We start from the raw sequence: 230,686 nt of genomic DNA, 5'->3' as shown, positions 1-230,686 counted from the left end.
GGGTTAACTTCAAATGGATTGAATACATCATATCCCATGATCTGGATAAATGGCATTACTAAGGCGTTCTTTGTCGCCTCCTCTGTTTGAATTTGAGGCAACATCTTCTCTACACGAGATGCCAATTGCGCTATTTGATCTTTAAAATCCATTCCGCTGTTTATTTAATAATTCGTTTTGGTTAAATTGAAATGCTGTTGTATTTTATGCTTGCTGTTTTTTCTAGTCTTCCCAGGCACACAAAGTCATTTTTTTGCTCTTTGCGCTGGACAGTGACATTTTTACAACTTTAAACTGGCAATTACTCAAACCTTTGCAAGTAGCCGAATAATGGTACTTTTTTGTTTTCTTGTTATTGCAGATGTAGACCTCTTTTGGCAAAGCAGAACTGACGGTGTTTAAAAAAATGTACCCTAAAAGTAGAAGTGTATTCATGTATTATTATTTATAAGATATATGCGATTGTCCCATGAAAACTGGAACTTTCATTGATCAAAAATAGAGAGTCAGGGAATAGTATTTTTACGGGAAACCGTATTTGAAAAATATAGTTTAAATAGCTTTAAAAGCCCTTTTTTTATCAAATCTCTTTTGTACATTTAAACCGGGATAGCGGTTAAAAACCATCAGGTATGCCATCTAACGAGGGATTCTAAAGAATTCCACAATTCCGTTTAATTATAATACACTAATGATTTGAAAAGATTTGAAGATTATAAGAAAGAAGTAATTCTGACTTATGAAAAGAAAAAAGCTGAGGGGATATTACCCCATAATTTGCAGTACCCTACTACCGCAAAACTGAAAAGTGAATGTTTAAATATTTTTCACAATCGCTATACTGAAAAGGATAGTGAAATTTTCAAAATGCTATTTAATGAAAGAAATAGTAAAGATGAATACTATAAAGCACTCGAGAACATCAATTCTGACCGTTTCAAAGCTTTATATAAATTATTGAGAGGCAATACTCAAAATCCGAGCGACAAGTACATTGAACTCTTAGCTTGGTTAATCGACTTTCAGCCAAGACCGCATAAGCCGATAACTGGCTATGAAATCGGGGAGCTGGAAAAACCTTTACCGGAAGAAAAAACAACACCTACTACAACCACAACCAGTGACAATCCACAAAATGATAATCCAATAAATACGCCAACAGGCAATGAAAACGCCCCAACAGATGACCCTTCAACTGATGATAACGATTCAGGTGATAACTCAACAATAGACCCTCCCATCGATGATCCAGAAGATGGCCCAGGATTCCCTGGCATTCCAACTAAACTCTACAAAACGATTGCAGTATGTCTTTTGGCATTTCTGACGCTATCAGGTTCTTATTTCATTTACGAAATGAAAAAACCTAAATGTATGTATTGGGATGGTGATCAATATCGATACATATCGTGTGAGGAAAGAAAAGATTATGGCACCATCATTCTTCCAGTCGACTCCTTTAAATATGCCCACTTAAAAAGAATAAAAAAACGTTCAGAAATCCGTCGAAGCGACATTGGAAAGGTTCATTATTCTAAAATAAATAATGAAGTAGAGTTTTATACGGTAAACAGTGAAAATCCGACTGATACCACTAGAAAATTATTGCCAATGTCTGCCTATATATATTATAAATATGTTTCACCTCGAAAGAAATAGTGCTACTGAAAACCAAATAGCAGCAATGGGCCAGAGGAAAATCCTGCAATAATCCATTAAAAAAAGGAGATACTTCATTGTGTGCCCCGGGAAAAGACAATATTTTAGTATTCCCTAAACCAATATAAACCACTCCAAATGAAACGATTATTTACCCTCTTGATCTTACTAGCTGTCGGTTTTCAGAGTAATGCACAAACGACCAGCATTGATCCTTGGATAAAAACTCCGGCAAATGTTTTAAATGACTTCATGGATCAGCGCTTTGGTCTGTTTATTCACTGGGGGCCAGTGGCCTTGCGGGGCACAGAAATTGGCTGGAGCAGAGGAACAAATGTCCCTACTGCCGAATATGATCAGCTATACAAGGAGTTTAATCCGGTTTTATTTAATGCAGAGGAATGGGTAAAAACAGCTAAAAATGCCGGAATGAAATACCTGACGATCACGGCTAAACACCATGATGGTTTTTGCCTATGGCCAACAAAGTTTTCGGACTATAACATCATGAATTCTCCTTACAAAAAAGACATTGTTGGAGAGCTGGCAAAAGCCTGCAAAAAGTACGGACTAAAATTTTGCGTCTATTTTACGGTCTTAGATTGGCATGATCCCAATTACCCGATCCATCTTCCTGATGGAAAAAATCCAGATCCGAAGGCCGACATGAACAAGTTTGTGTCTACGATGAAAAACCAGCTCCAGGAAATTGTAACCAAATACCATCCTTACATGCTTTGGTTCGATGGAAATTGGGAAAGCCCATGGAAAAATGAATACGGGGTAGATATTTACACTTTCCTTAAAAAACTAGACCCTAACGTAATCATTAACAATAGAATTGGCGGAGGTCAGCCCAATAGCCACCCGAAATTATCCCCTGAAATTATCGGTGATTATGCGACTCCGGAGCAGAAAATCGGGGAATTGAATATGAAAGATCCATGGGAAACCTGCATGACCATTTGTCAACAGTGGGCATGGAAACCTAATGATAAATTAAAATCTTTAAAAGAGTGTATCCAAACTTTGGCTAAAACTTCCGGAGGAAATGGAAATCTACTATTTAATGTTGGACCAATGCCTGATGGGCGAATCGAACAACGTCAGGTCAGCAGACTTAAAGAAATGGGCGAATGGTTAAACACTTATGGTGAAAGCATTTATGGCACCAAAGGAGGCCCATTTAAACCCAATGAAATTTTTGCAGCCACACGCAAAGGCAACAAATTATACATCCATGTATTTGAAAGAAAATCTACTAATTTAGTCCTTCCTGCACTACAAGGAGTTCAGGTTAACAAGGCTTATTTATTAAAAGGAAGCAACATCATGCATAATCAAGATGCCTCAGGTGTGATTACACTCCAGCTACCAGCGCAACTTCCAAATGCGGAGGACTCAGTGATTGTCCTGGAACTCAACACCAATGCCGAAAATTTGCCAGTCCAATCCTAAATCATCAAAAAACAATAAAGTGAAAAAGTCTTCCATTGAGGAGTAGGCATAAAAAACGACCAAGTAAAACAGCTATTTACCTGGTCGTTTTTTATTTACCAAAAATTAAATCTTAATTCAACAGGATTTCATCTACAAACACCCAGGCAGGCTGGCCTTTACCCGGATGCCAGGCTGGAAGTTTCTTCAGGTTTTTAACTACAATTTTCAGGCAAGCAATACTTTGAGATTTAAACTTCCCTTCTATTTTAATCAAAGCTCTTTCAGCGTCTTTAGTCGTAGATTCAGTTTTAACAGTACTCAATAATCGCAGGCTGTTTTTTTCCGGACCGCCCCAAATCTCTACTTCATCAGGAGGTAAGATATAGGATGGAACCAATCTCATCACATTTAAAATCACAGCTTGCATCACAACCGGACGTTTGAAGAGTAGCAATGCCTCCAAATTATTCTGCCGAACACCAATCCATTTCCCAGAATTGACCTCATAATCTCCAAACTGATGGTCATAAAGAATTTTCGGAGCCCCAGCTTTATACTTATCGTCTAGTGGCGAGAGAAATATAATTGTATCCGGCTGGTAACCGCTCTTGTAAAAATTGGCCGTAATGGTTTCACTTCCATACCATCCTTCTTTGTAAGCTTTCGCCTTTAGGGTAGTGCTTTCTTTCAGTAAAACCTGTTGACCAAACAGACTGGATGTCAAACTATCAGGTTCCGAACCGTCTGTAGTGTACCTGATTTGAACTCCCTTGATCGGGTGTTTCATCTGTAAAGCGATTGAGTTTTTGAACACCGTAAGTCCATTCAATACGCGCGGTTGATTTAACCGTATGGGATGCTTCCCATCATCCTTAAAACCAGTAACGACCATAATATTGCGGTTCTCACTTTGCAATTTCTGGAGCTCCTCATCGCTCAGCCCAGTATTCCATAAGGTCAATTTTTCAAGACTTTTCATCCTCATTATCGGCTTTATTGAACTGTAAGTCACCTTAGTTCCTGATAAAGACAAGCTTTTTAAATTCGCCAACACCAGCAGATCCTTTAAACCTGCCCCTTTGATATTGGTAAAATTAAGGTTCAATGCATTCAGGTTTTCAAAACCCGCTATCGTTTTCAATTCTTCATCTCGAACTGGCAAACCCTTCATTTCCAGGGAAACGATTTGTTTTTTCACGGCTTCCAGCTCTTTTAAGGCCTCCGGCTTATACACACTTTTATTGTAAATATTAACCGCCAAAGCCGGAGACTCCTTCGATAGCGAATAGACAATCCTGTAATTATTATTTAGCTTTTTAATCGTTTCGCCATCCGCTCCCGCAAAGTCATACTTAGTTTCTGCAGCTCCTGAACCTCCCAAAAATGTAGCGGCTACAATCCTTAAAGAATCCTGTGCTGGTAAATCAATCACTTTCTTTTTTACCTCCGCATTGCCCTTAATCCATAACTTTAACACTGCCATCTCCTCCACAGTCAATTGATTTTTTCCTTTTGGAGGCATGTGTTTTTTATCATCCATAGGTAGATGAATCCGCTCCAGAAGCAGACTGATTTCCGGTTTACCTGGCACAAATAACTTCCCGCTTTTCCCTCCTTTTTGCAAGGATATCGCATTGTCCAACATCAAACTTCCTTTTGCTTTTTCCAGATTATGACAGCTCAGGCATTTCTGAGTAAAAATCGGCAGGATTACATCTTCAAATACTTTAGCCTGAGCTAGTGCCACCTTCGGTAATTCATTTTTCGCTGTAACCGGTTCCATCACGAAATTATCTCCATGGGTTAATGAGGCGCCATAATGACCGGCGAGAATCAAACAAACAATGGTTAAGACTGCCCCTGCTCTGGCCAGGCTAACTTTATACCAGGAGGTATTCCTGGACCAATAGATCAGGGAAGCCATAAAAACAAGCCCTAATCCGGACCATTGATGCCAGTCCAAAAGCTTCCCGGAATAACCTTCTTCTTTAGAGAGTAATAAGCCCATAATGGCTGTCACTGCCGAAAAAAGTGCACCAGAAAGCAAAAGACCAGTTGTAAAACTCTGGTACAAAGGCTCCTTAAGGTAGACTTCTTTAAATCGAAAGCACTCCATTAACATCGCCAGCATGAGCAGTACAATGGGGAAATGCAAGATCATCGGGTGCATTCTCCCGACCGGCTGTAACCAATATGGAATGATCAATTGATCGCTAAAAACGAGTAAAAAAAGAATAAATATATTAGCCGCAAACAGCGCATTAGCTGCAAGCCCTTTAAAAGTTATACGCATAAATAAAATCTATACCCGGGTAAATTTATAAGGATAAACTTTTCCTGAAGCCCATTGAGCCACATACATATTTTCATCCTCATCTACACATACGTCATGAGGATTCAGTAAAATCTTTTCTCCCTGACTCATCGGCTGTAACACGCCATTTTTATAAACCGGCTCCTCACCCCCAATATTGGAAACTACCTGATTTTCCTTGTTGAGGATGGTTGCAAAACCACTCCCCTCCTTGTTCAGATTCGGCGAACGCAGTACCGCGGCATAGAGGTAATCATTTTTAATCACTGCTCTGCAAACGCAGGCACCAGGAAGTTCGATGATTTCTTTTAAATTCCCCTGAAGATCAAAACGTTTAAAACAATTCCTAGTCCGATCGGTCACCAGTAAGGATGGTGTACCATATCGATGGTCTATACAAACGCCATGTGCATTGTCAAGGTGCTTGGTTTCTGCCCCTCTTCCACCAAAATAACTCAATAGTTTCCCAGCTGCATTATAATGAAACACATATTGTAAACCATACCCATCGGCAATAAAGAAATCTCCGTTATCAGCTACTGCCGTTTCCGTAGGTACAAACTCCTCCTTCTTTTTATACAAACCGGTTTCCATCGGACAATCAATTGTCATGAGGATAATTCCATCCAAAGTGGTTTTATATACCTGATGCCTTTCCGTATCCGTGATAAAAAGATACTCCTTCCCATTCTCTTTGGCCAGCGTAAGTCCATGTGCACCCGGAAATTCATGTCCCCAGGAATCCAATAATTTCCCTGATTTATTATAGATCAAAATGTTGTTCTTAGTCTCATTAGTGAGTAAAATGATCCTTCCTTTTCCATCCTGAACCATCTCATGACAATCATTTACAGGGTTTTTCATAGGATTTAGCTGCCCCCATTTGGTATCCAATCTATACTGCATCTCATTGTGCCCATAAACTGGTCCTTCTGATTTTGCATACAAGTCTTTAGTAATAAAAAAGCTGGCTGATATCATCGTCGTATTTTTTATAAATGCTCTTCTCTGCATGGTTAATTAGATTAAAATGTCTTTTATCACCGTACCTGAGACATCTGTCAACCGATACCGGCGCCCCAGGTGTTTAAATGTTAATTTTTCATGATTTAGCCCAAGTTGATGAAGAACAGTGGCTTGAAAATCATGTACGTGTACCGGATTTGAAATCACATTATAGCCAAACTCATCCGATTCCCCATATACAATCCCAGGTTTCACGCCTCCACCAGCCATCCAAATACTAAAGCAGCGCGGATGATGGTCCCGGCCATAATTGTCTTTGGTCATTGCCCCCTGACTATAATTAGTCCGGCCAAATTCACCACCCCAGATCACCAATGTTTCATCCAGTAATCCCCTTTGTTTCAAGTCTGTGATCAATGCAGCAGAAGCCTGATCCACATCTTTCGCTTGTCCGGCCATTTCTGAAGGGAGGTTGCCATGCTGATCCCAACCCTGATGGTATAGCTGCACAAAGCGAACCCCATCCTCACTTAATTTTCTCGCCAACAAACAATTGGCAGCAAAAGTTCCGGGTACCAGGCAATCCGGACCATAAAGCTTAATGATATCGTCTGGTTCTTTACTGAGGTCCGTCGTTTCTGGTACCGCAGTTTGCATTCTATAGGCCATCTCATATTGTTGCACTTTTGCACTAATCTCCGGGTCACCGAATTCCTGATAAGAGATCTCGTTGAGTTCTGCCAGCTGATCCAGCATCTTTCTTCTTTCAAATCGATTCAGCCCTGCTGGATCTTTCAGGTATAAGACCGGATCTTCCCCACTGCTAAACTGTACACCTTGGTGTGTAGAATCCAAAAAACCATTCGTCCACAGTTTGGAATAAACTCCCTGACCATTTCCTTTCCCTCTGGAAAGCAGCACCGTAAAAGCAGGCAGGTTTTTATTTTCGCTACCCAGTCCATAGCTTAGCCAGGCCCCCATACTCGGCCTGTTGCCCTGCTGAGCACCAGTTTGGAAAAAGGTCAAAGCAGGATCATGATTAATTGCTTCTGTATGCATAGATTTGATGATACAGATATCGTCTACCACCTTTGCGGTATAAGGGAACAGGTCACTGATCCATGCTCTGGAATCACCGTATTGTTTAAAGTCAAAATAGGAACCTACCAGGGGAAAGGAAGCCTGATTGGCAGTCATACCTGTAAGCCGTTGGCCGGAACGGATAGAAGCCGGTAGCTCCTGTCCCATCATTTCCCTGAGCTTTGGCTTGTAGTCAAAAGATTCTAATTGTGAAGGTGCCCCGTTCTGAAACAAATAAATGACTCTTTTCGCCTTTGGTGCAAAATCAGGAATTCCCGCAGGCAGGCTGTTTTCGTCCAACCCACCAGTAAACAAATCTGGGATCAGTAAAGAACCCAGTGCCACACTACCAAGCCCCAAACTAAGCTTAGATAAAAAACGACGCCTGTTGAAATTCAGCCCATGTTCTAAAAAATCCTTTTCCATAGCTCTAGGTTTTTGTAATGGTTTCTTCTAAATTATAAATGGTGGTCATCACCTGCATCATAGCAGCCAGATTACGCTTATTGAGCTGCACAGGAATTGGGAACTCCCCAACTGCCAGCACTTTATCTGCCTGCGATTTTTGCTGAAAAACCTTTTGCTGGTCAGCATAATAAGCCTGGAGCACTTTAATTTCCTTTTCATTCGGATTCCTACATACAATCAGGCGAAATGCTTTGACCAATTTGGCTGGGACATCCGTTTTTTCCTGTAATAAGCTGGCGGCTAAGACCCTTGAAGCTTCCAATACAGTAGGATCATTCAGCATCACTAATGCCTGTAAAGGCGTATTTGTATTTAAGCGCTGTACTTCGCATTGATCTCTGTTGCTCGCATCAAAAATGCTCATCGTAGGGGGCGGTACTGTACGTTTTATAAAAGTGTACATCCCCCTGCGGTATAAATTATTTCCATGATCCTGAATGTATTTGGCCAGGATTCCTCGACCAGAGGTGGCTGCCTCCCAAAGCCCTTCCGGTTGATACGGTTTTACACTTGGGCCACCAATTGTTTTCACGAGTAATCCGCTACTGGCCAATACCACATCTCTAACCAATTCTGCAGGAATCCTGTGTCTCGAACTTCTAGACAGCAAAATATTATCAGGATCTGTCTTTAATTTTTCAGCGGACAGGACTGCCGACTGCCGATAGGTTGCCGAACTGACGATTTGTTGGACCAGGTGTTTGATGTTCCAACCATGGCTCATAAAATCTACAGCCAGCCAGTCCAACAGTGCCGGATGAGAGGGCAGTTCTCCCTGCATTCCGAAATCCCCTGATGTTTTGACTAAACCGCGACCGAAAAACTCCTGCCACACCTGGTTCACAAAGACCCTGGCAGTCAATGGATTTTTTTTATCGAATAACCATTTAGAGAGCCCCAGACGATTTTTAGCATACTGGTTTCCGAAAGGCAATATAGATTGTGGCGTTCCTGCAGCCACTTCTTTGCCATGAGCATCATAAACGCCCCTGTTGAGTATATATGTTTTCCGAACGGTATCCCTATCCCCCATCACCGAAACAATAAGCTTATTGGTATCTTGCTTATTTACAAAAGAAAGGAGCTTTTTCACATCCGCATTGCTGATTTCCATCAGCGGTTTTTTCGCATAAGTTTCCGGGCCTCCAACACTGGATTCCAACCCAACTTCCTTTACATTATTAAAGAAAGCAAATACCTCATAATATTCTTTTTGGGAGAAAGGATCGTATTTATGATCATGGCAATGCGCACATTCTAAAGTGACTCCTAATAAGGCTTTACCAAAAGCATTAGTACGGTCGGTGACATATTCTACACGATATTCTTCATCAATTACCCCTCCTTCTTCCGTGATTTTATGATTGCGGTTAAAGCCGGTTGCCAGCAGTTGTTCTTTAGTCGCATGAGGCATCAGATCTCCCGCCAACTGCCAGGTTATAAACTGGTCATAGGGCATATTTTTGTTAAAAGCATGAATCACCCAATCTCTCCACGGCCATTGTGAGCGATAATTATCGTCCTGATAACCATGGGAATCCGCATATCGGGAAACATCCATCCAGTGAAGTGCCATTTTCTCGCCATAAGCCGGCGTATTTAGCAAGGATAAGACCACTTTTTCATAGGCTTTATTGCTGCCATCTGCCAGGAATTTATCCATCAGCGCCATACTGGGCGGTAATCCGGTCAGATCAAGGCTGAGCCTTTTTAAAAGTCTTTCTTTATCAGCTTCCGGATTCGGACTTAGCCCTTGTTCCTCCAGCTTCTCTAAAACAAAATAATCCAACTCATTCTTTGCCCAATCTTGCGTATTAACTTTCGGAAGTTTTGGTGTTTTTGGCGGATTAAATGCCCAGTGTCTTTCATACTTCGCGCCTTGTTTAATCCATTTTTCGATCAGCGAAATTTCATGTGAACTTAGTTTTAAATTGGATGATTTAGGAGGCATGATCAGCGCAGAGTCCGTTGTGGAAATCCGAAGAAAAACCTCAGATGCGCCAGGTTTAAAAGGGATAAGCGCATGGGCAGAAGGATTTTCCTTTAATGCTTTATATGCATTTTCAGCGATATCGAGTCTTAAACCTGCCTCTCGTTTATTCGCATCAGGACCATGACAAGCAAAACACTTATCAGACAAGATCGGGCGGACATGAAAATTATAACTGATCGTATCGGGCATTTGCACTTCGATACCTTGATTATCCCGCGAATTGCAAGCTTGTATTACAAATACAATGCCCGCAAACGCAAGCATTACATAAAATAACCTGCGATACATACAAAAATATATTTGGTTTCCTTTGTGTAAAGAAGTGGTTAACTTCAACTAAAGTAATATTACATTAAATATTCAATTTACATAATGGATTATTCTCCATAATTAATGGACTATTCCATGAAACCAATTGATTTACCATTATGGTGGCGAATCTTGTTGCCCCAGGAGCCTTTCAGGTAAGCGTTACCGCCTTTCATATCATAACGTAGATCTTCCTCATATTTTGGTACTGCATAACCCACCATTTCCCAGTTTACCAAATCCTTAAACTTCGCAAACGGGCTTTCCGGAACATAATGCATACTTGTGGATACAAGGATTTAAATTTAATTAGAAAACAGGGCTATCCAAGTTCAGATCAGGTATTATTTTAAAATATAAAGCGCTCCTATATGAGCAGAATTAAGGGAGCATACTTTTTGGAAAACTTCATTTGCTTCTTCCACAGCTCCAGATCCAAGAAGTCCCAAGCCCTTAATAAAATAGCAATGAACTTTATTCCTTACCTTAAGGTTATCTTCAAAAACGGATAACGTAGGTAAAGAAACTGCAAAATAATCAATTTGAGCAGGATCATTTATGTGTTGATTGGCATAGCTAATTAATTGATCAAAAATACGCTTCGCAGTTTCTGTTTCACCCAATTTAATAAGGGCAAGTCCTTTATAGAATATTTGATCAGGCTCCTGGTCATTATAAAAAATTGCTGCACTAGGCTCATCAGCTCCCAAACAAGCTTTATTAAAACAATTTCTTGCGGCAACTTCATTATTCAATCCCTCATAAGCACAGCCCATAAAGTAAAAGACATCATTTTCCGTCAATCCAAAAAGCTTGCCTTCGCCTAAATTATATGGATAAACCTGAGCTTGCTCCAATAATTCGATTGCTTTCTGGAAGGCTCCGGATTCGATTTTAATTCTAGCCAGCTGAACTAAACTAAATACATATTGACCGGATACTTTTCCTTCTCCACCTTCCCATGGGTGAAACTTCCTGTTCATCAGCAAATCAAGTGCCCGCTCATGTTCCCCCATGATATTATAAAGTATGACCCGTTCCAGGTAAACATCATCACGTTCCTCCACAACAGGAAGGTGACGCTCCAAAAACAGCAGTCTTTTTTTTGGGCTATAGTTTAGTATTAGGTAGAACTGGTGCAGTTCCATCAACAAACGGTCGTCGGTTGGATCCAATTTAAATGCAGTTTCAAAACTGGTCAATGCCCTTCCAGCATCATTCACTTTATTAAAATAAGCTATCCCTAAGTTTCTCCATACGGTCGGAAAGTTCCGGTCTAAGTCCGCTGAAGACTCCCAATAAGTTATGGCTTCCTGATACTGACGTTTATCATAAAACAAATTCCCCAGATAATATGGTGCTTTTGCCCCCAAGGGGTTTTTGGAAATTGCAAATTCCAACAACTCAATTTCTTCCAAACGGTTGGGAAAGCACAAGTAGCTATCTGCTCGCTCAGCTTGCTGCAGCAAACGATCTACCTTTTTCTCCTCCCCAATTTGAGCCTGAAAAAAAGCCAGGTAATAATAAACAAGTGGACTTGTTCCCTTCTCCTTAATTGCATAACTCACTAAGTCAATGGCCTCTGAATACAGGCCCATCGTCATATAATCTATTGCATACTCCATAAAGTTCTGCTCGTATCCTCTGGAAAGCCTCCGTAATTCGTCCTGATAATATTTTGCTTTTTCATGATCTCCAAGCACTTTACAGGCGCAATTGCATTCGAATAAGGCACCAAGATTAAAAACATCTCTATTCAATGCAGCAAGAGCAATGGAGATGGCGCTTTCTGGCAAATTGAGTTTTCGATAGCTAGCAGATTTTACCACATATGCTTTACTATTATTGGCATTGCTATCCAGGGCGATGGAAACGTGTGTAATTGCCTGTTCATAGTTGCCTTTTTTAACATCAAGTTGAGCAACTGCAAAATAGCCGGCTGCTTTCCAGGCATTACCCCAGGATGATTTATAAAATGCATCATAGGCTTCTTTATCCTGCCTCAAAAACCTTAAACATAATCCAAGGTTATAATATGGTTCCGTGTCGTATGGATTTGGATTGCCCGCGCTACTCGTCTCCATAGCCTTTCTAAAATAACCCTCACTTTTTTTAAACTGACCATGTCTTAAGTACCACAATCCAAGTGCATTGTTATTTCTAATATCTCCTGGCTCTTGTTTTAGCGCCTTTTCATAATAAGGCAGCGGACTATAAGTCGCATGTCTGTATTGCTCTAAATGTTGTCCTGTTAAGAAGAGCTGCTCATTGCTTTCAATGTCTTCGGGTCTTAAAGCAGGTTTTGCAGGTTCAGGAAGGATATTCTTTTGATACGTAGAGGTATCATATCGCAGCAGTTCCTCACCATTAATTTTAGTGATCAGCAGCAGTAAATGATCAGCTTCCAGCTGCTGGTCCAGGGCAATGACCTTCACATAAACATTTTCAGGGGAAACACTGATTTTTTCTTCCCAAAACACTTTTTCATTGATGTTCAGTTTTACTTCCAAAGCTGGCTGTTCAGCAGTTGCATAGATCTTCAGTTCCAATCCATCCCCGACCTTATTGATGGCCAAAAGAATGTCTTTACTCGCATTTTTAACCATTCCCAATTCACTGTAAGGAAGAAAATACTGTGTAAATGATTTCTCTTCATTTGGCATGATCCAGGTAAAGTCGGGTTGGTTATCTGTAAACATGCCTGTCATGAGCTCTATGTAAGGGCCATCTTCATCTGTCAGGTTTCGATCCCAGGCTTTCCCAAAATCTCCATTACCCCAGGTCCATTGTTTTTTACCTGGAGACACATGGTGATTTGCCACATGTAATAGCCCGCCCTTTGAATCATGTTCATAACCACCAACAAAATCATATTCTGAGTTAATGGCCATATAGGATGTGGGTACAGGAATATTTTTATACCTGGAAATGTCAGTTCCAGGTGCATAATTCACCTTATAATAAGTACCTGTAGCAATTGGGAAAGCAGAAACATCACGTTTACCATGATCAAAAACTGCATTGACATCGGGTGGAAATACAGATTGGTAATGATCATTTACTTTGACAGCTGGATTTGCCCACCAAAGAAAGGTTTGCGGGAGATCAGTCCTATTGAATAGTTTCGCTTTTATTTCAATATAAGCCTTATCTGGATACAGTGTAAAACCTGCCATCCCTTTAGTATGGAACATTTGTTCTATCTCATTCAGCCAAACTGTTTTACTGCCATCTACATGGCTTTCCATGGTGAAATCAATCGGATCAAATGTACTGGGCCGATGGTGCTGAGGCCAGTTAAACTCTATTCCGCCTGAGATCCATGGCCCCGTTAACCCCACTAAGGCTGGTTTTATAACCTGGTTATAATAAACAAAATGTCTTTGTTTTATTTTGTCATAAGCCATCTGGATCCTTCCTCCAAGTTCCGGCAAGATCATGATTTTCAAATAATCATTTTCGAGAAACAGACCGATATAGGATTTGTCTTCTTTTTCGTCCAATATTTTTTCGATTACTGGATTAGGATAAACCACTCCACTACTTCCCTGGTAGATCCTATTCTCAAAAAACATCGGATTTTTATTAGGTTTACCAGTACCATAGGTAGGTATGATCACCTGTTCTTGCCATATGCTAACAGTAGATTTTTTCATTTAATAGCTGATTAATGTCTTGCTAAACTTTGCTCTAGTTCTTCTAATGTTTGGCCTTTTGTCTCTTTAACTTTTCTTTTTATAAATAAAAATCCAAGGAAACAAATGGCGGCATACAAATAGAATGGTCCGAATGTACCGAGCTTAGCTGCCAGAATCGGAAAAGTAAATACGAGTATAAAGTAGGCAGCCCAAAGGGAAATGATGGCTACAGATGAAGCCACCCCACGAATATTGTTGGGGAAAATTTCCGAGATCAACACCCAGGTTACAGGCGCCAATGAACTGGCATACAAGCTGATTCCCAGCAATACAAAAACTGAAATCAGGCTGGCAGGAAATTGGTTTTGCAATAGAAAAGCAAGGATTAAATAAACCACAGACAAGCCAAGGGCCCCAATCATCATCAAGGGCTTTCTTCCCAGCTTATCCACTTGCCACATGGCAAAGATCGTAAAAACAAGATTGACCACACCAATGGCCACCGTTTCCAATAACTGGCGATCCAGGTTGGCTCCTGCAGATTCAAAAATGGTAGAGGTATAATTAAATACCACATTAATCCCGCATAACTGCTGAAAAACAGCCAGCACAATACCTACAATTACTGCTGGGCGTACACTTTTCTCAAAAACAGCTTTAAGGGATTGTTTTTTATTTCCAGAAAGGGATTGTTCTATTGCTAAAAATGTAGAGTTTACAAAGGTTTCTGATCCGATTTTTAGTAGTACAGCTCTTGCTTTTGATTGCTGTCCGACTTTCATTAACCACCTTGGACTTTCAGGAAGCCACAATACACCAATTAAAAATATAAGAGATGGAACTACGCCTAAACCAAACATCCAACGCCAAGCCTCCGGACCAATATCGGCAAGAAAATAGTTCAGTAGATTCGTCACCAAAATACCAATAACCACCGTTAACTGATTGATCGCAACATTTCGTCCCCTCACTTTAGCTGGTGAAATTTCGGCGATATACATTGGGCAAAGCATTGAAGCCATCCCTACGCCTATCCCGGCTATAAAACGCAGCATTACAAACATCATAAAGCTGGTTGAAAAAGCAATCCCCAGAGAAGACCCGGCAAAAATAGCCGCAGCAATCAATAGACCTGGTTTTCTACCTTTACGATCAGCGATAGCCCCGGCAAGCAGGCATCCTGCAATACAGCCTAATGCCAGAGAGCCAGTTAAAAATCCTTCCCACCAAGGATCAAGCATGAATTGCGTTCTTAAAAAAGGCAGCGCGCCGGATATCACTGCAAAGTCAAACCCAAATAAATATCCGCCAAGGGCAGAAATAAAGGATATGCCAATAATATATTTGTGATTAAAAATGTTTTTTTCTAAAGCCATTTACCAAATACTTTGATGCCCCAAATTTGCGCTCCTGATTCCTCAGGAACAATGGACGATTAAACTTAAAAGATAGATTTTACGTTTATTATTTTATAGGTCTAATGACCATTGCCTGACCACTTTTTTCCAGCAGATCTATGTTCAAAACTGTCGATGCATCTACTTTCATCTTTTTGATGACAATTTTTGTTGGCCCTGGCAGCGCCATATCATCCGCATAAATTGTGGCTTCATAGGATTTATTTTTAGCCAAAAAATCAAGCGGTAAAGCAAAACTAATCGGTTTGTCTGTCAATGTGCCCACATACCAATCGCCGCCATTTCTACGTGCGATTGTTCCATGTTCTCCAATCTTACCGGCGATTACTTTCGTATCATTCCAAACTGTAGGTACTGCATCATAAAAACTAAGGTCGGGAAGTTCAGTGATGACTGAAGCAGTTGATCCTGCCCCACCTTTTTGTATCGGCGATCCTAATGGACGATCGTACCAATATAGAAATTGCCATGGGCTATAAATACAAATCGCTTTTGCCATTTGAGAAGCATGAGAACCCATTTCATTGACCCTGGGTGCAAAATAACAATTGGTAAAATCGCCAGCTCCGGCTATCATTCTTGTAAACATGGTAATCAATACCTGATGGTTATCCGGACTTTCTTCTTCTCCACGGATTCCTTCCTGAGTTAATAAATTCGGATAAGTTCTGGAGTAGCCTGTTGGGCGATATTCATCATGAATATCTACCATCAAATGATGATCGGCTGCTTTACGAACGGCTTCATGCAACCAGGAAGTACTATTTTGGCTACCCACGTTCACAAAGCCATATTTCATCCCTTTTACTCCCCAGGACCGAAACAATGGAAGTATGGCATCTAGTTCCTTTGACAATGCCCGTTGATTCACATAAAGTATCACACCTACTCCTTTACTTTTCCCATAAGCAATAACCTCTTGTAGTGCCAATGGTCCTGGAGATCTTGAAGGGTCAACATTTACCGCTAATGCGCTGGAGGTATTGTCATATTCATGACCATACCAACCTGCATCAAATTCTACATATTGCAAATTGTGTTTGGCTGCAAAGTCTATACAGGCTTTTCCCCCGATGGTCGTCAGCGTAACCTCACGAATCACTTTACCAGGCTTAATCCATGATGGATCTTTTATCTCATTACCCTGGTTTAAATTCAAAATAAAACTATTGTTTTCTAATAGTTTTCCAGCGGACTCTGCAATCATCACATATCTCCAGGGCGTTGAAAAATCCGTTTTATAAACTGCATTCCCATCAAGTGCAGCAATGAGCAATAAGCTATCTTTTGGAGAGCGGTTGAATTTCATTCTCGCATGATCCACCAAGGCAGCTTCACCCAATGCAATGAAACAATTTTGATCCATCTCAATAACATATGGACGCTCAGTCCCCTTTCCTGTTTTACTAATGCTGCCCTTGCGGTATAACGCTTGTGCATTACCTGCCAGCCAGGAGGAATAATCCTTCGTAAATCTAAAACCAGTAAGCTCCCCGGTGATGGTCAGTGCTTTATTGGTCAGGATATTATATTTAAAGGCTACCCCTTCATTATAAACCCTTGCCGTCAGAGAAAATAAACGATAAGGCATTTTTCCTTCTTTAAATTGAATAGTTACTTCTTTATAATGATCCAGATAACTGTCCTTTTCCCCGTAAAGCGGCTTCCAGTTTTCTTTCACCATTTTCTCCTTGGTGGATACTACGGTGAGGTCCTTGGACAATGGTCTTTCATTTTCAAATTCAAGTCCTAATGGCGAGTTCGCAATAATTGGGCTACCCAGGTGAGAGATCGCATAACTTAACTCATTTTCATTTTTTAAACTGGTTGAAATGGTCAGCTCCGTTTTTTTATCCGGGCTTAAAATCTTGATATCCTTGGCTTGAATGATTAACGTGCTTCCAACTAAGCACAGCACTAAAAGTATCTTATTCATTTTCTTTTTTTACTTTAATAAATGGCGATTCTAATTTGATTCCTTATAGGCATGATCAGCTGGCAAATCAATTCCCTGCCAAACCTTCTTACTAGTCCAGTCTTGAGCTGGACTAGTCCAGAATGGGTCATTTGCAGGTAATCCCAATGGCAACAACCCTACTGAACAGAGGTATAAACTTCCCGTGGTGATGTAATACTCCCCAATATTTGGTTGATATCCAAACATGCCAAGCTTTAACCAACCCTGCGCATCAAAAGTATTTGGAGCCTCCATCAGACGATAAATCACCAGAGATAATCCAGTTCGAACCTGAGCTGGCGAAACACCTGCAGGAAGTTCTTTCAGCAAGGCAATTTGTGACAAGACCTGAAAAGCACCAAAGCGATAAACCAATGACCGGCCAATTGGCGGGAAGGTACCTTCAGGAGAAATCATTCGTTCTTGAACCGCGGCATATCTTTGCGCACGTTTTAATGCTTTATCGTAGGGAATAATCTGGCTAGTTCCATGCTCTTTTAAAACTTTAGTAATGTCAAGAATCATAGGTTGTATCACAAAACTATTATAGTAATCCCAGTGAAAATCAGCTCCATCTCCATATGCGCCATCTCCTTTATACCAACTTTCATGTTTACTTAAGGCGTAAGTAATAGGTTCCATATCCCCGGAATTCCCAGACTTTAACAGAAAAGCTTCGATGATTGCCCTAAACAACAACCAGTTATTTTCACCTGGCTTGATACTACGGGAACTTTTTAAGGCATTTACTATATTCTGTTTTGTTTGTTGATCAAGTGGCTCCCACAATTGTGTGTAGCCACGTAGTAAGCCCTGAGCCAGGAATGCTGCATCTACCAATGGCTGTTGGCCATGCTTAGCGCTGAAATTAAGGAAATCCGGCGAAGATGGATCAACTGCATTGGCCAAAGCCTTTCTTGTTAAATCAATATAAGTAGCCCGGAGTTTCCCCTCTGGGCTTTTATCTGGCCCTAGTTCCAACCATGGTGTAATACCGGCAAGAGTTCGGCCAAAAGCTTCCAAATGCGCTACCTCCTTACGTTTTTCTTCCTTACAATCTACTGGCATTTTAGCACGCAGCTGCGCTTTACTAAGGTTTTTCAATACTGGATCTGCTATTTTAACCAACACTGAGACCCAATACTCCCGGGAATTATACCGTTCAGGTTTGACCTCTTTTCTTTCCTTGCCAAAAGCAGAAAAACCTAGTGAAATTATTAAAATGAGTAACATTAAAACAGGGAATCGCGTCATTCTTCTCATATGTTGTGTGGTTATTATTTTGCTGTACTTATTCTACTGGAAACCGTACAGCAAAATAATCCAATTTTCAGGAATAGTAATAAATTAATACCCCGGGTTTTGTGTCATTACCGCCCCTTTATTGGCCTGGATCACTGAATTTGGAATTGGCATCTTGTTCAGGTGTGCATCTGCTGTATATCCATTGAATTTCATATACCCATTGTATTTATTCAGATACTCTGCTAATTTCCCCATCCTCATTAGGGTATTCAATCTAAATTCTTCCTGATAAAGCTCACGTGCACGCTCATCCAGAATTAAGTCAAGCGTTACCTCTCCAGCGTCCACAGGCGTTGCCTGAGCCCTCCTCCTAACCGCATTGATGTCCTCTGCTGCTGCACCGAGATTGCCGTTTAGCAAATTCGCTTCCGCTCTTAAAAGGTAAGTTTCCGCAAGCCGCATAATATACCAGTCCTTATAAGTCCGCCCGTTATCATGCCATTGCTTACTGGTTGCATCTTGAAATTTATGATAATGAACTGCCGACACCACTTTTTTAAACTGAGGTGAGCAGACCACTTTAAAGACTGAAGGGGCTCCACTATTTGCCTCGGTAATTGGCTGTCCATAAAACTTACTTGCCGGATTTGTATAATACCAGGTCCTTTGAACATTGAATGCAGAATTTCGGATATCTTTATTCCAGTCCCCTTTAAACCTCCAAATCAGAGAGTCTGCATATTTTGTAGCGATCAGAGTTCCAACTGGTCTTCCCATCAGGGTGTCCATTAGGAAATTTGAAACGCCATTTACATCTTTAACCGTCCATGGAATAGGCCCCCACCATCTTTCCATCGTAAAGAAACCACCCGAAGCATTGACGTCAACATTATCTCCACCTAGAATATTAGGATCTTGTTCAATATTCCAAATGGCTTCCTTATTCCCTTGAACCCAGTTGAAATTCCCATCCTGAAAAAGGTCAAAGTAAACATCGCCATAAGGCTTAGCAGCCCCCTTATAAGTAGGCCCACTAAAAGTGAAATTTTTAAAAGCGCCAAAACGATTCTGCATCAAACTGTTATTAGCTCCATTAATCACCGAGTCTGCTGCACTAATGGCACCCTGATAATCCTTCATACAGATTTTCACTTCAGATAACAGATGAAAAGCTGCCTCACGAGGTGCTCTGCCACCAGTTTGTTTATGAACGCCTGGCATCCATTTCACTGCAAACTCCAGATCGCTTTTACACAGTTGATAAACTTCCTCCTGACTACTCCTGGTATAGTCAAACTTGGGAACTTTGGTTTCATTAATGACCAAGGGTACACCACCATAAATATTAGCGAGAAAATGATAACAGAAGGCTCGTAAAAATTTTGCTTCGGCTACGATTGCATTTTTTTCTTCCGGAGAAGACCAAACTGCAGCAGGCAATTCTGCACGGTCAATAACGGTATTTGCCTTGGCAATCATCCCATAAAGATTCCCCCACCATTTACTGGAAAAACCATTGTCTGCATTTAAGGTATTCCAATTGAAATAGGGAATATAACTGGTTGTGGCATTTCTGTTGTCTGCCAAATCCACATCATAACCCAGCATATCATAATTTGAAGCCGCGTCAGTAGTGGCATAAAAGTTAGTACGTACATTGAGGTATATATGCGCCAAGGCTGATTGAAACTGGGCTTTATTGGTGTAAGCATTCTCCGGACTATAAAAGTCCAGCGGAACTTCCTTTAATGGTTTTTTACAAGCAACCAATCCCAGGGTCGAAAACAGAATCAATAACAATATTTTATGTTTCATTACAATCGATTTTAAAAGTTAAATGATAGACCAGTCATAAATGTTCGGATGGATGGAATAGAACTATCGGTTATCCCATTATTCGTCTCCGGATCCATACCTACCCAATGTGGTGCAAAAGTCAATAAGTTATCGGCACTAACAGACAGACTTAGGCCTGGAATACCATATTGCTTCACAAATTTCGTCAGGTTATAGGTTAGTGACATTTTCTGCAGTTTGATAAAACTGCGGTCAAGATATTTTGTTCCGCGATAAGCAGCCGCATTCGCATAGTTGGGACGGGGGAACATGGCACCTGGATTATCAGGGGTCCAATAATCATAAACCGGATGATTTATAGCTGCATTGTTAGCATATGGATCATTGTATGGCGTATTGCTACCCGACTGGAAATACCCATTCCCACCCCAGATAGAATAGATGTACACCATCAAAGAAAAGTCTTTATATTCAAAGGTATTCGTAAAGCTCCAGCGGAAATTCGGATTAGAATTCCCTAAAAATACGCGGTCTTTATCGGAAGTAATCTTACCATCACCATCCACATCCAATAGCTGATAAGTACCGGGTGCCATTCCTTTCATAATGGTACCATTATCCAAATCTGCTTGTTGCCACATTCCGGTTACCTTAGTACTATAAATCGTCCCAAGTGATTTACCAATGAAATAGCCTTGAGAAATAAGATCCTTTTCAACCCCGTTTTCGTCTTTCCCATAAATACTGATGATTTTATTTCTATTTAAAGAGAAGGCAATATCGGATCTCCATTTAAAGGTTCTACTGTCAATATTCAGGGTACTTAAACTCAATTCAATACCTTTATTCCCAATTTTACCAAGATTTGAACTGATACTACCAAAACCCGAAGTAGAAGGTAACTCTAATGGAAAAATAAGATTATGGGTATATTTTGAATACCAATCAACTGTACCGTTTATCCGGTGTTTAAGCAAAGAAAAATCAAGCCCCAGGTTTAAGCCAACAGTAGACTCCCACTTCAGGTCGCTATTTCCCAGGTTATTTACAAATTGTGTTGGTGTATAAGAGCTATTCCCTTCGTAAAAGTATTTGCCATTACCCATTCTTCCCAGGGTACCATAAGCCGCAATAGATTGATTTCCATTGCTACCATAAGAAGCACGCAAGGCAAGATGATCAATAGCATCAATTCCTTTCATGAATTTCTCATTGGATACATTCCAATTGACACCAACTGATGGAAAGGTTCCATATTTATGGTTTTCACTAAAGGCAGAGAATCCATCTCTACGTATCGTTCCTGTAATGGTATACTTGTTATCATAATTATAAGTAACACGTGCCATCTGACCAATTGCAGCTGTTTTCGAAGCCGATGAACCCAGAGTTTGGAGTTTTGCTTTCCCTAAACCATATATACCAAGAGAAGTATCATCAAAGCCCTCTCCGTGTGTAGTCATCCCTATAGCACTATAATTTTCAGTAGAATAAAGTGCTGTTACATCAAGGTTATGTTTGCCAAAGGTATGGTTATATTTAAGCAGGTGATCGAGTAATGTGGTATAACTGCGTGAGTAACCCTGATCACCTGAACCTGCTTTAGGTGATCCAAGAACGGTATGCAAACCATAGAAAGAACCGGTTTCATTATTATTGAGTGTATTTGAATAAGTCAAATTATAAGAAAGACCTTTAACCCATGGAATTTTCACCCTCGCGGTAAGAATTCCATTCAGGTTATTTTGTCTATTATAACTGTCGTCTGCAATCTGCCAATAAGGGTTGTTAAATGAAGTGGTGGTTTGCGGAAATTGCAAGTAAGAGCCATCGGCATTATAAAGTGAAGCATACGGACTAAACCAGTATGGACTACTGCCACTGGCATTCGTACTCAATCCATATATAGTTGAGCCAGGATAACTTTTAAGACTATAATAGCTTTTTACCCCGACATTTAACCAATTTGTTAAATCGGTTTCCAGATTAACCCTTCCGGAATAATGTTTATACAAATCATTGACAATTACACCTTTCTGATCAATAAGATTACCCGAAATATAATATTGCGTTTTATCCGTTTTATTAGAAATACTAAGGGTAGCATTTATCGATTGCCCTGTCTGACGAAATAAGCTGTAAGGATCTGTTAATGTGGGTTGATGATCCGGTGTTGCATTGTAATTTTTTTGCTCTTCATTTTGCAGGTAAATGGCAATTTTATTAGGATCAGCCTCAAGACCATTTGCCTGTCTGATGTCCAGCATCCTTTGTATATAACCTGGCGCATCGTATACTTTCAGGTGTTCCAGTTCATTGCTAAAACCATAGTTGAGTAAAGCCCCAAATTTGGGCTTCCCATTTATCCCACTCCCCTTTTTAGTTTCAATTAGGATGACCCCATTGGCCGAACGCGATCCATAAACTGCCGCCGCACTTGCATCTTTTAATACGGTAAAACTCTCTATATCGGCCGCTGGAATATCGTTAAGTGTACCTCTAAAAATGGCTCCATCCACTACAAGTAATGGATTTGACCCTGCATTTATTGAATTTGTACCCCGAATAGAAATTGAAGCGACCTGGCCTGCAGTATTTATGGAACCAACATTTAATCCGGGAAGGGTCCCCTTAACAGATTCCAAAATATTGTTTACCGGTACATGCTCATACGTTTTTAGATTAGCCGTCGACACTGCTCCTGTCACGTCTTTCCTACTTTGAGTACCATATCCAACTACGACAACCTCATTCAGCTTCCCCACATCTTCCAGCAACCTGATCGTGATACTTTTACGGTCCCCAACCCGAATTTCCTGAGGCAGAAAACCAATGTAGCTGACCAATAAAATGGATTCGTTACTCCCTACGGCTAGTTTAAAATTACCATTCGCATCAGTCTTTGTACTGTTCTTACTTCCTTTTTCGAGAATACTGACACCCACCATCGGCAATCCTTTTTCGTCTAATACCGTTCCGGATACATTGACATTCTGATGATTTCCGGGGAATTTCAATTGATTGTTTCTATTTTTAAAAGAGGTATGGAGCTGTGCATTCAAGCTCAGTTTTGCGTTACCGAAACTGCAGTAAGCTACTCCACTCATGACCATTCCTAGCGGAATCTGGCACAATAGCCTCCTCAGCGCCTTAGGAAAAGGCCTGGTTTTTAGTAGATAATATTTCATATATTTGGTTAGTTTCAGGATAAAAATTGAGACCATAACATCCCTTCATCACCCGTTTGCAAGATGTTGTCATGAAGGAAAATTTCACATAACGGTATCTTCTGGTACTGTTATGTGCTCATACAATAAAGGGAATTGGTTTAAGTTGGTTTTCTGCTCATTGTGGTGGTTTTTAGAAGTTCAAACAATAGACTATCATTAGGTTATTTAGCATTATTAAACTTTATCATTTTTTAATTCATCCCTACGCTCCTCTTCCACCTGCTTTTAGCAACACGCTCATCTTTAGCATTAATAACTTGAAGATATAGCTCTTTTTAGCAAAAAAAAATAGACTATTAAATTAAAAGGATGGACTAAAACACTATCCTGAGGTATCCTCGCATAATCCATTAAAACAAAAGCATAGTTCATTGCAGAAAATGCCAAAAGGTGATAATTTAGGATAAAGAAAAACACAAGACCTCCATTTAAAAAAAGACATGAAATTGGTTAAAAAGAAGAGACATGGCTTTAACGGTGAAAAGCTGATTAGCCTTCCAAAATCCTTGTATGAGCGTAAAAATGAAAATGAGATTGCATTAAATTTACTATACATCACGCATATAGGCTACTTTCCTAAGGCAGAGGGACATTATCGCAGCAGACTTAAAGGCTGTACCGATCACATCCTCATGTATTGTACAGCAGGCAAAGGATGGTTTAGCATTGGAACAGAGAAACATAACGTGATGGCGAATCAGTTTTTCATACTTCCGGCAACGGACCTTCATTCCCAATATGCTTCGGATCCCTCAGATCCATGGACTATATACTGGGTTCATTTCATAGGAGATAATTTAACCTATTTAAACCAAACCCTATCAGTAGGTGACTTGCTCATTCCGAGAACCATCCCCTATGATGATCATAAAATAAAGCTATGGAATATGATGTACAATTGTTTTGAAAAAGGCTACAGTGAAGAGAACCTGATTTATGCCAATTTAACCTTCTACTATTTCATTGCCAACTTTCTATTCCCAAAGAAAACCAATGAATTAACCACCATTACTGATCTTGAATTCCCAGATAAGATTATTAATTATATGCAAGCCAATCTTGCTCAAAAACTAACAATTAAGGACATGGCAGATGAATTTTCCTATTCCGTTTCACACTTTCAAAACTTATTCAGAAAAAGAACAGGCATATCTCCTATCGATTATTTTATACAGCTGAAAATACAGAAGGCTTGTCAGCTTTTAGCGCTATCAGATCTTCGTATTAAGTCTGTTGCAGCAAGCATCGGCTATCCTGATCCCTATTACTTTTCAAGAATTTTTAATAAGGTAATGGGGATGTCACCTTTAGTTTACCGGAGAATAAATAAAATTGGCAATTATTCAGGTAGTCAATAACCTCGCAGGGAACAACCGCTGCCTGAGCAACGGTTGTTAAATAGCATAAATTAAAACTAAATACAGCTCAGTTCTTTGGAAGCTTTCGGTTGCAGCCAAACGGCTTTCTTAACCACCAATTTCCCTTGGTCATTGATAAATTTAGCTTGCCAAAGAATTTTCTTTGCGCCATTATTGGTCAGTATTGATTTTTTATTCCCATCATGTTTTATGGTAACGAGTGTATTCAATACCGGCACATCCTTCAGCTCCGAATTACTTCCGCTTTTTCCGCGGTACAAAGTACTGATGCGATTTAGCCTGGCATCTGCTTCCATTCCCATCAAACCTTCTGTAAATCCTTTCACTACACCAAAAGATACTTCAGGATACTCTCTTCTCTTCGTGCTGGGATCGGTTAAGTGCAACATATAATCATAAGCTTTATCCGCATGCCCATTTTGATACATAATCAATGGAAAATAAGATAGATTTTCAACATTCCAGTTATTAGACAACAAATGCTGAATGGTCTTGTCTTTTCGTTCCCCTGCTTTCAAGGCATCAAACCACAATAAAAATGTCTCTCCTTCATCCAGACCAAATTTATGGTCATCGGAATAAAAAGTATTGTATCGTGAGGCGGTATCATTCCACCAAAGAGCATCAATATTCTTCTGGTACGTTGCAGCCTTTTCTCTGTATAATTTTGCTTTTTTACTTTCTCCTTTTAGGTCCAACATGTTCGCGTAAGAAGTCAGCCCGCTGTATAATGCAGCCACCAAATCTACGCCCATTTTAATATTCGGAACCCCTTCGGAATAAGAAGGTAAACCGCGACACCTGTTAAATGCATCTTTCACATTAAAAGGAACAGGTGCATTTGGATGGGTCGGTCTGGTTAACAGTGAGTCCGCCTGTAACACCCAGCTGTCAATGAATTTAGTCACAGATTTTTCATGGAAGTTGGCAAATTCAGCGCCCTTAATATATTCTTCATCACCCGTCCATAAATACAGTTTCCAACTGGCAGTGATCAGGTCGAAGTTTGCGTTCAGGTTATACCAAAACGCTTTGTCATTTCGGTAATCTTCTGGAGCCGGATTCCCCAAATGGTTCATTTCCCAAAAAGAACACCAGTCTTTTGAGGCAGAAATCCCTTTCGCAAAATGTCGAAACATATTTTTGTTCTCCTTTTGGAGGCCTAAAATCTCGCCGCCGATACTTTGATGTGCCACATCACGCATACAGAATGCGGATCGTGGTGGCAATGCTGATTCATACCATGGCCCTACCGGATCAGCCGGTTTACCTTTATAGCTTAAAGCCATTTCTTTTGCCCTGACAAAAGCAGTCTGTAATGCCGGATCTGATGATTTAAAAGTTACTCCGGTTTGCTGCGCATAAACGCTATTACAGCAGTAAATCAGGAGGTATAAAAAAAGTACTCTTTTCATGTGTTTAATTTAAGGTTATTTCTACTGCCTTACGGCCAGTCCAGTTAATTTCTTGTTTTTTACCACCAGCTTGTGTGATGATAATTTTCAGTTGCTTGCCTGCTCTGAGTACCCTAATGCCAAAATCCTCGTTAAAAGCACTGATGTGTTCCAACGACATCTCCTTCCAATCTGCCGGAAGATGTGGCTGCAATAAAAAGGAATTAAAGCTTTTGGGTTGTATGCCAAAAAGGCCTTCTGTGATCGCTCTGCAATACAAGCCACTTTCTGCTGATAAATGGCGTTGGTTTCCTTCCGGCCAGGCTTCTACCGCATATGGAACATGTTCGCCAAGCAAACGTTTGTCTGTATAATATTTAAAATATTTCAATGTGGTATCCGTAATTCCTGCGTTAAACAAACCACGAACGGCATATAAAAGTGACCGGTCCCAAAATACCTTAGATCCGGACTCACTGAGCATACCGTCTTTAGTCCACAAATGATTGGACAAAAGTGCTTTTGCAGTCTGTTCTTTTCTTTCATACATGCCCATTACTAAGGGCATCCCAATCCATGACCTCAATTTATCGTTTCCATCATAATATCGATAAGTGTCATAGCCCTGAACTTTCGCACCAAAATACTTTTCAATCGAGATTCTTAAGGCTGCAGCTTCTAAGGCTAGCTTTTCAGCAGTCGTTTTATCACCTAAAGAGGCGGCTAAATCTGAAGAACTGACCAAAGCACCGTAGGCGAGTGTATTAGTAGACAGGTTAATTTTTCCCGCAGGAAACCTTCCCTCCAACTCATCTGAATCCGAAGCAATAACGCCATCCTTACTTTTCTTTCTTCTTGAAAATTCCAGACACCATTCAATTAAGGGCCATAATTTCCTAGCCTCCACCGTATCTCCATAAGCTAGGGCAAATCTGGATGCACCATAAGCAATCATCGCCATATCACCACGATCACCAGCCCCGTTCCACATGCCATCGCCTTCTGCGATGATCGAGCTTGGAATCGGTTTGTAAACTGCATTCATGTATTTAGCGAACATTCTGAAGCTATTGATCGCACTTTGATTTCCTTCCGCATTGCCTAGAAAAGGGAACAAGGGATTCATATATTCGGCCTGATCATTTGCCCAGATCCCAGCATAGTAATCTCCTCCTCCCGGACTATGAAGCAATCCTCCTTTCGTATCAAAAATACTTTCCGAAGCCCGGATTTTTGCAAAAGAGAACATCTGATTCAAGGTATCATCAGGCGTCTTTAACACGAGTTTCTTAGTGATATCGCTAATGAGCTTCCTGCGTTGAATCGCCTCGTATTCAGACGAAAACTCATAAGGTTGATCGGTCACTTTTCTTGCAGAATAAACTACGGAATACACTAGTGTTTCACCTGGTTTTAAACTAAACCGACCTGCACCATAGATCTTCGTATTCAACACGTAAATTCCGTAAACACCTTTATTCTGTTTGGTGCTATCGGTGTGTTCAAATTCAGGAATGGTAATTTCAACTGCCTTGGCATTCTTATTTTTAAAAGTACCTTGTTCAATAAATGCAGGCTTGTTGACTGATGGAAATAGCTCACGAACGATATTTACACCAGCAGTAGTAGACCGTACTTTGATTGATCCATTGAAGGCAAATGCAACAGGTTGCTCATTCAAAGCCACTCCATCAATAGAAATCGTCGGAATTGGCTGATCGAAATCTCTGATCAATGTTCCTCTGGTATTATTTGGAATGGTCCTGAGCATAGGAAAAACCAGCTTCCTTTTCAAGACTAAACTCCCTTGATCATTTACCCCATAAGTAAGGATTGCAGAGATCTGTTTCCCACTCATTTCAATCTGATCGGTATGCGCCGCATCTCCCTTTTTAAGCGTCCATGCTATACCTCCATTCTTCACCAAATGCCAGCGTAAATCCTGGGCATGAACATCAACAAAACTGTAGAGTAAGGGCAGCAAAAACAATAGGTGCCTGATTGGGGTAAACTTCATAACAAATTGGTATTTATAAGGATTATTAGTGTAAAAAACCAGGCAGGGGTCATTTGGAATTGATGACAACACCTACCTGGTCATAAATTTAATTGTAATTCGGGTTTTGGATTAAGTTAGGATTTTTCTGTATTTCCGTCCTTGGAATTGGGTAATAATAAAAAGAAGGAATCCAGGTACGCTCCTGAACAGTCATCAACTCATAAGTAAATGATCCGTTTGGTTGCTTTTTTATAATGACACCTTTCGCGTCTTCGGAACCTATTTCGGCAATACCCCATCTTCTGATGTCAAAATAACGATGCCCCTCAAAACAGAGTTCAATCCGACGTTCATGTCTGATTTTCTCCATTAGCGCAGGTCCTGTTGCACTAACAGTCCCCATACCCGCTTTTTCCGTTCTGATCTTATTCAGATAAATTAAGGCATCCCCATCTTCACCCAATGCGGCACAGGCTTCTGCATAGTTCAGGTAAATCTCTGATAACCTAAAAACCGCCCATTGCGTTGCATCATATTCCTGAACGTTCCAATCGTGTGCTTCATTCACCATTTTCCTCACGCAGTATCTTGTTTTAGAAGCATTCCATGGAGAATATGGACTTTGTGGAGAGTCATCTCCTCCCTCATAAAAACTGGTCAACCTGCCTTTAAACTGCTGGTTATTTGCTAAAACACTGGCGTAAAATCTAGGTTCTCTATGCTCATAAGGGTTCTTGGCCTGATCTGGATTGTTCCAGCTAAATTTGGTGCCATCAGCCATTTCAAAATCATCTACCATCTGCTGAAGCACATTATATGAACTATAACCATTGTAGCCATTTGGGCTTAAATCTCTGCTCACCGTATTGTATTGATCAGCCATAACTAAGCCACTATACACCCTGGAGAAAATAATCTCGGAATTAAAGAAATCCAGGAAGGTTTTATTGTAAGTGCCATTTGCAGCATTTCCATACAACGCATAGTTTGCTCCGGTAAAATCAATCAGCGCTTTAGCGGCCACCTTTGCCTCTTCCCATAAAGCCCTATCGTTTGCTTTATTGTAATACGGGCTTGCAGCGTACAACAACAACCTTGATTTCAAGGCCATTGCCGCTCCTATCGTTGCGCGGCCTTTATCATTATCACTGGTATATACTGCGGGTAACAGCTTTATCGCCTCTGCGATTTCAGCCTTGATAAAATCTTTGGTCTCCGTCCAGTTTGCTCTTTTCTCCGTAAAAGTTCTGTCGTTTACATCGTAAACCTTTGTAATCAAAGGTACCCCACCAAATCTTTTCAGCAGTTCAAAATAAGCCAATGCTCTTAAAAAGTGGACTTCACCTTTCATGATATTCACCACTTTATCAGCACCACTGATATTGTCAATTTTGCTAAAGAAAATATTGCTATAACGGATAGATCCATACATTTTATTCCAATGGTTCAAAGAACCTGAACTCTGGTTATCAGGTGTGGCTTCTCCCCTAACATAAAGGTTCTCGTTTTTCCAGTTAAAGTTCCCATAAAGCTCATCCGTTTGCGCTCCCCAACCAAAACCACCATCGGGATAAGCCAGTACGGTTTGGTCATAAATACTGTTTACAAATACCTGAGCTAATTTCGGGTCTTTCCATACATCCTTTTCCGTGTAAGCGTTTAGTGGTTGGAGGTCTAGTGCCTTTTTACAACCACCTAAAGTCAATGCTGCAAGAACCAGTAAAACAGCAGCCTTTATTTTAAAATTATTTATATTCAATTTCATGATATCCTTGATAAATGGTTAGAATGTAATGTTTGCACCAATATTGATCACGCGTTGTTGCGGATAGTATTGTCCTGAATTATTGGATACTTCCGGATCGAAGGAAGGACCGAATTTATCAATAGAAAACAGGTTGGAACCACTCACATAGATCCTTGCGTTTTGAATCTTTAATTTCTCCGTCACTGATTTTGCCAGACTATAGCCAAACTCCACATTTTTCAACCTTACAAAAGAAGCGTCCCTAAGCCAGAAATCGGATTGTAAGGTATTTACACCAAATGTTCTGCCTGTTGGCCCATTAAAATTCCTTGGATAGCTGTGATCACCTGGATTCTGCCAGCGCTCTTCAAAAAATTCGGTCACCATATTTAAACCTGCTGGCGCCAGATAAGATTTTGCTCTTGCCTGTCCCTGAAAGAAAACTGAACAATCAATATTTTTCCATGAAGCACCTAACGCGAGTCCAAACATCAACTCTGGTGTACGTACCAATGGCATTCTCACTTTATCCAGGTCGTTGATAAAACCATCATTATTTACATCTTTATACTTGATATCACCAGGCGCTGTATTTGCCGGATGCGGACTGTTGTCTATTTCCTGTTGGTTTTGATAAATACCATCTGATTTGTAAAGGAACCAGGAATCAATAGGGATATTTGTTTTACGTTGATAAGCAGGGATATTTGGTGCCTCATCCATAAAAATCACTTTATTTCTGGCAAAAGTGACATTCCCTCTGATATTGTAAGCGAAGGAATTTCCAATGTTATTGCGGTGGGTAACCTCCAGCTCAATCCCTCTGTTTAACACTTTTCCTAAATTTTCATTGGGTAAAGTCAGGCCGGTATATCCAGGAACAGACTCGCTTCTGGTGATCAGAATATTGGAACGCATAGACCTGAACAGATCGATATTCACACCCAATTTCCCTTTAAAAAACTGAGACTCTAAGCCCACATCTGTAGTGGTTGCCAATTCCCAGGTAATGTTAGGGTTAGGTGTTGGTCCAAGAACTAATGAAGTCACCTGCGATGCAGAAGAGCCCAATGAATAACCATAGCCGGTTCCCAGTAAGTAAGTTTGTAAGTAGTTGAAGGCATTGACGATGTCATTACCGGTTCTTCCCCATGAAGCCCTTAACTTCAATTCATTGACAACATCTGATTTAAAGAAATCTTCCTGAGAGATACGCCATCCTGCGGAAACTCCTGGGAAAAACCCATAACGTTTTCCTTCCGGGAAGTTTTGTGAACCATCATAACGCATGGTATAATCTACCAGGTACTTACTCTTATAGTTGTAAGATAAACGACTGATGTAATTGATACGAGCGGATTTTGCGGCAGCAGAATTATTTTGCTGTCCAACCAAACTTCCTGCAAACAACTGATCCAAACTATTGCTCAGGAAATTAGTTCTGGAAGCATTAATAATATCAGTATTTCCTTTGAAGCTTTCAAAAGCTACAAAAGCATCAAAAGCATGGTCACCGATGGCTTTTGAATAGCCTAATTTTAAATTGAGTAATCCCTCATTGATGTTTCCTCTTTGCTCAAACAAAGAAGGCGTTATAGCGGAGGGAACAGCTACATAATCTTTTATTCCCGCATCATATCTATAAGCCGGAGGTGGTGTTTTGGTAAAAGATTTAGTTTTAGAATTTGTTAGATCGTAAGCATAATAACCATCTACAAACAAGCCTTTGGTCACTTTATCCAGTTTCCAGTTAAAAGAAGCTTTGGTTTGCAGGTAATCCGTAGTAAAGCGCTGGTATCCTGCTTCACCTGAGGTGACATAGATCATGCTGTTGTCAGGACCACCTCCAATACCTACCCCCACCAATCCATTTGGATATCTGGGTGTAAGATAAGGATAGGCAAGCCACAGCTCTCTAAAAATACCTCCTGCATCATAACCGCGCTTTGCTGCGTTGCGAAATTCATTACGGTAAGCCACATCCACGCCAATCTTAAAATTATCCGTAACCTTCACATCAATATTGGCTCTTGCCTGATCTTGCTTGTAATAAGCGGCATCTCCTTTATAAATTCCATCTTGTTTCTGATGTTGAGCAGATAGAAAATAACTCACTTTATCTGTTCCTCCACTTAGCGACATGATATGGTTTTGCTGAAGTGCACGTTTTTTCATCACTGCATCCCACCAGTTACTATTGGGATGCGTTAAAGGATCCGATCCATCACGGAATTTCTCCAGGTCTTCTGCTTTCCAGGTCTGCTGTTGTCCAAGCAAAGCATCATATTCATTGGTTGCTTGTGCGTATTGATAAGAACTCAACATTTTAGGTACACGGGTAGGCTCAGTGGTAGCCCAGTTTGTTCCCAGCGACAATACCGGCTGTCCGGTCTTCCCTCTTTTTGTGGTAATTAAAATAACCCCATTTGCAGACCTTGCCCCATAAATCGCTGCACTTGCATCTTTAATTACGGTGAATGATTCTATGTCTGCAGGGTTTAATCTGGCAAAGCCACCTGCCCGGTCAGGGATTCCGTCAATCACAACTAAAGCTCCGGAATTACCTAAAGTACTTTTCCCACGAACAAACACATCTGCATTATCATTACCCGGCTCTCCGCCTCTTGAATTTACAATCAATCCAGGAACCTGTCCTGCAATAGAATTAGTCAGATTCGTGGCCGGTGATTTTGCCAGTTCTGTACCACTAATGGTGGAAACAGCACCGGTCAGATTCGCTTTCTTTTTCGTTCCATAGCCGACCACCACAATCTCATTCAAGCCCGATCCGGAATCTTCTGCCATATGCACCTCCAGGTGCTTCTTTCCTTTCACAGGTATTTCCTGATCCGCAAATCCGATGTAACTAAAAACCAACACGGCATTTTCCGAAACCGTAATTTTGAATTTCCCATCAGGATCAGTTTTGGTACCTGTCTGGGTTCCTTTTACCCGAACAGTTGCATTTGGTAAGCCTTGTCCCTTTTCCGTTACCCTTCCGGTAACCAATTGTTGCTGGGCAAAAGCCGGCGCATAGAAAACTAAACAGAGGAGTAAAAGGAGGAGCTTTTTCCCGAGCAAATCAGGATAGCCCAAATTAGGAATAGTAAATTTTAAGTTCATATTTGGTTTGGTTTGGTTGACAATATGAGCGCAAACTACCTAGTCTAGTCTACACTGTTCTATTATGACATAAATATAAACGAACTTTTTTTGCAATTGCAAGAACAATTTGAGTATCAGAGAAAAAAAACAAAATCCCATCAATCCACACATTAATGATTTAAGCCTATTCAAGCCATTAAACGCAGAATAATGAGCATATAACCCATCCATTCACGATTTAAATTTATTTTCAAATTTCCTGATTAACTGAAATTTATTACCTTGTAAAAAAGCCAGCACAACAACCAATCTATTTATAGACTAGTGCAGACCAACCCTACCATATATGACCACCATTTTTGAAAAGATACGAGAGCTCGAAACGATCCCTTCTTACTCCAAACACGAACAGTTTGTGCAGGGCATCATCAATGCAATTGAAGAGAGAATCATCGCTCAGGGAGCAGCATTACCATCCATAAATGTGCTGATTAAGGAACTTGGCTTTGCAAGAGAAACCATTATGAAAGGATACCGGGAGCTAATCAGCCGGGGTATCGTGGAGTCTAAAAACCGACAAGGGTATTTTGTAGCCAATGAGGATACTGAGCAAACCCTGAAAGTGGCGCTACTGATGTACCTTATCGACTCCTTTCAGGAGCAGTTTTATAGAAACCTACGCCATGAACTTGGGCCAAACGTACATATCGACGTGTTTTTTCACCACGGTAACATTACCATGTTCGAGACCATGCTCCACATGATTAAAGGGAAATATGGGGTCTATGTGGTTTCACCTATCCCACACCCTAAGACCAAACACTTATTAGAGCTGCTCCCCATCAACAAATTCATCATGTTTGACCGCTATGAACCGATGAAGGGCGAGTTTAATTACGTCAGCCAGGAGTTTGAACAATCCACCTATAATATACTTGCCGAATTGGCAGAGACGATCAGAACTTTTGATGAATTGATATTCTTTCATGTACCAGGCTCCCTGGATCCTGTCGAGATCATTAAAGCTTTTAAACGATTTACTAAAGACTTTAAGATTAATTCCCGGATCATAAACGAATACGAGCCCGGTAGTGTAGAAAAAGGAAAGGTTTATTTTACCCTGGACAATTCTGAAATCTGGAAAATATTGAAAGATTGTGAAGTCAAACAATTACAGCCAGGCGTAGACATTGGTATCCTCTCTCATAACGACGAAGTGGTTAAAGAAATCATTGCCGGAGGGATCACGACTTATTCGGCCGATTTCTCCCTAATGGGCAGAAGAGTGGCGCAGGCCATCTTAAAAAAGGAAAAAGTACAGGAGATCATCCCTACGGTATTGATTAGAAGAAAATCATTATAAAATCTTGCAAAGATGAACGTTGTTGCCCTGTCCACCTTTATCCTGATCACTTTTCTTGTTGGAGCGATTTCATGGTTTAAAACCAGGAGGCAAAAGATCACGACTGCTGCAGGTCTATTTCTGGCTAACAGAAGCTTAACCTTTACCGCTGTAGGTACTGCGCTATTCTTTACGAATATCAGCGCAGCTGAATTTGTAGGGAACAGTGAATCTGTGTACGTGAATAATATGTCTGTCATGGCTTGGGGAGTCAGCTCTGTATTTGCTATGGTGCTGGTTTCAGAGTTTATAATCCCCATCTATTTAAAAGGTGCCATGTCTACCACTCCGGATTTCCTGGAAAGCAGATATGATTCCGCAACGAAAAAATTGGTCTCCCTACTTTTCCTGATCAGTTATGTTGTCAATCTACTGCCAATTGTACTTTACAGTGGCGCTGTGGCGCTCAATGGGGTCTTTCACTTCTCTGACCACTGGAACATCAGCTATGGAAACAGCATCTGGATACTGATCTGGTGCATTGGCCTGATCGGTAGCTTATATTCCATTTTAGGCGGACTAAAAGCCATTGTGATTTCCGATTTGGTGTTAGGGGTTTTCATGTTTACCGCTGCCCTTTTACTGGCTTATTTTGGCCTAAGGCATATCGGAAATGGAGATCCACTACTTGGAATACATACGATCCTTTCCTCAAAAACTGAGCATTTCAATTCCATAGGTAGCGCTAAAGATGCGGTTCCCTTCTCTACCATATTTACGGGCATGATCCTGATGAACCTATTTTATTGGGGTACTGAACAGGTGATCGTCCAGCAAGCACTAGCTTCAGCCGATCTAAAAACCAGTCAGAAGGGAATTGCACTGGCCTGCGTAGGTAAGTTGCTCGGCCCATTGCTGTTTATTTTGCCAGGAATCATTGCTGTTCACCTCTACAGCAATTTACACAACACCACAGAAACCTTTTCAAGGGTCGTCAGCGACGTGTCTCCTCCGATGTTAAGTGGCTTTATTGCCGCCGTTATTCTTGGTGCCGCCATTACCTCCTTTTCCCCGGCACTCAACAGTGCAAGTACGCTATTTATCCTAAACTTATATAAACCTTTTAAAGAGCTAAAAGGCAAACCTGTTTCTGAACAGGATTTATTGAAAAACTCTAGAAGATTTGAAATGTTTGCCGCTTTACTGGCGATGTTTATCGCCCCATTGCTCCTCTTCTCCAATGGCAATTTTTACACCTTTATGCAAAAGATGAATGCTGCGTTCAGCATCCCAATCTTCAGCATTATGTTTGTAGGCTTTGTGACCAAAAAAGTTCCCCCAATTGCCGCCAAAATAGGATTAGCATTCTGTTTCAGCGGTTATATACTCACACAAATGGTCTTTGATACCGGTATTCATTTTCTACACATCCTTACCATTCTCTTCCTGCTGACTATTGCAATTATGCTCATCATTGGAAAAATGTTTCCCATGCAAAACGATTATGTAGCACAAAATAAACAGGTCGTAGATTTAAAACCATGGAAAAACCGACATTGGTTTAATGGCCTGTTAATCCTCCTGATGATTCTTTTGTTCCTGCTGTTCTCAAAAATCGGAATTGCCACCTAACCTCAAGATCTAATTAACTCAAAAAATAGCAACCCAAATCAACAAAACCGACCACCAAAAAAAATGATCAAAAGATACCTTTACCCAAGCCTTCTAATCCTCATGACTTACCAAACCAGCATTGCACAGCAACAAATTGCAATTGAAACGAAGCACAATACACTCCTGCTCTCTACAGATGCAGACCATGCTTTAATTTCAAGCTACTTAGGAAAAAAAATTGCCAACAAGGACGAATATTCAATCATCCCTACGCTCGATAAATATACGCCTGGCTCTGATGATTTGTATAATAAACGAGAAGCTTATATCGCCTCTGGTTCTATTAATTTGTTAGAACCTGGGTTGAGCGTTACCCATGCTGATGGAAATAAATCTACTGTCCTGGTTTTTCAAAGCGTTAAAGAAACCGAAATCGACCCTAATAGAAAGTTAACCGCTATTGTGTTAAAAGACCCAAAATACAATTTCGAAGTTACTTTAAACTACCTGAGCTATTTTGAAGAAGATGTCATAGAACAATGGGCAGAAATCCGTCACCAGGAAAAAGGTAATGTAATCTTGAACAAATACGCCTCGGCAAACCTTACTCTTAGCGGAAAAAAGTTCTTCCTAAAGAATCAGTACAGTAGCGCCATGCGGGAAATGAGGTCTGAGGAACAACAGTTGTTACACGGACTTAGAACATTAGATTCAAAACTAGGTACACGAACCAATCTTTTACACTCCTCCTCTTTCATGGTTTCCATTGATGGCCCATCCGCAGAAGACACCGGAAATATTATAGCAGGATCCTTAGAATGGACGGGAAATTTCAAGTTAGACTTCGAGACATTTGATGATTATTACCTGAGGGTTACTGCCGGTATCAATAACTTCTCTTCCGATTACACCCTAAAATCCGGAGAGAATTTTATAACCCCTCGTTTTGTCTATACCTATTCCAATAAGGGAACTGGATTGGCCAGTAGAAACCTTCAAAATTGGGCTAGAAAATATCAATTGCGAGAAGGACAAGGAGAAAGATCTACCCTATTAAACAATTGGGAAACCACTTACTTCGACTTCAATGATGAAAAACTGAACAGTCTGGTGCAAGACACCAAAAAACTAGGCGTAGATGTCTTTTTATTAGACGATGGTTGGTTTGGAAATAAATACCCGAGAAATGGGGCCGCCGCAGGCTTGGGCGATTGGAAATTCAACAAACAAAAACTGAAGAATGGCATCAGCGCTATTGGCAAAGAAGCAACTACGAATGGGGTAAAGTTTGGCATTTGGCTGGAGCCGGAAATGGTGAATCCAAAGAGTGAATTGTATGAGCAACATCCGGATTGGATCATCAGACAACCCCAAAGAAAAGAATATTACATGAGAAACCAGTTGGTACTGGATCTGACGAATAAACAGGTGCAAGACTTTATCTTTAACGTTGTTGAGGAGACATTTACACAAGTTCCAGATTTAGCATTCATCAAATGGGATTGCAATTCACTGATTTATAATGCCAACTCTCCAACCTTAAAAAACCAAGATCATTTTTACATAGAATATGTAAGGGGACTGAATAGTGTCTTGGAAAGAATAAGAAAAAAGCATCCAAAAGTGCCTATGATGTTGTGTGCTGGAGGAGGCTCCAGAGTGGATTATGCCGCGCTTAAATACTTCACGGAGTTTTGGCCAAGTGACAATACGAATCCTTTCGACAGAATATTTATACAATGGGAATACTCCTATTATTTCCCATCCATTGCAGTCGACAATCATGTGACCGACATGGGTAACCAGTCCATCAAATTCAAAACTGATGTGGCCATGATGGGCAAACTGGGCTATGATGTAAAAGTTCATGAGCTCTCCGAAAAAGACCTGTTATTTAGCCAAAATGCAATAAAAACTTATGATGATTTTAAGGATATTGTTTGGCATGGACAACAATACAGGTTACAAGACCCCTATCAAAATGATGTAGCCTCCATCTCGTATGTTAACGATGCAAAAGATCAAGCGATGGTATTCAACTATTATATGGCGACAAGAAATGCAACCAAACAGGCAATTCCGATCACTTTAAAAGGCTTGGACGGAAGCAAAAAATACAAAATAGAAGAAATCAATCTTTATCCTGGCAGCAAATCGCCGATAGATCCTGCAAAGGTTTATTCTGGCGACTTCCTAATGAATATTGGCCTCAACCCACAAGTGAATGACCGAAGAACCAGTGTGGTACTTAAAATCACTGCGGTTTAACCATTTGATGAAAAACATCAATAAGTAACCACATGGCCGGCTAAAAGGCCAGCCATGCGGTTATTTGATACCTTATTTCCTTAAACACAGATAGCTTCCTACCTCCTGTCCAGAATCATCAACCATACTTACCTGAATTTGCTTCTTATTAGCCTTGATCTTAGTCAAGGTCCGGGAGCCGTCTTTTGGTCCGCCACCAATAATAATCGGATATTGGTTCGCTTTTTTATCCGGCTGATGAACTTTATATTTATGGGTATGACCACTCAATACCAGGTCTACTTTTCCCCGGTTCATGAGGGGTTCGAACAATTCGGTGCAATGAACTGCGCCATGCGCATCTCCTGAATAACGTGGAGGAATGTGCATCAATACCACGCGAAAAGCAGCATTTTTAAACTCTTTTCTGTTGATTTCATTTTCAAGCCAGCTTGCCTGTGCTTCCCTGTATCGATCAAAATCTACAATCCCTGCGTATACCGGGTGGGAATCCTCTTTGTCTTCACCAGTATCTAAAATCACAAAACGAACAGGTCCTAAGGTAAATGCTGTATTTCCGACATGGTCAAAATAAGACGCAAAATCGCGCGCAAACTTACCTCTGGTCTCATGATTTCCACGGACATACACAAACGGAGTTTGCTTCGCAAAATAGTCTACACATGGCTGTAGCATATTGTTGATGATCTGCTGCTCGTCGGCCTGGTAATCAAAAACATCCCCATTAAAAAAGATAAAATCACGCGTGTTCCCTTTATCCAGGTCCAATAAATGAGGGATGGATTTTGGGCGGTCGTGCAAGTCATTTAGCATCACAAAAGACACTTCATCTTTGGATGCATCCGTATTTAAAAAGCTTTCTGTACCACTAGAAATGGTCTCTCCATAGGTCAATTTGTAAGGCTGAAAATCCTTAATTTCCTTAGAAAGGATTTTATAATAATAGGTGATTCCCGGCTTTAAATGCTCCAGTTTTACGCAGTTTAAACGGCTCGCAGGTTTTAAACCCAGATCGCTTTTACCATAAGCTTTTTTATCGAGTAGATCGGCAGATTCACCATATTCCACCCAACTGGAACTGTCTTTATTGGTGATCCATAAAATAGAAATACTATTTCCGAAATTGGTCTGTAAATAGGGTCCGATAAGGATCTTAAATTCCTCAAAAATAGGTTCATTGGGTCTAGAAATAGCGCGTTCAGGCTTTAATAAAGCAAGGCCGCCAAGGACAAGGCCACCTTTCAGGAAACTCCTCCTGTTTTCCTTCAATAGATTTTCGTTCATTTAGTTTTGGTTGGTTGGTTGGTTCATTTATGCTTGTTACCTCGAATATAGGCAATAAAACCATTACCCGAAAAAGGATTCCTGCTTAGCTTAAAAGCAGGAATCCAGCAAGAAAAAATGATTAATGTAAGGTCGGATCAAATGTACCGCCCCAATCTTTATTCTGTTCCAATTTTTTAGTTTTACCTATAATGGATTGTGAAATTGGTGCAAAGTAATACTTATCTGGCAATACATTGATCAGCACACCTGTCCGCGGAATTTGTAGCACAACATATTTAAAATCTTCTTCTTTCAATTGATTTGCGCTTGCCTGGTTTGCTGCCTGACTGATCGGCATTTCTGCACCACCTGGCAATATTGCAATTGCTTCGATGCCATATTTAGGGTTATTATTTAACACACTAAACATCCTCCACCGACGCAAATCATTGAACCGATGTCCTTCAAAGCAAAGCTCAACATTCCGCTCGTCTACAATTGCTTTCCTAATTTGCTCCCTACTTGTTGCTGTGATTCCGTACTTACCATCTACTCCTTGCGCTATCCCGGCACGTTGGCGTATTTGTGTCAACATATCAATGGCTTCTACGGATTGACCGGTTTCATTTGCCGCTTCTGCATAATTCAACATCACTTCTGCAAATCGCATCAAAACAAAATCTGTATCATATTGCTCTACCTGCTCCTGTTTTAAATCTAAGCGGTTACTTTTTGTGATGAAAAGTCCAGAGTAGCGGTCTCCATTTTCTGATTTATCGCTGGCATTGGGATTGACACCAAAATTATCCAGGGCTGGTGCTACACCAAGTCCGGTGTACTGCCTGTAACCATCCACTTTACCAGAAACCGGAAATGCTTTCGCATTCCATAAGAAAGACTTCCCGAATCTAGGATCTCTATTTTCCCAATAAGATTTTAGGAACTCTTCTTCTGTTTTAAAATAAGCTCCGGATGGGTCATTGTACAGTTTCCCATCTTTCATAGGAAATGCTTTCACAAAATTCCAGGTTGGCGTGGAACCTGCCGGGCCCCTACTCAATGAACCTGGGCGCGTACCATTGTCCCAGCTTGCCACTTTATTTGGGAATTTGTTGATCACAGAAAAAACAACTTCTGTATTTTTCTCTGTCAAGGCAATATTTGAATAATTATCTACTAACCTAAAATCCTGAGATTTCAATTCCGTATAAGCTAATTTATTGGCCGCATACGCATCCGCCCAGTAGGCATTATCCCAAGGATTTGATGGATTAAATTGCGGTGAAGCCTTATACAACAAGACTTTTGCTTTAAATGCCAGGGCGAAATTACCATCAATTTTACCCCAGTTACCAGAGGAGGAAGAGATCTTCTTAGTCAACATCGTTAATGCCTGATCCAGGTCTTGCACAATAAATTCAAAACATTCCTTCGTAGAATTTCTAGGAACATCCAGGTCGTCAGCATACCGATCCTGTGGAATTTTGATGTACGGAACACCACCATAAGTTCGAACCATACTGAAATAAATATATGCCCTTAAAAAATACGCCTGCCCCAGGATATTGTTCTTGTCCGCAGTCGATAATGAACCTTTTTCTACATCTATCAATGCCTGGTTAATTAAGCGAATACGACCATAGTCCCAGTTCCCCAATCCTCCATTGGTAATGCTCACCGCATCCGGATAAAATGGAACACCTGCCAACTGATCTGATCTAAAATCGGCACCAGGATCCCAATTGCCAAAAACGGAGTAGATATTTGCCATGTAGGCATTTGCCAAATTAGGGTCATTCCAAACCTTTTCCGGACTATAGCTATTTATGTTTTCGACATCCAATACCTTTTTACAGCTGGTCGAGAACGATAGAATTAATATATATATGATGATCTTTTTCATGTCTGGTTATCTTTAAAATTTGATGTTTAATCCAAGGGTAAATGTTTTCATTACCGGGAAGGAATCGTAATTGTCCTGTTCCGGATCCTGAAACTCTTTCATGTCTGAAAAAGTCAGCAGATTGGTTCCATTAAAGAACAGTTGAGCATTGGAAAGCTTTACGCTACGGAGCCATCTTTGAGGGAAATTATAAGCGACATTCAAATTCCTCAACCTCAGGTAAGCACCGTTTCTGATCCAGAAATTGGAATTATCCGTTCCGGACTCGGCCCAGTTCTCCCCGGTTACACGTGGGTATTTTCCATCCGGATTTTCTGGTGTCCATACGTCACCTGCCCAAATTGGGTAATAGGTACGGAAACTGCCACCATGCTGCCGCATTCCTCCCCCTTCGAGATTACTGATCATCCTGTCATATGCGCCAACGCCTTGAAAATGAGCATCCACTGTAAATCCTTTCCAGCTTACGTTAAAACCTAAACCGAAATTGATACGGGGTTTGTTGTTATTACTAAGCAACTGGATATCATTGCCATCTATTTTCCCATCTGCTCCTGGGGTATAATTGTCTCCTCTGATGTCTTCATAAATAATGGCTCCTAAATATGGTGTACGACCATAAGTCTTGTAACCACTCGAGATCAATTGATCTAATTCTGCTTGTGTTCGAACGATTCCTTTTGCTTTAAATCCAAACAACCTGTTGGCCGGTTGACTAATTGCAGACTGCCATTCGCGGTTCCCTCCAGGTAAATAATCCGCACCTTGATCTAAAATATCCCATTGGTCTTTTGCATAGCCTACATTTCCATAGATCCCATAAGAAACTTCCTTACCGATCGTACTTTTCCAGTTTAAGGTTAGCTCAGAACCACGGAATGAGCGTTGTGCATAGTTTTCTGCGGCCAAAGTCTGACCATAAGAATCTGGCAACGTCACCGTTCTAGGACCCAATATGTTTTTCATTTTATTTCTAAACACCTCAAAACTACCAGATAAACGGCGATTCAGGATTTCAAAATCCAATCCAATGTTTGAGTTTTCTATGGTTGCCCAGGTCACATTTGGGATCGGCGTAGCGCCCGGCCGAATTGTGGTATACAAGTTATCACCAAACATATAACTGCCAGCATTCACATAGGTCGAAGTATAACTAAATGCCGGAAGTGGATCACCATTGATGTCTAAAAGGTTTCCGGTTGTTCCATGAGAAATTCTCAATTTTAAGTCATCCACCCAGCTCGTTGCATTTTTAAAAAAGCTTTCCTGAGATACCCGCCAAGCCAGGGAAACAGATGGAAAAAATCCCCATCTATTCTCTTTTGAAAAGAGCGTGCTGCCATCATATCTGAAAGCAAAATCAACCAGATAACGGTTGTCATAGTTGTAATTGAACTTACCAACCCATGCTCTGCTTGCATCTAAGCCTTCATAGCCGCTTCCGGTTCTATTCGCTTCATCATTTGAATACACGAACATCTGATCAATCGAAGTTAAGGGAGACGAAGCCTTAGAGGTGACGTTATAGGCATGACGACCTGTTTGCTCCCAAACCGCTAAAGCGTCAACGCTATGCTTTCCAAAGCTGCGCTTGTAACTTAAATAAGCGTCCAATTGATACTTCCAGCCATTTTCTGTCTGGTAACGCAGGAATGGCAAAGCCTGACTAAAGTTAAAAATATTGGTATTGTTCGGATCTGGTGCACCTGGGATAAAGCGGTTCCCACCAGGGTCTTTAGAGATAAACGCGTAGTTCTTTTGAAAAGTCATGTACCATTTGCGTAAATAATCATTGCCTTCATAATTACCCACCATTTTGGCCGAAAGCCCTTTCACAAATTGATCTAACTTGATGTCCATTGTTAAAATGGAATTCACTTGTCTTCTGGTGGTGTGGATGTAACGATCTCCCATCACCTGATCAATTACATTCCAGGCTTGCCAGCTTCCCATTGGCGTTTGCACCGGAAAGTCCGTGACCCGATTTGCAGGAGTTCCATCTTGTTCGGTGTAAAAAGGATACAATTTGGGCCAGTTGAACGTGACACGATAAAAATCACCGACATTATAATCGTCATCACCTGTAAATGGCCAGTAAAACCGATCATGATTTTGTTGCGCGGCTGAGATGTTCAGGTTTAGCGAAATGGCTTCACTCAATTTGGCCGTAACATTAGATCGCAGGTTAAACTTACCGTAATCTAAATTTTTATAGGAGCCATTTTCACCGGTATAGTTGGCCTGCGCATAATAACTGATTTTTTCACTGCCGCCGTTGACACTAAACAGGTACTTTTGAGTCATCGGATTTTGCCAGATCCATTCGTTTACATTGTAATTTTTATCCTTAAAATAATCGTACTCTCGTTGCCCGTTTGGCAATGGATCTCCTTTAAATTGGGCCACCCTATTTTGATAGGTTAGTTCATCTGCAGCCGTAGTTAAATCAGCCAGAAGCGTTTGAGTTGGCCTGGAAGTACTAAAAGAGGTCTGAAAGTTAAACACCGGTGCTTGATTCGAGCCTTTCTTTGTGGTCACCACCACGACTCCATTTCCTGCCTGTGCGCCATAAACGGAAGCGGTTGCTGCATCTTTCAAAACCGTCATCTGATCAATCTCATTGGCATCTAAAGCATCAAAATCTGCTTTGGTTTTGATAATTCCATCAATTACAATGAGTGGCGAGCCAAAAGCCCCTCTGATTCTAATGGCGGAGGCAGCACCAGCTAAACCGGAAGTATTGGTTACGGTTACGCCAGCAGCCCTTCCAGCCAATGCATTGGAAAGATTGGTAACCGGTACATTGTCCACCTTACTCATGTTAATAGAAGATACTGCACCGGTAATGTTTGATTTCTTCTGCGAACCATAACCCAGGACGACCACTTCATCCAGGTCATTTTTTGCTTCTTTTAAAACAATAGTCTGATCGCTTTTTGCAGGGAGTACTTGGGTCAGGTAGCCCATGTAAGCAACCTTGATGGAATCTCCGGCTTTTATGTTTTTTAAAATAAACCGCCCGTCCTGGCTGGTTTGAGTTCCATTGGAACTGCGTAATACGGTGACTGTAGCCGCGGGGATTGGTTTTGATCCCTCATCGACTACTCTTCCCTTAATTTCTGTCTGGGCGAGTGCAGTGCCCAGCGTACTGAACCATAGAAAGAGGAAAACATAAAAGGTTTTACTAAAAAAAAAGAGGTTGTTGATAAAATTTGCTCCATGGCAAATTTTAGGCTTAGCCGTTGGTCTAAGTCTGTTCATAGTTTTGGTTGATTAGGGATGAATATTTGGTTGATTGTAAGCTACTTCTACCCGAAATATAATGACATTTTTTAATTATTTTTACCATAAAATTGATTTTATTGATATAAATAATTACCATTTATGCAGAATTTATTTAAATATTCCCCTGCTGACTAAATAAACCTCATTTTTAAGAATCTTCCTGAATCATCAGCCCAACTATTGCCTACAAGTAAAACTTAAATTCCACATCAGATTCCTAGATTACAGAAAACATGGAATCCGCAGTCAGGTAAGCTCTTATTGCTTTCGAGCTGTACATCAGCCAAATCCATCCTTATTTCATCATTAATTAATGGTTGATTAATCCCTAACAGGTCTAAAAGACCTTTCAACAATGATTTACCCACTTAATAACCATCTATTTATTTTTAACTAAAAGTAGAGTCATATGGCTATAATATCGAAGCTATTAACTACCTTACCAATCACAACACATTGCTTATCAACAAACAACAACACATGGGAAGTTTAAAAAACGGATTATTTGGTGGGTTTCATGGCCGGGTAGGCAATTTAGTTGGTTATGAGCTGAATGGAAAAAGCATCATCAGAACCATTGGGCACAGTACAAAGCCCCTGAGTCCGGCCAGAAAAGTCAATTGTGACCGCATGACCATCGTGAACAAGTTTCTTCGGGAAATTCAGGTTTTTATTAAACTCGGTTTTAAGCTGAAAGTGGTTGGTACAGACAGAAACTATTACAATGAAGCGGTTTCCTATAATAAAAAACACGCCGTTAGCGGTGTATACCCAAATGCGATCATGGATTATTCTAACGCAATGGTCAGTATGGGAACCTTGTTAAAAGCGGAGAAACCGCAAATCAAGCTGATAGAGACGGCCATTGAATTCAGCTGGGAAGTCCCGGCAGATCTTCCCTGGAGAAATACAAACGACCGCGCCATGCTGCTCCTCTACTGGCCGGATCAGAACAAACATACTTATTGTCTAAGTGGTTCGCATCGAAAAGAGGGCAAACATCGATTAGAAATTGACCCTAGCCTTGTCAATGAAAGAGTAGAAGCCTATATTTCCTTTATCAATGATGATACAACAGAAATTTCAGATAGTGTTTATGCCGGCAGTATCGCTCAAAACCATGAAAAACCCAGGCTAAACGACCATTTAACAGAAGTTAAACCGGCTGTAAATACCAGAGCAACTCTTAAAACTAAACCGTATAACCAAAGCCCTAACCCACAGCACACCTTGCTGAACTCAAAGCTAAAAAACAAACTCATCGTTCCTGAAAAGCCCCGGACACCTGACATACCAGGTCAGCAGCCTCCAATTAAACTGAAAAAACTACGTACATTAACCAGGAATGACAATAAGAAAAAAAGATAGGTTTGTCTACGCTTTATTGATTCTCCTGGTGATCGCTGCCGGAATACTCTCCAGAAAAACAACGCTGGTGCCATTAATTGTGGGCGACATTTTGTATGCAGTGATGATGTTCCTGATTATTAAATTTTTGCTCATCAGGTCTAATTGGCAAAAAATAGGCATAATCAGTTTATCCATATGTTACTGCATTGAACTTGCGCAGCTTTACGATGCCCCTTGGATCAACCACATCAGAAGTACAACACTCGGTGCATTGGTGCTTGGACAGGGATTTCTATGGAGCGATATGATCGCCTATACCCTGGGAATCAGTATCTGTGTCCTTCTGTTTTATAGATTTAATCCAATCCAGGATCAAGCTTAAGTCTGGAAAAGCATACGCTTAGCTGGTATTTTATAGAGGCTTTGTGAAATACAACCTAAGCTCTACAGATAAAGCCAGTAACAGGGCCAACTGATGTTGTACTGAACCCTCGTTGTCATTGTATTCTTCTTCAATTTTATCCGTATGCACAACTTCATTGATATTTTGCAGATTTAAATTGTCACTGTTTCGAGCGCAATATTCCATATTCCCTAAAGCCTCAGACAGCAGTAATATCCCTGCATCGTTCATCGTTTCCTGTTTTGCAGAAAGGGAAAGTGAGGCGATAATAGAATTGATCCGGTAGCTAAGAATTTGAATGGCATAGATCCCATGCATATCCACTTCCTTACTTTTTGGCTCCAAGTGTAAATATTGAAGGGTTTCTGAAAACTTAGCCAACTGGATGTAACTGTTCTTCCTCGCTAGTTTCGAGGCAGTTACCCCTCCTACTGCCATTCCAGAACGCTCTTCCTTCACCTTATTCAGGTAATTACTATTGGCATCCAGGATATTGGAAATCAGAGTTTTTAAACTCTTAATCTCCCATACCGGAAATAGAAACGCGGCAAGAAAAGCAATGACACAGCCAACAACCGTATATAAAAGCCGTTCCATAATGATATGGTCGGAATGACCATCATAGATACTGAGTGACAGAATCACCATGGCAGTTACAAACACCACACTGACCGAATACTTGATTCGATTAAATGTAAAGAAGCCCAACAGCATAAAAGCCGATAAAACCAGTAATACAGCTGTTTGCTTAATCATTAGCAATATCACAATTCCTAGTACTGCCCCAATAAAAGTACCTGATAGGCGTTCCACATTCCGCTTCCAGGTGAGTCCGAACCTTGGTTTTGCAACAATCACAATTGTCAGCAATAACCAATAGCTATATTTCCCAAGGGGGAAGATCAAGGTACTCAGATAACCGAAACCGCACATCAGCGCCAATCTCAAAGAGAACCTAAATACAGGAGCACTAAAAGAAAAATATTGCTTTAATGAACTCAGGCTAAACAATTGAGGGGATAGAAACTCCTCGTAGGCTATGTCCTCCGAATCCAGGTTGGCAGGAATGGCAGACATCGGTCTGCTGTTCTTAATCACCTGAATATCCAACACAATACCATCCAGATTTTTTAATACTTTCTGAATGATCTGCGCATTGGTCTCTTCTGCTGAAAATGCAATTTTTGTGAGCTCCATTTTCGCCTCCTCAAACCTAAGCAACCTCGACTCTGAATGCGTCTTTTTTGGTCTTAAGAAAACACCACTAAGCACCGCTAGTTCCTCCGCCAAAATATCAATGAGCTCAATAATTAGGTTTAATGCACCGGTTTTATCCAGCTTCTTTCTCACATAAGCATAATCGTAATGAATGGCAGTTACCTGTTCATAGAGGTCTATAACGCTGACCGCAGTACGCAAAAGCTGTTGTCCGGCCTCATTTGTAGGCTTCATCGCTCTTTTATCGCTCAGCAGCAGGTTCCGTACCAGCTCCTGCTTTTCACTCACTTTGATGTGTAAAGCAATGGTTTCACTATAACAGTCCTCTAGATTTACTTCGGGATCATAGTATCGGGCTTTAGATTTCAGAAATATAGAGGTGGCAGTAATACATTCAAAAATAGCCTGGTGCAAAGATCTGTAAGGCCAAATGACAATCTGAATCAGACTGACCAGGTAATACCAATATCCTCCAAGGAGGATGTACCAGCTAAATAATAAGGGGTTTGCAGGATGTAAACCAAGTGTAAAAATCCCAAGGATAATAGCCATCGTACCGATGAGTGCCATTCTATTCCCAAAAATTGCCAGCATGGAAAACACAAAGCTCAGCAGAAAAATACTAGCCGCCATCAACCAGTGGTTTCCTAAAGAGGAAGAGATGATCAAGGCCGTTAAAAAGAAAGAAATGATGCTGGTAATCGCTGTTTTGAACTTATTTGCCCTGTTTCCAGGAGCATCAGTTAAGCTAATCAATAATGCGCCAACCCCAACCCCAATGGCCATATTTGGCTGCTGATAAAAAAACAGCAAAGTAAAAGGCAAAACTATAGTGATGGTATTCCGTAAAGCATCCCTAAAGTACTCTCCGTACACTAAACTGATTAACCTGGCTTTAATGCGTTCCCATTTCAGCAAATCCTTAAAAACATCATTGCGGTTTGACTTTATCATTTCGCCGCAAAATTATTGTAAATAAAAGTAATGTGGTTGAAATTCCTGGTATTTATTGTAAACGCATGATTGCGCTTAACGCTAAACCCTGAACAGTTTCGAACAGTTGGTGTCCATTAATGCACACCAATACTCGAAACTGCTGCTTTATTGATAACTAATGCCCGTTTTTGACTTTGGCATTAACTTGGGACAGTAGAAATCGCAACATGATGTATCAACTGACTTTAAAAATCGCGCTACGGAATCTGTGGAAGAACAAGAGTTTTTCGCTGCTGAATATTGGCGGCCTAGCCATTGGCTTATGCTGTTGTATGCTACTACTCCTTTATGTGAATTATGAATGGAGCTACGATCGTCAGTTTAAAAATATTGACCGGATTTATTCGGTTTATGAAAATGACATCATGGCTGACCGGATCATTACCAATAAATCCGGAGCTACCCCAAACCAGCTTGCTGCAACTGCCCTGGCAACAGTCCCAGGCATAGCCAACGCCTGTAGACTGACTGGTTGGGAAGGGAGCCTGCTAGGCTATAAACAAAATAACTTCTATAAAGACATCCTACTGACCGACCCTTCCTTTTTAAGCATCTTCGATTATAAATTCATTAAGGGGGATCGGGCAACAGCCATGTCAGGCCCAAACTCAGTGGTACTTACAGAAAAAACCGCAGCGGCTCTTTTTGGCATGGAAGAACCCATAGGGAAAATCATAAATCTTGACCATAAAACGGATCTGTTGGTGACTGGGGTAATTGAAAATCCAGCAAAGAACCAAACCTACCAATTTGACCTGCTTATACCCTGGACTTTTATAGAGAAGATCAATCCCTATTTAACCAAAATGAATTGGACGGATGGTGCTTTAAGTACCATCATCCAACTAAAAGATGAAAAACAATTTGCCGCAGCTGATGCACAGGTGCGCAAGATATTTCAGGAAAATTACCACCAGAATTACATCGAGTTCTTTCTTTTCCCTTTCAAACACACGCATTTGTATGATCATTTCGAAAACGGAAAAGTGGATGGCGGAAAAATAGACCAAATCAGGCTTTACTTGTTACTTGCCGCTTGTGTTCTTTTTATTGCCTGTATTAATTACATGAACCTCTCCACTGCCCGTTCCGAGAAAAGAGCGAAAGAGATCGGCATCCGTAAAACCCTAGGTTCCACCCGAAAAGGCATTGCCGGGCAATTTCTTACAGAGTCTTTGCTGCTATCTATTATCGCATTATTTTGTGCCTTTGTCTTGGTAGAGATCAGCCTGCCTTATTTCAACAGACTTATGGAAGTCAGCATTACCATTAATTATATCAACTATAAACTATGGCTTTCAACGATTTCGATATTATTAATCACGGGCCTGATTGCAGGTAGTTATCCGGCACTATATCTTTCTTCCTTTATGCCTAGCAGGGCATTAAAGGGTCTTATGCGCCATGAAAGCCAATTTCCAGTTCGAAAAATATTGGTGGTCACACAATTTGCATTTTCCATCTGTATGATTGTTTGCGCCATCGTGATCCGCAATCAGATCAATTTTATGAGCAACCGACCTTCGGGATTTGACAAAGACAACCTGGTCCAAATGCCGGTTGTAAATACCTTGCAGGATGCAAACAAATTAAATCTATTTAAATCTGAACTGTTAAAATCCGGCGCAATCAGTGCTGCCACCACAACCAGTAATGGCATCACCAATAATTATGTGAGCACCGAGATGATCCGATGGCCAGGACAACAAGTAAATCAGCAAATCAGTATGAATCTTCGTTTTTCCGATGTTGATTATGTAAAAACGATTGGCTCAAGAATATTGACCGGTCGTGATTTTAGCCGGGAATTTGGAACAGATACCGCCGCAGTGATTTTAAATGAAACTGCGGTAAAAAGTATGAATTTAAAAGATCCTATTGGAAAACAACTTGTAAATAAGGATTGGGACCAGACATTTACCATTATCGGGGTTATGAAAGATTATAATTACCTGAGTTTGGGCAACAAAGTTCAGCCGGTGATCTTCTTTAATTCCCAGAGCAATCAAAACACCTTGGTGATGCGACTAGGTTCAGATCAATCTGCTCAAAGTTCCATAAACAAAATCAAGGCGCTTAATGAGCAATTCAATCCTGGTTATCCATTGAGACTCGATTTTGTATCCGACCGATTGGTGGAGAAGCTAAAAACAGAAAGGTTACTTAGTATATTTTCAAATGTATTTGGAGGCTTTGCTACGTTGATTTCTTGTATGGGTTTATTGGGATTAGCCCTGTACATGGCTGAACAACGCAGCAAAGAAATCAGCATTAGAAAGGTGATTGGCGCTACCTTACAAGACATTTTAATCCTGCTAAATAAAGATTTCCTTAAATTGGTATTGATATCCAACGTGATTGCAATTCCTCTCGCTTATCTCCTGATTTCCAACTGGCTTCAGGGCTACGACTACAGGATTACCTTAAATGTATGGCCATTTTTAAGTGCTTTTGTACTTTCTATTGGAATTGCAGTGCTCAGCGTCAGTCTCCAGTTATTTAAAATCTCCAAAGCAAATGCCGTTGACGCCCTAAAATATGAATAGGCTTAATTAATTCCCCTTAACAACCTGTTCCATCTGATTTTATGGAAAAATGAAGCGTCTTTATCCCAGCTCATCCAAATAAAAAGCGCCTTACCGACGATATGGTCTTCGGGTACAAAACCCCAATACCTGGAATCAGTAGAATTGTGCCTGTTATCCCCCATCATCCAATAATAGTTCATTTTAAAAGTGTACGAAGTAGCAGGTTTATCATTGATATACCAGCTATTTCCTTTCTTTTCTACCTTATTTCCTTCGTAGGTCCTTATTGCCCGATAATATAAAGGCATGGTATTGCTATCCAATTGAACCGTCCAGCCCATTGCCGGAATTTTTATTGGCCCGAAATTGTCTACATTCCATTTGCGGTTGGGATCAAGTGGAAAAAGATCTCCGTCGTCCGTCTTTTCTGGTGCTACGGCTAAAGTGACAGACTTGACGAAGTCGAGCGTTTTCAATTTACCGATCATCTCCGGAGTGGCATTTGCGATGTAAGTATTTGCATCTACCTGCTCCATTTCAGTCACCGTAAAGCCCATATCTTTGAATAAATCAAAGTTAATGTCAGTTGTTTTAAACTGGATTTTATAGGGCATTTGTCCCGTATTTTTTAGGGGTTCAATTTTACCATTCACACGGACTATTCCATCTTTCATACTGACCACATCCCCTGAAATCCCAATACATCTTTTGATGATATTTTCTCTTTTATCGACCGGTCTGCTGGTGACGGTGTATTGACTATTGACTGTTTTCCAATCTGACTGTCGAACCAAATTATAATAACTTGGCTCTTGGTTTTCCAATGCCACGGTATCTCCAACAGGTAAATTGAAAACGACTACATCATTTCTTTTGACCTCAGATAAACCTGGTAAACGGCGATATTTCCACTGTACCCCATCATAATAGGCTTTGCCCCCTGTGATGGGCATCGTATGGTGTGCGAAAGGGAAAGCAATGGGTGTCATTGGAACCCGAGCTCCGTAATTGATCTTACTTACAAAAAGGTAATCACCAATCAACAGCGACCGTTCCATAGAACCACTGGGAATGGTATAGGCTTCTATAAAAAACATCCTGATTAGGGTGGCCACAACTACAGCAAAGACGATAGCGTCAAACCATTCTCTCTTTTTGGTTTTCTTTTTATCTTCAGTACGTTTTTTAGGAAAAATTCTCCAGTTCATTGCTTATGGTTAGGTTAGATTCTACAATACAAAGGCCGTAATGCTTAATTAGAGAAAAAACCTTTTCCATTGTTACAATGGTCCTTTTCCGACCAGGCTTCCTATAAAAAACAGGAACCACAGCCTGCTTAAGAACTGTGGCCCTGTACTACCCTAACCGTAGGTATATAACTTAGCTGAACTATAAATTTTTGAATGGTAATTTAGACAGGTAAAGCTTGTAATCTTTTATCCTTCCATTTTCCCCATCTTGTCTTGGCAAGAGTCTCATTTCAGAAAGGGTGTATTCTTTCCCTAAATCAATGACAATCTGATGGGGCATTTTTGATGGTTTTTGCCATTCTGTATGCCAGAAGCTAGTGAACTGCAAATCAAAAACATTGGAGGCATTTCCATCATCACCGTTTAACTCTTCGCTGTCTGCATAAACAACTTTCCAATTGTTGCGGGGAATTTCTTTTCCTTTTGCATCTAAAAACACGATTTCTGCTACAGAAGCAAACTGCTGCCCTTTTTGTTCTGATAAAGCTTCCAAAGCAAAATACCTTGCATTTTCAGGATTAAACTTAACCACCTGCCATTTATCGGTATTGTTGAACGTACCCTGAGCACTTACTTTAAAATCGGCAGCATTCCAGACTTGACTGGCTTTTTGATGTCTTTCAGGTTTCGGTTCATTGACCACATCTAATATCGGATGATCCAGGAAAGTCAATTCTGGTTTTGCGGACCCGTAAAGATCAAAGACAATCACTTCGTTTTCTCCTTTTTTCAGCCAGCTGGCCGGCACTAACATCGTTTGTGTTGGACCAATGTTCCAGAAACGGCTCAAACATTGACCATTTACCCAGACCAATCCCTTATTCCATTTACTTAAATCTAAATAGGTATCCAACAGTTCATTCGCCGTAAATTTCCCTTTATAAAAACCAGCCTGAGGCTGTTGACCTGTATAAGGCTGATATTTAACCGGTATGGTCACATCTCCCATCCTTAGGCTATAATTTTTCCAATGACGGATTTCCGTTTTATTGTTATTGTCGTCGATCAGGTATACCAGACCATGGATCCCTTTTCTATCGTGCATTGCCTCCGCATAATTGACCCTTCCTGTGGCCTCCACCAAGACTGTTAGCTGTGCGGGTTTCGTTCTTGCAGGAATTGCGATACCAAATTTCGCTTTGCGTCTATCCAGGCTTCCAATCAATTTGCCATCTACATAAACCAAGGCATAATCGTGAATATCCTTAAACTGCAAGAAAGATTTGCTGCCTGCAGGTATTGTGGCGCGATACATAACCGAACCAAAATCCTGATTGAGATCTTCCATAAACAAGGTCGTATCACTTAAAACCGGCTTTGGCAAATTTTGATTTAATGCGGCAAAGGAATTGAATTTCACCGGTGCTAAAGCTTGTATTTTACGCGTGGCTGGTATGGCTGGTAATTCTTCCCCTTCCTGTAAATACTTGCTAAACAACTCCCTTAATTCGTAAAATTTTTCTGTCGGATTTCCGGCCTCATTGATAGGCGCATCATAGTCGTAACTACTGGTTTGCGGCAGGTAAGGCGGGTCATTTGCACCAGAATAAGTACCGAAAGTAGTCCCACCATGAACCATATAAATGCTGAACGATGCTTTTTGATCCAACATATATTTTAACTCAGAGACGATCCTCTTGGTATCCCCTTTATGGTGTGGCCTTCCCCAGCTATCGAACCAACCCGGATAATATTCCCCACACATGAGTGGTCCTGTTGGTTGAACCGCTCTCAGGGCTTTGAAGTTTGCTTCTGGTCCGGAGCCAAAATTCACCACCGCAAATAATCCTTCCGGATGGTCCGCTTTCAATTGAGAAGGCCCATCACAATGGAACAATGGAACAGTAAATCCAGCTGCAATTAAATTGTTTTTGATGATGTTCATGTAGTCCTTATCACTACCGTAACTGCCATATTCATTCTCCACCTGCACCATCAGGATATTCCCTCCTTTAGAGATCTGTAGCGGCGCCAGTTCTTTCCCAACTTCCATCAGGTATTTCTTACTTCTTGCTAAATAGTAAGGATGCTGGGTACGTAATTTTATAGATTTATCTTTTAGTAACCACCAAGGGAAGCCTCCAAAATCCCATTCCGCACAAGCATAAGGTCCTGGTCTTAAAATCACATACAGACCTTCTTCCTGAGCGATTTTACAAAATGCTTTCGCATCTGCCTGACCTGTCCAGGTGAATTTGTCTGGTTGATTTTCAATTATATTCCAGAACAAATAGGCACAAACGGCATTTAGGCCCATTGCTTTAGCCATTTTCAAGCGCGGGCGCCATTCTGCTTTTGGAATTCGGGCGAAATGCATTTCACCACAACGGATCACATAAGGTTTCCCATTGAGTTCAAAATGATCGGGACCTATGGCAAAAGTTTGAATTTTCTGAGCCTTTAAACTGATGGTTAGGCACAGCATAGCGGATAGTACAATTAGTTTTTTAAACTGTTTTTTCATTTATTTTTATTGGTCAATCGTGTGTTTCGGTATCAATTTCCTGCGCCAACTTCACTTACCATGGCTTCTCCTATGGAGGACAAGATCTTTAGCTTAATGTATCTGGCTTTTACGGGGCTAAATGTAGCCATTTTAAGGTCGGATGTTTTGTTCCAGTTGTCGCTTTTTACTTGCTGAAATTTTTCGTTATCCTCAGAAACGGAAAGCTCATATCTGGTGATGAGGCCATTGTAACCTTTCAATTGAACCGGTAAATAGTAAAACTTACTGATGTTTTGTGAAACACCAAGATCAAGCAACAGGGAATTATTTTTCTCGGAGGCGAACTTCCAGTAGGTCTGGAAAGCGGCAAAGCCACCTTGGTCACCCACAATATCACTGATCCCGTCAATCATGACACTTGCTGTCTTTTGACTTAGCAATTCGGCTACCGGGGAACCATCACCGGCAGGGCCTGCTGGTTCAATAAACACTTGACCAGCGCTTGCCTCAATACCTTTTGCCCGGATATAACTGGTTAAAGCTGCACTTTGTTTAGGCAAGGGCAACCTGGTCAAATCTGGTTTCCAGCTGGCACCAACGGCTTTAAGTCGCGCAACGACTTCTTCATCAAAAAGGCCATCACGATTAGGTCCAATATTGACCATGAAATTGCAATATAAAGGAACTACTCTTTGCAACTTATCGAGGATGTAATCCAGACTTTTAACCTGCTTCTCAGCTCCTGGATGCCAAAACCAACCATTGGTCAGGGTGAGTGCCATTTGAGATGGATAGTTGTTATTTCCTGGAGGGTATACCCCTTTAGGTCCTTCGTAATAGATAATATCGGTTTGTAGTGGACTGTTCCCGTTGTGTTCGGCTACCAGACAATTGGGTTGCAGTTTCTTGATGTGGTTATAGATCTTTTGAAAATCGATCAAACGGTGTCCCATTTTCCAGTTCCAGCCATCAAAAATGATCAGGGGAATCTCTCCATATTGGGTCAGTAATTCAGTCAGCTGGTTCATCACCAGCTCCTCTTGCTTTAGTCCGCCATTCTCAATGCCATTATGTCGATCCCAAACAGAAAAGTACAGGCAGGGCTTAAGTCCCTGATCTCGAAAAGCCTTCACATACTCCGCTACCACATCCTTTTTAACTGAACTATTCGCGACATCGTAATCTGTATATTTTGAATCCCATAAGCAAAAGCCATCGTGGTGTTTGGTCGTGAGGATCCCGTAAGTCATGCCAGCAGCTTTACATGCTTTTGCCCATTGATTACAATCTAGTTTTGTAGGATTAAATTGTTTGGGATCATGGTTCGGGCTTGCCCATTCTTCATCAGTAAAAGTGCCCATATTGAAATGTAGCATCGCACCAAAACGCAAATCAACGAAGTTGGATTGCAATTGTTGCAAATTAGTTTGCGCGATAGATGTGCTTATGCCGCCTATCCATATTAGTACGAGAACTCTAATCTTCAATTTCATCATGATGGTATAATCTGGCGCTAAAATTTCTGCGCCAAATTATAAAACGAGGGAAAGAATACCTAGTATAGGATTGTCCAAAACTAGACCTATATTATCCAAATTCCCTAGTACGGTAATTCTTCGCAAAAATACCCTAAGTTCTTAAGACTGGATATGATTCCATTGATCTTGACATCCGCTCCCTCTACCCGCAGGATACGATCACAATCCTCTAAATCGAAGTTGATTCTGAAGTCTGGATATTGAGATAAAAGCCCATTGACGATATAGACTGCCTTTGCAGGACATTGCACGTTAGTTTTAAAAACACTGACCATTTTGAGTATTAATTTTTATTTTTTTTTACCGAAAGGATTAAAAGGATAAGCCTACATTAAAGTAAAGCGAAACTTCCAGACTCGCTTTGAAGATATAATCGTTATAACCAGCAGATTTTTTACTTTAATGCCTCAACTTTAGATTGGAAAAAATCGAAACAGAATATTTTATCATAAAAGGAACCGATACTTCTTTTTGCTATGAAATCCTTAAACGGATCATCCTCCCCTCTCAGTCCATCTTCAATAAATACGATCCATAATTCCAGCACATTTGTTTGGGCTTTATAGGCTTCTAAGGCATATGAATTATACAATGAAAAATCAAACGACTGTTGTGATAGCGTTTTCGCATCACAGAAAACCAAGCCTATTCTAACTCCATTGTCTTCTACTACATTAATTTTATGTTTCCATACTTCTTTAACGATTAAGCTGGGCTTATAACTTTCGATAAATCGACACAGATCAGCCAATTGAATAATCTTTTCCTCTTGCTGGCTTTCTCCTACCCAGGGGCTTTCTAGCATCTGTTCGGCTAATATTTGAAATTGTTTCACACTCATAGGACTGAATTAATCTGCGCAAAGCAACAAAATAGATGTATTGCAATTATTTTATTATACCAAACCGGCGCTTTATTATACGAAACCCACACAGAAATGTAATTTGATATAATAAAGCACCGGTTTGGTATAATTCTCCGCTATAGAAGCGGATATACTTTACTTTTGTCCTTTCTTTTAATTTAATCCTTAAGGAATGACTTGCCAAACGCAGGAACTTAAAAACAAGCAAATTATAAATTTCCTTTCTGAAGACCGTTATCGGTTTTTACGTCATGCAGGTTTTTTACTCGGACTTTTTGTGCTGTTTTACTATTCTGATTTTTCAAACCAGTTTACAGGAATTTATAAGTATTACCGCTTGCTTTGCGTTTATACGGTTTTTATTGTGATGTTCTATGTGAACATGTACCTCCTGGTCCCCTTGTTTTTCTTTAAGGCTAAATACCTGCTTTATCTGGTACTGGTGATTGGCCTGGTGCTGACCGGACTCTTCTTTACCGGACATATCTTAAAGAGCCTGGAGCCATATAGAATCAACTGGAGTCCGGAACTACACAACGGAACCAAAAGCTATTATGAAGGCGCAATAATTACGGTGCCTATTATCATGCTCACCACTACAGTCAAGCTTTTACAACGTTGGATACAAGACAATGAAAGGATTTCTGCTTTGAATGAGCTCACGCTTCATATGGAGTTGAATGAGTTAAAAAATCAGATTAATCCCCATTTCTTGTTCAATATGCTGAATAATGTCAAAGCTTTAATCAGAACCAATCCGGAAAAAGCTTCGATAGTCATCCTTAAGTTATCCGAATTTTTAAGGTACCAGTTGTATGAAAATAATGAGAAAAAAACAGCTTTAAGTTCGGAGATCAAATTCATTTCCAACTTCTTGAATCTGGAAAAAATACGGAGAGACAACTTCAATTTCCAGCTGCATCACCAAGCCGGTGAAACGACTTTCAGAAGCGTGTTTATCCCGCCCAACTTGTTTACCACTTTTGTAGAAAATGCGGTAAAACACAGTGTGGACATCAGTGGATCAGCGGCTTACATCAACATCGACATTGCCATTGAAAACGAAAGGTTACATTTCAGTTGTACCAATTCAAAAAGCAAGGATGATGGGCTTGCCGATGAAAAATATAGTGGTTTAGGCCTGATCAATATCAAAAGACGGTTGGAACTGTTATACCAGCAGGAATATCAGCTTGAGCTAAAATCCGAGGACCATCAATATGCCATCCATTTAACCATTCCTGTATGAACTGTATCATAGTAGACGATGAACCATTGGCCAGGGAGGAACTACAGAGCTTAATCAAAGAATTATCTCCTTTGGAAGTTCTCGCTAGTTTTTCAAACGCTCTCTCTGCATTGGATTTTCTCAAAACCAATGAAGTTGACCTGATATTCCTGGACATAGAAATGCCCAAACTGAGTGGATTAGAATTTGCCGCGCAGACCTCCGAACAAACATTGATCATATTTACCACTGCTTATGCTCAATATGCCTTAAAAAGCTATGAGCTGGATGCGATTGATTACCTGCTGAAGCCGATTGACACCAACAGGTTGGAAAAAGCGATCAGCAAGGCCATTTCTTATAAAAAATTACTCTCAGAAAGCACAAAAAACACGTTTGAAGGTAGTACAAAGGAATTCTTGATGATCAAATCAGAACGCAGATATTACAAAATCCTATTCAAAGACATCCGGTTTATTGAGGGCCTCAAAGACTACGTGGTCATTTATACGCAGCGCCAAAAACTGATCACCGCATTGAATCTGAAGACCATTCATCAGAAGATCCCTTCTGAAATATTCCTGAGGGTCAGCAAATCTTATGTGGTGAATTTAAGTTTTATAGATTCATTTGATAACCACACGATTTACATTGATGAATTTGAAATACCCATTGGGGAGGTATTTAAGCAGGACTTTGTTAATAAATATACCGGAGGTACACATTTACAATAGTTCCTATGTTGTACTACCCAATGTAGTACGATCCTGCACGGTTCTAAACCTCCCTGATGTAACGCGCAAGGTCACTTTCAACGCTATTTGGATGCTGTTCTAAATCCTTAATGATGCGTTCACGTTCCAGGGCTGACTTGTTCTGACTCAATTTCTTTTGCCCTTGCAAGTCTGTCACTTCAATTTCAAAAGCCACAATGCCCTTCATCATCCCCTGCTTAAACTTTAGGGGAAGCCCCTTCCATTGCTCCAGGCAAGCTTGATCATAGAAACTGATCATCTCCTCTAAAAGCACTAACTTCCCTTGAGCATCATCCACAAAGAAAGGCAATTGAGTCGCTTCAGGTACATCGTTATTTAAAGTCACTATCGTAGCAAAACTATACTACTTCATGAAAGCAATTTTTGCGGCTTCGCTCTCGAATTTAAACTGCTGAGGGGTATACATTGATATCTTTATTTAAAGGTTTATAAAATCTTTGCAAATTTCTTCGTCCTCATTGGTTTACCCTGGTCGGATCAATTGAAATTCAAACTAAAACGACTTGGAAACCTGGCAAAGGCGATTCAATAACGGTATGATTTAATTGATGGCTCACTCCCTTTTAACCTATTTGTTAAATATCCCCGGTATTCTGTGGGTTTCATCCCGGTGATTTGCTTGAAAAACTTATTGAAATTAGTGAGGTTGTTGTATCCACTGGCATAGCAAACTTCTGAAATCGAATATTCTGAATTTTGCAGTAGTTTACAGGCATGGCCAATTCGAATTTCATTGACAAATTGGGTCAGTGATTTTTGCGCTCTATCTTTGAAAAACCTGCAAAAGGAATTGGTCGTCAGGTTGCATAAATCTGCTACTTCTTTCAAATTGATGTCGCGTTGAAAGTTCTGCATTAAATACTGGTACACCTTATTGATCCTGTTCGTATCCTTTTCATCATAAGGGTTCTTAAAAGTAACACTGGCCAGCAATTCATATTCATTGGATAGCGATAAAACCTCCATGATCCGAAGAAAAGCGACGATCTTATCAATCCCTTTCTTTTGTGGAAGTTTGCTTAGGATTTTAGTGACTTCCTGATTTGTTTTCCCATAAAACCTCAAGCCTCTTCCCGCCTTTCTAATCAGATCATCTACCTGGTTTAGGGTATTCTGATCGTCTGTTAACCCCAGTAGAAAATCCGGCGGAAAATACACGACTGTTGACTTCACTTTATTCTTTTCTTCAGACAGAAAATTTTTATCACTTTGCCAGATGTGTGGCAAATCTGGCCCCATCAGTACAAGGTCATGGTCTTCAAAATTCCCGATATGATCGCCAACGATCCGCTTGCCATAGCTCTTTTCTATCCAAACCAGCTCACACAATTCATGAAAATGGAAAGAGGCAATTAAGGCATTCGTCTCCAAGCGCTTCACCTTTAAAGCCTTGGCACCCATATGGTTCACTTCAATTAATTCTGGTTTCATTGGTAGATGATACTTTAAAAATTTAGCGAACGTAAACATTTTAGCCCTAACTAAGTACATCATGGTAAGATTGTTTAAGCTTTTGCATTATAACTTTTAGAATTCGCTCAGGTTCCACCCTAATTTTACTAAAAGTCAAACCAGTAAATCTTTGAGGGTCTTGAAGTTCTATAAGAATGTTTGTTATGCTTTTACATACACCACTAAAAATCTGCCTGATCAACAGATTAAAAAAAATGTAAAGCAACCTTCATTCCCATCGCTAACAAGCTCATTCCAGATTTACCAAACCACCTTCATTAAGCCATAGGCCTTATGCTTAATGCAGCGCAGTTCATTTAACCAAACAAACCAACGTATGAAAAGAGAAAATGATTACTTATTTAAAATCAAGCCATGAAAATAAACAGCAATAAAACTATCACAGGGATAGGGCTGATGACTGTTTTTTCTATGTTATTGGCTTTTTCCCCAAGTACAACTGTACAGGGAGCGGAGCATTTATCGGCTATGGAAGCCACTCCGATTCTCCCTACTATGCTTCAAGCCGACTCCTTAATTACCATTAAAGGAACGGTATTCGATAGCGACAAAGTCCCTCTTCCTGGTGCAAGCATCGTGGATAAGAAAAATCCAAAAAGGGCCACAGTTACCGATGCGAACGGCCGTTTTACCATTGCAGTGCCTATGAACACCGTTTTACGAATCGGTCACATCACACATTTAAATAAAGAGGTAACCGTTACCAGGAATGAGAAAAATCTACAAATTAATTTAGAAGTCGATTCCAAACCTTTGGAAGAAGTCATGGTGGTTGGATTTGGTACCACAAGTATCCGGAAAAACACCACTTCTGTGGCCACACTGAACCCTAAAGCGCTAAAGGACTTACCTTTTGGAGATATGGGTTCTGCCTTACAGGGCAGAGTACCTGGGGTTATTGTGCAGCAAGGTTCCGCAGAACCCGGACAAAATGGGGCCAGTATTTCCATTCGTGGAAATGGGGAGCCTTTATACATCATTGATGGTTTTGTTTCGGATCGTAATCGTTTCCTAACCTTAAACAAAACAGACATCAAAACACTCAGTGTCTTGAAAGATGCGGCTTCCACAGCAGTTTATGGGATGAATGCTGGAAATGGCGTAATCGTGGTCACCACTAAAAAAGGAGAAGCTGGACAAATGAGCTTTGATTATCAAGGCAATTTTGCATGGAACACCCCTTCTTACGCACCAAAACGCATGAATGCCTATAATTATGCCGACGCCGTAAACAAGCTATACCAGGCATTGGGACAAGGCGTAAATGCTTTCAAAACGCCTGAAGAAATGCAGGATATCAGTCAGCATCTATCCGATTACACCAACTGGGAGGATCAATTGTTACGCAAATATGCGCCACAACAAGAGCATACCGTTTCTGTAAGTGGTGGAACAGATCGCCTAAAGTTTTTTGGGAGTTTAAATACCCTGGGACAGGAAGGAATCATGAAGTTTAAATCTCTAAACTACAACCGATACAACTACAGATCAAATGTGAGCAGTACTTTTGACAAGATCGGGTTAACGGTGGAATTAAACGTGAATGGTACACAAACGGATGAGAAATACCCTCCTGCCAGTGCTTATACCATTTATTCCAGAATCAGAGACCGGAATCCATTTGAGAAACCATTTACCGCTGCTGGTCAGATTTCTAATCAGTTTGACAATCCGGTATTGCAATTGATGAGCCCGGGTTATGTGAAACTGAAAACGGTGTACAACCAAGTGGCCGGCTCCGTAAACTGGGTAGTTCCTGGTGTGGAAGGTCTAAGTTTTGGATTTAGTGGAAACTATAATGTGCAGTCGCAAGACCGTGTAGATTGGATTCAAACGGCCACTTACTACGATGAGCAAGGCAATGCGACAAAAGAAGATCCTTCCAACATTAGCATTAGCCGCTCCTCCTTTATGACCAACCAATATGATGTCAATATTAGAGGAGATTACAAGAAAACGATTCTTGGCAAACACAATATCGAAGCTACGTTGGTGCATACCAGACAGCATTACTATAGCAATGCTTTAACCGCCGGATCAAGAGGATTCAATACCACGGAAATCCATCAGATTCAAAAGGGAGATGCCACGAGTATTACGGCTTCAAATACCGAAGGTATGCAAGCCTGGATGGGTTATGTCGGTAAATTCCACTACGATTATGACCGCAAGTACATGGTAGAATTTGCAGGTCGTTATGATGGGTCTGACAATTTTCCAGATGGCAAAAGATGGGGATTCTTCCCTTCTGTATCTGCAGGATGGGCGGTATCTGAAGAGCAGTTCTTTAAAGGAATAAAAGATGGAAAAGTATTGAACTACCTGAAGCTTAGGGCCTCTTATGGACAGATTGGGGTAAACAACATTGACCATTGGTTATATGCCTACCTGCCTACCTATAATTACAATTCGAATGCTTATGTAGTGGATGGAAAACTACAGAATAGTGTAACTCCTGGACCTACACCTAGTTTAAACATGACTTGGTTTGATAGAACCAAATATGACGTCGGATTGGATTTCTTTCTATTTGGGAATCATTTAGAGGGTAGTGTCGACTATTTCTTTGAAAAGACCAAAGGTTTCTTATCCGCTGATAAATTCCGTTACACAGACCCTATTGGATACGAACTTCCATTGGTGGTTTCTAAAGCGGAAGATAGAATTGAAGGATTGGACGGCTCCCTGAAATACAACACTAAAATAGGGCAAGTGAACATCACTGCTGGTTTCAATTTCACCTATTACAGATCAATTGCTTTCAGAACCAATGAAGACAGTCTTACCCTGGCCAATCCTCGTTTACGTGCTCAGGGAAATGAGAAGTTTTATGTTGGAACGGGTTATATTGGGGCTAAGTTCTATACCAATCCAATTGACATCCTAAACAACCCTAAACGCCTTACTTCAAGAGATCTGAGACCTGGTGATTTACAATATCAGGATGTGAACCATGACGGAAAAATTGATGGTCAGGATCAAGCCAGATTCGGCCACAATACCACACCTACTTTTGTATTTGGTTTTGACCTTGGTGCAACTTATAAAGGGGCTTCCATTATGGCCACCATTCAGGGAACCGGAGCCAGACAAACCTATATGAGCAATGTAGCTATGGGATCAGAAGGCGAAAGAAGATTGGATTTTGCATTCCAGAACGATAGCTGGTCCCCAGGTAATCCCAATGCCAGCTTACCAAGACCAGGGAATCTAACCTTAAATGACAACAACAACTATGCTTCCTCTGATTTCTGGGCACGTAAGTCGAATTATATCCGGTTAAAATCGGTTACCCTTTCTTACGACTTTAAACATTCCCTGCTCGATAAACAGAATTGGTTGCGCAACCTGACGGTTTTCGCGTCTGGCGTCAATTTATTCGCCACTGGCCCTTCTGTGAAGTATGGTGACCCTGAGGCAAACAGCTTCGAAGGATATGCTTATCCAATGATGAAGACTTATTCTGCAGGTTTTCAATTAGGTTTCTAAATGATATGAAAATGAAAAAATATAAACTAATATGGGTTTTGGGATTAATGTCCCTTTATCTCTCTTCTTGTAAAAAGTTCTTAGATACCACACCATACGATAAAATAACCGGTGAACAAACCTGGAGTAGTGAGAACTTAAGTACGGCCTTTATTTACCAAATCTATACGGATGTACTCAGCAGTGATTCCTGGCTGGCAGCCTATGCCAGTCCGAATTCTGCCCGTTCGGAGAGCTCCACTAAAAATGCGATGACCGGAACTTTAAATGGCCCGTTTTGGTCCAAAGACCGTGCAGAGCTGATGACGAAAAATGATGATTATGGCTGGATAAACTATAATCTACTTTGGAGAATACATACGGCCATGAAAAATATTGAGGAGAGTCCGAAGTTTTCTGCCGAGTATAAAAAACGATCATTGGGGGAATTACACTTCTTAAGAGCTGCGCATTACTTCATCTATGCAAAACTGTACGGCGGACTACAAATCATTGACCGTGAACTGAGTCCGACGGAGAACCTACAGATCCCCAGAAAATCAATCAAAGAGACTTACGACTTTATCATTGCTGATTTAGATATCGCCAGTCAGTCCTTACCTCCTACTACAGAAAGAGGCAGAGCTTCTTCTGCAGCCGCCTATGCGCTATTGATGCGGGTTGGTGTTCAAGCAGCAGCTTATGTAGATGGTGGTGCAGCAAACAGTGTCTATTATGACAAGACCATCGCTGCTGGTACCGCCTTAGGACTAAATGCAAATGGCTCCCAACTTAGCCCTTACGCCAACATGTTCAGGGCTTATGAGACGGCTATCGCCTCAAAGGAAATCATCTTATCCAGAGAGCGTTCTAAAATCAACAGTTCACTGTATGACACCCCAATTCAGTACCAGGGTTTATGGGCAAATGGTAATTTCTCTGCTTATGCAAAAGAACATTTCCCGATCAATGTCACCATGAATTTCTGGGGAATGGACGGTGGTTCCTGGCCAACGCAAGACTTGGTAGATGACTATTTAGTGAAGGATTTGGATGGCAGTATTAAGCCATGGACTTCCGCTTCTTATGTGACTACAGGTAAAAATGTAGACGAGAAAATGTACTTCAGCAGCACTAAAAAGAGAGATCTAAGGTTCTATTCGACTATTTTGTACGATAGCTGTATGTATTTCAACAACCAGGCCCGTGTATTCTTTAGAAGAGATGGAAATGTGAGTAATGCCAACAGTAAAATCAATGAAGGTTCCGTAGAAGAATATGGTTACAAAGCTGGAAATACGGAGAACTACAACTCTTCCACTGGTTATGCCATGATTAAATACCAATATGATCAGATCATCAGTTTACCAAGTCCTGGGGATCAGAAATTAGACTACTCATACGCTGTTTTCAGGTATGGAGAAGCTTATCTGAACATGGCTGAAGCTTACCTGATGAAAGGCGATTTTGCTAATGCCAAGCAGTACATAACTGCAACGATGGTAAAACATGCTGGATTTGAAGAGAATCAGGTGACGGCTTATTTAGCACCACTAACGGGAAACAACTGGGGAGACGCTTTATTCGAAGCTTACAAAAGGGAAAGAAATGTGGAGATGGTTTATGAAAACAATGACACTTATTGGTCATTAATGCGTTGGGGAATGAGAAAATCCGGTGGCGTCAGGAATGGTGAATATGCGAGTAGTGGTTTTGTGATTCCGGATTTACAAGGTTCCCTTCGAGGCATCCGTATTTCCAGAGATGGGAAGACCTACTCCTTTTTCCAGGACAACAATTCGGCAGGAGAGGCAAGATTTACGCCTAAGCGTTACCTGATCCCTATCAATGAAGCTTTCCGTTTAAAATCTGGTGTGAATCAGAACCCAGGTTGGGATTAACTATAAATCATAGCAATGAAAAAAATAATAAAACCACTGTTTAGTGTAGTAGCACTTGGATTGCTATTTTCCATGTCAGGTTGTTTAAAACAAGGACTGGATGAGTTACAGAATTCCAATCAAAAAGTGATGACTTCTGTAGACTATACCTATCGGTTTCTGTATACCGATACCATACAAAAAGGAACGAGTAAGCAAGAGATTTTAACGGATCGGGTATGTGAAGTCTTGTTCAAGAAAAACACGGTCAAGATCAATGAGAATAACCTTGATGGCTTTAAAACGACCATATCTTATGATGTCAACTCGGTATTGAAAGCTGGTCCGACCGGCTCTGTTACAAAAGCCATGTTGTTTGCAACTTTTGACAAGCTGATTAAGACTGATCAACTGAGTAAGTTATGGGTGTACGTCACCGTTTCTGATGTCTCTACGATAACCCCATTAGCGGATGCGCCGAAATTAGGTAGTCCAGGGGATTTCTCAAAAGATCATATCTATCAGGTGAAAGCAGCTGATGGATCTACCAAAGATTACTTAATCAGAACCATAAAAGGCTTTTAACAAAGCCTCTTTATAACAGAAATGGCCTGTATCATCGATGATGATCAGGCCATTTTCATTTGGTATTTAGAGGGGGGGGATTTGGCACCTTCTTTTCATCCGGTGCCACTCTTTTTTGGGGGAAAATAGAGTTCTTTTATGGGTATTAACGCAACCTGAAGGTTACATTTCCTTTCAATTTTTTACCCTTAATACTGATCCTTTGATCGGTAAAAGGTGTATTATAAAAAGGTTCTGAACCATTGTTACTGTAATCAGCGATCAGAAACTGGATATGACCATCTTGTAACCAAGACCTGGAAGACTGGCTTTCATCAGAAATCACCTGGATTCCTTTGTTATTTTTGTTACTTAAAGCAGCAGAAATGATCTGCTGTTTGGTAGCGCGGAAATCATTCGAGCCCATTTCATTGGCGTCATCTTTCCAAAGCTCCGCAGCGGGTTTACCCAGCTCTTCTACTGCAGGTAACCATTTCGCATTGAGCTTTGCTGTTCCGGCATCCCTGGAAATATCATCCGGATGATACAGGCTAAAGTCGCCGCGACGTTTCCAATTCAATTGATCAAAATCCTTGGGCAATTGAAACAACATGCCATACTGATAAGGGTTGAAAGCTGCTGGGTCTTTGCTTTCTATCGCATAATCTACCCTGACATTCCCGTTTTTCATAAAGGCATATTTCAGGTTTCCACTGGCATTGGCATAAGTGGTTTCCATTGCGATCACAATCGCTTCCGGGCTTTCCTCCACACTCAGATTTTTGACAAAAAGCGTAATTAAAGGGTAGTTTTTTATAGGGTAAATGTTATTCTGATAGGTTTCTCCGGCCACATTGGGCTTTCCTCCATCTTCTGAATTCATCGGTACGATGCAGAAAACAGGCCCCTGGCTCAGGATTTTTTCACCTTGATGATCTGCGCCAGAAATGATCCCTGTTCTTTTATCTATTGTAAACCTATTTTCTCCTTGCCGGATGAAATACGAAGCCTCATTTTCCTTCAGGGAAAGCGAAACTACCAACGGATCCGGTGTGGCTATCGCTTCCTTTAAAACAATGCGTTCTTCATTGGCAATAAATCCGGATGGTTCTTTAAAAGTAAGGTAGACCTCTGCTGTTGACCCATTAACCGGGATCTTCAATTGCCCATTTTGATGCGGACCAATGGAGGATTTAATCGTCCCCGAAGCAGTATTGGTTCGATAAGAGATGGTCAGCTCCGAAAGTGATCTAAAATCATAACGATTTTCCAACTCCAGGATCAGGTTGTTATTTACGACCTTAAAATCTTTTATGTTTTTTACAACTACTGGAGCATAAGCTTTTTTCATTGCCCAATATTCCGGTTTGGCTCTGCGCCAACCGTCTATTGGACCCCAAGGACCGTAACCAACAATTCTACCATCCGGCAACTGAAAAGTATCGTCAATCCCACTCCAGATCGCGCCACCCAAACTACCTTGATGATGGTAGATTGAATCGTACATTTTTACCAAAGGGAGTCCATAGGCGCTTCTTACCCCTGGATCTGTCAACAATTCTCTTCGGTTATAAGTACTCAAATGGGCGTATTCGCCAAATAAAGTCGGCCGGCTCATCGTATCGGTTGCGGCCGCGCCATTGATCCCTGGATAATGATAGTTGGCAATATCCGCTTTACTTCCTGCATTGTTGAAACCTCCCCAGCATTGGTCATGAAAAGCAGTTGGCCGACTATCATCAAATGCTTTCACCTGATCCTGTACTTTCTGCCATAATGGGCTCCACATCGATTCATTCCCCAGAGACCAGATGATCACCGAGGGATGATTCTTTGCCGCCTGCATTTTCTCCAGATTCGCCGAGATCATATAAGGTAAGAACTGCTCATCTTTATAATTCCAGAGTTTCCAGATTGGGGAGGCATGGTGCTGAATCCAGGTTAAGGAAGATTCATTTTCCACAAATAAACCGATTGAATCTGCGGCTTCCAGGAATTCCTGAGCTGGTGGATAATGTGAACTTCGAATGTAATTGCAATTTGCCTGTTTAAAGAGCGTTGCATCCTTAATCTCCAAATCCGGACTGATGCTTCTGCCGGTTAGCGGATGAACAGAATGCCTGTTTACACCTCTTAATTTTACCGGCTTACCATTTACCAAAAGCTGATTTCCTTTAATTTCCACCTGCCTAAAACCAAGCTTTTGGCGGTTTTCCTGGACCGCTTTACCACCAATAATCAGTTCGGTACTGAGCTCATATAGGTAGGGATGATCAGTATTCCATTGCCTCGGATTATTTACGGCAAAGCGTTGCTCCGAAAGCATGCTGGCTCCCGGAATAAGCGCCTGATCCATAGGTATGGTTTTATTTAAAACCACTTTACCGTCCTTATCCCTTAACACATAGTGTATTGCGGCACTGGCCGTGGTTTTTGATTCGTTAGTAAGCCTGGTGCTTAGCTGCAGACTGGCGTTTTTATATTGCTTATCAAAACTTGTCTTTAGGCTAATGTCGGCGATGTTGGTTTCTGGCAAGGCGAATAAAGTTACCTTTCTAAGGATTCCGCCTACGGTGTGTGCCGCATATTGAGAAGTACAGGCCAACAGATCACTGATGGTCAATGCCTGAACCTCCACAACCAACACGTTATTCCCAGGTTGGAGAAAATCCGTCACATCGGCTTCAAAGGGTACAAAACTACCTTCATGTTCGGCCACCTGGTGTCCGTTGATCTTGACTACCGCATGAGAACTTACGCCATCAAACTTCAATTTTATGCGTTTTCCTTTCCAGACAGGCATCACGAATGATTTGCTGTACTGCGCCGTTTCGCCTGCGTTTACGGTATATCCTTGCATGACCCATTCACCAGGAACCTGGATTGGCTTACTAGCCGGCTTATCCAGGTTTTCGGAAAACTCCCAGGCACCATTTAGCGAAAGCTTCCAGGCAGCATCTGCCGGAACCGGCGATAAACGGGCAGGCGTATTATTGGTTTGCCCCGCAAGCAGAGTTGTATTGTTTTTAATTTGTGCGATCGAACTATTTCCTACACAAAGCAGGCTGACTAATGTGACCTGGTACAAAATCTTCATTTCTATTTTTTATTAATTGATCTAATATCCTTTAGGGCTTACATGATTCCATATTTCTCGAATGCTTCAGTTGCACTCATTCCTTCCCGGATCTTAACCTGAACCAGCTTCTCTCCTCTCGCTTTTTCTATGGCCAGGCTAAAAATCTCGACCTCCCAATCCTGAGGAACGATACAGACACCATCCATATCGCCGACCACAATATCTCCAGGATTCACCATTACACCGCGGATTTCAATGGGCACCCTATAGTCAATCACTTTTCCTCTTGGTGCCTGATCTTTGGCATAACTTCCGTAAGAAAAGGTGGGAAAACCAAGTTCCAGAATCCCACTGGTATCCCTGGAATACCCATCTAATACTGCTCCTGCAGCACCTAACTGCATCGCACGGGTGCTCATCAACTCGCCCCATAAGGCATAATTGGGAGATCCACCACCACAAATATAAACTTCATCTTTTTTCAAATCATCTAAAGCTTCTAACATCAGTCCGAATGACTTTTTTAGGATGGGGTTATTCCCTGGATGTCCTGTTGACAGTGGGACATCGGCTTCCAAGACAGGCATGGCTCTTCCGGCAACCCGCATATTTTGCGCTAAAGGCTGTATTTGTGCAGGTAGAAATTGATGCAGTAGTCCCAGCTTGTCCATAATATCTCCAATCACCGCAGTGTAGAGTTCTGATCGTATAATCTCAAAAAGTTCAGCATCAGTATTCCAATTCATATATTTTTTAGGGGTTTTCAGGTTAAGGAGTTGCACCGGATGATGACCAATCATCCGATGTAACCAGTATTCCGATAAAATATAAACCTCCACAATTTATGCTGAGGTTACTACACCTCATTTGTCCGCTACTAAAACTATATTATCATTTTTCAGCCTGATTTCCCTGCTGGATGCATATCTGCTTATGGAATTAAAAAAGAGGCAGTAAAATGTTTGTCTATAATTTTAGACAAAAATCCAATTTTACTTGTTTGTCTAAAAACATAGACGTAGATTGGCCTACCAAATTAAACCAATCATACGATGAAGACACTTTTAATCGCACTCTCCTTTTGCTGTTTCAGCAACCTTGCTTTTGCACAAAAAACCGATAAAAAAATCCAGGACACGGTAACTGTTCGTTGTTATTATCTATTGTCGAAAAAGAAGGATGCCAGCTCCCCTGTTTATCGCAGAGATACCATGGTGCTGGATATTGGAAAACGAATTTCCAGATTTTATGACCCCGCCAGACTGGGCAGAGACTCTGCCGTTTCCAACCTGCTGGAGGGCATAAATTCATCGGAAATTACCAGCATGAATGTTTACAAGAATGAAACAAAAGATATTTCTAATGTCCCTGGCACAAAGCAGTCTAATGCGATGGAAGGGGAAAGTTATCAGATTTTAAAAGACAAACAAACCGGCCTCCTTACCGTATTTGATTACCTCAGCAATTATAAGGGCTCAAAATTTCAGTATGAAGATCCATTTCCAAAACTCGACTGGAAGCTTGTAGAAGGCAGCGATACCATTGCAAATTATGCCTGCCAGAAAGCCCTGCTGAACTTTAGAGGAAGAAGTTACACGGCATGGTTTAGTCCGGATATCCCAATTAATGACGGCCCATGGAAATTCTCAGGTTTGCCAGGATTGATTTTAAAAGTGGAAGATACAGCTCAACTGTTTTCTTTTACACTGATTGGAATGACTCAGCCCAAAACAGTATTGCCGATTGCATTGAGCAAAACTGATTTTTTAAAATGTACCCGAGCTGAACTTGCTCAGCAGCAGAAAAAACAAGGAATGGGTACACAGATCAACTTTAGCGATGGTGTGGTGAATTTGGTTGTATTGCCAGGAAAGTATGAGCCAATTTTAATGGAATTAGAATGAGCTGGTACGCAAGACTAGGTATAGGTTTTTGTTTAACCTGCTCCGTTTTTCTAGCCCGTGGGCAGGTTAAAATCAGCGGAATCGTGACCAATAAGGAAGATGGAAAACCGATGCCCGGGCTTAGCGTTACCGTTAAAGCGAAGGCGGGTACAACGATGCTTACTTATGGGCTTACCGACAACAAAGGTGCTTACCAACTCACTTTTAAAACCACATCAGATAGTGTTCTGATCACAGTTTCGGGCATGAGTATTCAAAAGAAAACCTTGAGCTACCCCAACAAAACAGGGCAGCAGAACTTTGACATGGCCTATGAAGGGATCGTACTTAAAGAGCTCAAAGTAACCCCACCAAAGATCCGCAGGCTAAATGATACCCTGAACTATGCGGTGGATCAGTTTACCGGAAAAAACGACAGAACTATTGGAGAAGTATTGAAGAAAATGCCTGGCATCAAGGTTGCTGAAAATGGCTCCATCACCTATCAAGACAAGCCCATCAACAAATTCTACATAGAAAACCAGGACTTGCTCGAAGGGCGTTATGGCATTGCGACCAATAACATTGCTGCAAAGGACGTAGAAACGGTACAGGTTCTTGAAAACCATCAACCCATAAAAGCCTTAAAAAACAAAGAATTTACCGATGAGGGGGCACTCAACCTTAAACTTAAAGATGGTGCAAAAAACGTATGGGTTGCAAATGCACAATTGGGAGCCGGTTTATCTCCCTTGCTCTGGAACAATGAGCTTTTGGGAACGTATTTTGGAAAGGGAAAACAGCTGATTACGACCTATAAAGGAAACAATACCGGCGACGATTCCGGTGCGGATCTCAGGAATTTTTATGGAGGAGACCGCAACCTCCCCTTTCCGGTATCTTTGGGTATTCAATCGCCTATCGAGCCTGGCTTGAGTAGAAAAAGATACTTATTGAATCAGGATCATGCCTTTTCATTGAACCACCTGCGGACACTTGGGAAGGACTATAAACTGACCACCAATATCAGTTATTTAAATGACCGTCAGGAAAAAAACAGCTATTCCCGCACGGAAAATTTCCTGCCGGGGGACAGCACACTGGTGATTGAAGAACGTTTGAAATCCATCACGCGCTATCATCACCTGGATGGTAGTCTGAAGCTGAATGCCAATACGGAGCGGTTTTATTTTGAGAACTCCCTCAATTTCAGTGGAGATTTACAGCGTAGGGAAAATGGAACTGTGGAAAATCAGCAGCTCATCAGTCAGGAAAGAACAGCCCCCTATTTCAAAATAAGCAATAACCTCAGTCTCCTGAGAAACTATAAAAAACTTACTTTTCGGATCAACTCTTATAATGGTTATGGTAAGCTCAATGATGGACTGGCTGTGCAACCGATGTTATACCCCCTGTTGTTTAGTGATCCGGGCTTCCCCATTGGAATGGATCAATCGCTAACACAACGCTTATTCATTTCGCAGAACAGTTTTAGCTTTAGGATCAAGGATGGTAAATTCAGTCAGAATTACCTGGCTACGGCAAACGCAAGTCTGTTAAAATTAAACTCTTCGCTACAAAGTATCCTGGAAAACGGCAGTTTAGGAAAGCAAACAGATTCCTTAAGTAACCATTTAAACTGGAATCGTTATGATTTCGGACTGGCGCCAGAATACAGTTATTTGGAAAAAAAGACCAATATCAGCTTGAAGCTGCCGCTAAGTTATATTCGTCTGGATCGAAATGACTTGATTCCTAATCGTCGTACCGGTCAGGAACGTGTATTCTTCATGCCATCTTTATCGGCAAATTATCAGCTTAACTTGCTCTGGCAATTCTCTGCCTATGCAGGTTACTCCCAAAACATTGAGGGTGCAGAAAATGGTTATACCGGCTACGTGATGCAGTCGTACCGATATCTGGTGCAAAATGAAGGAAAATTACCCGAGCGAAGTATGCAATCTTACCGGATAGGATTCCGATACAATCATCCAATTAAAATGGTCTTTGCCTCTTTTTACAGCACTTATTACCGTTCAAAAATGAACTTATTATACGGTAATGAATTTCAGGATTTCCTGACATTGAGAAAAACGCTGGACATTCCAAATACCGCTAATGGGCATAGTTTCATGCTTAACCTGGACAAAGGCTTTAATGGCCTGATCCAAAAACTGAGCCTTGATGCCGGGTACGACAATTCGGAAAACACCCAGCTCAATCAGACTTCGCTCACCAGATTTCTCAACCTAAAATATTCTGCAGGATTAAGAGTCAATGGGAAGTTAGGGGAATGGGCGGATTTCAACTATGGTCTACGTTATGGCAGTACTAAAAGTATATTGAAAAACGATGACAGGGATTTTGCGCCTATCCAATCGGCCACACAGTCTGGCGGAATTAACCTGTTCCCTTCCAAAGAAATCGTCATCCGTCTGAGGTATGAAAATGGCTATAACAGTGCCGTAACCGGTAGCGGAAGGGCGATGAATTTCGCAGATGCGGGAATTAGGTACCGCCTTAAAAAACTGGAGTTTAACCTGGAATACAACAATATATTTAATACCAAGCGCTACATCGCTGCTGCGTATAACGGCATTGGCTCTTATTATTCTAGTTATGAACTTCGGCCGAGCCAGGTATTGATGAAAGTAAGGTTTAAAATCAAGTAATTAGTTTGTGGTCTATAAAATTAGTCATATATTTAAATGATGAAAGGATTGGTAAATGCACAGCTGACAAAAGCTGAGGAACAGATCATGCAGGCCCTGTGGGAGCTGGAGCAAGGTACGGTACAAGACATTAGAGACCGACTGGAGGAGGCGAAGCCCGCCCGAACCACAGTAGCCACGGTATTGACAATTCTGGAGAATAAAGGTTTTGTGAGTCACATTAGCCAAGGCAGAGCCAATATATACAAGCCTTTGATCAGCAAAGAAGGTTATTCTAAATCACAATTATCTGGTTTACTCAAGAATTACTTCAACAACTCATTTGCGTCCATGGCTTCTTTTTTTGCAAGGGAAAACAACTACAGTATTGAGGAGTTAGACTTGCTGATTAAGGATACTAAAGAAGAATTAAATAAAGAAAAAAACAATAAATAATTATGGAAGGTCTGGCGCTTTATCTATTCAAATCTACACTTTGTGTGGTCTTATTTTTTGGTGTTTATTGGTGTTTTTTAAAGGACCAGACCTTTTTCCGTTTCAATAGGTACTTTTTAATCGTCGGACTGATCTGCTCGATATTTCTCCCATTTTATACCTACACTTACGAGCTGAGGCTCCAGGTGCTTGCAAGCCAGGACTCCACCGCTATATCGCAACCCTTGGCAATCCAGGAAAACTTTCTCGGCTATTATGCGTTGATTGGCTACGGCATCATTGCCTGTTTTTTACTGGCGCGTCAGGTAATGGGCTTGATTAAAATTAAACAGGTTATCAGCAGATCCAACTTTCGTTCTATTAAGGATTGTAAGCTCGTAAGTACACCTGAATTTAAATCTTCCTTTTCTGTATTCAATTACATCTTTTTCGATACTTCTGAAGAACTTTCTGATACAGAAAAGAAAATGATACTGCGACATGAACTGGCGCATGTTAAACAGCACCATTGGGCAGATTTACTACTCGCACAACTGTTTTGTACCTTACAATGGTTCAATCCCCTTGCCTGGGTGTACCTGAAGGCCATTAGACAAAATCATGAATTTTTAGCCGACGAGGCCGTTTTGCAGCATGGAAATTCTTTAGCCAGTTACCGCGCGGTATTGGTTAACCATTACATCGGCACACGGATATTCGCGATTTCCAGCTCTTTTTATCATTACCCACAACAGCGGATTAAAATGTTAGCAAGGCCTGCGTCCAGTTGGTTCCATAAAATGGCCGTATTTATTGTATTACCTGCATTGGCTATTTTCCTGTGGGCATTTTCAGAGGCTGAAGTGGTTATACAAGAGCCAACCAGGACCTATAGTCAAAATAAACCAAATACAGCGTCCCCTAAAAAACAGAAGGCAGCCGTCACATCTACAACGACTAACCAGAAAACAGCCTCAGCAGCCAAACAGAAGAAAACTTCCGCATTAGGTAAAAAGAAGGCCATTGCAGCAAAAGTAATTCCTGCAGAAACACCACTGCCCGCAATGGTCAGCATTGAACAAGTTCAAGAGCTCCCTGCGGTAGTCATACAAGGGGAACCAACGCTTTCTACATCTGCTCCCTTAATCAAACGAGCATCCAAGCCTTTATACTTTGTTGATGGCGTAGAAATATTCTATGGCATAAACAATATCAACTCAGATAATATATCCTCTATAGAAGTTCTTAAAGGAGGAAAGGCAATTATGGCTTATGGAGAAAGAGCTAAAAATGGTGTGGTCCTCATCCACACTAAAAAGTAAATCACAGTCTATCGTTCATCGACTTTAAATATTCAGCTAAGCTAGCCAGACCAACGGATTTCCTTTTTTTGTACAGCCACCTTCATGAGCTTCAGTACTTTTTCCTGAAACGCCAAATCATCATCACAATGTTGAATGATTGCCCAGAATCGTCCACTCCCCCTTTCCCCTACCAGCGCATATCCTGGATAGCCGTGCTTATTGATGATTCGCTTTGCTTCGGCCATATTTAAGCTATCTGTTGTCGTCCAGTTTTTATTGATGACCTCCTCAGTATACTCTGATTTCCCTTTTGTATTACGATACGCTACCCTCCATTTTTGGTCTTCGCGAAACATCTGGTCAATTTTTTTTATACAATGCGCTGTCTATCCCCGACTGTGAAAAGGCCGTATTGGCAACTATGCATACCAGAAAGAGTAGATTTACCTTTTTCATAACTAATTTTTTAGGTAATTTACAGTTCTCCTGTTTCATTTCAAAATCACTGATCCTCAACTATATCAACCTCATCCTACACTACAGTGAAAATCTGGCCTCAGGGAATTCAACATAATTAAAACAATATCCCTTCCAATTCTATTATTTAATACCACAAGAGGCACTAACTCGCTAACATCTAATTATTTGATTTGATAGTTTCAACTAATCTGCTATTTTTATAAAGCATTAGGATAGCGTGGGAAAGCAAGAATTCAACATATAAAATATTAAATATGGAAAAAGAATCAAATGACATCAGTAAATGTCCGTTTCATAATGGCAGTATGAAGCACAATGTTGGCGGTGGTGGTACCAGGAATCACGATTGGTGGCCCAACCAGTTAAAGTTGAGTATTCTGCGTCAGCACTCCCCTTTATCAAATCCGATGGAGGAAGATTTCAACTATGCAACAGCTTTCAACAGCCTGGACCTTGCTGCGGTTAAAAAAGACCTTCATGCACTAATGACGGATTCTCAAGACTGGTGGCCGGCAGACTTTGGCCATTATGGTGGTCTGTTCATCCGTATGGCATGGCACAGTGCTGGTACCTATCGTGTAGGCGATGGTCGTGGTGGTGCCGGTGCAGCATTGCAACGTTTTGCACCACTGAACAGTTGGCCGGATAATGTGAGTCTGGATAAGGCCCGCAGATTGCTTTGGCCCATTAAACAAAAATATGGCCGCAATATCTCCTGGGCAGATTTGATGATTCTTACGGGTAATGTGGCTCTGGAATCCATGGGCTTTAAGACCTTTGGTTATGCTGGCGGTCGGGAGGATCTATGGGAACCGGATGAGTCTGTATACTGGGGCTCGGAAACCAAGTGGCTGGGTGGCGACCTGCGTTATGCAGATGGCTCTCCTGGTGTGGAAGAGAACCATGGTGTCTTAGTATCTGACGATGACTCCGATAAAACCCATTCCCGCAAACTGGAAAAACCACTTGCGGCTGTGCAGATGGGCTTAATATATGTAAATCCAGAAGGTCCGGATGGCGATCCTAATCCTGTCGCTTCGGCTAAAGATATACGAGATACTTTCGGCCGAATGGCCATGGACGATGAGGAAACTGTGGCTTTAATTGCCGGTGGTCATAGCTTTGGTAAGACCCATGGTGCGGCTCCTGCTGATCATGTGGGCAAAGAGCCTGAAGCAGTTGATATGGAAATGCAGGGCTTAGGTTGGAGCAACAGCTACCGTTCTGGCAAAGGTCCTGATGCCATTACCAGTGGCCTGGAAGTGATCTGGACCACAACACCAACGCAATGGAGCAATAACTTTTTTGAAAATCTGTTTGGCTTTGAATGGGAATTGACCACAAGCCCTGCAGGTGCCCACCAATGGGTTGCCAGATCGGCAGAGCCTATTATTCCGGATGCTTTTGATTCCGCGAAAAAACATTTACCAACCATGCTAACGACCGATCTTGCCTTAAGGTTTGATCCCGTTTATGAGAAGATATCCCGCCGTTTCTTTGAAAACCCTGACCAGTTTGCTGATGCTTTTGCACGTGCCTGGTATAAGTTAACACACCGTGATATGGGGCCAAAAGAACGCTATCTGGGTCCGGAAGTACCACAGGAAGAGTTGCTATGGCAAGATCCTATTCCAACCTTAGACCACCCATTGATCGTTTCTAATGATGTTTCCGTTTTGAAAGCAAAGGTCTTGGCATCAGGCTTAAGCATTGCTGAGCTGGTTTCTACCGCATGGGCTTCCGCTGCTACTTTCCGTGGTTCTGATAAGCGAGGTGGTGCCAATGGTGCACGCATTCGTCTTGCACCACAAAAAGACTGGGAAGTGAATCAACCTGCACAATTACAAAAGGTACTGAGCGTACTGGAAGGTATTCAAAAAGAATTTAACGCTGCACAGGCGAATGGTAAAAAGGTTTCCCTGGCAGATTTAATTGTTTTAGCCGGTTGTGCTGCTGTTGAAAAAGCATCTGCAGCTGCTGGACACGCCATCAACGTTCCTTTTACTGCTGGACGCATGGATGCTTCACAGGAACAAACTGATGTGGAGTCATTCGGTTACCTGGAGCCCCTTGCTGATGGTTTCCGTAACTACCGCAGATCTAAAATTCCGGTTTCCACGGAAGAACTTTTGGTTGATAAAGCGAATTTGTTGACACTCACCGTACCTGAATTAACAGTGTTAGTTGGCGGCATGCGTGCTTTGAACGCTAATTTTGATGGCTCCAAACATGGAATATTCAGTTCAAAAACAGGTCAGCTTACGAACGATTTCTTCCTTAATTTACTAGAGATGAATACGGTTTGGAAGTCTGTTTCTGAAGACAACAAAGAAGTTTATGAAGGACGCGACCGCGTTAGTCAGCAGTTAAAATATACGGCTACTCGTGCAGACCTGGTATTTGGTTCTAACTCTGAATTGAGAGCTGTTGCCGAAGTCTATGGCAGCACTGATGCGCAGGGCAAATTTGTAAAAGACTTTGTGGCCGCCTGGAATAAAGTGATGAACCTGGACCGGTTTGATTTGCATCACTAGCAACCTTAAACTTTAGTTATTTTAGTCCTGGATTAAAATAACTAAAGTTTATGATAAAAAGCTATCCTTATCCTCTGGATAGTTCAGACTTAATTTTAGTCAAGATATCTTGATGTATTGATATTAAAGAAACGCTTTCCCAGTATTCATTATATTATCAGTCAAGGATTAAATACCTGCTGAATTTAAAAGGAGTTCCATCTGGATATTACAGCGTTCATATGGAGTTGATCTGCCTACTACTTTTTTAAATCCTAACTTCTGATAAAGATTGATTGCCGGCTTTAATGAGGTATTACTTTCCAGGTAAATGCTGGAAGCGCCCAAATCTCTGGCTGCATTCACGACTGCTTGCCCAAGTAACCAGCCAATGCTTTTACCCTGTATTTTTGGAGAAACTGCCATTTTTGCCAGCTCATAGTCGTACTCCGGATCATTCATTTTAATTAAGGAGCAAACACCTACTGGCTCATCGTTATACAGGGCTACAAATATCTTCCCTCCTTTGTCGAGAATATATTCTTTGGGATTGTCCAGGGCTTTATAATCCGCCGCTTCCATTTTAAAATAAGTAGAAATCCATTCTTCATTAAGGGCTCTAAAGGCCGATTGGTATTTTTCTTCATAAGGAACGATCTGCACATCCTTACTTTCCCGCAGTTTTTTCTGCTCCTGAACTCGTCTGAACAATGATTTTTGCTCCAGTAAGAATTCCCATTCAGCGAGCGCTTCCCAAAGGTTGTGTCTGGCTTCTGAAATGATCTGATCAATCGCCACATCTACATCCAGGCATTGCACTTTGATTTGTTCAGAGATCTCGATTCCTTTTGAGGTTAATCCAACCACATTTCTTCGTTTATCAGAGGATTCTTTATTTTCCTGAACCAGTCCGGCGGCGGTCATTTCCTGAATGATTTTGCTCACAGATGGCTGTGAATGTCCGATTTCATTGGCGATTTCGGTAATGGTCTTCTCTCCCTCTTCTGAGAGTACAAAAAATGCCGGGAACCACTTTGGCGAGAATTCTACATTGTACAATTCATAAATCCTGGCCGCGTCTTCAGTAACTTTTGCAGTCAACAATCTTAATCGGCTTCCCAAGGCCATTTTCCCGGTTTTCTCAAACAACTCCATACACAAAGCTAATTACATAATCAGTTATGCAAATGTATATATTATACGAGAACTTCCAAATAATTGTTTAAATCAAGTGATGAAATGAGAAAACCGGGCCTTCAGGATTACCCTTCCAGGTTTGAGTCGAATTCATCAGCTGCTTCCCAAAGCTCTATGACATTGCCTTCCGGATCGAGAATATGAACAAATTTACCGTATTCAGAATCCACAACTTCATCAATAATGGTCACGTTATCTTTTTTTAGTTCAGCTACCAACGCCTCGATATCTTCCACACGGTAATTAATCATAAATGGCTTAGTTGAGGGCTTAAAATATTCGGTATCCTTGGGAAAAGTACACCATGCTGAAGATCCCTTTTTCGCTGGATTATCTGCATGCCTCCACTCAAATGTTGCCCCGTAATCAGTGGTCGGTAATCCAAGATTTTTCGCATACCATTCATTCATAGCTTTCGGATCATCGCATTTAAAAAATACGCCACCAAGGCCGGTTACTTTTTTCATATTCAAATGTGTTTTAGGATTAAAGATTGAATCTTTGAAGTAATTTCCATCTATTTCCGGACATTACCAAATCTCTGTTTAAATCTTCATGACCTATCCCTGCGGCTAATTAAGACTTCTGTAGTGTTGTTTCATAGATTACTTTTCCAGAATGATGGATGACTTTTGCATTGAGGCGGTTCTTATCCATTGAAAAGTACATAAACCCATGTTCTGCGGCTTCAAACTTGCTGTAGGCTATCCCAGAAGAAACGGGAGTAACTTCAGAGCCTGCACCAGAAATGAATTGATGTGTAAAACCTGTTGGTTTTAAATGTTGTAAAGAATGGTCGTGCCCGGACAAATAGACATCCACCTGATGACGCTCGAAAATGTCTTCAAGAACTTTCCTCACCGCCAGGGTATCATAATTTTTGATCCTTGGCCCGACCGTATAGATTGGATGGTGGCCGATCACCATTTTCCATTTGACCTGAGGCCCTGCATTTTTTAAGGTTTCCGCTATCCAGGCCAATTGCTTTTCAGGTTGTTGATCGTCTACCCAAGGTGCATATTTTGGATTGTTGTGAAACTCTGGTATCAAAGGACAAGTGTCAATGAAAATCATCAAGACTTTATCGCCATTCTTTCCTCCCAGGTCCAGTTCTTTGGAATAGTATCTTGAAGGCATATTCCACCTCCTGCTCACTTTACTGTATCGAACCTGCGCATCTGGATCACTCTGGTAATCGTGATTACCTAATATCGGATACCAATCGTCCTGCAATGAAAAGTCGGTATAGATGTTCTCAAATGAATAATGCCACAAGGGGTCATTTTCACTGACCACTCCTTTCGGGTAGAAATTATCACCTAAAGAAAGGATAAAATCATTGGGATGTTCCGTAGTCCATTTACCCATTTGCCTGGCCACCTGAATCTGATGATCCGCACCTGTCCGCCCCCAATCTCCAATGGCTACAAAATGCAAAGGATAATCATCTTTTATGGCGGTTACCGGGGAAAGATCTTCCCCTTCGAAATGCGTTTCAGCATCGGCTGCTATAGATTGTAAAGGTGCAAGGAAGCTGGCTCCTAATGCTGTAAAAGCCGTGCTTTTCACAAAATCTCTTCTTTTCATTGCTATGATGGGTTAAAAAGGAATCATGGATTCATTTAGCTGCGAAAGTACTCGGTTAAACGACGCCCGGCTTTACCGATACATTAACCTTTTGTTAAGCTTCTTCCCATATTCGGATAAAAGAAGACCGAAAAAAAGCCCCAGCATTAAGATGCAGGAGCTCTTTCCATGATGAATAAGCCGCTTATTTGGCTGTCTTTTTGAGCCAGGAAACAGCTTTCTTAACCTTTTCATCGTTCTTTAACTCCTCGAAATTATCGCCATCATTGACCGAAAGGTTAGGAATAATATTTTTAGGATAGATTTTCCCATTTCTATCAGTGGCATAATCCACCGCTAAATTGAGTCCGGAATATCCATTTAATTTAAAACCAAGATTGGAGGTTGTATAACCGGCACTATGTTCTCCAATCAGAATTGAATTTTTCCTGCCAATGGTGGTTATTGCTGTCATTTCTCCCGAACTGGCGGTATAACCACTAATTAAAACGGCTATTGGAATTTCTTTTTTAATGGGATATCCTTCATATTTCACTGCGGTTACATTGATAGAATCCACATAAAACAACCCATCTTTAATGATCCAATTACCGTCGGACTGATGATCAGAAGTCATAAATCCACCAACTTTTCCTTCTCCCAGGAAATCCGTTAAACCCGCAATCATGGGATACATATTACCACCGGTATTGACCCGTAAATCAATGATCCAACCCTTAATCTTCTGATCATGGATTTTTGCAATGGCTTGCTTAATACTGCGACTAATAGAATCCAGGTGTTGGTTTCTGAAATCACTGTTTCCAGGAATGAGAATATACCCGATGTCATCGCCAATTCTTTCCCCACGGACACTACTGTATTTTTTAGTCGCCGCTTTGATGGTGTTATTTACCTTTGGTTGGTCATTTCCAGCCCATCCATAGTTTTTTTGTTTGAATTTTAAACTGCCATGATGATCATCAATCTGTTCAAAGATGTAGCTGTACACCGGAAGGATATCTTCATAGGTCTTTGCTCCTGCCGTTTTTTTATAAACTGTTTTCTTGAGTTCCTTCCAATCAACCTTTTGCCGGTTTAAGGCGTTTTTCTCAATAATAACGAGGCTGCTATCCAGGTACTTTTTAACACTGTCAACTGTAGGAATCGAGAGGTCTTGGGCTACTGCCGCAAAAGAAAAAGTAGAAAGCAGGAAGAACAATAGGTATTTAGTCATTTGATGTAGTCGTTATTTCCGAAAATTAGCTTTAAAATTCTAGAAACAACAATACGGCCATCCAAATAAGAAGAAAAAAGCCCTCTTTATCTATTATTTATGTTTTTTTTTCAAAAGAATTCGACAAAACACTTCCAATAACTTGCTGTTGGCAAGCCTTATCCTAACTTTTTAAGAAGAATTTTTTCTGAACCTATAGATAGATCAGGAGGGTTTTCCCGGCAGGTGTTTTAGTTTTTCCTTTAACACCTGAAACTCTCTTTCCAGATGCCGGAAAGCCTTCCGTTCGACAATATTTTCCTCATCATCCATTCTTTGTCTATAGTAAGCGGCAGAAACCTGGTCAAAACGTGCTTTAGTGGCCGTATATTTCGCTTTTTCTACTTTGTCTGCCTGGCTTTCCGGAACGCCATTCAGGTTTCCAGCATACACACTATCAGAGATTGACTTTTCATTTGAAGACTTTAAGCTCACATAGATTTCCATCTGCTCCCTCATCATCCACTCCTCTGAAATTGGGATAAAACAGCTGCCATCTGCTCTTTTAGCCGCATTTAAATAGCTACTAGCTCTCTTTTTTGTGGGATGGTTAACCAGTACCATCAGCAGGTCATCGTAGGAACCGTTTTCAGAAATATCAGTATTCCAGCTTAAATTGATCCCGTCCTCCCCTTTGCTGATTTTCAAATCACTTACCATTTCCAGATCACCACGACTCAGGATGACTTTACTATAGTCCACTTTAATATTAGGATATTCCCCAATTAAAGCCTCTTTTTTATTATAAGAGACGGCCAGGTTGTGCGGGTTTTTAACTGTTCCTTCAGCTTCCTGTTTAAAGCTGACATTGATAAAATCGGCCATAGGAGCCACAAGATCCATGGTCACTGCCATTGCCTGGCGATTTCCCAATTGTTTTATACTTGGTTTTCCCGGCTTACCATTCATTCGGCATACCGGTTGCCCATTTAACATATAGAAAACTACGTTACCTATCTTCCCTGAGGGGTGCCCATAAGGGCCTACGCTGCATATTGCCATGATTAAGAGGTTAATTTGTGTGTGTAAGACAAACAACAAGATACTGTTTAATAATAAGATACGACACGTTTTCTCTGTATTAACATTAAAATCAGGAGTACAAATCTAATTGATTAGTACTTACTTGAGCCCTGGTTGTTAAGGCAATTTGGCCAGTCATGGCCCTAGCAACCTCCTGGTAGCACAGTAATAAAACCTCTAAAATTAGAATCCCATATTAACGCATATAAAGCTTAATCCAAGCTTATTTAAAACCATTAACTAACAAAAGTCAAGTGCTTTTGGAACCACGTATTGGAACTTTGTGTCCACAATAAATATAAAACAAGATGACACAAAATAAATTGGCGATGGTTTCCGGAGCAAACGGACATTTAGGAAATAATCTGGTTAGGTTTCTGATTAGTCAAGGAATTCCAGTGCGGGCATCCGTACGCGACATTAACAACAAAGCCTGTTTTTCGGGACTGGATTGCGAGGTGGTTCAGGCGGATATTACCGACAAGGCCTCTTTTGTTAAAGCCTTGCAAGGCGTAGAAACTTTTTATGCGGTAGCTGCCTCTTTCAAGCTTTGGGCAAAAGATCCAAAAAAGGAAATTTATGAGGTCAATATGGAGGGGACAAAACTTACCATTGAGGCTGCTGCTGAAGCTGGTGTAAAACGCATCGTGTATGTCAGTTCAATTGCTTCATTGGACTACAGAAAACTACCAACCAAAGAAAGCTATGGCTACAACACTGATCGAAGGGACATGTATTACAATTCTAAAAATGACGGTGAAAAACTAGCCTTTCAGCTGGCTAAAGAATTGGGTATAGAACTGGTTTCCATCCTACCATCTGCAATGATTGGAGGCGCAGCATTTTTGCCACTTAATGTATCCTACAACATACTTAAGTTAATCCTGAATAAGCAAATTCCGGTAGACACGAAAATTACCCTCAATTGGATTGATGTAAAAGATGTGGCTGAAGGATGTTGGCTGGCGGCAGAAAAAGGAAGAAATGGGGAGCGTTATATCCTGGCCAATCCCGAATGTATGTCCATAACGGCAACCACTAAACTTGCCCAAAACGCCTATCCGGCTTTAGAAATTAAAGTCCCGGGTGCAGTTCCTAAATTTGTCTTGTTTGCTATTGCCGGAATAATGGAGCTTTCTGCAAAAATGAGTGCTAAACCGCCGCTATTGACCAGGAAGGATATTGCCATGTTTTCTGGTTTACAACAGAATTTCGACATCAGCAAAGCCCAAAAGGAGTTGGGCTTTAATCCAAAATCCCCTGAGAAAGCAGTGAGGGAAGCATTGGCCTATTTGATGGCCCATCCTGCGCTATTAAAATAGTTATTGTAATTTTGAATCACCCAACAAACAATTTAAGGTATGCTGCAACAGAAATTAATTGATTTTATCAAAACCAGGCATCAGCTGTCTAAAGAGGATGTCGATTTGATTGCGCAGTATTTTGAGCCGGTACTATTCCCAAAAAACCGCATCATTGAGGAATCAGGAAAAGTACCTAAATACCTTTATTACATTAATTCAGGCTTCCTCCGTTTATTCCATTATCAGGAAAATGGCGACGAGATTACAACGCATATTAATTGTCCGCCGGGATTTTTGACCTCCTATTTCAATTTTGTAAAAGAAACTCCGTCAAATGAGCAGGTAGAGACCATTACCGAATGTGAATTGTTGCGAATTACAAAGGCTGATCTGGATAGCCTAACTGCAAAAAGCTTAGCGATGAAAGATTTCAGTATTGAGATCTTTCAGCAATGCATCACCTATAATGAAAGCCGGTCTCTTGAATTGGCCACCCTATCTGCGGAGCAACGGTATCGAAAGCTGATGGCGGACTATCCCGGAATTTTACACCATGTTCCGGTTTCTTATATCGCTTCATTTCTTGGCATGAAAGCAGAAAGCCTCAGTCGGATTAGAAAGAAACTAACAAGCTGATTTTCAAAACCATTTCCTAGTGACAGGTATCACCCTACTGCGTGATGCCTGTCACTTATAGTAGCTCATATTTAGCTAATTTTAAGGTTAATCCCTGGAAAAACTCCGGCTTGTATTTAAATAAAAATGTAGCTATGAAGTTTAGTGGTTCTGTAGGAATAAACTAGCTTTTAAGAAAGGTATGATGGATAAAAAGAAAATTGCGGTCATTGTTGCGCACCCGGATGATGAGACTTTATGGGCGGGGGGGACTTTATTAAGCCACCCGGATTGGGAGCCATTCATTCTCTCCTTATGCAGAAAAAATGATCCTGACCGAGCGCCAAAATTTCAAAAAGCAATCCGGTTTTTAAATGCTCAAGGAGTAATGGCTGATCTTGATGACGGCCCAATGCAAAGTCCACAAAACTTAAACCAGCTATCCGACCTGGTTTTGAAAACACTTCCGGCTCACACTTACGACATCATCATCACGCATAGCCCTTTAGGCGAATATACCCGGCATTTAAGACATGAGGAAATAGGCAAAACAATCATTCACCTGTGGTTAGAAAATAAATTGCGTTGTGATGAACTTTTAATTTTTGCGTATGAAGATGGAAACAGGATGTATTGCCCTAAAGCCCAAAAACAGGCAGACCTCTACTTTAATTTACCCAATAAACTTTGGCAACAGAAAGAAAACATCCTGATCGATATCTATGGATTCCAGCGAGATAGCTGGGAAGTAAAATGCTGTCCGAAGGCAGAGGCATTTTGGATATTCAGCACGAAAGATGCAGCAATTGATTGGCTTAAAAGCAATATAAATCATGAAAGTACTGGTATTATATGATTATCCCCCCAGTCCGGGAGGACTGGCGACCCAGGGAGATTTACTTTACAAGGGCCTGCTTGCCAATGGTATTGATGCCCATGCCGTGCATTTGGAATCCACATTGGAAAAAGAATGGTACTACAAATGGTTCCAACCGGATATTGTGGTCGGAACCGGGTACTGGGGACATACGCCACAATTGGTTCTACATCCGCAGAAGTTCGGCATAAAAGCAGTCCCCTGGCTGGTAGCTGACGGCTATATTGGCAACTATCAGGACGTGCTGAATAGTTTGCCCCTCATTCTGGTGACCTCCAACTGGGTGAAAGAAATGTATGTTCGTGATGGCATCAAAGGAGATCATATTGAAGTACTTCCGGTTGGCTGCGACACAGATACTTTTAAGCCCTATTCAAAAAACGATCCTAAAATCCTTGCGGTCCGAGCCGCTTTGGGCGTTGAGCCAGAACAGCAAATGATTTTAACCATCGGTGGTGATGCGGCCTCTAAAGGAGGAAGGGAAGTGATGGAAGCCTTAGCTGCTGCCGGAGATCAACTACCTGAATGGAAATATATCTGCAAGGTCTGGCCACAATTGAGGACGGCAGTTCAAACCAATTCCGACCTGGAGCTTTCAAAGCTATTAGGCATCAGCAAACATGTATCTTTTCATACCTGTATCATTTCCAGACAGTTTATCCCCTACCTCATTAGCGCCTGTGATATTTATGCTGCTCCATCCCGTTTGGAGGGATTTGGGATGCCTCAAATAGAGGCTGGCGCCTGCGGAAAGCCAGTCATTGGCATCAATGCAATGGGCATGTTGGATACTTTAGTCCATGGAGAAACCGCTCTTTTAGCAAATGTGAGCCAGAAAATTGTGGTCAATGAAGTGATGCTTGGGCATGAATCCGGTTATGAAGAAAATCATAAGGTAACTTTTGATGAACCCAGAACTGTGGATTATCGGGCGAGTGTTGATGACATTAAAGACAGCCTGATCCGTTTGATGGCATCCCCGGAACTCCGACAGCAGATGGGAATTGCAGGCCGACAAAGAGTGATTGCCCAGTTTGATTACCGCAAGGTTGCCGCCAGATTCATCCAAATTGTAGGAGAAAGATTAAATATATTTTAACCCGAGTGATTATGAAAACCGAGGATTGGAAAACAATAGACAATGCAAGACAGGCTGCAATAGAAGTACTGGTACATAATTCGAAAGGCCCATATCATGGCCTTCCACGTACCGCAGCATGGGGATACCCAGAACCGTATACCAGGGATTTAATGCTTTCTGTATTGGGGATTTTGGTTTCCGACAATAAGGAATTGATTGCAACAGTTAGAAAAACACTGGAAACACTAGCCGTAAATCAATCCAAGAACGGGCATATTCCTTCCATGGTTCATGATCCGGAAAACCGCGGTGCAAGTGATACCACTCCCCTGTTCTTATTGGCGACAGGGATTTTCAGGAAATTCAGTGGAGAACATTTTTTTCTAGAGGCTGCCGTTCAAAGGGCATTAACCTGGATGGAATACCAAAGTCCATCAGACGACTACCTCATTGCACAGCAACCAACCAGCGATTGGCGGGATGAACAATGGGTGCTCGGTTTTGGACTCTATGTGAACACCCTTGCCTATAGTTATCTCCGAATGTTAAATCACCATGAGCATGCAGACCTGTTGAAGCAAGCGATGCAACACTTTACCATTACTAAAGGGGAAAACCCGCATCACCTTCATGAAGGGATGGTTGTCAAAGCCAAACCTTATTATGCCTTTTGGTCCTACAAAATATACAACAGCGAAAGGTTTGACCTTTTAGGGAATAGTCTGGCGATATTATCTGGACTGGCTTCCCCTACCAGAGCTGAAAACATGGTATCCTGGATAGAATCTGCCTGTAAAAAAATGCAGGCAGATGGAGACTTAGCGGTAGATCTGGCTCCTAATTTTTTTCCATTTATCCAGCCCGATGATCCAGATTGGATCAGCCGCTATGCGCATTATAACAAACCCGGCGACTATCATAACGGAGGTATTTGGCCTTTTATCTCTGCTTTCCATATTGCTGCACTGGTTTCCGCCGGAAAATATAAGTTAGCAAAAGAAAAACTATTCACGCTTACCGAGCTGATTACGACCTCACACAATAAGGAACTAAAATATGGTTTCAATGAATGGTACAAGGCACAAAATGGACAACCTATGGGACAAGACTGGCAATCCTGGTCTGCCGCCCTATATTTATATGCCGTTAAATGTGTAGAGCTGAATGCGACGCCGTTTTTCCCCTGACCAGATCAATGCCATTTTACGTAGCTTTTAGCTCGATAAAATCTATCAGGTTTTTTTTCAGCAAATCGATATTAAATGCTGAGGTATCTGCCTGATCTGAGACCGTAATTTCCTCCGTGTTTACCGTCACTACGATTACCGTCCCGGCAATAACCTCTGGGAATTTAACTGTGATTTCATCAAAAACATGGGCAAAATCAATATTAAGCTCTGCATTCAGCCGAGTATTGATATAATCTGGGAAATCCTTTTTAAGGATATCGAATAACACTTCCGCAGTCAGTGGATGTACATTTTTAATCACTGTCATGATGGTTTTTAATTAATTAATAACCGGCGTTCATCTAGTACCACTTCCATAAAAACATACAGTTCTCTTTTTACTTCCCGATATTCATGGATCAGGTCTATCATTTGATACTCCAGGTGTGCCTGCTTTCCCTCCAACATGGCTGTTTTTTCTTTCAGCAGGCCTTCTGCGAGTAACTCAATTTCTTTCAATTGAAAATCCAGCACCTCCTTTATCTGGTGCTTTTCCTTCATTAACACGGCTAATTTATTACCCAGCTGCTTTAACTTCAGGATACGGTCTTCCGCTATCAATTGTAAAAAGTGCTCCTCCATTAACCGGTTTAGAAAAACGACTTCTGTATTAAAAAAATCCAGTTCCGTTTTCCATCGCCTGACATTAATATAATATTCCAGGAATCGTGGAGGTAATTTGGTTAACGTTTCCATTGATTTGGATTTAGGTACACCGACAGCCAACACTGTCGGTATTATTTTACTCAATACTTATTTGTTTTTTTCCGCTAAGTCCTTTTACCGTTTTTTCGAGTTTTATGGTAAGCAGACCATCTTTATAACTTGCCTTTACATTATCCTCTTTAATATTGTCTGGCAACATAAAACTTCTACTGAAAGAGGCACTGCTAAATTCCTTACGGGTATAGTTCTTTTTTTCCTCTTTATGTTCGGTGCTGGTTTCTGCACTAATGGTGAGCAGCCCATCTTCTGAGGTAATTTGGAAATCACCTTTTTTGAAGCCGGGAACAGACATTTCCATTTCATAACGATCTTCCTCATCGCGGATATTTACTGCTGGAAGAAACTCTGCCCCCTTAAAAGGCTTACTAAAAAAATCAGAACTAAAGAGATCTTCCATCGCTGACTTCAGCGCCGGAAAACCATTTGATTTTACTAAAGTTGTCATAATGTGATCTTTAAGTTAACAACACTAATTTACCGAAGTGTTCCTCAGTGATCGTGATTGTAATTACGCAATAAGATGATTTACATCACCTTTTAGGAAGTATCAGTAAGGGAAGCTGCTGATTAGAGATGGACTTGTTAACCAGGCCTTCTTTGAGTAACCTGACAAAAGAGGAATCCTCCTCATAAGTTAAGGCAAGTACATCTGTTTCGGTTTCTTTGCAGTGTGCATACAAACGAGGGATCAGATCCTTACCCCCAACCTCAGTAAACCTAACCACAGGATGCTGCTCTTCGGACAGCTCCTTTATAAAACTGGCAATAGGCTCATTTGAAGACTGTTCTTGATCTCCATCGGGTTTTACATGAACAATATCCAGTTGGAAATTACAGTATTCGCTATATTTCAGCAACAACTGAATGGCTGAAAGATCTTCTTCGTTAAAGTTAGTCGCAAAAGTAAGCTTGTCCAGCTTTCTCATCGGCTTTTTTTGTGCGACAATCAGCATGGGTTTAGGACATTCTATTGGGCTTCCGCTGCGTCCGCCCATAACCACCAGTTCTACTTGTTTTTTACTCACCATGGCCGCAATGTTTGTCCTCAGGTCCCCTTGTCCTACTTCACAGTGGATCGTAGGAAGTGCTTCATGAGGATACATTCTCTCGCCAAAACGTTGGAGGTGTTTGGCCAGACTTTTCAATTGTTTTTCAGATTCATCCAACCAATTGTGTTCCTCGTTGATCCAGGAAAGCCCTGGATAGGAAGCAGCCATGGGAAGATTTACACAGGAATGAAAGAGCAGCAGATTGACCTGATTTTGCATCGCAAGGATTAAGCCGGCTTCCGCGGCATTTAAAGCATTTTTGGATAAATCGGTAAGTATCAACACCGTTTTCATAAGAAAAATGATTTTATTGACCTTTAACTGCTTGCTTTTTCTTTTCTTTCTCGAGTTTTTTAAAATAGCCTCTGAGCAGAAAATTATGCTTCAACGCTTCCATATCCTGGTTAAATCCGTCTGTACCTTTTTCAATATGATCCATACTTCGATTTAACTTCTGAATGAGTAAAGAGTCTCTGATTAAAAAATCCAGAAAACCATGGCTTTGTTTTAAATCCTTATTCAGGTCTTTAGACAGCTCTTCCAGCTGGATGGTCATATTATTTGCATGATCACTTGCGGAGTTCAGTTTAAGCATGGTCTTGTTTAAGTTGGCTGCAAAACTGGTATCCGTCAGGAGTAGTCCAGCTGCACCTTTACCTCTTTTCACTTGGGTAATCATCCGATTTAAATTCTGGCTCAGTTCTTTAGCCTGGGCACTCGTTTCATTCACATTATCCAGGGTTGATTTTAAACTTTTACCTATTTGCTGATCTTTGATGATTCCAAGAATGGCACTTTGATTAATTTCTACAACCATTTGCTTTAACATTTCTGAAATATCCTCAATGTTTTCATTTGTTCTGGATAAGGTTTGCAACATATCGTCCATACTCTTACTCTTGATGGTACGCAACAGATCTCCATCTTCGACAGGTAATCCCTTTCCCTTCCCAGGAATAATTTGCACCACTTTATTTCCCATTAGCCCTTCGGTTCCTATGGAAACCAGGGCATTTTTATGAATGAAAGGCTTTAACTTATGGTCAACAGATAAGGTCAACTCAATCGTGGTATCGTTTAAAATGGTGATTTTTTTCACAGTTCCGGCCTGTATACCTGAATAAAGCACATTGTTACCGCTGAGTAAACCATTAGAATTGGAAAGCCGGACTTTTAGCATAAAGTTAGCGTTAAAGATACTTTTGTTCTTTCCAATGCCATAAAAAGTAAGCAGGAGCGCGATGAGTCCGGCCAGTACAAAAGCACCTAGTTTAACATTATTTTTCGCCAGCTTGTCCATGTCTAATTAAAAAATTGGGTGATGTTTCTATCTTTCGAATGTTTCAGTTCCTCATAGGTTCCTTGCGCATAACACCTTCCTTCTAGCAGCAATACGATTCGGTCTGCCGTAATTTTAACACAGGCCATATCATGTGAAATTATAATCGCAGAAATGTGGTATTTTTCTTTCATCTCCAGAATCAGTGTCGCGATTTCTCTGGAGGTTACCGGATCCAGTCCGGAGGTTGGTTCATCATAAAAGATGACCTCAGGTCTGAGCACCATTGCCCGGGCCAAAGCAATGCGTTTAGCCATACCGCCGGATAGTTCTGCGGGCATCATATCTATGGTATGTTTCAAGCCAACATGCTCCAGCACCTCAATTATTCTTGCTTCAATTTCCGCTTCTGACATTGGAAACCTATGTTTAAGTAATGGAAACCTGAGGTTTTCCCGGATGGTCATGGAATCATAGAGCGCATTGCTTTGAAAAAGAAAACCCAATTTTGTCCTCAGTTTGTTCAGCTCATCTTCCTCCAATCTAAAAATATCCTCTCCCAATACCTGTATCTTCCCCCTATCTGGTTTAATCAATCCTACGATGCATTTCACCAGCACTGATTTCCCGGAACCAGACTTCCCCAGCACCACGAGGTTCTCTTCCTTTTTAAGCTTAAGGTCAAAATCACTCAAAACAATATGATCTCCAAATTTCTTGAATAAATGGTGGATCTGAATTACCGGATCTGCTGTTACTTTGCGATTCCCAAACTGTTTTTGTGCTTCCATTCTCTTTAATTTAGCCCCAGTAAATCCGTAATCTGTACAGCCAGCAGATCAATCACAAAAATCAGCACGGATGACAATACCACAGCGGAGTTTGCAGCACTTCCAACCCCTTGAGTTCCTTTATTGGAATTAAACCCCTTGTAACAACCAATAAGCCCAATGGCAAATCCAAAGAAAAAAGTTTTGATCATTGCGGGTATCACATCGCCCATACTCAGATTCCTAAATATCTGCGTAAAGAATAAGTTCAAGCTGGTTACCGAATTGATATTGACCCCAATATAAGCGCCGAGTAATGAAATGACATCCCCAAGGATGGTCAGTACAGGGAGCATTAGGGTAGCTGCCAGTATTCTGATATAGATCAAATATCTAAAAGGATTAATCCCGCTTACCTCCATTGCATCTATCTGTTCAGTCACTTTCATAGAGCCTAGCTCCGCCCCCATACTGCTGGCTATTTTTCCAGCAAAAATCAATGCGGTGATGACGGGCCCAATCTCGCGTACCACTGCCACACCAACCATCACTGGCAATTGCGATTCTACACCATAAAGCAATAAGGATGGTCTGAGCTGCATAGTGAGAACCAGTCCCATAATAAAACCGGTTAGACCCACCAGAGGAAGTGATTTATACCCTATCGTGTAACACTGCAGCAACAATTCATTAAAATCCAGCCCTGGCTTTAGGCTTAAGGAAAAGAATTTCCCAGCAAACCTGGATATACTTCCGGTTTCCTTCAAAAATTGCTGGCGATTTGAATTGAATAACCTCATGTTAATCAATATATTTATTGATTATAAATCCAAACTAAGTTAATCATCCTTTGCCGCAACCGAAGTGATGTAAATCGTGTTTAAAAAGTGATATATATCATTATTTCGCTAAATTTTTGGTAACTTGTAGTAATCCTCCCACCCTTTTTATTCAACCATTTTATATTTAATCCAATGAGTAGAAAAATAGTGGTTATAGAAGACAACAAGGACATTAGAAAAGGTATTGTTGAAATATTAGAATTGGCCAGTTACACGGTTTTTGAGGCGGAAAATGGGCGTCAAGGAATTGATCTGGCCATTCAACATACACCCGATGTGATTCTCTGCAACATTGACATGCCAGATCTTGATGGTTATGGCGTTTTACTTATACTCAGCCGAAATCCAAAAACCTCAGGAATCTCATTTATATTCTTAACCGGAAAGCGTGATCAGATTGATTTCCGTAAGGGAATGGAGATGGGTGCAGATGACTATCTGATCAAACCTTTTGAAGAGGTTGATTTATTGAAAGCGGTGGAGGGACGAATTAGAAGAAGGGAGCTCCAGCAGTTTGCACTCATGGACTCCATAAAATCCATTTATAACAACAATTCGGGCAAAGACTATATTTCGGACTTGCAGAACAACCTTAAAAACTATAAAAGCAGGCTTTATAAAAAGAAGCAGGTTATTTATTATGAAGGGGATCCGGGATCCGGACTTTATTTCGTTTTATCGGGGGCGGTAAAAACGGTAAAAACAGATGAAGATGGCCATGAGCTGATTACCGGGATTTTCTTAGCCGGCAATTACTTTGGAATCAACTCTATGTTGTCCAATCAGCCTTTTCCTGACACGGCTTCGGCATTAGAGAATAGTTCCATCTGTCTGGTTCCTAAAGAACATATGGAAACCCTCCTGAACAGCCATCCGGGAATAGCTAAAGAATTCATACAACTTTTAGCTCAGGACAATCGCGATAAAGAAGAGCAGTTACTTCAGTTTGCCTACCATTCTGTCAGAAAAAGAATGGCTGAGGTTTTAATGAGGCTATACCACAAACATGTGAAATTTGCGCCTAATTTTGAGGTCACCAGGGAAGACTTGTCTGCACTTTCTTGCATGGCTTCAGAAACTGTAAGCCGAACGCTATCAGACTTTAAATCGGAAGGATTACTTGAAAAAACGGGAAGTACGATTACCATATTAAGTCCAGACCGGCTGACAAAAATGAAGAATTAATGGGCGAACAGTGATACAGATTACGGCATCTCTTACCATGATTACTGATTTGACCCTGGAAATGAATCTCCGGCTTTTCGATTGTATAAATTTGGTTCTTAAACTTAGGGATTAAAATATAGCTATTATGAAAAATAGAACTTTAGGAACTCAAGGCTTACAGGTATCTGAGATGGGGCTTGGTTGTATGGGCATGAGCTTTGGCTACGGCCCTGCACATGATATCAAAGAAATGACGGCTTTGCTACATGCAGCGGTTGAAAAGGGCATTACCTTTTTTGATACGGCTGAATGTTATGGGCCATTTACCAACGAAGAACTCCTTGGCGAGGCCTTGGCCCCATTTCGGAATCAGGTAGTTATCGCTACAAAATTTGGATTTAAAGATGGTGATTCAAAAAAAGGATTGGATAGCAGTCCGGGGAGAATCAGGGCCGTTGCAGAAGCTTCTTTAAAAAGATTAAATGTGGACGCTATTGACTTATTTTATCAGCATCGTGTAGATCCAAATGTACCCATGGAAGTGGTTGCCGAAACGGTAAAAGAATTGATTAAAGAAGGTAAAGTGAAACATTTCGGCCTATCTGAAGCCAGTGTACAAAGCATTCGTAGCGCCCATGCGGTACAGCCGGTTACTGCGTTACAAAGTGAATATTCCCTTTGGTGGAGAGAACCGGAACAAGAACTGCTGCCTGCATTAGCAGAGTTGGGGATTGGCTTTGTGCCATTCAGTCCATTGGGTAAAGGCTTCCTTACCGGAAAGATCAATGAAAATACAGAATTTGACAAAACTGACTTCCGAAATATTGTCCCAAGATTTTCTGCTGAAGCCCGTAAGGCCAATCAGGTGATGGTAGATTTAATGAATACCATTGCCGGAGAGAAAAATGCGACACCTGCACAAATTGCATTGGCATGGCTTTGGGCACAAAAACCATGGATCGTTCCCATTCCAGGAACGACGAAATTACATCGCCTGGAAGAAAACATCGGGGCTACAGAAGTGGTTCTGAGCAGTGCTGATTTACAACAAATAGAACAGGCCGCTCAACAAATACAAATTGTTGGTGCGCGATATCCTGAGCATCTGCAAAAAAGAGTCGGAAAATAACCCAAATGATTTATCATAAGCATTTCATGCTGGGATGCTGATGATAATTTATAAAGATCTTCGCACTTGTATTTGAACGAAAATCAGATTAAATTGTAGGGTATAACCGCGAATTGATGTTAGAGCACTTTCCCTTTTACCTGAGTTTAATTATTGCGATTGTTTTGCTGATCATGTTGGCAAACAAAATAAAAGTCGCCTACCCGGTTCTTCTGGTTATAGCTGGATTAATCATCAGCTTTATTCCGGGAATTCCTGCCATGCATATTGATCCGGAGCTTATTTTCCTGATCTTCTTACCTCCCCTGCTTTATGAAGCGGCATGGGGTATTTCCTGGAAAGAATTGTGGCGATGGCGACGCATTATTACCAGTTTCGCCTTTGTGGTTGTCTTTCTTACCGCCATGTCGGTCGCCTTTGTGGCCAATCATTTTATTCCTGGATTTTCATTGGTATTGGGCTTTTTATTGGGAGGAATCGTATCGCCACCAGATGCGGTAAGTGCCGGGGCCATCTTAAAATTTGTGAAGGTTCCGAAGCGAATGTCATCCATATTAGAGGGTGAGAGTTTATTAAATGACGCCTCCTCCCTCATTATTTTCCGTTTCGCCTTGATCGCGGTAGCCACCGGACAGTTTGTATGGTACGAGGCGGCGTTGAGCTTCAGCTGGATGTTAATTGCTGGCGTAGGCATTGGTTTGCTCGTTGGCTGGATCTTCATGAAAGCACATAAATATCTGCCCACTGACACCAATATGGATGTGATATTGACTATCGTAACACCATATATTATGTACCTCGCTGCGGAGGAGGTTCATAGCTCTGGGGTATTGGCGGTGGTGAGTGGTGGCTTATTGCTATCGAACAAAAGGCATCTCTTTCTCAGCAGCACTTCCAGATTACGTGGGGTTAATGTCTGGGAAAGCTTTTGCTTTGTATTGAATGGATTGGTGTTTATGTTGATTGGTTTAGACTTACCACAAATTACGGCAGGTCTTGAAGGCGTCAGCACCTCATCAGCAATTGGTTATGGCGTATTAATTACAGTTGTACTCATTGTTGGCCGGATACTATCGGCTTATGGGGCAGTACTGATTACCCTCATTGCCCGGAACTTCATCACCGTAGCGGATACCAGAAACCCTGGTTATAAAGTTCCCCTTATTCTTGGCTGGACAGGTATGCGTGGTGTGGTCTCCCTTGCGGCAGCATTATCCATTCCGGTACATTTATCAGATGGAAGTCCATTTCCACAGCGGAATCTGATCCTTTTCATTACGTTTATTGTGATCCTTTTAACCTTGGTTGTTCAAGGCTTAACTTTACCTTATCTAATTAGAAAACTGCAAGTCCCTAACCTTGACGAGAGCTTATCTGAAGAGGAGGCCTATCATACCATCAAGAAGCAATTGGCAGTACATGCCTTATCTCATCTAAATGCCCATTACGCTGCGCAATTAAAACAGCAACCTGCCTTACAACAAATTGCCCGTAAATGGGAACAAAATGCAGCCATTACCGATAATGAATTGATGGCTGAAGAATGTAAACTGATCTATCTTGACCTGCTCAATCAACAAAGAGAATGGCTTCATCAGAAAAACCTGGAGGAAAAAACACTCAATGAAGAAATCATACGAAAACATTTAAAATTCCTGGATATGGAAGAGGAAAAGCTGAACTTCCTTTAAGTCTTTAGAAGAATAGGCTTCCGTATTTTTAATCAAAGTTTAAGAAACCCAGCGATGTTTTCCTGTAGCAGGTCTTAACATCGCTGGGTTTTTAAATGAGAGGAATATAGAAGCAACCTCGTTATACCTTGTAATATTGCTCCCAGCCTTTGCGTGGTGGCGGGCCAACCAGTAAAGCATTCGCAACTTTATGATTGGTAACGACCTTTTTCTTCCGGTCAAATTCAAGGTTGGTATTTAATTTCTGAGCGAGAACCCCCAAACAGAAGACCTGACTAAGCGGACCGGCAATAGCAAATGGCGACCTGGTTTTCTCTTCTCCTTTACAAGCCTGAAGAAAATTCTTAAAATGATTAGAAGGACTTAAGGGTACCTCTGGCAATGAGCTTGCCAGAGCCATCGCTTTGTCTGCTGGAATAATGGACAATGTACTGCCATGAGAGCCTCCTTTAAAGGTCAGTTCTTTGCTGTAGATGATCTTTCCCGGGTTTAATTTTGCAGGCGCTATGGCTCCGGTACTTGGTGCTGGGATATTCGGATCCAAACCTGAGACACCATATCCTTTTGGAATTGGTGGTAAATTATTTATGCCATCGTACCAGTTGACGTCCAAGGCTGGCATATCCCCTCTCTTTGGGAATTTGAAGGTTAAGGTAGTCGCTGTTGGATAAAATAAATCGTTGTGCCCAGTTAAAACCGGGTTAATCTGGTAGGGCAAACCCAGGTCAAGAAATTCGTGTGAAGTGTCCAGAATATGTGCACCCCAATCTCCAAGAGCCCCCATGCCAAAGTCAAACCAGCAACGCCATTGTCCGTTAACGAAATCCTTGTTGTAGTTGTGTCCAGTTGTAGCCATTTGCCAAATATCCCAATCCAGGGAGCTTGGCAAGGTCTCCGCAGCTGGGAAGGAGCTCATCTTTGTATCCCAACCATGCCAACGTCTTGGAGAATTCATATGGGCCGTTATCGAGGTCACGTCTTTAATGAGCCCTGCCTCCTTCCATGCTTTAAATTGAAAATAATTAGCTTCTGAATGCCCCTGGTTACCCATTTGCGTAACCACCTTAGGGTATTTCTTAGCTGCTTTCATCATCAATTCTACTTCATTAAAAGTACGCGCCATTGGTTTCTCAACGTACACATGTTTTCCTAAACCCATGGCCATCATGGTGATTGGAAAATGTGAAAAATCAGGTACCCCAACTGTAACCGCATCTATCTGATTACCCATTTTATCAAACATCTTCCTGAAATCCTGAAAACGAGGAACATCAGGAAATTGCTTTAAAATAGCCAGTGTTTGAGCGGCGCCCATGTCTACGTCACATAAAGCAACAATATTAACGAGTCCTGTTTTATATAAATCTGCTATAATTTCGCCTCCTCGATTTCCTATTCCTATACAAGCCAGATTTACCCTTTCATTAGGATTGGCAAATTTAATATCACCCTTATTCATTCCCATGAGTATGCCAGGACTTAGCGCTGCCACAGCCGATAACATCATGGTTTGCTTTAAAAAATGTCGTCTTGAAAATTCGTTTGTGCTCATTTTTAGTTATTTCTTATGGATGGCATATTGAATACCGCCCAATAAATGTTTAAGATAATTCTCATCCGTATAGGATGCTTCTGTATGCCCCAATTCGGTATACCAGGACCTTCCTCCATCATAATTGTGATACCATGCCATGGGATGAAAATCCCCGTTAATACCACCAGTATAAGATTTCTCATCAATGGTAATCAGGACCTTAAGATCTTTATTGATATTTTTGAAATTGTACCATTCATCTTTACGTTTCCAAACTTCCGGGAGGTGTTTTGTAGAGATATTACCGCGGTCTACGACATTTAGTGTAGCTTCCTGCTGTGCCGGGTGACTAACAAAATAAGCGCCTACCAGATTTCCATACCAAGGCCAACCATACTCTGTATCTGTTGCCGCATGAACGCCAACAAATCCACCGCCAGACTGGATATACTTTTCAAAACTTGCTTTTTGAGCAGCATCCAATATATTACCGGTAGTAGATAAGAAAACCACTGCGGCGTACTTCTTTAATACCTCTGGGGTAAAATAAGCTGCATTTTCAGTGGTATCTACGAGGAAGCCGTTTTCCTTTCCTAACTTCATTATGGCAAGCTTTCCAACACCTATTGCACTATGTCTAAATCCCTGCGTTTTAGAAAACACCAGGATAGCTGGCTTTTTAGATTGAGGGCTTGCGGCTCGGATGAGTAGCGAAGCGGAAAGAAAGCAGAGGAAAAGGACTATTTTTTTCATGGTTTTATGGGGTTAAGGTCTATAAAGTTTAAGCTTAGATGTTGTTTTTCTTTAGTTCATTTACGGCATAATCGACTGCTCTTGCCGTTAAAGCCATATAAGTTAAGGAAGGATTCTGACAAGCGGAAGAAGTCATGCAAGCACCATCAGTGACAAATACATTCATACAATCCCACACCTGATTCCATTTGTTCAAAACAGAGGTTTTAGGATCTTTACCCATTCTTGCGGTTCCCATCTCATGAATCCCATGCCCCAGGGCATGACCTCCGTCATAGGTACTTATATTTTTCACACCTGTTGCTTCCAACATCGCCCGCATCTCTTCTTTCATATCTTTGCGCATTTTCAGCTCATTCTCTTTCATTTCCGCATCCATATTTAAAACCGGGAGTCCCCATTTGTCTTTCACTACTTTATCCAGCGTGACTTTATTTTCGTGGTAAGGAAGGATTTCCCCAAAGCCTGTGGCTCCAATTGTCCATTTACCCGGTTCGGTCATCTTATCTTTAAATTCTCCACCAATATTCAGTTCGGCAACATCACCGCTCCATCCTTGTCTGCTTGCGCCACCCTGATATCCAAAACCGCGTAAGTAATCTCTTTTATCGCCGCCTAAATTCACAAACCTTGGAATGTAGAACCCGTTGGCTCTCCTACCATAAACATATTTATCTTCAAAACCTTCTACTGTTCCGGAAGCGCCAATGTTGTAGTGGTGGTCCATGATATTGTGTCCCAATTCGCCACTGCTACTTCCTAAGCCATCAGGCCAAACATCCGTAGCGGAATTCATCAGAATCCAGGCCGTATTTAAGGTCGACGCACATAGAAAAACAATTTTGCTTTTAAACTCCTGGGTTTGGTTTGTTTCTGTATCCAGCACCTCCACCCCTGTTGCTTTTTTAGAATCCTTATCGTACAAAACCTCCTTTACTAAAGAATAAGGACGTACAGTTAAGTTTCCGGTTTTCATGGCTGCAGGTAACGTGGAAGATTGGGTACTAAAATATCCGCCAAATGGACATCCTTCCCAACATCGGTTTCTAAACTGGCATTTGGTTCTTCCGGGAATTGCTGCGGTCAGGTTGGCCACCCTCCCAATGATTAAATGTCTTTTCTCCTGGTATTCTTTTTTTATTCTTTGCGCCATGTCCTTTTCCACACAATTCAGTTCCATGGGTGGCAAAAACTGACCATCAGGCAATTGAGCAAGGCCTTCAATGGAGCCGCTGATTCCGGCAAATTTCTCTACATGATCATACCATGGTGCGAGGTCATCATAACCGATGGGCCAGGGAATCGCGACGTTATCTTTTTCATTGGCTTCAAAATCCATCTGACTCCAACGGTAAGACTGTCTGCCCCATAATATGGAACGGCCACCCATTCGGTAACTGCGCCACCAGGTGAAAGGTTTGGTCTCGGTGTAAGGGCAATCCTGTTCATTTGCCCAGCCGTCCATAACCGCTTCAGATGCCGCCCAACCGCGATGGATCACCGGATAATTCCTTTTCTGTTCTTGGGTAGTACGACCTCGATGTTCCATTTCCCAAGGCTTTTTATGGGCAGTCTTATAATCTTTAATATGATCATAAGGGCCACCGCGCTCTAACATCAATACTTTTAAGCCTTTTTCACAAAGTTCTTTTGCTGCCCAGCCGCCGCTGATACCAGAGCCCACTACAATTGCGTCATAAGTATTAGTATCCATAATCCGCAGTGATTAGAGTTTCATTCATACAATTACATTTGGTGTGTTTCGTTGAATTTTAAATCTACCGAATTACAAGAACCCCGTTCAACTGTTATTTATGATAAAAAATACGCTATCTGATCAATAATTCACTTAAATAGCACTACTTTAGGTGATAATAGCAGTTGAATAACGCAAAAAATCAGCTTAATGAAAACATTAATTCAGAAAATTTATGTTGAAGAGCATCACTCTTTTGCTTGTCGGACTTACACCACGCCAAATTTTGAAACGGCCTGGCACAAGCACCTGGAATGTGAATTAATTCTCATCACGGAAGGAAATGGTACTGCACTGATTGGCGATTATATTGGAGAATATCAACCTGGGGATGTGTTTTTACTCAATCCAAACGTACCACACTGGTTTAGAAAGTCGAATGTAAAAACAATTGGAAGTGCCATTGTTATTCATTTTTTAACAGACTTTATGGGAGCAGGATTTTTATCCTTACCAGAAATTAAAAATGTGACGCGGTTATTGGCAGACAAGAATACAGGTATTCAATTTCGAGCTGGCCTCGCTAAAGAGATCGCCTTGCTCATCAAACAACTGGAATATGCCCAAGGCATTGAACGGGTATTGCTCTTATTGAACTGTTTGCAGAAAATCAGTGTATCAACAGAACAAAAAGTGCTGACCATAGCTTCTGGCACAATGAATAGCAAGGAAGAAAATTCGGTTATTGAAACCATCATCGACTATTCCTTCAAGCATTTTCTAAATCCCATCTCCTTAAATGAGATCGCTGGCGTTACACGCATGTCTGTTCCTGCATTTTGTCGTTTCTTTAAACGGAACATCAAGAAAAGTTATTTTGATTTCATCAAGGAGCTGCGAATTGGACAGGCCTGTAAGCTCCTGAGAGAGACCGAGCGACCTGTTTTAGAAATATGTTATTCTAGTGGATATAACAGCTGGGCAAACTTTAGCAAACAATTTAAAGTGGTGACAAACACGACCCCATCACAATACAGAAAGCAGTATAAAAGTTAAATCGGCTAATAATCCATGAAAACCAAAGAATAATTCATTGTTCCCTGAGGATAAAGGCAATAATTTAGGCTTTCCTAAACCAAAGCCTAAACCATGATTACCAAAATACAAATTAATGATGCCAGATTTCCCTTGGGTAAAGGTGCTGGCAGTGATGCCATTCATCGCGATCCCATTTACTCTTATGCGGTCACCAATCTCCTTGACGACAGTGGCCTTGTGGGAACCGGCTTTGCCTTTACACTGGGGGAAGGGAATGACCTGGTTTGTAAAGCTGCTGCTTTTTATGCGGAACAGCTGAAAGGAAAAGATATTGAAGAATTAATGGCCAATTTTGGTGCTGTTTTCCATCAGTTTTCTAATGAGCAACAATTCCGCTGGCTAGGTCCACATAAAGGCGTCGTCCACCTGGCGCTGGCCTCCGTAACCAATGCCTGTTATGATTTATGGGCAAAAAAAAGAGGTGTTCCTTTGTGGAAACTCCTGACGGACTTATCTGCTCAGGAAATCCTGAATACCCTTGACCTTTCCTACCTGGAAGATGAACTGACCCGGGAGCAAGCCTTGGCCCTATTGCAAAGCAATATCAACAGCAAATCGGAACGCCTTGGTATCATTGAAGCCGGATATCCTGGATACGACACTTCTATTGGCTGGTTCAACTATCCGGATGAGAAAGTCCGTGAGAACTGTAAAAAAGCTGTAGCGGAGGGCTTTACCGCCATGAAGCTCAAAGTAGGCAGCACTGACCCGGAGCGCGACATCAGAAGGGCGCATATTGTCCGTGAAGTGGCTGGAGCAGATATTAAAGTCATGCTGGATGCCAACCAACAATGGACCTTGCCACAAGCGATTAAAATCTGTAGCTCGCTGCAAAGTATGAACCCTTACTGGATTGAGGAACCTACCCATCCTGATGATGTGCTTGCCCATGCGACTTTGGCGAAGGCAATTGCCCCAACAAAGCTTGCTTTGGGAGAACATGTACCCAACCGCATCATCTTTAAGAATTATTTACAAACTGGATCTGCGGGTTTTATGCAGGTTGATGCCGTTCGCGTAGGTGGTGTGAGTGAATTTATAACGGTGAGTTTGTTGTGTCGCAAATTCAATATCCCTGTCGTACCACATGTTGGCGACATGGGGCAATTGCATCAACACCTGGTTTTGTTTAACCACATTTCTATGGGGCACGAAGCCTTATTTCTGGAGCACATCCCACATTTACAGCCTCATTTTGTTCATCCGGTTAAAATTCAATCGGGTGTATATCAGACACCGATGGAGCCTGGAAGTAGCTGCGATTTAAAATCATTGAATTAATCCGGAAAATCATATGTTAAATTCTCTAGACTTAGGCATTAGCATTTTATACATCCTTGGTATTCTGGCTATCGGCTTATGGGCCGGAATCCGGCATCGCCGAAAAAGTAAGGACAACGCTGCCGGCGAATATTTTCTGGCTGGCAAGACCTTAAAATGGCCTGCAATCGGACTGGCCTTATTTGCCACGAACATTTCCACCGTGCACCTCGTTAGTCTGGCACAGAGTGGTTTTGACAGTGGTTTGCTGAATGGCAATTTTGAATGGATGGCTGCATTTACCCTCATTTTGCTATCCTTATTTTTTGTACCATTTTACATCAAATCAGGAGTGGCTACCCTACCCGATTTTTTGGAGAAGCGTTATGACCGATCCAGTAGAGACTGGCTGGCCATCATCTCTGTGGTTTCTGCCATCATCATCCACATTGCATTTTCTATGCTGGCTGGAGGTATTGTACTCAAAACACTCTTTGGATTAAACATGTACCTGAGCATTATTGTAATCTGTGTCATTACCGCCACTTATACAATTGTAGGCGGATTGAAAGCGGTGGTGGTTACAGAATCTATTCAAACCGTGGTGCTCCTTTCGGGGGCTTTCATCATCAGCTATGCCGCTTTTCATAAGATGGGTGGTTGGGAACAGATGACTGCCGTCCTTAAAGAAAACCAGGAGATGGACAAGCTTTCCATGTTGCGCCCGCATGGCGACCGTAGTGGAATGCCCTGGTATACGGTATTTTTAGGCTATCCGATATTGGGCATCTGGTATTGGTGTGCCGATCAAACCATCGTACAACGGGTACTCGGTGCAAAAGATGAAAACCATGCCCGGGTTGGCCCATTATTCTGTGGATTCATTAAATTATTACCTGTTTTCATCTTTGTATTGCCTGGACTTTTCGCTTATACGCTTTCGAAATCCGGACACCTGGACATCAGTAGTCTGGGTTTGGACGACAAAGGAAATGTGAACTCCAAAGGGATTTATACCTTGATGATTACCCAGTTGTTACCTTCCGGATTGGTAGGTGTATTGGTGGCCGCTTTATTATCCGGCTTGATGAGTCAGGTCTCTGGTGCGCTAAACTCCATATCCACCATGGTCAGCTACGATATGTACCAGCGTTACAAACCTGCTGCCACAGACAAACAACTGATTCGGGTAGGAAAGATTGCTGCTGGAATTGCGTTGGTCTTCTCCCTTGGATTGTTGCCTTTACTCAACAGATATGAGAGTATATTTAGCGGCATCAATGACATTATTGCCCACATTGCGCCACCAATTACCTGTGTATTTTTATTGGGTGTATTTTGGAAAGGAGCTTCTGCAACATCGGCAAAACTCACCCTTTGGATTGGCTCCAGTCTGGGTGTCATTGTATTTGCCATTAACAAACTTTTCCCGGCTTCTTTGATTGGGCATATTCCCTTCATGATGATGGCCTTTTACCTGTTCTGTACCTGCGTCTTGATTCAGGTCGTTTTTTCTTATGTGTACCCGGTTCAGCATACTGCAGAAAGTTCCAAATTGTACTGGAAAACACCTTGGGAACCTTTACAAGGACCGGCATGGAAAGGCATCGGGAATTACAAATTATTGTCAGCAATCCTGCTCGCGGTGACCGGTGTATTATATTATATTTTCAGGTAGAAACATGAAATTAAAGATCATCCTAGTATTGCTCGCAGGGTTATTCCTTTCTGCTTGCCAAAGAGAAACTAAACCGGTCAGACGCTTTGCTTCGGTAACCGGGTTAAAAGCAGATAAACTAGCTGCGTACAAAGCATTACATGCAAATGCATGGCCAGAGGTTTTGAAAAAAATCAAGGACTGTCATATTGAGAACTACTCCATTTATCTCCAAAAAATAAAGGGCGACTATTACCTGTTTAGCTATTTCGAATATACAGGAGTGGACTTTGATGGAGATATGAAAAAGATGGCGGCGGATCCGACTACCCAACGTTGGTGGAAGGAAACCGACCCTTGTCAGCAGCCACTCCCGGAAGCAGCAGCAAAGAACGAAATATGGACCCATATGGAAGAAGTATTCCATACAAATTAAGCGCAAAAATTATATGCAATTATTATCCGATAAAGTTATTTTCCTCAGCGGAGGATCTATGGGCATTGGTCTGGAATGCGCTAAAGCCTATTCAAAAGAAGGCGCTATTGTGGTCATCGCCGCAAATGTTGCTGCTCCGATTGCAGTTGCGATTGACCTATTGGGCAGTAAACATTTGGGAATCACCTGTGACGTTTCCAATGCTTTACAAGTAGAAAAAGCGATGCAAAAAACCCTGGAGAGGTATGGCAGAATTGACGCCATCCATAACAATGCAGGCATTGCTTCTCCTTCTAAACCGCTCCATGAAACCAGTGATGAAGAATGGGATCACTTGATGAATGTAAATTTGAAAAGCGTGCTGTTGACCACGCGTTTTGGATTTAAAGCCTTGCAAGAAAGCAAGGGCTGTATCCTCAACACCAGCAGTCTGGTTGGAGAAATCGGACAGGAGAACCATGCCGCTTATACTGCCACCAAAGGAGGCATGAACGCCTTAACCAAATCCATGGCATTGGATTATGCAAAAGATAAAATCCGCGTCAATGCAGTGATGCCTGCAGGCGTATGGACGCCTATGTTACGTGATTGGAGTCAAGAGCAACCCAATGCACATGCGATAGAAAAATACCTGGATGACATCCATCCGCTGGGCTATTGTCCGGAGGGAGATGCCATTGCTGATGCCTGTGTATTTTTACTTTCCCATCAAGCAAGGTTCATCACCGGGACTACCCTTGCGGTTAGTGGTGGAGCAGAGTTGGGCTATCGAAGAACTCAGGCTTAAGTTATTCGATATTTTTTCCTGATAATTTATTGGAACTACATATATTTAGTTCCAATAAATCCTCCTTACAACCAAATTTACAATGTTTAAAATCCGATTGAAGACCAGAGCCCTGTCCTATTCTTTAGTACTCGCTACATCCCTGTGTTTTACTTCTAAATCAATAGCACAATCGCTAACTATACCTATAGAAACACAGCACAATGCCTTGGTTTTTCAGACCGACAAAGATAACCACCTTGGTACCATTTACTTTGGAAAGAAACTAGCCAGGCCACAAGAATATGCACAAGTACCAGCTCAGTCTAAACAGAGCCCCGATTACACCGGAGTATTGAATGCTGTATATACACCTTCCGGCTCAAGGAATTTATTAGAACCTGCGATAACGGTTACCCATGCAGATGGCAATAACTCGCTGGACTTGACTTATGTGAGTCATGAGTTGAAAACCCTCAGTGATAATGTCTCCTTACTGAATATCTTTTTAAAAGATCCGGTTTATGATTTCAAGGTTACCCTTCATTATAAAATTTACTTTAAGGAGGACGTCATAGAACAATGGTCGACCATTAGTCACGGGGAAAAAGGCAACGTTACCTTACATAAGTATGCTTCCGCCAATTTATATTTAAAAGGTGGTAACTTCTATTTAAACCAGTATCATGGTGACTGGGCTATGGAAATGCAGCCTGAAGAATCGAAGCTTAGCCATGGCATTAAAACCTTAGATTCCAAATTAGGCACGCGTGCGGATCTTTTTCAACCTCCGGTATTTATGGTTTCCTTAAATAAGCCAGCAACGGAAGATGAAGGCACCGTATTGTTTGGGAGCTTGGCCTATAGTGGGAATTTCCGCACAGATCTGGAGGTAGATTATCAGGATAACCTGCGTATCATTTCAGGAATAAACAACTATGCCTCCCCTTACACTTTAAAAGCAAATGAGGAATTTGTTACACCTGTATTTTTGTATACGCTTTCCACTCAGGGAAAAGGTGTAGCCAGCAGGAATCTGCACAACTGGGCTAGAAATTACAAGTTGCTGGATGGAAAAGGAAATCGGTTAACCTTGCTTAACAACTGGGAAGCTACTTATTTTGACTTCAATGAAAACAAGTTGGCCGACCTATTAAAGGACACCAAGAAACTAGGTGTGGAGTTATTTTTACTAGACGATGGCTGGTTTGCCAACAAATATCCTCGTAATGGCGATGTTGCTGGTTTAGGGGATTGGCAGGAGAATAAAAAGAAACTGCCGAATGGAATTTCTTCATTGGTAAGAGAAGCCAAACAGAATCAGGTGAAATTTGGAATTTGGATAGAGCCAGAAATGGTAAATCCGAAAAGTGAGCTTTATGAGCAACACCCGGATTGGGTAGTTAAGCAACCAAAAAGGGCAGAACATTATTTCAGAAATCAGTTGGCACTAGACTTAAGCAATCCAAAAGTTCAGGATTTCGTGTATGGTGTGGTGGATGATTTGTTTACAAAAAATCCGGAGCTTGCGTACATCAAATGGGATTGCAATGCGGTAATTTACAATGCCCATTCTGCAACACTTAAAAACCAGGACCATTTTTATATTGAGTATGTCCGAGGTCTATATAAAGTATTAGAGAGAATCAGGGCCAAATATCCAAAGGTACCGATGATGCTCTGTTCTGGTGGTGGCGGAAGGGTCGATTATGGAGCCTTACAATATTTCACAGAATTCTGGCCTAGTGACAATACCGATCCACTGGAACGTGTTTTTATGCAATGGGAATACTCCTATTTTTATCCTGCCATAGCCAGTTCTAATCATGTGACGGATTGGGGTAAACAGCCGATAAAATTCCGTACGGATGTGGCCATGATGGGTAAATTGGGTTTTGATATTGTAGTGAGCAAACTGCCCGAGAATGACCTTAAATTTTGTCAGGAGGCCATTAAAAACTATGATGGCTTAAAAACAACCATTTGGCAGGGAGATCAATACCGCTTATCAGACCCAAGGACTTCGAATGTGGCTTCCATGTTATACCTAACTGAAGATAAATCCTCGGGTGTGATTTTCAATTACCTGGTTAACAACAGGTATGGTGCAAACAGCAGTTTACCAATTCCATTAAAAGGATTAGATCCTTCGAGGAATTATAGGATTCAGGAGATCAACCTTTATCCAGGCACAAAATCTACCATAAAAAGCGATCAGGTTTACTCTGGTGATTTCTTGACTAAAGTTGGGTTTAATCCTGATGTAAATTCGGGTAGAACCAGTGTGGTATTAAAAATTGAAGCTGTAAAATAGATCAGTCTAACTTTTCCATTGCCCAAAATCTTGATGATTTTGGGCATTTTTGTTTTATAATGGCGCCTTTCATGAAAAAGAGAGGTTTCTGGTCCCACGTTTCACTATTTTTAAAGTATGTTCATTGGGATCTTGATCTATCCATGATTTACAAAGTCTGAGCACCCATTCTGGCTGACTTTTACCGGCATCATTTAACCAATTACCTAGAGAAAGCTGTACATAAGCTGAGGGATCCGCTTTTAAGGGAGTCAGTAAATTGATGGCTATATCAGGCTGTGTGATTAAAGCCTTTAACTGCTTACACCATACCCCACGCGGACGGGTTGCTTCTGTGACGAAGCGTCTAATATTTTCATCAGCAGAACTGGTCCAGCCCACAAGAATCCCAATACTTTCCAACAAATTCCTTTCTATATCTTCTCGCATAGCCATCCAGGCAAGTTCACGTACCCCAAAATGAGGATCAGCTGCAAATGGGTAAATCGCTTTAAATTTCTCCTTAAGATTCAGGTCATTGTTTAAGCCAACCATATAAACAGCCCAGCAACGGACACTATCAGAAGGATAGTTAGCCAGGTAAGCAAACAATCCCGGCTCAGCTCCGATTCGAGTTGACAATATGTTACTGATCTGAACAATGAGCGTCCTGACACTCATAGCCTCTGGTTTCCCGACTTGCGCTTTACAAGCTGCTAAATGATCCGGGTAGCAGGAAAGAACGTTTTCCAGCAACTGCATATGATCTACAGCCAACCACTCTGTCAGGTTTACACTTTCAAGTATCCCCCTGTTCAATCCAGCAAGAACATCATCCGGAATATCTGTAGCCTTTGAGGCACCTTTTCTAGACCTTAAAATTTCTGTTTTAACTATTATAGATGTCATTTATGATTTAAAATTAATTTGAAATGCTAATTTCGGTACCTGATCCCTGCCAATCAATAATGGACAAAATTGTCCTCGCTATTTTTTTAAATCCGCATAATCCCATGAAAACTAAAGTCCGCATATCTGAGAATAAAGTCTGTCCATTGGAACATGCAGTCAACACCATCAGTGGCAAGTGGAAAATCCCCATTGTATGGCACATGAATCAGGGGATAAAAAGACCTGCGGATTTCTTTCTGCATATTGCAGCTATGAACAGAAGGGTGCTTACCCGACAACTGAAGGAGTTAGAAGAAAGTGGTATTATTTTCAAAACCATTATAAAAGAAAAACCACTGGAGGTAGAATATCGGTTAAGCCCCTCCGGAGATCAACTGGTTGCGGCACTTTGGAACCTAAATGACTGGGGTACCCGTTTATTAGCAACCGGCACCGTCAATAAAGGAAAATATTAAGGATTTGTTCCCAATCTATTAACTATTTTTGCCCCTTCCTTTAGCATAGTTATGCCTTCCGGATACCTGCTTCATACTCCCTATATATCAAATGAGAACAAAAAAAACTCTTTCTATATCCCTTCGCAGTACAATTGCCTTATTCCTGGTCTTGTGCTGCTCCATTTCTACCTTTGCCCAGAAAACAAAGCCCATAGATAAAGGTCAGGACGTTTCTATCCTTTCTGACTCCGCAACCCTAACAAAGGCTGATTACCTGGTTCACCTTGAGAAAGTATTCGAGACGATCAACAAAGTTCCGGTTACGGTAAGTTCGTTTAAGAATTTGACGCCAATAGCCGCTCATTTAACACAGGATGAGGCTGCCCTTGCCTTACTTAAAAGCAGGCTTACACAAAGTGAGCGGACATTGAACCTGCAAAACCTGCAAATGGACCAAACCTTGTTGGAAGAGCTTCAGACCAACAACACCGATTGTCTGACGGATCTCGACGCCTATGAAAAAGAGCTAAGAGCGTTAAAAACGGAAATCCTCAACCTGAGAAAAGACACCGTGCTGATTAAAGTTTTTACACTGCCGGCTATGCGTGTGATGTTTAAAGACCAATTTGCAGAGCTGAAGAAGAAACACCTGGTTATGGATAGTCTGTTAAAAACGACCACCTTGTCCATTAATAACCTGCAGGCGCGAACTTCAGCTAACCTCATCAACATTAAAGAGTTAATGTACCTTACGGACAGGCAACTTGATGCGGTTAGCATCAAAGCTTTCGGAAAAGAGCGACGTTATCTTTGGGAATCAGCAAGTAATAAGACCAGAGGTGTTGGTTTCCGGAAGTTTATCAATGGTGAGCAGGAAATCTCAGGGTATTATTTTGTTTACACCCGCAGCAGCCGCCTTTTACTCCTCTTTACCTGCGCTACTTTCTTCCTTTGGGTATTTTTCAATTTCAGGAGCATGAAACAACGCGACCGATTGGAAGCGCTGGACGATTTCTCCTTATTGAGTCCGCATCCCTATTTGATTACCTTTATGATGCTGTTTACACTGGCGCCGATTTTCGACCTCAAGGCCCCGGCACTTTATATCGAGTCGGTACAGATCTTACTGGCCATTTTACTTACTATATTTTTCCGAAAGAGACTCTCTTCAAAGCTATTTTATTATTGGTGCATCTTTGCCCTACTCCTACTTGCACCGGTTTTCCTACGTCTTTTAGGCATGCCTCCAAGGTTTCAACGTTGGCTGCTACTTTTCTTAAGCATCAGCTCTACCCTCTTTGGTGGTATGATCCTGAGGAAGCTGGATAAGCAATCAAAAAAGTATAAAATGATTGTGGTAACAGGTTTTATCTATACTATCTTCGCATGTATTGCCATTATCTGCAACCTTTTTGGTCGTTTTACCCTGACCCAGATTTTCTATTCGACGGGAGTAAACTCCTTGTTAAATGCGATCTCTTTAACCATCCTGGCGAAAGTACTGGTGGAGGCCTTCCTCCTTCAGATGAAAAGCAGTAGAATCCGTAAGGGCTATCCTGAATATTTTGACTGGCATCCCGTAAGATCGGGTCTGAAAAGGCTCACCGGTATTGCTGCTACGATCATCTGGTTTGTGATATTTACTACGAATCTTAATATTTTTAATGGACTATATGAATCTCTAATGGAGGTTCTGATGGAGAAAAGAATTATCGGAAACTTCTCCTTTACTTTTGGTGGTATCGCCCTCTTTTTAGGCATCATTTGGACCGCCAACTTTTTACAGAAATACATCGCTTATTTCTTTGGTGATACCGGAGACGACGATATTGAAGACAATAAAGGGCAGCGCTCCAAATTATTAATTACGCGATTGGTATTACTCATTGGAGGATTCCTGATCGCTGTTGCAGCATCAGGACTACCGATTGACAAAATCACGGTAATTCTTGGCGCCCTGGGTGTAGGTATCGGACTAGGTTTACAGAATATCGTGAGCAATTTCGTTTCTGGTATCATCCTTATTTTTGACAAGACCATCCGTATCGGGGATGTTGTAGAGCTTAGTAATAAAAAAGGAAGAGTCAAGGAAATTGGCGTCCGTGCCAGTACATTACTGAGTGAAGAAGGTGCAGAGATTATTATCCCAAACGGCTCTATTTTATCCAACAATATCATCAACTGGACGCTGAGTAATAATCAAATGCGGGTAGATATTTCTTTGAATATCGCTAAGCCTTTCAATTCTACTGAGGTAGTATCGCAAATCCGGGATATTATTATTAATAATAACAATGTGTTTGTGAACAAGGAACCGGTGATCATGATCATTCCGGTGAGCAAGCTAAAAAGTACCATAAAAATATACTTCTGGTGTAAGGATATTTCTAATGCAGACCTGACCAGGAATGTGATTATTGCCCAAATATTTGAGGCTTATGAAGAGATAGAAATTATATAAGCAGACAGAGGCCCCAATATTTATCAATATTGGGGCCTTGTTTATCTATTAGACTTAACCTGGGATGTTAAAACTACCCACATAAATCATGTCGTTATAACTCTCCAATGGCTTGTCAATGGTCAATTCGTTATCGGCATAACAAAGTATGACATTTACAGTTGAGATTCCTTTCTTAACACAAGCCTGGTAGATCTCAACTTCTGTTTGATCATTCCAAATTGGTAATTCTTCAATGGCGGCCTGTACACTGATTCTTTTGCGGCTGTAATAGATTGTGATCCAGTTCGCATCGTAATCGTAAGGCTTATCTATTGCTTTGCTGAAAGCAGAGCGTAAGCCGAAGTCAGGGCTATTTCTTGGATACGCTTCATCAGTCTTGAACAAGTTGTAATCTTTAAGGAACTTGCTTTGGTCAAAATACTTGTAAAATTGTTCTTCTGTTTTATTTGTTGTTCCTGCCCAGATGTGGACGCGTTGTTCTGCCATTTTATTTCTTATCAATTATTGAGCTGTAAAGATAGCAACTTATTATCCGCAGATTTCCAGTATATTTAATACTCAGCGTTGCTTAAGCTTAAAACGATTAAAATGGAACTAATTTGCGGAGTAACTCCTTTAAATATCCATTTATCAACATTTCTTATAAAAATCAGAATACAATACAACTCTTAAAGTGAAATCATAGGGCCTTCAAAGGCTGTAGGCAAGTAAATGCGTTTGGTACTTAAACTCTGGATCTTAAGTATATTCTTTCCTGCTTTATCGAGGAATACCTTAAAATACTGCTGATCCTTTGTTGCAGGATTCAGAAATATCAAAATTGGCTTCCCTTTTTGCTGACTGATATCATAAGTAGCCAGACTTGTAGAAAAGGTATAAAAGTTTTGCTTTACGTCATAGTCTGCTTTGGAACTCTTCTTAAGCGTAACGGTATCAATGACCATTGCCTTTCTGAAAGTGGCGTCAGCACCATCAAACTCAATCAGTTCGCGAAAAATATCACCAGATTTAACCAGTGTATCCGCGTTGAGCTGCCAGACAAAAGCCAGTGGTGATGTTCGCGCGGCTTGATCAATGAGCTTTAAAATTGGAGATGCTGCCACTAACACTTTCCTATTGTCAACCGGCGACTCTTTGCTATCATAAAGAAAGAAGGAGGTTCTTGATTTGACCTGGGCCGTGCCTCGCGGTACAAAAAGCACAAGAAAAACCGTCAATATAGGAAGGGTCTGGATAAAAAGGCGTCTTGGAGAATTATAAAAAGACATAGGGATTGGGTTATAAATTTCCTGGAGTTTTACCTGATGGATAAAACTCCAGGAAGCATCAAATTATTTGGCTAACAAATCGGTAACCTTTCCATTTACTTTATTATTGCTTAGATCTGCTGCGATTACTCTTTCAAATAGCACTCTTTTTTTGTTGCTATGAAAAGCCGGATATGCAGTATTGGTCGTGATATTGTTGTTTTTAAAAACGATTCCATCTACCGATTTGGCATAAAGTATGGGTTGATCAAAAGTATCGAACTTGTTGTTTTCTATCTTTATACCAGAGTGAAAGTATTTCTTTTGATTTTTAAGGTCAGGGATTTCCGGGTAAATGGAAATGACAGCATTTGTGAATTGGTACATACTGGTTAAAGCATTGATAAATGTATTGTTACGAATGGTAACATCTCTGCAAGATCCGGTTTCATACCAGCCATTGCTATCGCCACATAGCACAATAGCGCTTCCTGAAGTATGATCAAATAAGTTATCAGCCACGAGCGTTGGTTTCGGTGTGCTGAAAAGCGCTCCCCTTGCCCTATTGTTACGGATGGTATTCCCGGTAAAAACTACCGTTGGTGTCCATGATAAATTTTCAATACCAACATCCGTTTTTGAAGGGTCAATCTCCTTGTCCAGCACATTTGTAAATTCAATTTTAAACTCTTTAATAGGATCTCCTGGATTAGATTTTATAGGGGTAATGGCTGCAATTGTATTTTTGGTATCCCATAAGTCCATTGTTTTAGATTGAATGAACTGAACGGTATCTTTTAAATTTCCCCAATCAAAACCATAAGATTGTCCTTCCATGTACCTACCAACTACGGTACGATCGTCTAATCTCTTTATCATTTTCAGGTAAGTTCCATGAATATTGATTGCATCGTCCATCATCCCTTCATATAAACCATTTTTAGAGACAATTGTTCCTTTACATCCGGAAAAATGAGTTGCATCAGCTTGGGTTGTAAAATACCTTGGGTCATTTTTACCCCTTAAACACACGCCAAAGCCATCCATGTAGATGTTTTCTGTGAGCTGTGCCAAAAGTCCCATTCCTTCTGCGTAATGTACTTTTACATTTTCGAAACGAATATCTTTTCCTTTATGAACAAAAATACCTGGGTTAGGTCGGTTCCAGCTTCTCATTGCGATCACTGTTCCTGGAATCAGCTTTTTATTTTTCCAATGGTGTGCTTTTAACCTTCCAGGTGAAAGCTCCGATACGCCTTTAGTGCCTACCCTAATATCACCACTATCATAAATGATGTGTTTAGTACCGTTTTCAAATGCAATACCAGAGGTTGGGTTCATCTCCCAATCTTCTCCCAAATTGTAAAAAGTACTGTCTTTTATTTTGTAGGTCACCCAAGGAGCAGTCTCAAAGATGATCGTTCCTGCAACCGGGTCATTTTCAACAACCTTTATCTGAGTGATTTGTGGTTTTTCAAAATCGATACTCAGGTTTTTGATTTTCACATTGCTGCTTTCAATTAATGCCAGGGGTAACATACGCCCGTAAAACATGAGCTCCGCCCCATTTCCATCCAATGTAATGTTTTTAAATTTATCGATCTCAATACCTACAGTCTTTGGGTTAACCTGATCATGATTGGAGATGTAGTATTCTCTTTTAAGCGCTCCAGCGGCATGAAAGTCATACTTTCCTTTTTGGAACTGAATAACAACAGCTTCCTGATCAGTCGTTTTACTTTTAATTTCTTCAAGTACTTTCCCTAATAAGGGCGTGATATTTTTTCCAGTGTTAGGTCTTATTCCATATGCGGACAGCTTATATACTTTTACATGAGTTTGTGCTGCTAATGGAATGATGAAGGTAAAGGTTATCAAAACCAATAAAATAGTTTTTTTCAAGGGATTTAATTAAAATGAGTTGATGAATTATTAGGCTAAAATAATAATTATAAGTGTAAAACTTAAAGTTAACGACAAGAGAAGCATTTTGGTTGCCATCACTAAAAAAGGTAAAAAGGAACTTTCAGAACTACTACCCAGAATGGGCTTGGTGGGTAGCGTAGTGGTCGGAAATTTGAGTCCGGCCGAAATCAGCTCTTTGTCTTTTTTGTTGCGAAAACTAGATGACTACCATCATGATATTTTTCAGAACCATCGGAATCTAAGCCTGGAAGAACTTGATAAAAAATCTAAATAATTTTGTGACACCGCTTCAAGTAGTTAAATCCGCAAAAAATGCCATTATTTTTCCCGGAAGTCCGAGTACGCTCCGGTATGCAGGTCACCTATACTCGCCTAAATAGAGGCGTTTAATTTAGTTTAAGGCCGAAGAAATTTTCCCCGAGGAAACCGTTAATGTAGAAAAAAATTAATCTTCATTCCATACGTTTCTCCAAAAGAATTTCAATCGAAATACTTTTAACTATCTTCGTATCCATACTATTAGAAAAACAAAAAACATTCAATGAAAAAAACATTAATTATCGCTTTTACCGCCTTATCTATCTTTACCGCATGCAAAAAAACAGAGACTGTCGAGGTAGAAAAAATTATCGAGAAGACCGTAATTGTTAAGCCTAATAATGCTATTGATAGCGTAGAAAATTATCTTGTTAAAACGAACAACGGCTACGGATCAAAACAAAATGCACCTGCAATTATCACAACAGCTTTGAAAGCCATTTTAAATGGTGGAATGAACTTAGATTATTTCACTATATATGGTGGCAAGAATATGTTTATTGGAAACGTTATGGATGCTGGATATGGGAATGATAGTTTTATTACCATTTTATGCTGGTCAAATTCTAGAATCAAACAAGTAAAAACTTTCTCCTACACCGGTATTAAGTTTGAAAGTCAAGAGTATAACAATTATGATGGGGACGATTTAAAGAGCGCTAAAGATTTTGCAAAAAACACCTATTTAGGTACGATTACAAAGGCTGAAGTTTTAGCCAGAAAATAAAAGATGTCCTGAAAATTAGCCAAAAAAAGAGCAATTTAATTCTCCTTTTAACAAAGCCTGGATTTGGACTGAATCCCAAAAGTTGGACGAAGTTAGAAATTAATTAAGATTAAGAGCCCGGTATTTTATCGGGCTCACATCTGTAGCCCACACTATTTTAGTTTCTTTGTTTAGCACTAGACAATGCGGTAATTTTAGCGATGACTTCATCTAGTTCAAGCGCTGAACTTTTTAAAAAGCCCAGGAGCTCTCTAAGCTCGTTACTGAGCTGAGCTTTATCTGAATCGATGATGTTGATGATGCCAAGAATTCTTGCGGTTGGCGCTCTTACCTCATGCGACTGTATCCATGAGATATCGCGGAGTTGTTTATTTTGTTGAGCAAGTTTATTATTTAAAGTAATCATTTCCTGCTCGGAGTATTTCTTTTCCGTGATGTCTTTTCCAACGCAAAATATCAGGCCATTTTCCGCTGCTGCAGTCACGTCCCAGGCTAGCCAGATCTGCGCTCCATTTTCTTTAATCAATCGATTTTCGAAATAATGCACCGCTCGACCTTCTGTTACCCCTTTGAATGCAAAGAGTGTGTGTTCCAAATCTTCGGGGTGTATAAATGTGGTGAAAGGTCGGCTTAGTAATTCGGATTCCGAAAAGCCGAGAAGCGCGATCATTGCTGGATTTACTTTTTTATAAAAGCCATCTATACCCGCAATTGCAATAACATCGGGTGCATAACTAAAAATCTGCGCCAATTCCAGCTCAAGTTTTTTCCTGATAATCTCAGCTGTTAAATGGGTACTGATATTCTCAATAAGCTGTATAAACTGTTGATCGGGTTCCTTATTGTTGTCCATGCCGATCATCATCACTCCTAAAATGGTTCCACTATTGTCAATCAGTGGGACACCATAGGCTGATTTTAATCCTGCAGACCTGGCTGCATCTTTTCTCAAAAAGTTTTCATGTTGCTCCAAATTGAGCAGATGCTGCGAACTCCTGGTTTTCCAGATGTTTCTGATAAACCCCTCTCCTTCTATCTGTATTTTGAATCCTTTATTATTCAAGTAAAAACTCTCCCCCATTTCTGTTAAAGCAAAATGAGCAGCTAATGATAAAAACTTAGTGTCGGCACCTACCAGCCATATTTCTGCGACTAAAAAATTACCATAAGCAACCAGTTTTTCCAACACCAAGGAAAGGATCTCATCCAAATTTGAACCTTTACTAAAAACAGTACTTACTTTATTATTGAAAAGCTCTCTTTCATTCTTTATCGCCAATTCCTGCTCTTTTATTTTAAGATCAGTAATGTCATAAATTAGCGTATAAAAGCCCATGACATGTCCCTCTTCCACGTCCGGTACATACTCGGTAAGGATGATCTTATCCTCCTTACCCTGTCGCTGAACAACCCGTTCAAACCGCTGCGACAAGCCTTGAAGAGCTTTCTCCATGAAGTGCTCATGTTTCGAGATTTGTTCCCTGGTAAATACTTGATCTATTCTGGTATTATACATCTCATTTTCAGTTTTATTAAAAAATGAAAGGTAGGCCTTATTGGCAAACAGGCAGCGCAGATCTGCAGTCCAGTAAGCTATTATTGCTGGTAAACTATCGGTAATTACCCGGTAAAAATGCTCGGTTCCAGGCTCCTCATCACTTAGGTGATTGTTGTTAACATCCTCTTTCATGACACATACGATCCCTTTCACGTCCGCATCATCCAGGAGGTTGGTCAATTGACATTCATACCATATCCCGTCAGCAAATAGTAACCTGGTTAAATAGGTTTCTAAGTTCTTGACCATCATTTTATTTAACAATAATCCAAATTCCTTCTTATGGTCCATCGAGATTACGGTTTGTAGTTTATTGCCGGGAATTCGTAAGGCTGCTTTCGGATTCTTATACAAGATGCTTAACTTATAGTCTATAACTATAGCCAAATCATTTGTTTTATTCAAGAATTGATAAAGTCCAGTGCCGGAATTTGTCTTTTCGCTATTAACAGAGGGTGCTGACATTTGCTGAACTTAAGCGTAAGTTTATATCATGAGTTAGTTATAAAAATAACAATTCTAGTCGTGTTTTTTTGTTTAGCGCAATAAAAACACTAATTTTTCGCATCAGCTATAAAGCTAATCTCTAAAATAATAATTTTGAAAAATACATTTAATTCATTCTTATGAAATCAAAAATTTTAACGTCCTTATTTGTTGCCGTTATTGCGGTCTGCCTATTTACCGCTTTCAAATCTCAGGAAACCGGAAAGGTTTATTTTATCCGTTCTACAAATTATGTTGGGACATTGGTAAACAACAAAGTTTATATTGACGACAAGCTCGTTTGTCATTTAAAAAACAATCACTATTCTGTACACACCATTGAAGCCGGAGAACATACAGTATCTGTTTCCAACACCGGGCTTGGTAGCCATGCTAAGTCAAGGCCAGTAAAAATCAATGTTGTTGCGAACAAAAACAATTACCTCATGGTTGTTAATGGAAAGCAGTTAAGCTTACAGGAATTGGTGGAATCTTCTGCCCAGGACTTGCTAAAAAAAGTTGTAGAAACAAAAGACTGTTCCCCTGCTAAATAACAGTCAAGATCAAAATATTATACATGAAAAAACTCTTTACCGTACTTCTTTTAAGCGTATCCCTGCTAAGCGCTTCCGCTCAGAAACAAGCGGTGCTTGACTTGCTCAAAAAACACAATATTGAGTCTAGTATTCTAGACCAGCAAAGCAAACAACCTGTAGATGACCATGCTTTCGATCTTAAGTACAGCCTTATTAATGACAACAAAGAAGCAATTACACTTGCAAGTTATGACCCCTCAAAACCGGAATCTGAGCGCTGGACAGTGATCTCAGTGAAAGGCAAAATACCTGGAAAATCAGACATCAAATCATTCATCAAGGCCCATAGTAAACGTCCTGTAGCCGTTAAAATAGACGAAGGCAGCTTTATTGTTGAAAAGGAAACACCAGAATATCTGATTGTCAGTTATAAGCAGGACCCAAGTTCTCTGCCAGATGAGGCAAAATTCATGAAAGACTGCAGAATGCACATGACCATTAACCTGAAAAGCAAAAGAATAGAACAACTGCAGTCGCTCAACGAAAAACCATTGAAAATTAAAATCTTTAATGCTGAAAAACTAGATCTTCTGGTTAAGCTTATCTGGAACGAACAGGAACAACGCTACTTTACTGAGAGTGAGGATATGAATCTGATCGTTAAGTTCTTAGGACAGCTTGCCCCAATGGAGACCATTTCAGTATATTCGAACTACAAAAAAGTGCTGTAAGAAATAAAGTGGATAGCACAGTAATTTTATCGCAACATGAAAGCCAATAGTTCCACAAACCTGAATTGCGTTTACAACACATTGAGCTTCATAGAAAAAAATTATGCGCTGGATATCTCCATCAAAGAGTTGGAGGAGATATCCAATTACTCCTATCGAAATATCCAGCGCATATTCAGGTATACCTGTGGAGAGACTATCGGCGCTTATCAAAAAAGGCTTCGGGTGGAGAATGCCTATAAAATGATACTTTACACCCATAACAACATTTCGTCTATTGCATTAGCGGTTGGCTTTGCTAACCTTGCCTCCTTTTCAAAAGCATTTAAGCAGCACTTTAATCTGGCACCAAAACAGGCTAAGCAGCAAAAAACACCTTTATTGGCAAAGGCAGATATTTTCCCGATAGAGGCTGCAACGCAACTGAAACCAGAAATTGTGTATATCCCCCCTTTCAAAGTCTATTATAAAAGTGCTTTTATCAGTTATGAGCATGAAGAAATTGAGCGGATCTGGGATAGTTTCATGCAAAATGAATTCCCCTCCAATGAAAATGAATTTTATGGCATTATAGCCGATGAACCTTTGATCAGAGAAAGTCTAAGCTGCAGGTATGATACCTGCTCCGCTATGGCTGCAACAACAACCCGTCTTGCTTCTAAAATGATAGCAGGCGGCAGATATGCTCAGTTTACACACTATGGAAGCTATGAGACTATCGAAGAAACCTATACGAAGATCTATTCTGGTTGGATTTTGACTACAAAGCTTGAATTTGGAAATACCCCTGTAATTGAAAAATACATCCGTCACCCGGGCAATACAATCGCTGTACATGAGCAGGTTACTTTCATATGGCTACCGCTAAAGTAAAAACAAACTTGTCAATTTTGGACAACAAACTGTTTTCCTGCTCCCGTAGCTTTGCCTTATCAAAATTCAATTCTATTAATTATGTACAAGATGGCAATTACATTAATGATCTTATCCACCTTATTTTTATCCTGCGCGAAAGAAGGAGAAGGTATGGAGTCTGTTTCCAATGTAGCGGATACGACAATACAATATACCATGCCTGAGGAATCAGGTTTGCACGAGGCTACCTGGCTGCAATGGCCACATGAGTATCAATACGGAAAAACTTATCGCAATCGTCTGGATGATACCTGGACAGCGATGACTAAGGCCTTGGTTAAAAACGAAAAAGTACACATCATTGCGTATGATCAGGTTGAACAGGCAAGGATAACTGAGCTTTTAAAAAACGCTCAGGTCAGCCTGGAAAATATCAATTTTATGATTAGTCCTACTGATGATGTCTGGGTTAGGGACAATGGCCCCATTTATGTGAAAGATAAAAATGGTCAGCTATGGATTGAAGATTGGGGATTCAATGGCTGGGGAAAGAAGGCTGCTTCCAACAATTGCAACAGCATACCTTCAAAAATAGCGCAACAGCAACAAATTCAAAAATTAGACCTCAATAACGTCATGATTAATGAGGGAGGAAGTATTGAAATTGATGGAAATGGTACTTTAATGGCCTGCAAAAGTTCAATATTGAATAACAACAGGAATCCTGGCATGACACAGCAACAGGCTGAGGCTATATTCAGCAAATATCTGGGCGTCAAAAAATTCATTTGGCTTGAAGGAAAAGCAGGATTGGATATTACCGACATGCACATTGATGGTTTTGCAAGATTTGCAAATCAGGGTACTATTGTGACCATGAACGATGAGGATCTCCTCTATTGGCAAGTGCCGGAGCGGGATATAGAGACTTTATTTAAAGCAAAAAACAAGGAGGAGAAAGCTTATAACTTTGTCGAAGTTCCCCTCACAAAAAATGAGGTCATTACAACTTATGGGAAAAATGTAGGAAAAGCATCTTACATCAATTATTATGTTGCCAATAATGTTGTGCTTGTGCCCAATTATAATGATCCAAATGATGTAGTTGCCAATCAGATCATTCAGAAATTATATCCTGGAAGGACGGTTATTGGCATCGACTGCAGAAATCTATTTGCCAATGGCGGGATGGTTCATTGTGTAACACAGCAGCAACCTAAACGATAAATTCCCTTAAAAAGCGAAGTTTAACCTTTTATTTTAATCAGCCCTGTTCTGTATAAGTCCAGGGCTTTTTTTAAAATCTGTTCAATCGTTTTTATGGGTAAATCCAGATTTGGATTGACGCTGAAAATTTTCATTCTTGTACGCGCTCCTTCTTCCAATTCCGGAAAGTCAAGATGCTTCCCTTCTACCATCAGCATATAGGGTTGGTCTGTCTTTTTATCAGTCCACAGATAGCAAAACATTTTGTTTTTATAGCAGAAACAAGGCATTCCATATTTTTGCGTTTCAGAAATGTTCTCATCCTGATTTAGAATAATACTCCGCAAAGCGAGCAAACAACTCTTGTTAGGCTCTTCTTTGTTCAAATAGTAGTGATGTGCTTCCTGAATCATTCGATTATTTATTTTACAGCAATAATAATGTCCCCATACCCCCAAATTAAGCAATTATTATGCTTCACAAAAATGAACCTTTAATTTATGGGAAATAACGCCAATCTGTAGCCAGTAATCATAAAAAACGATACCTTTGCCCCATTAAAAATAACAGTTGAGAAGATTCGTTTGCCTTTTATTACTCCTGATGATCATGCTTCAAACCTTTAACAGGTCAGTGATCGGCGTGGCTTTTAAAGTTAATCAGGATTATATTGCCGCAAATTTCTGTGAAAATAAAGATAAGCCTGAAATGCACTGTAACGGGCGTTGTGTACTTGTCAAAAAGTTAAAACAGGCAGAGCAGAATGAAGAAAAGCAGCGAACAGAAAACCTCGCAAAAACGGCATTACTTTATTTTTGTAAAATCCATCGCCTGGCAGTAAATGAGCCCTTATCGGATTTAAAAACTATAGGTTTCAATCCTTTTTACCTCAACTTTAAGCCTTCTTTTTTCGCCAACGACATCTTCAAACCACCTCAGCGAATCGCTTGTTAAAAATTCTTTTATTTTTTTATCCTAATTCCGCATGGAGGGCATTATGCTGTCCTTTATTGGCCGTAATTAAGATTTAAAATTTAATCATCCTACGAATCGAGTGTACCTGTATGCAAAATGCATCTTAGGTGGCTTCGGCATTTACTATATTTTTTTCTATATAATCCCATGAAAATCAACATTTTCAACATCATATGGCTATTGATACTGATCAGTAGCAAATCCTTTAGTCAGCCCAACCCAGGAAGCTTAAAAGGCCGCATTCTCAGCGCAGAAGAAGAACCTGTAGCAGGTGCTACCGTACAGTTTCAAAACACCATCATCAGCACAAAAACTGACGCAAACGGAGACTTCAGGTTTTCGGCTATTCCTGCTGGCACCTATGTACTTATCGTATCTAATATTGGCTATATTGCTCATAAGCAGAACCTGATCATTACATCGGGTAAAAATCCCTTCCTCAACCTTCAGTTATCGGAGAGTAAGCAAGAATTGAGGGAAGTAAACATCAGCAGCAACAGGAAATCTTACCAGGTAAAACCATCGAGCACCGCTACAAGAATGGATTTACCTTTACTGGAAACCCCACAATCCGTACAAATTGTTTCTTCAGAGGTCATGCATGACAGACAAGCATACACCCTGAACGAACTGGCCAGTACTTTCACAGGGATGAAAGCCAACAATGGGAATGGCTCTTTCAGCATGCGTGGATTTACTGCGTACTCCCCTACAGATGCCAGTTTCTTACTTTACAATGGCATCAGAGGGAATCTATTTTTATGGAGCCAGCAGCCCTTATTATACAATGTAGCCTCCGTTGAATTGCTTCGTGGCCCTTCAGGGGCGCTCTTTAGCGAAGGTGCACCAGGAGGTGTGATCAACTTTATCACTAAAAAACCCCTGTTATCCGAACAATACAACGTTGAGCTATCTCTGGGCAGCTGGAACTTTCGCAGGGCATCAGTAGACCTGACCGGCCCATTGACAAAAAATAAAAAACTACTGTACCGCGCCATTATTGGCTATGACAGGTCTAAAAGTTTCAGAAATGATCAGGATAAAGAAAACATCTTTCTGGCTCCATCATTAACCTATCTTTTCTCTGAAAATACAAACCTGAATCTGGAGCTTAATTATGCGCATCAAAAAGCTGTTCATCAATATGACAATGGAACCTTCATCAGAACCAGGCCTGATGGGAGCTTTGATTTCAATTATTATCCAGACAACTTAACCATACAAAGTCCAACAGATTACGGAAAAACGAACAATTCATCTGCTACACTAACCTTTAACCACCGTTTCAACGACAGACTTAAATTGACGATGGTACAACGTGCTGTCAGAAATACATTAGATTTCACAGATCATATCCCGGTTGGGAAAATCAAAAATGATTCCATCAGCAGGGCCTACCAGGATTGGCAAACGGATCGTTTTAGTCTGCAAACCACGGCTTATTCAAGTTATGACACGAAAACAGGTCCTTTAAAACATCAAATCATTGTAGGTACTGACTACAACCGTTATGGCTGGACAAAAAATGATTACCAGTATAAACCATCTACCAGGATATCAATTTTTAATCCGGATTATAGCCATGATCCTCCTGCAGCTACGGTCCCTGCTGAGGAATCTGACGACAACAAACGTGTCACCAACCTGACTGGCTTTTACATTCAGGATCAAATCAGTTTTGGAAAACAGCTCAAAGCCTTATTTTCAATAAGACATGATCATTACGACGCCAAGGAAACCCCACTCTCGGCAAGAGACAACAAGCAAGGCGATCAGCTACAAGCCTCAGGATGGATACCACGAGTAGGCTTGGTTTACCTGCCTTTAGCGCAGCTATCGGTCTATGGAACCTACCTCAGGTCCTTCAACCCACAAACTTCTAACAATGTCCTTTCAGGTGGCCCATTCCCTACCCGTAAGGCTACGCAATATGAATTAGGATCGAAAGCAGATTTCTTCAACCAACAGTTGTCGACCACAGTATCTGTCTACGAGATCAAATATGCCAACATTCTGACCTCAGCACCTACCGAAGAGAACTCACATCGTCAGGCTGCAATTGATGGCACACGAAGCAGAGGAGTTGAATTTTCTGCAACCGGAACCATTCAAAACTTTAACATCATCGCTGGATATGCCTACAATGAACATGTTATCCTCAGCACCAGTGCTTTTGGAAAGAAAGGAGACCGCTTTGCCAATGCCCCCAAACACATCGCCAATCTCTGGGTAAAATATAACCTGGACTGCAGCTCAGTGAAAGGTTTAGGAATAGCCAGTGGTGTTCGTTATGTGAGTGACCAGGTAGGATTGATCAGCAATCAAAACTTTATACTCCCGGCATACACCGTGCTTGATGCTGCGCTGAATTACCAGACCGGGCGCTATAACATTCAGTTCAATGCTTATAACCTAACCAATAAACGGTATTTCACAGGAAGCAGATCAAGTACTGTAACTGCTGGTTTGGGTGATCCTTTTAATTACAGAATTGGATTAAGCTATCAAATCCGATGAGTCGCAAAAATTACATCAGCAAGCTGGCATTCTCCATGCACAGCTTGCTTGGGCTAATTACTGGCCTATTTTTACTACTTCTGGGTTTAAGTGGGTCGGCAATTGTATTTCTCAAAGAGATCGACCATGCCATCAATGCTGACTTGCTGAAAGTTAAGCCATCCGGAAAAACATTAACTTTAGACAGCCTTTACCGAAAAATCGGAGAAGATCATCCCAATTTATCAGGTATCGCCTGGTTAAATCCGGATGCTCCTGCCGATGAAGCTTATGAATTCAGGTGCTATCAAAATGACGGCAAGCTGAGTACCTATGATCTGGGAATGATCAGTATCAATCCGTATTCAGGTAAAATTTTACGCGAAGGAGCACTCAAAAATCTCTATCCAAGCATCATGTATTGGATTTTGCAGTTTCACTGGAGCTTTCAGCTGGGTATCCCAGGGCTATTGTTGGCGACCATCTTTGGGATCACCATGCTTTTGTCTTGCCTAACAGGCCTAATCATTTATCGAAAACAAGTCTGGAAAGTATTAACGTTCCGGGCAAAGTTCAAATGGACAAATTGGAGAACCATATCTTCTGGTCTACATAGAGTTGTAGGTGTTTGGGCTTTACTTTTCAATATCATTATCTTCTTTACAGGTTTTTGGATGAATAAATTCTCCATGGATACTGACTATTGGAAAAAACAAACCATTGCATCTCCGCTGAACACCCTATCAGAACAACCGATAGACCAAATGCTTTGGAAGGCAAAAAAGAGTATGCCGGACTTGCTGATTAAAAATGTATACCTCCCTACCCAGGCGGGCAAATACTTTAAAGTTACTGGAACCGTTGAGGGGCAGTCCGCATTCTTCGACAATGGAAATTCTGTTGCGATTGATCCAGTTAGTGGGGCGGTCGTTTCTATCCTGCGTTTAGCTGAAAAAAGTATTTGGGAAAAAGTAGAAGCTACATTTTTTTCCATTCATGTGGGCAGTTTTGGTGGGCTTCCCATCAAAATATTATACGTAATTATAGGATTACTTCCTGGACTACTATCTATTACAGGGGCCTTATTGTGGTGGCGGAAAGTAAGAAAACGGTAAATTCGTGTTCATCCTAAGATTTTCGTTTTGATGCAGATTTTAAGGAAAGCACAAAAATTTTCTTTTTTTTTGCATAAAATATCATGAGTACTACAGTGGCGGATGAAACAAACAACTAAGTGTTTAAACTACTTTAAATAAAGAACAAATTGCTAAAAAAATATAGTACCTACCAATTGCTTTTCATCAGCTTAATTGCTGCATTATTTGTGATCTATCCAGACATCACCTGGTTGCCCTTTGAATTAAAAAAAATGAGCGATTCAGCAAAAGCAAACTATATTTCTTTCTTTTTATTACGGTATTCCTTCCTTGCAGGTCTCATCTTTCTATTGATAAAGATCAATTTACTTCACATCAAAACGGTTGATTTCAAAAAACGTTTCGTTTATAACACCATTATTTCCATTGTAGCATTTGCCATTTATGGGGGAATGTCTTTTTTGATGTATACCAGGTTAAAACACTATGGTAGTTTAGTCTTATTTCAATTCTTCATTGTTTCCATTTTAGGAACCCTGATGGGGCATATCGTAACCTTGTACAATGAACAGCGAAAAAGAGAACAGGAAATTGAAGAATTAAAAGTAAAAAACCTCCAAAGCCGATATGATGCTTTGACAAACCAGATTAATCCACATTTCTTTTTTAATTCCCTGAATGGTTTAACTGCGCTTATCCGGAAAAAGAGCAATGAAGAAACGCTTACCTATGTTAATAAACTCTCTGATGTATTCCGCTACATTCTACAAAGCGACAAAAAAGGGCTGGTCACCTTAGGGGAAGAGCTTAATTTTGTGGATGCTTTTCGTTATATGATGGAAGTCCGTTTTGCCAACAAGCTAGAATACCACGTAAACATTGATCCCCAGGCATTATCAAAAAAATTGCCTGTGCTTTCTATTCTTCCGCTGCTGGACAACATCGTGGTTCATAATATGATTGACAGTGACCATAAAATGATCATAAACATCTATATTAATGAAAATAATGAGCTAGTGGTTTCTAATCCAATTTACCCTAAATTAAGTCCGGCGGTAACCAACGGTACGGGACTTAACAATCTGGAAGGCCGCTTTCTCTTATTAATGGAGAAACAAATTAAGGTAGAGAACAATGGGCGTGTATTTAATGTTTATTTACCGCTAGGATAATCGATATGAAGATACTTATTGTTGAAGATGAAACCGCTGCTTACGAGAGTTTGGTAGAGATTTTGAATGAAATCGACCCGAGTATAGCAGTTGTAGGAAATACAGAAAGTGTAACCCAGACTATTAATTGGATGAATCAACATCCCCTACCTGATCTCATTTTAATGGATATCCATTTGTCTGACGGCCCAGCTTTTTTGATTTTTGAACATATTGATATTGAGGTTCCTATTATTTTCACTACCGCTTACGACGAATATGCGATCGAGGCATTTAAAGTAAATAGCATTGATTATTTGCTTAAGCCAATAAAAACCAATGAATTAGAACGGGCGTTGCAAAAGTTTGCAAAATTATCCCGTGCTGGTATTGTCGACTATCTTGCTAAAGTCAACCAATTGGCACCAACACCACGTTATCAAAACAAACTCTTAGTTCCTCATAAAGATCAATTACTGCCTATTGACCTCCAGGAGGTTTCATTTTTCTACACCACGGATAAAAATACGGCTGTTGGTCTGAAGGATGGCAGTACAATTCCTTACGCCAAAACATTAGATCATATTTTCTCTCATTTAAACCCGGGCAATTTTTACCGGGCCAATAAGCAGTTTATTATTGCCCGGAATGCGGTCAGGAATATAACAGTATGGTTTGATAGCCGACTGCTCATTACACTGGACCGGGAGGTTCCAGAACGAATATATATCAGTAAAAACAAAGCTTCCGACTTTAAAGAATGGTTGGTAAACGAGTAATCACCCCGTTTCTGAACAGTCCTTTCGCCTTAAAGTGCTTGATTTTCGTGTTGGTTCCCTCTTTCAAAAAAGCATAAAATAATTTCAGGATGTTTGCCTAATAAAACATTAGAATGTTAAATTTTTATGCAAAAAACAGCTAATCAAGCAGGAACAAATAACAGAATTACCGTCATTGATGCAATGCGGGGCATCACCCTGATCGGTATTTGCGCTACGCATGCTTTACAACATTTCGGGGCCTTTCCCAGCAATACACAACCTCCATTCCCGTTGATCGGTACGATGGATGACATCACCAGCTGGATCTTGCAATACCTGGTTATGGGCAAATTCTTCATCATTTTTTCTTTTCTATTCGGATTGAGTTTTTTTATTCAAATGGATAGCGCAGCTAAAAAAGGAATTGATTTTCGTGGAAGATTCTTATGGCGCTTAACCCTACTATTTCTTATTGGATTAGTCCATAGTGCGATATTCCGCAATGACATTTTGATCATTTATGCCGTTTTAGGCTTTCCTCTGGTGCTGATGTATCGATGGTCCAGCAAATGGTTAATTACCATTGCACTATTTTTTGTGTTGGGAGGTGCTCAATTAACCTATATCGGATATCAAACACTGCGTACTGAAATGGCTACGCAGCAAATAGAGCGTCCTGCAGAACGGAGAGCGCGCTGGCAGGACATCTTCCTTCATCAATCTTTTAAAGCCAATCTGGAGCACAACACGACTGAACAGCTAAGTTTTAAATTCAACTTCCAATTTGGAGAATATGGACGTGGATACATGACGATGGGCTTTTTTATTTTGGGCTTATTAACCGGTCGTGTACGACTATTCCAAAATATGGATAAGTACCGCCGTAATTTGCTAAACGCCGCCTGTCTTTCATTAGTAGCTGTGCTCCTATTATATGCCATTAAGCCCTTATTACCTCCAGGCGAAAAACTAACCTTTATAGCCTGGCTAGCCATCCCTGTGGATAGTCTCATCAACTTACTTTCTGCTTATTTATGGTTTGTGCTGATTATTGAGTTGTATAACAGAAAATCTGTACAACAAAGGCTGGGAAAAATAGTGAGCTATGGTCGGATGGGCCTGACAAATTACATCCTTCAATCTATATTGGGGGTATTTATATTCTATGGCTACGGACTTGGCCTACATCATCAGTTGGGTACATTTTTAAGTATCATTGTGTGTTTATGTTACACTGTTGTGCAGATACAGCTTAGTGATATTTGGTTAAAGAGATTCCGTTATGGCCCTGTAGAATGGCTTTGGAGATCGGGTACTTACCTGAAATGGCAACCGCTAAGGTTGGAAAAAAGATAACCTATTACTTACTTTCTAAACTCTCCATGAAAGCAATGATATCCTTTTTTTCCTGATCGCTGAGCTGCAGATTTTTTTCCGGAAGTGTTTGATTGGGGAGTGCTATTCCTAGTCCTGCAGCTCCCCCTTTATTATAAAAATCCATGACCTGATCTAGCGTCCAATATGCTCCATTGTGCATATAGGGCGCTGTTTTATGGATATTTCGGATGCTCGGGATCTTAAAAGCATGTTTAAAAGCATCAATCCCAATCACACCATAATAACCCAAATCAGCGTCTAGTGTGGAATCTGCCAGTGCAGCAGGAACGCCCAATACTTCTGTTTCACTCGCAATGTACTTAGGAGGCGTAACACCGTTAAACAAAGGAACAAAATGACAGGTGGCACATTTCGCTTTTCCCGTAAATAAATTAAAACCTTTCAATTCTTGTTTGGACAAGGCATCTTCATGACCACGCATGTACTCATCGAATCGGCTATTGAGCTTAGTCAGGCTTCGCAGGTAGGAAGCAAGGGCATTTGCGACTTGGTCCGAATTGATTCCCTGCTTGTTCTTTGCAGAGAAAGCCTTTGCAAATAAGGACTGGTAGGACTTGTCCGCGGAGACATATTTTAGAATTGCCTCCATAGAACCATCCATTTCGTGTTTGTTATTGATTACATCGCGTACCTGATCTTCCAGGGTTAGCGCTCTCATATCATAGAAATAATTCGATTGCAAAGCAACGTTGATTAAGGTTGGTGCATTTCTTGTCAAAGGTTTTGCAGGATCATGAATATCCATACCTTTAATCAATCCATCTGAAAAAGACAGATTGGGGTTATGGCAGGAAGCACAGCTTCTTGTGCCGGTACCAGATAATGCTGCATCAAAAAAAAGCTTTTCACCTAAGTCTACTTTTGCGGCTGTCCTATGAAATTCAGGGCCAGGAGAAAATGCATCTGCATTGAATGCATCGGAATCAAACAAAGTCCTCACCTCCTGTCTTAACATTCGGTTATATTTGATTTTTCGGCCTGGTAAACCTTGTTCCAATTGTGCGATACCTGTACTAATCTTATTTCCAAAGCGGGTAATAAAAAATGCTCTGTCGAAAGCATCAAAATTTGGGTTCGCATGAAGATACTCGATAGCGGCATCCAGGTCTTCTAACAAAGGTAGTTCCTGTTTATTGCTAACATAGCGGGAAAGGACATTTCGCAAGCTTTTTAAAGATTCAGCAGCCTCTGGAATACTGTTTAAAGAAAGAGAGTTATCAAAGCCTGTGATTCCCAAAGTGATGACTCTAAAAACCTCCAACTTGGTTGCATCCAATATTCGCCAATCGGCAAATTGGTGATCACGAAAATAAGAAATCAGAAATTCGGTATTAGAGACCAGATGCTTGACCTCTCTGATGAGTTCTTCTTTCTTAAGGTGATCATGCTCAGCATAAATAAGCTCCTCGATCACCTGTAGGCCCATTGGATCAATATCCCGGGCTAAAGAAGGATCTAATAGGTCCGCATTCTCAATCTCTGGCACCGGAGGGCCATTTAACCGCTTAGTCAGGTCAGCAGTAAAATATTCTGAAGCCCATTCAAACTTTTTAAACAGCAATCTAGATTTTGAAAAAGCTTGCCGAATTCTTTGACCGTCCATCTGGTCTTTGCTCAGTTCAAATAGCAGGCTATCTCTTACATACTGCTGGAAGGAAGCTATCTGGTTAAAAACTTCTTTTTGAATTTTCTGTTCCCTTGCACTGGCTTGTGTTTGTGCGATATCGTTCGAATTGACGGAGACAAAACTTGCTATAAATATCCCTATAGGTAGCAGTGCTACTATTACGATCTTCTTATTCATCACAAGCTCCTTTTCCCGCCCAATAGTTATTTATTTAAATGTCAGCGCATTTCTGAATGGATTTGCATTTTTATCTCGTTCAGCAAGAGGTTTAATTCCCCACCTGTGCTCGATGAAGGAAAGAATGCTGACTGTTTCATATGGTGTATGATCTACCACACCTTTTTTTGCAAATGGGCCGATAACAATTGCAGGAATACGGCTTCCAGGACCCCATCTATCAATAACAGGCGGAGCTACGTGATCAAAAAAGCCACCAAACTCATCGTAGGTTAAGATCACCAATGCATCCTTTGCATTTGGCCCATCCAACACTGCATTGATCAGGTTTACAGCAAGTTGTTCTGAAGAATACACAGCTGAACCTCCTGGATGTTCATCATTTCCTCCACCGGGTTTCACAAAGGAAACGCTTGGAAGACTGCCTTCTTTAGCTGCTTTGATGAAATCATTTTGATCCTTCATGTGTTTACGACCTTCAGTCCCCTCTTGGTATTTGGTAAAATAAAGGAAAGGTTCATGGTTGTAAGCAAAATTATTTTTCTTGCCTGCTACAGCATCATCCCAACCCTCTGAATACCAAGTCCAGGATATATTTTTTTCGCTCAATCGGTCGCCAATAGTTGGCATGGTTTGAGATGGCAATAATTGAGAAGTATCTGATTTTAGAGGATATGGTGAATTTCGGGAATAAACATGATTGACAACATAGCCGTCTGGAGTAACAATACCATCTTGGATCATTTTGCCATTGGCATCGAATTTCGCAATCAATGATTCCGGTGCATTCGGCCAAACTGGTGCAGCGGCAGAAATCAGATAAACATGGTTAAAATAGGAACCACCAAACACACTCTGAAAGAAATTATCACACAACGTATATTTTTGAGCAAAGGGATACAACGGCAGTTTATCTGTATTATAATAACCCATTGCTAGTCCTTTGGAGTCATTATATGCTGCAAACTTATCCATCTTTCCTCCGTTAATTTGCAACTGGTTATGAAAGAAACGGTGCGTAACGTCAGGCGTTGCCTTGTCGGACGCAACATACTGGTCTATATTAAACACTCCATTTGGCAGGTTTGTAGGAAAAGAGTTATTTCTAGGGATCTCAGGCAAGTATTTATAAGGCTTCCCCGCTTCGTCAACTTGAATAAAGTCACCTCTTTTAGCATTTTTAATACCATTTGCACCTTTGAATTCTCCATATAGATTATCAAAACTACGGTTTTCCATATAGATCACGACCAGGTGCTTAATTTGCCCGATACCTTCATCAAATGAAGTTTCTTGGGTTTGCACTTTTTTGCTAATTCCGCAACTGCTGACCAACAAAATGATCAGAATTATATAAAAAAACCGATGTAAATGCATGTTGTTTCTTTTAAGATTAGGATACAAACATAGCTATTATATTAAGATTTGTTTTTACAATCGATATCGAAGTTTGATGTTTCTTCCAATGGCCTTTAATAGTCCAGAATGATCATTTTCGGGGGCATCAACCACATCCCAATCCCCTTTAAGATTGCAAGCCAGCTGATATTCCTGATCATTTAGGTTAATCTGGATTGCAGTAGTTTCTTTTGTTATTCCCTTAGTTAAAACAATGTAGGTATAGTCTTTTTCATCAAAAGTGATGCGCATTCGTAAATTCATAGTCCAGTTATAGCGTTAAAAATGTGCTTTTATTGTGCTCAGGTTGACATACCCTGAAAATATTTATTTCTGGGTTAACCATTCCAGCTCGTCAAAATGAGAACAAACAAATATTTGTATTTTATCATGTTGTGTGCGATTACTAAGTGTTATATTTAATCAGCTTCTTATGAGGATTAATATTTTAATAAAAGACAATCATGATCAAGGTATTTATAGCGGGAGCCACAGTCTGGGCTGGTTCCGAATTGGCTAAGGTTACTGCAGGCATCCAGGCCAATAACTGCTACTAATATTCATTCTATTTATTGATTAACTATGATTTCTATTTTTTTACTTTTTTTGACCAATATGGAAATGACTATTGTTGAGAACAGGCATGCGGTACCAACAATTAAAAATATGGGATGGGTACTCCCTGAAAGATCAATGATCTTTCCAATCAACGGTTCGCCAAGGGCAGCGAAGAGGTAACCGAACATATTCATACATCCTATACCCGTTCCGGTCAGTTTTGAACCCAATAAATCCGGGCTTAATGGCCAGAAGCAGGCTTGAGGACCATACACAAAAAATCCGGCACACAGCATTAAGACTGCTGATAACATGAAATTTTCCTTGGCGACAAAGTACATGGATACTGCAATAAAAAAGCTGATCATCATTCCAATCCTGATGGCTTTAATTCTATTGCCTTTAAATAGCGTATCCGATAACCAGCCAAAAGTTAGCGCTCCAATAGCCATACCCAATGGAAGAAAAAATGTCACCCATACACTTTGTGGCTGTTGCTTCCAATTTGTGCCCAAATAATGAACAGGCACCCAAAATATCAATCCGTACCTGGCCATGCTCTCAAAGCCAAACGCTAAACAAATGCAAAGAAAATTCTTATTTTCCAGCACCTTAGCATAGCGTTGAGACCAGGTTAGTGTGGAGGTAATTTCTTCATCTGAGCCGCTTTCCGCTTCTTCTTCAGGCTTATCTTTAATGAAAATAAAAAAGATCGTTGCAGTGACTAAAAGACAAAGTACTGGCAATCGAAAAAGCATTCTCCATTCATAGCCATGTTGTAACAATAAAATGGAAAGCATGTAGGTGATGACAGAAGATAATCCTGCGGACATGGTATAGAAACCGAATGCTTTTCCCCGTTCTTTCTGATTCCACCAATTGTTGATGATTTTACCTCCAGGTGCCCAGGCTAAGGATTGAAAGTAACCGTTTATACCCCATAAAAAAAGAATCATGTAGGCATTGGTCGAGAAACTGATCGCTACATTTGTAGCTATGGAAAGATAGGCACCAGTAAGAATCATTATTCTTGGGCTGTATCGATCAGCCAGGTTTCCATTAATCAGTTGCCCACAGGCATATCCAATCAACATTGCGAAACTAATCCAGCCTACAAAACTATATGAGATATTAAGTTCAGCACTTAAACCTGCGGCTGCCCAACCAAAATTATGTCTGCCGGTGTAGAAGAAAAGATAACAGACCATTGTGAGCAACAGCATTGTCCATTTGGTTTTTATAAATGATTTCATTTTGGTTGATCAATGTAAACACCTACACGTAATGGCTTATGTGCTAATGCATATTCAAAGGCTTCAGTGGCTTCAGTCAATGGGAATTCCTTAGCAATGATTTCATGGAATGGAAAATCCTGATGATGATCACCCATAAATTCCAGGGCATATTGTAGGTCTTCAAAATTGTAATTGTGCAGACCTTTGATCGTAATCATCTTACGGATAATTTGTTCTGCATCAATTTCCACTTTTCGCGTTTTAAAAACGGCACCAATCCAAACTGCAATACCTCCCACGGTCAATACTTCGACACCTAATTCTGCCGCATTTGCTGCACCACTCATTTCAAAGGCAACATCAATTTGGTAACCAGAAAGGTTTTCCTGGATGGTATCATTTTCTGTAGATAGGTAGGTATGTGTAGCACCAAATCTTTTGGACTGTGCTAATCTTTCTTCGCTAATGTCGATCGCTATAATTTCTTTTGCACCTTGGACTTTGCACATGGCTACAGCTAAATTTCCCAATAAACCCATCCCGGTGACCAGGATCGTCTTACTGGAAACCTCTCCTGCGAGACGCATCGCACCAGCTACAGTAGCCACTGCACAATTTATAGTTGCTGCGATGGCAGTAGGTAGTTTTTCAGGAAGTTTAAAAACGGCAGTATGTGGCTTTAGTATGGTAAAATCACCTAATCCTCCATGGAAAATATCTTCAGCATCAATGCGTGCATGTCCGTATTTAAAAAGATTTTCGGATTTCTGAGGCATCTTTTTACTTAACCATTCTTCCTGAGGTTCTGCTGCGAACACAGCCCAGGTAACCCGATCACCAATATTCAATTCTTCTCCATTAAAATCCTGATGGCTATGCCCATTGGCAATTTCATCAACTGTCCCAATGATTTCATGACCAAGTACAGTTGGCGTTTTTTCGTTTCTTTTCCCGCAATAAGTATGCAGGTCGCTTCCACACAAGGTGGTGTAAACATTTTTAATTAAAATCTCTCCGTTTTTTAAAGTCGGCACCACCATTTGAACCAATCTCAAAGGTTTATCCGCGCCATCAAAAACCAATAACTGGCCAGTTTTCATAAATTAATCTGATTATAAAATAATAATTGTGGGATAAGAATTTTCCAGGGGCAATTGTTAGACATTGTGCTTATCAAGGATTGACACAAGCTCAAGCAGATCATCTATGATATAATTTGGATGAGCAGAATTTAGCTGTAAGCGATTGTGTGCACCTGTAGTAATGCCAATACTTAATCTGCACCCAGCATTTTGTCCCTCTTGAATATCAATGATTGAATCTCCGATTTTCACTACTGATGATGGGTTTTCTATACCAAATTTTTCTATTGCCAGATTAATCATATCAGGGTGCGGTCTATTCATAGGGACATCAGAGGCTGTAATCAATGCATCTACATCGCGTCCCACATTCCAGTTTAGTTTAACTAAAAGTGCTTCAGCCGTTTCCCTGTTGTAACCTGTGTTCAATACCCTGAGGACATTTCTGTCTTTCAATAGGCGGAACAGCTCTTCAACATTCGCATTCGGATAAACTGGTTCCACTTCGTAAGCATGTGCGAGTTCTTGTAAAAACACGTTGAACATCTCCTCAGCCAACTGGTCATTCACCAGATTTAAGCAGCATTTTAATACTGACTTGATTGCTTGCAGTTTTTCTCTACCAGCCGCATGTGCTAAAACTTCAGCTAAACTTAAATCAAAGCCACCAACAGTATTGATCGCATTTCTCAAAGTTTTATAGACGATATTATTTTCATTTACCGTGGTTCCCGCCATATCGAACACCACCATTTTAATTAATTGACTCATTTCTGGTTTGATATAAATATATAGCAAAACTAAACACTTGTTTAACCAAACTAAACATTCGAAGATTAAGTTTCTGTTATGTTTGAGTTAGCTAAAACACAAATTCGGAACATAAGTCTGATCCAAAAAAAGAACTAATAGCCTAGTGGACATCCAGATAAGGTCAATAAAAACAGCTATAAAGCAAAAGCCCCCGCTTAAGATTTAAGCGGGGGCTGACCAGTAATATTAACAACTAATTCAATACAATTTTCACATCATCAAGACTGTAAATAATTAAGTTCTCCTTTAATGTTATGGTTGTCCCTGAATACCTGAAAATCTTCCAATAAGTATTCCGGACATGCCCCTTCACGTGCAGTAATGAAAGCACCTAATGAAACTGCCTGAAGCATAATTTGATGTACAGTAGTATCTTTTTCTAGCCTTTTCGATAAAAAACCAGCGAGGAAGGAATCGCCACTACCCACCGTATCTTTCAGCTCAATCTGAACTGTAGGGTACAAATAGAAATCATCATTACGCGCATAGAGCGCCCCTTTACTTCCTTTAGAGACGATCACTTCCTGCATGCAAAAGGTATCTTGCAGATACCGGATACCATCTTTCTCTGTACTGTAGGTCTTGCCAAGAAAATCTAACATCATACGCAATTCCGCTTTATTGAACTTGGCCAACTGCGTTTTATGTAATAAATCCTTGATGACCCGCACATCATAATGTGGCGGACGCAAATTAATATCAAACACATTGTAGGTACTGCCCTCAATTAATTCAAACAATGTGTTTCTAGATTTTTCGTTACGAGTACCCAAACTTCCAAAAACCAGGGCGTCTGCATCAGATACAATTTGCTGATTTGTAGGGTTGACTTCAATGAAATCCCAAGCTACATTTTCTACTATTTCATAATGAGCTTCATTATTTTCATCCACAGAGGCAATTACGACACTGGTAGGATGGGAATCACTAAGCTGAATACCATCAGTAGGAATATGCCAATTTTTAATTTTATCTAGTAGTTCATAGCCAAGCTTGTCCTTACCAACACTGCTGATCATCTGAACGTCAATTCCCATTTTAAAAAGGTGATAAGCCACATTAAACGGCGCACCTCCTGCCCTTCTCTGACCTCCTGGAAAAACATCCCAAAGAACCTCTCCAAAACAAGCAATTTTAATTTTATTTCTTTCCAAAGTAATTATTATTGAATAAACTTTAACATTAAACGATAAGGTCCTTTTCTCTGATACGGGACCCAAATAAAGCATAGGACAGCATCATGAATTCGATAGTATTTTTGCCCCAACCACTTGTGGAAATGGGCGAAATTGCAGGCAGAAATCATCTACAGGGCTTCCACGCGAAAATCTCAATAGGATACCCTATTTCCGAAGTATTTTATCCATTGTCTTTCCTTTTGCCAGTTCATCAATCAGCTTATCCAAATAACGTATCTTTTGCATCAGCTGGTCTTCAATTTCTTCAACACGATAACCGCAGATTACTCCAGTAATTTTTGAAACATTTGCATTTAATTGTGGTGCCATTGCAAAAAAAGTTTCAAAATCGGTTCTATTCTCGATAAGCTGTTGGAAGCTCTGTTGATCATATCCTGTTAGCCAAAATATAATTTCATCCACCTCATCTTTTGTACGTCCTTTTCTTTCTGCCTTTTGAATATAGTGCGGATAAACACTTGCAAAGGACATTTTATATACTCTAGTATTATTCATTTGATCCGTTTTTTATGGTTAAAGTCGCTCCTATTAAATAGGATATGCAGTTTCGCTTTTAGGTTCTGAAAGTACAAAATAGCTTTGAACAGTGGTAATATTAGGTAATGTAGCGAGCTTGTTCCTTAAAAATTCATGGTAAGCATCCATATCCTTGGTGGCGATACGGAGAATGAAATCATGAGCACCGGTCATCTGCAAACACTCCATCACTTCACTAAATTTAGAGACTTCCGTCTCGAACTCAATCAAAGTATTGGCAGTATGCTCTTTCAGTAAAACATGGGAAAAAGCAATGAGATTTTGGTTGATCTTTTTCCGGTCGAGGATAGCGACAATTTTTTTAATATAACCTTGTTCCTTCAATCTTCTAATCCGTTCGTGGATAGTCGCAATCGATTTATGGAGTTTCAATGATACTTCTTTATTGGTTAAAGAGGCATCATGCTGCAATAATCTCAATATTTCCAGATCAACCTGATCTAAATTTCCTTGTGCCATGGACGTTAATAAGTAAAAAAAAATACAATGGATGTCAAAACAAACGACTCAAACTGAATTAAAGACTAAATAAAAGTCAAAAAAACAGAAATTTTCTGGAAAAATCAATGTGGATTGACATAAATAAATATAATACTCAGTTTTACCAAAATAAAAAACAGCAAATACCAGCTGCAAAATTAACAGTCATGACAACAATAACAGCCAACGGCTTGAATTCTACTATGGAGGGAAAGTTTCAACATTTATCACTTCTGGTGGGTAACACCCCAATGCTAGAACTTAGCTACACCTACCAGGGTAACCTAAACAAAATTTACGTAAAGTGCGAGCATTACAACTTAACTGGTAGTATTAAGGATAGAATGGCACTTTACACCCTTAAAAAAGCATATGCAGAAGGTAAAATTAAACCTGGGGATCAGATTGTAGAGGCCACCAGCGGGAATACCGGGATCGCATTTGCAGCCATAGGAAAAGCTTTGGGCCATCCGGTAACCATCATTATGCCAAATTGGTTGAGCAAAGAGCGCATAGATATTATTAAAAGTTTAGGTGCCGAAATTATTCTGGTGAGTAAAGAAGAAGGCGGCTTTATTGGGAGCATTAAACTGGCAGAATTTATGGCTGCTAATAACCCGAACATTTTTCTGCCTAAACAATTTGAGAATATCGCCAATCCAGAAGCACATGAATATACTACTGGAAAAGAAATCTGGGAGCAACTGCGACTAAAAAACCTATCACCTGATGCGTTTGTTGCCGGAGTAGGCACAGGAGGAACCATTATGGGTGTAGGAAACTATTTAAGATCGCAAAACGCCGAAATCAAGGTTCACCCCTTAGAGCCAGCAGAATCTCCAACCTTAACGACTGGCTATAAAGTAGGCAGCCATAGAATTCAGGGTATTTCTGATGAATTCATACCCGAAATCATAAAGCTAAACGAACTAGACGAAGTAATCCAGGTAAACGATGGAGATGCCATATTAATGGCACAAAAGCTAGCCAAAAAACTTGGTTTAGCCGTAGGTATCTCCTCAGGTGCAAATGTCATTGGTGCCATAAAACAACAAAAAAAAATGGGTAAAGAAAGCTGTATTGTGACCATCTTTTCTGATAGCAATAAAAAGTATTTAAGTACCGATTTAATGAAAGAAGAACCAATCAAAGAAGGTTACATCAGTCCGGAAGTAGAGTTCCTGGATTACCAGGCCTTTAGCAGATTACACTAATCAAGAAAAACAATTCCGTAGTGTCCCAACTATAAACCAGACCTCTTATATGACCTCCTTAAAAAAATTCGCCTTTGCGTTGCTGTTCCTTTGTGCAATAGCATTAAATGGATATTCACAAGATAGCACCAGTATCGACGACCTTACGTTTACAGAAATAAAACCAGAAACTGTAGATAGCAGCATTAAACCGGTTGATTCCGGCTCAAAAATAACAGCCGTTCCGCCTGAAACCATTCAAAAAATCAATGTTCCACACAAAGAAGAGGGTAAAACCTTATGGGGTGTATTTATTGCAGGTTTTGTTGGTGGCCTCGCCGCCTTATTAATGCCCTGCATTTTCCCCATGCTGCCTTTAACGGTAAGTTTTTTCACCAAAGGATCGGAAAAAGGAAGGGCCTTTCGGCGTGCAGCAATATATGGTTTTTTCATCATTCTGATATACGTGGTCCTGGGCCTATTGGTCACCATTGTTTTTGGTGCGGATGCCTTGAATAGCTTATCCACCAATGGCATATTTAATTTCTTTTTCTTCCTGTTGCTTGTTGTTTTTGCTGCTTCATTTCTGGGTGCTTTTGAAATTACCCTCCCCTCTTCCTGGGTAAATAAAATGGATGCGAATTCAGACAAAGGTGGTCTTGCCGGACTATTTTTTATGGCAGGAACATTGGCATTGGTCTCGTTCTCCTGCACTGGCCCTATTATTGGTACGCTACTAGTGCAAGCTGCAACCACTGGTGCATTGCTAGGCCCCGCAATAGGTATGTTTGGATTTTCATTGGCCCTGGCCATTCCTTTCGCCCTATTTGCACTTTTTCCATCAGCGATGAACAAACTACCAAAATCTGGTGGTTGGTTAAACAGTGTTAAGGTCGTATTGGGTTTCCTGGAACTTGCCTTTGCACTAAAATTCCTAAGCAATGTAGACCTGGCCTATCATTGGGAATGGTTTGATCGGGAAATATTCTTATGCCTCTGGATCGTAATTTTCGGAATGATGGGAATTTATCTTTTAGGAAAACTGAAATTTTCTCATGATAGTCAGGTGCCATTTATTTCAGTACCCCGGCTCTTTTTGGCTACGATTGTCTTAGCTTTTACTGTTTACTTAATTCCAGGTCTGTGGGGAGCACCACTACGTAGTGTATCCGCTTTCCTTCCACCACAGGAAACACAGGACTTCGATTTATATACAGCGGGGCTGTTAAACGGACAAGCAACAGTGACAAATGATGGTCCTCATAAATATGCAGATAAATTCCACGCGCCATTAAAATTAAATGCCTATTTCGATTACAACGAAGGTTTAGCTGCCGCAAAAAAACTGAACAAACCTGTGTTGATTGATTTCACCGGACATGCCTGTGTAAATTGTAGAAAAATGGAAGCCAATGTGTGGCCTGACAAAGATATTTATAAAATGATCAGTAATGATTATGTCCTCATCCAATTGTATGTTGATGACAAAACAGAACTGACACCTGAGGATATCGTGATTACTCCAGAAGGAAAAACACTCAATACCATTGGCAAAAAATGGAGTGATCTGCAGACTAGAAAATTCAAGTCCAATTCACAACCATTTTATGTGTTACTCGATTCTAAAACCGAAGATTTACTGGCAGCTCCACAAGGTGCAGATTATGATATATCAAATTATAAGCATTTTTTAGAAAGTGGTCTAAAGGCATTCCATAAATAATACACTGCGGATTGTAGTGAGCCTATGGTATTTCAAAGCAATGCCCCATTTGATTTAATACTCAAATGGGGCGTTGCTTTGTACATTTTTATTTTTGAGATTTGGCCACTAAGTCCGGTAGATTCACTGCTAGTGAAAACAATAGTATAAAGCAAATGGAAGCCGCCAATATAAGATAGTTTGCTGCTTTTTGCCCCCCCTCTTGTGCTTCTGTATTTTTTCTAACCACGGCATTCATATTCGCCTCTTCAATAATCCTTATCTGAATACGCGCCTTTTCCAAGGCCTTCTGTTTGGTTGATAAACTTGTGTTTGAATCTATGATGACATTATAGGCCTCAGAGAGAGCCGATACAGCTCCTCGCTCACCAACTTCAGTAATGTTGCTTTGCTCTTTATTTAACACAACGCTAAATTGATCCGCCAAAACCGGAGTAAGGGGCAATGGGTTTTCGTCTAAAATCTTTCTCATCTTGCTAGCATAGCTCAGACTTTCGTAATTATCCTTCAAAATATTCGTTGAACTCTGAGCGATCTTATTCATATAATAAAAGGAAATTCCCCCGAAAGAAAGGACTACCGCGAATAATAATCCGAAAGCAAGGCGTAGTTTGGTTTTAATATCCATGTTTTTATGAATTAATTTATCCAACTGAACCATTCTTCCTACAAAAACTATGCTATTCCTTATTAAATCTATTAGGCGGAGTTTGGGTTTTATACTTAAAGACACAACGTTATTATACAGTGATTATCATGGATCATTTGCCGACTATAGTTTGACTGAAGAAATTGACAACATAAGCCTTATAAAAATATTACAACAAGACTGAAAATCAGTTTTATTATGACTTATATGATGTATAGAATAGCAGGATAATTTTCTGCTATTCTGTACATCTAGAGGCTCACAAAACTCAATACAAACCACGCTATCATAAAACCAGCTAAATGACTGATTTCCACTTCAAGCACGAATGCGGTTTCAGATGCGCTCAAGCCATAACAAGGCATGGTAGCTATTAACTTGGAGCTAAATGAGTTCAAAAAAACAAAGATAAATGCGGATTGTTAATATTTTCCAAGAAGGACTAACTCTTCAACGCACATTAGAATATCACATGGAAAATACAAGAAAACATTCCGAAGCAGTGATATCACCAAATAAGCAACGCTATTTAAATAAAAAGAACCTGAAACTTTAAATATCCGATCCTTCAACGCTCAAAGAAATAACTAAACTAACACTAAAACCTAATACTATGAGTATTGTAAAAGTTATCGAAGTCATCGCTTCCTCAGAAAGCGGATTTGAAGATGCTGTAAGAAATGCAGTGAAAGAAGTATCACAAACTATAAAGAATATAGACTCTGTCTATGTAAAGGACTTTAAAGTACATGTGAAGGACGATCAGATTGTATCTTTTGGAGCAATCTGCAAAGTTTCATTCAGAATAGATGCAGGTTTAAAAAACTCTTAAGCCAGTGCTTCTATACTTTCTTTGTCAAAAGGGCTAAAGCCCCTTTGACAAAGCAGTTAGCCATGGAGCGGAAACTTTCTTGCACCTGAAAAACTTCAAGTCCGGAAATAAAAACAAACTTTATAATTCTTTATACAATTACGATGACAAAATTTAAAATAGCAGTTCTGGTAGGTAGCCTGCGCAGAGAGTCCTGGAATAGAAAAATGGCCAATGCTTTAATTAAATCTGCTTCCGATTCACTTTCGCTGGAGATTATCAACATTGGCCATCTCCCTTTTTACAATGAAGATTTGGAAGATACGCCTCCGATTGAATGGATAGGTTTCCGTAAACAGCTTGCATCATTTGACGGCGTACTTTTTGTAACTCCGGAATACAACAGGTCGGTTCCAGCAGTGTTAAAAAATGCGATTGACGTTGGCTCTCGTCCTTACGGAAAGAGCTGTTGGAGTGGCAAACCGGGGGCTATTATAAGTGTATCACCAGGCAACATTGGTGCTTTTGGCGCAAACCACCATTTGCGCCAATCTCTGGTATTTTTGAATGTACCCGCAATGGCTCAGCCAGAGGCTTACATCAGTGCAGCGGCAAAATTATTTGATGCAAATGGTGCTTTAATAAATGAATCTACTCAAGAATTTTTGAATAACTTCCTGAAAGCATTTACCCATTGGATGGACAACAATGCTGAAAAAAAATAATCCAGCTATTGCTTTCCTACCCAAAGCACCCCATTTTTACTTTTAAAACTATTTATTTTACCCGCATCAAGAAGTCCATAAAGTATTTTCTCCGCAGCTACAAAACTGTGCCCCGTCAATAACGAAAATTCTTTAGTCATTAAAGTCTGGAAGTAAGAAAACACCCCTAGAGGAGAATGATCATATTCCTTTCTTTGAGCAGTTGGAATGATTTTTTTTATCATGTTCACATAATCTTCATAGGGTTTGAATCCATAAACCAAGCCCTGGGAATTGTCCGCTCCCTTAAAAAGCAGGGTTGGAAAACCCCTTACACCTAACTGCCTGCCCAAATTCAAATCTTCTTGAAAAAGTTGATTTGCTTTCCCTTCATAATCCGTTATAAATTGAAAAGTATCCAATCCAACCTCAAAAGCAGCTTGCTGTAAATATTCCCATTTAGTGATATTCTTCTTTTCCAGAAAAAGCATTTCTCTTATTCTACGCATGTATAAAACTCCTTTTTCTTTACCTTGGAGTTCAGCTGCTTTCACTGCGATAGATGGCGGATAAGAAGATTTTAAAGGATCTTCAAACCAAACATCGCCATCAATTGGCATTTCATAATAACTTCCAGCTTCTTCCCAATGCTGAGCTACATCTGATGGTTTGTTAATACTCCCACTGCTATAATTATCCCAAGCGGGCAATAAACCACCCATATGGTAATCCATCTCGAAACAATCACCGTATTCCAGTTTAAGTTTTCTCAATTGCGATTCTATGCCCCAGCAGGATGAGCAGATCGGATCTGTAAAGTAAATTATTTTAATAGGTTTTGTTTGGAAAGAAAGGTTTGTTTCTTTTCCTGTATTAACTACATCCAACGCCTCACATACCCCGGTTTCGATATCACAAAATAGCGGATTTTTATTTTCTGTCGTTTCCATACTTAATTATTCCCCTTTTACAAGGCTATTCTAATTTTACGTTTAAGGTTATCCCTTTATTCATTAACTTGGCCAAAAATACCCACAAGGACATCTGCGTACAATAAGTCAAAAAAACATGACTACTATAAAAGAAGATTTTGAACAAGAAGGTTGCCCTGCTGAAGGACTATTAAAATTATTATCCGGCAAATGGAAACCTCAAATATTTCGTTTGGCAGTTGATGGTTCAGTGCGTTTTAATAGCTTATTAAAGAAATTACCAAACTCCAATAAACAATCACTCTCCACTGCACTGAAAGAATTGGAAGAGGCGAAATTGTTAATTCGAACAATTGTAAAGGAGAAACCTTTGCATATTGAATACAACTTATCAAAAAGAGGAAGGGCGCTGATCCCAATTTTTATGGACATAGAAGATCTATCTTAAGTTTAACCTGAATGCGATCTGATCCACAAACAATTACCTAATAAAATCGTTTATTAGATTCAAACCTTTACCCTTCCTATGAGCCAGACAGATCCAAAGAACAATCCTATTGTCAAAGTATTAGAAGCTTATTTTATCACTCATGATGTAAAACGTTTTGTGGTCGAAAAACCTGCAGGATATAACTTTGTTCCAGGTCAGGCAACAGAGGTTTCCATAAACCTTCCCGAATGGAAAGATCAACTGCGACCATTTACATTTACCTGTTTAACCGAACAGCATTATCTTGAGTTTATGATTAAGATATATAGGGACCATGATGGCGTAACCAATATGTTGGGGCAGATCAATAAAGGTGCGGAATTAATTCTTCATGATGTTTTTGGTGTTATTCAATATAAAGGCCAAGGTACTTTCATTGCTGGTGGAGCTGGCATTACCCCCTTTATTTCCATCTTCAGAAATTTAAACAAGCACAGGCATCTGGATGGAAACAGATTAATCTATTCGAATAAAACTTCGGCAGATGTAATCCTGCAAGAGGAACTCCAAAAGATGCTTAAGCATAATTTTGTAAAAATATTTACCAGAGAACATGTCCTGGGCTACACACCTCGCCGAATTGACCGGAACTACCTTATAGAAAACATTGCTGACTTTGGACAAAATTTTTATGTATGTGGGCCAGATGAATTTGTAAAAAACATCAATACACTTCTGCTTGACCTTGGTGCCTATCCAGAAACAGTTGTATTTGAAGAATAAATAAAACCTTAACCTCAAGTTTTAGCGTCTAGTCCATCTTGGTAATCAGGTATAAAAAGGGTTGATGCTAAAATCTCATCAATTACTAATGCAGATTTTAAAATATCAATAGTATGTTTGTTAATTCAATCGTAACTGTTTTTATTTACCAACATCCAACTTAATGAGGAAATACCTGACACTATTATTTGTTCTTTTTTTATTTCAGGCCCATGCCCAATCCGTAAGTAACTATCTGGAAGAAATCAGGAATAATCCGGCAAAGCTTACTGCATTCTTTTCTCAAATGCCAAAAGGAGGCGATCTCCACCATCATTACAGTGGCTCTGTTTATGCAGAAACGTTCATCGATTATGTGGTCAAAAAAGACTATTTTGTACATAGTGAAACACTTGAAGTATCTGAAAAGAAACGATCAGATGATCATAGCTGGGCTAAATTCAGCTCCTTAGAAAAAGATGGGAAATTGGCTGAATATAAGTTCAGGATTTTACAGAAATGGTCTGTTAAAGACTATGATCACATGAGTACTCCTTCTGATAAGAAATTCTTTGAAACTTTTTCGAATTTTGATATTGCCAGCAAAGAAAACATCGATTCTGGGCTACTAGAGCTCAAAAATCGTGCAATCAAAGAACATGTCAGTTACATTGAAACCATGCTAGCCTCCATTAAGTGTGACCGCATCGATGATTTGAGCTTACAGTTCGACCCAAAATTTCAGGCGGTACTTCTGCAGAAAGATGAACGGAATTGTCAGGCCCTACTTGATACACTATATGCTCAGTTAATGCTGAAAAATATTTTTTCCTGCTCTGATAATTTCAGTAAAAACATTGTTAGTAAATTACATAACTCCATGCATATCGATGATGATTCATTTATCATGCGATATCAGACCTATACGGTCAGAACCTTTGAGGCAAGTGAAGTTTTCAAACGTTTATTGTTGGCTTTTGACGCAGCCAGTAAAAACCCACTTATAGTTGGCGTAAACATACTTTCTCCTGAAAACAATGAAATAGCGATGCGTGATTACTGGTTACATATGCAAATGTTCAAGTACTGTAAAAACAAATATCCAACAGTAAAATTTGCAATGCATGCTGGCGAACTAACCCTTGGATTAGTTAAACCTGAAGAGTTAACCTGGCACATTAATTCGGCTGTTCGTGATGCAGGTGCATATCGCATTGGGCATGGAGTAGATATTCCTTATGAGGCAAACAGTTATAACCTATTGAACTATATGAATGAAAAGGGAATAGCAATAGAAACAAACCTATTCAGCAATGAATTCATCTTAAAAGTGAAAAATGGCCTTCACCCGATCACGCTTTATAAAGAGTTTAATGTACCCATAGTCATCAGTTCTGATGATGCCGGAGTATTGAGAACCAACCTGACGGATCAATATGTATTATTGGCCAATAGATATCCAGAGTTTACTTATGCAGATATTAAAAAAATCATCTACAATAGTATTAATTATTCTTTTATCAAGGAGGCTTCTGTAAAAGAGCGATTACTGGCCAAGTTGAATCGGGATTTCATCGCATTTGAAAAACTCATTACTAATATTCCGCGCAAAAGAAAATAAGCAGGATTTTAATTAAAAATGGCATTAAAGTTCATTGAGCTTAAACTCAAATCCAGCTCCACGTACGGTTTCAATCACAATCTGATCATCTTCGAGGAGGTACTTACGCAACTTACTTACAAATACATCTAAGCTGCGTCCAGAAAAGTAATCGTCACTTTTCCAGATTTGTAATAGTACCTCTTCCCGTTTGATGAGTCGGTTTTTGTTCAGGTAAAAATAACGCAGCAGCAGGGCTTCTTTTTCAGTCAGGCGGATATTACCAGATTTGTGTATTAGCAAAAGGCTCTGATAATCGAACTTATATTGGCCTAGCAACAGAATATCTGGCAAAAGTACTTCTGTTTGCCTGCTGCGTGCTAAGATGTTTTTTATCCGCAGAACGAGTTCCTCTGCTTCAAAAGGTTTAACAATGTAATCATCGGCACCTAGTCTCAAACCTTTAAGTCTATCTTCTTTTTGGTTTCTTGCTGTCAGAAAAACAAAGGGCATACCGGGATAAATAGACACCACCTGGTCTGCTAGTGTGAAACCGTCCATAACCGGCATCATTACATCCAGCACACAAATATCAACGGTATCTTGCTTAAGATATGCCAATGCCTCCTGGCCATGGAGTTTCCATGTCACCTGAAAACCAGCAAGTTCAAGATACTGTTTCAGGATGCCCCCAAAATCCAAATCATCTTCAGTCATTAAAATATGTTTCATGCGATGGGTATAGTCATTGTAAATTTAGATCCTTTACCTGGGATGCTATGTACGCTGAGCGTTCCACCATGTGCGATCGCTATCTGGCGACTGTAGTACAAACCAAGCCCCAGGCCCTTCGTGTTATGAACATCGCCCTTTTCTACACGGTAAAACTTCTGAAAGATATTACTTATTTCCGTCTGTGCAATGCCGATTCCATTGTCAGATATTATAAAATTGCAGTTGTTCTCATTTTCTACAACGGTAAATGTAAGTTGGATACCACCATATTTCACTGCATTTTCCAATAGATTTGTCATCGCTGTGGTAAGGTAAAAAGGATCCGCCAGAATTTCCCGGGGAACCTCCTTCAGTTTAAGAAGAAGTTCGATTTCAGGATGTGCGGACTGGAAATCCTCGAGCAATTTTTCAAGGAAATTCATTAATGGTATGTTCACTTTATGAATGATCAATTCCCCCGAGGCTTCTGTATGTGTCATCACCTGATCAATCAATTTCTTTAACCGACGATACTGGCGGTCAATAACGTTTAATCCATTTAAGCTGACACTGTTCTCTTCCTTTTCTATTAATTGAGCTCTAACAGTGCTCACCGCAACCCCTATTGTCGCTAAAGGGGTATTGAATTCATGGGTAATGTTATTGATAAAATCCGTCTGCATGTCCGATATCTTTTTCTGTGTAATCAGACTTCTGATGGAAAAATAAAAAAGCAGGATGACCACAGTTAGCAGGAACACTGAAAAGATAAGCAGACCAAGCATTTCACGAAAAATGTTATTCCTGCCGTCAATAATGGTGAAACTGGACCGTGAATTAAAGTTCCGCACCAAAGCTCCACCAACATCATTACTTGTGGTCAGGTCATGAAGAATCAGATCATGAATAACCTGGTCTTGGTCATGGATGTTGCCATTCCCAAACCAGTATTTATTCCTGATCTGAAGGTGAGAACCTTTTCCTTGAAGGGAAACCTGTCGGAAAGTTACAGCATAAACTGTATTGTATTTTTCTAAAATTTTATTCTCCTGAATATAAGTACTGACCTGTTTGCTAATTGCGGCTGAACCATTGCTTAAAAACGCCGCAGCGACTTCAACACCTTTTGTACGTACAAGGTTTTCCGCGTCCAAAAACCACCGATTTCTGATCGAATCAATATTGATGGTCCTTTCCATATGAACGAGTTCTGTCCGAACTGCGATTTGCGCTTGCTGTTCTTTCAGCACATAGGTATTATAAATAAAATAAGTCTGTATTGCAGTTAAGGCTAATATGGCTACACTGCAGCACCAGATCAGATATTTTATCTTACGTTTCATACTTCAAATATATTATACTGCCATCATAATCGCACATAACTTTCCGGCATTAACATTCCGTTAACCAAGCATTAACCAAAAGCAGGTGTAGCGCTACAGAAGTTTGTAACAAGCAAATCAATCATATCATGCGTATATTTTTTTCTCTACTGCTATTACTGCCACTGGCAGGATACACCCAAACATTTACTTTGTCCGGCCGAATTCAGGATACAAAAGGTCTTGCTGTTCCTTATGCCAATATCACACTGAAAAGCATACGAGACAGCAGCTTTAAGCGTCCCGCTATTGCAGCTTTAGATGGAGGCTACAAGTTTACAGAATTGACTAAAGGAAGTTATAAAATACTGATCAACACCGTTGGCTTTCAGCCTTTTGAACAAGCCATTTCCATAGAAAATGACCTAAATTTACCGAGTATCAGTTTAAAAGATGAGGTATCTCAGCTTGCGGAGGTGCAGATTCTGGCGGTTAAACCAACGATTACCCGCAAAATCGACCGGGTAGAATTCAGTGTAGAAAACACCGCTTTGTCATCCTCCAATGCCTGGGAAATCGTAAAACGCGCACCTGGGATCCAGTCTGCAGGAGGCGAACTCTCCCTACGAGGGAGTAAATCCATATTGGTGACCATCAATGATAAAAAAGTCTACCTCTCTGGTGATGAGCTCAAGGCCTTTCTAGAAAGTACTAATGGGAACGAGGTCAAATCTGTTGAAATTATTACCAACCCACCAGCCAAATACGAGGCATCGGGTAGTGCGGTCATCAATATCAAATTGAAGAAAAACCTTCAAAGTGGTTATAAAGGTTCAGTAAATAGCAGCTATACCCAGGGAATTTATGGCAAAGGAGATTTAGGTACGAGCCAGTATTTTAAGGCTGAAAAATTTGCTGCTTCCGCCAATTATACTTTTGGAAAGGGGATTTTTTATAACAAGATTAATGAAATTACTAGTTATACCGCCCAGCAGCAAACCTGGTATGATGTATTGAGTCGGAAAAATTATCGTGATGCCGAACACGCCTACCGTTTAAACCTGGAATACGCTCCTGACAGTCTCAATACAATTTCCATGGGGATAAATGGCGCTATCGCTAAAAAAAATCATGCCCTTTATCTGATACCCACCGAAATTTACCAGAACGGCCAATATTTATCACGGTTTGACACGCGGAACGAAAGGTTCACGCCCCGTAGTAATGTAGCTTATACTCTATCATTTGAACACCGGTTCTCGGCCAAAGAAACACTGAATTTTGCAGCAGATTTAACAAATGACGATAACCAGACGGACCAAAATATCAGCACCGTTTATTACGAACCAGATTTATACGTCAACCAGTTTAAAAACAATAATAACCAGAAAATCAAACTATTCAGCTCACAAATGGATTACCGCAATGACATGCCTCTTTTTCAACTGGAAAGCGGTCTGAAATACAGTAGGGTGCAGGCAAACAACACGCAGGATTTTCAACATAACCTTCCAGATGGTTTTGGTACTGATCCTGAGCTAAGTAATACCTATGATTATACCGAATCGGTAATTGCAGGTTACCTCAGTTTAAGTAAAGAAATCAAGAACTGGAGCCTGAAGGCAGGATTGCGTGGTGAACATACGGCTACATTTGGAAACTCGGTTAATCCGAAGGAGCTCAATAAGCAAAACTATTTTAATCTCTTTCCAACCATTTTTATCCAGAATAAGATAAACAACAATAACACCTTAGGTTTTTCTTATGGCAGAAGGATTACCCGTCCCCCATACAGTTACCTTAATCCATCTAAATTTTATTTTAGCCCAAATTCATACCTGATTGGAGATCCGAAGTTAAAGCCAGCATTCACTGATCAGATTAGCATCAGCTATGCGTATAAAGGTAATTACCGAATGGAGGCTTATTACATGAAGGAAAAAAATCCAACAATTCAGTTGCCTTACCAGGATAATGCAGCGAATATCTTGATTCAAAAGGTAACAAATGTCCCTGGAAACCAGTATTACGGCATTGATTTCAGTGCGAGTTTCCAGCCGGCTCCGTGGTTGGCACTTGAAATACAGGCCGGACCTAATCATGTTGAAAGTAGCTTCAAATTAAGTGACGGATCCACCCTGTACAACCGTATTAATGCTTTAAATGCCAATATAGACCAGCAATATACCATTAGTGAAAAAAGAGGCTTTAGCGCGGGTGTAAATTTTAGCTTTATTACAGGTGGTGTGCAGGGGCCTGCCAAAATAAGCTCAATGAGTAGCCTGAATTTCAATGCCCGTAAAAAACTATTTAATAACAAGGCTGAGATTACCTTAATGGTGTCAGATGTTTACCGTGGTGAAACCATGACTGTTAGTTCTAAATATGCTGATCAAAACAATTCATTCACCTATTATGGCGATACCCAGAATATTCGTTTAAGCTTTAAATATAACCTGGGCAACAATGCGCTAAAAAGCAAACCTGCTAAGGAAAAAACCACGGAGCAGAATCGTCTTTAAGTAGCTTGATCAAATGTCATTAATAAAATTCTTCTTCAACAAACAAGGGTAGCTCTTATAAGAGCTACCCTTGAGACCTGCAATTGAAAGTAATCCAGGGTAAAATCAACCTGTTTATAAAATTTCAGAGGGATTTTTCTATTAACAACTTTTTGTAAACCTATCTCGTGTTCTAATTGTTTCTCTGTCGATACTAAAGATTCCGAAAACACAACCTATTTATTCAAAGAGAAAAGCTATGGCGGAAAACAAGTTAATAAGAATGGACAATATCGGCATCGTTGTGGAATCGCTCGATAATACCATTCCATTTTTTTTGGAGATTGGCCTAAAGCTTGAAGGACGGGCCACCATTGAGGGTGAATGGGCCGGTCGTGTTACCGGTCTGGGTGATCAGCGCGTAGAAATTGCCATGATGGTTACCCCTGATGGTCACAGCCGTCTGGAACTTTCACAATTTCTTAGCCCTAATCCTGTTTCAGACCACCGTATGGCTCCGGTAAACACGCTCGGTTATTTACGGGTTATGTTTACCGTTGAAGATATTGACGAAATGGTAGCCAGGCTCAGCAAACATGGCGCTCACCTCGTCGGTGAAGTGGTTCAGTATCAAAACTCATACCGACTGTGCTACATTCGCGGGGCAGAGGGGATTCTGATAGGTCTGGCAGAACAACTCAATCATAAATAAATATCAAGAACGATGACTATTTAATACTTATAATTTCACGTCTTATGTCTCGATAAAAACTATGAAGCCAAATGGCTTGATCGAGCATATGACTAAAGAACGTTCCTACCAGTTGCTGTTCATCAGCTTGATTGCTGCAATGTTTCTCGTTTATCCAGATATTACCTGATACCTTTCATGGTTGAGAGAATTCACATCAGTAAAAAAGCAGAGCCGCTGAGTCCAAAGAATGATTGGTAAACGAGTAATCACTTAATTTTTCAAAAGTCCTTTCGTCTTAAAGTACCTGATTTTCGTGTTGGTACCTCCATTCAAAAATGAATGAAGTAATTTCTCGATATTTAGGTATGATCAGTAAAACAGAAAGACAGAGTTACAACGAAATATCTTGATTTATTATAAAAATTATCACCATGAAAAAAGCACTTTATATTTCAATTTTATTACTTGCTAGCCTCACCACCCCAGTTCTGGCACAAGAAGGCCCTATTTTTCCGAAAGGGAAGAAATCACCAAATGTTCATCATGTAGGAAATGTTTGGCTTACAGAGTTAAATGCTCCTGATAGCGTATTTGCCTACGGTACATCAGTAGCCATATTTGATCCAGGAGCTAGATTGGATTGGCATAGCCATCCAGGAGGACAGATCTTAATCATTACTGAAGGGATTGGTTATTATCAAGAAAAAGGAAAACCTAAACAGATCGTAAAAAGAGGCGAAGTGGTCAAATGTCAGCCAGGAGTTGAACACTGGCATGGTGCCACGCCTGAAAGTGGTGTCACTTACATAGCAACCTCTCCTTCACAAAAAGGAAAAACAATCTGGTTGCATAAAGTAACCGATGAAGAATACAAAAAATAAGCAGATTCTTATCAGTAATCTTGATAACAGAACTCATAATCAGTATATAAATACACATTGTTCCAAATCGAAAATTTGGAATAGCAAGGTTCTAAACAAAAACAGTTAAAATGAAAACAGTTAAATTGAACAACGGAGTAGAAATGCCGATCCTGGGATTCGGCGTATTTCAGATACCCGATGCCTCCGAATGTGAAAAAGCAGTGACTGATGCCATAACAACAGGCTACAGATCAATAGATACCGCCGCTTCATATATGAATGAAGCGGCAGTTGGCCTGGCTATTAAAAATAGTGGAATAGCAAGAGAAGCGCTTTTTATTACTACCAAACTTTCAGTGCAGGATAATGGCTTTGAGAAAACAAAGGTCGCCTTTCATAGATCACTGGAAAGACTGCAATTAGATTATCTGGACTTATATCTGATCCACCAGCCTTATGGTGATATTTTCGGTTCCTGGAGGGCGATGCAGGAGTTATACCAGGAAGGAAAAATCAAAGCGATCGGGGTTGCCAATTTTCAACCTGACAGACTAATTGACCTGATCATAAACAGTGGATTTAGCCCTGCAGTCAACCAAATTGAGACCCACCCTTTTCACCAACAGATTGAAACGCAAAAGTTCTTAGAAGAAAACAAGGTGCAAATTGAATCTTGGGGCCCATTTGCAGAAGGGAAAAACAACATTTTCAATAATGAGCTTTTAACTACCATTGGACTAAAATTCGATAAAAGTGTAGCGCAAGTAATTCTTCGATGGTTAACTCAAAGAGGTATTGTTGCCATTCCAAAATCGGTTCGAAAAGAAAGAATGGTAGAGAACTTTGAAATTTTTGATTTTGAACTATCCTCAGAAGATATGGAAACCATAACCACCTTAAATATGAATCAAAGTCTATTCTTTGACCATAGAGACCCTGCAATGGTCAAATGGTTGAGTGAACGCAAATTAGACATATAATAGGAAAAAGGAATAGGCAGGTATTTTGGGGTCTTCAAACAAGTACAAAAACTGAAATGAAAACATTAAAATTAAATTGGTTATGGCTCAGTACAGTTTTATTGTTGCTATCCTCTTGCTTAAAGGCACAGGAGTCAGTACCCGAAAAAACTGAATTATTGAAAGATAAAAAAGTATTGATAGTTTATTTGTCGAGAACAAAAAACACCAAGGCTCTTGCAGAGCTCATCCATCAGAAAGTTGCTGGAGACCTGGTGTCCTTGGAGCTGGTTACCCCCTATCCCGAGCATTATCAGACCACTGTGGACCAAGTTGCCAATGAAAATGCAACAGGCATTTTACCCCCTTTGAAAACAAAAATTGACAGTATCGAGAAGTATGATGTGGTCTTTCTCGGATTTCCTACTTGGGGAATGCAACTACCTCCCCCTATGAAAAGCTTTTTGAACCAGTACGATCTAGGCGGAAAAACGGTAATTCCTTTTAATACCAATGCAGGTTACGGCATTGGCAGCAGCTTTGAAACGGTAAAACAATTGTGTCCAAACAGCAAAATACTGGAAGGTTTTTCAACCAAGGGTGGCAAAGAAAGGGATGGTATTTTATTCGTGATGGAAGGCAACAAAGAAAAACAAGTTCAGGCTGAACTGCAGAGCTGGTTAAAAAAAATTGGTCTTGATCAATTAAAAAAATAATAAAATGAAACCGCTAAAATTCACACTAATAGCTATACTTATGACAACAGGTATCGTAACTTCAGCTCAAACCAAATCCGAAAATCGTTTTGGATTGGTCTATGGGTATGCCATTACAGCTAATGTACCAGGAAAAGTAAACATTCATCCCATCACCTATAAACTAAATGGGATTGATATTGCAGCCAATGTTTATACACCTGCTGGTTACAATACTTCACAGAAATATCCTGCAGTAGTAGTGGCTCATCCCAATGGTGGCGTGAAAGAACAGACAGCCGGTTTGTATGCACAACAGTTGGCAGAATCGGGTTACATCACAATTGCTGCAGATGCTGCCTATCAAGGTGCCAGTGGTGGAAAACCACGTCATGTCGATAAACCTGCAAATCGGATTGAAGATATTCATGGTATGGCAGACTTTATCAGCCAATATGCTGGAGTTGATCAGAACCGTTTGGGAGTTTTAGGCATTTGCGGTGGCGGTGGTTATTCTTTAAAGGCTGCACAAGGTGATAAACGTTTCAAAACTGTAGCGACTTTGAGCATGTTTAATTCAGGTGAGGTAAGACGTAATGGTTTTCAGAACTCGCAACTGGGCACAATCCAGGAACGGTTAAAACAAGCCTCAGATGCCCGTGCCCAGGAAGCTGCGGGCGCTGAAGTGATTTATACAGGTGTGGTCATGCCAACAGATGAGGAAGTTGCTAAAATCTCAACCGACCTTTACCGTGAAGGATTTATGTACTATTACAGAACCCATGCACATCCCAATTCTACCTTTAAATACACCTTAAGTAGCCTGATCGATCTAATGACTTTTGATGCCGCCACTAACATGGATCTGATCAATCAGCCCTTATTGATGATGGCCGGAAGCAAAGCCGATTCAAAGTACATGACAGATGAAGCTTTCGAAAAAGCCAGCAATGCAAAAACAAAAGAACTGTTTGTTATTGATGGTGCCACGCATATCCAAACTTACTGGAAACCTGAATATGTAAATCTGGCAGTGAAAAAACTGGTGGATTTCTTTGGTAAAAATCTTCAATAAAAGCTACTGAACCCAAAACAAATTCACGCTGTTCTTAAATCTAAAAGCAATCAATATGAGATCTCTAATTATCGGACTATTAATCATTATGGGTACACAATCATCCTTCGCGCAAAACTCTAAGGTTGATGAAGAAATCATTAAACTCTCCAAAGATAAATGGACTTGGATGTCAGAAAAGAACATCGATATTCTGGACAAGTTGTTTCACGAAAAATCTGTGTTTGTCCACATGGGGGGCTCATGGGGAAAGCAACAAGAAATTAATGTCATCAAAAGTGGAAACATCTGGTACAAAAAAGCCGATATCCACGATGTCTCCGTGAATGTAATTGACAATACCGCCATTCTATTGAATAAAATTGATTTGCTGGCTGTTGTGGGTGGAAATGAAGTAACCAACCCATTTATGGTGACAGAAGTTTATATCAAACAAGGTGGATCATGGAAACTAGGCTCCTTGTCTTTTACAAAACTGATTGGTCCTAACGGCAAATAACAACCATCAATCATGAAAAACAATAAAATAATCATCGCATTCATCCTCACATTCAACGCTATTTCAGTTATGACAAAGGCCCAGGATAATCAAAACATCGGATTAAGTCCTAAAGAGCAAAGTATTATTGGGATTGCTGCTCTGACAGGAAAAGGCGATCTAATAAAGCTAAAGACCGAACTAAACCGAGGACTCGATGTTGGACTAACCGTCAACCAAATCAAAGAAAGCCTTGTTCATGTCTATGCCTATGCAGGTTTCCCAAGAAGTATCCGTGGTTTACAGACCTTTATGACTGTATTGGATGAACGAAAAAGCAAAGGGATCAATGACCTGATGGGCCCAGAAGCATCACCAATCAAAGACCAGCGAAGCAAATATAAGCGTGGTAAAGCCATATTAAAAGAATTGACTGGAGTAACGGAGCAGGAACAAAAAACTGGTTACGCGGCCTTTGCTCCTGAAATAGAAATATTCCTTAAAGAGCATTTGTTTGCAGATATTTTTGAGCGTGATATACTCACTTATCAGCAAAGAGAGCTGCTGACCGTATCAGTCCTAAGCAGTATTGGTGGAGTGGAGCCCATGCTAAATTCCCATTTGAAAATCTGCATAAACCTAGGTTTAACCCCAAACCACTTACAGCAATTTCTGAGCATTATAAAATCAACCATCGGTGACAAGGAAGCCCTTTCCACAGAAATTGTTTTAAATAACTTACTTAAAGACAAAAAGTAAAAATGAAATATCTCTTAAACACCAATCTCGCATGCTTACTGCTTCTGCTTTACTCCTGTAACTGTACCCCAGTAGATCGTAATTCAAAAGCAGAAAACACATCGATTATTTTCCCTAAGGGAGATAAAAATACAAATCAAAATTTCAAGGGTGAAGTATGGGTGAAATCCCTGGTGGAAACCGATAGCTTAAATGAAACCGCCGTTGGAAATGTCACTTTTGCTCCCGGAGCTAGAAGTAATTGGCATATCCACCCTGCAGGACAAATTCTTTTAGTCATAGATGGCGTAGGATATTATCAGGAAAAAGGAAAGTCAAAAGTCATTCTTCGCAAAGGAGATGTGATAAAATGCCCGCAAAATCTAGCTCATTGGCACGGGGCAAGTCCAGATACTGCATTTGTTCAGGTAGCAATAACCAGCAGAAAGAATGGACCAACGGTATGGCTACAAGCTGTCACGGAAAAAGAATACAAGGATTAATTCCCCCATTTATCGCCTAATGGGGGAATTAATTTGCTCAAAAAGCTAGAGCCATTCCGCTTTTCTTTGGTTTTGATTTTACTTACAAGAGTTGTTTTTCACTATTAACCAACGGCACCTTAACAGTCATATGATCTCTAATTAAGGTAACGGAACTTATCTTTCCATTGCTGAAATCTATTTTTAATAAATTGGGATAATCTACAATTCTAAATAATCCATTTTTCAAATACAACAACTCGTTATCATTTTTCCCCTTAAAATGTTGCAAAAATGGAGACTGAACATAAAGGCGGTTATTCTTCTCCACAATTTTGGTTTCCATTTTCTGCCCATAAAGGAAGTCATCATAAGATCCGATGAGCTGTTTTTTTAGATTTAAAGGCATTTCTAAAACATCTTCATGAAGTGCTTTTTTATTCCAATCCATCATGGTCAGGATCTTTACTCTAGTATCGTTAATCACAGGAATACGATTGTTTTTTTCGCCATTTGCAAGAATTACAAAGCCGTTCCCATCTGTCATAGTGGCGAAAATACTACCACCAACTCCAGTATTTGAGCCACTACACATAAACCAATCATAGTTATTATAATGAACAGACCTTTGCCATCCATAACTCCAGCCCCCAACTGCATTCTTTAAAGCGGTCACTTCCGTTACCTTTTTTGCAATGGCATGAGAAATCACTTTGTTATTTTTATTACGCAAGGCATTCTGTATCTCAATAGAAAGTTTTGCTAAATCTGTCGGTGTAGACCATACTCCTGATGCGCCAACTTGTGGCGTAATTGGCAAGCCACTTTTAATAACTTTTCCATCTTTATCGTGAACAAATGCAACATTGGTTGGAAATCCTTTTTCATTAGGTTGTATCATTGTTGTGTTCTTCATGCCTAGAGGGGCAAAAATATATTCTTCTGCAAGTTCTGCAATAGGCTTGTTTAAAGTATCTTCTAATGCCATTTGGACAATTACATAACCTCCACCACTGTATTCAAAATTAGTTCCTGGTGTGAACAGAAATTCAATTTCCTTACCGTATCTTGATATTTGTCCTAAAAGACTTTGCTTGATTGTGGGAATGGTATCTCCTTCATAATAGTCGGCAAATCCACCTTGACTTGTACCAGAGGTGTGATTAAAAAAATGTTTCCAGGTTGGGCTATTATTTTCCGTAAACTTACTTTTTGGCAAATGCCAACGTTTTAAATACTTATCTATTGATTCATCTAAATTAATTAAGCCTTTCTCTTCTAGTATATGGCATAGAAGTGCTGTTATTGGTTTTGTGATGGATGCTGTAGAAAATGCAGTGTTTTCATCTATTTTTTCTTTGGAATTCATAGATTTCAATCCTACCTGATTCGAATACACAATCTTGTAATTTTCAAAAATAACAAGACTAAGTCCTGCAAGTTGATGTTTTCTTGATTGTTCTTCAAGATCCAAATTGTCCTTTAGAACACTATAGTTTCTATTTTTCGACAACCCCATATTTCTTGTCTGGCAGCTCGAAATTGTCAGTAGAAGAATCAGTAAAAACAGCGAATTTTTCATTGTATCGTTTTTTTGTTAAAATTATTTCGATACAAACATGGGGAAGAAATCAACGGTATGCGACCGAATAAAAGTAGTCGGACGCATTTGTCTTAAAAAATAAGTAAGAATAATTACAAGACAAGTACGAGTAATCGCAAGGTACTACACTACAACCCCTTACGGTAAGAAGTCGGGGTATTACCTGTATGTTTTTTAAATGCCGTATTAAAAGAAGATTTTGAATTAAAGCCTACATCGTACAGAATTTCTAAAATAGTTAGCCTACTTTTAGTAGCATCCCTTAAAATATCCATCGCACGCTCTATGCGATAGACATTGACGAAATCATAAAAATGCTGTTCTAATTTATGATTAATTAAAAGAGATAAATCTCGAACAGGAATTTTAACATCTTTAGAGACATCTTGAATTGTTAAAGAAGGATTAAGAAATGGCTTTTCATCAGTCATATATCTCTTTAATTTCAATAACTCTTCATTGTATTCTATTTCATTTATACCTGGTTGCTTAATGTTTTTATCTTCTAAAACCAGATCGGAAACAAGCTTTAAGTTTGAATCAATGTTTCTAAATAAACCAGGATTATTTAATGCTTTATATAAATACCAACAAATAATAAATAGTTGAAACACCAGGATTCCAATTTTTATCCATTCGGAGATATATGGATAATCGGAGAATTTCAACACATTTTTTAAAATGACAATCAAATACAAAATAGTTAATACGCTTGTAAATTGAAACAACCAATTATAGGAATTAATACTTGTGCCGGCGTAATTCTCAAGATATAGCTTTTTTGCTTTTCTTAATAACATAAAAACAGCGGCAAAATAGACAACGATCTGAATAAAAATAAGAATATGATTAAACTGCAGTTCAATCATATCTTGACGATTCATTAAAAAATTAATTTTAGAGGCGAGATCTACGGTATAAAAACGAGGTAATAAAATTACATTAGCAATTAAAAACGGAAGCAGATGAAGTAAATGTTTGGGTTTAAACTTGAAATCAGCATAACAAACAGATGAAACATACATATAGAAAACAGGAATTTGTAAAAAAGCAAATGTAGTTCTTAGCATTCCCAGATTTGACGGACCGTTACTTACTAAAGTAAATAAAGGATGACTATTATCTATTGCGGTTATTAATAGAAAAACAGCAAACAGCACATTACTTCTCTTATGTTTTGTTTTAACTGTCAATAGGAAAAAAGCAAGAAATAATGAAACAAACAAGGTTATTATAGTTACAATAACTAATAAATTAATTTTATCCATTCCTTAATCTTTTTTTATCGTTTATTTCAGAAAACTTGTTCTTTTTCGCTCGCAGGTAAGAATTCACAAATTTATGATGTGCACCATCTTTAGCTGTTCATCTTCTGCGGCGAATTTATATAAATTTTTCACAAAATAAAGTGTAAAAAGAATAGCCTATGCTAATCATTAAGAAAGGTTTTCTATATTTTTTATTTTGCACGACTACTACAGAATATGTACATTATATAGCACCAGTCCGGTCGGCGTATCTAGCGCTTTTTCTTGCGCCATTTGCATAAGCTCGTTCTCCCGGTATTGACCCTCAGCATATCACTTAGATAATTTGGAGATATATGGAGTTGATCTGCAACGAACTGGACTGATGGCATTCCTAAATCGGACAGGGACTCAGCTTCAAAATATTTATTTAACACAAACTCCAGCCTAATCAAAAGATCATTATTGGCATTCTTTCGTGTGATAAACTACCTATTGTAAAACCTGTTGTATAAAAAGATCTTCTTCCTGTTCGGATAAATGCAAGGCTTCATTTGTAGCATAAGAAAAAAAACCGTACTCCTTAATTTTTCTAGCTAAAGGATAACTTGCAAAGAAATCTACATGGACAACTAACATATGGATTACACTTACCAGTGGATGATTTGGTCCCTTAATATTCAAACACTTATGAAGTACTGAAATAGTAGCAAAATGTTCTGGTGCCTGAATTTTATTTTTCAAAATCCTCAACTTATTAATCAATCGCCTGCATACCAGCCGCATCGTAACGATCCCCTGTAAGTGTACCTAATGGTATAATACTTTCGAGTTGATCCAGCTCTGCTTTTGTCAATTCAATATTGGTAGCTACTATATTTTGTTCCACATACTTGACACGTTTAGTACCTGGAATAGGAACAGCTCCTTTGGCTATTGTCCAGGCAATTGCCAATTGGGAACTGGAGATCCCTTTTAGTTTTGCCATATTCTCTATTTCCCCTAATAATTCAAGATTCTTTTGAAACTGTTCGCCCATATACTTTGGTAATGACCTGCGAAAATCATGCTCCGGGAAATCTTCCACCTTCTTAAACTGACCGGAAAGAAAACCTCTACCAAGAGGAGAATAGGCAACCAATCCTATTCCCAGTTCATCCAACGTATCATTAATCCCTGTTTCCTCCAATGACCTTTCAAATAAGGAGTACTCCGTTTGAACCGCTGTCAATGGATGCACAGCACTCGCTTTACGAATGGTATCAGAAGATACTTCTGAAAGTCCAACATACTTAACTTTGCCCTCTTTAACCAGTTCAGCCAATACTTCCATTGTTTCCTCAATTGGGGTGCTTTTATCCAGCCGATGTTGATAGTAGAGATCAATATATTCAGTTCCGAGATTTTGTAATGAACGCTCAACAGCTTTTCTAACATAAGATTTACGGCCATTGATCTTTCCAGTCAACTGTTCTTCATCATTGATTTCAAAACCAAATTTGGAAGCAATAACATATTGTTCTCGATTTCCTTTAATTGCTTTCCCTACTAGCCTTTCGTTTAATAGTGGACCGTACAGATCTGCTGTATCGAGGAAATTACCCCCAAGTTCCAAAGATCGATGAATAGTTGCGATGGCCTCCGCCTCATCTGCTTTTCCATAAATATCAGCTCCAGCGATCGTTGTCATCCCCATACAGCCTAAACCAACAGCAGGAACAATTAGTCCCTGACTACCCAAACTTACTTTCTTAATTTCAGACATATCTTCGATTTTTATTGACTTAACAAATATCACCTTGACATTTCAAATTATTGTATCCCGATCTCTGAATAATGTATCCAAAAAAGGATAGCACCCATTAAGTAGAAAGTTTAACCTAAAATAGTGACGACTAGTTCAAAGACCCTTTAACTCTTTCCTTGATTTGCTCTCCTATCCTCTGCACTACTTCCTGCTTAAGGAGCATATCTGCGTGTCCTGAAGTTTCATCATATTTATTATTTGGGTAAGTAATGGCATCCAAATCATTTGCAGAGATTGCCTTCCAACTTTCCCCCTGCCCAATAAAGATCTCCCCTACAAGCGCACCATGATAAACAACCATATAACTACCAGTGTCCTTGGGGTGGATGTTCAAATCCAACTGTTCAGTACCGTTTTTGATAACTATATTAAATGGATCCATAATATTTACTATCTAAATAAATTAAGCATTCTCACCGTTTATACGCTTAAACCGTTCTTCAAGAGCAGAACGCCAATCTTGAATTGCCCCCTCAAGGGTATCTCCACTTCCGAAAATACCGGTCTCGCGATCCGGTCCCGATAAGCAACAGAAAGTCGTTCCATCCAAATATACCGTAGGTTTTAACTTTTGTACTGCCTGGTCGTACCTGCTGTAATCAATTTCGATTTTAGCATTGGGATTTATTGAATTTGTTGCCATATACTTAGTATAAAACTGTTTTTATTTCAATGAGGTCTGAATCTCTTTAGCCATTTGGTAATGCTTCTCCAAAATGGGCAAGGTTTGCTTGATGAAGTCCTTTACTTCTTGTTTTAAGCTACTGGAAGTTTTGAAAAGATCAATTGTTTTCTCATGATCATAAACCATCATGTCCATATAATGAATATCAAATTCCTTTTGATTTAGGTTTTTCATCTCATTCATATGGTCCATCACATCAGCAGGATAATCAGTCGGCAGAAGATGCTCCAATTTAAGTGCAATAGCCTTAAGTTCCTGATTGGTTTTGGTATAGTCAGCAATCATCTGAGAGGCAAACTTCTTCACTTTTGCATTTGTGGATTTTTCTAATGCAAGTCTAGCTAGATCAACCTCCATCATTCCGGCTACTGCAGCTGTGTCCATGAAATTAGCACCATCGCCATCTACTTTACTCATATCAGTTAAATCATGTGATTTCTTAAGCGGAAGATCCTGCACTTTACCACTTTTATCTGTATTCATACATGCAGCAAGTATTGTTAATACCAAAAGATGGATACCATATTTAAATATGCTTATACTTTTCATCGTCTTATATTTTAAAAGATGCTATAGTTCAAAGGCTTTAAACTCATCGACTGCACAAAAAGTTTTGAATCCTACAAAAAAGGGATCAAATTAGATCATCCCTATCTTGATCTCATTGGCCTGATATATCCAGTTTTTTTAACAAAAAGTTTCTTTTACCAAACTACATGTACCGCCAACTGTTATATATTATTGAATCTGGTCATTAAAATCTAAAGTCATGAAAGCAAAACTTAATGAAAAGACCAAGTCTGACTCCATTGTGAAGACCTCTTTCAAAAGAAGAAATTATTATTTTCATCCAGATGAAGATTTTAGAGAAGATCACACATGGGACAAAGCCAAATCAACAGAATTGTTAAATTCTGAAGTAGAAAAAAAAGAAGCATCCAAAACCCAAATTAAGTAATATCAAAAAATAGTACAGGAAATTACCCCATTCACCTATTGCGACAAATGGGGTATAAATTATGTCGAACAACCAGGTTATTTTACAGATACAGCTTGTGCTGCTTCTGCAATAACTGCGGCTACTTTCTGGGGCTGTGAGATATAAACGGCATGACTACCTTTAACTTCTGTAACTTTGGTATTAGAACGTTTGTACATAGCATGCTGAATTTCAGGATTGATGCTTTTGTCGTCAGTAGCGACAATGCCGAATGTCGGTTTGGTTCTCCATGCGGCATTGGTAATTGGACTTACAAAACATTCACCATAAAATGCACCCTGTGATGCATACATAAACTCAGCCTCTTCTTTACTCAAATCACCGCAAAAACCAGCATGAAACTTTGCTTTATCATAGTAAACGATGCCCTTGTCATCAGGAGGCAGTACTCCATTTTCCTCAGCTGGAGGAGCTGTCTGAAACCACTGCAATGCGGTCTCTCCATTATCAGGTTGGAAAGCAGCAATATACACTAACCCGGCAACTTTAGGATGACTACCTGCCTGAGTAATTACAGCTCCTCCCCAGGAATGGCCAGCAAGGATCGCAGGACCATCCAGAGCATCCAGCGCCAGATTTGTTGCTGTGATATCATCTTTCAGGGAGGTTAATGGGTTTTGAACTGCGGTTACATGATAACCTTGTTTAGTAAGGGCCTCATGAACACCTTTATACCCAGAACCATCAGCGAAGGCTCCATGGACCAATACTACGTTTTTCACGCCTTGGGGTTTTACTAAATTTTCCATTTTTTTAATTTTAGAGTTATTGTATTCATAAAACAAGTTGCAGAGAAAAGGGTGTCGATCTTTGCGAATTTTTCCCGAATAATTGCAATCTCCCCTCATTTAAGGCTACATAGATCACACTAAACAAAAGCAATTCACTCGATTTTAAGCTTGAAAACTCAGAAAAACAAAATCTTATCCAATATGTTTAATTGAGCTGTACACCAAATACAAATTGAGCCCTACAGCAAATAGATCTCTTTTTAAAATCATCACCTTTGTCAAACAAATACGGATCATTAAATGGATATTTTAAAACTAAGTACAGATTGGGCAAAAGCTGCGTATTGCTCAGGAAGAAATTTTTGGGCCGATATTAGCTATTATTCCCTATAAAAATGAAGACGATGCTATTGCAATAGCTAATGACACCAGCTATGGGCTAGCGGCTTATATTAGCTCCGCTAGTAAAGAAAGTGCGTATCGTGTGGCATCACAGGTAGATGCTGGAAGAATTTGTATTAATGGTATTTTTCACGACTCAAAAGCGCCATTCGGAGGCTTTAAACAATCTGGAATAGGCAGAGAATATGGCGCTTTTGGCTTAGAAGAATACCTGGAAGCTAAAGCCATTTTAGAATAACTGCCCCTTAAAACTCCTCTTTAATAATGGATCTCTCATTCACGCCTAAATCGTATAAATGCTTTTCTATTGCATCCATCATTAACTCCGGGCCACAAACATAAATTTTTTTGCTAAAATCGCTAATATTGGCTTTAAGAAACTCTTTTGTAATATGGCCGTGTGCATATCCATCAACCTTATCCCGCGATAAAATATTAATAAAATTCTTATTTAATAATTTATCAAATTCCTGTTCAAGTATAATATCACCTTTGGTTTTATTGGCAAAAATCAACATGTTATTCCCTATTTCATTTTTCGACTGGAGGTACCTAAAAATACCAATGAAAGGCGTTACACCTGCACCACCGGCTATAAATATGCCTTCACCTTTATAAGAGATGGTTCCGAAAACTTCATGTAAAATCAATTCATCATTTTCAACCAAACTTAAAAGCTGATTAGTTACCCCTTTACGTAAAGGATAGGTTTTAATTGTAAATTCTAAATGGTCTTCTTCTGGAAGACAGGTAAAAGTGAAAGGTCTGAGTTCATTTACCCAGTCCTTCTTATTGATGGAAACCTCTGTAGCCTGCCCAGGAGAAAAACTAAAAGAAAAAGGCTTCTCCGTAATAATTTTCAATACATCATGAGTAATGTGCTCAGTTGATTTTATTTTTACAATATACTCTTTCCTATTTTCCATAAATTAAATTTTTATGACTAACAATTCATCCAGTAAGGAAGAAAGGCTTAAAGATGCACAGGCTATCTGTTCATCAGCTGCACCATAATAAATATATAATGTATCACCAAATAAAGCTGTTCCCGTAGGAAAACAGACTTTATTTACGACTCCGGATAATTCATAATCATTCATTGGCTTGAATAACTGGTAAGGTAACTGGGCAATTTCTTTGCGGGGATCATCTAAATCTAATAAGGCCACACGAACTGAATAAGTATACTTTTTTGCTACCTCCTGCACACCATGGTAAATCAGCAACCAGCCCTCTTTTGTTTCGATAGGCGGACAACCGGCACCTATATAACTCAATTCCTGACTGTATCTTGGTGTAAGCATGATGTTTTCTTCAAAGTGCCTGAAATAGTTTTGCCAAAACTCTTTGGTAAGTTCCTGCAAACTATTTATCGCAACCAATTGTATTTCTGGCTTTATGCGATGTATGAAGTACAATTTGTTGTTAATTCGCCGGGGAAAGAAAACCACATCTTTATTCATCAGAAAACCATTTCCGGTATTCATAGTAAAATATTTATTGGTTACTTTATCCAGAGGCAGAACAATATCTCTAAATTCATTGATCTTAATTGCAGGAACGATCAATCCCTGCTTATCGAAATGCTTCAGGTCTTTTGATGTAGCTAATGCGCCGAAGGCATCCATACCATTATACGCGACATATGTCAGGTAATATAAATCATCAATTTTCACAATACGTGGATCTTCCATTCCATGCGATTCATACTCAAATTCGGGAACAAGAAGAGGCACATGAAGGCGTTCTTTAACCATTAAAGGCCCATCCAATTTACAAAAACCTATACTGGAATAGTTACCTTTTCTCACAGCCCTGTAGAATAAATAAACGGAATCCCCTTCACGTATTATCGCAGGATTCAATACCGCTTCATTTTCAAAATCTAAATCTGTTTTTCTAAGTATAACACCTTCTTTTGTAACTCGTATCATGATTTATCACCTTAATACTTATTTATGATAAAAAGAAACAATTGACGTTTTGTTTAGCGCAACCCATTCAATTTAGCTAGATTAACATTGCAGAATGACAATAGGTTTTAGATATTTGAGTTTATCCAATAAATAGCTTAAATGCAGAATCAGAAAACTCAGGCTGAATTGTTCAATCTTAAGCCTTAGTTATGATCAACACCAACTACTACATTAGGGTTCTAACAATTGCATCGCTACCATTTCATTAATGGTAGTCTTAAAAGTAATTTTATTACCAGATAAGGTTTCTCCTTTTTTTCCATTTCTGATTAATAGTACTTTCTTCCCCTGCCATGGATTAACAATCGTACAAGGTCTTCCTTGCTCACTGATGATTTTCAGTTCAGAAACAAGTCCATGATCTAACCGGGCGGAAACTAAAAAAGCACCCCAGGTTCTGATATTTTTAAAACTCGCATCCTGGCCCTTCGGAATATTGAATAGGCGTATTACATTCCCGACACTCATACAGAGCATCTCATTTAACGCGTTTTCTACTGTGCAGCTATTTTCAATACCATGAGGATTGTTACGCATAAATCCATTTGGATAAGTATTTAGAGCATAATTATGTAATTCCTTCATCACAACAACCGGATCATAACCCACCCGAATTGCTGCCATAAAAAAGCTGTTACTGGTATTGGAATCATGCCATCTTTTCATTTCTCCAATGGTATTACGCGAAATCGTTAACAACTCCGACTTACTATCCAGGGTAATGGCATTTGCAGGGTAAATTTGCTGAATCCCCAAACCATTGCCATCCCACCAATCCACCCCTTCTTCGGTATAGCGGAAAACCTTTTGTCCATTTCTGGTCTGTACTGGAAAATCACTGAGTTTATTTAAAATATCCTTCCATTTCCCTTGTCTGACTATATCCTTGTTTAGAGTAGAGCTTAAGTCGATCATCAAATCAAATGCATTACGGATAAGACCAATTGATAAAATTGGATTCTTGTCCTTTCCGGATCCTTCATGAATCGCATCGCCATAAATCACATACCTGCCACCCTCATACTTCAAGTAATCCTCCCAGAAACTCACAACTGCGAGTGCATAAGGATAAATCTGCTTACCATACGCTTTATCATATGTCGTTCTCCAGCCTTGTGCCATATTCAGTAAGCCATAAATCGCATTGGATCGCTGTCCGAAGAACAGACCTCCTTTTTCGAAATCCTGACCATTGTTATATTTCTCAAAATCCCTGGTGACCTCAATTCCCATAGGTCCGATTCCAACAGGATACAATATCCCCCGGGTATGGGTGACATTTTTCGCATACCATTCACCCCTCGGCATAAAATCTAAAAGTGCTGCATCATGTGGCCTAGCCTGCTGGATTCGATTGGCAGAAAACAACCCATAAAAAGGAGCCTGAAAATTGTAGTTTAAATGATAATCACCATTCCACCCCGGCGAATCTGTAGTAGTCCAGCCAAATATGCCCGGCGGAAATTTAGGATCACGACTGCAGGCCGCCATGGTATATAAGCCCTGATAATAAGCCTTCATCAGCACAGTATCCTGGACTATTATGGAGGATTTACCCCAATATCCCTTCCACCAATCATCGTGTTGCTGCGCGATTTTAACAACGGAATCTCCATTGATCTTTTTTAATTGATTTAAGCCCTCAGCTGCCGGATTTTTGTGCTTGAAATTACTTTCTATTGCAAGTGCAATTGTCAATGGTTTACCTGGAGTAACGACTAGCAATCTCTGCTCAGTATTTAATACTTTCAAGGCAATTACTGCTGAGGTAGGGATGTCTACACTGTCCACAAAAGAACGAATCAACCAATCCACATCACCAGATTTTCCAGTCTTCAGTTTTGCCATACTATTTTCTGGCGTAGTCAGTTCAACAGAGACCTTAACCGCTTTATCAATTGCTTTCAGTTCTATAAAAATCAAGTTTCGGGTAGCTGATATCCAAGATTTTACCGCCAATTTTTCCGCTGATTTCTTCAAGAGACTGGTCGTAATCCCATTACTCAGCAGCTGCTCAGCAGTAAAACCAGCCTCCCGAAAACCGTCGATTTTCAAACCTAAAATGCCGACTATTCTGGGGCCAGATAAGCCATCTGCTTTTGAGCGCAACCGCCAAAAGTCATTCTTTCCTATATAAAAACTTAGATCACCTTCTTTAAACCCTACACTCATGGTCACATCACCATTCCCCATTAAGGGGCCGTCTACAGAAACATCCGAAGGGACTTTAGCCGGAGCTACTGCCCAATTATTCTTATAACCAGGCATTTGAGCAAACACCGACGAAGTCAGTAACTGAACTACCAGAAACACGTAACAAATTTTCATATGCTCTTAAATTATTCTAAGCCCCAGCGTTTATTTGGTTCTGGCCCCATATCCAACAATAACTTTCCTCCCTTTAGTACTTCAGCTTGAAGAATCCTAAATCCTGCTATAGGTTTACCATTTAGGGTTGCTGATTGTATATATTTATTATTTTTCGAGGCATTCTTTGCTTCAATAATAAATTCTGCTCCTCTATTATACTTATGGTCTAGTTTTATAATTGCCTTAGGGTATCTTGGACTTCCTAGTTCATAATAAGAACCAATTGAGGTTCCACCATCCATTTGAAACAAACCAAGGGTACTCATGATAAACCAACTGCTCATTTGTCCTAAATCCTCGTCTCCAAGATAGCCGTCATATGGAGTTGTGCCATAGTATTGCTCCTGTATTGCGCGATTCCATTTTTGAGTTAACCAAGGCTTTTTTGCCCAGTTAAATAAATAAGATACCTGCATTGTAGGTTCATTTCCATGATTAACAGGAAATAATTCGAAATTATCACCAGCAGCATTAAAATTTGCAATTGCGGACTTTTCCATTGCTGTGTTCAGCCTTTCTACAAATCGGTCTTTACCCATCATGGTAATCAGCGACTGGGGGTCCTGGGGTACAAACCAGGTATAATTAAAGGCATTTCCTTCCACAAAACCAGGAGTATGATAAGGGTCAAAAGGTGTTACCCAATTCCCTTCTTTATCTTTAGGTCTGATAAATCCAGTTTTTGAATCCATCAAGGTTTTCCAACTTTCTGATCTTTTCAGGAAATACTTGCAATCTTCAGTTTTGTTCAAACTTAAAGCCATCTGCGATAAAGTCCAATCGTCAAAGGAATACTCCATGGTATTGGATACCTCTCCCATCCCTTGAGGGATATAGCCATACTTCATGTAAGGTACAATATCCTCTACCCCTACAGTACCTCCACCTGCATACTTTTGCGGTGCCATAGTCATCATTTTCTTCAAGCCTCCATAAGCAAGATCGATATCAAAATCCCGGATCCCACTTTCCCAAGCACTTTGAATTTGCGAGGCTACATGCATCGCAACCATAACGCCACTATGCTCAATACCAGCTGGATCAGTATTAAACCAACCACTATTTTTATAAAGAGAAATAGCAGAACGTGCCCATTTTGAGGAGAACTCTGGAGCAACCAGATTAAAAAGCGGTTGATTATTCCAGAAAGTATTCCAATATTCCCCGCTCACAATGACATCTCCCGGAAGCTCCAGTGTTTTTATTTCTTCATTTTCATCCACATACCTGCCATCCACATCACTCCAAATTGCTTTGGCTCCAATCGCGCGATACAAGTTGGTATAAAACTTCTTCCTTTGAAGATGATCGTCCGTTTCAATCTCAATTCGACCCAGATATTCATCCCAGATCGTCCTTGCATTTGCCACCACTTTTTCAAAATTCCAGCCAAATGGCATGGTCAGTTCAGTATTCAGGTTGTTTCTGGCACCAGCCATATCTACTAAGGAAACTCCTGAACGAACTTGTATTTGCTCCCCTTTTTTTGTGGCAAAATTTAGAAACACCCCTGCGTCACCTTTCCCCTTTATACGATCAATTTCATTAGTAATAACAGGTTTGCTTGTAAATTCATGTTTCCTATTCCACTCACTGATATATCCTTTAACTGGCTTAACTCCCTCATTTACCCAGCCACCCATACTTTTAAAGGGCTTATCAAATTCCAGTACAAAATAAACAGTATACTGCTGCTGCAAAGAGTAGCCCGTAAATGCGTTATAATAAGTTGCATGCCCTTCAATCTTTTGATTGCCGACCTTAGTCACCACTGCATCCACTAAATTTTGAGGGTACTCAGTTGGTGTAAATAAATCAATCAAAATCCAAGCGGTATCCAACTTTGGAAAGGTGTACCGTTGAATTGCGGCATGCCTGGTTGCTGAAATTTCTGCCTTTATCTTAGTATCAGTCATAAACACACTGTACTTACCCACTTTAGCTGATTCTGTGGTTTTATCGATCCTTGATCTGTAGCCCCGATCTGGATCTTCTTCTGTCCCCGGATCCACCTGGAGTGGTCCAGAGGTAGGCATCAACAATAAACCAGACATCGTCCAGTCTGAAAAATGACTGAAGCCCATAATATTATCAACTGTATATTCATACCCGGCTTTCCAAACTTCATCCTGATTATCCGGTGCAATTTGTACCATACTGAAGGGTAAAGCAGGCCCCGGTTTGAACATCCACCTGGAATTCCCTGTCCCCATCAATAAATCTACATCGTCGGAAGGTGTATGGAGCTGTTGTTTTGAACGACTTATCTTTCCCGAATAAATAACCTGATCATTTGAAATCACCTTCACAATTGATGATTTCTGTTGATTTACAACAGCCATTGGAACTTCCAGGATACTATGCCCCTGCTCTACTACACGCTTAGCCACAAGCTTACCATCCAGCATAATTTTTAATTCCTGGTCCTGATCAATCTGATTGATATCAATTAGCAAAGGCTGAGTCCTTTTTCCTGCTTTGATCATTTCAAAATTGGCAGGCTTTACCGATACGATTAAGGAGCTGGTACCTTTAACGATTGTTTCTGCTTGATGGGCATAAAACTCCAGGTTATCAAACGCTGCCCATGAGCCTTTAATATTTGCCATTTGAATGGTATTCATCCCTTCTTTTACCCAGGAAGCTGCAATAGGAATACTTAGGCTTTGTGGTATGGCTGAGTTAAAATCACCATTAATCCCTTTTCCACTCCCAGGTTTCAAAGCGATTTCCTGTTGATGACCATTAATGTCTATTCTAAAAACAGTCCCTGGTTTATTGTTTGCGTCGGCAAAGTTAATCACCAGACGATAGCCTGTTTTTGCGGATGTTTTATTTAGATTAAAGAATATTCTCGGAAAATGTCTAGGGTAAAAACCTGCCCAATAGCCCCCGCCAGCCCAGCTATCTAAAGGGCCGGGTAAGACATATGACCAATGTTTATCCGGTTGCGAATAGCCAATTGAATAGCATAGATTTTCGCCACCGAAATTTTGTATAAATGAAGTGTATTCATTATTCGAAGCCAATTTAAATTCTTTACCTGAATGGTCCTTATCCCCAATCTGCCATAAAACTTTCGACTGACTAAAGGCCAATAAATGGACCAGAGATAGGCACAATAAAGCGCAGCATTTTTTCATATAAACCATTCTAATGATTTTTCTTTAAGTTGATTGAACTGGTACTCACTCCATTCACCATAGAATGAAGTCGCCAATTGTTATTATCCAGCTGTTCCAAATGCCAGTCTTTTGTTGGATCAGCTAATAGTTTCTTCACATTCCGAGGAAAAACACTGGCAGCTCTTGCATTTTCCCATGTTCTGATCGCGGCGAATATTGCGTCCTTCTGAGGGCAGGATTCCACACCGGATTTTGAAATATTCAACATATAGGTTACGCCAACACCTACAGAAATGGCTTGTATATGTTCATAGTCGGCAACCACAGAATTCGCATCTATCGTAAAGTTCCCACCGAAGCTGACTGGGAAATAATTGGCATAAGCAACATCCCGAAGGTCCTTACCTTGCGAGGTTGAACTCCCCCATTTTCTTAATTTTAAGTCGTACATATTTGTCCCACCACCAACATTCCAAACGCTTTGGTAGTGCCAGGAACCTTCAGAAAGCGTGGCCCCCATAATACGCAAATCAGGAAGACGATAGCTTGCCGCTTTTTCGAATAACTTCCGATGAAATCGTTTTACCGCATAATAACCATGTCCCTGATTAAAAAGAAACTCTTGTCCGTCCCAATCATGGTAATAGATCCCATTGATTTTACTCATATCCGCATAATATTCGGCAATAGCATCCTGCAATTTCATATTTGGAATGATCCCCTCATAACCAAAGCCAAGGGTAACTTGTAATTTGTACAATGGATCTCGGGAATGGTGAGCTGTTGCTGTTGTACCCCAATAACCTCGAGTCACATTTTGAAGAACATATGGAGGTTTTTGGGATACTCCTTTATAATGGATCAGTTCATTTCCTATTTTCACGATGTTCAAGCTTTCTGTATGAGCTTCCCAACTGCCAATTTCATCCAGGTATTTCGGATCAGTAACTTCAATATTTGTTGCTGTAGCAGATACCCCATTAGCCAACACTTTTTTAACCTGGTAAGCAAGCTCCTGACTAGGGATTGGGCTCACATCTTTAGTCCCCTTCCTTAACGCATTGGTAATGGTATGCCTGCCTACCCAGATTCCCCTTGCGTTCGAAAGATCCGTAAATTCTTTATGTGATTTATTTCCAGAACTGAACTTTATGGGTTTCTTTTCAAAAGATCTTCCGTCAATAAATCCATTATCCGCTCTGTCCACCCCGTACATCGGTAAATCTTCAAGCTGAATGGCCTTAAAGCCCAGTCTTCCCGCATAAGCAAGGGTACTATCATAATCATTTCCCGCAGCCATAATATCTGGTAGGTAAGCAGCAGGATCTTTGATCCATTTGCCGTTTACCTTTGGGTATGGAAGTCTCTCGGATTGTACAATATTTTGGATTACGCTCATTAAGGCAGTACTATCTGCGCCTCCCCACAGGGCAATTGCTGAACCGATAAAATCAACCTCAGGTAATGGCTCCACCTCTATATGGTTCGGTTTATTGGCCTGCAATTGAGGAATTAAAGAGAATAAGATTGTTTTTCCCTTTCTTCTATCCGAAGCATGATAGCTAATTGAAATCCTCCCTGCTCCGTCAACCTCAGCAGAATTACCATATAAAATCCTGTAATATGCCTCTGGATGGGCATAGAAGGCAACGTCACTAATGCCGTCACCCCCAATTGGAAATACTTGTCCTTCTTTTAAACCTAAGGGCAAAGGAAACCGCGAAGCATCAGGACTATGAATGACATATTGAAATGGCGAACAATCCCCAACATTACTTGATTTCCCACCAGTGGTGATATCATTAAGTGCTAAAGCACCAATTGCATAGTTAACGACTTCACTGGTATCTCTAGCCACCCCAATTACTTCCCCAAAGAGGTTAGTAATATTGGTATGAAAGGATCCCCATTGAATGTCATCAACCCCATTACGATTACTTAGAGATGCTAAAGTCAATTTAAAATATCGCTTTTTTGTCTCTATTTTAACCTGCGCTACAGCACCATTGGCATATTTTAAGGTCAGTCGATTTTTAGCTTTTGAGTAAGTAGCCTTTAGCGGTTCATAATAAATCTTTTTTTGCCCATTATACAGACATAGTAAAGGCGAAGGTTTATCCTTCGGACTAAACTCCTGATGCGGTAACTTACTTATATTTTTCATACTGGTGATAAATCCTTTCCCATTTATCCGGATCCTGAATTCATCAGTTGAAAAATCTGTTTGTGCCTTACTTCTTCCTACAGACCAACAGCTGATCAACAAGCATAGAAAGGCGGTTTTTTTTAATATTAATATTTCAAATTTCATGATTTATTTAATGTTAACATGCTAATACCAGCTCCAGGTTTTACCAGTAACTTAATCGATTCTCCAGCTTTGACTTTCACTTTTGGCCAACCTAGAAATGCCATATAGCTCAATGGCTTTTCAGCCTGCTTGTTTGTTTCCGCCATAACAGACACATTTGCATCGTAACCAGTAGGGTTATGAAGTAGAATGGTAGTTCCGGATAGGTTGATGGATTGAATCTCCGCCTGAACATGATCGAAAACATACAACCTATGTTGGTCCAGATTCAGGTAAACACCAGGCAGCTCCATGGCCATTAAAACCCCATTTGTTTCTGTCCAGGAGTTACGGGTATTGATGAAGTTACCTATACTACTTTTTCCTTCCGCATCGCTGAGTTGGATCCGTTCCATAGAAGAACCAGCCAGACCGTTTGTGGTAAGGTGCCCTGGTCTATTAACTGCTTCCGAATGCGCATGTTGAATATCTCTAATCAAATCTGCATACCTGACCTTACCTGTTGCCCGGAACAACTTAAAAATGTAATCACCTGAAGCGGTACAAATACCTGGAGCTGCATGTTTATTTTGAATACTGGCCCAAACGGCACCAGCCATACTGCTTTTTAGCTTACCAATAGCACTCTCCTTCGGAAAAACGGGATCATATGAAAACACCCAGGTTGCGGCTAATGCAGCTTGAACCTCTGCCTTATCCAACCATTCCTTCTGCCCCGTAGAGTAGTACAAGGCCATTAATGATTCTAAGAAGCCAAATGCAGATTCAGAATCCGCATCTTGAGAGATATCTCCACAATGTCCACCTGTTAAGCCCTGATTTTCAACATCACGTTTGTAATAGAATCTAACGGCATCCTGCGCAACAGTCAACCATTCTTTCTTTTGAAAGTAATCAGATGCCATAGCTAATCCAGCAGGCACGATCGCTCCCGCGGTTGAATTAAACACGGCAATTTCACCGGTTTCCGGTGCAATATACTGACCAAACTCACCATCTTTTTTCCAATTATGGACAAAGGCTGCAGCCAGTTTTTCAGCTGCATTTTCCCATTCTGTCTTCACACTTTTTCCATAACCCTGAGCTTTTAACAACAGCATATGTTTCATCAGCCATAACAATACGTCTGCATTTTTCCTCACCATTGCCTGAGCCGGCTTAAATCCTGCATTCATTTTCTCTGGAATCAGTTCTCCACTGGCCTTAACTCCGCCAAAAAAGTACCCGCTTTTTCCCTGCAGTTTATTGACCACAAAATCCAGCTCAGCCATCACCCGATCTCGTTCCTTTTTATCATTGAGTGCAAGCATCGGATAAGTATTCATCATTCCGCTCACCCAGCCCAGTTGAAAATCATTATTATTTTCAGGCTTGTAATAAGAACCTGCCGGAACCTCAATAAAGTTTCCTTTACATATTGCGGTACTTAGCTCGAACAATTCGCTCATAGGCAATATATTTCTAGGGCTATTTAATCCGGTAAGCGCTTTACGCACTTCCATAAATTTCTTTAACAGATCCGGAATATTCAATGCATCAAATAGGTAAACCTTAAAATCAAGAGTGACTTCATCACCGGCTTTCCAGTCTGGCGCCTGATCATTACTCAAATGAAAATCACCAAAACCCGCTGCCATTTTACGAACTGCTGGTGCAGAAATATTGAAAGAACAGCTATCTTTTCTTTTATTCTCAGAAATACTTAATCCATTACTCCCAAGTCTGCTCCGCTGAGTGGTCAGTACCACAAATCCTTTTTTCTTCTTTTCTGAAAAAAAACACATTGCTGGTGTTGCAACATTCCCCGTTGCCAGTTCAATCACTGCAGCTTCCCCTTCCTGACTAGACAATCTGGGATTGTTGGAAATGGTCAGTGGAACAGAGGGATTATAATACATATCTTCCGGATAAGGAGGATCGTAACCATTTCCAATCGATCGATAACGGTTTCCATTGTAAACAGCTGCAGGTACCAGCACATAATTTTTAGGACTCCAGCTACTAAAATCGAAGGAAACCGAGACTGCTGTTGCTTTAGCCAGGCCCTTTTTCAACTGAAATGAAGCTGAAACATCCATTACTTCAGGCTGTCCAGAAACTGGGCTAGTGTTTAGCCTCAAACTCCAATCACCTGATTTTGTCTTTAGCGTACTTCCATGAAATACTTGTTCAGCTCGTAGTTCTGTGCCATTAAACTCTTTTATCGAGCACTTTAATGTTCCATTTAAATGCTTTAGCAGTTGATTAATAGCGGTTATGCGTTCCTGGGCCAATGAGCTCATTCCATTCCCAAAGCATAGAAATGCTATGCAAAAAAGGCTTAACTTCTTCTTCATTAGTGCTTAAGAGGTCTAATTACGATTGCCTGTCCATTTTTTTCCATCAGTTTTATTTTCAAAATGGTTTCTGTATTTACTTTCATTTGTTTTATGGTAACTTTTGTAGGTCCTGTCAGCGCAGCATCATCAGCATAAATTGTGGCTTCGTATGCGGTATTTTTAGTTAAAAAACGGAGTGGTAATTCGAAACTTATGGGCTTATCTGTCAAGGTGCCCACATACCAATTGTCGCCACTTCTCCGTGCAATTGTCCCATATTCTCCAATTTTTCCGTCAATCACTTTGGTATCATTCCAAACCGTAGGTAAGGCATCATAAAAACTAAGGTCTGGGATCTCCTCAATGACAGAAGCAGTTGATCCAGCTCCACCAATTTGGCGGGGAGAATCTAATGGACGGTCATACCAGTACACAAACTGCCAAGGGCTATAAATACAGATCGATTTTGCCATTTGAGAAGCATGTGACCCCATTTTTGTGATCCCTGGGATGAAGTAGCAATTGGTAAAATCACCGGCACCAGCTACCATTCTGGTAAACATCGTAATTAACACCTGGTGGTTATCCGGACTTTCTTCCTCTCCACGAATTCCCTCCTGTGTTAATAAATTCGGATAAGTTCTCGAATAACCTGTTGGCCGATATTCATCATGAATGTCCACCATCAATTGATGATCAGCAGCTTTACGAACAGCTTCATGCAACCATGAAGTACTTTTTTGAGAGCCCACATTCACAAATCCATATTTCATCCCTTTCACGCCCCAGGATTGAAAGAGGGGAAGAATTTCATCCAACTCCTTTGACAAAGCCCGCTGGTTCACATAAAGTATTACGCCCACTCCTTTACTTTTCCCATAGGCTATGATTTCCTGTAATGCCAATGGCCCTTTAGACCTTGAAGGATCAACATTTACTGCTAATGCGCTGGAGGAATCATCATATTCATGGCCATACCAACCCGCATCAAATTCTATATATTGTAAATTATGTCTGGCCGCAAAATCTACACAGGCCTTTCCACCGGTTGTAGTCAGCGTAACCTCACGAATCACTTTACCTGGCTTGATCCAGGATACATCTTTGATCGCATTGCTGTGGTTTAGGTTCAAAATAAAACTATTATTCTCTAATAATTTACCTGCAGATTCCGCAATCATCACATATCGCCAAGGCGTTGAAAAATTTGCTTTATAAGTTACTTTCCCATCGAGCACAGCATTGAGCAAAAGACTATCTTTCGGAGATCGGTTGAATTTCATTCTTGCGTGCTCAACAAGCGCAGCTTCACCCAATGCAAGGAAACGATTTTGATCCATTTCAATAACATAAGGACGCTCAGTTCCCTTACTTGTTCTACTGATACTACCCTTGATATATTTGGATTGTGCAGCTCCTGCAACCCAGGACGGATGATCCTTAGTAAACTTAAAGCCGGTATGTTCCCTAATCAAGGTGACTTCTTTATTCGTAAGCACATTGTATTTAAAAGCTACCCCTTCATTATACACCCTTGCCGTCAAAGAAAACGAACGATAAGGGCTATTATTTTCCTTCAATTGAATGGTTACTTCCTTATAATGATCCAGATAATTGTCTTTTTCCCCATAAACTGGCTTCCAGTTTTCTTTTACCATTTTTTCTTCGGCAGATACCAGCGTTAGGTCTTTTGACAATAGCTTTTCATTTTCAAATTCCAGTCCTAAAGGTGAAAATGCAATAACTAGGCTGCCGAGATGGGAGATCGAATAGCTGAGCTCATTTTCATTTTTCAGACCAGTCGATATAGTCAACTCGATCTTTTTATCAGGGCTTAAAACCTTAACCTCTTTGGCCTGTATGATTAATCCATTGCCAATTAAACACAGTACTAAAAATAGCCTCCCAATTGTGGTTGATTTCATAATTAATTCTTCTGATTATTGAACTTGGATCTTAGTAAACCCTGTGGCTAGACCATCACTTTGGGCCTTAATGGTAATCATCCCCTTAGCCCCTTTTTTCGGTTTTACGATTAACAAGGCCATTCCATTAAATGCTGGCCGTTCATGGCTCTGAAAAGAGACAAAACTGGTTGCATCACCATTATCTGTTGCCACAATTTCTCCCGGTCCTTCAATTGAAAAATGTATATCAGGATTAGAGCCAGGAACCATTAGTCCGGCTTTATCAGTTACTTTTAACGTGATAAAACACAAATCATCTTTATCCGCCTTTGTACTTGTCCGATCAGAAGAAAGGGCTAACTTAGCCATTGCGCCTGTAGTTTTCACAACATCAGTTGCCCAGAGTTTCCCCTTTTTATAACTCAGCACTTTTAGCACTCCAGGTTGATAAATTACTTTATCCCAAACCAGACGAAAGTCCTTTCCTGGTGTTTTTGCCTTACGTCCTAAACTCTTCCCGTTTAAAAACAACTCGGCTTCATCGCCAGACGTATAAACGTGTACAGGTGTGATCGAGTCCAAGCGCTCAGGCCAGTTCCAATGCGGAAGAATATGTGCCATTGGAAGATTGGGACGCCATTGTGCCTGATAACTATAAAATCGGTCTTTAGGAAAACCTGCTAAATCAATAATTCCAAAATAGCTACTCCTTGATGGTGGATTATTTTTACGGATAGCGGCTAATTGTTTCTCCAAATCCTCTTTTTTACTGGCATCAGTTCGGAAATTAAGTAAATTCGTTTCATCTGAGTTGTAAGGTGTAGGTTCTCCTAAATAGTCAAAACCAGTCCACACATATTCCCCCAGCAAATTTGGATATTTGGCATTAGTCCTAAATTGTTCATCCGGAGCGCATCCCCAACCTGGGCTTGCGGTATCGTATGAGGTAATTTGCCAGTTTTTGTATTCCGTTCCTCCAAAATAATAGGTTCCACGAGTACTTACACAAGAAGAGGTTTCACTCCCCAAAGTCGGCTTATTGGCATACCTCGGATCCGCATCCCAACGCGCTTGCTGACCAAAAAAGTAATTTACACCCATTAAATCTAATGCCACTACGGCACCCGAACTACGACCTCCATCCGGATCGTTATAGCCATTAGAGACCGGGCGTGTAGGATCTTTACGATGTACAATATCAACCAGATGTTTAGTAAGTTCCGCATTTTGCTGTTCCATTACTTCATTACCAATTGACCATATAAAAACAGAAGGGTGATTCCGATCACGATGTACTAATGCCGTTAAATCCTTATCGTGCCATTCGTCAAAAATTTTGTTGTAATCATTTTTACGCTTTCCTTTTTCCCAGGCATCAAAAGCTTCATCCCAAACTAGAAATCCCATTTTATCTGCCATTTCCAATAATTCAGGAGCAGGTGGATTATGGGAAGTACGCAAGGAATTGCAGCCCATATCTTTTAGAAGTTTCAACTGACGTGTTAAAGCACTAAGGTTAAAAGCGGCACCCAATGCGCCTAAATCATGGTGATTACAAGTTCCTTGAATCTGTACACGTTTGCCATTCAACAAAAAGCCATTTTTAGCGGTAAACTCAATCGTTCTGACACCAAATGGCGTAAAATAGCTGTCCACCACTTTTCCATTAATATGGATGGTTGTTTTTGCAACATAACGATGAGGAGTTTCAATACTCCAAAGTTTAGGCTTCAGTAGGATTGCTTTTGAGGAGACTCCCTTATTTTCTCCCGCATTAATATCAATGCTGATATCTTTTGTAACTCCTACCTGAAGTGAGGGTTTGTCCAATTTATCCAGCTCATATAGTGTGGTTCGGACAATAGCTTTTTCATCTTTAAGGGATTGATTATTTACAGTTGTGACAATATTTACCACAGCTTTCTGATCAGAAACCTGAGGCGTGGTAATATAGGTCCCCCAATGTCCCACATGTACAGGATCTGTCTTCACCAACCATACATGTCGGTAAATTCCGGCACCAGGATACCAACGTGAATCCCAGTCCTCGGTGTCTAAACGAACGGCCAGTACATTTTCTTTTCCAAACTCAAGAAAAGGTGTTAAATCCATTCTAAATGAAGAATATCCATAGGGCCATGTGCCTACGTACTTTCCATTTAACCAGATTTTTGCGTTAGCCATTGCTCCGTCGAAATCTACAAACACACGTTTCCCTGCATCAGCCTGATGTACCGTAAAATGCTTTCTGTACCATCCAATTCCTTTCCAGGGTAACTTCCCTGTTGAGCCTTCCAGCTCAATTCTAAAAGGGCCACTAATGGCCCAGTCATGTGGTAAGTTCAATTTTTGCCAGCCACTGTCATGAAATGAAGAAACTTCTAAACCAGAGGGTTCTTCTTTCCTTGTGCCATCCGGTTGCAAACCATACCTTGCAAATGACCATCCCTGATCAAATGAAAGCGTATTCATGGAACCCATTCTGGTAATGGATTTATTTTGAGCGGATATTTCCCTAACACCTATTGTGGTGAGTATTACAACAAGAGATGCAAGCCTGAAATAGATTTTTTTGCAATTCATTTAAATAAAATATGCTTAGTTGTTTCTGTTGGAACGGTTTTCAGATCGAGTTTATTTAAAAAACAAACCAGGAAGAAAACTTAAAACTAAGTTGTTTTCCAACAAAAAAAAATAGAATATTCTACGAAAAAGATGGACTAAACAACTATAACCTAATGCCATTAGTAATTATTCAGCTAAAAACTTCCAGGATAGAAAAAAAGTATTTGGAACTTTAATTACTTAAAAATATTCATTTGCTCCTCATAAATGGGACTCTGTATGTTTAAAAAATTTAAAACACTATGAAATACATGGTTTTGAGATAACATTTTATTAGGCTTGACTTGTTTTGAACCATCCGAAACCCAAACAATAAAAGGAATTTCATATTGTTCTTTAGGAGCAATACTTATAGGTACCCCATGCATATATAGATTTTTTTCTCCTAAAGATTCACCATGATCTGAGACAAAAATCATTGCACTTTTATACTCGTGTAATTGTTTCAAATCCCCAATTAATTTGGATAAAATATAATCCGTGTAAACAATCGTATTGTCATAAGCATTAATTAGTTCAGTTTGAGAACAACTCCCTAATTCAACACTATTACATACCGGCTTAAAAACCTCAAATTGAGTCGGATACTTCTTACTATAGGTAGGCCCATGACTTGTACTTGTGTGCAATATGATTAGTATTTTGTTCTTTTTGCTGGCTAGTATTTGTTCTTTTAGCCCATTCAAAAGAACCTCATCATAATTACATCCATCGCCTTTACAGTTTTGCATTAAAACATCTCTGTTTTGATAATCCTTGATATGCACTGGTGGTTCTCCCCAGTTTGTGGTTCTCCAAATAACATCTACATTATTTCTATATAAATAGTTGGGTAAAATTTCATACAACTTATCAGAATTCGTATGTTCTAAAATACATTTTACACCTGCAGTAGTATAAGTGGCACAAGAGGTCGCATTAAAATGAAATACATGAGGTGTTTTGGAAAGCAGTGGATTCGTATTTTTCTTGTAGCCATACAAAGAAAAATTTTCACTTCTTGCAGATTCCCCTATGACTAAGACTACGACCGACTTCTGGTTATCTTTTATGGTAGCATCCGGTAGCAAAATTTCTTTTTCATTACTTTTAAATTTATCCTTATAAAAAAGATAAGTATTTGCAGTGTAAGACCAAGGCATTGGCAACGCACCTAACGTTTTTGCATTTTTATCAATCCATAACCAATTGCTTGCATTAGCAAATACTAAAGCAAGAATAAATAATAAGGTAAGCGAAGAAGTGATTGCAAACCGCTTCCATGTTACATTTATGATCTTGACTTTAATGATGTAAATGCTTGGAAGGACACCAAATAAAATGAGGTATATTATTAATTTTATGGAGAAAAAACTACTCGACTCGGCATAATTGGTATTGAGTATATTACCAATCATAGTTTTATCTATTAGAACACCATAGGTATTAATAAAGTAGACCGCAATTGCGCTGATTATAAAGAATAAGACCAATAAAAATTTCCCAACAAAACGCGACAGAAAACAAATGAGGTAAAAAATAAAGGCATTTAGAACCAACATGATTATAATTATACTAATGATGAGAAAAGCACCATTTAAACTTTTATAATCAACATTTTTGAAGACGAAGCTGAAAAAAGGGAAATGAAAGAATAAAAAATTAAGAAAACTCATCAACACTGCAAAATGAGTTATCTTTAAATTATTTTTTAACATAAACATTAATAATTCGATATAGTGAAATAACTAAAGTGATTAATGATAAATAGAATATGATCAAATGATCATCCAGCAATCTATTTACCAATGAAATACAACAAAACAGAAAGAATAATATGATAATTGGATAGTATCTTTTATTGTTGATCCAAGTCCAAATTGGATATTTTTCATTAATAAAAACACCTAAAAGTCCTGAAATATATCCGATAAGTCCACCTATAATAACATCAAGCGGGTAGTGTGCTCCTACACCTACCCTGGTAAACACAAGGATCAATCCTGCACCAATTATAAAAATACACCATAAAATTTTATAATTTAACCGCTGTGGCATAAATGCGAACAATAGGACTGTAAGTACTGTAAAAACTGTAATTGAGTGTCCAGAAGGTAAACTATTGTGTCCAGTTAGTGCTTTTCCGATAATCACGAAACGATCATGATCAAATACCGCAGCGGGCCTTGGTACTGAAAATATTTCTTTTAGTGAAGTACAAATTATACATGAAATAAGTGACGCTGATATTAAGCATTCCCACATTTTAGGGGCATATATAATAAAAATGCCTAGGAAGGATATTAAAACTATTTCATCTCCAAGCTGGGTAAGGTTAAACATTGTTTTCGGAAATAGAGCTAATTTTGAATTCAGAAAAATGAAAGCATTTTTCTGAATCTGTATATATTTATCAACAGATAAAGCATCTTGCTGATAAAGAAGCACAACGATTAAAACTAAAAAAATTGAGGGTAATAAAAATAAAGTCGGCTTAAGTCTTGAATAATTTTTAATAACAATTGTATTCATCATATCTTGATAAACTTATTTAACCTTCTTATTACATGCCGTATTCCAATACACGGAAAGTACCAGGCTCCAGGGAATTATCTCCAACCGATAAGAAAATGTGGTGTGTTTTAGAATCCAGGCTAATGGTTCTTGCACCTGGAGTAGTTTTCAAAGTTTGGCTAACCCGGTATTGATCCTTCGCTGATGCCTTGATCACAGTTACCGTTCCTTCACCATTAGAACTATAAACATGTTTTAAAACAGGGTCAAACGCAATTCCATCACTTCCTTCTCCGATAGGAACGCTGCTAATGATTTTTCCACTTTTTATATCCATAACCAGCATGACCTTATTGGCACATCCTATGAATAAGCGGGAGGTATTTCTATCTATCGCTAAACCCGATGGTTCTTCGCCTGTTTTAAGTGGATATCTTTTAAGTATCTTATAATCATTTGCGTTAAAACAGACCACTTCGTTTTTGTCCTCAATATTGACAAATATTAATCCTTTACCATCAGAAACCCCGGTTTCAGGTTTACCTCCTAGTGGTATAGTCGCTATCACTTTATCAGTAAGGGGATCAATGACAGTCGCATCAGCGCTTTTTCCGTTAAATACAAACAGCTTCTTTGAATACTCATCATATAACATCGCATCAGGATTTTCTCCGGTTTTGATTCTCCCGATCTCCAGATCAGTAGTACTATTAAATACCGTACAATCACCTGTTTTACCATTGCTGATATATCCTTTATTTAAGGTTTTTACCAGAACAATCCCATGCACACCTAATGTATTTGGTATCAATCCTAATGCCGCTCCGGTTTTTTTATTTAAAATATTAACCGATGTCCCATGTGAAATATACAATTTATCGCTAGATGAATCTGCCAACAGGTAATCCCATTTACCACCACCCTCAACATGGTAAGTGTTTAGCAGGTGCAGGTTTGTTTTGGTCTGGCTACTTGCAGAAAGTGCAGTCAGCAGACTGCATGACAAAAGCATTAACACGGTGTTTTTCATGTTTTTTTAATAACAAACAAACAACATCAATCTGTAGAAATTCTGTACAAGCAATTAATATAAGGTAATTTTTCTGTTAAGTTTAGCGCCATGATAAGTCAATCTGGATTATGGTACCCTCATCTTATACTACAACCTGAATAATATTCATGCATTGGTCCTTAGTCAGGTCCATAAACAAACAATCCTTACCTGAATGAACAGATAAGGATTATTAGGGTTAAATTTATGTCAACCTATTTCAAGAAGTAAAAGTGTATTTATTTTTTTAACGCTTTTAACAACTCCTTCGCCGCTTCTTCTGATGAAGCTGGATTTTGTCCGGTAATCAGCAGGCCATCTTTTAAAACATAAGATCCCCAATCTGCTCCTTTACTGTAAGTACCGCCAAGTTTTTTTAACTCATCCTCAAGTAAAAATGGCACAACCTCTGTTAATTGAACTGCAGCTTCCTCGCTGTTGGAAAAACCGGTTACTTGTTTGCCTTTAACAAAAGGGTCACCATTAACTCCCTTTACTTTGATCAATACACCTGGAGCGTGGCATACCAAGGCAATTGGTTTTTCCTGATGGTTAAAACCTTCAATAAGTTGGATTGAATTAGCGTCATTTGCAAGATCCCACAGAGGTCCGTGACCACCCGGATAGAATACAGCATCATAATCTTCTGATTTTACTTCGCTTAGTTTTACCGTATTGGCTAGTTTTTCTTTTAAAGCCTGATCCTTGTCAAACCTATGAGTTGCCGCTGTTTGAAAATCGGGCAGCTCACTTTTAGGGTCAATGGGCGGCTGACCTCCCTTTGGTGATGCAATGGTAAGTTCGGCACCAGCATCGGCCAATACATAATAAGGGGCAGCAAATTCTTCTACCCAGAACCCTGTTTTTTCACCTGTATTACCCAAATCGCTATGTGATGTTAAGACAATCAGTATTTTCATAATTATTTATATTTTATATGATGAGATAGAACATTTAGTAACACTTCTGACAGTTTATACTTATTTACCTATACAACAATCTTTGTTTGATTAAGTTGATCAAAGTTAAACAGGTATACAGAAATACTAGTTGAGTGAGCACACAAAAAAACTGTGATCTGGATCACATAATTAGTGATTAAACCTGCTGAGGCTTTCACGCGACACTCCCAGATAGGAGGCTAGTAATGTTTTAGGGATGCGTTGCAGAAGGGAGGAGTTTAATTTCAGTAAACGATCATATCGTTCCTGTGGATTTTTAAGGAGAAGAAGCCGAATTCGTTGCTGTAACGCAATATAGCCGCTACCGGTTTTTTTAAGGAAGAAATTAGAAATCTCGTGAATTTCCCGGCAGAGTTTTTCACGGTTTTCATAAGACAGCATATAGACCTCACAATCTTCAATACAATCAATGTTTAAAGTAGCTGGAGTATTAGTGACCAGCGCATGGTAATCAGAAATCCACCAGTCTTCCATGGCAAACTGCAGAATATGCTCCCGTCCGCTTTCATCAATATAAAACGACTTCAGCAAACCCTTAATTACCCAGAATTCATTTTCTATTTTGTTGTCCTGCTGAACCAGATATTGGTGTTTTTTGAATTTCCGATAGGTAAAATGTGAAAAAACGTATTCAAATACTTCATCTGAAAGGGGAATTATTTTTCCAAAATGTGCTTTGAGTAACTGTTTCATCAGAGATGCCTTTTTTTTATCAGAATTGCAATTATAATGGAAATAACTTTAAGCTTTTCGTTTATCTACCCATTTATTAAGATATGTCATCTGTCTTAGAGGTTAATTACAACGTTTTGACCAACGCTTGATGAGGAGAGCTATTATCCGTTAGAATTAAACAAGTACAGCTCGATGGGAAGGTAAACTATTAGACCAAAATAATGTTGCTATACTGACATTGGTTACTTGCCCATTTTGCTAAAAATCAATTGCATTGTTTCATGATCAATGGCATTCATATCTATCAATTTTAATGATTTAACCATCTTCAAAGTTCCTGATTTGTAAATTTTAAAGTGAGCTGTTTCCAAATGTGATAGATAAGCCTGTTTATTGGCATAAATTTCAATAATCCTGATCTGATTGGGATTTTCTTTAAGGTACATTGGAAAAATTGCAATAACTCCTGGCTCTATTTTAACGGAAGCCGCTGCTTCTTCATTCAAGATGGTATTGTAGGCTTCCAAATATTCAGGTATAATCTCGATTTCTGAAATACGCACTAACATATCGGGTGCAATGACAGGATTTTCAGGCTTTGACAACACTTTTCTTAAGACATTTGCCTGTGTAGTGTTGATTGTTTTCTCGATTAGATTGGCAACATCAACCAATTGATTTTCGGTGATCCCTGTATTGATTCCCATACCAACATGATCTTTCAACTGTGCTTCAACACCTGTCATTGCAGCTAATGCAGCAATAGTAACCAATTCCCTTTGTTTGAAGGTCAATACTTCACTTTCAAAAATATCTGCAAACAAGTGTTCTTTTAAAAAAGCGTCTATCCTTGGAGCAAACTCCCCGAAACCGGGTGCAGGTTTGATTTGCTCAGATTTAGTTAATATTTCCAGAACTTTCCTGCCTTTTTCGTACTTGTCTTTATCAGTAGCTGGAATTTCACCTACATTACCTTGTTTATCTGTAATGCCTTTAGATTTCCGTTCGTCTAAAACATTCATCAAAGCACTGATACCATTAAGACTTCTAGGAAATCCACAATATGCATATAGCTGAACCAGTAATTCTTTAATTTCATTTACTGATAATCCAGCATCCAGCCCTGCATTGAATTGAATCCTTAACTTTTCTAAATCTCCAACCGCTGTTAAAGCAGAAATATTAACCAAACTTTTTTCCTGATCATTTAATGACTTTGGGATATGTGATTGATTTTGGGCATTCATTTTAGTTGCATTTATGGTTAAAAAAAGTATCAGGAAATACTTTATAAAGTTATTCATCAGCCCTATTTTTTATTTACATGATTATATTCTTCATCTGTAACCGGATTCAGCCAAACTACATTCTCTTCGCCCTGATAATTAGTAATCGCGATATGAACCACCTTACTTGAGGAGGCAGCACCATGCCAATGTTCAACGCCTTCAGGAATGTTTACGACATCTCCTTTTTTTATAGCTTGAGCAGGTTTTCCTCTTTCCTGATAAAAACCTGCTCCTTCAGTGATGATCAATACCTGTCCTTTGGGATGGGTATGCCAATGGGTTCTTGCTCCGGGTTCAAAAGTCACACTCCCCATAGCAAATTCGTTGTTTTTATCTTTTGCTAATAATGGATGAAGAAAAGCATCTCCACTAAACCAATCATTTGATAGTTTCGTGCCTTTAGGAAAAATTGCGGTGTTGATTTCTGCTGTCATGGTATCTATATTTTGTGATGGGTTACAAGAAGCTGTTATAAATGTCATTAACACAACTGTATTAACCAACAAGTGTTTGATTTTCAAGCATCTTTTCATACTTATATATTTTATATTATGATTTCAAATTTTGCAAGCATTGAACCCGATAAATAATTATTCAAATTTCGCCAGTATTGTTTGGATACGATGTAGACAGGATACTGATGTTTTTACCAGTTTTACTGATATGGCATTAACGTCGCTGTCTAATAAGTTAGGTTTCTTAAATTTGTCTCTGTGATTTTTATGCTATGAAAGACTTTGAAAGGATTGATACCGTAAGGCAGTATAACGAATCCATGGGTGTAGATACATTGCATCCCTTAGTAAGCGTGGTTAATTTTGATGAGATTCCTACCTATCACAATTTCCGACGACATATGGGCGTTTATGCTGTTTTCTTAAAGAATATAAAATGTGGTGATATGAGGTATGGTTGTCAGCCTTATGATTACGAAGATGGGACACTGGTATTTATTTCACCCGGTCAGGTTTACGGTATTGACAGTAAGGGCGAAATTATTAAACCATCCGGGAAGGCATTGGTATTTCATCCTGATTTAATTGTTGGGACACATCTGGGGAAACAGATAAAAGATTATTCCTTTTTTTCTTATGAAGTGAACGAAGCACTCCATTTATCAAAAAAAGAAAGCGCAACTATTAATGATTGTCTTGATAAAATTGCCTCTGAAATTGATTTGAACATTGACAAACACAGTAAAACCTTAATCGTATCCAATATTGAGCTTTTTCTTAATTACTGTATGCGTTTTTATGATCGTCAATTTATCACGCGTACTAATGCCAACAATGATGTTTTACTGAGATTTGAAAACCTATTGAATGATTACTTCAAATCCAATTTAGCGCATAATTTAGGCTTACCAACTGTAACCTGGTGCGCGGAGCAATTACATTTGTCGCCAAATTATTTTGGAGATTTAATAAAAAAAGAAACAGGTATTACTGCATTGGATTATATCCAATCTAAGTTGATAGAGGAAGCTAAACTCAAAATATTTGATCCTACTAAATCCATAAATAAGATAGCAGATGAATTAGGATTTAAATACCAACAACATCTAACACGTCTGTTCAAACAGAAAACGGGAATGACACCGAATGAATATAGAAGTATGAGTTAGTGGAGCATGCAATAAAAAATCGCCTCCAAAATCAATTGGAGACGGCTTTTCTAAGGGCATTACGATAACAATCAACGTTTTTTCAAGACCTAATGCCTGGATAAATTTATACCATTACGCAGATTATTTATTTGTAAGTACTTAATTAGCGCAGCTGGATGGTCCGTTTGAACCCCATGAATACCTTTATCCATGGCAGCTTTCCATTTTATGGGATCTTCATCTGCCATTTGCACATCTAAAAAGACCGACAATCCATTTTCTCTCATCGCATCAATAAGCGTTTCATTTGGAATATTATCGGTCGCCTCCAAAGGCATTTCTTTAAGAAAAGAGCGCAGCTCCGCTTTTGTTTTTATACTTTTTGGCAAGCCAGACATCAGTGGCATTTGTGGAGCCACTGCCTTCCATGATTTATATTGTTCTATCTTATTGATATAAACCAGGACTTGTTTTTCCATACCTGCAGCAACAATTTCCTTGTATGCCTGCAACACATCGGCGGCTTTAAAATCCAGGTAAATATTAATGCGGTTTTTACAGGTCTTTAAAGCTTCTTTAAAACTTGTCAGCTGATATAGTTTTCCATCCTTAGCATTCAGACTAAGTTTTTCAACTTCATCCAGGTTTAAGTCCTGTATTCTGCCTTTACCATTGGTAGTATGGTCTACGGTTTCATTGTGTATTAAAACCAGATGACCATCACGGGTAGTACGAAGGTCTAACTCCACATAATCCGCACCAAGTTCAATGGCTTCTTCAATAGCGGCAATGCTATTTTCGGGTTTCACCAAATGGCTTCCCCTATGGGCAATCACTATAAAGCCATTTTTACATCTGGGAAGCGGCGGCATGGTTCGCTGTCCAAATGCGGTAAAAATAAGGCCCGTTAAGATCAGCGTAAGTAAGTTTGCTTTTCGATTCATCAACATCATTTATATGATTGTTGCTTTGCAGCAGGATTCATATCTGTAAATTCAGCGGCATGGTCTCTGCTTGATTTCTTCAGAGAAAAAGCATCAAACAATTCACCTGAAGTTTTGTAAGCCTCAAACTTTAAGTGCTGACCATCCACATGAATCGTTTGAAAAAGCTGTGTATTTTCCAAAGAGACATTCATCCATTTGGCGCCATCTACTTTATACATTTTAGGACCGGCAACGGAAACCAGGTATACTGGTCCACTGGCTTCTCTGCCCGACAATCCGCGAGGCAGATTTTGTCCGCGGCTATAAGTATGGTCATGGCCTTGCAAAACAAGGTCGATGTGGTATTGATCAAATAATGGTTTAAAACGCTCTCTAAAGTCTTTATTATCCCTGCTTTTAGCAGTAGAAAAGATAGGATGGTGAAAGGTAATCACCGTCCACAATTGCTTGTTTTCTTTTAAAACCTTTTCCAGCCATTCATATTGAGTTTTAGCAGCGGCCTCATCCAGAATGATCATTTGAGAATCTAAAGAAATGATCCGTACATTCTGATAATCTACATAATACACAGATTCTTCCAGGCCTTTGGGTCCATTACCTGGTAAAGTATATTGTACGCCCCAATGCGGATCCAGAATCAGCTTTCTCTGTTCATCTCTTACATATTCATGGTTACCTGGCGAAGGCAGACTAGGAATCATCCCATTGATGAATCCACCTCCATAATGCCACTCTCCCCACTCCTGATCATTATTGGAACGGTTGATCAGGTCACCGGTATGAATGATGAATCGGGCATCGGGCTGATGTGCAAATGCCCTACGGATTACGCGGGACCATTTGGAACGGATATCATTCTGAGCATCGCCCAGGTAAATAAAGGAAAAAGGTTTATTGGTATTGGATGCGGTGGTAAATTGAAACCATTCACTCCAATGGTCGCCTGCCCCTACACGGTAAGCATATACTGTTCCTGGCTTCAGGTTGGCAAAAGTAACCTGATGATACTTTGCAATCGCATAATTATTTCCGCCAGACAATATGCGCGACCCTGCGTCATAAGTAGTAATCGATTCTTCCAGCGCCGGACTAGAATCTTCCGCTTTGATTTGTGCTTTAGCAGCGGTAATGGTGGTATCGGTACGCCAGGTAACCGTCTGACTTACTTCAGGATTTCCGGTCCAGGTTAAAATTACACGGTCCGGAAAAGGTTTCGGGTTAAAATCCTGTGCATGTATTTTGCTGAGGCCAGCTGTCACCAGCATGGCCAAGAGCGAAATTGATCTTTTAAAGTTATTCATATTGAGTTTGATCTTTTTAAATTTATTTTAGAGACCACATGAGCGTGGTTTCTTTGTCGGCACCAAAAACAGACACTGCTTTTTGATAATTTACTTTGTTTTTAGCACTTTCAGAATCTGGGAAAACATAACGTTTTGGTATTCCTCGACCAGCAGCAAGCGGTCCTGTTACGAAGGCAGGGTAACCAGTACGACGCTGATCAAACCAACCTTCTGCACCTTTGAACAACATGGCCAACCATTTTTGGGTGATCAGCTGCTCTTGAGAACCATCATATTTAACGATAGCCTGGTCGTAGTAACTTGCCGGCGCGGTTACCGAGTAGCTGCTCATCGACTCCTTTATCCCCTTATAATACATCGATTCTGCCGTTTCTCCAGGTACGTTTAGCTTCCCTTTCTGCATGGCTTCAGCCAAAATAAAACAGAGCTCGGTATAGGTAACCAAACTTGCTTTCAACAAGGGGTTTGAGGATGCGCCGTTCTTTCTAAAAAAGCTGGATGAGAAAACAGACACGTGATCCTCGCCTCCATTGTATGCCGAAGGTGCATCAATCGCATTGGGTACGCCAACATACTTATTCGGATCCACAGTCGATCCTGTTGTACTTTTAACAGGTTCAACCCAAACGGCCAGTCTGGGGTCCTTTCTTTGAACAAGGCGATCCACCAGCTCCTTACTTACTTTTGTTTTCTGGTAATCAAAATCAATCATTGCCAAAGGTCCTCCTGGCCAGCTATAGCCAGCTAAGTTCCCCAGGTATGGGATTTCAGCATTATCAGCACTGCTTTCAAAAATGGGAAAATTCGTTTTATCATTGATAATTTCCTGCATTTCGGTAAAAGCAGGGCTATAATTTTTGGAGATGCGCAACAACATCCTTAAACGTAAAGTGTTCGCAAACTTACGCCATTGCAAAGCCTTGCCTTTGAACATCACGTCGGCTTTGGCATTAATTTCAGGGACTGCACCTTTCAAAAGGTCATTCGCTACGCGAAGTTCTTTTAACAAATCCGGATAAATTGCCTGTTGCGGATCATACTCCGGATAGATCAAATTGCTCTCTTTTGATTTTAGTGCCTGCGAGTATGGGACATCACCATACAGGTCTGTTAAATAACCAAAGTTAAAAGCCTTTATAATTTTACCGATTGCAACATATTGATTTTCGGAACGCTTGTCTGCGGTTTCCATAAATGTTTTATTGACAGACAAACGGGCGTAAATATCATCCCAATCCACCGGCCCCCAGTCGAAAAGGTCATAACCGGTATTGCGTACCAATGTCAGGTAACGTGCTGCTGATGCAGGTCTTCTACCTACTGCATTTTCCTGGTAGGCATAAGCAGTAGACACCACTACTTCAGACATCAGGAACTCCGTATTGGTAGTTTCCGGAGAATTTGGGTTGGTATTGATTTCTTGGAAATCTTTAGTGCAGGCAGCCAATAGAGCCACAAACAGCACCATAATGGTTTTATATTTGAATTTCATTTCTGATCGTCATTAAAAATTACAACTTAATTTAAAGCCAAAAGAGCGTGTTCCCGGTAGCGTCCAATGACCAACTCCTAATTTAAATCCTTCGGTCACACTCATAGTGCTTTCCGGATCATAGCCCAATCCATTGGCCGTCCAGGTATACAGATTTCTTCCGATCAGGGAAATAGAAAGGTTGCTGATTGGAAGTTTTCGTAACAATTGCTGATTAAATACATAAGTCAATGAAGCTTCTCTTAACTTCAGGAAAGTTGCGGAGTAGGTTAAGCGTTCATAATATTTGTTGTACGTGTTGTTGTAAAAATCAGAAGCGGCAATGATGACCTTATTTTCAGAATAGGTACCATCAGTATTGGCGATAAAACCAGGAATAATCATTCCGTCATTTCTATTTCTTCCTTGCGAATCTACCCATGGCAAACCACCGCTTTCGGCATCTCTACCAATCAGTGTATTGTCTGTTAACCCCGCATTGATCAAGCTTTTAACAACGTAAGAATAGAAATTACCCCCTTTACGCCAGTCCAGCAAAACATTAAGCGTAAAGCGTTTATAACTGAAGGTATTGTTAAAGCCGACCGTAAAATCAGGATTGTAATTACCAACTTTGAGATATTCGGAATTGTTGCGGATATAATGTCCGGTTTTATCTAATAATGCAGCACCTGCATTTGGCCCGGTTGGCACTTTAGTATAACTTGGTGTATAGAAATCTCCGATTTTTGTCCCCTCTTTAATCAGGTATCGGATATTATCTCCATCGGCACTACCCATAGAATATTCAGGTAAACCTTCCATCAGGGAGATCACTTTGTTTTCATTCTTTGTGAAGTTCACATTCATTTCCCATTTTAAGGCTGATTTTACCGGAACGGCGAAGAAGCCAATTTCCCATCCGCTGTTCTGGATGTTACCTGCGTTAATCAATCGGTTTGAAGCACCCGAAGCGATGGTAGTAGGGATATTGATGATCTGGTTTCTTTTGTTCGTTTTGTACCAGGTCACATCCAGTCCCAAACGGCTGTCGAGGAAGCGTAAATCTCCACCAAACTCATAAGAAGTAGCAATTTCTGGTTTTAGGAAGTTGTTTTTAAGGTTAAACTCAATAGTCGCTCTTTTCACATCAGCCCAATCCTGGTTAAAAGGAACGGTGTTGTACAATTGGTAAGGATCAGTATCACTTCCTACTTGTGCCCAGTTAGCCCTGATTTTGGCAAAGGACAGCACATTAGACTTGATTTTAAACACATCTGTCAACACGGTACTGAAGGAAACTGAAGGATAGAAATAAGAATTGTTTTCTGAAGGAAGTGTGCTCGACCAATCGTTTCTTCCAGTCACATCCAGGAACACCATGTCTTTATAGGCAGCATGTCCCATTCCGTATAAACTGTTGATCCGTTTACGGGAACTGTACTGCGAATTGGTAATTGTTCCGGCCTGTGCGTTGTTGATATTAAAAATCCCAGGAATACTTAAACTTTCAGTACGCTGCGCGCTACTTCTGGCCGTTTGATCCATCTGGTTCCCTCCTGCGGAAAGACTAAAAGACCAATCCTCATTTAAGATTTTCTTATAGCTCAAAAGGAAATCCGTATTCTGTTCCTTGAAGAAACTATTATCTACACCATAACCACCAAATTTAAAGCGCTTAGAGCTAAAAGGACGTTTGGTTTCATGCTGTTCATTGTACATATCGAGACCGGTACGCGCCATAAAACTCAGGTCAGCAGTGAGGTCAATTACCGCCTGCACGTTTCCGGTGATGCGGTTTCTATCGTAACCATTGGTATGTTCATAGGCCACAAAAAACGGGTTATCTGAATCATCAGGTGAGAATTGTTCCAGATTTTCACGTCCTGGTTTCCAATAATTCCTCAAATCGTTGATGTTCATATTGGCAGGCATGGAATAAAGCATTTGAGTAACGCTCTCTCTGTAGGCCGATGGACGGTTGTCACTTTTATTATTTACATAGCCGAAATTCGTGCTGATTTTCACTTTAGGGTGCAATACATAAGTTGCTGCCAGGTTTAAAGTATTTCTGCTCAGATCTGTGTTGGGTACAATGCCTTTATTCACCAGGTTGGTATAGGAAAGTCTGTAGTTACCCGATTCATTTTTGCCGGTGATGGCAATGTTATTCGTATAAGTAGATCCTGTTTCATAGAAATCTTTAGCATTATTAGGGTGTGATACCCAATCTGTAGGAACTGGTTTTCCGCTTGCATCCAGCGGACTGTTCCATTGCAGGTGTTTAGTCCCTACATTCAATCTAGGACCCCATGCCGAAGAAGTAGAAACTGCCGGATCATCGGTATAATCTCCAGCACCAAACTCAGTTTGAAAATGAGGAAACAGATAGGCTTTGTCGTACTGAGCACTGGAATTGAAACTGACACCTAAACCTTTCTTACTTGCTGCGCCACTCTTTGTGGTAATCAGGATGACACCACTTCCTGCCCTGCTACCATATAATGCTGCAGCACTGGCGCCTTTCAGAACGGTGATCGTTTCAATATCATCTGGACTGATGTCTGCAATCGGACTTCCATAATCTACTGAAGAGCGCCCTACTTCCGATGTTGCACGTAAAGAATGTGCCACAGGAACACCATCCACTACAAAAAGAGGCTGGTTATCGGTTGCAATGGAAGATTGGCCACGGATCGTTATGAAAGCAGAAGAACCGGGATCAGAACCTGTGCTGACCACATTCACACCGGCCACTTTTCCTGCCAGCGAATTAATGACGTTCACTTCCGGGGCAGTGCTCACGTCAGCGCCTTTGACTGTTGCTATGGAATAACCCAATGCTTTTTCGGAACGTTTAATTCCTAATGCAGTCACCACTACTTCTGAAAGCGCAGTTTGATCAGGTACCAGATTGATGTTCAACACGGACTCCCCTTTAACTGCTTTTTCCTGGATCTGATAACCCATCATTCTAAAGATGAGTACCGCTGATGCATCTTTTACATTTACACTAAATTCTCCATTAAAATCGGTAACAGCGGTATTGTCTACTCCTTTCTCTATGATGTTCACACCGGGTACCGGCAAACCTTTTTCATCGGTTACCCTTCCTTTTACCCGGATTGCTTTTTTAATAATCACCTGGTTGTGCTGAACCTGATAAGTCAGCTGCATCGGCGTCAAGATGCGTTGAAGCAAGCTACTGACCAATTCATTATCAGCTTTAACAGTTGGTACGTACCGGTTTAAGACGGCATCTTTATTGGTATAAACGAAAGAGAGATTGGTTTTCTTTTCGATGTTTTTAAGTAATTCGGTTAAGGTACCTTGTTTAAAGCTGAAACTGATTCTGCTGTTTAGTTCCTGCGCTTTTAAAGGCGATGCCTGCCCTGCGAAGAGCATTACAGAAAGGAACATAGAGACCAGGGTAAAAAAGCGCATTACTTTAAAAATTAATTGATTAGTCACTGCGGACTTTTTCATAACTTTGAATGTTTTAATCATTGATGGGTTAAAATAAAATTGAATTTCTTAGCCGTAAGCATGCGTCAACATGCTTCGGCTTTTTTTGTACTTTGTCTAGTTACATTTACCTCCTTTTATATAAATTGTCTGTTTGTTAATGGTGTAATGGATATCTAAAGTCATTTGAATAGTTTGCAACACTTCATTGATATTGATGTTACCAAAACTTGCAGTGAGCTTACAATTTTTAAAAGATTGGTCTGTATTGATCTTCACTGCATATCGTCGTTCTATTGCCGCAAAGACCTCTTCGATTGGCGCCTGGTCAAATACCATCTTCCCTTCGGTCCAGGCAATTGCTGTGCGGCCATCTTCCATGTTTTCGCGGTAAAGAAGTCCTGATTTTAAATCATATCCTGCTTTTTGATTAGGGAGGAGATGAATTGCTTTCGATTGTGTTCCGGCAGAATCCCTTGATACTGCAACCTTACCAGTTAATACAGTTACCTCAGGACTGGATTTTCTCCATGCACGAATGTTAAAGCTGGTTCCCAATACCAGGGTCTGAATGTTTGAGCTGTGTACTAGGAATGGGTGATTAGGATTACGCTTAACTTTAAAGAAGGCCTCTCCTTGTAACTTAACCGTTCTCAACGAAGCTTTGCTGAAGTTGTTAGGGAAGCTGATGCTACTCCCTGCATTTAACCAGATCTCCGTGCTGTCTGGTAGCATGATATTGGTAATCTTTCCAGGACCTGATGTTTTTGTAGTCCAGGTCATTTGAGGGACTGTAGACGCTACTTCCCTGTTTTTATTAAACAAAATAAAGATGGCCATTGCCGCCAAAACAGCGGCCGCTGCAGCCCAAATTCTAAAGGTGTTATTCTTTTGAGGTTTTTCGCTTTGAAGCAAAGTATCATCTGAGCTTTGAAGGGAGGTTTGAATAGCTGCAAAACTAGATTCCCAAGTTTCAGCTTGCGGGATTACAGCTGTACTTTCCCAAAGCCAAATGGCCTGATCCAGTTCCTGTTGGTGCAACGGATCTTTACTCAACCAGCCCTGTAAACGCTCCTCCAAATTTGCCACCTCCTTCAATTCCCCCCGCTCCTTTGCAGCTAAATAATCGAGTACTAGTTTCCAGATTTGTTCTTCCATTGTTATACTTTTTATAACTAGAAGACAAGATTCAGACAGCGATTACGGGTCTGAGAACGTTAAGGTTCTATTAAGAAATGGTTAAGTGTGGTTTATCTGAACTCCGCTTTATTTTTCAAGACCTTTTCCTGCAAAAACTGAAAGCCTTTAACCAGATGATCTTCTACTGTTCGAACAGAAATATCCAACAGGGCAGCGATTTCCTTGTAACTGAAACCTTCAATTCTATACATATAAAAGATCATACGTCTGCGTTCAGGCATTTGATCAATCAAATCATGAAGCAGTCGCACTTTGTCCTTATTCTCATAGCTTTGAAAGGGATTAGCTTTCACATCTATAATTTCCTGTACCTCCTCTTCCTCGATATGCTGATAATTTAATCTGGAAATTTTATGGTAATTATTAGCTCCATTTTTTACGGCCCGAAATAAATAAGCTTTTTCGTTGAGGATTGAGATTTTATTTTTCCATATAGCGATAAACACATCATTTAAAATAAGTTGTGCTTCTTCAACATCCCTGACTAGGTATATCGCATACTTTTTAAGCGTAGGAAACATTCGACGGTAGAGATCCTCGAATGCTTTTCGATCGAAGTCAGCTACAAGATCCCCATTAAACCCGACAGTATTGTTTTTGCCCATAAAATATGAAGCAAAACTAGACTAAGCAAATGACGGACACATTAACAAAATGTTAAATGAATATAGGTATGATTGCTAAATCAAGCTTCTGCAATAAGTAGGACTTATATACCACACACTAATCCACCTTAGATTTCTCTACGAGTGCCTTTTGAAGTGTTTTTGTAAGCATCATTTTCTGCTCAGGGCCGGGGGCGTCCGGGTTGATCACATTTCCCTGTTTATCAATAATCAGATAATGCGGAATACCAACAATATTAAATCGCTCAGCCAAGATTTTGTATTCATTGTCACTAAGATTAAAATGTATTCCGGATAAATTGTTATTCGCAATGGTTGCTTTCCAGGATTCATTGGAGCACCGATTCGCCAGAAAAATAAAAACAACGTCACTTCCTTTAAATCGCTTCTGGATAGCTTTTGAAGCAGGCATAGCTGCCATACATGGTGAACACCATGGCGCCCAGAAATCAACATAGATCACTTTACCAGCGTACTTCTTGATGACAGTATCAAATTCGGATGCATGATGTTTATCAGCTATTAAAGTAGCATTTTTACCCGTTTTTTGGTTAGATAAATATTGGACGATTTCATTACGCCTTTTCTTGATCTTCGAAATAAACCAGGGATCAGAGATTAATTTCTCATCCCATAGCGCATCAAATTCTTTCACCTGGTAGCCACTTAAGGCATCCAGGAACACCCTGGTGAGAAATACATCTCGTGTAAATCCAGTCGTTTGATGTTGTACATTCCAGATGATTAATTTTCCTAAACTGATGATGTCGCGATCTGCAGCGAATTTTTTGAAGAGTATGGCACTATCAGGACTAAAGTTGTTCGTGACCTTACGATAGAGCTTGTACATGAAATCCGCATGTGTTGCTGAAATGATAAAATGATCATTCATATCGTATTTGTTCAACGAATCAGGATCTTGCATCGCGTTGATCAGTGACTGATACCGTATGCTATCTTTAAGCAATCTTGGATCCTTTATATTGGCTACTGTGGGATCAATAACTAGCTGAAGGCTATCCCCCGGACTAAAAAGCAAAGAATACCTGCGATTCTGATAGAACACATATACTTCCTGAGCGTAGGCAATTGCGGTTTTATAAACAAAACTACCATCTGGGTTAATATTTACCATCAGTTTACTGCTCCGGTCCTCAAGCGGATTGAACATGAGTTGAAAAGACTTGGTATCAGAAGTTGGGATATAATTGGCTATTTTTCCTTTTAAACTAAATTCGTGCTCCTGAAGGACCTGCGCAAAGACATTTGCACTACAGAATGCTAAAATAAAAGCGATATAAAATGTTCTCATGAATTGATTAGGCTTAGCCATGGTTATACACCTAACGTGAATAATCAAATCTAGTGAACATAAGTATCAAAACGAAATTCCATTCGAGCTCATTGAATGATAATTAAACACCTCTTATTTGTTCTCGAATCCTTCTTTTTTCCTCAAAATCATCGTTGGTTATTTACCCCAATTTTAGCTCCATTTATGGTAATTAAAGTGACTTATTGGAACTAAAAGGGACTAACTTCCTTATTTCCTCTGAAAATTTTAGGGCAAAAAAAAACGCATTCGAGTTACAAATGCATTACAAATTCAAACAAGATCTTCAGTGATGTTGATAATCCCAGGCCTACAAACAATTGGATAATCAACTGCTTGTATTTAAAAAGGTAACCAAAGATATAGCCTGGATAGGATGCAATAAGATATTGAATTATGAAGTAAGAAGCCGTTTAAAACTGCAAAACAGAAAATTCTGTATGGTATTAAAAGGTGTAGTATGATCTTCAGTAATGCATCGCAGTTTTTGAAAACCATTAGATAATTGAAGATCTAAATCCGCTTCTGAATATTGTCGGATCACTAAACCACTACACTTTTCAGGTCCATTTTTTGAAAATACTCCAATAATAAGATGTCCATTAACTGATTCACGTGCAATCCTTAAATAACTTTGAATCTGTTCAGGACTCACTAAAAAGTGAAAGGTGGCACGATCATGCCACACATCGTACTTTTCAGAAGGGCTAAACTCAGTAATATCCGAGACAATCCATTTAACCTTGTCTCCTCTTTCTCCCAATCTTTTCCTAGCTTTCTCCAATGCTATGCCTGAAATATCCAGCACAGTAACATTTTGATATCCCTGATCCAATAAATAATCAACAAGCTTACTATCACCCCCGCCAATGTCAATAATATTTGCAGTTTTTGGAAGATTAAAACTATTGATAAAGTCAAGTGAGGTTTGCGGAATATCTTGTGTCCAGCTCACTTCCTCAGGTTGTTTTGAGGCATATACATTATCCCAATGAGATTTCCTTTCAGTCATGATGTAAATTTAACATTGAATCATATCGTTGCTAACACAAAATTAATTATTCCTCCAACACCCAGTCAATTTATTCCATCACCTATCGGTCAAAATCCGAATAAATTAACCGGGTTTGATGTTAAAGGCCATTTTGCTAGCATCTACCTACTGCTTTACAGTTTCCTTTTTCGTAGTAGACTCCATTGTTTTTTTCATTTTCATAGGCATCATCTTGCCCATCATGTCTATTGAATTGCCATTTTTCATCATCATGGTCTTCCCATCCTTCATTTTCACCATCCCATCAGTCATTACCATTGTTCCGTTTGGCAGGGTCATCGTTTCCTTCATCTCTGTATGCATCCCATTTTTCATGACCCACATTTTACCGTCTTTCATCATGATGTGATCTTTAGCTTTACTCATTTTATGAGTTTTCATTTTTTTGTGCATTGTGCTGTCCTGTGCTACTACGGCACCGCAACTTAACATGACCAATGCTGTAACCATTAAAAATAACTTTTTCATAATTTTGGTTTTGAAATAATTGTTTAAAATAACTGGATAACAAACAAAAGATCAGTCCATTAACCATTAACCTAAACAAACACTAGTCGTTATTGTTCTTAAGTTCATACAAAGTCGTAGACGCGATTAAAAGCTGCAACGAACCAGACTCCAATCAGCCAATTACAAGACGTATTTCCGATACATAAATCACAACAACATAACTACAAGCCACTTAACTACAATCAACAACAAGTAAGAATCATAAATCATCATCAATCGTTATCTCACTTGTTATGTGGAAAACCAACAACTAATTAGGTACTAATTGTTTAAACATTAAATTCTCTTCCTCGTAATGTGGTTACTACATTGATACAAAACCTTCCACTTTAAACACCCAGGCATATTCACACGGCAAATTTCCAGGATTTAAAACCGGCGGTATAATGGTAAGGCTATTACCTTTAAATGATTTTTTAATAGTATTATTTACGCCTATCATACTTACTTTCCCGACCTTCTTTATGCCCTTAATTGTTATCGGCTTATCAGGCCATTTTGTACAAATTACATACAGTTGATTTTGATTCGTGGTAAAAAACACAGACTTTTCACTTGACTGTGGGCGTTTTTCCCATGCAGAGCTACCATAAATGGCCTCTCCATTCACTTTTAACCACTCGCCAATATTAAGAAGTCTCTCCTGCATGACTACTGGTATAAGGCCATTTGCATCCGGACCAATATTCAACAGTAAATTACCGCCGTTCCCAACTTTATTAATCAGTAAATCAATTATCTTTTTTGAGCTGGAATAGTCATCAGCTGTTTCAAATTGATTATATCCATAAGACATCCCGATGCCGCGGCTTTCTTCCCAAGGATGTTCACTCTTTTCAGCTATTCCTTTTCCATTGTGTACTACATCATATTCTGTCGTATAATAACCTCCATGTTTACTTCTGGTTTCTTTTCCCCATCTATCATTTACAACAACCGTTTGCTTTACAGGAGATTCATTATAAAGCCAGGCAAGGAATTCCGCACTTTTAAACTGATCACTGGTATAATCCCATTCCCCATCTGCAAAGATCACTTCTGGCTTATAGCTGGTTACTAAATCTTTCATTTGCGGAATCATATGCTCATCTACCCATTTATTCATGGTAGCCGGAGTATAAAGTGGATTGTTCCATTCCAGTAAAGAATAGTATAATCCCATATGTAATCCTTTATTACGTACAGAACTGCTGAGTTCAGCGATGATGTCCCGGTGGGGGCCTATAGCCACGCTATTCCACTTCGGACTCTCTTTACTTGGCCAAAGGCAAAAGCCATCATGATGCTTTGAGGTTAATACCACATATTTTGCGCCCGATCTTTGTATCAGATCCGCCCATTTATCAGGGTTAAAATATTCTGCCTTAAACATAGGCGCGAAATCCTGATAAGTAAAGTTATTCCCATAATATTTCTGATGATGATTTATAAATAATTCATTTTTTGACAACAGCTTATTTTCATAATGTTCAGCATATTTATCATAAATTCCTTTCACCTCAGTTGTTGGCGCATATGCGGGAACAGCGTATAGCCCCCAATGGATAAAAATGCCAAATTTCGCATCCCTCCACCATTCAGGAACAGGCCTCTTGTCCAGTGATTCCCATGAAGGCTGATACTGTGCCGGGACATTTATCGAAATGCTTAGCATGGTGATGAGCACAATGCCGCTAATAATTTTCATAAGTTTATTTTTTAATGGTATTGAAACGATCATGAGTTTTATTCATTATTATAAACAGACAAAATATTACCTATCTGTTTTGAGGTTCGGACTAAATTTTCATAGGTATGATCAATGGCTGCTGACAGAGATTCGGGCTTACTTCCAATACTTAGTAACATAGAAAAATACCGCTGCAGCTCTGCGGGTACTACTATTGGTACATTTCCGGTTAAGCCAATTACAGGAATATTTGCAGCCAATGCATGTTTTGCCGCTACATAAGGGGCTTTGCCATTTAATGTTTGCTCATCGATACTGCCTTCCCCCGTAATTAATAAATCAACATTGGATAAAGCTTGTTTAAAATCGGTAATCTGACAAAAGTGCTCCGCACCTTCCAACAAATCTGCATTTAAATAGACACTTAATGCTGCAGATAAACCACCGGCAGCCCCTCCGAATTTAACCTGATCTAAAGATTTTCCCAGCGTATCCATCGTGAGCTCATTAAAGCGCGACAAAAACGCTTCTAATAGGATGACTTCTTTTTCAGTAGCCCCTTTTTGCGGACCAAATACTTTTGCAGCACCACGTTCCCCCAGTAAAGGATTATCGACATCACATAATACGGCAAACTTGCAGTGGCTGATCTTTTCCGTTAATCCAGTAATGTCGATAAAAACTACCTGCGAGAAATTTCCCGGATACACATCGATAACATGGTGTTCTGCATCTAAAAACCGAACACCCAATGCAGTTAACATCCCTAGGCCACCATCTATGGTAGCCGAACCTCCCAAACAAAGTATGATTTCAGACACTCCAAGGCTTAAAACATGATCTATTAACTGTCCCAGTCCTTTTGTATCTGCGTGTAAAACCTGTCTGAACGTCCCTTGAATAGTTTTAAAACCAGAAGTTTCTGCTACCTCTATTATGGCTGTTTTTCCACGGTTTATGAGCCCAAAACGCGCATCCACCAAATCGCCATAGGCACCAAAAACCAGGTGATGACTAAAATCTCCTTTTAAATGATTTGTGAGTAAAAAAGCAGTATGATCGCCCCCATCACCTATCGGAAATTTGTTAGACTGAAACTTGAGCTTACTCTGGTTTAATCCCTGCTCAATCGCGTTAGCAGCTTGATCAGCTGTAAGGCTTCCTTTGAAACTATTAGGGGCGATTAATATTTTGTACATATCAACTAAACATTCGTTAATTAAAAATATCCATTTACAGCCACCTCACCATAGTTTAAGGCCACTTCCAACCGCTTAACCACAAAAACATTAGGTGTCCTGGCCACAATGCTCACTTTGTTCTCGCCTTTAATCAGGCAGTTTTTTGGAAGCACATAGGCAATCATTTTCTCCCCTTCCTGGAGTCCACGATTTCTATCATAATCCTCCGGATATTTAGCCTGTACTGCTGTAATCTTCAACCCATTCACCTCAATCTCCATTCTGGCAGAACGGTCTGTACGAAGAAACAGGATACTTTCTTTTGGGTATGTTTTATCTATAGGATCTCCAATAAAAATGAACGCTGTACTTTTTTTTCCGACTCCACAAGCCATTGGAAGATCACTAACCTGCAACACCCCGTAAGAGTTAGTAACTCCATCCGAAGCACAAAAGATTTTATTTGCAGTGTTCAGTTTATCTATACTCCCAAGCTCATTAAGCAGACGTGTAGATCTTGTACGGCAAACTAAGCCGCTCGGATTTAGGGCTTTTTGATAATCAACTTTTCCGTAGTTGGCAAAATAAAAGTTAAATAAATATAAACCGTCACCACCCTGACCAAGTATGTGCGAAGCCATTCCTTTGAACATTCCATCTGAATAAAGTTCTCTTGGTAAATATCCTCCATCATCTATTGATCCATATACAGGAATCCTTTTATTTGATTTACCAAATAAATCCTGTTTAAACTTTGCGATAGGCGTAGCGGTTTCTCCTCGCCAATGGGCGCCAATAGAGATAAAATCAATGAGATCTTGCTTTACCCATTCTTTTACATCCAATCCTTTCCACAAAGCGCCTTCAACTGTAATAGGCACACGTACAGACAATAAGATTTTTTTTCCTCGTACCTTGGAAACTGAATCCACCATCAACTTTACTGACTTTACAAAAGAGGTCATTAAATGGGCTTTAGATGAGCCTTCACCAGCCTTAAACAGCACGATAAAACGCATGAAATCTAAATCGAATCCATCAATCATCTCATATTTCTCCAACTGCTCGCGAATCAGCGCCAGCTTATGATCGCGCACCGCTTGATGCGTAAAATCTAATGCCCTCGAACTATTCATTCCCTGGTTATCCTCTCCTATCCAATATTGTGGATTATTAAACCAAAAATCAGGATAGGATACCCTACAATGTGTTGCTGTATCGGCAAAATGAAGATCATTCACCCTAAATGTGATGAAAGCTTCCATTCCGCGTTGTTTGGCCCGTGTTAAAGAAGCATCGATGATATCAGTACCCTCGGCTTCTAAACTCTTGAAATTCTTAAAATATTGCTTAAAAGCTTTACGCTCAGATTCGCTTCCTTTACAATCCAGCGAATCATTCAGATCATCTCCAAATGGGCGCTCATATTTGGAACGATAAAAGACAAAATCACTTCCCGTACACATCATAAATGTGGTGACCACCTTGCTTTCCGCAACCAGATCAACATAATTATTGATATCTGCTCTTGTTAAATCTGGTTTTCGGTTAAACCACATATTCGCCAGCGCGTCGGTACCATCATTGTTATGGATGATCCTGAATTTTGGAGTTCTCGGTTTGTAATCAGCTTGTTCTGCTGAAGATAATACTGCGATTAAACTGATGGATATTAAAAAAAATCCCAGTCTGCTCAATTTCTTAATATTGATGTTAAACTTCATTTGCTTAGGTTAAGTTTTGTGTTGATCATGCTTTCTTTTGCAATTCGTTTTTTTCCGGGCCTAACCAAATACAAGGCAATTGCAGCAAGTACAATTAATACGGAAGCGAATTTGAATATGGTACTCAGCTCAATATTTAAATCTCTTAATGCACCTCCAAAATACAATCCGAAGCCCCCCACCAAAGTGCCAAAGAAATTTAAAACACCATATCCTGTGGCTCTATAACGGTTGTCGACAGTCATGCTCAAAATTGGCATTGTATTGGTATCCACAAAGGATTTGCAGAAAGTATACAGCATAAAGCAGAGTAAAGAAATAGAAAGCAAATGAGAATAATTAGCCAGGAAGATTGCGGGTGCAGCAATACTTAAGCCAATTAAAGGCACATAAATCCTTGCATTGGAATTTTTTCTACTCCATAAATCCGTTAAAAAACCTCCGACCAGCACACCTACAATTGCCGAAGTAAAAACATAGCCCGTGGAGTATATCCCTGCCTGGGTCTGGCTTAACTGAAACCGCTCCTGGAAATAAGTAGGCAGCCATCCCACAATAAGCCAGGAAACAATGCTAATTAAGCCAAAGAATAAAACAATACAAATAAAAGAGAAGTTACTGAACAGCGCACCTAAGGACTGTAAGAAATTGACTTTAGGCTCCTGCGCTTCCTCAATTATAGTTTCTTTAGCTGGCGCATCTTTAAGGAAAAAGAAGATGATCGAAGCATAGCAGATCCCGAATACCCCTAAAATCGTAAAGGCGTAATTCCAAGTATGGTTTTCTGCCAGCCAGCCACCCAGAAAGCCTAAACTTTGTCCGGCCATAATACCAGCCATATGTATTCCCGTTGCTAAAGACCGAGTAGGTCCTTTGTGATAGTCCATAATTAAGGAAAGCGCTGCTGGAATATAACAGGCTTCACTAATTCCCATTAAGGCTCTGGTAATCAACAGTTCCTCAAAACTACTGGCATAAGAAGTCATCCAGGTAACCAGTGACCAAACAAAAAGACTAAAGAGTATGATTTTACTCTTACTGTAACGATCTGCTAAAAATCCTGCTAATGGGCTAAACAAACCGTACACCCACAGGAATACTGCAGTGAGCAAGCCAAAATGAGCGTCTGTCATAGGAATTGAACCTACAATTGAGCCCCGCATGGTGGTAATCATAGTCCTGTCAATATAATTGAGCATCGCAATGATAAATAATAACCCTACAATAAGCCAAGGCCTAAAAGTGTTCATCGATGTGGTGGTAGCTAACTTCATTTTGTCCTGTTTTTATACCATATGTGCAAGCACATATTTTGCTTTTTCAATGGCGAAATCAATGTCTTTTTCTGTATGTACGGCACTAATGTACCATAACCCGCGACCTATAATCCGGACTCCTTGATTTTGCATCCCTGCAATAAATGTATTTAGTTTTGATTTGTCAGCCTGCAGAGTATCACGATAATTAAATACCTCCCCCAAATCAGAGAAAGAGCTGACCAATACTGGCCCTATCCCATATACTTTAAGATTTTGATGGGCTTCTTTTCCAGCATTTTCCAATCCCCGCATTAACCTTTCACCCAATTCAAACATACGCGGATAAGGTTGCTCCTCTTCCAGCACACTAATGGTAGCTAAGGAAGCCGCAATTGTCGGATTACTGGAATTCATTGTACCGGCATGGATCACTTCAGATTTAGAAATACAGTCCATCCATGGCGCTTTACCTACAATGGCACTTATTGGATAGCCGCTACCCATTGCTTTGGCGAAAATGGAAAGGTCAGGAGTAACGTTAAAATAAGTTTGTGCGCCACCCAAGCCCAATCTAAAGCCAGTGATCACCTCATCGAAAATCAGGGCGATGCCGTAACGATCACAAATGGCTCTTATCCCCTCTAAAAAACCTTCTTTTGGGAGTATACAACCATTATTACACATGATCGGTTCTGTAATAATGGCAGCAAGCTCATCTTTGTATCGCGCTACGGTTTGCGCTAATAAATCCAAATCATTCCATGGCAAAATGATAAACTCTTCCCTGCTGTTTGGAGAAATACCATTTGACCAGGGGTAACAGTTTGGTTGATCTTCCGCACCAAGTGATTCCAGTCCAGGGCTTGAAATTCCCCAGGCTACATTATCTAACCAACCGTGATAATGCCCTTCAAAACGTAAAAATTTATTCTTACCAGTCTTGGCGCGGGCAACTCTAAAGGCCGTTTGAACCGCTTCAGATCCATCTAAACAAAAACGCACCAATTCTGCTGAAGGGATATGCCGACAAAGTTTTTCAGCAAGTTCTACTTCCTCGATATGCTGGCCAGCATACAGCTGTCCCAATGCCGAATAAGATTGTACTGCTGCTAAAACTCTTGGATGAGAGTGCCCTAAGATCAAGGGTCCCTGACTTAAAGTAAAATCTAAATATTCATTACCATCAACATCAGTAATTCTGGAGCCATTACCGGCTTTATAAAATAAGGCATGAGGATGATTATACTTTCGGAATTCCGAAGATACTCCTCCCGCCAAAACGCTGCTTGCTCTTTCTAAAAGTCTTTGAGATTCATTATACTGGTTCATATTTGGTTAGGTTTATTATTTTGAATGCTTTAAATCGATAGCGTAAATCTTATTGGTTCTAGCTCCCGGTCCAATCTCTCCGTTTATCAGTAAGCATTGTCCATGGTATATCACTGTCGGCACAGTTAGGCGAACCTCCTGTTTAGGCAATCGCCCTGCAGGTTCCCAGGTATTGCTACTTAAATTATACTGAAAAACATCTGGTAAGAAGCCAGGATGGGTTTTAGGATCTGTATACTGGGCCGTTTCCTGATCCAATCCGCCAAAGAGTACAATATGCTTCCCATTAACAACCGGCGCAGGACTGGGTCCCGCAGCCATTCCTCTTGGCATGTCAGCTAATTTTTTCCAGGCTCCTCCAACTAATTTTCCCCCAAGATATTTAGGAAAAAAAGAATAGGCATCAGTCAATACCTTTCTTTGAATCCCTTCTGATGTTTGGCTGAGCTGAATACCTGTGAACAGGTAGAATATTCCTGCTGAAGAAGCGCTTACTGCATTTATTCGTGCCGGCCCCGGAATGTTTTCCAGCAGTTGCCATCGATCCCCTTTGATGTCATAGGCCAGGAAATTTTGTGTAGGCAAGCCTGCTGCATCTTCCGATCCACCAGCAATAAATAAATAATCACCAACTAAATCCCCACACATATTTGCTAATGCGACTGGCATGGCCGCCAGTTGTTTGATGCTCAGTGCTCCATCCTTTTCTCTCAGCAGCAACACCTCCTTAATATTCTTATTCCCCTCAGTGCAGCCGCCGGCTAATATCATTCCACTACCATACGAAACGGATACGCCATAGGCCATTTTATGGGGTAATTTTTGAGTCTGTTTTTTCCATTCGCCTACTTCGGGTTTAAAGACATAGATGGCATCAGAAAAAGATTTCGCTCCACCATCCCAAGGCATTTTATCCAAAAAATTAGCCCCACCGGCGGCTATTACCTTCCCATTGATTGTGCCTGCATACATTGCTGCAAATCCAATTTTATCGGGCAATTGCGGAAAGTCACTTCCGGCATAAATAGTTTTATTTTGAGCATACAGGCTTGTTTCTGGTAAAATCATAATGGTTAACAATAGTATTCTTCCGAATGTTAAATATTTCATAGTACTATCGATTAATGATTCGCACGCTTCCCGGACCAGGCTCAGAAAGCCCTCCGGTTATGATAATTCTGTGATGATCTACATGAATATTACTGGTCAGTGGAATTAAACTTTCCATAGAAAAGAGCTGGTTTTGCTGGAAATCAAAGCAATGAACTAATCCCATCCCATGGTGTGCAATCCACAAATTCCCGCTTTCGTCAAAGGCTAATCCATCTGGCAAATTATCAGCTTCTTTTCCGGAAGGATGCTTAGGGAGATCCACCAATACCTGCACCTGGGGAGGATCAAAATGAAGGTCCATCATGAGTATCCGGTTTTTAAAACTCTCTGCTACATACAAACATTTCTTTTTTGCATCATAAACAATACCATTAGGGTAATCCAGATCTCTCACAATGATCCGGGCTTGCCCGGCTTTATCAATACCTACCACTGCACCTTCATGACGTACAGAATCTGTAAAGAAAATGGTACCATCCGGCTCTATCCATAAGTCATTCGGACATTGAACAAAATGATGGTCGACTTCTCCGATACACCAGGTTTTTACGAGCTCGCCATTCTGCGCAAAGCATTCTAATGATCCAGCTAAACTATTGCATACAAAATGATTTCCATTTGGCGCGATAAATTGTCCATTGGGACTTTTACATACTGCCCATTCTTCCATAGATTGATCATCAATCTTCAGAATTTGCCCTCCCAATAAATTGGTAATAAAAACATTCCCTAGGCTATCCACCACAGGTCCTTCCGTATAAAAAGGGGTATCTATTAATACATCTTTTTTAAATTTGTCTAGCTGAAGTGGGTTAAGCATAGTTGTCGATTTGTTCGAAAGGAAACATTGGTTTTCTCCGATATTGATATTTAAATTGTTTGGCATCCGCATTGCACTCACCAGGGGTATGTACCTTAAAATAAGTGGGGCAAATATCCCTGTAAGCGGCAATTGGTGCATTTACTCCTTTTGCAATGATCCAATCCAACTCTTCGAGTACGATATTATAAATTCGCAATTGTTCAGCACTAAAAGGGGGTACCCGTATAGAACTGAGCACGATGAAATTACCAGATCTGGTTTTAACCAATACGGTTTGTCCCATGTCGTAATCAACTTGTCCACCATGTCTGGGTATCAGCTCCGTAAATTTCCCCTGTTTTATTTCTTGTACACGCACCTCATAAGGCGCTTTCCGATTAGCGGGATTTGCAGCATTCAAATCAAGTGAAAGCCAGTCGCCCGCCGTATAATTAACTGCTTTTGCAACCAGGGCAGCATCATTAATACAAATACAGGCATTACTCAAACCTGCTGCTTCAATAGCATCCAAAAGAAAACTACTGTTGCCTTGAGCCCCACCCCCAACATTATCGCCCATATCCAGCAACAACACCGGTTTCTCATAAATATCTTTCTTCGCCAGCACCTCGGAAATCTCTGTTTTATTCCCAATAAATTGCGGGAAATAGCTTTGAAAGAGCTTCATGATTTCAGTCTTCAAACCAGTCGTATCAAATGATGCCTCAGTGATTAAAATCAAAGCTGTTCCCATTTCGGCTACATCAGCATATGGAAATCCAAGGATGATACTATGACTGATGATTCCGTCCTGATTTAGCAATTCCTGTGCATCAGCATACAAAGTACGACAAGGATTTACAGCTGTCTCTTGCTGTTCAATACTGATAACGGCTGGAAATTGAATCAGCTCCTGTTTAATCTGAATTTGATCAAAGAGGATTTTTTTAAGTAAATCAGCCACTCTTTTACCTGTCATTCTCTGATCTAGATGAGGATTCGTAGCATACGCGATCAATGCGTCTGTGGCATTTTGCATGGCCATACTGACGTTCGCATGTGGGTCTAAGGAGCCAAGAATTGGAATTTCCTGCCCTACTTTTTTCCGTAATGCCTGCAACCAATCTCCATCTACGTCTCTAATTTCTTCACTTACGGCTGCTCCATGTGCAGCAACATAAATTGCATCTACAGGTAAAACCGGTTCCAAAGCCTTTAAAAGCTCAGCTTTCAAGCGCTCATACGTCAATTTATCAATTCTTCCTCCGGGGATGATATCCGCAAAAAAGATAGGAATTAATTCGACATCAGCTGAAGCCATACCTTCCATAAAACCTGCAATCTCATGATGCGCCTGCTCGTACCGGTCTAGAATTTGGCTTCCATAAAAAAGATGTCCCTCCGCAAAATCAGACCAGCTGGTAGTACCCAGGCTAAAAGTATTTGACTCATGATAAATACCCAATATGGCCACGCGTTTTTTCATAATTTCTATTTGAAAAATGCCATTGCATCCACCTCAAACTTAAGCACCGAACCAATACAACCCACTAAAGTTGTACGCGCTGGAAATGGAGCAGAAAAATACTCTCTATAGATGGCATTAAAGGCCACTAAATCTTTATCTTCAGACACATAATTACGAACCTGCACCAGGTCAGACATTTCTAATCCTGCAGCATTTACAATATTTTTTAAATTATCAAAAGAACGCCTGCATTCTTCTTCAAATGTTCCACTGATAATTTTTCCTTCCAAATCCACCGATGCCTGGCCAGAAATAAAAAGGAATTGACCACATTTAACACCCGCGGAAAAGGGTAAGTGACTATTTGGTACCAATTCACCCTGAATAACTTCTTTTTCCATAATTTTATCTATTTAGTTTGTTTTCAATAATTGTCTTGGTTTGCAGCATATCCTCTGCATACGCACAATCCTCTTTCGTATAAATTTGATCCAGCGCTTTTAAATCCTTTGGACCATTCCCGGTAACCAAGCAAACCACAGGATCCTCAGCACGGATTTCTCCGCTTTCCATTGCTTTTATCAAACCAGCTAAGGCTACAGCCCCGGCAGGCTCACAGAATATCCCTTCTTTTTGGGCCAATAACTTCTGGTATAAGAAAACCTTCTCATCTTCCACAGTGGCACCATTACAAGAGTACTTTAATGATAAATCATAAATAGCCTGAGCATCCAAAAGTGATGGAACCTGCAATCCACTAATACAGGTTTCGCTTGTATCCAGCGATTTAAGTACCTGCTGTTTACCCATTAAAACAGAGGCAATTGTATCATTCCCTGAGGGCTGAACACCATACATCATCGGCTTGACCTGCTCATTTTCATTTGTTTGCCATTTTGAAAAGCCAAGCAGGATAGACAGGTATAAGCCTCCGCCACCGGCAGGTACAAAAACATGCTTTACCTCAGGCAGCGCATCTGCAATTTCGAAAGCTATGGTCTGCACCCCTTGCATTCCAACTGGTGAAAATTTATAGGCACTGATCTCTAAACTATAGTCTCTGGCTACAGCTAGTGCCTTCAAATGATCCATTACCTCTTTTGTCCGCAAGTCCTGGATTCCAAACCCTTTGATCATCAACAATTCTGAACCATACACGCCCATTTGCTGAATCTTTCCAAAAGGGGCACCATCAACTAAAGCAACCAGGCATTTCAGGTCTGCAGCAGCTGAATAAGCTGCCAAAGCTGCACCAGTATTTCCGCTTGAGGTAGCCAGGATCCCCCGTTTCCTTTGCTGCAGGCAATTTGAAACCACCATCGCTGCAAAACGATCCTTATAAGAACCAGAAGGATTTAGATGCTCCAGTTTAAAGTATAAATTCTCCAGTCCAAGCGAGGGGCCAATATACCTGGAACGCAATAGCGGAGTATTCCCTTCACCTAAGGTGATTTGATTGACATCCTGTATGGCAGGCAGTAAGTTTTTATATTTCCAGATTCCTTTCAAAATTCATTCGGTTTAAGGCGTTTCTTCAACGCATAAGAATTAAAATTACGGAGCAAGCCACCATCTATATCTAAAGTTGTGGCGGTAATAAAGCTGGCTTGAGGAGAAGACAGCCAAAATACGGCTTCAGCAATTTCTTTCGGATTTGCAGATCTACCCAGAGGCGTACGACCTTCAATTTCTGCTAGAATTGCATGACTGATGTTTTCACCATCGGGATCTGTATAGTCAGTGCTTAAGCTCGTTGCAACACTCCCCGGTCTCAAGGCCACCGCTCTAAATCCATGAGGGCCATATAAGGCTGCCAACTCATAAGTCAGGCTTTCTACGGCACCTTTGCACACTGTATATGCCGTAGCATAACCGGATGCCATGTGGGCCATGATGCTCGACATATTTACAAAAACGCAATTTTTCTTTTTCAGCAAGAGCGCTTTAGCAACAAATTTGGATAGAAAGGCCGGAGCAGTAATGTTTACAGCTAAAGTCCGATTCCAATCCTCCAGACTGGTATTTGTTAAACTCTCCGGCTTTCGCCAGGCCGCATTATTCACCAACACATCAATTTGTCCCCATTTTGCCATACTTTGATCCACAATGGCTTGTAAAAAACTAATATCTTCTAAATTACCTTCCAGGAACAGATGCTGCGCGTCGGCATTTTCCAACAAGCTTTTTCTTTTTTCTATTTGACTAAAGTCAATATCTACCCAAACAACGGCATAACCTTCATTTGTGAACTTATCCGCTATGGCCCTACCGATTCCTCCGGCAGCACCGGTTACTATGGCAACCGGACCTTTTAATTTCGTCATCTCCTTCAATTCTAAACTGATAAAATACCGCCTAAAGACTCCTCTTTATTTACCCTTGGCTGGCTTCTTATAAAAAGGACCAATCCATCTGCATCAGCATAAACCTGATGAGTTTCGATAATTGGCAAGGCATAGATAAGCCCCCACAGCTGGCCCTTTTTGACGATTTCACCCGGAAAAACCTTGGGCACAAAAATGCCATCTGCTGGAGAAAGCATTTTTTGCTGCAGAAAACCGCTGTCAGGTTCATGATCTTCAACTGTATACTGAATATCATTGACTTCCGATCTGTAATCTTCTAGCATATCAAAAAGCGCTAAAACATTTAAACAGCCATGGATATATGAATTTACCACGTTCACTTTAACCGGTCCCGGCCCCGCATATTCAACATAAATCGCCGGGATATTCGCATCTCTGGCTATCGATAATGTACGCCCCTCAGGCAAAGCATCTGTTCCCCAAACCAAGGGTAAGCCAAAAGCCTTTGCCATTTTTCGCTGCTCGGCTAACACCGTTTTATTCGGATGAAGCATATATCCAGCTAAAGGGAATAAATCAAATAGTTGACCACCAGTATGCAAGTCAATCAAATAGTCGCATTCCAGAATCAACTTTGAAACATTTGCCGCATCCTGCAGCGTAGATGAACCTGATGAATTTCCGGGACAGCTTCTGGCCAAATCCAATCCATCCGTTCCGCAGCGCGTTCCTGCATAATAGGCCGACTTATTCACTACCGGGAGGATCACCACCGTTCCCTTTTTTAACTTATCTTTTAAAATAGCTGAAAGTTCAATTGCAGCCAATATCGGTTCATACTCATCACCATGAACCCCTGCAAGGATCAACAACGTAGGTCCCTCTTGAGCTGATTGAATTTCTATTTCACACATTTCCATATATTAATTATAATACGAGCCCTAATTAATTCTTATAAATAATTTTGAGATCAAGCAAAGCAATATCTGTCACAGAAAGATGTGTTTTTTGTTTTTGGCTTCCTGCACAATAACTTAACAGCACATTATTTTGATCAAAATGGATTGCCATATAACAATACCAACCATCCGGATCTGTTTCTATATTCTTAACGTGTATCCAACTTTTGCCATCATCTTTAGAAATTGCAATGGTTAAGGGAGTCCGCAGATCTTTCACTTTAGGATCAGTACCATCAATATTATTCCAAATGGCAAAAAGATCGCCAGTGGCTGGAATACGTTCAATACTAGCCGGAGATAAAGGCGACTTAAGGTTATAAGGAACGGCATCAGTCCAGGTTTCTCCTTTATCTTTTGAATAGGACACCAATTGAGCGCCACCAGTTGCCCGAATAAACATCATGATATCCCCATTTTTCAATTCCACTACTCCGGGCTCTTGTGTTAACCTATCTTCTGGTCCCTTTACTTCTTTTCCCGCCTTCCAGGTTCTACCATTATCATCCGAATAATAGCTAAACAAATTTCCTGACCCTCCCATGTATGTATTGAGATTTTTGTGCAAGGCAACAGCGAATAACAGTCTACCGCTATTCAATTGTATAACCCGGTCGTTGTTCAATACAAAATAGCCAGTTTGATCTGTTATACAAGCGATAGGCTCAGACCAGGTCTTCGCTTCATCTTTCGAAATCCGCAGATAAGGGATGCAATCCTTTGTCGTATTTTTTTTCAAATAAAACATGGCGATTTCCCCATTTTTTAAGCGCAGCAGCGATACCGACATGACATTCAGACCACCCTCATTACTCAATACCACCTTATCTTTGTTTGTCCAGCTATGCCCGCCATCTGATGAAAATCTACTCGCTAAAAAAGCTGGATCATGGTCATCTCCTGTTCCTGAAGTATACTTGGAATAAATGAATAAAATGCTGCCATTTTTCAAGGTTATAAATGAGCCCTCACTGTTTCTGGGATTCCCAACTCCAGGTTTAATTTCAAGTACTACATTATTCTTCATTACCGGTACCAACTGAGCAGCAGCCTGGAACACATGGGATATTTGTAATCCCACAACAGCCAGGAAAAAGCAAAACACACATTTTATCTTCATCATAATTCTAAAAGTTTAAAACAACAGATCAAATACATATGTACGACATATATCGATATAAAGCTAAATAATATTTTCAATTATTTTTAAACTTTAAAAAAATAACCATTAAAACCAGGCACATAACCCAAATAATTTCTTTACCAATAAATAAGTATTACTTATATTTGGAGACTATGAAAAAACTACAGCTTCAAGGAATAAAGCCAATAGAAAACATGTCTCAGGTTGATCGTATTGAAATTAATCTTTATGAATATTTTCGCAACGAGAATTTTGTACCTGGTGATTCCATTCCCAAAGAAGTTGAACTAGCAGAAGCCATGGGTGTAAGCCGCACAGCCATGCGTGAAGCATTGACAAGATTTAAAACTTTGGGCATTATAGAATCCAAAAAAAACCGGGGAATGTCCATTACCCAACCTGATTTTTTTCAAAACATGAACCGGATACTGAATCCGAGTTTGTTGACCAAAGAAACCATGCAAGATTTTTTTGAACTCCGTCTGGTTATTGAAATGGGTATTGTTGATTTATTATTCATCAGGAAGACCAATGATGATCTGAAAAAACTGGAAAATATCATTGAAAAAGAAGAAGCTGCAAAGAGTAAATCTGAAAAACTAAAATTGGATATTGAGTTTCATTCTACACTTTACCAGATTTCAGGCAACCATACAATTGAACGTTTTCAGAAAATTCTGATGCCGATATTTGACTACATGAATCATGACTTACATATCAGGAGTCAGGAAGAAAACGAGGACTACATCTCACACCGTGTTTTGTTGAAAATTCTGGAAAATGGTACAGCAGAAGAATTTAGAATGAATATGCACAAACATTTGATACAGTATTTTGAACAAATAAAATAAAAATACTACTGCCCCCAAATAGCGTTCAGCTTTTGGGGGCAGTATGAATTTATACCGGATCTTTTTTATTTCCTAACTGAGATTAATTATACCCTAAATTCTGTTTAACTTTTGGCTCAAGACTGAGTGTAGTTTCAGCTATCGGAAACAGCAACAAATTGTTATCCAATGGCTTGCCAGCTAAAGATGGAACCAGTTCGAACGCTTTATTAAAACGCACTAAATCCCACCAGCGCTTCCCTTCAACGGTTAATTCCAATAATCGCTCCTTTAAAATGGCTTTATCATTCTCAACAACCGATTGATTAACATAGGTATGAACTGGGAAATTAACACCATAAGCCCGCTTACGAACCGCATTGATCGCCGCAGTAGGATCTAAACTTAAAGCATTTTGAGCTTCAGCTTTCATCAACAATACATCAGCATACCTAAACAAAACAATGTCGTCATAAAACTTTCTGGCACCACCAATCACAGTTCCACTAAACTTGGAAACCACTGAACCATAGAAAGTATTCACACCATTTACTGGTGCATAAATCTCAATAAAGGTAGCATTACGACGTTGATCATCAACAGAAAACTGATCCCGAACCAGCTTACTAATGGTAAAGGCAGGTAAACCACCAAGTACCCCAATCAGATCTTTAGTCGTCTGATCTGTATTTTTATTCATATAAGAATTATCGATATACATATTCATAAACACGTTATCGCTTGATTCAATATCCTGGAAGCGGACCGCCATCAAAATCTCTTTATTCCCTTTATTCGTGTAATCAAAAACAGACTCGTATTTATCTAACAGGACAACATCGCTCTTTTCAACCTCCTCTATCGCTTTTAATGCCGTACGAAAATCATCCTGCCCACCTTGCATGACCTTACCATTCCAAAGGTATACCTCTGCTTTCAAGGCATTGACAGCTGGTCTTGACCACATATTCCTTCCATTTTTAAAAGCATTGTCTGGGAATAACCCTAGCGCCTTATCAATATCTGCTTTAATCTGCGTCATGATTACAACTTTAGAAGACCTTTCCTTCATAATTACATCAGGGTTACTACCTTCTGTAGGCTCAAGAACCAGCGGTAAGTCGCCCCAGGTCTTGGTCATCACAAAATAAGCATAGGCACGCATGGCATAAGCTTCTGCCAGGATCTGATTCTTATTGTTCTCAGAAGAGAAAGAAATTTGCGGCGTCTTTTTAAGCAATAGGTTTGCAGCATGAACTGCTGCATACATTCCTTGCCAGGTAGAATTTATGGTATTATTGGCTGCCGACACGCCCACATTCGACCGATTCAGTTCATTAAGAAAAAAAACTTGTAAGCCTGCCGTGCCACCTAAACTACGGTCCATCACCTCTGAGCGCGCTTCACCCCAGGCAAACAGATTCCCGGCAGCTTGTGTGCGCAATTTAACATACATACCATTTAATGCTCCAGTTGCATCATTTTCCGTTTTCCAGAAGGATTGATTGGAGATCTGACTGATTGGATCCAGTTCTAGTGTTTTCGTACAAGAAGTAAGGCCAGCTATTGCAATTACCGCCAACGTAAAAAATGTATTTACTTTTTTCATAATCTTCATTTACCTAAAATGTCAAATTTGCACCTAATACAATTGTTCTTGGCACTGGATAACGACCATTATCCGTCCCACCGTCTTCAGGATTCTGCCCCACATAATTTGTGAAATAATGCAGGTTAGTCCCCGAAAGATTCAACCTCAACTGACTGATTTTCAATTTATTTAATATCGCCTGAGGCAACACATAACTTAGCGTAACTTCTCTCAATGCCAGATAATCACCTTTTTCATAGTAATGTGAATTCCCTCTGAATAGGTTGCTCCTTGCTTGCTGGTCGGCCCAGTAAAATCTTGGAATATCAGTGATATCACCTTGTTTTTTCCAAGAACGAAGCACGGTAGAAGAAAGACCATTTTCGCCTTGAAATTGCCCTACGCTAGCTGCTTCTGTATAATTGTAGATAACATGGCCTGCGGTATAGTCGAAACGCACTAACAAGCCGAAATTTTTATAATTAAAAGTATTGGTAAAACCACCGGTCCATTCCGGATAAATATTACCTACATAAACCCGGTCACGGGAATCAATCAAACCATTTCCATCCACATCTTCCCAATTTACATCTCCGCCATACTTAGTCTTATCAGCAAGAGGAACCATCGTGTCTTTTGGCCCTTTAGCAGCTTCTTCATCGGTAGCATAAATTCCTTTTTGTTTATAGGCATAAATATCTCCAGGTTTTCCGCCTTCCTGTAATCCCCCCATCCAGGCGTAATCGCCAATTTTAGGATTGTAAACATAATCGCCACCAATCCGATTAAATGGGATACCATTATTTGGCAATTCTAAAATTTTGTTTTTGACTTTTGCAGCGTTTAAGGAAATGTTCCATCCAAAAGCTGAGCTTTGAGGAAAGACGCGCCCTGACAACTCCAATTCTATACCTTTATTTTCTAAACTACCCAGATTGGTCAAAATACTCGCAAAACCAGTGGAATGCGGTAATGACATATTGGTCAGCAGGTTATCAGTAACGCGACGATATACATCCAACATCAGGTTTACCCTACCCTTAAAGAAACCTAAATCCGTACCAAAGTTTAAAGTTTTAGATTGCTCCCAGGTTAGCCCAGGATTTGATAAAGCTGTATTTTGTACTGCCGCAGCACCGTTATACTGCGCGCCTACACTATATTGCCCTTGTGCATCATAATACCCTAACTGGCCTATATTTCCATTCACACCATAACTCGCTCTAAGCTTAAACTGTGATATTTTATCCGAAATACTGCTCCAGAAAGCTTCCTTATGAACATTCCAACCTGCGGAAACACCCGGAAAAAAGCCCCATTTTTTATCTCCTAAATTCGATGCCCCATCGTAGCGAAGGTTAAAGGAAAGCAGATATTTTTCTAAATAGTTGTAATTTATTCTCGAAAAATACCCCATAATCCGAAGCTGACTTTCCAAGCCGCTTACCGACACCGGCACCGCCGATCCATTTAATGTTGGTATTAGATCAGAAGCTGCACCTCTTCCAGAAGCTAAAAGACTGGATTTCTCTGTCTGAAAGTAAGAAAAGCCCAATTTTGCCTCTAACTCGTGCTTTTCCAAAAATGTTTTATGGTAAGAAAACACACCATCCGCCTGATGTTGAAGCGTTTTGTTATAGCCTCCACTTGCAACTCTCGAATCGATATAACTGGCTGGCCCGTTATAATAAGCTCCTTGAAACGAACGATTGTCATCTGTCACCTGATAAATGGATACTTGTGGTATAAAGTTTAAATCTTTGGTGATATTCCACTTTCCGCCAACAGAAAGGGTTAGGTTATCGGTACTGTTCTTAGCATCAATTGTTGACTCATAATAGAGCGGATTACCGATTGTAGCCCCCAAGCCAGGTGCTAAACTACCATCTTCATAAGTGAATTTTGCAGTTGACGCCAAAGCTAAAGATCTACCGAACATATCACTTTCTTTTCCGAACACTTGTGTATTACGCATATTAGAGTACAAAACACGCCCAAAAACACTAAGATTGTCAGTGGCCTGCAACTCACCATTCATATTTAAAGTCAGGCGCTTATAATCTGTAGAAATCGCAATTCCTTCATTATCCAGATAACCCAAACCTAAATTGAATTTTGCTTTTTCGCTTCCTCCCGATACAGAAAGGTTATGGTTGTTGGTCTTTCCAGTACTGAACAGCACATCCTGGAAATCGGTGTTTTTGAAAATTATCGTTCTGGTAGGATCTGTAGGGTCGACCATACTGTCCCAGCCTTCATTTAATTTATAGCTATTTGCAGGAGTTAGGTATTGGGTAGTGTAAGCTGTTTTATTTGTTAAATCATTCCCAGCACCACCGCTGGTTGCGAGCCCCAGTTTTACCAGCTGACTAGGGTCCTGATCAGCACGTGCAGCAATCCCCATTCGTTGATAGTAAATGAAATCCCTGGCATTCAGCATGCTATATTTCTTTTGTAAGGTAGAAATCCCTAAATCATATCCGTAATTGATCTGAACAGCACCTGCTTTTCCTGATTTTGTAGTCACCAAAACAACCCCATTAGCTCCCCTTGAGCCATAAATAGCAGTCGAAGCCGCATCCTTTAAAACCTGTAAGGACTCAATATCATTGGAATTAAGGTTATTAAGATCACTGCGTATAATACCATCTACGATATACAAAGGCGCAGCCCCATTTGGATTATTAATAGAAGTTCCTCCTCTTATAATCACCCGTGGTGCGGCACCAGGCTGACCAGAGGTGCTTTGCACGCGCACCCCTGGCAATGTCCCCTGCAGCGCAGAAGCCACATTGGCAAGCGGTACATTCTCTAATACTTTCATATCCAATTTGGAAACTGAAGTAGTCAGTTTTTCCCTGGATTGGGTTCCATATCCAATCACAAGAACTTCTTCCATTGTCCTGCTTTCCTCTTCAAGGGTGATATTAAAAATCCTTTGGTTACCCACAATTACCTCCTGCATCCTTTTTCCTATGTAATTAAAGGTCAACTTACTTTGATCAGAAAGCACCGCTATACTGAAATTCCCATTGTTATCCGTGGAAGTCAAATTTGTGGTACCTTTTTCTTTGACAATAACTCCAGGAATACCTAGTTTTTGCTCATCAGTAACTTTCCCTTTTAATTTTACCTGAGAAAAGGAAATACTGGCAAAAAGAAGCATTGAAAAGGTCAATAGTACTTTATAAAAATTTTCATTGAATTTCATAATTGTTATGGTTAGTAACTTTTTGGTTTATATTTGGTTAATTGCTGATGTAACGTTGTTATTCCTGCAAAGTCTGCGCTAATGAAGCTAGAATAGCGGCAACCTGGCTTTCTGTCCAACCTATTTGACCACGACCTAAAGGAGATATTGTATTTCCTATATTAACCTGGTGCTTAATTAGCATGGCTTCTTTGAGAAAAGTCCAGATATTTGGTAACACCAATTCAATAATCTCCTGAAACTTCAACATAAACCTACTTGCCAACTGAAAATTACCTTTTTGAAACTCATGTAATACATATTTACATTCCTGTCCCCATAAGTTATAAAAAGTACCAATAGCACCAACAGTACCTGAAAGTGAAGCCTGGCAAAATAATTCGTCTGCTCCACTAAATAACTTTAGCTGATCTTTGGCTATATTATGTACTCGACTGATTTCCAATAAATTTCCTGTCGTCAATTTCATCCCTTCGATAAAAGGAACCTTTAGAATAGATTGAATAAATTCCTCAAAATTGCCTGGAATAACACCCAGTTGATAAGGGAAAAATGGCAGTTGTGCAGCTTCTGCAATTTCTGTATAATGATGTATTGCCATTTGCTGACCACCAGCGAAATAAATCGGCCCGACTGATGAAACCGCTGCAACACCTGATAGCGCTGCATGTTCAGCCAATCGCACAGATTCCCTGGTAGTTAGACAACCAAGCTGCGCCATTACCGGCACCCTTCCCCCAACACATTCTAAAACAACTTCCAACACTTCTTTTCGATCTTCTTCCCCGAATAGCACACCTTGCCCTGTTGAGCCCAAGACATACAAGCCGTCTACACCTTGTTTCACCAAAACTTCGCACAACTTGTTTAGTTCTTTTAATTCAGGTTTTTCATTATTACCGACGGGGGTAATTAACGCTGGCCATAGACCTTTAAATAAATCTTCTTTATTCATATCATTTGTTTTATTTTCAGATATGTAGTACATATGTATTACATATGTAAATATATATAAGTTACTGTGAGAAAAACAAATGTTTTTTACCCCATCTAAAATCAAGTAATATAGGATGAGTGATACAGGTCAGCGTTAGTGCCGGGGAACAGGCAAAAATGATTTTCTCAACGCGGCCAAGAAGAAATTCTGCAAAACTTAAATTGGGCTGATCTGCTCTGAAAGCATATTTGCTTGCCCCACAAAGAATCTTGCCTTTGAATGATTTTTCATCATGAACAGGGTTAAATCACATTCCAAATATTCTGGAAGGTATTCTTCGCAATGAATCTACTGTTTAAGCCAATGTGGTAGTATACTATGAGTAACGAAATTCTGAGTCAATTAGTTAAGGTCGTACTTAATTTTAAGTAGCTTCTCCAAACTGTTACATCGTTCGTTGGTAAATCTATCAGAAGCATAACTTTTCCATATCCCATCAATTAAAAGAATAAGAACATCCGATTCTTCAACCGGATATTCATAACCCAATAATCTAAAAACCTCAGCCAGTTTATCACCGCTTGGTTTCATAAAACTATTATGATAATGCTGTGCAATTGAATTTAAGGGTAAAATTTTATATTGCATTCGCCAGAAATCAAAATTGGAGTCGACTAAAGTCTGTGGTAAATCAATCATTTGAATCAAAAAAGCCTTAGGTTCTTTATGCTCCAAAAAAGTAGTAGTAAGTGTTAATGCTTCTTTATATCCATTTCTTATTATTCCTTCTAGTAAATTATCTTTTGTTTTAAAATGTCTGAAAATTAGAGCTTCGGAGGTATTTGCTTCCTCAGCAATAGATTTTGTTGAAGTTGCTCTAACCCCATTTTTCGTAAAGAGCCTCAAAGCAGCAGCCAAAATATCTTGTTTCTTACTCATATTCACAGATTAAACATAAAAAACTAAACCCTTTCTAAGATAATAGCGTAGCCTTGTCCAACACCTACACACATCGCGGCTAAAGCATACCTTTTCCCAATTTTTTGCAGTTCCAGAGCAGCTGTGTAAGTAATACGTGCACCCGTCATCCCTAATGGATGACCTATTGCTATAGCGCCTCCATTTGGATTAATTCTTGGGTCATCATCTGCTAAACCTAAAGCACGTGTACATGCTAAAGCCTGTGCTGCAAAAGCTTCATTAAATTCCATTACATCTATTTGATCTAAAGTCAAACCAGCTTTTTTCAATGCTTTCAAAGTAGCTGTAACAGGACCAATTCCCATAATTCCAGGTTCAACGCCAACAACTGCAGAAGCCACGATACGTGCTATTGGTTTTAAATTATATTTCTCAACTGCTTCAGCAGAGGCTACAAAAACAGCAGCAGCTCCATCATTTAACCCAGAGGCATTACCAGCAGTAACCGTTCCTCCATCTTTGAAAGCAGGTTTTAATTTTGCTAAAGCTTCAATTGTAGAATTTGAACGTACAAATTCATCTTTTGAAAAAATGATCGGATCACCTTTTCTTTGAGGAATAATTACAGGCATGATCTCCTCAGCTAAACGACCATTCTCTGTTGCTGCAGCTGCTTTTAACTGAGAAGATAAAGCGAACTTATCCTGGTCCTCACGAGAAACATGGTACATATCCACCAAATTCTCGGCTGTAATTCCCATAGGGTCTATACCATACATTTCTTTCATTTTTGGGTTAACAAAACGCCAACCGAAAGAAGAATCTTCCATTTTAGAATCGTTTCCAAAAGCTTTAGACGATTTCGAAATCACCAACGGTCCACGTGTCATGTGTTCAACACCACCTGCAATAAAGATATCCCCATCTCCCGCTTTAATTGCACGGGCTGCATGTACGATTGCTGACATACCAGAAGAACATAGCCTGTTAATGGTTTCACCTGGCACAGTAACCGGTAATCCGGCTAATAAACCAGCCATACGTGCAACATTTCTATTGTCTTCGCCAGCTTGATTGTGACAGCCGAGAATCACATCATCAATCGCATCTAATGGGATATTAGGATTTCTTTTTACCAATTCAGCAATTGGTAAAGCCGCTAAATCATCGGCACGTAGTGCCGATAATGTACCTCCAAAACTTCCAACTGGAGTTCGGATTCCGTCAATAATATATGCTTCGTTATTCATTCTCTGTTAAAAAATTTTTATTTAAACAATTAAAAACATAAGAGGTTATTAGTGTTACAGAAAGACCAATAAAACACCCTAGGGTGACAAAAATAAATCGCTCTCCGGGTGCCCAATAGGTGTCTGTTTTATGTTCCATTAATACGATTAACAAACCTACAATAGCACTACGCGCTACATTGATTAAATCTGCAAACCTGCAAATGATTAAGGCTATTAAAATTCCCAAGGCTATCTTATAAACATCATCCATAGGAAGGAAAAAAACCAGCAGTCCAGAAATGGATCCTATAAAATTCGATTTACTTCTTTCTATTGTTAATTTTCTGGCATCCTTTTCATCCGGAGATATCACTAATATAATAGATAACAACACCCAGAATAGTTCATGCTGAGGAAATTTCTCAATTAAAAAATAACCAATTAGAAAGCCTGTAACACACCGTATAGCATAGGCTACAAATGGAGAATTAATCGCTCTTTTGATAAGTTTGACCAGCATACTCCTTAATGTTTTATCAAGATAATTTTTCCACGAATTTTGCAGAAGTTAGCTTTCTTACTTCTTCTAAAGTCGCACCCGGCATAATCTCAATTAACGTTAATTTTTCGTCAACAAACTCAAATACAGCCTTGTCTGTGATAATCATGTCAACAGATTTAAGTGCTGTTAATGGCAATGTGCAGGAAGGAACAATCTTTGCATCTCCATTCTTCTCGGCATGCATCATCGTAATAATCAAACGTTTCGCACCTGAAGCTAAATCCATAGCTCCCCCTACACCTAATAAAGGCTGACCAGGAACTGCCCAATTAGCCAAATTAGCTGCTTCATCCACTTGTAAACCTCCCATAACAGCAATATCAATATGTTTGCCACGGATCATCGCAAAAGAATCTGCAGAGTCGAAATAAGAAGCACCAGCTAAAGCGGTAACAGGGATCTTACCTGCGTTAACAGGATAATCCATTGCACCACCATCAGTAGGAGCTGGTCCTACAGCCAGCATACCGTTTTCTGTATGTAGAATAATTCCATCTTTCTCCGAAATTAAATCAGCAACTAAGGTTGGTATACCAATTCCTAAATTAACGACATCACCTTTTCGCAATTCTTTTAAGGCTCTTTTAGCCATACTCATACGACTTTCTGAAACTTTTTTACCAGAAGAGACTGAAGCTGAACTCCCTAAATCTTCTAAAGTTAAAGTCGCTTGAACCAAATAGTCTATATATGATCCTGGTGTATGAATGTTTTCCGGTAAAATTTCACCTACCTGTACAATTTCTTCAACCTCAGCAATTACCAAATCTGCAGCAGTAGCCATTGCTCTGTTAAAGTTTTGCTCTGTCATACGATACTGTAAATTCCCCGCAGTATCTGCTCTCCAGGCCCGAATAAATGCAACATTACTACGTATTCCAGGGATAAAAACCTGTTCAACACCATTTAAAAATTTTGTTTCACGCCCTTGTGCTAATTCAGTTCCCGCAGATGTAGGTGTAAAAAAACCTCCAATACCAGCACCACCTGCACGAATGGCTTCGGCTAATGTACCCTGCGGTAATAACTCGTATTCAACAACCCCATCCTGAGCTGCCTTCACAGCTTCTGGATTTGATGTGAAAAATGAACCAATTATCTTCTTCAGTTGACCATTGCGCAATAGCCGTCCACCCCCAATTCCAGTTTCACCTACATTGTTTCCAATGAACGTAAGATTTTTTGTTTTTGTTTCTGCTAATGCATGCATCAAATGAACTGGGTTTCCAGTCATTCCAAACCCACCCTGTAATAAAGTATCCCCATCCTTTACCATTGCAACTGCCTCCTGTAAGGATATTTGTGGTATAGTTTTCATCTATGTTTTTTTAATGTTCTGTAAAATGTATAATGTGTTTTGCGAATTCTGCTGGATATTCCACATTTGATAAATGCGCGGCATCAAGCGTAACCAAATTAGCAATAGGGGTATGTTTTTGTATAAATTTCCCATCGGCTAATGTTGTCACCTCATCTTGGATACCAGCGATAATTAGTAAAGGAACTTCTAAATTATAAAGCTGTTCCCTAAAATCTGCAGCTGCAACGGCATAACAACAAGCAGTATATCCTTGTAAAGAATTAACTTTAAAATGATGAAGGATCTCTTGAACTTTATCGGGATTTTTAGCTCTGTAATCAGGACTAAACCAGCGTTCAGCTGTTGGGATTAAAATACTTCCCAATCCATTTTCTGTAACCTGTTTTACACGAGCGGCCCAACCTTCTTCATTTCCAATCTTCGCCGCTGTATTGCTGATCACTATTTTCTCGAAACGACTGGAATAGTTAATTCCTAACCACTGACCGATTAATCCTCCTATAGATACCCCACAGAAATAAACTGTATCTAACTTTAAATAGTTTAACAATTCAATCACATCATTTCCCAATTCAGCAATTGAAACTTTATCCTGATGAATAGTACTTTCACCATGCCCACGTTTATCATATCTTAAAATATTGAAATGGTGACTCAGAACATCAATATTATCTTCCCACATGGACAAATTTGTTCCTAATGAATTAGAAAAAATCAATGTTTTCTCATGTCCGAAATTTTCAAGATTATAATTACAAATAAAGTTTGTTAATTGAACTTTTAGCATTTTATTCTATTTAAAATTATCCTAAATCTCCACCCGCAACCGGGATGGTAACTCCTGTAATATATTTAGCTTCATCAGAGGCCGCAAACAAGATGGTGCTCACCTGGTCTTCGATGGTACCATATTTTTTCTGCAGCGATGATTCCATTGTTTGATCCACAATTTGTTGATACCACATTCTTTCTTCATCCGTTTGTGGATTTTCATTTCTCGGAATTATACGTTGAGGTGCTTCAGTTCCACCGGGTGCTACTCCTAGTATACGCACATGATTAGGAGCTTGTTCAAAAGCTAATGACGCAGTAATTGCATTCACACCACCTTTGGCAGCTGCATAAGGAACACGATTAACAGAACGTGTTGCCACAGATGAAACATTAACAATTACCCCACCACCGTTGGATATCATATGCGGTAGCACACTTCTGCATCCCCATAGCGTAGGAAACAGTGATCGGTTTATTTCCTTCATGATTTCTTCTTCCTCATAATGTTGAAAAGGTTTAGCCCAGATAGTTCCACCAACATTATTAATCAAAATATCGATCTTACCAAAGGTTTGAATCACGCGATCTGACATTTTATTAAAACCTGCTAATGTTTCCAGATCTGCCTGTATTGCAAGGACATCATATCCAGCCTTTTTTAAACTTTCTGCTACTTCCAATACGACATCCGAACGATCTACTAAAACTGTTTTAGCCCCTTCTTTCGCAATACGTTCCGCAACACCTCTACCAATGCCTTGTGCAGCACCGGTAACAATGGCAATTTTATTTTTAAATCTATCTTGAAAGATCATACGCTTTTGAATTATACCGTTAACACTCCTGTTGGAACAAATTTCTCTGTATAGAAATTTTCGAAATTTATTTGATGTGCTGCTATTGAAGACTTAACTGCATCTACCATCGCGTTTGGGCCGCATATATAAATATCGTAAATCTCCCCCTTTAGTTCCTCTTTATTAACCCACTGCGTCACATACCCTGAAGGATAAGCATCGCAGTTCCCACTTGAAACACAAGGATACACTACTACGTTAAGGTTTGTGAACGTTTTAATACGATCCAGGTC

At 40.0% G+C, this 230,686-nt stretch carries 185 protein-coding genes (2 of these 185 cut by a window edge); 67 read left to right on the top strand and 118 right to left on the bottom strand.

Features of this window, described 5'->3' with window-relative positions; all coding sequences use genetic code 11:
* Positions 1 to 152, bottom strand: partial view of a type I restriction endonuclease gene (locus GM920_RS01585; protein WP_182952859.1) — the start only. Its footprint begins 940 nt before the window's first position; the window shows 152 of its 1,092 coding nt (coding positions 1-152); it begins with the start codon at positions 150 to 152; the stop codon falls past the left edge of the window.
* Positions 153 to 696: 544 nt separating this feature from the next.
* Here GM920_RS01585 and GM920_RS01580 point away from each other — a divergent pair.
* Both GM920_RS01580 and GM920_RS01575 read left to right on the top strand, forming a co-directional pair.
* Positions 697 to 1,659, top strand: coding sequence for a hypothetical protein (locus GM920_RS01580; RefSeq protein ID WP_182952858.1), 963 nt, complete (start codon positions 697 to 699; stop codon positions 1,657 to 1,659).
* Positions 1,660 to 1,797: 138 nt separating this feature from the next.
* On the top strand, positions 1,798 to 3,117 hold the full coding sequence (locus GM920_RS01575; protein ID WP_182952857.1) for an alpha-L-fucosidase: 1,320 nt from the start codon (positions 1,798 to 1,800) through the stop codon (positions 3,115 to 3,117).
* Between the two features lie 112 nt (positions 3,118 to 3,229).
* Here GM920_RS01575 and GM920_RS01570 read toward each other — a convergent pair whose 3' ends face one another.
* From GM920_RS01570 to GM920_RS01520, 11 genes are all read right to left on the bottom strand, one after another.
* The gene (locus tag GM920_RS01570) at positions 3,230 to 5,392 is read right to left on the bottom strand and encodes a c-type cytochrome domain-containing protein (protein ID WP_182952856.1); all 2,163 of its coding nucleotides are present in this window, start codon (positions 5,390 to 5,392) and stop codon (positions 3,230 to 3,232) included.
* A gap of 9 nt (positions 5,393 to 5,401) precedes the next feature.
* Positions 5,402 to 6,427 (bottom strand): NHL repeat-containing protein, encoded by a 1,026-nt coding sequence (locus GM920_RS01565; RefSeq protein ID WP_182952855.1) that lies wholly within the window; start codon positions 6,425 to 6,427, stop codon positions 5,402 to 5,404.
* Between the two features lie 6 nt (positions 6,428 to 6,433).
* Positions 6,434 to 7,885 (bottom strand): DUF1501 domain-containing protein, encoded by a 1,452-nt coding sequence (locus GM920_RS01560; RefSeq protein ID WP_182952854.1) that lies wholly within the window; start codon positions 7,883 to 7,885, stop codon positions 6,434 to 6,436.
* A 4-nt stretch (positions 7,886 to 7,889) separates the two neighbouring features.
* A complete protein-coding gene (locus tag GM920_RS01555) occupies positions 7,890 to 10,208 on the bottom strand; it encodes a PSD1 and planctomycete cytochrome C domain-containing protein (protein WP_182952853.1) in 2,319 nt (772 codons plus the stop codon).
* Between the two features lie 110 nt (positions 10,209 to 10,318).
* Complete coding sequence (locus GM920_RS01550; RefSeq protein ID WP_202986011.1) at positions 10,319 to 10,510, bottom strand: glycoside hydrolase family protein; 192 nt, start codon at positions 10,508 to 10,510, stop codon at positions 10,319 to 10,321.
* A 63-nt stretch (positions 10,511 to 10,573) separates the two neighbouring features.
* On the bottom strand, positions 10,574 to 13,885 hold the full coding sequence (locus GM920_RS01545; protein ID WP_182952852.1) for a DUF5107 domain-containing protein: 3,312 nt from the start codon (positions 13,883 to 13,885) through the stop codon (positions 10,574 to 10,576).
* 11 nt (positions 13,886 to 13,896) lie between these two features.
* Positions 13,897 to 15,243 carry a sugar porter family MFS transporter gene (locus GM920_RS01540; RefSeq protein WP_182952851.1) on the bottom strand — a complete coding sequence of 449 codons (1,347 nt, stop codon included), beginning with the start codon at positions 15,241 to 15,243 and terminating at the stop codon, positions 13,897 to 13,899.
* Between the two features lie 88 nt (positions 15,244 to 15,331).
* Entirely contained in the window at positions 15,332 to 17,221 is a 1,890-nt protein-coding gene (locus GM920_RS01535) for a glycoside hydrolase family 97 protein (protein WP_182952850.1), read from the bottom strand.
* A gap of 30 nt (positions 17,222 to 17,251) precedes the next feature.
* Complete coding sequence (locus tag GM920_RS01530) at positions 17,252 to 18,505, bottom strand: DUF2264 domain-containing protein (protein ID WP_182952849.1); 1,254 nt, start codon at positions 18,503 to 18,505, stop codon at positions 17,252 to 17,254.
* An 84-nt stretch (positions 18,506 to 18,589) separates the two neighbouring features.
* Positions 18,590 to 20,302, bottom strand: coding sequence for a RagB/SusD family nutrient uptake outer membrane protein (locus tag GM920_RS01525; RefSeq protein WP_182952848.1), 1,713 nt, complete (start codon positions 20,300 to 20,302; stop codon positions 18,590 to 18,592).
* Positions 20,303 to 20,313: 11 nt separating this feature from the next.
* Entirely contained in the window at positions 20,314 to 23,472 is a 3,159-nt protein-coding gene (locus tag GM920_RS01520) for a SusC/RagA family TonB-linked outer membrane protein (RefSeq protein WP_182952847.1), read from the bottom strand.
* A 482-nt stretch (positions 23,473 to 23,954) separates the two neighbouring features.
* Between GM920_RS01520 and GM920_RS01515 the strand changes: the two genes are divergently transcribed.
* The gene (locus GM920_RS01515) at positions 23,955 to 24,872 is read left to right on the top strand and encodes an AraC family transcriptional regulator (RefSeq protein WP_182952846.1); all 918 of its coding nucleotides are present in this window, start codon (positions 23,955 to 23,957) and stop codon (positions 24,870 to 24,872) included.
* Between the two features lie 56 nt (positions 24,873 to 24,928).
* Here the strand turns inward: GM920_RS01515 and GM920_RS01510 are convergent, their stop codons facing one another.
* From GM920_RS01510 to GM920_RS01495, 4 genes are all read right to left on the bottom strand, one after another.
* Positions 24,929 to 26,308 carry a trehalase family glycosidase gene (locus GM920_RS01510; RefSeq protein ID WP_182952845.1) on the bottom strand — a complete coding sequence of 460 codons (1,380 nt, stop codon included), beginning with the start codon at positions 26,306 to 26,308 and terminating at the stop codon, positions 24,929 to 24,931.
* A gap of 4 nt (positions 26,309 to 26,312) precedes the next feature.
* The gene (locus tag GM920_RS01505) at positions 26,313 to 28,304 is read right to left on the bottom strand and encodes a hypothetical protein (RefSeq protein ID WP_182952844.1); all 1,992 of its coding nucleotides are present in this window, start codon (positions 28,302 to 28,304) and stop codon (positions 26,313 to 26,315) included.
* 88 nt (positions 28,305 to 28,392) lie between these two features.
* Positions 28,393 to 30,051, bottom strand: a complete 1,659-nt coding sequence (locus GM920_RS01500) for a RagB/SusD family nutrient uptake outer membrane protein (protein WP_182952843.1) — start codon at positions 30,049 to 30,051, stop codon at positions 28,393 to 28,395.
* Positions 30,052 to 30,069: 18 nt separating this feature from the next.
* On the bottom strand, positions 30,070 to 33,156 hold the full coding sequence (locus GM920_RS01495; RefSeq protein WP_182952842.1) for a SusC/RagA family TonB-linked outer membrane protein: 3,087 nt from the start codon (positions 33,154 to 33,156) through the stop codon (positions 30,070 to 30,072).
* A gap of 328 nt (positions 33,157 to 33,484) precedes the next feature.
* Between GM920_RS01495 and GM920_RS01490 the strand changes: the two genes are divergently transcribed.
* From GM920_RS01490 to GM920_RS01480, 3 genes are all read left to right on the top strand, one after another.
* Positions 33,485 to 34,501 carry a GntR family transcriptional regulator gene (locus tag GM920_RS01490; protein WP_182952841.1) on the top strand — a complete coding sequence of 339 codons (1,017 nt, stop codon included), beginning with the start codon at positions 33,485 to 33,487 and terminating at the stop codon, positions 34,499 to 34,501.
* A gap of 12 nt (positions 34,502 to 34,513) precedes the next feature.
* The gene (locus tag GM920_RS01485) at positions 34,514 to 36,112 is read left to right on the top strand and encodes a solute:sodium symporter family transporter (protein WP_182952840.1); all 1,599 of its coding nucleotides are present in this window, start codon (positions 34,514 to 34,516) and stop codon (positions 36,110 to 36,112) included.
* A gap of 102 nt (positions 36,113 to 36,214) precedes the next feature.
* Complete coding sequence (locus tag GM920_RS01480; RefSeq protein ID WP_235964398.1) at positions 36,215 to 38,362, top strand: alpha-galactosidase; 2,148 nt, start codon at positions 36,215 to 36,217, stop codon at positions 38,360 to 38,362.
* Positions 38,363 to 38,434: 72 nt separating this feature from the next.
* On the opposite strand, the gene GM920_RS01475 is transcribed toward GM920_RS01480, so the two are convergent.
* From GM920_RS01475 to GM920_RS01465, 3 genes are all read right to left on the bottom strand, one after another.
* Positions 38,435 to 39,646: a metallophosphoesterase gene (locus GM920_RS01475; RefSeq protein ID WP_182952838.1), complete on the bottom strand. Its 1,212-nt coding sequence runs from the start codon at positions 39,644 to 39,646 to the stop codon at positions 38,435 to 38,437.
* A gap of 121 nt (positions 39,647 to 39,767) precedes the next feature.
* Positions 39,768 to 41,531: a RagB/SusD family nutrient uptake outer membrane protein gene (locus GM920_RS01470; RefSeq protein WP_182952837.1), complete on the bottom strand. Its 1,764-nt coding sequence runs from the start codon at positions 41,529 to 41,531 to the stop codon at positions 39,768 to 39,770.
* A 12-nt stretch (positions 41,532 to 41,543) separates the two neighbouring features.
* The gene (locus GM920_RS01465; RefSeq protein ID WP_202986010.1) at positions 41,544 to 44,792 is read right to left on the bottom strand and encodes a SusC/RagA family TonB-linked outer membrane protein; all 3,249 of its coding nucleotides are present in this window, start codon (positions 44,790 to 44,792) and stop codon (positions 41,544 to 41,546) included.
* A 504-nt stretch (positions 44,793 to 45,296) separates the two neighbouring features.
* Between GM920_RS01465 and GM920_RS01460 the strand changes: the two genes are divergently transcribed.
* On the top strand, positions 45,297 to 46,184 hold the full coding sequence (locus tag GM920_RS01460) for a DUF6266 family protein (RefSeq protein ID WP_182952836.1): 888 nt from the start codon (positions 45,297 to 45,299) through the stop codon (positions 46,182 to 46,184).
* Entirely contained in the window at positions 46,162 to 46,548 is a 387-nt protein-coding gene (locus GM920_RS01455; protein WP_182952835.1) for a ribosomal maturation YjgA family protein, read from the top strand. The genes GM920_RS01460 and GM920_RS01455 overlap by 23 nt, the downstream gene beginning before the upstream one ends.
* A gap of 30 nt (positions 46,549 to 46,578) precedes the next feature.
* Here GM920_RS01455 and GM920_RS01450 read toward each other — a convergent pair whose 3' ends face one another.
* Positions 46,579 to 48,741 (bottom strand): FUSC family protein, encoded by a 2,163-nt coding sequence (locus GM920_RS01450; RefSeq protein ID WP_182952834.1) that lies wholly within the window; start codon positions 48,739 to 48,741, stop codon positions 46,579 to 46,581.
* A gap of 209 nt (positions 48,742 to 48,950) precedes the next feature.
* On the opposite strand from GM920_RS01450, the gene GM920_RS01445 reads away from it, so the two are divergent.
* The gene (locus GM920_RS01445) at positions 48,951 to 51,329 is read left to right on the top strand and encodes an ABC transporter permease (protein WP_182952833.1); all 2,379 of its coding nucleotides are present in this window, start codon (positions 48,951 to 48,953) and stop codon (positions 51,327 to 51,329) included.
* Between the two features lie 2 nt (positions 51,330 to 51,331).
* Here GM920_RS01445 and lepB read toward each other — a convergent pair whose 3' ends face one another.
* From lepB to GM920_RS01425, 4 genes are all read right to left on the bottom strand, one after another.
* Positions 51,332 to 52,519 (bottom strand): signal peptidase I, encoded by a 1,188-nt coding sequence (gene lepB, locus GM920_RS01440; protein ID WP_182952832.1) that lies wholly within the window; start codon positions 52,517 to 52,519, stop codon positions 51,332 to 51,334.
* A gap of 181 nt (positions 52,520 to 52,700) precedes the next feature.
* Complete coding sequence (locus GM920_RS01435; protein WP_182952831.1) at positions 52,701 to 55,025, bottom strand: beta-galactosidase; 2,325 nt, start codon at positions 55,023 to 55,025, stop codon at positions 52,701 to 52,703.
* A gap of 32 nt (positions 55,026 to 55,057) precedes the next feature.
* A complete protein-coding gene (locus tag GM920_RS01430) occupies positions 55,058 to 56,503 on the bottom strand; it encodes an alpha-L-fucosidase (RefSeq protein ID WP_182952830.1) in 1,446 nt (481 codons plus the stop codon).
* A 436-nt stretch (positions 56,504 to 56,939) separates the two neighbouring features.
* Positions 56,940 to 57,386 (bottom strand): hypothetical protein, encoded by a 447-nt coding sequence (locus GM920_RS01425; protein ID WP_182952829.1) that lies wholly within the window; start codon positions 57,384 to 57,386, stop codon positions 56,940 to 56,942.
* A 196-nt stretch (positions 57,387 to 57,582) separates the two neighbouring features.
* On the opposite strand from GM920_RS01425, the gene GM920_RS01420 reads away from it, so the two are divergent.
* Together GM920_RS01420 and GM920_RS01415 are read left to right on the top strand one after the other, a co-directional pair.
* Positions 57,583 to 58,659, top strand: a complete 1,077-nt coding sequence (locus GM920_RS01420) for a sensor histidine kinase (protein ID WP_182952828.1) — start codon at positions 57,583 to 57,585, stop codon at positions 58,657 to 58,659.
* Positions 58,656 to 59,372 carry a LytR/AlgR family response regulator transcription factor gene (locus tag GM920_RS01415; protein ID WP_182952827.1) on the top strand — a complete coding sequence of 239 codons (717 nt, stop codon included), beginning with the start codon at positions 58,656 to 58,658 and terminating at the stop codon, positions 59,370 to 59,372. Before GM920_RS01420 ends, GM920_RS01415 begins: the two co-directional genes overlap by 4 nt.
* A 43-nt stretch (positions 59,373 to 59,415) precedes the next feature.
* On the opposite strand, the gene GM920_RS01410 is transcribed toward GM920_RS01415, so the two are convergent.
* Positions 59,416 to 59,739, bottom strand: coding sequence for a hypothetical protein (locus GM920_RS01410; RefSeq protein WP_182952826.1), 324 nt, complete (start codon positions 59,737 to 59,739; stop codon positions 59,416 to 59,418).
* 200 nt (positions 59,740 to 59,939) lie between these two features.
* Positions 59,940 to 60,845 (bottom strand): AraC family transcriptional regulator, encoded by a 906-nt coding sequence (locus GM920_RS01405; protein WP_182952825.1) that lies wholly within the window; start codon positions 60,843 to 60,845, stop codon positions 59,940 to 59,942.
* Between the two features lie 396 nt (positions 60,846 to 61,241).
* On the opposite strand from GM920_RS01405, the gene GM920_RS01400 reads away from it, so the two are divergent.
* From GM920_RS01400 to GM920_RS01390, 3 genes are read left to right on the top strand one after another with little or no spacing between them, the layout of a single operon-like run.
* Positions 61,242 to 64,376: a SusC/RagA family TonB-linked outer membrane protein gene (locus GM920_RS01400; protein WP_202986009.1), complete on the top strand. Its 3,135-nt coding sequence runs from the start codon at positions 61,242 to 61,244 to the stop codon at positions 64,374 to 64,376.
* An 11-nt stretch (positions 64,377 to 64,387) separates the two neighbouring features.
* Positions 64,388 to 66,256, top strand: a complete 1,869-nt coding sequence (locus GM920_RS01395) for a RagB/SusD family nutrient uptake outer membrane protein (protein WP_182952824.1) — start codon at positions 64,388 to 64,390, stop codon at positions 66,254 to 66,256.
* A 15-nt stretch (positions 66,257 to 66,271) separates the two neighbouring features.
* A complete protein-coding gene (locus GM920_RS01390) occupies positions 66,272 to 66,820 on the top strand; it encodes a DUF5018-related domain-containing protein (protein WP_202986008.1) in 549 nt (182 codons plus the stop codon).
* 145 nt (positions 66,821 to 66,965) lie between these two features.
* On the opposite strand, the gene GM920_RS01385 is transcribed toward GM920_RS01390, so the two are convergent.
* Positions 66,966 to 69,896, bottom strand: a complete 2,931-nt coding sequence (locus tag GM920_RS01385; RefSeq protein ID WP_182952823.1) for a glycoside hydrolase family 2 protein — start codon at positions 69,894 to 69,896, stop codon at positions 66,966 to 66,968.
* 38 nt (positions 69,897 to 69,934) lie between these two features.
* Positions 69,935 to 70,624: an RraA family protein gene (locus GM920_RS01380; protein WP_182952822.1), complete on the bottom strand. Its 690-nt coding sequence runs from the start codon at positions 70,622 to 70,624 to the stop codon at positions 69,935 to 69,937.
* Between the two features lie 306 nt (positions 70,625 to 70,930).
* Between GM920_RS01380 and GM920_RS01375 the strand changes: the two genes are divergently transcribed.
* The 4 genes from GM920_RS01375 to GM920_RS01360 are packed head-to-tail and all read left to right on the top strand — an operon-like array spanning position 70,931 to position 76,169.
* A complete protein-coding gene (locus tag GM920_RS01375) occupies positions 70,931 to 71,782 on the top strand; it encodes a GLPGLI family protein (protein WP_182952821.1) in 852 nt (283 codons plus the stop codon).
* Positions 71,779 to 74,433, top strand: a complete 2,655-nt coding sequence (locus GM920_RS01370; RefSeq protein ID WP_182952820.1) for a TonB-dependent receptor — start codon at positions 71,779 to 71,781, stop codon at positions 74,431 to 74,433. The genes GM920_RS01375 and GM920_RS01370 overlap by 4 nt, the downstream gene beginning before the upstream one ends.
* 36 nt (positions 74,434 to 74,469) lie before the next feature.
* On the top strand, positions 74,470 to 74,868 hold the full coding sequence (locus tag GM920_RS01365; protein ID WP_235964397.1) for a BlaI/MecI/CopY family transcriptional regulator: 399 nt from the start codon (positions 74,470 to 74,472) through the stop codon (positions 74,866 to 74,868).
* Between the two features lie 2 nt (positions 74,869 to 74,870).
* Positions 74,871 to 76,169, top strand: a complete 1,299-nt coding sequence (locus GM920_RS01360; protein WP_182952819.1) for a M56 family metallopeptidase — start codon at positions 74,871 to 74,873, stop codon at positions 76,167 to 76,169.
* 41 nt (positions 76,170 to 76,210) lie between these two features.
* Here GM920_RS01360 and GM920_RS01355 read toward each other — a convergent pair whose 3' ends face one another.
* Positions 76,211 to 76,507 (bottom strand): hypothetical protein, encoded by a 297-nt coding sequence (locus GM920_RS01355; RefSeq protein ID WP_182952818.1) that lies wholly within the window; start codon positions 76,505 to 76,507, stop codon positions 76,211 to 76,213.
* A gap of 378 nt (positions 76,508 to 76,885) precedes the next feature.
* Between GM920_RS01355 and katG the strand changes: the two genes are divergently transcribed.
* Entirely contained in the window at positions 76,886 to 79,165 is a 2,280-nt protein-coding gene (gene katG / locus GM920_RS01350) for a catalase/peroxidase HPI (protein WP_182952817.1), read from the top strand.
* 168 nt (positions 79,166 to 79,333) lie between these two features.
* Here the strand turns inward: katG and GM920_RS01345 are convergent, their stop codons facing one another.
* From GM920_RS01345 to GM920_RS01325, 5 genes are all read right to left on the bottom strand, one after another.
* Positions 79,334 to 80,299, bottom strand: a complete 966-nt coding sequence (locus tag GM920_RS01345) for a bifunctional helix-turn-helix transcriptional regulator/GNAT family N-acetyltransferase (RefSeq protein ID WP_182952816.1) — start codon at positions 80,297 to 80,299, stop codon at positions 79,334 to 79,336.
* A 107-nt stretch (positions 80,300 to 80,406) separates the two neighbouring features.
* Positions 80,407 to 80,808 carry a VOC family protein gene (locus GM920_RS01340; protein ID WP_182952815.1) on the bottom strand — a complete coding sequence of 134 codons (402 nt, stop codon included), beginning with the start codon at positions 80,806 to 80,808 and terminating at the stop codon, positions 80,407 to 80,409.
* Positions 80,809 to 80,917: 109 nt separating this feature from the next.
* Entirely contained in the window at positions 80,918 to 81,928 is a 1,011-nt protein-coding gene (locus tag GM920_RS01335; RefSeq protein ID WP_182952814.1) for a metallophosphoesterase, read from the bottom strand.
* Between the two features lie 184 nt (positions 81,929 to 82,112).
* Positions 82,113 to 83,144, bottom strand: a complete 1,032-nt coding sequence (locus GM920_RS01330; protein ID WP_182952813.1) for a S41 family peptidase — start codon at positions 83,142 to 83,144, stop codon at positions 82,113 to 82,115.
* A gap of 204 nt (positions 83,145 to 83,348) precedes the next feature.
* The gene (locus tag GM920_RS01325; RefSeq protein ID WP_182952812.1) at positions 83,349 to 84,185 is read right to left on the bottom strand and encodes a DUF6266 family protein; all 837 of its coding nucleotides are present in this window, start codon (positions 84,183 to 84,185) and stop codon (positions 83,349 to 83,351) included.
* Between the two features lie 329 nt (positions 84,186 to 84,514).
* On the opposite strand from GM920_RS01325, the gene GM920_RS01320 reads away from it, so the two are divergent.
* From GM920_RS01320 to GM920_RS01300, 5 genes are all read left to right on the top strand, one after another.
* On the top strand, positions 84,515 to 85,528 hold the full coding sequence (locus GM920_RS01320) for an NAD-dependent epimerase/dehydratase family protein (protein ID WP_182952811.1): 1,014 nt from the start codon (positions 84,515 to 84,517) through the stop codon (positions 85,526 to 85,528).
* A 39-nt stretch (positions 85,529 to 85,567) separates the two neighbouring features.
* Positions 85,568 to 86,146, top strand: coding sequence for a Crp/Fnr family transcriptional regulator (locus GM920_RS01315; RefSeq protein WP_182952810.1), 579 nt, complete (start codon positions 85,568 to 85,570; stop codon positions 86,144 to 86,146).
* A gap of 181 nt (positions 86,147 to 86,327) precedes the next feature.
* Positions 86,328 to 86,981: a PIG-L deacetylase family protein gene (locus GM920_RS01310; protein ID WP_182952809.1), complete on the top strand. Its 654-nt coding sequence runs from the start codon at positions 86,328 to 86,330 to the stop codon at positions 86,979 to 86,981.
* Positions 86,959 to 88,101: a glycosyltransferase family 4 protein gene (locus tag GM920_RS01305; RefSeq protein ID WP_182952808.1), complete on the top strand. Its 1,143-nt coding sequence runs from the start codon at positions 86,959 to 86,961 to the stop codon at positions 88,099 to 88,101. Before GM920_RS01310 ends, GM920_RS01305 begins: the two co-directional genes overlap by 23 nt.
* A gap of 11 nt (positions 88,102 to 88,112) precedes the next feature.
* Complete coding sequence (locus GM920_RS01300; RefSeq protein ID WP_182952807.1) at positions 88,113 to 89,270, top strand: glycoside hydrolase 100 family protein; 1,158 nt, start codon at positions 88,113 to 88,115, stop codon at positions 89,268 to 89,270.
* Positions 89,271 to 89,286: 16 nt separating this feature from the next.
* Here the strand turns inward: GM920_RS01300 and GM920_RS01295 are convergent, their stop codons facing one another.
* The 7 genes from GM920_RS01295 to GM920_RS01265 form a co-directional block, all read right to left on the bottom strand.
* The gene (locus tag GM920_RS01295) at positions 89,287 to 89,580 is read right to left on the bottom strand and encodes a hypothetical protein (protein WP_182952806.1); all 294 of its coding nucleotides are present in this window, start codon (positions 89,578 to 89,580) and stop codon (positions 89,287 to 89,289) included.
* Between the two features lie 8 nt (positions 89,581 to 89,588).
* The gene (locus tag GM920_RS01290) at positions 89,589 to 90,008 is read right to left on the bottom strand and encodes a hypothetical protein (RefSeq protein ID WP_182952805.1); all 420 of its coding nucleotides are present in this window, start codon (positions 90,006 to 90,008) and stop codon (positions 89,589 to 89,591) included.
* Positions 90,009 to 90,054: 46 nt separating this feature from the next.
* Entirely contained in the window at positions 90,055 to 90,483 is a 429-nt protein-coding gene (locus GM920_RS01285; protein ID WP_182952804.1) for an Hsp20/alpha crystallin family protein, read from the bottom strand.
* A gap of 85 nt (positions 90,484 to 90,568) precedes the next feature.
* Entirely contained in the window at positions 90,569 to 91,381 is an 813-nt protein-coding gene (locus GM920_RS01280) for a universal stress protein (protein ID WP_182952803.1), read from the bottom strand.
* A 13-nt stretch (positions 91,382 to 91,394) separates the two neighbouring features.
* A complete protein-coding gene (locus tag GM920_RS01275) occupies positions 91,395 to 92,387 on the bottom strand; it encodes an MlaD family protein (RefSeq protein WP_182952802.1) in 993 nt (330 codons plus the stop codon).
* Between the two features lie 2 nt (positions 92,388 to 92,389).
* Entirely contained in the window at positions 92,390 to 93,157 is a 768-nt protein-coding gene (locus GM920_RS01270) for an ABC transporter ATP-binding protein (RefSeq protein ID WP_182952801.1), read from the bottom strand.
* 5 nt (positions 93,158 to 93,162) lie between these two features.
* The gene (locus tag GM920_RS01265; RefSeq protein ID WP_182952800.1) at positions 93,163 to 93,936 is read right to left on the bottom strand and encodes an MlaE family ABC transporter permease; all 774 of its coding nucleotides are present in this window, start codon (positions 93,934 to 93,936) and stop codon (positions 93,163 to 93,165) included.
* A gap of 174 nt (positions 93,937 to 94,110) precedes the next feature.
* On the opposite strand from GM920_RS01265, the gene GM920_RS01260 reads away from it, so the two are divergent.
* The 3 genes from GM920_RS01260 (at position 94,111) to GM920_RS01250 (ending at position 97,965) form a co-directional block, all read left to right on the top strand.
* Complete coding sequence (locus tag GM920_RS01260) at positions 94,111 to 95,163, top strand: response regulator (RefSeq protein WP_182952799.1); 1,053 nt, start codon at positions 94,111 to 94,113, stop codon at positions 95,161 to 95,163.
* A gap of 127 nt (positions 95,164 to 95,290) precedes the next feature.
* Entirely contained in the window at positions 95,291 to 96,274 is a 984-nt protein-coding gene (locus GM920_RS01255) for an aldo/keto reductase (RefSeq protein WP_182952798.1), read from the top strand.
* Between the two features lie 116 nt (positions 96,275 to 96,390).
* Positions 96,391 to 97,965 carry a Na+/H+ antiporter gene (locus GM920_RS01250; protein WP_182952797.1) on the top strand — a complete coding sequence of 525 codons (1,575 nt, stop codon included), beginning with the start codon at positions 96,391 to 96,393 and terminating at the stop codon, positions 97,963 to 97,965.
* Between the two features lie 121 nt (positions 97,966 to 98,086).
* Here the strand turns inward: GM920_RS01250 and GM920_RS01245 are convergent, their stop codons facing one another.
* The 3 genes from GM920_RS01245 to GM920_RS01235 are packed head-to-tail and all read right to left on the bottom strand — an operon-like array spanning position 98,087 to position 101,966.
* Positions 98,087 to 99,517 (bottom strand): Gfo/Idh/MocA family protein, encoded by a 1,431-nt coding sequence (locus GM920_RS01245; protein WP_182952796.1) that lies wholly within the window; start codon positions 99,515 to 99,517, stop codon positions 98,087 to 98,089.
* A 6-nt stretch (positions 99,518 to 99,523) separates the two neighbouring features.
* A complete protein-coding gene (locus tag GM920_RS01240) occupies positions 99,524 to 100,252 on the bottom strand; it encodes a ThuA domain-containing protein (RefSeq protein ID WP_182952795.1) in 729 nt (242 codons plus the stop codon).
* Positions 100,253 to 100,286: 34 nt separating this feature from the next.
* The gene (locus GM920_RS01235) at positions 100,287 to 101,966 is read right to left on the bottom strand and encodes a GMC oxidoreductase (protein ID WP_182952794.1); all 1,680 of its coding nucleotides are present in this window, start codon (positions 101,964 to 101,966) and stop codon (positions 100,287 to 100,289) included.
* Between the two features lie 192 nt (positions 101,967 to 102,158).
* Here GM920_RS01235 and GM920_RS01230 point away from each other — a divergent pair, with 192 nt between their 5' ends.
* The 6 genes from GM920_RS01230 to GM920_RS01205 all read left to right on the top strand — a co-directional run bounded on the left by GM920_RS01230 (position 102,159) and on the right by GM920_RS01205 (position 109,479).
* Entirely contained in the window at positions 102,159 to 103,004 is an 846-nt protein-coding gene (locus GM920_RS01230; protein WP_182952793.1) for an AraC family transcriptional regulator, read from the top strand.
* Positions 103,005 to 103,097: 93 nt separating this feature from the next.
* Positions 103,098 to 104,327 (top strand): enolase C-terminal domain-like protein, encoded by a 1,230-nt coding sequence (locus tag GM920_RS01225; RefSeq protein ID WP_182952792.1) that lies wholly within the window; start codon positions 103,098 to 103,100, stop codon positions 104,325 to 104,327.
* Positions 104,328 to 104,340: 13 nt separating this feature from the next.
* Positions 104,341 to 105,984, top strand: a complete 1,644-nt coding sequence (locus tag GM920_RS01220) for a sodium:solute symporter (protein WP_182952791.1) — start codon at positions 104,341 to 104,343, stop codon at positions 105,982 to 105,984.
* A gap of 4 nt (positions 105,985 to 105,988) precedes the next feature.
* Complete coding sequence (locus tag GM920_RS01215) at positions 105,989 to 106,399, top strand: L-rhamnose mutarotase (RefSeq protein WP_182952790.1); 411 nt, start codon at positions 105,989 to 105,991, stop codon at positions 106,397 to 106,399.
* A gap of 13 nt (positions 106,400 to 106,412) precedes the next feature.
* Complete coding sequence (locus GM920_RS01210) at positions 106,413 to 107,186, top strand: SDR family NAD(P)-dependent oxidoreductase (protein ID WP_182952789.1); 774 nt, start codon at positions 106,413 to 106,415, stop codon at positions 107,184 to 107,186.
* Between the two features lie 82 nt (positions 107,187 to 107,268).
* On the top strand, positions 107,269 to 109,479 hold the full coding sequence (locus GM920_RS01205; protein ID WP_182952788.1) for an alpha-galactosidase: 2,211 nt from the start codon (positions 107,269 to 107,271) through the stop codon (positions 109,477 to 109,479).
* A gap of 69 nt (positions 109,480 to 109,548) precedes the next feature.
* Here the strand turns inward: GM920_RS01205 and GM920_RS01200 are convergent, their stop codons facing one another.
* Positions 109,549 to 110,367 (bottom strand): DNA alkylation repair protein, encoded by an 819-nt coding sequence (locus GM920_RS01200; protein WP_182952787.1) that lies wholly within the window; start codon positions 110,365 to 110,367, stop codon positions 109,549 to 109,551.
* Between the two features lie 104 nt (positions 110,368 to 110,471).
* On the opposite strand from GM920_RS01200, the gene GM920_RS01195 reads away from it, so the two are divergent.
* Positions 110,472 to 110,825 carry a winged helix-turn-helix transcriptional regulator gene (locus GM920_RS01195; protein ID WP_182952786.1) on the top strand — a complete coding sequence of 118 codons (354 nt, stop codon included), beginning with the start codon at positions 110,472 to 110,474 and terminating at the stop codon, positions 110,823 to 110,825.
* A gap of 91 nt (positions 110,826 to 110,916) precedes the next feature.
* Positions 110,917 to 113,268 carry a mechanosensitive ion channel family protein gene (locus GM920_RS01190; protein ID WP_182952785.1) on the top strand — a complete coding sequence of 784 codons (2,352 nt, stop codon included), beginning with the start codon at positions 110,917 to 110,919 and terminating at the stop codon, positions 113,266 to 113,268.
* A gap of 54 nt (positions 113,269 to 113,322) precedes the next feature.
* On the opposite strand, the gene GM920_RS01185 is transcribed toward GM920_RS01190, so the two are convergent.
* The 3 genes from GM920_RS01185 to GM920_RS01175 all read right to left on the bottom strand — a co-directional run bounded on the left by GM920_RS01185 (position 113,323) and on the right by GM920_RS01175 (position 116,420).
* Entirely contained in the window at positions 113,323 to 113,757 is a 435-nt protein-coding gene (locus GM920_RS01185) for an immunity 22 family protein (protein ID WP_182952784.1), read from the bottom strand.
* 182 nt (positions 113,758 to 113,939) lie between these two features.
* Positions 113,940 to 114,539, bottom strand: coding sequence for a hypothetical protein (locus GM920_RS01180; protein WP_182952783.1), 600 nt, complete (start codon positions 114,537 to 114,539; stop codon positions 113,940 to 113,942).
* A gap of 63 nt (positions 114,540 to 114,602) precedes the next feature.
* Positions 114,603 to 116,420 (bottom strand): right-handed parallel beta-helix repeat-containing protein, encoded by a 1,818-nt coding sequence (locus tag GM920_RS01175; RefSeq protein ID WP_182952782.1) that lies wholly within the window; start codon positions 116,418 to 116,420, stop codon positions 114,603 to 114,605.
* Between the two features lie 88 nt (positions 116,421 to 116,508).
* Here GM920_RS01175 and GM920_RS01170 point away from each other — a divergent pair, with 88 nt between their 5' ends.
* Complete coding sequence (locus tag GM920_RS01170; protein ID WP_182952781.1) at positions 116,509 to 116,718, top strand: hypothetical protein; 210 nt, start codon at positions 116,509 to 116,511, stop codon at positions 116,716 to 116,718.
* Between the two features lie 267 nt (positions 116,719 to 116,985).
* On the top strand, positions 116,986 to 117,489 hold the full coding sequence (locus GM920_RS01165) for a hypothetical protein (RefSeq protein WP_182952780.1): 504 nt from the start codon (positions 116,986 to 116,988) through the stop codon (positions 117,487 to 117,489).
* A gap of 157 nt (positions 117,490 to 117,646) precedes the next feature.
* Here GM920_RS01165 and GM920_RS01160 read toward each other — a convergent pair whose 3' ends face one another.
* Positions 117,647 to 119,512: a PAS domain S-box protein gene (locus GM920_RS01160; RefSeq protein ID WP_182952779.1), complete on the bottom strand. Its 1,866-nt coding sequence runs from the start codon at positions 119,510 to 119,512 to the stop codon at positions 117,647 to 117,649.
* A gap of 161 nt (positions 119,513 to 119,673) precedes the next feature.
* Between GM920_RS01160 and GM920_RS01155 the strand changes: the two genes are divergently transcribed.
* The 4 genes from GM920_RS01155 to GM920_RS01140 all read left to right on the top strand — a co-directional run bounded on the left by GM920_RS01155 (position 119,674) and on the right by GM920_RS01140 (position 122,882).
* On the top strand, positions 119,674 to 120,087 hold the full coding sequence (locus GM920_RS01155) for a DUF2846 domain-containing protein (protein ID WP_182952778.1): 414 nt from the start codon (positions 119,674 to 119,676) through the stop codon (positions 120,085 to 120,087).
* 23 nt (positions 120,088 to 120,110) lie between these two features.
* Positions 120,111 to 120,800, top strand: coding sequence for a hypothetical protein (locus tag GM920_RS01150; RefSeq protein WP_182952777.1), 690 nt, complete (start codon positions 120,111 to 120,113; stop codon positions 120,798 to 120,800).
* 36 nt (positions 120,801 to 120,836) lie between these two features.
* Positions 120,837 to 121,673: an AraC family transcriptional regulator gene (locus GM920_RS01145; protein WP_182952776.1), complete on the top strand. Its 837-nt coding sequence runs from the start codon at positions 120,837 to 120,839 to the stop codon at positions 121,671 to 121,673.
* Between the two features lie 90 nt (positions 121,674 to 121,763).
* On the top strand, positions 121,764 to 122,882 hold the full coding sequence (locus tag GM920_RS01140) for an agmatine deiminase family protein (RefSeq protein WP_235964396.1): 1,119 nt from the start codon (positions 121,764 to 121,766) through the stop codon (positions 122,880 to 122,882).
* A 20-nt stretch (positions 122,883 to 122,902) separates the two neighbouring features.
* Here the strand turns inward: GM920_RS01140 and GM920_RS01135 are convergent, their stop codons facing one another.
* The gene (locus GM920_RS01135) at positions 122,903 to 123,274 is read right to left on the bottom strand and encodes a DUF1801 domain-containing protein (protein ID WP_202986007.1); all 372 of its coding nucleotides are present in this window, start codon (positions 123,272 to 123,274) and stop codon (positions 122,903 to 122,905) included.
* A 157-nt stretch (positions 123,275 to 123,431) separates the two neighbouring features.
* Here GM920_RS01135 and GM920_RS01130 point away from each other — a divergent pair, with 157 nt between their 5' ends.
* From GM920_RS01130 to GM920_RS01105, 6 genes are all read left to right on the top strand, one after another.
* Positions 123,432 to 123,815 (top strand): hypothetical protein, encoded by a 384-nt coding sequence (locus GM920_RS01130; protein ID WP_182952774.1) that lies wholly within the window; start codon positions 123,432 to 123,434, stop codon positions 123,813 to 123,815.
* Positions 123,816 to 123,983: 168 nt separating this feature from the next.
* Entirely contained in the window at positions 123,984 to 126,353 is a 2,370-nt protein-coding gene (locus tag GM920_RS01125) for a TonB-dependent receptor (protein ID WP_182952773.1), read from the top strand.
* Complete coding sequence (locus GM920_RS01120) at positions 126,350 to 127,447, top strand: PepSY-associated TM helix domain-containing protein (protein WP_182952772.1); 1,098 nt, start codon at positions 126,350 to 126,352, stop codon at positions 127,445 to 127,447. The genes GM920_RS01125 and GM920_RS01120 overlap by 4 nt, the downstream gene beginning before the upstream one ends.
* A 149-nt stretch (positions 127,448 to 127,596) precedes the next feature.
* Positions 127,597 to 128,601, top strand: coding sequence for a sensor histidine kinase (locus GM920_RS01115; RefSeq protein WP_202986006.1), 1,005 nt, complete (start codon positions 127,597 to 127,599; stop codon positions 128,599 to 128,601).
* 5 nt (positions 128,602 to 128,606) lie between these two features.
* Entirely contained in the window at positions 128,607 to 129,359 is a 753-nt protein-coding gene (locus GM920_RS01110) for a LytR/AlgR family response regulator transcription factor (RefSeq protein WP_182952771.1), read from the top strand.
* 126 nt (positions 129,360 to 129,485) lie between these two features.
* A complete protein-coding gene (locus GM920_RS01105) occupies positions 129,486 to 130,697 on the top strand; it encodes a DUF418 domain-containing protein (protein WP_182952770.1) in 1,212 nt (403 codons plus the stop codon).
* 4 nt (positions 130,698 to 130,701) lie between these two features.
* Here GM920_RS01105 and GM920_RS01100 read toward each other — a convergent pair whose 3' ends face one another.
* The 9 genes from GM920_RS01100 to GM920_RS01060 all read right to left on the bottom strand — a co-directional run bounded on the left by GM920_RS01100 (position 130,702) and on the right by GM920_RS01060 (position 139,824).
* Positions 130,702 to 132,543: a cytochrome-c peroxidase gene (locus GM920_RS01100; protein ID WP_182952769.1), complete on the bottom strand. Its 1,842-nt coding sequence runs from the start codon at positions 132,541 to 132,543 to the stop codon at positions 130,702 to 130,704.
* Positions 132,544 to 132,573: 30 nt separating this feature from the next.
* Entirely contained in the window at positions 132,574 to 133,848 is a 1,275-nt protein-coding gene (locus GM920_RS01095; protein ID WP_317171486.1) for an alkaline phosphatase family protein, read from the bottom strand.
* Between the two features lie 126 nt (positions 133,849 to 133,974).
* Positions 133,975 to 134,205: a hypothetical protein gene (locus tag GM920_RS01090; protein ID WP_182952767.1), complete on the bottom strand. Its 231-nt coding sequence runs from the start codon at positions 134,203 to 134,205 to the stop codon at positions 133,975 to 133,977.
* A 305-nt stretch (positions 134,206 to 134,510) separates the two neighbouring features.
* A complete protein-coding gene (locus tag GM920_RS01085) occupies positions 134,511 to 135,752 on the bottom strand; it encodes an MFS transporter (protein ID WP_202986005.1) in 1,242 nt (413 codons plus the stop codon).
* Positions 135,749 to 136,834: a zinc-binding dehydrogenase gene (locus GM920_RS01080; RefSeq protein WP_182952766.1), complete on the bottom strand. Its 1,086-nt coding sequence runs from the start codon at positions 136,832 to 136,834 to the stop codon at positions 135,749 to 135,751. The genes GM920_RS01085 and GM920_RS01080 overlap by 4 nt, the downstream gene beginning before the upstream one ends.
* A gap of 57 nt (positions 136,835 to 136,891) precedes the next feature.
* The gene (locus tag GM920_RS01075) at positions 136,892 to 137,587 is read right to left on the bottom strand and encodes an HAD family hydrolase (protein WP_202986004.1); all 696 of its coding nucleotides are present in this window, start codon (positions 137,585 to 137,587) and stop codon (positions 136,892 to 136,894) included.
* A gap of 260 nt (positions 137,588 to 137,847) precedes the next feature.
* Positions 137,848 to 138,858 carry a carbohydrate kinase family protein gene (locus GM920_RS01070; protein WP_182952765.1) on the bottom strand — a complete coding sequence of 337 codons (1,011 nt, stop codon included), beginning with the start codon at positions 138,856 to 138,858 and terminating at the stop codon, positions 137,848 to 137,850.
* 114 nt (positions 138,859 to 138,972) lie between these two features.
* On the bottom strand, positions 138,973 to 139,323 hold the full coding sequence (locus tag GM920_RS01065) for a DUF2200 domain-containing protein (RefSeq protein WP_182952764.1): 351 nt from the start codon (positions 139,321 to 139,323) through the stop codon (positions 138,973 to 138,975).
* 33 nt (positions 139,324 to 139,356) lie between these two features.
* Positions 139,357 to 139,824 (bottom strand): Lrp/AsnC family transcriptional regulator, encoded by a 468-nt coding sequence (locus tag GM920_RS01060; RefSeq protein ID WP_182952763.1) that lies wholly within the window; start codon positions 139,822 to 139,824, stop codon positions 139,357 to 139,359.
* A 188-nt stretch (positions 139,825 to 140,012) separates the two neighbouring features.
* Between GM920_RS01060 and GM920_RS01055 the strand changes: the two genes are divergently transcribed.
* A complete protein-coding gene (locus tag GM920_RS01055) occupies positions 140,013 to 141,059 on the top strand; it encodes a PLP-dependent cysteine synthase family protein (protein ID WP_182952762.1) in 1,047 nt (348 codons plus the stop codon).
* 49 nt (positions 141,060 to 141,108) lie between these two features.
* A complete protein-coding gene (locus GM920_RS01050; RefSeq protein ID WP_182952761.1) occupies positions 141,109 to 142,761 on the top strand; it encodes a protein-disulfide reductase DsbD family protein in 1,653 nt (550 codons plus the stop codon).
* A gap of 88 nt (positions 142,762 to 142,849) precedes the next feature.
* Here the strand turns inward: GM920_RS01050 and GM920_RS01045 are convergent, their stop codons facing one another.
* Positions 142,850 to 143,389, bottom strand: a complete 540-nt coding sequence (locus GM920_RS01045) for an MCP four helix bundle domain-containing protein (RefSeq protein ID WP_182952760.1) — start codon at positions 143,387 to 143,389, stop codon at positions 142,850 to 142,852.
* A gap of 634 nt (positions 143,390 to 144,023) precedes the next feature.
* On the opposite strand from GM920_RS01045, the gene GM920_RS01040 reads away from it, so the two are divergent.
* Together GM920_RS01040 and GM920_RS01035 are read left to right on the top strand one after the other, a co-directional pair.
* Positions 144,024 to 144,242, top strand: a complete 219-nt coding sequence (locus GM920_RS01040; protein WP_182952759.1) for a dodecin family protein — start codon at positions 144,024 to 144,026, stop codon at positions 144,240 to 144,242.
* A 143-nt stretch (positions 144,243 to 144,385) separates the two neighbouring features.
* Entirely contained in the window at positions 144,386 to 144,946 is a 561-nt protein-coding gene (locus GM920_RS01035; protein WP_182952758.1) for an NADPH-dependent FMN reductase, read from the top strand.
* Positions 144,947 to 144,951: 5 nt separating this feature from the next.
* On the opposite strand, the gene GM920_RS01030 is transcribed toward GM920_RS01035, so the two are convergent.
* A complete protein-coding gene (locus GM920_RS01030) occupies positions 144,952 to 145,875 on the bottom strand; it encodes a DsbA family protein (RefSeq protein ID WP_182952757.1) in 924 nt (307 codons plus the stop codon).
* Positions 145,876 to 145,993: 118 nt separating this feature from the next.
* Between GM920_RS01030 and GM920_RS01025 the strand changes: the two genes are divergently transcribed.
* The 3 genes from GM920_RS01025 (at position 145,994) to GM920_RS01015 (ending at position 148,670) form a co-directional block, all read left to right on the top strand.
* Positions 145,994 to 146,305, top strand: coding sequence for a winged helix-turn-helix transcriptional regulator (locus GM920_RS01025; protein WP_182952756.1), 312 nt, complete (start codon positions 145,994 to 145,996; stop codon positions 146,303 to 146,305).
* Positions 146,306 to 146,383: 78 nt separating this feature from the next.
* Entirely contained in the window at positions 146,384 to 147,070 is a 687-nt protein-coding gene (locus tag GM920_RS01020; protein ID WP_182952755.1) for an FAD-binding oxidoreductase, read from the top strand.
* A gap of 163 nt (positions 147,071 to 147,233) precedes the next feature.
* Positions 147,234 to 148,670 (top strand): amidohydrolase family protein, encoded by a 1,437-nt coding sequence (locus GM920_RS01015; RefSeq protein WP_182952754.1) that lies wholly within the window; start codon positions 147,234 to 147,236, stop codon positions 148,668 to 148,670.
* 24 nt (positions 148,671 to 148,694) lie between these two features.
* Here the strand turns inward: GM920_RS01015 and GM920_RS01010 are convergent, their stop codons facing one another.
* Positions 148,695 to 149,381 carry a response regulator transcription factor gene (locus GM920_RS01010; RefSeq protein ID WP_182952753.1) on the bottom strand — a complete coding sequence of 229 codons (687 nt, stop codon included), beginning with the start codon at positions 149,379 to 149,381 and terminating at the stop codon, positions 148,695 to 148,697.
* Positions 149,378 to 150,706 (bottom strand): sensor histidine kinase, encoded by a 1,329-nt coding sequence (locus GM920_RS01005; RefSeq protein ID WP_182952752.1) that lies wholly within the window; start codon positions 150,704 to 150,706, stop codon positions 149,378 to 149,380. The genes GM920_RS01010 and GM920_RS01005 overlap by 4 nt, the downstream gene beginning before the upstream one ends.
* Positions 150,707 to 150,834: 128 nt before the next feature.
* Between GM920_RS01005 and GM920_RS01000 the strand changes: the two genes are divergently transcribed.
* From GM920_RS01000 to GM920_RS00960, 9 genes are all read left to right on the top strand, one after another.
* Positions 150,835 to 153,207, top strand: coding sequence for an outer membrane beta-barrel family protein (locus GM920_RS01000; protein WP_202986003.1), 2,373 nt, complete (start codon positions 150,835 to 150,837; stop codon positions 153,205 to 153,207).
* Positions 153,208 to 153,445: 238 nt separating this feature from the next.
* On the top strand, positions 153,446 to 153,898 hold the full coding sequence (locus GM920_RS00995; RefSeq protein WP_182952751.1) for a VOC family protein: 453 nt from the start codon (positions 153,446 to 153,448) through the stop codon (positions 153,896 to 153,898).
* 413 nt (positions 153,899 to 154,311) lie between these two features.
* A complete protein-coding gene (locus tag GM920_RS00990; RefSeq protein ID WP_182952750.1) occupies positions 154,312 to 154,761 on the top strand; it encodes a cupin domain-containing protein in 450 nt (149 codons plus the stop codon).
* A gap of 110 nt (positions 154,762 to 154,871) precedes the next feature.
* Positions 154,872 to 155,723, top strand: a complete 852-nt coding sequence (locus GM920_RS00985) for an aldo/keto reductase (RefSeq protein WP_182952749.1) — start codon at positions 154,872 to 154,874, stop codon at positions 155,721 to 155,723.
* Between the two features lie 56 nt (positions 155,724 to 155,779).
* Entirely contained in the window at positions 155,780 to 156,418 is a 639-nt protein-coding gene (locus GM920_RS00980; RefSeq protein WP_182952748.1) for a flavodoxin, read from the top strand.
* Between the two features lie 40 nt (positions 156,419 to 156,458).
* Complete coding sequence (locus GM920_RS00975) at positions 156,459 to 157,472, top strand: alpha/beta hydrolase (RefSeq protein WP_235964394.1); 1,014 nt, start codon at positions 156,459 to 156,461, stop codon at positions 157,470 to 157,472.
* Positions 157,473 to 157,527: 55 nt separating this feature from the next.
* Entirely contained in the window at positions 157,528 to 157,971 is a 444-nt protein-coding gene (locus GM920_RS00970; RefSeq protein ID WP_182952746.1) for a nuclear transport factor 2 family protein, read from the top strand.
* A gap of 12 nt (positions 157,972 to 157,983) precedes the next feature.
* Complete coding sequence (locus tag GM920_RS00965; RefSeq protein ID WP_182952745.1) at positions 157,984 to 158,709, top strand: carboxymuconolactone decarboxylase family protein; 726 nt, start codon at positions 157,984 to 157,986, stop codon at positions 158,707 to 158,709.
* A 2-nt stretch (positions 158,710 to 158,711) separates the two neighbouring features.
* Complete coding sequence (locus GM920_RS00960) at positions 158,712 to 159,191, top strand: cupin domain-containing protein (RefSeq protein WP_182952744.1); 480 nt, start codon at positions 158,712 to 158,714, stop codon at positions 159,189 to 159,191.
* 82 nt (positions 159,192 to 159,273) lie between these two features.
* Here GM920_RS00960 and GM920_RS00955 read toward each other — a convergent pair whose 3' ends face one another.
* The 7 genes from GM920_RS00955 to GM920_RS00925 form a co-directional block, all read right to left on the bottom strand.
* Positions 159,274 to 160,752, bottom strand: a complete 1,479-nt coding sequence (locus tag GM920_RS00955; protein ID WP_182952743.1) for a serine hydrolase domain-containing protein — start codon at positions 160,750 to 160,752, stop codon at positions 159,274 to 159,276.
* Between the two features lie 149 nt (positions 160,753 to 160,901).
* The gene (locus GM920_RS00950) at positions 160,902 to 162,041 is read right to left on the bottom strand and encodes a helix-turn-helix domain-containing protein (RefSeq protein WP_182952742.1); all 1,140 of its coding nucleotides are present in this window, start codon (positions 162,039 to 162,041) and stop codon (positions 160,902 to 160,904) included.
* A 471-nt stretch (positions 162,042 to 162,512) separates the two neighbouring features.
* A complete protein-coding gene (locus tag GM920_RS00945) occupies positions 162,513 to 162,764 on the bottom strand; it encodes a hypothetical protein (protein WP_182952741.1) in 252 nt (83 codons plus the stop codon).
* A gap of 13 nt (positions 162,765 to 162,777) precedes the next feature.
* The gene (locus GM920_RS00940; RefSeq protein ID WP_182952740.1) at positions 162,778 to 163,785 is read right to left on the bottom strand and encodes an aldo/keto reductase; all 1,008 of its coding nucleotides are present in this window, start codon (positions 163,783 to 163,785) and stop codon (positions 162,778 to 162,780) included.
* A gap of 130 nt (positions 163,786 to 163,915) precedes the next feature.
* Entirely contained in the window at positions 163,916 to 164,209 is a 294-nt protein-coding gene (locus tag GM920_RS00935; RefSeq protein ID WP_182952739.1) for a hypothetical protein, read from the bottom strand.
* A 21-nt stretch (positions 164,210 to 164,230) separates the two neighbouring features.
* On the bottom strand, positions 164,231 to 164,470 hold the full coding sequence (locus tag GM920_RS00930; RefSeq protein WP_182952738.1) for a hypothetical protein: 240 nt from the start codon (positions 164,468 to 164,470) through the stop codon (positions 164,231 to 164,233).
* Positions 164,471 to 164,491: 21 nt separating this feature from the next.
* The gene (locus GM920_RS00925; protein WP_182952737.1) at positions 164,492 to 165,061 is read right to left on the bottom strand and encodes a DUF4142 domain-containing protein; all 570 of its coding nucleotides are present in this window, start codon (positions 165,059 to 165,061) and stop codon (positions 164,492 to 164,494) included.
* A gap of 220 nt (positions 165,062 to 165,281) precedes the next feature.
* Here GM920_RS00925 and GM920_RS00920 point away from each other — a divergent pair, with 220 nt between their 5' ends.
* A complete protein-coding gene (locus GM920_RS00920) occupies positions 165,282 to 165,470 on the top strand; it encodes a hypothetical protein (protein ID WP_182952736.1) in 189 nt (62 codons plus the stop codon).
* Between the two features lie 77 nt (positions 165,471 to 165,547).
* Here GM920_RS00920 and GM920_RS00915 read toward each other — a convergent pair whose 3' ends face one another.
* Positions 165,548 to 166,261 carry an alpha/beta hydrolase gene (locus GM920_RS00915; protein WP_182952735.1) on the bottom strand — a complete coding sequence of 238 codons (714 nt, stop codon included), beginning with the start codon at positions 166,259 to 166,261 and terminating at the stop codon, positions 165,548 to 165,550.
* A gap of 307 nt (positions 166,262 to 166,568) precedes the next feature.
* Between GM920_RS00915 and GM920_RS00910 the strand changes: the two genes are divergently transcribed.
* Entirely contained in the window at positions 166,569 to 166,883 is a 315-nt protein-coding gene (locus GM920_RS00910; protein ID WP_182955257.1) for an aldehyde dehydrogenase family protein, read from the top strand.
* Positions 166,884 to 166,890: 7 nt separating this feature from the next.
* Here the strand turns inward: GM920_RS00910 and GM920_RS00905 are convergent, their stop codons facing one another.
* From GM920_RS00905 to GM920_RS00835, 15 genes are all read right to left on the bottom strand, one after another.
* On the bottom strand, positions 166,891 to 167,571 hold the full coding sequence (locus tag GM920_RS00905; protein ID WP_182952734.1) for a ferredoxin reductase domain-containing protein: 681 nt from the start codon (positions 167,569 to 167,571) through the stop codon (positions 166,891 to 166,893).
* A gap of 3 nt (positions 167,572 to 167,574) precedes the next feature.
* Positions 167,575 to 168,579 carry a glycoside hydrolase family 130 protein gene (locus GM920_RS00900; RefSeq protein WP_182952733.1) on the bottom strand — a complete coding sequence of 335 codons (1,005 nt, stop codon included), beginning with the start codon at positions 168,577 to 168,579 and terminating at the stop codon, positions 167,575 to 167,577.
* A gap of 213 nt (positions 168,580 to 168,792) precedes the next feature.
* Positions 168,793 to 170,949 carry a glycosyl hydrolase family 95 catalytic domain-containing protein gene (locus GM920_RS00895; RefSeq protein ID WP_182952732.1) on the bottom strand — a complete coding sequence of 719 codons (2,157 nt, stop codon included), beginning with the start codon at positions 170,947 to 170,949 and terminating at the stop codon, positions 168,793 to 168,795.
* A gap of 11 nt (positions 170,950 to 170,960) precedes the next feature.
* A complete protein-coding gene (locus tag GM920_RS00890) occupies positions 170,961 to 174,134 on the bottom strand; it encodes a GH92 family glycosyl hydrolase (RefSeq protein WP_182952731.1) in 3,174 nt (1,057 codons plus the stop codon).
* A 10-nt stretch (positions 174,135 to 174,144) separates the two neighbouring features.
* A complete protein-coding gene (locus GM920_RS00885; RefSeq protein WP_182952730.1) occupies positions 174,145 to 176,427 on the bottom strand; it encodes a hypothetical protein in 2,283 nt (760 codons plus the stop codon).
* Positions 176,424 to 178,763 carry a hypothetical protein gene (locus GM920_RS00880; RefSeq protein ID WP_182952729.1) on the bottom strand — a complete coding sequence of 780 codons (2,340 nt, stop codon included), beginning with the start codon at positions 178,761 to 178,763 and terminating at the stop codon, positions 176,424 to 176,426. Before GM920_RS00880 ends, GM920_RS00885 begins: the two co-directional genes overlap by 4 nt.
* Complete coding sequence (locus GM920_RS00875; protein ID WP_182952728.1) at positions 178,763 to 180,670, bottom strand: glycoside hydrolase family 97 protein; 1,908 nt, start codon at positions 180,668 to 180,670, stop codon at positions 178,763 to 178,765. The genes GM920_RS00880 and GM920_RS00875 overlap by 1 nt, the downstream gene beginning before the upstream one ends.
* A gap of 15 nt (positions 180,671 to 180,685) precedes the next feature.
* Positions 180,686 to 183,235 (bottom strand): beta-galactosidase GalB, encoded by a 2,550-nt coding sequence (galB, locus tag GM920_RS00870; RefSeq protein ID WP_182952727.1) that lies wholly within the window; start codon positions 183,233 to 183,235, stop codon positions 180,686 to 180,688.
* A gap of 218 nt (positions 183,236 to 183,453) precedes the next feature.
* Positions 183,454 to 184,974, bottom strand: coding sequence for a phosphoethanolamine--lipid A transferase EptA (gene eptA / locus GM920_RS00865; protein WP_182952726.1), 1,521 nt, complete (start codon positions 184,972 to 184,974; stop codon positions 183,454 to 183,456).
* A complete protein-coding gene (locus tag GM920_RS00860; RefSeq protein ID WP_235964393.1) occupies positions 184,961 to 185,791 on the bottom strand; it encodes a phosphatase PAP2 family protein in 831 nt (276 codons plus the stop codon). Before GM920_RS00860 ends, eptA begins: the two co-directional genes overlap by 14 nt.
* 28 nt (positions 185,792 to 185,819) lie before the next feature.
* Positions 185,820 to 186,800 (bottom strand): YncE family protein, encoded by a 981-nt coding sequence (locus GM920_RS00855; protein ID WP_182952725.1) that lies wholly within the window; start codon positions 186,798 to 186,800, stop codon positions 185,820 to 185,822.
* 260 nt (positions 186,801 to 187,060) lie between these two features.
* Positions 187,061 to 187,741 carry a type 1 glutamine amidotransferase domain-containing protein gene (locus tag GM920_RS00850; protein WP_182952724.1) on the bottom strand — a complete coding sequence of 227 codons (681 nt, stop codon included), beginning with the start codon at positions 187,739 to 187,741 and terminating at the stop codon, positions 187,061 to 187,063.
* Positions 187,742 to 187,912: 171 nt separating this feature from the next.
* The gene (locus GM920_RS00845) at positions 187,913 to 188,476 is read right to left on the bottom strand and encodes a Crp/Fnr family transcriptional regulator (RefSeq protein WP_182952723.1); all 564 of its coding nucleotides are present in this window, start codon (positions 188,474 to 188,476) and stop codon (positions 187,913 to 187,915) included.
* Positions 188,477 to 188,700: 224 nt separating this feature from the next.
* Positions 188,701 to 189,762, bottom strand: coding sequence for a carboxymuconolactone decarboxylase family protein (locus GM920_RS00840; protein WP_182952722.1), 1,062 nt, complete (start codon positions 189,760 to 189,762; stop codon positions 188,701 to 188,703).
* Positions 189,763 to 189,767: 5 nt separating this feature from the next.
* Entirely contained in the window at positions 189,768 to 190,181 is a 414-nt protein-coding gene (locus GM920_RS00835) for a (R)-mandelonitrile lyase (protein ID WP_182955253.1), read from the bottom strand.
* A gap of 293 nt (positions 190,182 to 190,474) precedes the next feature.
* Here GM920_RS00835 and GM920_RS00830 point away from each other — a divergent pair, with 293 nt between their 5' ends.
* A complete protein-coding gene (locus tag GM920_RS00830; protein WP_182952721.1) occupies positions 190,475 to 191,371 on the top strand; it encodes a helix-turn-helix domain-containing protein in 897 nt (298 codons plus the stop codon).
* An 89-nt stretch (positions 191,372 to 191,460) separates the two neighbouring features.
* Here the strand turns inward: GM920_RS00830 and GM920_RS00825 are convergent, their stop codons facing one another.
* The 22 genes from GM920_RS00825 to GM920_RS00720 all read right to left on the bottom strand — a co-directional run bounded on the left by GM920_RS00825 (position 191,461) and on the right by GM920_RS00720 (position 218,196).
* Entirely contained in the window at positions 191,461 to 192,297 is an 837-nt protein-coding gene (locus GM920_RS00825; protein WP_182952720.1) for a glycerophosphodiester phosphodiesterase family protein, read from the bottom strand.
* A 5-nt stretch (positions 192,298 to 192,302) separates the two neighbouring features.
* A complete protein-coding gene (locus tag GM920_RS00820; protein ID WP_182952719.1) occupies positions 192,303 to 193,601 on the bottom strand; it encodes a purple acid phosphatase family protein in 1,299 nt (432 codons plus the stop codon).
* Between the two features lie 22 nt (positions 193,602 to 193,623).
* Positions 193,624 to 195,096 (bottom strand): SusD/RagB family nutrient-binding outer membrane lipoprotein, encoded by a 1,473-nt coding sequence (locus GM920_RS00815; protein WP_182952718.1) that lies wholly within the window; start codon positions 195,094 to 195,096, stop codon positions 193,624 to 193,626.
* A 12-nt stretch (positions 195,097 to 195,108) separates the two neighbouring features.
* On the bottom strand, positions 195,109 to 198,561 hold the full coding sequence (locus tag GM920_RS00810; RefSeq protein ID WP_182952717.1) for a SusC/RagA family TonB-linked outer membrane protein: 3,453 nt from the start codon (positions 198,559 to 198,561) through the stop codon (positions 195,109 to 195,111).
* 96 nt (positions 198,562 to 198,657) lie between these two features.
* Entirely contained in the window at positions 198,658 to 199,698 is a 1,041-nt protein-coding gene (locus GM920_RS00805) for a FecR family protein (protein ID WP_182952716.1), read from the bottom strand.
* Between the two features lie 92 nt (positions 199,699 to 199,790).
* Positions 199,791 to 200,345 carry a sigma-70 family RNA polymerase sigma factor gene (locus tag GM920_RS00800; protein WP_182952715.1) on the bottom strand — a complete coding sequence of 185 codons (555 nt, stop codon included), beginning with the start codon at positions 200,343 to 200,345 and terminating at the stop codon, positions 199,791 to 199,793.
* A 118-nt stretch (positions 200,346 to 200,463) separates the two neighbouring features.
* Positions 200,464 to 201,678: a TlpA family protein disulfide reductase gene (locus GM920_RS00795; protein ID WP_182952714.1), complete on the bottom strand. Its 1,215-nt coding sequence runs from the start codon at positions 201,676 to 201,678 to the stop codon at positions 200,464 to 200,466.
* A 415-nt stretch (positions 201,679 to 202,093) separates the two neighbouring features.
* Positions 202,094 to 202,711, bottom strand: a complete 618-nt coding sequence (locus tag GM920_RS00790; protein ID WP_182952713.1) for a class I SAM-dependent methyltransferase — start codon at positions 202,709 to 202,711, stop codon at positions 202,094 to 202,096.
* A 147-nt stretch (positions 202,712 to 202,858) separates the two neighbouring features.
* Entirely contained in the window at positions 202,859 to 203,221 is a 363-nt protein-coding gene (locus GM920_RS00785) for a DUF6799 domain-containing protein (protein ID WP_182952712.1), read from the bottom strand.
* Positions 203,222 to 203,567: 346 nt separating this feature from the next.
* A complete protein-coding gene (locus GM920_RS00780; RefSeq protein WP_182952711.1) occupies positions 203,568 to 204,950 on the bottom strand; it encodes an alpha-L-fucosidase in 1,383 nt (460 codons plus the stop codon).
* A gap of 38 nt (positions 204,951 to 204,988) precedes the next feature.
* Positions 204,989 to 206,131 (bottom strand): glycerate kinase family protein, encoded by a 1,143-nt coding sequence (locus GM920_RS00775; protein WP_182952710.1) that lies wholly within the window; start codon positions 206,129 to 206,131, stop codon positions 204,989 to 204,991.
* Between the two features lie 20 nt (positions 206,132 to 206,151).
* On the bottom strand, positions 206,152 to 207,837 hold the full coding sequence (locus GM920_RS00770) for a glycoside hydrolase family 10 protein (RefSeq protein ID WP_182952709.1): 1,686 nt from the start codon (positions 207,835 to 207,837) through the stop codon (positions 206,152 to 206,154).
* Positions 207,834 to 209,111 carry an MFS transporter gene (locus GM920_RS00765; protein WP_182952708.1) on the bottom strand — a complete coding sequence of 426 codons (1,278 nt, stop codon included), beginning with the start codon at positions 209,109 to 209,111 and terminating at the stop codon, positions 207,834 to 207,836. Before GM920_RS00765 ends, GM920_RS00770 begins: the two co-directional genes overlap by 4 nt.
* A 12-nt stretch (positions 209,112 to 209,123) precedes the next feature.
* Positions 209,124 to 210,425 (bottom strand): aspartate aminotransferase family protein, encoded by a 1,302-nt coding sequence (locus GM920_RS00760; protein ID WP_182952707.1) that lies wholly within the window; start codon positions 210,423 to 210,425, stop codon positions 209,124 to 209,126.
* 15 nt (positions 210,426 to 210,440) lie between these two features.
* Complete coding sequence (locus GM920_RS00755; RefSeq protein ID WP_182952706.1) at positions 210,441 to 211,535, bottom strand: kelch repeat-containing protein; 1,095 nt, start codon at positions 211,533 to 211,535, stop codon at positions 210,441 to 210,443.
* 4 nt (positions 211,536 to 211,539) lie between these two features.
* Positions 211,540 to 212,358: an SMP-30/gluconolactonase/LRE family protein gene (locus tag GM920_RS00750; RefSeq protein ID WP_182952705.1), complete on the bottom strand. Its 819-nt coding sequence runs from the start codon at positions 212,356 to 212,358 to the stop codon at positions 211,540 to 211,542.
* Positions 212,351 to 213,826: a M81 family metallopeptidase gene (locus GM920_RS00745; protein WP_182952704.1), complete on the bottom strand. Its 1,476-nt coding sequence runs from the start codon at positions 213,824 to 213,826 to the stop codon at positions 212,351 to 212,353. The genes GM920_RS00750 and GM920_RS00745 overlap by 8 nt, the downstream gene beginning before the upstream one ends.
* Positions 213,827 to 213,831: 5 nt before the next feature.
* Positions 213,832 to 214,209, bottom strand: a complete 378-nt coding sequence (locus tag GM920_RS00740; RefSeq protein ID WP_182952703.1) for a RidA family protein — start codon at positions 214,207 to 214,209, stop codon at positions 213,832 to 213,834.
* A 4-nt stretch (positions 214,210 to 214,213) separates the two neighbouring features.
* Positions 214,214 to 215,317, bottom strand: coding sequence for a pyridoxal-phosphate dependent enzyme (locus GM920_RS00735; protein WP_182952702.1), 1,104 nt, complete (start codon positions 215,315 to 215,317; stop codon positions 214,214 to 214,216).
* Positions 215,314 to 216,132 (bottom strand): SDR family NAD(P)-dependent oxidoreductase, encoded by an 819-nt coding sequence (locus tag GM920_RS00730; protein ID WP_182952701.1) that lies wholly within the window; start codon positions 216,130 to 216,132, stop codon positions 215,314 to 215,316. Before GM920_RS00730 ends, GM920_RS00735 begins: the two co-directional genes overlap by 4 nt.
* An 11-nt stretch (positions 216,133 to 216,143) precedes the next feature.
* Entirely contained in the window at positions 216,144 to 217,028 is an 885-nt protein-coding gene (locus GM920_RS00725; RefSeq protein WP_235964392.1) for a succinylglutamate desuccinylase/aspartoacylase family protein, read from the bottom strand.
* 31 nt (positions 217,029 to 217,059) lie between these two features.
* On the bottom strand, positions 217,060 to 218,196 hold the full coding sequence (locus GM920_RS00720; RefSeq protein WP_182952699.1) for a sialidase family protein: 1,137 nt from the start codon (positions 218,194 to 218,196) through the stop codon (positions 217,060 to 217,062).
* A 173-nt stretch (positions 218,197 to 218,369) separates the two neighbouring features.
* Between GM920_RS00720 and GM920_RS00715 the strand changes: the two genes are divergently transcribed.
* Positions 218,370 to 219,068, top strand: coding sequence for a FadR/GntR family transcriptional regulator (locus GM920_RS00715; protein WP_182952698.1), 699 nt, complete (start codon positions 218,370 to 218,372; stop codon positions 219,066 to 219,068).
* Positions 219,069 to 219,150: 82 nt separating this feature from the next.
* On the opposite strand, the gene GM920_RS00710 is transcribed toward GM920_RS00715, so the two are convergent.
* The 10 genes from GM920_RS00710 to benC form a co-directional block, all read right to left on the bottom strand.
* The gene (locus GM920_RS00710) at positions 219,151 to 220,656 is read right to left on the bottom strand and encodes a RagB/SusD family nutrient uptake outer membrane protein (protein WP_202986001.1); all 1,506 of its coding nucleotides are present in this window, start codon (positions 220,654 to 220,656) and stop codon (positions 219,151 to 219,153) included.
* Positions 220,657 to 220,669: 13 nt separating this feature from the next.
* Positions 220,670 to 223,849, bottom strand: a complete 3,180-nt coding sequence (locus GM920_RS00705) for a SusC/RagA family TonB-linked outer membrane protein (protein ID WP_182952696.1) — start codon at positions 223,847 to 223,849, stop codon at positions 220,670 to 220,672.
* Positions 223,850 to 223,907: 58 nt separating this feature from the next.
* The gene (locus GM920_RS00700; protein WP_182952695.1) at positions 223,908 to 224,804 is read right to left on the bottom strand and encodes a dihydrodipicolinate synthase family protein; all 897 of its coding nucleotides are present in this window, start codon (positions 224,802 to 224,804) and stop codon (positions 223,908 to 223,910) included.
* Positions 224,805 to 225,188: 384 nt separating this feature from the next.
* Positions 225,189 to 225,725, bottom strand: coding sequence for a TetR/AcrR family transcriptional regulator (locus GM920_RS00695; protein ID WP_182952694.1), 537 nt, complete (start codon positions 225,723 to 225,725; stop codon positions 225,189 to 225,191).
* A 23-nt stretch (positions 225,726 to 225,748) separates the two neighbouring features.
* The gene (pcaF, locus tag GM920_RS00690; RefSeq protein ID WP_182952693.1) at positions 225,749 to 226,957 is read right to left on the bottom strand and encodes a 3-oxoadipyl-CoA thiolase; all 1,209 of its coding nucleotides are present in this window, start codon (positions 226,955 to 226,957) and stop codon (positions 225,749 to 225,751) included.
* The gene (locus tag GM920_RS00685) at positions 226,950 to 227,459 is read right to left on the bottom strand and encodes an FUSC family protein (RefSeq protein ID WP_182952692.1); all 510 of its coding nucleotides are present in this window, start codon (positions 227,457 to 227,459) and stop codon (positions 226,950 to 226,952) included. Before GM920_RS00685 ends, pcaF begins: the two co-directional genes overlap by 8 nt.
* A 16-nt stretch (positions 227,460 to 227,475) precedes the next feature.
* Positions 227,476 to 228,819: a 3-oxoacid CoA-transferase gene (locus GM920_RS00680; RefSeq protein ID WP_182952691.1), complete on the bottom strand. Its 1,344-nt coding sequence runs from the start codon at positions 228,817 to 228,819 to the stop codon at positions 227,476 to 227,478.
* Between the two features lie 10 nt (positions 228,820 to 228,829).
* Positions 228,830 to 229,609: a 3-oxoadipate enol-lactonase gene (pcaD, locus tag GM920_RS00675; protein ID WP_182952690.1), complete on the bottom strand. Its 780-nt coding sequence runs from the start codon at positions 229,607 to 229,609 to the stop codon at positions 228,830 to 228,832.
* 16 nt (positions 229,610 to 229,625) lie between these two features.
* Positions 229,626 to 230,411, bottom strand: a complete 786-nt coding sequence (locus GM920_RS00670) for a 1,6-dihydroxycyclohexa-2,4-diene-1-carboxylate dehydrogenase (protein WP_182952689.1) — start codon at positions 230,409 to 230,411, stop codon at positions 229,626 to 229,628.
* Between the two features lie 11 nt (positions 230,412 to 230,422).
* Positions 230,423 to 230,686: the 3' end of a benzoate 1,2-dioxygenase electron transfer component BenC gene (gene benC, locus GM920_RS00665; RefSeq protein ID WP_182952688.1), read on the bottom strand. The gene runs 747 nt beyond the window's last position; the window shows 264 of its 1,011 coding nt (coding positions 748-1,011); the start codon falls outside the window, past its right edge; the stop codon is at positions 230,423 to 230,425.

The sequence above is a fragment of the Pedobacter gandavensis genome (assembly GCF_014172405.1).
GTDB lineage: Bacteria > Bacteroidota > Bacteroidia > Sphingobacteriales > Sphingobacteriaceae > Pedobacter > Pedobacter gandavensis.
The sequence above is the reverse complement of the archived record's forward strand: the minus strand, read 5'-3'. Positions and strand labels throughout refer to the sequence as shown.

What these genes read in the sequence shown, in the direction of transcription:
- GM920_RS01255 (WP_182952798.1), top strand. Translation starts at nt 95,291, where the DNA reads ATGAAAAATAGAACTTTAGGAACTCAAGGCTTACAGGTATCTGAGATG.
- GM920_RS00820 (WP_182952719.1), bottom strand. Translation starts at nt 193,601, where the DNA reads ATGAATAACTTTAAAAGATCAATTTCGCTCTTGGCCATGCTGGTGACA.
- GM920_RS01100 (WP_182952769.1), bottom strand. Translation starts at nt 132,543, where the DNA reads ATGAATAAGAAGATCGTAATAGTAGCACTGCTACCTATAGGGATATTT.
- GM920_RS00845 (WP_182952723.1), bottom strand. Translation starts at nt 188,476, where the DNA reads ATGAAACAGTTACTCAAAGCACATTTTGGAAAAATAATTCCCCTTTCA.
- GM920_RS00835 (WP_182955253.1), bottom strand. Translation starts at nt 190,181, where the DNA reads ATGACAGCAGAAATCAACACCGCAATTTTTCCTAAAGGCACGAAACTA.
- GM920_RS01480 (WP_235964398.1), top strand. Translation starts at nt 36,215, where the DNA reads ATGACTTACCAAACCAGCATTGCACAGCAACAAATTGCAATTGAAACG.
- GM920_RS01335 (WP_182952814.1), bottom strand. Translation starts at nt 81,928, where the DNA reads ATGAAAAGAAGAGATTTTGTGAAAAGCACGGCTTTTACAGCATTAGGA.
- GM920_RS01345 (WP_182952816.1), bottom strand. Translation starts at nt 80,299, where the DNA reads ATGGAGTTGTTTGAGAAAACCGGGAAAATGGCCTTGGGAAGCCGATTA.
- GM920_RS00775 (WP_182952710.1), bottom strand. Translation starts at nt 206,131, where the DNA reads ATGTACAAAATATTAATCGCCCCTAATAGTTTCAAAGGAAGCCTTACA.
- GM920_RS00855 (WP_182952725.1), bottom strand. Translation starts at nt 186,800, where the DNA reads ATGAAAAACACCGTGTTAATGCTTTTGTCATGCAGTCTGCTGACTGCA.
- GM920_RS00985 (WP_182952749.1), top strand. Translation starts at nt 154,872, where the DNA reads ATGAAAACAGTTAAATTGAACAACGGAGTAGAAATGCCGATCCTGGGA.
- GM920_RS01445 (WP_182952833.1), top strand. Translation starts at nt 48,951, where the DNA reads ATGATGTATCAACTGACTTTAAAAATCGCGCTACGGAATCTGTGGAAG.
- GM920_RS01505 (WP_182952844.1), bottom strand. Translation starts at nt 28,304, where the DNA reads ATGAAGTTTACCCCAATCAGGCACCTATTGTTTTTGCTGCCCTTACTC.
- GM920_RS01070 (WP_182952765.1), bottom strand. Translation starts at nt 138,858, where the DNA reads ATGCTTTATTTGGGTCCCGTATCAGAGAAAAGGACCTTATCGTTTAAT.
- GM920_RS01005 (WP_182952752.1), bottom strand. Translation starts at nt 150,706, where the DNA reads ATGAAACGTAAGATAAAATATCTGATCTGGTGCTGCAGTGTAGCCATA.
- GM920_RS01540 (WP_182952851.1), bottom strand. Translation starts at nt 15,243, where the DNA reads ATGGCTTTAGAAAAAAACATTTTTAATCACAAATATATTATTGGCATA.
- GM920_RS01315 (WP_182952810.1), top strand. Translation starts at nt 85,568, where the DNA reads ATGCTGCAACAGAAATTAATTGATTTTATCAAAACCAGGCATCAGCTG.
- GM920_RS01395 (WP_182952824.1), top strand. Translation starts at nt 64,388, where the DNA reads ATGAAAAAATATAAACTAATATGGGTTTTGGGATTAATGTCCCTTTAT.
- GM920_RS00695 (WP_182952694.1), bottom strand. Translation starts at nt 225,725, where the DNA reads ATGAGTAAGAAACAAGATATTTTGGCTGCTGCTTTGAGGCTCTTTACG.
- GM920_RS01405 (WP_182952825.1), bottom strand. Translation starts at nt 60,845, where the DNA reads ATGAAACCAGAATTAATTGAAGTGAACCATATGGGTGCCAAGGCTTTA.
- GM920_RS01065 (WP_182952764.1), bottom strand. Translation starts at nt 139,323, where the DNA reads ATGAATAATACTAGAGTATATAAAATGTCCTTTGCAAGTGTTTATCCG.
- GM920_RS01275 (WP_182952802.1), bottom strand. Translation starts at nt 92,387, where the DNA reads ATGGACAAGCTGGCGAAAAATAATGTTAAACTAGGTGCTTTTGTACTG.
- GM920_RS01305 (WP_182952808.1), top strand. Translation starts at nt 86,959, where the DNA reads ATGAAAGTACTGGTATTATATGATTATCCCCCCAGTCCGGGAGGACTG.
- GM920_RS01040 (WP_182952759.1), top strand. Translation starts at nt 144,024, where the DNA reads ATGAGTATTGTAAAAGTTATCGAAGTCATCGCTTCCTCAGAAAGCGGA.
- GM920_RS01550 (WP_202986011.1), bottom strand. Translation starts at nt 10,510, where the DNA reads ATGCATTATGTTCCGGAAAGCCCGTTTGCGAAGTTTAAGGATTTGGTA.
- GM920_RS01520 (WP_182952847.1), bottom strand. Translation starts at nt 23,472, where the DNA reads ATGAAATATTATCTACTAAAAACCAGGCCTTTTCCTAAGGCGCTGAGG.
- GM920_RS01320 (WP_182952811.1), top strand. Translation starts at nt 84,515, where the DNA reads ATGACACAAAATAAATTGGCGATGGTTTCCGGAGCAAACGGACATTTA.
- GM920_RS01270 (WP_182952801.1), bottom strand. Translation starts at nt 93,157, where the DNA reads ATGGAAGCACAAAAACAGTTTGGGAATCGCAAAGTAACAGCAGATCCG.
- GM920_RS00745 (WP_182952704.1), bottom strand. Translation starts at nt 213,826, where the DNA reads ATGAAAAAACGCGTGGCCATATTGGGTATTTATCATGAGTCAAATACT.
- GM920_RS01490 (WP_182952841.1), top strand. Translation starts at nt 33,485, where the DNA reads ATGACCACCATTTTTGAAAAGATACGAGAGCTCGAAACGATCCCTTCT.
- GM920_RS01365 (WP_235964397.1), top strand. Translation starts at nt 74,470, where the DNA reads ATGATGAAAGGATTGGTAAATGCACAGCTGACAAAAGCTGAGGAACAG.
- GM920_RS01125 (WP_182952773.1), top strand. Translation starts at nt 123,984, where the DNA reads ATGAAAATCAACATTTTCAACATCATATGGCTATTGATACTGATCAGT.
- GM920_RS00755 (WP_182952706.1), bottom strand. Translation starts at nt 211,535, where the DNA reads ATGAAATATTTAACATTCGGAAGAATACTATTGTTAACCATTATGATT.
- GM920_RS01310 (WP_182952809.1), top strand. Translation starts at nt 86,328, where the DNA reads ATGATGGATAAAAAGAAAATTGCGGTCATTGTTGCGCACCCGGATGAT.
- GM920_RS01085 (WP_202986005.1), bottom strand. Translation starts at nt 135,752, where the DNA reads ATGAAATCATTTATAAAAACCAAATGGACAATGCTGTTGCTCACAATG.
- GM920_RS01485 (WP_182952840.1), top strand. Translation starts at nt 34,514, where the DNA reads ATGAACGTTGTTGCCCTGTCCACCTTTATCCTGATCACTTTTCTTGTT.
- GM920_RS01090 (WP_182952767.1), bottom strand. Translation starts at nt 134,205, where the DNA reads ATGAATTTACGAATGCGCATCACTTTTGATGAAAAAGACTATACCTAC.
- pcaD (WP_182952690.1), bottom strand. Translation starts at nt 229,609, where the DNA reads ATGCTAAAAGTTCAATTAACAAACTTTATTTGTAATTATAATCTTGAA.
- GM920_RS01200 (WP_182952787.1), bottom strand. Translation starts at nt 110,367, where the DNA reads ATGACATCTATAATAGTTAAAACAGAAATTTTAAGGTCTAGAAAAGGT.
- GM920_RS01265 (WP_182952800.1), bottom strand. Translation starts at nt 93,936, where the DNA reads ATGAGGTTATTCAATTCAAATCGCCAGCAATTTTTGAAGGAAACCGGA.
- GM920_RS00850 (WP_182952724.1), bottom strand. Translation starts at nt 187,741, where the DNA reads ATGAAAATACTGATTGTCTTAACATCACATAGCGATTTGGGTAATACA.
- GM920_RS01045 (WP_182952760.1), bottom strand. Translation starts at nt 143,389, where the DNA reads ATGGATATTAAAACCAAACTACGCCTTGCTTTCGGATTATTATTCGCG.
- GM920_RS01450 (WP_182952834.1), bottom strand. Translation starts at nt 48,741, where the DNA reads ATGATAAAGTCAAACCGCAATGATGTTTTTAAGGATTTGCTGAAATGG.
- GM920_RS01020 (WP_182952755.1), top strand. Translation starts at nt 146,384, where the DNA reads ATGAGCCAGACAGATCCAAAGAACAATCCTATTGTCAAAGTATTAGAA.
- GM920_RS01260 (WP_182952799.1), top strand. Translation starts at nt 94,111, where the DNA reads ATGAGTAGAAAAATAGTGGTTATAGAAGACAACAAGGACATTAGAAAA.
- GM920_RS01385 (WP_182952823.1), bottom strand. Translation starts at nt 69,896, where the DNA reads ATGAAGATTTTGTACCAGGTCACATTAGTCAGCCTGCTTTGTGTAGGA.
- GM920_RS01165 (WP_182952780.1), top strand. Translation starts at nt 116,986, where the DNA reads ATGAAAAAAACATTAATTATCGCTTTTACCGCCTTATCTATCTTTACC.
- GM920_RS01330 (WP_182952813.1), bottom strand. Translation starts at nt 83,144, where the DNA reads ATGACTAAATACCTATTGTTCTTCCTGCTTTCTACTTTTTCTTTTGCG.
- GM920_RS00980 (WP_182952748.1), top strand. Translation starts at nt 155,780, where the DNA reads ATGAAAACATTAAAATTAAATTGGTTATGGCTCAGTACAGTTTTATTG.
- GM920_RS01155 (WP_182952778.1), top strand. Translation starts at nt 119,674, where the DNA reads ATGAAATCAAAAATTTTAACGTCCTTATTTGTTGCCGTTATTGCGGTC.
- GM920_RS00710 (WP_202986001.1), bottom strand. Translation starts at nt 220,656, where the DNA reads ATGAAAAAAGTAAATACATTTTTTACGTTGGCGGTAATTGCAATAGCT.
- GM920_RS00970 (WP_182952746.1), top strand. Translation starts at nt 157,528, where the DNA reads ATGAGATCTCTAATTATCGGACTATTAATCATTATGGGTACACAATCA.
- GM920_RS00730 (WP_182952701.1), bottom strand. Translation starts at nt 216,132, where the DNA reads ATGACGAAATTAAAAGGTCCGGTTGCCATAGTAACCGGTGCTGCCGGA.
- GM920_RS01545 (WP_182952852.1), bottom strand. Translation starts at nt 13,885, where the DNA reads ATGAAAAAATCTACTGTTAGCATATGGCAAGAACAGGTGATCATACCT.
- GM920_RS01425 (WP_182952829.1), bottom strand. Translation starts at nt 57,386, where the DNA reads ATGAGTGTGAAACAATTTCAAATATTAGCCGAACAGATGCTAGAAAGC.
- GM920_RS01245 (WP_182952796.1), bottom strand. Translation starts at nt 99,517, where the DNA reads ATGAGCACAAACGAATTTTCAAGACGACATTTTTTAAAGCAAACCATG.
- GM920_RS01325 (WP_182952812.1), bottom strand. Translation starts at nt 84,185, where the DNA reads ATGGCAATATGCAGCGTAGGCCCTTATGGGCACCCCTCAGGGAAGATA.
- GM920_RS01380 (WP_182952822.1), bottom strand. Translation starts at nt 70,624, where the DNA reads ATGAATTGGAATACTGATGCTGAACTTTTTGAGATTATACGATCAGAA.
- GM920_RS00805 (WP_182952716.1), bottom strand. Translation starts at nt 199,698, where the DNA reads ATGGAAGAACAAATCTGGAAACTAGTACTCGATTATTTAGCTGCAAAG.
- GM920_RS01495 (WP_182952842.1), bottom strand. Translation starts at nt 33,156, where the DNA reads ATGAACTTAAAATTTACTATTCCTAATTTGGGCTATCCTGATTTGCTC.
- GM920_RS01015 (WP_182952754.1), top strand. Translation starts at nt 147,234, where the DNA reads ATGAGGAAATACCTGACACTATTATTTGTTCTTTTTTTATTTCAGGCC.
- GM920_RS01050 (WP_182952761.1), top strand. Translation starts at nt 141,109, where the DNA reads ATGACCTCCTTAAAAAAATTCGCCTTTGCGTTGCTGTTCCTTTGTGCA.
- GM920_RS01500 (WP_182952843.1), bottom strand. Translation starts at nt 30,051, where the DNA reads ATGAAATTGAATATAAATAATTTTAAAATAAAGGCTGCTGTTTTACTG.
- GM920_RS01025 (WP_182952756.1), top strand. Translation starts at nt 145,994, where the DNA reads ATGACTACTATAAAAGAAGATTTTGAACAAGAAGGTTGCCCTGCTGAA.
- GM920_RS01220 (WP_182952791.1), top strand. Translation starts at nt 104,341, where the DNA reads ATGTTAAATTCTCTAGACTTAGGCATTAGCATTTTATACATCCTTGGT.
- GM920_RS00795 (WP_182952714.1), bottom strand. Translation starts at nt 201,678, where the DNA reads ATGAGAACATTTTATATCGCTTTTATTTTAGCATTCTGTAGTGCAAAT.
- GM920_RS01355 (WP_182952818.1), bottom strand. Translation starts at nt 76,507, where the DNA reads ATGTTTCGCGAAGACCAAAAATGGAGGGTAGCGTATCGTAATACAAAA.
- GM920_RS00720 (WP_182952699.1), bottom strand. Translation starts at nt 218,196, where the DNA reads ATGATGAAGATAAAATGTGTGTTTTGCTTTTTCCTGGCTGTTGTGGGA.
- pcaF (WP_182952693.1), bottom strand. Translation starts at nt 226,957, where the DNA reads ATGAATAACGAAGCATATATTATTGACGGAATCCGAACTCCAGTTGGA.
- GM920_RS01060 (WP_182952763.1), bottom strand. Translation starts at nt 139,824, where the DNA reads ATGGCACAAGGAAATTTAGATCAGGTTGATCTGGAAATATTGAGATTA.
- GM920_RS01420 (WP_182952828.1), top strand. Translation starts at nt 57,583, where the DNA reads ATGACTTGCCAAACGCAGGAACTTAAAAACAAGCAAATTATAAATTTC.
- GM920_RS01120 (WP_182952772.1), top strand. Translation starts at nt 126,350, where the DNA reads ATGAGTCGCAAAAATTACATCAGCAAGCTGGCATTCTCCATGCACAGC.
- GM920_RS01390 (WP_202986008.1), top strand. Translation starts at nt 66,272, where the DNA reads ATGAAAAAAATAATAAAACCACTGTTTAGTGTAGTAGCACTTGGATTG.
- galB (WP_182952727.1), bottom strand. Translation starts at nt 183,235, where the DNA reads ATGAATTGCAAAAAAATCTATTTCAGGCTTGCATCTCTTGTTGTAATA.
- GM920_RS00975 (WP_235964394.1), top strand. Translation starts at nt 156,459, where the DNA reads ATGACAACAGGTATCGTAACTTCAGCTCAAACCAAATCCGAAAATCGT.
- GM920_RS01525 (WP_182952848.1), bottom strand. Translation starts at nt 20,302, where the DNA reads ATGAAACATAAAATATTGTTATTGATTCTGTTTTCGACCCTGGGATTG.
- GM920_RS00875 (WP_182952728.1), bottom strand. Translation starts at nt 180,670, where the DNA reads ATGAAATCAACCACAATTGGGAGGCTATTTTTAGTACTGTGTTTAATT.
- GM920_RS01535 (WP_182952850.1), bottom strand. Translation starts at nt 17,221, where the DNA reads ATGAATAAGATACTTTTAGTGCTGTGCTTAGTTGGAAGCACGTTAATC.
- GM920_RS00800 (WP_182952715.1), bottom strand. Translation starts at nt 200,345, where the DNA reads ATGGGCAAAAACAATACTGTCGGGTTTAATGGGGATCTTGTAGCTGAC.
- GM920_RS00790 (WP_182952713.1), bottom strand. Translation starts at nt 202,711, where the DNA reads ATGACTGAAAGGAAATCTCATTGGGATAATGTATATGCCTCAAAACAA.
- GM920_RS01210 (WP_182952789.1), top strand. Translation starts at nt 106,413, where the DNA reads ATGCAATTATTATCCGATAAAGTTATTTTCCTCAGCGGAGGATCTATG.
- GM920_RS00965 (WP_182952745.1), top strand. Translation starts at nt 157,984, where the DNA reads ATGAAAAACAATAAAATAATCATCGCATTCATCCTCACATTCAACGCT.
- GM920_RS01375 (WP_182952821.1), top strand. Translation starts at nt 70,931, where the DNA reads ATGAAGACACTTTTAATCGCACTCTCCTTTTGCTGTTTCAGCAACCTT.
- GM920_RS01415 (WP_182952827.1), top strand. Translation starts at nt 58,656, where the DNA reads ATGAACTGTATCATAGTAGACGATGAACCATTGGCCAGGGAGGAACTA.
- GM920_RS01185 (WP_182952784.1), bottom strand. Translation starts at nt 113,757, where the DNA reads ATGGCAGAACAACGCGTCCACATCTGGGCAGGAACAACAAATAAAACA.
- GM920_RS00905 (WP_182952734.1), bottom strand. Translation starts at nt 167,571, where the DNA reads ATGGAAAATAGGAAAGAGTATATTGTAAAAATAAAATCAACTGAGCAC.
- GM920_RS00680 (WP_182952691.1), bottom strand. Translation starts at nt 228,819, where the DNA reads ATGAAAACTATACCACAAATATCCTTACAGGAGGCAGTTGCAATGGTA.
- GM920_RS00705 (WP_182952696.1), bottom strand. Translation starts at nt 223,849, where the DNA reads ATGAAATTCAATGAAAATTTTTATAAAGTACTATTGACCTTTTCAATG.
- GM920_RS01285 (WP_182952804.1), bottom strand. Translation starts at nt 90,483, where the DNA reads ATGACAACTTTAGTAAAATCAAATGGTTTTCCGGCGCTGAAGTCAGCG.
- GM920_RS00940 (WP_182952740.1), bottom strand. Translation starts at nt 163,785, where the DNA reads ATGTCTGAAATTAAGAAAGTAAGTTTGGGTAGTCAGGGACTAATTGTT.
- GM920_RS01150 (WP_182952777.1), top strand. Translation starts at nt 120,111, where the DNA reads ATGAAAAAACTCTTTACCGTACTTCTTTTAAGCGTATCCCTGCTAAGC.
- GM920_RS00840 (WP_182952722.1), bottom strand. Translation starts at nt 189,762, where the DNA reads ATGAATAACTTTATAAAGTATTTCCTGATACTTTTTTTAACCATAAAT.
- GM920_RS01230 (WP_182952793.1), top strand. Translation starts at nt 102,159, where the DNA reads ATGAAAACATTAATTCAGAAAATTTATGTTGAAGAGCATCACTCTTTT.
- GM920_RS01145 (WP_182952776.1), top strand. Translation starts at nt 120,837, where the DNA reads ATGAAAGCCAATAGTTCCACAAACCTGAATTGCGTTTACAACACATTG.
- GM920_RS00760 (WP_182952707.1), bottom strand. Translation starts at nt 210,425, where the DNA reads ATGAACCAGTATAATGAATCTCAAAGACTTTTAGAAAGAGCAAGCAGC.
- GM920_RS01135 (WP_202986007.1), bottom strand. Translation starts at nt 123,274, where the DNA reads ATGATTCAGGAAGCACATCACTACTATTTGAACAAAGAAGAGCCTAAC.
- GM920_RS01105 (WP_182952770.1), top strand. Translation starts at nt 129,486, where the DNA reads ATGCAAAAAACAGCTAATCAAGCAGGAACAAATAACAGAATTACCGTC.
- GM920_RS00950 (WP_182952742.1), bottom strand. Translation starts at nt 162,041, where the DNA reads ATGGATAAAATTAATTTATTAGTTATTGTAACTATAATAACCTTGTTT.
- GM920_RS01560 (WP_182952854.1), bottom strand. Translation starts at nt 7,885, where the DNA reads ATGGAAAAGGATTTTTTAGAACATGGGCTGAATTTCAACAGGCGTCGT.
- GM920_RS00830 (WP_182952721.1), top strand. Translation starts at nt 190,475, where the DNA reads ATGAAAGACTTTGAAAGGATTGATACCGTAAGGCAGTATAACGAATCC.
- GM920_RS01055 (WP_182952762.1), top strand. Translation starts at nt 140,013, where the DNA reads ATGACAACAATAACAGCCAACGGCTTGAATTCTACTATGGAGGGAAAG.
- katG (WP_182952817.1), top strand. Translation starts at nt 76,886, where the DNA reads ATGGAAAAAGAATCAAATGACATCAGTAAATGTCCGTTTCATAATGGC.
- GM920_RS01400 (WP_202986009.1), top strand. Translation starts at nt 61,242, where the DNA reads ATGAAAATAAACAGCAATAAAACTATCACAGGGATAGGGCTGATGACT.
- GM920_RS00960 (WP_182952744.1), top strand. Translation starts at nt 158,712, where the DNA reads ATGAAATATCTCTTAAACACCAATCTCGCATGCTTACTGCTTCTGCTT.
- GM920_RS01465 (WP_202986010.1), bottom strand. Translation starts at nt 44,792, where the DNA reads ATGAACAGACTTAGACCAACGGCTAAGCCTAAAATTTGCCATGGAGCA.
- GM920_RS00900 (WP_182952733.1), bottom strand. Translation starts at nt 168,579, where the DNA reads ATGATACGAGTTACAAAAGAAGGTGTTATACTTAGAAAAACAGATTTA.
- GM920_RS01075 (WP_202986004.1), bottom strand. Translation starts at nt 137,587, where the DNA reads ATGAGTCAATTAATTAAAATGGTGGTGTTCGATATGGCGGGAACCACG.
- GM920_RS00890 (WP_182952731.1), bottom strand. Translation starts at nt 174,134, where the DNA reads ATGAAAAAATGCTGCGCTTTATTGTGCCTATCTCTGGTCCATTTATTG.
- GM920_RS01080 (WP_182952766.1), bottom strand. Translation starts at nt 136,834, where the DNA reads ATGAAAACTGGCCAGTTATTGGTTTTTGATGGCGCGGATAAACCTTTG.
- GM920_RS01290 (WP_182952805.1), bottom strand. Translation starts at nt 90,008, where the DNA reads ATGGAAACGTTAACCAAATTACCTCCACGATTCCTGGAATATTATATT.
- GM920_RS01240 (WP_182952795.1), bottom strand. Translation starts at nt 100,252, where the DNA reads ATGAAAAAAATAGTCCTTTTCCTCTGCTTTCTTTCCGCTTCGCTACTC.
- GM920_RS01235 (WP_182952794.1), bottom strand. Translation starts at nt 101,966, where the DNA reads ATGGATACTAATACTTATGACGCAATTGTAGTGGGCTCTGGTATCAGC.
- GM920_RS00915 (WP_182952735.1), bottom strand. Translation starts at nt 166,261, where the DNA reads ATGGAAAATTTAGTAAAACCCCAAGGCGTGAAAAACGTAGTATTGGTC.
- GM920_RS00765 (WP_182952708.1), bottom strand. Translation starts at nt 209,111, where the DNA reads ATGAAGTTAGCTACCACCACATCGATGAACACTTTTAGGCCTTGGCTT.
- GM920_RS01475 (WP_182952838.1), bottom strand. Translation starts at nt 39,646, where the DNA reads ATGAACGAAAATCTATTGAAGGAAAACAGGAGGAGTTTCCTGAAAGGT.
- GM920_RS01430 (WP_182952830.1), bottom strand. Translation starts at nt 56,503, where the DNA reads ATGATGAAATTGAAGATTAGAGTTCTCGTACTAATATGGATAGGCGGC.
- GM920_RS01215 (WP_182952790.1), top strand. Translation starts at nt 105,989, where the DNA reads ATGAAATTAAAGATCATCCTAGTATTGCTCGCAGGGTTATTCCTTTCT.
- lepB (WP_182952832.1), bottom strand. Translation starts at nt 52,519, where the DNA reads ATGAACTGGAGAATTTTTCCTAAAAAACGTACTGAAGATAAAAAGAAA.
- GM920_RS00785 (WP_182952712.1), bottom strand. Translation starts at nt 203,221, where the DNA reads ATGAAAAAGTTATTTTTAATGGTTACAGCATTGGTCATGTTAAGTTGC.
- GM920_RS00740 (WP_182952703.1), bottom strand. Translation starts at nt 214,209, where the DNA reads ATGGAAAAAGAAGTTATTCAGGGTGAATTGGTACCAAATAGTCACTTA.
- GM920_RS01160 (WP_182952779.1), bottom strand. Translation starts at nt 119,512, where the DNA reads ATGTCAGCACCCTCTGTTAATAGCGAAAAGACAAATTCCGGCACTGGA.
- GM920_RS01300 (WP_182952807.1), top strand. Translation starts at nt 88,113, where the DNA reads ATGAAAACCGAGGATTGGAAAACAATAGACAATGCAAGACAGGCTGCA.
- GM920_RS01360 (WP_182952819.1), top strand. Translation starts at nt 74,871, where the DNA reads ATGGAAGGTCTGGCGCTTTATCTATTCAAATCTACACTTTGTGTGGTC.
- GM920_RS01295 (WP_182952806.1), bottom strand. Translation starts at nt 89,580, where the DNA reads ATGACAGTGATTAAAAATGTACATCCACTGACTGCGGAAGTGTTATTC.
- GM920_RS00895 (WP_182952732.1), bottom strand. Translation starts at nt 170,949, where the DNA reads ATGAAAATTTGTTACGTGTTTCTGGTAGTTCAGTTACTGACTTCGTCG.
- GM920_RS00935 (WP_182952739.1), bottom strand. Translation starts at nt 164,209, where the DNA reads ATGGATCCATTTAATATAGTTATCAAAAACGGTACTGAACAGTTGGAT.
- GM920_RS01225 (WP_182952792.1), top strand. Translation starts at nt 103,098, where the DNA reads ATGATTACCAAAATACAAATTAATGATGCCAGATTTCCCTTGGGTAAA.
- GM920_RS01340 (WP_182952815.1), bottom strand. Translation starts at nt 80,808, where the DNA reads ATGAAAAAAGTAACCGGCCTTGGTGGCGTATTTTTTAAATGCGATGAT.
- GM920_RS01565 (WP_182952855.1), bottom strand. Translation starts at nt 6,427, where the DNA reads ATGCAGAGAAGAGCATTTATAAAAAATACGACGATGATATCAGCCAGC.
- GM920_RS01515 (WP_182952846.1), top strand. Translation starts at nt 23,955, where the DNA reads ATGAAATTGGTTAAAAAGAAGAGACATGGCTTTAACGGTGAAAAGCTG.
- GM920_RS01250 (WP_182952797.1), top strand. Translation starts at nt 96,391, where the DNA reads ATGTTAGAGCACTTTCCCTTTTACCTGAGTTTAATTATTGCGATTGTT.
- GM920_RS01035 (WP_182952758.1), top strand. Translation starts at nt 144,386, where the DNA reads ATGACAAAATTTAAAATAGCAGTTCTGGTAGGTAGCCTGCGCAGAGAG.
- GM920_RS01460 (WP_182952836.1), top strand. Translation starts at nt 45,297, where the DNA reads ATGGGAAGTTTAAAAAACGGATTATTTGGTGGGTTTCATGGCCGGGTA.
- GM920_RS01110 (WP_182952771.1), top strand. Translation starts at nt 128,607, where the DNA reads ATGAAGATACTTATTGTTGAAGATGAAACCGCTGCTTACGAGAGTTTG.
- GM920_RS00780 (WP_182952711.1), bottom strand. Translation starts at nt 204,950, where the DNA reads ATGAAAATTATTAGCGGCATTGTGCTCATCACCATGCTAAGCATTTCG.
- GM920_RS01455 (WP_182952835.1), top strand. Translation starts at nt 46,162, where the DNA reads ATGACAATAAGAAAAAAAGATAGGTTTGTCTACGCTTTATTGATTCTC.
- GM920_RS01570 (WP_182952856.1), bottom strand. Translation starts at nt 5,392, where the DNA reads ATGCGTATAACTTTTAAAGGGCTTGCAGCTAATGCGCTGTTTGCGGCT.
- GM920_RS01190 (WP_182952785.1), top strand. Translation starts at nt 110,917, where the DNA reads ATGAGAACAAAAAAAACTCTTTCTATATCCCTTCGCAGTACAATTGCC.
- GM920_RS01280 (WP_182952803.1), bottom strand. Translation starts at nt 91,381, where the DNA reads ATGAAAACGGTGTTGATACTTACCGATTTATCCAAAAATGCTTTAAAT.
- GM920_RS00990 (WP_182952750.1), top strand. Translation starts at nt 154,312, where the DNA reads ATGAAAAAAGCACTTTATATTTCAATTTTATTACTTGCTAGCCTCACC.
- GM920_RS01180 (WP_182952783.1), bottom strand. Translation starts at nt 114,539, where the DNA reads ATGTCTTTTTATAATTCTCCAAGACGCCTTTTTATCCAGACCCTTCCT.
- GM920_RS01370 (WP_182952820.1), top strand. Translation starts at nt 71,779, where the DNA reads ATGAGCTGGTACGCAAGACTAGGTATAGGTTTTTGTTTAACCTGCTCC.
- GM920_RS01205 (WP_182952788.1), top strand. Translation starts at nt 107,269, where the DNA reads ATGTTTAAAATCCGATTGAAGACCAGAGCCCTGTCCTATTCTTTAGTA.
- GM920_RS01010 (WP_182952753.1), bottom strand. Translation starts at nt 149,381, where the DNA reads ATGAAACATATTTTAATGACTGAAGATGATTTGGATTTTGGGGGCATC.
- GM920_RS00700 (WP_182952695.1), bottom strand. Translation starts at nt 224,804, where the DNA reads ATGAATAAAGAAGATTTATTTAAAGGTCTATGGCCAGCGTTAATTACC.
- GM920_RS00885 (WP_182952730.1), bottom strand. Translation starts at nt 176,427, where the DNA reads ATGAAATTTGAAATATTAATATTAAAAAAAACCGCCTTTCTATGCTTG.
- GM920_RS01530 (WP_182952849.1), bottom strand. Translation starts at nt 18,505, where the DNA reads ATGAGAAGAATGACGCGATTCCCTGTTTTAATGTTACTCATTTTAATA.
- GM920_RS00995 (WP_182952751.1), top strand. Translation starts at nt 153,446, where the DNA reads ATGGCGGAAAACAAGTTAATAAGAATGGACAATATCGGCATCGTTGTG.
- GM920_RS01555 (WP_182952853.1), bottom strand. Translation starts at nt 10,208, where the DNA reads ATGTATCGCAGGTTATTTTATGTAATGCTTGCGTTTGCGGGCATTGTA.
- GM920_RS01195 (WP_182952786.1), top strand. Translation starts at nt 110,472, where the DNA reads ATGAAAACTAAAGTCCGCATATCTGAGAATAAAGTCTGTCCATTGGAA.
- GM920_RS00810 (WP_182952717.1), bottom strand. Translation starts at nt 198,561, where the DNA reads ATGAAAAAGTCCGCAGTGACTAATCAATTAATTTTTAAAGTAATGCGC.
- GM920_RS00925 (WP_182952737.1), bottom strand. Translation starts at nt 165,061, where the DNA reads ATGAAAAGTATAAGCATATTTAAATATGGTATCCATCTTTTGGTATTA.
- GM920_RS00725 (WP_235964392.1), bottom strand. Translation starts at nt 217,028, where the DNA reads ATGTGTGAAATAGAAATTCAATCAGCTCAAGAGGGACCTACGTTGTTG.
- GM920_RS00815 (WP_182952718.1), bottom strand. Translation starts at nt 195,096, where the DNA reads ATGAAATTCAAATATAAAACCATTATGGTGCTGTTTGTGGCTCTATTG.
- GM920_RS00880 (WP_182952729.1), bottom strand. Translation starts at nt 178,763, where the DNA reads ATGAAGAAGAAGTTAAGCCTTTTTTGCATAGCATTTCTATGCTTTGGG.
- GM920_RS01575 (WP_182952857.1), top strand. Translation starts at nt 1,798, where the DNA reads ATGAAACGATTATTTACCCTCTTGATCTTACTAGCTGTCGGTTTTCAG.
- GM920_RS00825 (WP_182952720.1), bottom strand. Translation starts at nt 192,297, where the DNA reads ATGAATCGAAAAGCAAACTTACTTACGCTGATCTTAACGGGCCTTATT.
- GM920_RS00715 (WP_182952698.1), top strand. Translation starts at nt 218,370, where the DNA reads ATGAAAAAACTACAGCTTCAAGGAATAAAGCCAATAGAAAACATGTCT.
- GM920_RS00750 (WP_182952705.1), bottom strand. Translation starts at nt 212,358, where the DNA reads ATGCTTAACCCACTTCAGCTAGACAAATTTAAAAAAGATGTATTAATA.
- GM920_RS01435 (WP_182952831.1), bottom strand. Translation starts at nt 55,025, where the DNA reads ATGAAAAAACAGTTTAAAAAACTAATTGTACTATCCGCTATGCTGTGC.
- GM920_RS00955 (WP_182952743.1), bottom strand. Translation starts at nt 160,752, where the DNA reads ATGAAAAATTCGCTGTTTTTACTGATTCTTCTACTGACAATTTCGAGC.
- GM920_RS01030 (WP_182952757.1), bottom strand. Translation starts at nt 145,875, where the DNA reads ATGGAAACGACAGAAAATAAAAATCCGCTATTTTGTGATATCGAAACC.
- eptA (WP_182952726.1), bottom strand. Translation starts at nt 184,974, where the DNA reads ATGTTAAAAAATAATTTAAAGATAACTCATTTTGCAGTGTTGATGAGT.
- GM920_RS01470 (WP_182952837.1), bottom strand. Translation starts at nt 41,531, where the DNA reads ATGAAAAAGATCATCATATATATATTAATTCTATCGTTCTCGACCAGC.
- GM920_RS00770 (WP_182952709.1), bottom strand. Translation starts at nt 207,837, where the DNA reads ATGAAGTTTAACATCAATATTAAGAAATTGAGCAGACTGGGATTTTTT.
- GM920_RS00685 (WP_182952692.1), bottom strand. Translation starts at nt 227,459, where the DNA reads ATGCTGGTCAAACTTATCAAAAGAGCGATTAATTCTCCATTTGTAGCC.
- GM920_RS00860 (WP_235964393.1), bottom strand. Translation starts at nt 185,791, where the DNA reads ATGATGAATACAATTGTTATTAAAAATTATTCAAGACTTAAGCCGACT.
- GM920_RS01510 (WP_182952845.1), bottom strand. Translation starts at nt 26,308, where the DNA reads ATGAAAAGAGTACTTTTTTTATACCTCCTGATTTACTGCTGTAATAGC.
- GM920_RS00670 (WP_182952689.1), bottom strand. Translation starts at nt 230,411, where the DNA reads ATGATCTTTCAAGATAGATTTAAAAATAAAATTGCCATTGTTACCGGT.
- GM920_RS01140 (WP_235964396.1), top strand. Translation starts at nt 121,764, where the DNA reads ATGGCAATTACATTAATGATCTTATCCACCTTATTTTTATCCTGCGCG.
- GM920_RS01000 (WP_202986003.1), top strand. Translation starts at nt 150,835, where the DNA reads ATGCGTATATTTTTTTCTCTACTGCTATTACTGCCACTGGCAGGATAC.
- GM920_RS00930 (WP_182952738.1), bottom strand. Translation starts at nt 164,470, where the DNA reads ATGGCAACAAATTCAATAAATCCCAATGCTAAAATCGAAATTGATTAC.
- GM920_RS00920 (WP_182952736.1), top strand. Translation starts at nt 165,282, where the DNA reads ATGAAAGCAAAACTTAATGAAAAGACCAAGTCTGACTCCATTGTGAAG.